Origin of the sequence: Paenibacillus shenyangensis, from assembly GCF_000346635.1 — a bacterium.
In the GTDB taxonomy this organism is placed as follows: Bacteria; Bacillota; Bacilli; order Paenibacillales; family Paenibacillaceae; genus Saccharibacillus; species Saccharibacillus dauci.
In genome coordinates this window covers 1-166,522 of the sequence record NZ_AOIG01000019.1, presented here as the reverse complement: position 1 = coordinate 166,522, position 166,522 = coordinate 1, and the positions used below count along the sequence as shown (strand labels likewise).

Annotated in this window: 142 protein-coding genes, 2 tRNA genes and 2 other annotated features; of the genes, 108 read left to right on the top strand and 36 right to left on the bottom strand. The window is 48.4% G+C overall.

Annotated features, from left to right (window positions below; translation table 11 throughout):
* Positions 1–46 precede the first annotated feature (46 nt).
* Entirely contained in the window at positions 47–2,098 is a 2,052-nt protein-coding gene (locus H065_RS26140; protein WP_017814204.1) for a CPBP family intramembrane glutamic endopeptidase, read from the bottom strand.
* A gap of 309 nt (positions 2,099–2,407) precedes the next feature.
* On the opposite strand from H065_RS26140, the gene H065_RS0116550 reads away from it, so the two are divergent.
* The gene (locus H065_RS0116550) at positions 2,408–3,754 is read left to right on the top strand and encodes a TrkH family potassium uptake protein (RefSeq protein ID WP_051058739.1); all 1,347 of its coding nucleotides are present in this window, start codon (positions 2,408–2,410) and stop codon (positions 3,752–3,754) included.
* A gap of 129 nt (positions 3,755–3,883) precedes the next feature.
* Here the strand turns inward: H065_RS0116550 and H065_RS0116545 are convergent, their stop codons facing one another.
* Positions 3,884–4,852: a LysR family transcriptional regulator gene (locus H065_RS0116545; RefSeq protein ID WP_017814202.1), complete on the bottom strand. Its 969-nt coding sequence runs from the start codon at positions 4,850–4,852 to the stop codon at positions 3,884–3,886.
* A 332-nt stretch (positions 4,853–5,184) separates the two neighbouring features.
* Here H065_RS0116545 and H065_RS0116540 point away from each other — a divergent pair, with 332 nt between their 5' ends.
* The 9 genes from H065_RS0116540 to H065_RS0116500 all read left to right on the top strand — a co-directional run bounded on the left by H065_RS0116540 (position 5,185) and on the right by H065_RS0116500 (position 13,787).
* Positions 5,185–5,853: a succinate dehydrogenase cytochrome b558 subunit gene (locus tag H065_RS0116540; RefSeq protein WP_017814201.1), complete on the top strand. Its 669-nt coding sequence runs from the start codon at positions 5,185–5,187 to the stop codon at positions 5,851–5,853.
* 128 nt (positions 5,854–5,981) lie between these two features.
* A complete protein-coding gene (gene sdhA, locus H065_RS0116535) occupies positions 5,982–7,724 on the top strand; it encodes a succinate dehydrogenase flavoprotein subunit (protein WP_017814200.1) in 1,743 nt (580 codons plus the stop codon).
* A 101-nt stretch (positions 7,725–7,825) separates the two neighbouring features.
* Positions 7,826–8,614 carry a succinate dehydrogenase iron-sulfur subunit gene (sdhB, locus tag H065_RS0116530; protein WP_017814199.1) on the top strand — a complete coding sequence of 263 codons (789 nt, stop codon included), beginning with the start codon at positions 7,826–7,828 and terminating at the stop codon, positions 8,612–8,614.
* Positions 8,615–8,727: 113 nt separating this feature from the next.
* Positions 8,728–9,525, top strand: coding sequence for an AAC(3) family N-acetyltransferase (locus H065_RS0116525; protein ID WP_017814198.1), 798 nt, complete (start codon positions 8,728–8,730; stop codon positions 9,523–9,525).
* Positions 9,526–9,581: 56 nt separating this feature from the next.
* Complete coding sequence (locus H065_RS0116520; protein WP_017814197.1) at positions 9,582–10,370, top strand: DUF3891 family protein; 789 nt, start codon at positions 9,582–9,584, stop codon at positions 10,368–10,370.
* A 55-nt stretch (positions 10,371–10,425) separates the two neighbouring features.
* Positions 10,426–11,427, top strand: coding sequence for a metallophosphoesterase (locus H065_RS26135; protein WP_026136294.1), 1,002 nt, complete (start codon positions 10,426–10,428; stop codon positions 11,425–11,427).
* Between the two features lie 25 nt (positions 11,428–11,452).
* Entirely contained in the window at positions 11,453–12,193 is a 741-nt protein-coding gene (locus H065_RS0116510; protein WP_017814195.1) for a metallophosphoesterase family protein, read from the top strand.
* A gap of 20 nt (positions 12,194–12,213) precedes the next feature.
* The gene (locus tag H065_RS0116505) at positions 12,214–12,858 is read left to right on the top strand and encodes a GNAT family N-acetyltransferase (protein WP_017814194.1); all 645 of its coding nucleotides are present in this window, start codon (positions 12,214–12,216) and stop codon (positions 12,856–12,858) included.
* Positions 12,855–13,787 (top strand): DMT family transporter, encoded by a 933-nt coding sequence (locus H065_RS0116500; protein ID WP_017814193.1) that lies wholly within the window; start codon positions 12,855–12,857, stop codon positions 13,785–13,787. Before H065_RS0116505 ends, H065_RS0116500 begins: the two co-directional genes overlap by 4 nt.
* A gap of 202 nt (positions 13,788–13,989) precedes the next feature.
* Here the strand turns inward: H065_RS0116500 and H065_RS0116495 are convergent, their stop codons facing one another.
* On the bottom strand, positions 13,990–14,799 hold the full coding sequence (locus tag H065_RS0116495; RefSeq protein ID WP_017814192.1) for a histidinol-phosphatase: 810 nt from the start codon (positions 14,797–14,799) through the stop codon (positions 13,990–13,992).
* Positions 14,800–14,823: 24 nt separating this feature from the next.
* A complete protein-coding gene (locus tag H065_RS0116490) occupies positions 14,824–15,726 on the bottom strand; it encodes a LysR family transcriptional regulator (protein ID WP_017814191.1) in 903 nt (300 codons plus the stop codon).
* 420 nt (positions 15,727–16,146) lie between these two features.
* On the opposite strand from H065_RS0116490, the gene H065_RS0116485 reads away from it, so the two are divergent.
* Complete coding sequence (locus tag H065_RS0116485; RefSeq protein ID WP_017814190.1) at positions 16,147–16,602, top strand: chemotaxis protein CheX; 456 nt, start codon at positions 16,147–16,149, stop codon at positions 16,600–16,602.
* Between the two features lie 140 nt (positions 16,603–16,742).
* Here H065_RS0116485 and H065_RS0116480 read toward each other — a convergent pair whose 3' ends face one another.
* Together H065_RS0116480 and H065_RS0116475 are read right to left on the bottom strand one after the other, a co-directional pair.
* Positions 16,743–17,867, bottom strand: a complete 1,125-nt coding sequence (locus tag H065_RS0116480) for a S1C family serine protease (RefSeq protein WP_017814189.1) — start codon at positions 17,865–17,867, stop codon at positions 16,743–16,745.
* Complete coding sequence (locus H065_RS0116475) at positions 17,860–19,191, bottom strand: FxLYD domain-containing protein (RefSeq protein ID WP_017814188.1); 1,332 nt, start codon at positions 19,189–19,191, stop codon at positions 17,860–17,862. Before H065_RS0116475 ends, H065_RS0116480 begins: the two co-directional genes overlap by 8 nt.
* A gap of 249 nt (positions 19,192–19,440) precedes the next feature.
* On the opposite strand from H065_RS0116475, the gene H065_RS0116470 reads away from it, so the two are divergent.
* The 11 genes from H065_RS0116470 (at position 19,441) to H065_RS0116415 (ending at position 32,456) form a co-directional block, all read left to right on the top strand.
* Positions 19,441–20,217 carry an SDR family NAD(P)-dependent oxidoreductase gene (locus H065_RS0116470; protein ID WP_017814187.1) on the top strand — a complete coding sequence of 259 codons (777 nt, stop codon included), beginning with the start codon at positions 19,441–19,443 and terminating at the stop codon, positions 20,215–20,217.
* Positions 20,218–20,357: 140 nt separating this feature from the next.
* Complete coding sequence (locus H065_RS0116465; protein ID WP_017814186.1) at positions 20,358–21,782, top strand: DEAD/DEAH box helicase; 1,425 nt, start codon at positions 20,358–20,360, stop codon at positions 21,780–21,782.
* An 11-nt stretch (positions 21,783–21,793) separates the two neighbouring features.
* A complete protein-coding gene (locus H065_RS0116460) occupies positions 21,794–22,558 on the top strand; it encodes an ABC transporter ATP-binding protein (protein ID WP_026136293.1) in 765 nt (254 codons plus the stop codon).
* The gene (locus H065_RS0116455; protein ID WP_017814184.1) at positions 22,551–23,774 is read left to right on the top strand and encodes an ABC transporter permease; all 1,224 of its coding nucleotides are present in this window, start codon (positions 22,551–22,553) and stop codon (positions 23,772–23,774) included. Before H065_RS0116460 ends, H065_RS0116455 begins: the two co-directional genes overlap by 8 nt.
* 168 nt (positions 23,775–23,942) lie before the next feature.
* Complete coding sequence (locus H065_RS0116445; protein WP_026136292.1) at positions 23,943–25,166, top strand: PucR family transcriptional regulator; 1,224 nt, start codon at positions 23,943–23,945, stop codon at positions 25,164–25,166.
* A gap of 203 nt (positions 25,167–25,369) precedes the next feature.
* Positions 25,370–26,506 (top strand): alanine dehydrogenase, encoded by a 1,137-nt coding sequence (gene ald / locus H065_RS0116440; RefSeq protein ID WP_017814182.1) that lies wholly within the window; start codon positions 25,370–25,372, stop codon positions 26,504–26,506.
* A gap of 703 nt (positions 26,507–27,209) precedes the next feature.
* Positions 27,210–28,418 (top strand): branched-chain amino acid ABC transporter substrate-binding protein, encoded by a 1,209-nt coding sequence (locus tag H065_RS0116435; protein ID WP_017814181.1) that lies wholly within the window; start codon positions 27,210–27,212, stop codon positions 28,416–28,418.
* Between the two features lie 104 nt (positions 28,419–28,522).
* Complete coding sequence (locus tag H065_RS0116430) at positions 28,523–29,509, top strand: branched-chain amino acid ABC transporter permease (RefSeq protein ID WP_017814180.1); 987 nt, start codon at positions 28,523–28,525, stop codon at positions 29,507–29,509.
* Between the two features lie 9 nt (positions 29,510–29,518).
* Complete coding sequence (locus tag H065_RS0116425) at positions 29,519–30,817, top strand: branched-chain amino acid ABC transporter permease (RefSeq protein WP_017814179.1); 1,299 nt, start codon at positions 29,519–29,521, stop codon at positions 30,815–30,817.
* Positions 30,818–30,966: 149 nt separating this feature from the next.
* Positions 30,967–31,755 (top strand): ABC transporter ATP-binding protein, encoded by a 789-nt coding sequence (locus tag H065_RS0116420; RefSeq protein ID WP_017814178.1) that lies wholly within the window; start codon positions 30,967–30,969, stop codon positions 31,753–31,755.
* Positions 31,752–32,456 (top strand): ABC transporter ATP-binding protein, encoded by a 705-nt coding sequence (locus H065_RS0116415; RefSeq protein ID WP_017814177.1) that lies wholly within the window; start codon positions 31,752–31,754, stop codon positions 32,454–32,456. The genes H065_RS0116420 and H065_RS0116415 overlap by 4 nt, the downstream gene beginning before the upstream one ends.
* Before the next feature lie 168 nt (positions 32,457–32,624).
* Here the strand turns inward: H065_RS0116415 and H065_RS26130 are convergent, their stop codons facing one another.
* Positions 32,625–35,636 (bottom strand): S-layer homology domain-containing protein, encoded by a 3,012-nt coding sequence (locus tag H065_RS26130; protein ID WP_017814176.1) that lies wholly within the window; start codon positions 35,634–35,636, stop codon positions 32,625–32,627.
* A 308-nt stretch (positions 35,637–35,944) separates the two neighbouring features.
* Positions 35,945–37,243, bottom strand: coding sequence for an aminotransferase class I/II-fold pyridoxal phosphate-dependent enzyme (locus H065_RS0116405; protein WP_017814175.1), 1,299 nt, complete (start codon positions 37,241–37,243; stop codon positions 35,945–35,947).
* Positions 37,244–37,498: 255 nt separating this feature from the next.
* Here H065_RS0116405 and H065_RS0116400 point away from each other — a divergent pair, with 255 nt between their 5' ends.
* Complete coding sequence (locus H065_RS0116400; protein WP_017814174.1) at positions 37,499–38,053, top strand: NADPH-dependent FMN reductase; 555 nt, start codon at positions 37,499–37,501, stop codon at positions 38,051–38,053.
* A 130-nt stretch (positions 38,054–38,183) separates the two neighbouring features.
* Here H065_RS0116400 and H065_RS26125 read toward each other — a convergent pair whose 3' ends face one another.
* Positions 38,184–38,843, bottom strand: a complete 660-nt coding sequence (locus H065_RS26125; RefSeq protein ID WP_017814173.1) for a pyridoxamine 5'-phosphate oxidase family protein — start codon at positions 38,841–38,843, stop codon at positions 38,184–38,186.
* 258 nt (positions 38,844–39,101) lie between these two features.
* On the opposite strand from H065_RS26125, the gene pdxR reads away from it, so the two are divergent.
* Positions 39,102–40,670 carry a MocR-like pyridoxine biosynthesis transcription factor PdxR gene (pdxR, locus tag H065_RS0116390; RefSeq protein WP_017814172.1) on the top strand — a complete coding sequence of 523 codons (1,569 nt, stop codon included), beginning with the start codon at positions 39,102–39,104 and terminating at the stop codon, positions 40,668–40,670.
* A gap of 130 nt (positions 40,671–40,800) precedes the next feature.
* Complete coding sequence (locus H065_RS0116385; protein ID WP_017814171.1) at positions 40,801–41,586, top strand: helix-turn-helix domain-containing protein; 786 nt, start codon at positions 40,801–40,803, stop codon at positions 41,584–41,586.
* Positions 41,587–42,080: 494 nt separating this feature from the next.
* On the opposite strand, the gene asd is transcribed toward H065_RS0116385, so the two are convergent.
* Positions 42,081–42,908: an archaetidylserine decarboxylase gene (gene asd, locus H065_RS0116375; protein WP_017814169.1), complete on the bottom strand. Its 828-nt coding sequence runs from the start codon at positions 42,906–42,908 to the stop codon at positions 42,081–42,083.
* A gap of 269 nt (positions 42,909–43,177) precedes the next feature.
* Between asd and H065_RS0116370 the strand changes: the two genes are divergently transcribed.
* Positions 43,178–43,777, top strand: a complete 600-nt coding sequence (locus H065_RS0116370; RefSeq protein WP_017814168.1) for a histidine phosphatase family protein — start codon at positions 43,178–43,180, stop codon at positions 43,775–43,777.
* 41 nt (positions 43,778–43,818) lie between these two features.
* A complete protein-coding gene (locus H065_RS0116365; RefSeq protein ID WP_017814167.1) occupies positions 43,819–44,439 on the top strand; it encodes an NUDIX hydrolase in 621 nt (206 codons plus the stop codon).
* Between the two features lie 42 nt (positions 44,440–44,481).
* Here the strand turns inward: H065_RS0116365 and H065_RS0116360 are convergent, their stop codons facing one another.
* The 3 genes from H065_RS0116360 to H065_RS0116350 form a co-directional block, all read right to left on the bottom strand.
* Positions 44,482–45,417 (bottom strand): AEC family transporter, encoded by a 936-nt coding sequence (locus H065_RS0116360; RefSeq protein WP_017814166.1) that lies wholly within the window; start codon positions 45,415–45,417, stop codon positions 44,482–44,484.
* Positions 45,418–45,756: 339 nt separating this feature from the next.
* On the bottom strand, positions 45,757–46,701 hold the full coding sequence (locus tag H065_RS0116355; RefSeq protein WP_017814165.1) for a nuclear transport factor 2 family protein: 945 nt from the start codon (positions 46,699–46,701) through the stop codon (positions 45,757–45,759).
* Positions 46,702–46,927: 226 nt separating this feature from the next.
* A complete protein-coding gene (locus tag H065_RS0116350) occupies positions 46,928–48,136 on the bottom strand; it encodes a cytochrome P450 (protein WP_017814164.1) in 1,209 nt (402 codons plus the stop codon).
* Positions 48,137–48,594: 458 nt separating this feature from the next.
* Here H065_RS0116350 and H065_RS0116345 point away from each other — a divergent pair, with 458 nt between their 5' ends.
* A complete protein-coding gene (locus tag H065_RS0116345) occupies positions 48,595–49,041 on the top strand; it encodes a GNAT family N-acetyltransferase (protein WP_238557974.1) in 447 nt (148 codons plus the stop codon).
* 125 nt (positions 49,042–49,166) lie between these two features.
* Here H065_RS0116345 and H065_RS26120 read toward each other — a convergent pair whose 3' ends face one another.
* A complete protein-coding gene (locus tag H065_RS26120) occupies positions 49,167–50,390 on the bottom strand; it encodes a DUF418 domain-containing protein (RefSeq protein WP_152425920.1) in 1,224 nt (407 codons plus the stop codon).
* A gap of 321 nt (positions 50,391–50,711) precedes the next feature.
* On the opposite strand from H065_RS26120, the gene H065_RS0116335 reads away from it, so the two are divergent.
* The 5 genes from H065_RS0116335 to clpB all read left to right on the top strand — a co-directional run bounded on the left by H065_RS0116335 (position 50,712) and on the right by clpB (position 57,385).
* Complete coding sequence (locus tag H065_RS0116335; RefSeq protein ID WP_017814161.1) at positions 50,712–50,927, top strand: hypothetical protein; 216 nt, start codon at positions 50,712–50,714, stop codon at positions 50,925–50,927.
* A gap of 15 nt (positions 50,928–50,942) precedes the next feature.
* A complete protein-coding gene (locus tag H065_RS0116330; RefSeq protein ID WP_017814160.1) occupies positions 50,943–51,899 on the top strand; it encodes an acetylxylan esterase in 957 nt (318 codons plus the stop codon).
* Positions 51,900–52,896: 997 nt separating this feature from the next.
* Positions 52,897–53,346 (top strand): Hsp20/alpha crystallin family protein, encoded by a 450-nt coding sequence (locus H065_RS0116325; RefSeq protein ID WP_017814159.1) that lies wholly within the window; start codon positions 52,897–52,899, stop codon positions 53,344–53,346.
* A 214-nt stretch (positions 53,347–53,560) separates the two neighbouring features.
* Positions 53,561–54,541: a DnaJ C-terminal domain-containing protein gene (locus H065_RS0116320; RefSeq protein WP_017814158.1), complete on the top strand. Its 981-nt coding sequence runs from the start codon at positions 53,561–53,563 to the stop codon at positions 54,539–54,541.
* Positions 54,542–54,736: 195 nt separating this feature from the next.
* A complete protein-coding gene (gene clpB, locus H065_RS0116315) occupies positions 54,737–57,385 on the top strand; it encodes an ATP-dependent chaperone ClpB (RefSeq protein WP_017814157.1) in 2,649 nt (882 codons plus the stop codon).
* 358 nt (positions 57,386–57,743) lie between these two features.
* Here clpB and H065_RS0116310 read toward each other — a convergent pair whose 3' ends face one another.
* On the bottom strand, positions 57,744–58,634 hold the full coding sequence (locus tag H065_RS0116310) for a LysR family transcriptional regulator (protein ID WP_017814156.1): 891 nt from the start codon (positions 58,632–58,634) through the stop codon (positions 57,744–57,746).
* 113 nt (positions 58,635–58,747) lie between these two features.
* Between H065_RS0116310 and H065_RS26115 the strand changes: the two genes are divergently transcribed.
* The 6 genes from H065_RS26115 (at position 58,748) to H065_RS0116280 (ending at position 65,363) form a co-directional block, all read left to right on the top strand.
* A complete protein-coding gene (locus H065_RS26115; protein WP_017814155.1) occupies positions 58,748–59,785 on the top strand; it encodes a DMT family transporter in 1,038 nt (345 codons plus the stop codon).
* Positions 59,786–60,057: 272 nt separating this feature from the next.
* Complete coding sequence (locus H065_RS0116300) at positions 60,058–60,852, top strand: hypothetical protein (RefSeq protein WP_017814154.1); 795 nt, start codon at positions 60,058–60,060, stop codon at positions 60,850–60,852.
* Positions 60,853–61,089: 237 nt separating this feature from the next.
* Positions 61,090–62,220: an ABC transporter ATP-binding protein gene (locus H065_RS0116295; protein WP_017814153.1), complete on the top strand. Its 1,131-nt coding sequence runs from the start codon at positions 61,090–61,092 to the stop codon at positions 62,218–62,220.
* Entirely contained in the window at positions 62,217–62,936 is a 720-nt protein-coding gene (locus H065_RS0116290; protein WP_026136289.1) for an ABC transporter permease, read from the top strand. Before H065_RS0116295 ends, H065_RS0116290 begins: the two co-directional genes overlap by 4 nt.
* Before the next feature lie 5 nt (positions 62,937–62,941).
* Positions 62,942–64,351 carry a GldG family protein gene (locus tag H065_RS0116285; RefSeq protein ID WP_017814151.1) on the top strand — a complete coding sequence of 470 codons (1,410 nt, stop codon included), beginning with the start codon at positions 62,942–62,944 and terminating at the stop codon, positions 64,349–64,351.
* 13 nt (positions 64,352–64,364) lie between these two features.
* A complete protein-coding gene (locus H065_RS0116280) occupies positions 64,365–65,363 on the top strand; it encodes a DUF4340 domain-containing protein (protein ID WP_017814150.1) in 999 nt (332 codons plus the stop codon).
* 238 nt (positions 65,364–65,601) lie between these two features.
* On the opposite strand, the gene H065_RS0116275 is transcribed toward H065_RS0116280, so the two are convergent.
* The 7 genes from H065_RS0116275 to efeO form a co-directional block, all read right to left on the bottom strand.
* Positions 65,602–66,171 carry a DUF2569 family protein gene (locus H065_RS0116275; protein ID WP_017814149.1) on the bottom strand — a complete coding sequence of 190 codons (570 nt, stop codon included), beginning with the start codon at positions 66,169–66,171 and terminating at the stop codon, positions 65,602–65,604.
* A 328-nt stretch (positions 66,172–66,499) separates the two neighbouring features.
* Entirely contained in the window at positions 66,500–67,765 is a 1,266-nt protein-coding gene (nagA, locus tag H065_RS0116270; RefSeq protein ID WP_017814148.1) for an N-acetylglucosamine-6-phosphate deacetylase, read from the bottom strand.
* On the bottom strand, positions 67,765–68,493 hold the full coding sequence (gene nagB, locus H065_RS0116265) for a glucosamine-6-phosphate deaminase (protein ID WP_017814147.1): 729 nt from the start codon (positions 68,491–68,493) through the stop codon (positions 67,765–67,767). Before nagB ends, nagA begins: the two co-directional genes overlap by 1 nt.
* Positions 68,494–68,496: 3 nt before the next feature.
* Positions 68,497–69,357: a MurR/RpiR family transcriptional regulator gene (locus H065_RS0116260; protein WP_017814146.1), complete on the bottom strand. Its 861-nt coding sequence runs from the start codon at positions 69,355–69,357 to the stop codon at positions 68,497–68,499.
* Positions 69,358–69,761: 404 nt separating this feature from the next.
* Entirely contained in the window at positions 69,762–71,618 is a 1,857-nt protein-coding gene (locus H065_RS0116250; protein WP_017814144.1) for an FTR1 family iron permease, read from the bottom strand.
* Between the two features lie 199 nt (positions 71,619–71,817).
* Positions 71,818–73,170, bottom strand: a complete 1,353-nt coding sequence (gene efeB, locus H065_RS0116245) for an iron uptake transporter deferrochelatase/peroxidase subunit (RefSeq protein ID WP_017814143.1) — start codon at positions 73,168–73,170, stop codon at positions 71,818–71,820.
* A gap of 3 nt (positions 73,171–73,173) precedes the next feature.
* Positions 73,174–74,067, bottom strand: a complete 894-nt coding sequence (gene efeO / locus H065_RS0116240; RefSeq protein ID WP_017814142.1) for an iron uptake system protein EfeO — start codon at positions 74,065–74,067, stop codon at positions 73,174–73,176.
* 368 nt (positions 74,068–74,435) lie between these two features.
* Between efeO and H065_RS0116235 the strand changes: the two genes are divergently transcribed.
* The 3 genes from H065_RS0116235 (at position 74,436) to H065_RS0116225 (ending at position 79,772) form a co-directional block, all read left to right on the top strand.
* Complete coding sequence (locus H065_RS0116235; protein WP_017814141.1) at positions 74,436–77,126, top strand: immunoglobulin-like domain-containing protein; 2,691 nt, start codon at positions 74,436–74,438, stop codon at positions 77,124–77,126.
* Positions 77,127–77,413: 287 nt separating this feature from the next.
* Positions 77,414–78,052, top strand: coding sequence for a beta-phosphoglucomutase (gene pgmB, locus H065_RS0116230; protein WP_017814140.1), 639 nt, complete (start codon positions 77,414–77,416; stop codon positions 78,050–78,052).
* 481 nt (positions 78,053–78,533) lie between these two features.
* Entirely contained in the window at positions 78,534–79,772 is a 1,239-nt protein-coding gene (locus tag H065_RS0116225) for a MalY/PatB family protein (protein ID WP_017814139.1), read from the top strand.
* A gap of 251 nt (positions 79,773–80,023) precedes the next feature.
* Here the strand turns inward: H065_RS0116225 and H065_RS0116220 are convergent, their stop codons facing one another.
* The 3 genes from H065_RS0116220 to H065_RS27080 form a co-directional block, all read right to left on the bottom strand.
* The gene (locus H065_RS0116220; RefSeq protein WP_017814138.1) at positions 80,024–80,227 is read right to left on the bottom strand and encodes a hypothetical protein; all 204 of its coding nucleotides are present in this window, start codon (positions 80,225–80,227) and stop codon (positions 80,024–80,026) included.
* Positions 80,228–80,580: 353 nt separating this feature from the next.
* A complete protein-coding gene (locus H065_RS0116215) occupies positions 80,581–81,936 on the bottom strand; it encodes a dipeptidase (RefSeq protein WP_017814137.1) in 1,356 nt (451 codons plus the stop codon).
* Between the two features lie 262 nt (positions 81,937–82,198).
* On the bottom strand, positions 82,199–82,858 hold the full coding sequence (locus H065_RS27080; RefSeq protein ID WP_017814136.1) for a stalk domain-containing protein: 660 nt from the start codon (positions 82,856–82,858) through the stop codon (positions 82,199–82,201).
* Between the two features lie 552 nt (positions 82,859–83,410).
* On the opposite strand from H065_RS27080, the gene H065_RS0116205 reads away from it, so the two are divergent.
* The 5 genes from H065_RS0116205 to iolI all read left to right on the top strand — a co-directional run bounded on the left by H065_RS0116205 (position 83,411) and on the right by iolI (position 89,529).
* Positions 83,411–84,778, top strand: coding sequence for an Nramp family divalent metal transporter (locus tag H065_RS0116205; RefSeq protein WP_017814135.1), 1,368 nt, complete (start codon positions 83,411–83,413; stop codon positions 84,776–84,778).
* A 335-nt stretch (positions 84,779–85,113) separates the two neighbouring features.
* Positions 85,114–86,040, top strand: coding sequence for a myo-inosose-2 dehydratase (iolE, locus tag H065_RS0116200; RefSeq protein ID WP_017814134.1), 927 nt, complete (start codon positions 85,114–85,116; stop codon positions 86,038–86,040).
* The gene (locus H065_RS0116195) at positions 86,030–87,463 is read left to right on the top strand and encodes a sugar porter family MFS transporter (RefSeq protein WP_017814133.1); all 1,434 of its coding nucleotides are present in this window, start codon (positions 86,030–86,032) and stop codon (positions 87,461–87,463) included. The genes iolE and H065_RS0116195 overlap by 11 nt, the downstream gene beginning before the upstream one ends.
* Before the next feature lie 48 nt (positions 87,464–87,511).
* Positions 87,512–88,546 carry a bifunctional inositol 2-dehydrogenase/D-chiro-inositol 1-dehydrogenase gene (gene iolG, locus H065_RS0116190; protein ID WP_017814132.1) on the top strand — a complete coding sequence of 345 codons (1,035 nt, stop codon included), beginning with the start codon at positions 87,512–87,514 and terminating at the stop codon, positions 88,544–88,546.
* 137 nt (positions 88,547–88,683) lie between these two features.
* A complete protein-coding gene (iolI, locus tag H065_RS0116185) occupies positions 88,684–89,529 on the top strand; it encodes a 2-keto-myo-inositol isomerase (RefSeq protein ID WP_017814131.1) in 846 nt (281 codons plus the stop codon).
* A gap of 226 nt (positions 89,530–89,755) precedes the next feature.
* On the opposite strand, the gene H065_RS0116175 is transcribed toward iolI, so the two are convergent.
* Together H065_RS0116175 and H065_RS0116170 are read right to left on the bottom strand one after the other, a co-directional pair.
* Positions 89,756–90,145, bottom strand: a complete 390-nt coding sequence (locus H065_RS0116175; RefSeq protein WP_017814129.1) for a tautomerase family protein — start codon at positions 90,143–90,145, stop codon at positions 89,756–89,758.
* Positions 90,146–90,172: 27 nt separating this feature from the next.
* Positions 90,173–90,922 carry a DeoR/GlpR family DNA-binding transcription regulator gene (locus H065_RS0116170; protein WP_017814128.1) on the bottom strand — a complete coding sequence of 250 codons (750 nt, stop codon included), beginning with the start codon at positions 90,920–90,922 and terminating at the stop codon, positions 90,173–90,175.
* A gap of 472 nt (positions 90,923–91,394) precedes the next feature.
* Between H065_RS0116170 and iolA the strand changes: the two genes are divergently transcribed.
* The 6 genes from iolA to fba all read left to right on the top strand — a co-directional run bounded on the left by iolA (position 91,395) and on the right by fba (position 98,517).
* Positions 91,395–92,870 (top strand): methylmalonate-semialdehyde dehydrogenase, encoded by a 1,476-nt coding sequence (gene iolA / locus H065_RS0116165; protein ID WP_017814127.1) that lies wholly within the window; start codon positions 91,395–91,397, stop codon positions 92,868–92,870.
* 14 nt (positions 92,871–92,884) lie between these two features.
* Positions 92,885–93,706, top strand: coding sequence for a 5-deoxy-glucuronate isomerase (gene iolB / locus H065_RS0116160; RefSeq protein ID WP_017814126.1), 822 nt, complete (start codon positions 92,885–92,887; stop codon positions 93,704–93,706).
* 69 nt (positions 93,707–93,775) lie between these two features.
* Positions 93,776–94,765: a 5-dehydro-2-deoxygluconokinase gene (iolC, locus tag H065_RS0116155; protein ID WP_017814125.1), complete on the top strand. Its 990-nt coding sequence runs from the start codon at positions 93,776–93,778 to the stop codon at positions 94,763–94,765.
* Positions 94,766–94,802: 37 nt separating this feature from the next.
* Positions 94,803–96,716 (top strand): 3D-(3,5/4)-trihydroxycyclohexane-1,2-dione acylhydrolase (decyclizing), encoded by a 1,914-nt coding sequence (iolD, locus tag H065_RS0116150; RefSeq protein WP_017814124.1) that lies wholly within the window; start codon positions 94,803–94,805, stop codon positions 96,714–96,716.
* Positions 96,717–96,739: 23 nt separating this feature from the next.
* On the top strand, positions 96,740–97,606 hold the full coding sequence (locus H065_RS0116145) for a sugar phosphate isomerase/epimerase family protein (protein WP_017814123.1): 867 nt from the start codon (positions 96,740–96,742) through the stop codon (positions 97,604–97,606).
* 29 nt (positions 97,607–97,635) lie between these two features.
* Positions 97,636–98,517 (top strand): class II fructose-1,6-bisphosphate aldolase, encoded by an 882-nt coding sequence (gene fba, locus H065_RS0116140; RefSeq protein ID WP_017814122.1) that lies wholly within the window; start codon positions 97,636–97,638, stop codon positions 98,515–98,517.
* Between the two features lie 265 nt (positions 98,518–98,782).
* Here the strand turns inward: fba and H065_RS0116135 are convergent, their stop codons facing one another.
* A complete protein-coding gene (locus tag H065_RS0116135; protein ID WP_017814121.1) occupies positions 98,783–99,535 on the bottom strand; it encodes a DeoR/GlpR family DNA-binding transcription regulator in 753 nt (250 codons plus the stop codon).
* An 845-nt stretch (positions 99,536–100,380) separates the two neighbouring features.
* Here H065_RS0116135 and H065_RS0116130 point away from each other — a divergent pair.
* The 3 genes from H065_RS0116130 (at position 100,381) to H065_RS0116115 (ending at position 102,817) form a co-directional block, all read left to right on the top strand.
* Complete coding sequence (locus tag H065_RS0116130; protein WP_017814120.1) at positions 100,381–100,812, top strand: hypothetical protein; 432 nt, start codon at positions 100,381–100,383, stop codon at positions 100,810–100,812.
* Positions 100,813–101,064: 252 nt separating this feature from the next.
* Positions 101,065–101,658 carry a hypothetical protein gene (locus H065_RS27435; protein WP_017814119.1) on the top strand — a complete coding sequence of 198 codons (594 nt, stop codon included), beginning with the start codon at positions 101,065–101,067 and terminating at the stop codon, positions 101,656–101,658.
* A gap of 178 nt (positions 101,659–101,836) precedes the next feature.
* Complete coding sequence (locus tag H065_RS0116115; protein WP_017814117.1) at positions 101,837–102,817, top strand: MBL fold metallo-hydrolase; 981 nt, start codon at positions 101,837–101,839, stop codon at positions 102,815–102,817.
* A 185-nt stretch (positions 102,818–103,002) separates the two neighbouring features.
* Here H065_RS0116115 and H065_RS0116110 read toward each other — a convergent pair whose 3' ends face one another.
* From H065_RS0116110 to H065_RS0116100, 3 genes are all read right to left on the bottom strand, one after another.
* Entirely contained in the window at positions 103,003–103,674 is a 672-nt protein-coding gene (locus tag H065_RS0116110) for a DUF2306 domain-containing protein (protein WP_017814116.1), read from the bottom strand.
* Positions 103,675–103,712: 38 nt separating this feature from the next.
* Entirely contained in the window at positions 103,713–104,138 is a 426-nt protein-coding gene (locus tag H065_RS0116105; protein ID WP_017814115.1) for a hypothetical protein, read from the bottom strand.
* Positions 104,139–104,233: 95 nt separating this feature from the next.
* Complete coding sequence (locus H065_RS0116100) at positions 104,234–105,211, bottom strand: arsenic resistance protein (RefSeq protein ID WP_017814114.1); 978 nt, start codon at positions 105,209–105,211, stop codon at positions 104,234–104,236.
* 159 nt (positions 105,212–105,370) lie between these two features.
* Here H065_RS0116100 and H065_RS0116095 point away from each other — a divergent pair, with 159 nt between their 5' ends.
* Entirely contained in the window at positions 105,371–106,027 is a 657-nt protein-coding gene (locus H065_RS0116095; protein WP_017814113.1) for a hypothetical protein, read from the top strand.
* A 251-nt stretch (positions 106,028–106,278) separates the two neighbouring features.
* On the opposite strand, the gene H065_RS0116090 is transcribed toward H065_RS0116095, so the two are convergent.
* The gene (locus H065_RS0116090) at positions 106,279–106,866 is read right to left on the bottom strand and encodes a phosphatidylglycerophosphatase A family protein (RefSeq protein ID WP_017814112.1); all 588 of its coding nucleotides are present in this window, start codon (positions 106,864–106,866) and stop codon (positions 106,279–106,281) included.
* 262 nt (positions 106,867–107,128) lie between these two features.
* Between H065_RS0116090 and rph the strand changes: the two genes are divergently transcribed.
* The 7 genes from rph to H065_RS0116055 all read left to right on the top strand — a co-directional run bounded on the left by rph (position 107,129) and on the right by H065_RS0116055 (position 114,483).
* Positions 107,129–107,887 (top strand): ribonuclease PH, encoded by a 759-nt coding sequence (gene rph / locus H065_RS0116085; protein ID WP_017814111.1) that lies wholly within the window; start codon positions 107,129–107,131, stop codon positions 107,885–107,887.
* Entirely contained in the window at positions 107,884–108,510 is a 627-nt protein-coding gene (locus tag H065_RS0116080; RefSeq protein ID WP_017814110.1) for an XTP/dITP diphosphatase, read from the top strand. The genes rph and H065_RS0116080 overlap by 4 nt, the downstream gene beginning before the upstream one ends.
* Before the next feature lie 354 nt (positions 108,511–108,864).
* Positions 108,865–109,707: an STM4015 family protein gene (locus tag H065_RS0116075; protein WP_017814109.1), complete on the top strand. Its 843-nt coding sequence runs from the start codon at positions 108,865–108,867 to the stop codon at positions 109,705–109,707.
* Positions 109,680–111,116 carry an STM4014 family protein gene (locus H065_RS0116070; RefSeq protein ID WP_152425919.1) on the top strand — a complete coding sequence of 479 codons (1,437 nt, stop codon included), beginning with the start codon at positions 109,680–109,682 and terminating at the stop codon, positions 111,114–111,116. Before H065_RS0116075 ends, H065_RS0116070 begins: the two co-directional genes overlap by 28 nt.
* A 6-nt stretch (positions 111,117–111,122) precedes the next feature.
* Positions 111,123–111,908: an STM4013/SEN3800 family hydrolase gene (locus H065_RS0116065; RefSeq protein ID WP_017814107.1), complete on the top strand. Its 786-nt coding sequence runs from the start codon at positions 111,123–111,125 to the stop codon at positions 111,906–111,908.
* Between the two features lie 45 nt (positions 111,909–111,953).
* Positions 111,954–113,393 (top strand): STM4012 family radical SAM protein, encoded by a 1,440-nt coding sequence (locus H065_RS0116060; RefSeq protein ID WP_017814106.1) that lies wholly within the window; start codon positions 111,954–111,956, stop codon positions 113,391–113,393.
* 214 nt (positions 113,394–113,607) lie between these two features.
* Positions 113,608–114,483 (top strand): STM4011 family radical SAM protein, encoded by an 876-nt coding sequence (locus H065_RS0116055; RefSeq protein ID WP_026136286.1) that lies wholly within the window; start codon positions 113,608–113,610, stop codon positions 114,481–114,483.
* A 250-nt stretch (positions 114,484–114,733) separates the two neighbouring features.
* Here H065_RS0116055 and H065_RS26100 read toward each other — a convergent pair whose 3' ends face one another.
* On the bottom strand, positions 114,734–116,602 hold the full coding sequence (locus H065_RS26100) for a flagellar assembly protein A (protein ID WP_017814104.1): 1,869 nt from the start codon (positions 116,600–116,602) through the stop codon (positions 114,734–114,736).
* A 327-nt stretch (positions 116,603–116,929) separates the two neighbouring features.
* Between H065_RS26100 and H065_RS0116045 the strand changes: the two genes are divergently transcribed.
* The 3 genes from H065_RS0116045 (at position 116,930) to H065_RS0116035 (ending at position 118,296) form a co-directional block, all read left to right on the top strand.
* Positions 116,930–117,003: transfer RNA gene (locus H065_RS0116045), tRNA-Arg, on the top strand.
* Positions 117,004–117,313: 310 nt separating this feature from the next.
* Positions 117,314–117,730 carry a phosphate-starvation-inducible protein PsiE gene (psiE, locus tag H065_RS0116040; RefSeq protein WP_017814103.1) on the top strand — a complete coding sequence of 139 codons (417 nt, stop codon included), beginning with the start codon at positions 117,314–117,316 and terminating at the stop codon, positions 117,728–117,730.
* 104 nt (positions 117,731–117,834) lie between these two features.
* Positions 117,835–118,296 carry a hypothetical protein gene (locus H065_RS0116035; protein WP_017814102.1) on the top strand — a complete coding sequence of 154 codons (462 nt, stop codon included), beginning with the start codon at positions 117,835–117,837 and terminating at the stop codon, positions 118,294–118,296.
* A gap of 148 nt (positions 118,297–118,444) precedes the next feature.
* Here the strand turns inward: H065_RS0116035 and H065_RS0116030 are convergent, their stop codons facing one another.
* On the bottom strand, positions 118,445–119,320 hold the full coding sequence (locus tag H065_RS0116030; protein WP_017814101.1) for a helix-turn-helix transcriptional regulator: 876 nt from the start codon (positions 119,318–119,320) through the stop codon (positions 118,445–118,447).
* 162 nt (positions 119,321–119,482) lie between these two features.
* On the opposite strand from H065_RS0116030, the gene H065_RS0116025 reads away from it, so the two are divergent.
* Positions 119,483–120,826: a Gfo/Idh/MocA family protein gene (locus H065_RS0116025; RefSeq protein WP_017814100.1), complete on the top strand. Its 1,344-nt coding sequence runs from the start codon at positions 119,483–119,485 to the stop codon at positions 120,824–120,826.
* A gap of 120 nt (positions 120,827–120,946) precedes the next feature.
* Here H065_RS0116025 and H065_RS0116020 read toward each other — a convergent pair whose 3' ends face one another.
* Positions 120,947–121,291, bottom strand: coding sequence for a YkgJ family cysteine cluster protein (locus H065_RS0116020; protein WP_017814099.1), 345 nt, complete (start codon positions 121,289–121,291; stop codon positions 120,947–120,949).
* Between the two features lie 427 nt (positions 121,292–121,718).
* Here H065_RS0116020 and H065_RS0116010 point away from each other — a divergent pair, with 427 nt between their 5' ends.
* Positions 121,719–122,723 carry a Gfo/Idh/MocA family protein gene (locus H065_RS0116010; protein WP_017814097.1) on the top strand — a complete coding sequence of 335 codons (1,005 nt, stop codon included), beginning with the start codon at positions 121,719–121,721 and terminating at the stop codon, positions 122,721–122,723.
* A 190-nt stretch (positions 122,724–122,913) separates the two neighbouring features.
* Here the strand turns inward: H065_RS0116010 and H065_RS0116005 are convergent.
* A tRNA-Arg gene (locus H065_RS0116005) sits at positions 122,914–122,987 on the bottom strand.
* Between the two features lie 279 nt (positions 122,988–123,266).
* On the opposite strand from H065_RS0116005, the gene H065_RS0116000 reads away from it, so the two are divergent.
* The 39 genes from H065_RS0116000 (at position 123,267) to pheA (ending at position 165,854) form a co-directional block, all read left to right on the top strand.
* Positions 123,267–124,229 carry a hypothetical protein gene (locus H065_RS0116000; protein ID WP_017814096.1) on the top strand — a complete coding sequence of 321 codons (963 nt, stop codon included), beginning with the start codon at positions 123,267–123,269 and terminating at the stop codon, positions 124,227–124,229.
* Positions 124,230–124,381: 152 nt separating this feature from the next.
* Positions 124,382–125,692 carry a trigger factor gene (gene tig, locus H065_RS0115995; protein ID WP_017814095.1) on the top strand — a complete coding sequence of 437 codons (1,311 nt, stop codon included), beginning with the start codon at positions 124,382–124,384 and terminating at the stop codon, positions 125,690–125,692.
* A gap of 336 nt (positions 125,693–126,028) precedes the next feature.
* Positions 126,029–126,619 (top strand): ATP-dependent Clp endopeptidase proteolytic subunit ClpP, encoded by a 591-nt coding sequence (clpP, locus tag H065_RS0115990; RefSeq protein WP_017814094.1) that lies wholly within the window; start codon positions 126,029–126,031, stop codon positions 126,617–126,619.
* A gap of 14 nt (positions 126,620–126,633) precedes the next feature.
* Positions 126,634–127,890: an ATP-dependent protease ATP-binding subunit ClpX gene (gene clpX / locus H065_RS0115985; RefSeq protein WP_017814093.1), complete on the top strand. Its 1,257-nt coding sequence runs from the start codon at positions 126,634–126,636 to the stop codon at positions 127,888–127,890.
* Positions 127,891–128,040: 150 nt separating this feature from the next.
* Entirely contained in the window at positions 128,041–129,162 is a 1,122-nt protein-coding gene (gene ispG / locus H065_RS0115980) for a flavodoxin-dependent (E)-4-hydroxy-3-methylbut-2-enyl-diphosphate synthase (protein ID WP_026136285.1), read from the top strand.
* Positions 129,163–129,488: 326 nt separating this feature from the next.
* The gene (lon, locus tag H065_RS0115975; RefSeq protein WP_017814091.1) at positions 129,489–131,825 is read left to right on the top strand and encodes an endopeptidase La; all 2,337 of its coding nucleotides are present in this window, start codon (positions 129,489–129,491) and stop codon (positions 131,823–131,825) included.
* 452 nt (positions 131,826–132,277) lie between these two features.
* The gene (yihA, locus tag H065_RS0115970) at positions 132,278–132,967 is read left to right on the top strand and encodes a ribosome biogenesis GTP-binding protein YihA/YsxC (RefSeq protein WP_017814090.1); all 690 of its coding nucleotides are present in this window, start codon (positions 132,278–132,280) and stop codon (positions 132,965–132,967) included.
* 207 nt (positions 132,968–133,174) lie between these two features.
* Positions 133,175–133,756, top strand: coding sequence for a hypothetical protein (locus tag H065_RS0115965; protein ID WP_017814089.1), 582 nt, complete (start codon positions 133,175–133,177; stop codon positions 133,754–133,756).
* Between the two features lie 366 nt (positions 133,757–134,122).
* Entirely contained in the window at positions 134,123–134,527 is a 405-nt protein-coding gene (gene speD, locus H065_RS0115960; RefSeq protein WP_017814088.1) for an adenosylmethionine decarboxylase, read from the top strand.
* A 353-nt stretch (positions 134,528–134,880) separates the two neighbouring features.
* Positions 134,881–136,266 carry a glutamyl-tRNA reductase gene (gene hemA, locus H065_RS0115955; RefSeq protein ID WP_017814087.1) on the top strand — a complete coding sequence of 462 codons (1,386 nt, stop codon included), beginning with the start codon at positions 134,881–134,883 and terminating at the stop codon, positions 136,264–136,266.
* A 14-nt stretch (positions 136,267–136,280) separates the two neighbouring features.
* On the top strand, positions 136,281–137,108 hold the full coding sequence (locus H065_RS0115950) for a cytochrome C assembly family protein (RefSeq protein ID WP_026136284.1): 828 nt from the start codon (positions 136,281–136,283) through the stop codon (positions 137,106–137,108).
* Positions 137,105–137,800, top strand: a complete 696-nt coding sequence (locus H065_RS0115945) for a precorrin-2 dehydrogenase/sirohydrochlorin ferrochelatase family protein (protein ID WP_017814085.1) — start codon at positions 137,105–137,107, stop codon at positions 137,798–137,800. The genes H065_RS0115950 and H065_RS0115945 overlap by 4 nt, the downstream gene beginning before the upstream one ends.
* Positions 137,800–138,750, top strand: coding sequence for a hydroxymethylbilane synthase (gene hemC, locus H065_RS0115940; protein ID WP_017814084.1), 951 nt, complete (start codon positions 137,800–137,802; stop codon positions 138,748–138,750). The genes H065_RS0115945 and hemC overlap by 1 nt, the downstream gene beginning before the upstream one ends.
* A gap of 4 nt (positions 138,751–138,754) precedes the next feature.
* A complete protein-coding gene (gene cobA / locus H065_RS0115935; protein WP_017814083.1) occupies positions 138,755–140,311 on the top strand; it encodes a uroporphyrinogen-III C-methyltransferase in 1,557 nt (518 codons plus the stop codon).
* Positions 140,312–140,390: 79 nt separating this feature from the next.
* A complete protein-coding gene (gene hemB / locus H065_RS0115930) occupies positions 140,391–141,392 on the top strand; it encodes a porphobilinogen synthase (RefSeq protein ID WP_017814082.1) in 1,002 nt (333 codons plus the stop codon).
* A 149-nt stretch (positions 141,393–141,541) separates the two neighbouring features.
* Positions 141,542–142,843 carry a glutamate-1-semialdehyde 2,1-aminomutase gene (gene hemL / locus H065_RS0115925; protein ID WP_017814081.1) on the top strand — a complete coding sequence of 434 codons (1,302 nt, stop codon included), beginning with the start codon at positions 141,542–141,544 and terminating at the stop codon, positions 142,841–142,843.
* Positions 142,844–142,857: 14 nt separating this feature from the next.
* Positions 142,858–143,811, top strand: a complete 954-nt coding sequence (locus H065_RS0115920; RefSeq protein WP_051058737.1) for an RluA family pseudouridine synthase — start codon at positions 142,858–142,860, stop codon at positions 143,809–143,811.
* 140 nt (positions 143,812–143,951) lie between these two features.
* Positions 143,952–144,220: a binding site (T-box leader), on the top strand.
* A 157-nt stretch (positions 144,221–144,377) separates the two neighbouring features.
* The gene (locus H065_RS0115915) at positions 144,378–147,047 is read left to right on the top strand and encodes a valine--tRNA ligase (RefSeq protein WP_017814079.1); all 2,670 of its coding nucleotides are present in this window, start codon (positions 144,378–144,380) and stop codon (positions 147,045–147,047) included.
* A 10-nt stretch (positions 147,048–147,057) separates the two neighbouring features.
* Complete coding sequence (locus H065_RS0115910) at positions 147,058–148,434, top strand: bifunctional folylpolyglutamate synthase/dihydrofolate synthase (protein WP_017814078.1); 1,377 nt, start codon at positions 147,058–147,060, stop codon at positions 148,432–148,434.
* A gap of 6 nt (positions 148,435–148,440) precedes the next feature.
* Entirely contained in the window at positions 148,441–149,814 is a 1,374-nt protein-coding gene (gene murC / locus H065_RS0115905; protein ID WP_017814077.1) for a UDP-N-acetylmuramate--L-alanine ligase, read from the top strand.
* Between the two features lie 184 nt (positions 149,815–149,998).
* On the top strand, positions 149,999–150,241 hold the full coding sequence (locus H065_RS0115900) for a DUF4321 domain-containing protein (RefSeq protein WP_017814076.1): 243 nt from the start codon (positions 149,999–150,001) through the stop codon (positions 150,239–150,241).
* 41 nt (positions 150,242–150,282) lie between these two features.
* Positions 150,283–150,891, top strand: a complete 609-nt coding sequence (locus H065_RS0115895; RefSeq protein ID WP_017814075.1) for a Maf family protein — start codon at positions 150,283–150,285, stop codon at positions 150,889–150,891.
* 27 nt (positions 150,892–150,918) lie between these two features.
* The gene (gene radC / locus H065_RS0115890) at positions 150,919–151,608 is read left to right on the top strand and encodes a RadC family protein (RefSeq protein WP_017814074.1); all 690 of its coding nucleotides are present in this window, start codon (positions 150,919–150,921) and stop codon (positions 151,606–151,608) included.
* Positions 151,609–151,647: 39 nt separating this feature from the next.
* Entirely contained in the window at positions 151,648–152,682 is a 1,035-nt protein-coding gene (locus tag H065_RS0115885) for a rod shape-determining protein (protein ID WP_017814073.1), read from the top strand.
* A 59-nt stretch (positions 152,683–152,741) separates the two neighbouring features.
* Positions 152,742–153,614, top strand: a complete 873-nt coding sequence (gene mreC, locus H065_RS0115880) for a rod shape-determining protein MreC (RefSeq protein ID WP_017814072.1) — start codon at positions 152,742–152,744, stop codon at positions 153,612–153,614.
* A complete protein-coding gene (gene mreD / locus H065_RS0115875) occupies positions 153,614–154,144 on the top strand; it encodes a rod shape-determining protein MreD (RefSeq protein WP_017814071.1) in 531 nt (176 codons plus the stop codon). The genes mreC and mreD overlap by 1 nt, the downstream gene beginning before the upstream one ends.
* Positions 154,145–154,245: 101 nt before the next feature.
* Positions 154,246–154,914, top strand: a complete 669-nt coding sequence (locus H065_RS0115870; RefSeq protein WP_017814070.1) for a septum site-determining protein MinC — start codon at positions 154,246–154,248, stop codon at positions 154,912–154,914.
* Positions 154,915–154,917: 3 nt separating this feature from the next.
* The gene (gene minD, locus H065_RS0115865; RefSeq protein WP_017814069.1) at positions 154,918–155,712 is read left to right on the top strand and encodes a septum site-determining protein MinD; all 795 of its coding nucleotides are present in this window, start codon (positions 154,918–154,920) and stop codon (positions 155,710–155,712) included.
* A gap of 6 nt (positions 155,713–155,718) precedes the next feature.
* Entirely contained in the window at positions 155,719–156,861 is a 1,143-nt protein-coding gene (locus H065_RS0115860; RefSeq protein WP_017814068.1) for an FtsW/RodA/SpoVE family cell cycle protein, read from the top strand.
* A gap of 212 nt (positions 156,862–157,073) precedes the next feature.
* Positions 157,074–158,321, top strand: coding sequence for an Rne/Rng family ribonuclease (locus H065_RS0115855; protein WP_017814067.1), 1,248 nt, complete (start codon positions 157,074–157,076; stop codon positions 158,319–158,321).
* Between the two features lie 55 nt (positions 158,322–158,376).
* Positions 158,377–158,458 (top strand) — a sequence feature (ribosomal protein L21 leader region).
* Positions 158,459–158,472: 14 nt separating this feature from the next.
* Positions 158,473–158,784: a 50S ribosomal protein L21 gene (gene rplU, locus H065_RS0115850; RefSeq protein ID WP_017814066.1), complete on the top strand. Its 312-nt coding sequence runs from the start codon at positions 158,473–158,475 to the stop codon at positions 158,782–158,784.
* Positions 158,785–158,797: 13 nt separating this feature from the next.
* Positions 158,798–159,133, top strand: coding sequence for a ribosomal-processing cysteine protease Prp (locus H065_RS0115845; RefSeq protein ID WP_017814065.1), 336 nt, complete (start codon positions 158,798–158,800; stop codon positions 159,131–159,133).
* A 17-nt stretch (positions 159,134–159,150) separates the two neighbouring features.
* Positions 159,151–159,462, top strand: coding sequence for a 50S ribosomal protein L27 (gene rpmA / locus H065_RS0115840; protein ID WP_017814064.1), 312 nt, complete (start codon positions 159,151–159,153; stop codon positions 159,460–159,462).
* Positions 159,463–159,677: 215 nt separating this feature from the next.
* Entirely contained in the window at positions 159,678–160,520 is an 843-nt protein-coding gene (locus H065_RS27430; RefSeq protein ID WP_017814063.1) for a Spo0B domain-containing protein, read from the top strand.
* 80 nt (positions 160,521–160,600) lie between these two features.
* Complete coding sequence (gene obgE / locus H065_RS0115830) at positions 160,601–161,911, top strand: GTPase ObgE (RefSeq protein ID WP_017814062.1); 1,311 nt, start codon at positions 160,601–160,603, stop codon at positions 161,909–161,911.
* A gap of 220 nt (positions 161,912–162,131) precedes the next feature.
* Positions 162,132–162,569 carry an ACT domain-containing protein gene (locus H065_RS0115825; RefSeq protein WP_017814061.1) on the top strand — a complete coding sequence of 146 codons (438 nt, stop codon included), beginning with the start codon at positions 162,132–162,134 and terminating at the stop codon, positions 162,567–162,569.
* Positions 162,570–162,675: 106 nt separating this feature from the next.
* The gene (locus H065_RS0115820; protein WP_017814060.1) at positions 162,676–163,965 is read left to right on the top strand and encodes a homoserine dehydrogenase; all 1,290 of its coding nucleotides are present in this window, start codon (positions 162,676–162,678) and stop codon (positions 163,963–163,965) included.
* 12 nt (positions 163,966–163,977) lie between these two features.
* Positions 163,978–164,976, top strand: a complete 999-nt coding sequence (thrB, locus tag H065_RS0115815) for a homoserine kinase (protein ID WP_017814059.1) — start codon at positions 163,978–163,980, stop codon at positions 164,974–164,976.
* Complete coding sequence (pheA, locus tag H065_RS0115810; protein ID WP_017814058.1) at positions 164,973–165,854, top strand: prephenate dehydratase; 882 nt, start codon at positions 164,973–164,975, stop codon at positions 165,852–165,854. The genes thrB and pheA overlap by 4 nt, the downstream gene beginning before the upstream one ends.
* The last annotated feature ends 668 nt before the right edge of the window (positions 165,855–166,522 follow it).

Sequence of the window (166,522 nt, the reverse complement as noted above, 5' to 3'; positions counted from 1 at the left end):
CTTTACAAAGGGTACAGTTTATAGCGGCTACTCTTCTTTTTTGTGTTTATGATTTCGATGATTTGTCTGTATCATCGTCAGGTGGTGTCAGTGGGTCTACAGATCCTTGCTGGTGTTCCATGTCTGGCTTCACCGGCTCGGTTGATGATGCAGAAGAAGTGTCTTCCTGCTTGGTAAGATTAACAGTTTGCGAATGATCCGGATGTTGTGGATGTTCACCTTCACCGTTATGGACAGGTGGCTGTACCGGTGCAGCAGGAGCCTGTGGTTCCTGATACTGATGGAATCGACTCGGATCAGTCGGCAGTCCCTGTCCATGATGCGTTGGCGCACCAGGATTGTAATAGGAATGCGGCGGCTGTCCGAGATCCGGCTGCCCTGTTGGTGTATAGACCGGCATTCCCGGCTGCGGTGGCGTATACGGTGGATACGCGTTGTCTACGCCTTTGTTGCGAGTGAACAGGTAGATAATGTACGCAATAATACCCGGCATAATAATATAGAAAATACCTAGCGCAATATTGCCTGCTCCGCCGACAGTCATCAGACTGAATGACATCAGAATCGTATCGAACATCACGTGAGCGAATACGACAGCGATAAAGCCGTAGCGCAGGAAGACCAGACTGAACAGCAGTCCGATAATCAATAATTCCACCGGACGGGAATAGACCGGATAGATCGGATACAGCGTATGACCGAGCGCCCAGATGATCGATGTAATCACCGAAGCGGCAAAGGTATTACGCAGCAGTTTTTTTAGCATACCGATTCCGAATAGTCGGTATACGCCCTCTTCGCCAATGCCGGCCATCCAGGCGAGCAGTGGCAGCAGCGCAGGTATCGCCATATTATAAGGAGAGCTGGAATCATCACTGGACGAGAATACACCAAGTGCATTTTCCAGTACCAGATAGATGATCGATTGCACGCCCAGCAAAATAATAGCGAATAGATAACCGAGTGCTGCACTATGCAGTACGTACTTGCCATAGCCTACCTCTTTGGAGCGCGGCCACATATTCATGCCGCGTTCCCGCCAGAGGCCATCGCCGCCGACCAGGGAGAAGTAGAGCAGCACAGCCATCAATACGTTCAGCATCAGCTGCAGGCCTACGAGGAACAATGTCATGAATACACCATAATCTTGACTACCAAAGCTGGCTTCAAAATAAGGCCACATATTCACAACGCTGATTACCGATACCGCACAGTAGATCAGGGACAGCACAATTCCTCTTTTGAAGGAAGTATGCTTGCGTTTCAATGAAGCGAACACAATTGCCAGCACACCGAGTACCAGTGTGAATAGTCCATAACCGGCAAAGGTCAGCCAGTAGGCGAGTGAAGTCTGCTTTTCAATATACTGGGTGTAGGAAGCAGGCGGTGTCAGTACCGGCTGGAACGAACGCAGTTCGCCTTCTTCAAAAGTAAATTTGAGATGCAGCTGGGCTTCACCGAGCTTGCCGCCATCACGCAGTGTATAATCAAGTCCAAATTCTCCATCGGTCTGAAGCTCTAGTGAAGCAGGATCATAGCCCATTGTTTTCAACAGAGGGCGGGCCTGTTCGACCTTTTGTGTCAGTGTCATATTGCCTTCATTAATGGAAGACGGTTTGGGTGACAATGGATTGCTGTTATCCATCGGTGTATTCGAATCGGTCTTGATCATAAAAGCGACTACTTTTCCGGTATTCATATGTACATCGATGTCTACGGAAGAGAGGTAGCCGCCTGCTTTGTAATGTACACGGAATATATCATAGGGAGCGAGCTTTTCCAGTTGTTTGCTGTACTGCTGGCTTAATTTTTCCTTGGCTACATAGCCGCTCAGCTCAGAATCGGTATGATAGCTGGCTTTGGGGGAGTGCAGCTTACTGATCATTTCGGGCGTCAGTGGCAGATTATTTTTGAATGCATCGGCACTGGCTATTGCCTTGTCCTGACTGATTACATTGGTCTGGTCCACTTCGAGCGTCTCCGAAGCGGTCAGCGGAATCACCTGGGTAAATAAAAAGATAACCAGAGCGATTACTGCCAGAATACTTAGTATCTTGTAATTGGGTTTGAGCTGCACAGGCCTACCTGTTGGGTTCATAATGTCCTCCTTGGTGCGATCATGTAATTTGTCCGTTCAACTACCAGCCCATACGTATTGGATCAAAGAAAGGATTCGGGTGTTACGTGACAAAAGGCGCAGATAATGCAAGTTTAGCGTAATCTGTAAACTATTGCAAAATAGCTTTGTGATACGATAAAACAGGGATTATAATCAATAGGCATCTGGTTTAAAGATACAGAAACGAAAGGACAGGGGAATAAAGCTTCATATTTAAATAGATATTGCTGCAGCTGCCTGTACCGATTACTTAATAACATGACAAACAGAGGTGTACATAAGGTGAAGATGAGTTTGAAGTTAAAAGGAAATACGAGAGTATGGACGCCGCCGCGTATACTGGCGCTGGGATATGCCATCATTATTTTGCTCGGCACCACTTTGTTAATGCTGCCCGAGTCGCATCAGAGCGGAGTAGGGATGAGTTTTCTCAATGCGTTCTTTACCGCTACATCGGCTACCTGTGTAACAGGACTGGTTGTCGTAGACACAGGGACATTTTTCACCACCTTTGGTCAGACGGTCATTATGTGCCTGATCCAGATCGGAGGTCTTGGATTCATGACGATGGCGACACTGATCGCCCTGGTCTTCCGCCGGAGAATATCACTGCGGGAGCGCCTGATTCTGCAGGAGTCCATGAATCAGGGCGATATGGAAGGCATCGTACGCCTGATCAAAAAAGTGCTTTATTATTCCTTTGCTATTGAGCTGGCAGGCGCGATCGTGTTCAGCCTGCGTCTGATGATGGATCATCCGCCTGGTCAGGCTGTCTTTTTTGGGATTTTTCATGCTGTATCGCTGTTTAACAATGCCGGGTTTGATCTGTTTGGTGGATATAGAAGTCTGACCGGATATGTAGATGATCCGATTATGAATCTGGTGGCTATTCTGCTGATTGTGCTTGGTGGCCTTGGATTTGTCGTTTTATCCGATCTGATTGAATTCCGCAAAAATCGCAGACTGTCCCTGCATACCAAATCGGTTCTGCTGATGACCGGTATTTTGCTGACAGCCGGATTTGTGCTTGTTTTCCTGTTTGAATTTACCAATCCGGGTACGCTCGGCAAATTAAGCTGGGGAGGTAAGTTCTGGGCATCCTTGTTCCATTCGACTACGACTCGTACAGCTGGAGCCAATACGATTGATCTGACTCAGCTGCGGCAAGCAACATTAATGTTGACCATTATATTCATGTTTATCGGGGGCTCGCCAGGGTCTACAGCAGGCGGTGTCAAAACGACAACCATCCTATTGATGTTTGGTGCCGTACTTGCCATGCTGCGTGGTCGTAAGGATGTTGTATTGTTCCGTTTCCGGCTGGGACAGGAACGTATCTTCAAAGCGCTCACTATTGTTATTTTTGCACTGGTGCTGGTTATAACGGCAACGATGATTCTCAGTATGACAGAATCAACCGATTTCCTGACTGTTTTATTCGAAGCTACTTCTGCGTTTGGTACGGTAGGTCTGTCGCTCGGACTGACACCGCATCTGACGGTAGTAGGCAAGTTGCTGATCTGTCTATTAATGTTCGCCGGACGTGTGGGACTGATTACTCTGGCGTATGCACTGGCACCGAAGCAGGAGAAAGAGCCTTTCCGGTATGCCGAAGGCAAGATTATGATTGGTTGATGACAGACTGCATAGCAGACTAGACATAGGTTCTATAGTGAGTACCCGGCAGGATCGGAGCAGCAGTAATGCTCCTGATCTGCCGGGATTTTTTGATGAACGATAGATCTTTTATAAAGGAAAGTCATCTTAGGGCGACCATTCTTCATTTTCCAGCCGGGGCGCCGTATCAGCCACACGGATATTCGCGTCCTTGATCATACGCGAGGAATCATCAAACCGGGCAGTAGTATCGGCAATCCACTGGCGGGCAGCAGATCCCAGCTCGGCCGCTTCATTATAAATAAGGCAGGTTGTCCGGCGAGTCTGCTCCAGCTCGGGAATATGCAGTGAGACCAGTTCATTGCTGGATAGCAGCTGTTCACCAATATAGGAGCGGGGCAGCAGTGCCGCTGCCATACAGATCGGCAGCAGCCGTACAATCGCTTCAAAAGAATCGATCTCCATACGCAGATCAGGCATCACCATATAGCGGTGAAAGACATCATCAATCAATTTGCGGTACCACGTACCCTTGGAGAACATAATCATTGGCAGCCCCTGCAGATCCTGCATATCGGGCTGCTTTTTGTCAGCAAGGGCATGATTTTTGGGTAATACCAATTCCAGATGGTCGTCAAAGAGCGGTGCGCAGACCAATCCCGACTCATGGATAGACGAAGCGACAATACCGATATCAGCCCGTTTGTCACGAATGTCATTGACAATCTCATGCGTCTTGCCTGTAATCAGCTTGACCTCCGCGTATGGATGCTTCTCTGTAAAGCTGCGCACCAGCGGCGGCATGGTGGTCTGCAGTGTAGTCAAGCTGGCTCCAAACGTAACAGTTGTCTGATCTTCAGACTTGTAGCGGTTCAGGCTCTGGAGGAAACGCAGCTGCTGCTGGCGCTGTTCCAGAGCGTATGTGTAGGTGAGCCGGCCGATAGCGGTCAGCTCCAGCCGTTTGCCGTTGCGGTTAAACAGAGCGACACCCAGCTGTTCTTCCAGTTTGGCTATTTTGCGGGAGAGTGCAGGCTGTGACAAATTCAGTAGCCTCGAGGCCTGATTCAGACTGGATTGCTCGACAACGACAGCAAAAACATCTAAATCTTCTATCATCTGGGAAATAATCTCCTCTCTTATGCAAAAAAGTTATAACATTTAATAATTATATTGCAATTCCATTATAAGCCAAATTAGAGTAACATAAAAAGCGACACAACTTGTTCACATACGAACGTTATGTGAATATCTTTTTACGGAAGAAAGATATTGCATGATACGACTCCTTATTTATAGTCGTGAACAAGCTGTAAAGCTACGGAAGATGGGGAACTTCCTAGCAAGGATGGATAGAGGTCCGATACTTGCCTGTCCATCCGGGTCTAGGCGGCATTTTAATATGCCTGTCGATATGAAAACGCTCTTATTAGGAAAGGGGAACGTCATTCATGAAAGGCTTTTACGCCAGAAGGCTGCATTCACTGCTCGGGGTCATTCCGCTCGGTTTATTTTTTCTGGAGCATTTGATCACTAACTTTTCCGCCTACGAAGGAGGAAAGGAATCTTTTGATGCCGGAGTGAAATTTCTGAACGGTCTTCCACTTGTACTTGTTCTGGAGACCTTCTTTATTTTTCTTCCACTGCTCTATCATGGCATCTACGGTCTGTATATCGCATACCAGGCCAAGCCGAACAATGCTCATTTTGGAAATGAGCGCAACTGGCGCTATACGCTCCAGCGTGTAACCGGTGTAATTACTTTTATCTACATCGCATGGCACGTATATGACACTCGCTTCCAGGTTGCATTTGGCAATGTGACGCATGAGCAGCTAGGCGGCATCATGCATAATATCGTCACCAACCCGGCTACATTCGTACTGTATACGATTGGTGTGATAGCGGCTTCGTTCCACTTTGCCAATGGTCTCTGGTCATTCCTCGTTACATGGGGAATCACAGTAGGCCCAAGATCGCAGCGCGTATCTTCATACATCTGTATGGCGCTGTTTGTGATCGTATCGATTATGTTCGTTCTGTCTCTGGTAGCATTCCGTAATATGGATTTCCAAGACCCAACCGTTGCATTTCAAAGCATTCGTCATTTTATCGCATAAATGACCCTGCCGCTGTGTCATAGGTTCGTCCTATCCTAACCAGTATTCAACAGGACTGTCAGGTTAGACAGCAAACCGTATTCACAGTCGTTAAGGGGCAAGCAGGTTAAAGGGGAGGGTAATTTCTTATGGCAACATCCAATATCATCATCGTGGGCGGCGGTCTGGCCGGTCTGATGGCCACCGTCAAAGCGGCAGAAGCAGGCGTTCACGTTCATTTATTTTCACTCGTACCGGTAAAGCGCTCGCACTCCGTATGTGCGCAGGGCGGTATCAACGGTGCGGTTAATACCAAAGGGGAAGGCGACTCACCATGGCTGCATTTTGATGACAGCGTATATGGTGGTGACTTCCTCGCCAATCAGCCTCCGGTCAAAGCGATGTGTGATGCTGCACCTGGTATCATTCACCTCATGGACCGTATGGGCGTTATGTTCAACCGTACACCTGAAGGTTTGCTGGATTTCCGCCGTTTCGGAGGCACCAAGCATCACCGTACCGCCTTTGCCGGTGCAACGACCGGTCAGCAGCTGCTGTACGCACTGGATGAGCAGGCGCGCCGCTGGGAGACAGCTGGCCTCGTAACCAAGTATGAGAACTGGGAATTCCTGAATGCAGTACTGGATGACGAAGGCGTATGCCGCGGTATCGCTGCACAAAATCTGCGCTCCATGGAAATTGTTACGTTTGGTGCAGATGCGGTTATTCTGGCGAGTGGTGGTCCCGGTATTATCTTCGGCAAAACGACCAACTCGGTTATTAACACGGGTACTGCAGCAAGCGCTGTATATCAACAGGGTGTACATTATGCCAACGGTGAGTTTATCCAGATTCACCCGACAGCGATTCCCGGCGACGACAAGCTGCGTCTGATGTCCGAATCGGCTCGTGGTGAAGGCGGACGGATCTGGACATACAAAGACGGCAAGCCATGGTACTTCCTGGAAGAGAAATATCCTTCCTACGGTAACCTGGTGCCTCGTGATATCGCAACCCGCGAAATCTTCGATGTCTGTGTCAATCAGAAGCTGGGCGTCAATGGCGAGAACATGGTCTACCTGGATCTGTCCCACAAAGATCCAAAAGAACTGGATGTGAAGCTCGGCGGAATCATCGAAATCTATGAGAAATTCATGGGCGATGATCCACGCAAGATTCCGATGAAGATCTTCCCGGCAGTCCATTATTCCATGGGCGGCATGTGGGTCGATTACAACCAGATGACCAATATTCCGGGATTGTTCGCTGCCGGCGAGTGTGAGTACCAGTATCATGGTGCCAACCGTCTGGGCGCCAACTCTCTGCTGTCTGCCATCTATGGCGGTATGGTAGCCGGACCAAAAGCGGTCGAATATGTAAAAGGCCTCAAAAAATCTTCTGCTGATCTGCCAACGAGTCTGTATGATCAGGCACGCAAGCATCATGAAGAGAAATACGAGCGTCTGCTTGGCATGAATGGTAACGAAAATGCTTATGTGATCCACAAGGAACTTGGCGAGTGGATGACTGATAATATGACGGTTGTACGCTACAATGATAAGCTGCAGGCGACGATAAATAAGATTAAGGAACTCAAACAACGTTACGGCAATATTGACGTGAATGACTCTTCCCGTTGGACGAACCAGGGAGTAGCCTTTACCCGTCAGCTGTGGAACATGCTGGAGCTGGCCGAAGCGATGACCCTTGGCGCGCTGCTGCGTGACGAGAGCCGTGGAGCCCACTACAAGCCTGATTTCCCGGTACGTAACGATGAAGACTTCCTCAAAACAACCAAAGCCACCTGGACACCGGATGGACCGCAGATTTCGTATGAAGAAGTCGATGTGTCCCTGATCCCTCCTCGTGTACGTGACTATTCCAAGAGCTAAGTTAAGCTCTTATGGAACTGTCGCTTGAATGCAATTGACATGTCGTGAGTATATCGAATGAACACTCAGATTAATGTGAATGATAGAAGGGGGCATTACCCATGGCGGAAGCAGTTTCAACTGAGAATCAAACCACACAGCAAACAGGCCGCAAAGTGAAATTCGTGATTACCCGTCAGGACAAGCCGGATGGCCCATCCTATGCGGAAGAGTTCGAATTACCATACCGTCCCGGCATGAACGTAATCAGTGCGCTGATGGAGATTCAGCGTAATCCGGTTAACAGTGGAGGCAAGGATACCGCACCAGTATGCTGGGAATCCAACTGTCTGGAAGAAGTCTGTGGCGCATGTTCCATGGTCATCAATGGCAAGCCGCGCCAGGCCTGCTCCTCACTGGTTGATAAGCTCGAGCAGCCGATCACGATCGCGCCGATGAAAACATTCCCGGTTGTTCGTGACCTGGTTATCGACCGCAGCCGTATGTTCGGTGCTCTGAAAAAGGTCAAAGCATGGATTCCGATCGACGGCACGTATGATCTGGGTCCGGGTCCACGCATGGCAGAGAACAAACGCCAGTGGGCTTATGAATTGTCCAAATGCATGACCTGTGGCGTCTGCCTGGAAGCCTGCCCGAATGTGAATGACAAAACCGAATTCATGGGTCCTGCGCCGTTGTCCCAGGTTCGTCTGTTCAATGCACATCCAACAGGTGAAATGAACGCTGAAGAGCGTCTGGATGCTATTATGGGTGAAGGCGGTATCGAAGCCTGCGGTAACTCACAGAACTGTGTGCGTTCCTGTCCAAAAGGAATTCCGCTCACGACTTCGATTGCCGATCTGAACAAAGAAACCAACAAACGTATGTTCAAGCGCTGGTTGAGTGTATAATAAGCAGCAGCCAGCAGCATTATAGGAGCAGCAGCATTCTGCTCCGAACAAGCGGGTGACGCGTATAACGCGAAGCCCGCTTTTTTATACATATGATTAGCGGAGGAATATACATGATTAGTGAAAGACCGATTAGTTTTGATCAGTTAGTCGCCGAATTCCGGACACTGGGCGTAACGCAAGGTATGAATATTTTGCTGCACTCGTCCCTGAAAAGTATTGGAGGATGGATTCCCGGCGCGGCAGAGACCGTTATTCTGGCGCTGGAGCAAGTGCTTGGAGAGGAAGGTACATTGATGGTGCCTACACAGACTTCACAGCTTACCCATCCGAAGCTCTGGAAATACCCGCCTGCCGATCCCAAGTGGTGGGATTTGATTTGCGAGAGTACACCTGCCTACGATCCTGACTTTACCGTCACTTCGGGAATGGGCGTAATCGTAGAAACTTTTCGCAAGCAAAAAGGCGTCATCCGCAGCAATCATCCCCACGTCTCTTTTGCTGCCTATGGACGTCATGCTCAGGAATGGATGAAAGATCATAGTCTGGACTATGGACTGGGCAGTGCTTCGCCGCTGCAGAAGCTGTATGATGCAGATGGTCATGTACTGATGCTGGGTACCGATTATTTGACGAACACCTCTATCCATCTCGCCGAATTCATGGCCGACTGGCATGGTAAAAAGGAGATCGAGATGAATGCACCGGTCATGACAAAATCGGGTAAACAGTGGATCAGCTTCAAGGATCTCAATTTTGATTCGGATGATTTTGACCGGATTGGCAGTGACTTTGAAGCGGATTGTCCCCATCTATGGAAACAGGGAAAAATAGGCAGTGCCAATGCACGTCTGTTATCCCAGCGCGGACTGGTCGATTACGCAGCAGGCTGGTTGGAAACGCATCGTTAAGGATATATATTAGATATAAATCTTTTACATAATGCAGGTAGAGAGGGGTTATGGCTATGATATGCCGAGAACGCGAACACTCTTTTATTATGATCCGGCAACATGATCATGCACGATTATCCGGAGAATTCTCACGACATATGGATTCAGGTCCAACACGGGATACGAAGCGCTGGGATGAGGTCCTTTTGGGCTGTGAACAGCATGATCGAGGATGGATTCCGCTGGATCAGATTCCGGTATGGAATGACGCGGAGGAAAAACCATTTACATTTATGAATTTCCCGGAACCGGCCAAGCTGGTCTTTTATCGGTATGGCATTAGCCAGCTGGAAGAAATGAGCGCGTATGGCGCATTGCTGGCAAGCCTGCATTATACGGCGCTGGTGAGCCACTATGGCGAGGAAGATCCATTTTGCCAGGCTTTCCTGCAGGAGGAAAAAGAACGTCAGGAACGTATCCGTGAGCAGCTGTCTCCGGCGGATGACGAGCTGGCTTATCACCGCTCCGTGCTGGAGCTGTGCGATGATCTGTCACTGTATGCCTGTCTCAATGACCCTGGAGTTAACAAGAGCGAGGAACAGGACTGGTGGAAAGACGGATTTGCGGTCGGCAAAAAGCTCGATGTTACGAATCATCAGACCATCATGCCGGAATGGACAGAGCCGGGTATGATTACGCTGAGTCCGTTTCCTTTTCGCGAGCCGGTCGAGGTGCAGCTGATCTATCGTGAAGTATCCAAAGAGAAGATTCAGCAGTCCGGATTGGCGGAAGCTTATGAAGCAGCGGAAGAGCAGCAGCTCACGATTACGTTCCAGGCGGCGCAGGCAAATGAATTGCAGTGACTGGTAATCCCGAATTTGACGAAGGCTGCAGGATTCGGCACAATAATCATTATGGATGGACAGACCTGAGCATCTGGCAGGTCTGTCTGTAATGAATAGAGCTGAAGACAGCCAAGCGGAGAAGGAGGGGCCTCGCCTGAATGATCTATACACACTAAATGCAGCAGGCCGTAGGAGAGTTCGTTCTCTGATCAAGCCTGGTCTATATTCAATGACACGCAGACAATTTCTCAAAGGAAGCGCCGCTGCGCTGGCAGCACTGGGCGCAGGTGGAGCTGGCTATACATGGCTTGGTGAACCCAATTGGCTGGAAAAAGTATATATCGATCTGGAACTGCCACAGTTGCCACCCAGTCTGAATGGGATGAAGCTGGTACAATTTAGCGATATGCATCTTGGACTGGGCAATCATGCCAAGGATCTGGAAAAACTGGCCGATATCATTATGGCGGAACAACCGGATATGATTTGTTTTACCGGTGATATGGTCGATGACGATTCATCTGTCCTGCAGCCCGGTATCGGAGCGCTCCGGCGGATGAAGGCTCCACTCGGACAATATGCAGTGCTTGGCAATCATGACTATCTGCAGGATGCACTCGCTGTATCGCGTATGATGGAGCAGGGCGGATTCCGATTGCTGATGAATGATCATCATCAGATTCGCCGGGAAGATGGCGTACTGGCGATTGCCGGGCTGGATGATCAGCTGCTTGGCAATCCGGATATACATAAAGGAGCAGCAGGCATACCCGCAGAAGCCTGCCGGATTCTGCTGATGCATGAACCCGACTATGCCGACCGTATACCGGCAGAGCTGAATTTTCATCTGCAGCTGTCCGGGCACAGTCATGGCGGCCAGATTCGGCTGCCAATGTTCGGAGCGGTTATTACACCAAGAGGATCACGCAAATATATTATGGGCTGGTATCAGGCCGGACCGACACGGCAGCTGCCGCTGTATGTAAACAGGGGGATCGGCATGTCCCAGCTGCCGGTCCGTTTTATGTGCCGTCCGGAATTGACCATTTTTACCCTGAAAAGAAAGCCGGAATAAGCAGCGCCGGAAATGGAGGAAAACGATGGAACGCATTGCACTTGTATCTGATATTCATGGCAACTATCCTGCCTGGCAGGCGGTGCTGGAGGATATCGAACGCCGCGGAATCCGGCGTATTTTTTGTCTGGGAGATCTTGTCGGCAAAGGACCGGATACTGTCCGTATTACCGACAGTGTACGAGAGCGCTGCGAAGTCGTAATTCGCGGCAACTGGGAAGAACTGATTGTAAGGATGAGCGGAGATGACGAGCTGTTTGGCTGGCATGCGCAGCGTCTGGGTACGGAGCGTCTTGATTATCTGGATTCACTACCGCTTCGGCATGATTTTATGCTGAGCGGTCGGTTGGTCTCACTCGTACATGCATCGCCGGAAAGTGTATTCCAGCGTGTGCAGCCGTGGGATTCGCTGGAACAGCGTTTGGCGATGTTTGCTCCTGTACCCGGTGAAGAGACCTCTACACCGCGAGTGCCGGATATCGTAGGTTATGGAGATATCCATAATGCATATTTGCAGTATCTGGAAGGCCGAATGTTATTTAATACAGGGAGTGTAGGTAATCCGCTCGACCTGCCGGAGGCATCTTATGCTATTCTGGAAGGAGATTATCTGTCTGACGAGAAATCGCCTTATTATCTGCAATTCGCCCGTGTGCCATACGATATTGAACAGGCAGTAGCGGATGCGAGGGCAGCAGGGATTCCTGCATTGGATTATTATATCAAGGAGCTGCGCACCGGCGTGTACCGGGGACTGCAGACCTGAGCTCAGGGAGGAAACAAGCAATGGCGATGCTTAGTAAAGAGGAATTGAAAAAAGGAATCCCCGAGCTGGATACAGACCGACTGATTCTGCGTCGTCTGACTGCAGATGATATTGAGCGCTGGTGGGAATATGCCAGTGATCCGCAAGTGATTACGTATCTGTACGGTTCGCCCCAGATCAAGGAATATCAGGCACTGCAGCCGGATCGTCTGGGCCGAAGAGTAGAGGAAGCTTTTCGCAGCATGACATCGATTCATTTTGCAGTCACTTCCAAAGAAGACGGTACAATGTATGGCGTATGTTCTTTTCAGCGATGGGATGAACATGCAGCCCGAGCCGAGATTGGATTTGCCCTGTCCCAGCCCTTCTGGGGCAAAGGTTATGCAACGGAAGCGGTAGGTCGCCTGGTGACATTCGGATTTGAAGAAATGGGACTGTCTCATATTGTAGGCCGCTGTCATGTGAAAAATCAGCTGTCGATACGGGTACTGGAAAAAAACGGGATGCGTCAGCAGCCACCCGCCAATCTGGGTATCAAAAGCTACTGGCAGGAGATGGGCATTATCGTGTATTCGGTAGCCAACAGCGAATTCATGCTGCGCAAGGAACGGGCTGCCATGCATTCGCAGGTGCGCGATGATCTTGGCGGTTCCGTTTCTTCATGAGCGGTGAACGCTGGTTTACCAGTCCGGTCGGTGTACTCGTCAGTTCGCTGATTGCTGTCATTCTGTGGGGAAGTGCACTGCCTTTTATCAAGCTTAGTTATCAGCATCTGGGCATTGGTTCCCACGATCTGTTTGCCCAGTGGCTGTTCGCCGGATACCGGTTTGCGCTGGCTGGGCTGCTGCTGATCCTGCTGTCTTATATGCTCAAGCCGCGTGGACAGAAAATACCCAAGATACCAGCTGGACGATTGAGCATGCTGGCCCTGCTGCAGACACTACTGCAGTATATTCTGGTCTATGCTGCACTGGGTCTGGGCTCGGGTATTACGATGTCTATTATTGCCGGCTCAACCTCTCTGTTCCAATTGCTGGCCGTACGCTGGATGGAACGAACAGAAAAGCTGTCTGCTCGCAAATGGATAGGCCTGCTGCTTGGATTCTCCGGTATTACGGTGATGGGCATGGCGCAGGGCAATGAACTTCGGCTGGTCTTCGGACTGGCTGAACTGCTGATGTTGCTGTCTGCGCTGTCCGGAGGTGTAGGTAATGTGCTGGCACGCCGTGAGGCTGCTGTAGAGCCGGTAATCAGTCTGACTGGCCGTCAGATGTTCTGGGGCGGTCTGGGGCTGCTGGTGCTTGGTTGTGCCTCGGGTAATCCGATTCCTTTTGAATGGGATCTGGTAGGGGTGGGCATGCTGCTGTATCTGGCTATTGTCTCTGCTGGAGCGTTCGCCCTCTGGAACATGGTCATGAAATACAATGAAGTGGGCAAAGTATCTATGTATCTGTTCCTTACGCCGTTATTTGGCGTCGTTCTGTCGTCAGTATGGTTGGGTGAGCATATTTCCCTGTGGGCGCTCGTAGCATTGAGCCTTGTTGCTGCAAGTATCCTGCTGGTGAACCGTCAGCGCAAAGTGGCAGCATCGTAGACATAATACAGATATGCACATTGTAAATAAGCGGTACAGACACGGGAAAGTTACCGATTTGTCATTTAACTGCAATACAGCTGCAATCCGATTCTAACAAGCTGACTGTATGATGAATGACAAGACCCCCTTTTTGATACATGTAAAAGGACCTGCCTAGCGCAGGTCCTCTTTTTTTTGCTTATGATGGCTATTTGGTTGGTTACAGGGCAACAGCCTGACGCTGTTTTTGTTTGTAATAGACCCATTCGGTGTAGCCGATATCGCGCAGCTTCTGTGCGACCAGATCCAGATCGTCTCCAACGCGCTGGGCAATATGGGAATCCGAACCAAAAGAAACCTCCACACCAAAATGATGGGCACGTTCCAGAATATCGTCTACAGGATGCCATAGTCCGCATACTTTGATCTTGCCGGATGTATTTACCTCGATAGCAACCCCGGATTCAGCGATCGTCTGCAGCATCTGGTCCAGTGCCTGTGGAGCCTGAATCTCTGTAAAAGCGGGATAATTACTCTTCATTGCATCAATATGACCGAGAATCTGGAACATGCCGCTTTTGGCCGATTCGCCGATCAGACGGAAATATTCCGTTTTGGCAGCTACCTGGGCTGCCGTATCCATGCCTTCCCAGCGGGTACGGTCAAAAATGCTGTATCCATCGCTGAAATGCACAGAGCCAATAATATAGTCAAAAGGGTACTGGGACAGTGTCTGCTGATACAGCTGAGCATGGTCAGGGAAATAATCCGATTCGATGCCAAGCAGTACATCGATTTTACCGGCGTATTCTTTTTGCAGATCCAGTACTTCCTGTACATAATTTTTCAGTTCGCTCTTGCCCATTGTTGTATTGGGGAAGGGCTGTTCCTCTTTGGAACCAAAATACGGTGTATGGTCGGAAATTCCGATCACCTGAAGGTCTGCGGCAATCGCAGCCTCGATATAATCACGAATATCACCGACTGCGTGACCGCAGCGGTAATGGTGGGTGTGCAAGTCAAATCTCATCTATCAACCGCTCCTTTGGCTAATTTATTCCGGACTCGTAAAATGATCCTCCGGCATTCCTTTTAGATCATTGAGGAACTGGCGCATTGCCGAATTGAGATAACGACCGGATTTGTAGATCAGGCCGACCGGATGACTGACTTCAAACTCGGGCATCGGAATCATAACGAGCGTTCCGTGCTTCAGTTCACTCGTAATGGACTGTCTGGAAATGATCGCTGCGCCAAGATCGATCTCGACCATTCGCTTCACTTCCTCACTGCTGGACAGCTCCATGATAACCTGTGGCTCAATCTGGTGCGTTTTGAATACATCATCGACAAAGCGTCTGCCTACGGTGTCCGGAGACAGCATAATCAGGGGAAGATTCTCCAGGTCGTGGATCGTGGCCTTGCGGGTACGTGCCAGGGAATGCTGGGGAGAGACGACCAGCTCGAACATATCATAATAGAGGATGGACGTCTCCAGATTCGGATTGCGCTCGATCAGATAACCGATGCCGACATCCACAATCCCGTTTTCTACACTATGATAGACCTGCGAGGAAGACATCGAATGAATCATGGTCTTGATCAGCGGGAACTGATTCTGAAAATAGGATAATACCCGCGGCAGAATCTGAATAGCGATCGATGTAGTGGTCCCCAGCAAAATGCGTCCCTGAGGAGTCTCATCCAGATCGGACAGCCGCTGCTTGAGCTGTTCTACAATAGCCAGAATCTGTTCGGCATGCTCTAGAAATACGGTACCCTGATCCGTAAGCGTAACCGGCTGATTGCGGTTGACGAGCAGGGTCTTGAATTCATCTTCGAGGCTTTTGATTTGAGCGGAGACCGCAGGCTGTGTCAGATTGAGCAATTCACCTGCCTTACGGAAGCTCATCGTCCGCGAAATGGTCAATAATGTCTCCAATTGACTGATATTCATGAGTTCCTCCTTATGTACACCTATTATTAAATTATAGGTGATTCCCGAAAAAGCGGCAATGCGATAGAACACCCATTCGTGAGTGAATGTTCATTACTTTTGTAAAATATACGAAATAATTATCCCAAACCGATTTATTGAGCTCATTCTAATCTACATAAAACCCTCTTACTATCCGATAATAATAAAAAGGCAGTCGATTGGACCTATAAAATAACAAACACACCATTCTTTGTACCTAGTATTCGACATTGCAGCATCGATGAAAGCCTTGTTTTCAAAACAATTTTAATTAAATTTGAAATGTTTCAATGTTTCTGGATGAATTGTCCTAGGTTATAAGTTATAATAACATTACAATTCATAGGTCATAAGTTTCATTTAAAATAGTAACCCATAAGTAGAGGGGAGTATTAAAGTATGAAGGCGGAAGTTATTAATCCATTTTTGGAAGCAGCAAGGTTGGTTATCGGACAGGTGGTTCAGGTAGCCCCTTCTACCGGAAGTTTGGGTATCAAGGATATTGAGATGGCAGACAATCATATCTGGATCCAGATCGGCATGACCGGGCAAATGAGCGGCGATATTATCTTTGGTATTCATGAAAGTGTAGCTTTGCGGATGGTTTCGGCGATGATGGGCGGATTTGTAATGACAGAGATGGACGAGATGGGCCAAAGTGCTATTTCCGAACTCGGCAATATGATCAGCGGTAACGCAAGTACTATTTTGTCCAACCAGGGTGTAACCGTAGATATTACGCCTCCAAAAGTAATGAAAACCAGTGCAATCACTTTTACGTCAGCCAAAGCATTGACTATTCCATTGATCATGGAAGGTATTGGCGAACTGGATATTCAGGTTATGGTATCCTGATCCACGATAAGGCAAAGCAAAAAAACGATGTCATTATGACATCGTTTTTTTTGTGTCTGTATATTCTTTAATGAGGATTGTACAAGTGAGCAGGATAGATATTCATATAGACGGTCGGACTCTCCAGTACAGAAGGGGAGTTATTTGACTTTCTCGGCTTTGCCGCTGAGGATCTTCAGTACATTATTCTCGTATCCGGCGGTGTAATTGATTTGATAGGAGGTATAGACGGTGCCTGTATCCTTGCGTTCTTCAGCAGTAATCCGGATCGATACGATCGCCTGATCACCACTACGCTCGGAAGAAATACGATCGACAGTGACTGTACCGGTATTGAGATAGCCTTCACGGAACTTCGCATAAGCGAGCTTGCCCTGCCAGCGGCTGCCCAGCAGGGAATAGGCTGTAACATAGTCACGGGCATTCAGACTGTCATAAAAGTAGCTCACCAGATATTCCCCTTCATCGGTGAGTGACAGCTGTTCTTCGTCAGCGCCGGTATCCGTGGATGCGGTCTCCGGCAGATTCTGTACAGGATGTGCCGACCACTCAGTAACCATATCCCGTATTTCGGAGACCGGAATACTGAAGCCGATCGAATTCGATTCTGTGGCAGCGGCCGAATTAATACCGATCACTTCGCCGGTGGAAGCATCGATCAGAGGTCCGCCGCTGTTTCCGGGTGCGATCGGTGCAGAGATCTGATACAGATTTCGGTAGATGTACGGATCGATAGTCAGATTGCGATTGACGCCGCTAATAATACCGGTTGTTACCGTATTTTGAAATCCAAGCGGGCTGCCCAAAGCGAGCACATCATCGCCTACATCGGCTTTGGAAGAAGGAGCCAGCGATAGCGGCTTGGTATCTGCCAGCTCTGGAACTCTTACGACAGCAATATCGGTGTCCGTGCCAATGCCGATAACGGTACCATCCAGCGTCCGGGCATCTGCAGTTTTGATCTCTACCTTTTTGGTACCGGCAACGACATGCGCATTGGTAATCACATCACCGGATGTATTATACAGAAAGCCTGAACCGAGAATGCCATCTTCCTGCCGGATCATGACTACCTTTTTTTGTGCTTCATGAATGATTGTTTTGAGTGAATTCGGTTTGGATGCTGCTGATGATGAAGTGACCGCCAGCAGCGGTTTGGTTGTTAGTTGTGCCGGTACAGTCCGGTTGATATAGGTATAGCCACCCAGACCGGCGCCAATAATGATTACACTGGATACGATACTGATCATCCATCCTTTATTCATCGGAGCCTCCTTCATCCAGATACCAGGTTACCTGATCGAGCTGTACCTGTACCTGATCATACCAGCCGTACCCGTAGTCATAGGCGCTGAAGGAAGCACTCTCTCCCGGCTCCAGATAATAAGGATCTGTGGATGTCGTAGAAGAGGAGAGATACGCGCCGCTCGCATCATACAGGGAATAATGAATCGTAATGCCATAGATCGGCTGTGTGGCTGTATTTTCCACAATGCCGGTCGTCTCCAGATCGCCATACTCGGTAACGTTGGTGGTGACCTGACTGACCTGTACGCCTTCAGTGCGGTTTTTGAGATCTTCGGCTTCGGCCATTTGTTGGGCAGCGCGGATACGCTCCTGTTCGGCTTTTTCGAAGGCTTGCTGTTCTGAACGAATCCGGGTCTGCATATCTTTGAGTTTTTCCTGGGAGCCGGTATACTGGATCGCCGTTTGTACGATCTGGGCAGCTTCATCAAAACTGCTACCCTGGATTAGCTCTTCAGCCTGTTTAAGCGTAAGCAGCACGATTTTGTTGATGATCAGATCATGTACTTCTTTGGCATCTTTGCTGTCCAGCCGGTCTACTTCGTCCAGCTTGTAGGCAAGCGATTCGACGTCATTGAGGTTGTTTAGTTCTTTTTTGATCGTAAGAATCGATAACTGATTCCGATTCTGTTCGGCTAGTTTTCGCTCTGCCTGGAATAGAGGCTCTGTCCGTCCTGATAGTTCCTTTTCCAGAATGCCAAGAGAATGGTCGGCGCTGTCCAGCTGATTGTTCTTCAATCGTCCGGAGACAGCAGTCAGCTTGGTATGGAGCCGGTCTGCCTTTTGGATCAGATTCAGATCGGTGACAAATGAAGTCTCATCCGGCCGCAGATCATGCGCCTGGGTCATCGTATTTGCAGCTTCTTTGTATTTGCCCTGCAGCGCCAGCTTTTGGGCTTGCTGCTGCAGCTGGATCGCCTGCTGATTCTGCTTCAGCTCATGCTGATAGGCCCACCATAGCATGGCACTTATAATAATCAGCAGCAGAATGGGCGTGATCCACATCATCGGATGACGGGAATAACGTCGGGGTGGAAGCAGATTCCCGGTATTCGCTGCGGTCGGTGTGTCTTCTGCGACGACTGGAGCCGGTTCCGCGGTATCCTTTGAATCCGGTATGGTGTTTTTTTGCAGCAACAGATCGAGTGCGTCTGGCGCAGCTGCAGCAGGCTGATCCGCATCGGTATGATCTCTTTCTGTCTCCGCAGCGAGTCGGGCACCGCAGCGGCTGCAGAAAACTGCATCTTCCTGCTGTGGTGCACCACAAACATGGCAGTGTATCATAATATCCCCCTTGTGAATTGTTGCCTATCTGTCAGTTATTTTTATGGTTTGTACAGAGGCTAAGCTATCCATTTCAATATAGCATAAGCTTACTGGATAATCAGGTGAAAAATTCCTCTAATGGGTATGAATATTCCAGTAGATAAAAAGTGCAAGAGTCAAGAGTGTTCTCTGCAGCCCAGCCCTGGTGCTGTCTGCTGGATATCTGATGATGAATCTCTTAGAATAGAAGAGACTGGAGGGAACGGTATGAATCTGGAAAATAAAGTGATATTGATAACAGGCGCATCCAGTGGATTGGGCGCAGGAGTAGCGCCACTGCTGCTGGAGCAGGGAGCTATTCCGATACTGACTGCGCGCTCCGAGGACAAGCTGGTTCAGCTGTCGCGCGGACTTAACGGACCGCACGAGGTGATGCGTATGGATGTGCAGAATGCCGAAGAGATCGAGCAGGTGGTTCGGCAGATCATGGACAAGTATGGCCGGATTGATATATTGCTCAATAATGCAGGCTATGGTCAGTTCAAAAGTATCCAGGAGATGGAGTTGGAGGAATACAGCGAGATGATGGATGTGAATTATATGGGAATTGTCCGCTGCACCAAGGCGGTACTGCCCCATATGCTGGAGGCGGGCAGTGGACAGATCGTCAATGTGGCTTCGCTGGCCGGCAAATTTGCGACTGCCAAATCGACAGCCTATACGGCGACCAAGCATGCCGTGCTCGGCTTCACCAACTCGCTTCGCCAGGAGCTGCGCGGTACGGGGATTACCGTATCTTCTATTAATCCGGGACCGATCAGTACGGCCTTTTTTGACCGGGCAGATCCTTCCGGTGAATATGTACGCAATGTGAGTGGATTTATGTTGCCGCCCGGACGGGTATGCCGGGAAATTGTGCGCGTAATGCGCAAAAAGAAAGAAGAATCGGATTTGCCGGGGATTGCCGCTTTTGGCCTGCGGCTGTATGCGCTTGGTCCGCGGCTTGTCGACCGGCTGACGTACCGCTTTTTTGACCGCAAATAACGCGCGATCAGGAAATGCATATTGCCGTGCGGATTTGCACCAAATGCTGATATAATGATAAGGTATGGTGCTCTGTAAGGATTCTGGCTGTGTCCGTTGATTTGCATACACTTTAACTTGAACGATAAAGGATGAAACCCATGGAATCAAAATTGAATTTTCTCGAGCTCGGCATTGAAGAAGTATTTAACGATGCACTGACTCGTTATGGTATTACAACGCCTTCTCCGGTACAGGAGGAGACCATTCCGCTGATGCTGGCAGGCCGGGATATTATCGCCCAGTCCCAGACAGGCAGCGGCAAGACGCTCGCTTATCTGCTGCCGATTCTGCAGAAGATTGATCCGCAGCGCAAACAGATGCAGGCTATGATTCTGGCGCCTACGCAGGAGCTGGCGATGCAGATCGTCCGCGAAAGCGAACGTTACGGCGAGGAATGCGGCATTACGACGCTGGGACTGATCGGAGGCGCAGCAATCAAGCGTCAGGTCGAGAAACTGAAACGTCATCCGCATATTGCGGTAGGTACACCAGGACGTATCAACGAACTGATCAATATGCGCAAGCTGAAAATGCATGAAGTGAACGTGATTGTCGTCGATGAAGTCGATCAGGTACTCGGTCTGGGCGGCGGCGCCGATGTGCAGCGTATTATCAAAAGCGCACGTCGTGATCGTCAACTCGTCTTCCTGTCCGCAACCGTTAATGATCAGATTCGCAGTGTTGCTCAGCGGGATATGCAGGACCCGGCTGTTGTTGGTATTGAGCCGGAACGCCATACTGCATCTGCGATTGAACATGTGTATTTTGTAACCGAAGAGCGCAACAAGATCGATACGCTGCGCCGGGTACTGCGTCATTACAAGGCCCCCCGTTCGATCGTATTCGTAAATACAACAGAATTGATCGCCGAAATCGAGTCCAAGCTGGATTATCTGGGCTTCAAAGTACGCGCAATTTACGGCGATGCAGACAAAGTTACCCGCAGCACCGTACTGTCCCAGTTCCGCTCCGGCAAGATTCAGGTACTTGTGGCAACCGATGTAGCTGCACGTGGACTGGATATTGAAGACCTGAATCTGGTAGTGAGCCTGGACCCGGCATTTGACGCCGAGTTCTATGTACACCGCAGTGGACGTACAGGCCGTATGGGCAAAAAAGGCGTATCCGCTTCGATTGTCACCGATCGCGAACGTTTTATTATGCGCAAATTTGCCGAGACGCTGAATATTGATCTCCAGGAGCAGGTGCTCGAAGCAGGTCATGTACTTAGCACCGATGAAGTCAAACGTCCGGCACGCAAGCCGGCAGCATCCCGCCCGGCGAAAACGGCTCCGGCTGGACAGCCGAATGAAGCTGTAGAGCCGACAGCTGTACAGCCAGTACGTACAACGCCATCGGAAAACAAAGCCAAACCTGTCTCCGGCAGCAAACCTGCAGCTGGCCGAAATGGTGCAGCGTCCAAAAAAGATGGCAGAACCAAAACAAGAAAAGCCGACCAAAAAAGCAAGGGAGCACCAAAATGGCTAAAAGCCAAACGTGAAGCTTCCCAGGATGAAAAGTGAGGTTATAAATGATGGAACAGGTATCTGTACTTAACGTTGACCGCCTGACCGGCGGTTACAGTCATGGCAAGCCTGTCCTGCACGATATCAGCTTTGAAGTTGGCCGTGGTGAGATGATCGGATTGATCGGCCTGAATGGTGCAGGCAAGAGTACAACAATGAAGCATATCCTCGGACTAATGACACCGCAAGGTGGAGAGGTGAAGATCCAGGGTTCAACACTGGCAGCAGATACCCAGCAGTACCGGGCTTCGCTGGCTTTTGTACCGGAATCGCCGCAGCTATATGAAGAGATGACGGTACGCGAGCATCTGGAGTTCACTGCCCGTGCCTATAATGTCAGTACCGAAGATTACGAGCAACGCTCCCGCCGGCTGATTCAGCTGTTCAATATGGGAGACAAGGAAGACAGTCTGTCGATGCATCTGTCCAAAGGGATGAAGCAAAAGGTTATGATCATGTGCGCTTTTGTAGCGGCACCACCTTTGTACATTATCGATGAGCCATTTCTGGGACTGGATCCGCTTGGTATTCGTTCCCTGCTGGACTTTATGGTGGAAACGAAGCAAAATGGTTCTTCCATTCTGCTGAGCTCTCATATCCTGTCGACAATCGAGAATTATTGTGACCGATTTATCGTGCTGCACAAAGGACGCGTTATCGTCCAGGGCACACTGGAACAGATCCGTGAGCAGACGGGTCAGCAGGGAGTACCGCTGGAGCAGATTTTCTACGATCTGGTTCAGGACTCCAAATGGACGGTCAGCGATGAATGATCTGCTGCGATTACGCCAGAAGCGCAGAGCTGATTTCTGGTCCAAAATACTCCCGTATACACAGTATGTGATACAGAGCGGTCTGGCGGTTGTAACCCTGTTTCTGCTCATTGCTTTTGCCGCCTGGTACACGACGTTTCTGCAAAAGCTGCCGCCGGGTCTGCCGGTCTACTGGATCATGCTGATTCTGCTGACTCCACTGACGGTATATGGTACGGTTCGAACGTATATGCGTCCGGCTGATGTCGTGTTTATGCTGCCGATGGAGAAACGGATGCGTGAATATTTTGCTCCTGGCTGGCGTGGCGCAGTAATCGGCAAGTACATCTGGCTACTGCTGGTGACGCTGATTGCCTGGCCGTTCTATATCCGGGCTGCTGCCGATCCCAAGCCTCTGCTGCTGACGCTTGTATTGCTGCTGCTACTCAAAATAGTAAGTAATTATGGCAGCTGGCAGGAACTGCGTATCAATGGTGATGCTGTCCGTGTTATTTATCGGCTGCTCCGATACGTAGCTGTTATTGGACTGCTGGCTGCCTATCTGTGGCTGCCACTATGGACAGGTACCCTAGTGCTAATCGTTGGCGCTGCCATTTATTATGGTCTGCTGCGCATGCCGGGCAAGGCACAGGTTCCCTGGGAACGCCTGATTGCTGCCGAGAAAAATCATGCGACAGCGGTTATGCGCATGCTGGGCTGGTTTGTGGATGTGCCCACCGGAGAACGGAAGATCAACCACCGTCGCTGGCTGTCCTTTGCCGGTAATCGGGTGCCCTGGAAACAGGAGTGGGCTTTCCGCTTCCTCGTCTCCAAAACACTGGTACGCAGTGAACTGCTGCCTACACTGATCCGGTTCGTGCTCTTCGGGATGCTGCTGGTTCTACTGACACGGGAGTCATGGTTCGGCGTCGCTGTCTATCTGCTGTTTATTCTGCTGGCAGGTATGCAGATGACCAGTCTGCGCAAGCAGCATACCGATACATTATGGCTGTCCATTTATCCGCTGCCGCCAACATCGCAGCGACTGGAGACCGTCGGTCTGATCACACAGGTACAGCTGCTGATCGCTATCCTGATCTGGATTCCGCTGGCAACTGCCGGCGACCCGGTACGGATTGTCTGGACACTGGCTGCGGGTCTGGTCATGGTCTGGTTGTATCGCAGTTCACTCAATCGCAAATGGCTACGTGATCTGGCCGCAGGTGATGAGCTGTAAACAAGACAAGTTAATTAATTATTAATCTTTGATTATTGGTCATTGCTTATATAGACAAGTATAGCTGGATATACCGGGTTGGAGATTTCCAATCCGGTCTTTTCTATCTGCTGAATGCCGGGATGATCTACGGACAGCAGTGACCAAAACAGAAAAGACAGGCGGTGCATGACATTGGAGCATATCATAGACAGTCAGGTAGACAGCCTGCAGACGCTGGCCGAGATGATCAGTGAAGTGATGGGCAGTCCGGTAACGATTGAGGACGAAGGACATCGGCTGCTTGCTTACAGTACGCATGATCCCAGTACCGATCCGGCGCGTATCGCTACAATTGTCGGACGCAAAGTACCGGAGCATGTGCAGCGTGCCTTGTATGAATCGGGGGCGATGCAGCGGCTGCTTGACAGTGAAGAGCCGCAGCATATCCGCGAGCTGAGTGAGGTGGGACTACGCAGCCGGATGGCAATTTCAGTCCGGCATTATGATGAAGTAATTGGCTATATCTGGCTGCTGGAAAATGACGGTTCATATACGACAGCCCAGCTGCAGCAGTTCAAGCGCGGCGCACAGATCGCCGCCTCCAAAATGATGCAGCAGCAGCAGCGCCAGCAAAAGATGGAACTGCTGCGCCGGCTGCTCAATGGACGCTTCCAGTCCGAGCAGGAGGCTGCGCAGCAGTCACAGGAAGCAGGAGTAGAACTTCCCGTCTCGGGATATGTACTGATTATGGAGCAAAATGGACAGCCTGATACACGTAGCTGGTATGACAAAGTTGTTCAGGCATCTAGCGAATATGCTGTAAAAGTACATTTGCACCTACTTGAGCCGAATCGGCTGATTCTGCTATGCGGAATGAACAATAGGCTTCAATCCGATAGCTCAGCCGAATTATCTGCTCGTATCCATATGATCATCACCCGTTTGCGTTTGCTGCTGCCTGTCGAAGGGATCTATTATGCTGCCGGTGAGGGATTTGGTTCTGCTCTGCATATCCAGCGCAGCTATCGGCAGGCAAGGGAATTGATTACACTGCATCAGCATTTGCCGGAGACGCATACGATCCACTATTATCCGGACGCCGGATTCTACCGCTATCTCAATGCGATGCAGCGCGAAGCCGAACAGTTTCCGGTAAGCTGGGGACCGATCGAGCGGCTCGCAGCGTATGACCGGGAGCATAACAGCAATCTGCTGCAGACACTGTCTGTATTCCTGGATCATGATAGTGATGCCAAACAGGCGGCTGCCCAGCTGCATGTGCATACCAATACACTCAATTATCGGCTACGGCGTATTGCCGAAGTGGGACATGTGAATCTGGATAGCATGGCAGAGAAAGTGACTTTATATCTGGAACTTAAGCTGCTATGGTTGGACAGAGAGAACTGAAACGAACATAAAAGCTTCTGACCCGATCAGGTAAGTGCACATATAATTTAGAATCATGTTATAAATTTTTACATGATAGCATACTTTTTGTGTTTTTACACAATTCATATTGTTAAAATTTGGGGAACTGGACGATTACATGCTATTTTTTCTATCTTATAATGAATGTACGAAATGGCACGTTATCTGAAGGAGGAACAAGCATGAGAATTGGAATCCCCAAAGAGATCAAAAACAATGAGAATCGTGTAGCCATTACACCGGCAGGTGTGACGACACTGACTGCAGCAGGACACGAAGTATATGTAGAGACCCTAGCAGGTAAAGGAAGCGGGTTTACCGATTCCGTCTATGAGCAGGCAGGAGCAACGATTATCCAGCAGCCAGCCGAAGTCTGGTCGACAGCCGAGATGATTCTCAAAGTAAAAGAGCCATTACCATCGGAATATGGATATTTTCGGGAAGGGCTGATCCTGTTCACGTATCTGCATCTGGCAGCCGCACCCGAACTGGCAGCAGCATTGATTGAGAAAAAAGTGATCGGGATTGCTTACGAGACCGTAGAGGTGAATCGGACCCTTCCGCTACTGACTCCGATGAGCGAAGTAGCCGGCCGGATGGCGGTGCAAATTGGCGCGCAATTCCTGGAACGCCCTCATGGGGGGAAAGGGATTCTGCTCAGCGGTGTTCCCGGTGTCAAAAAGGGAAAAGTTACAATTATTGGCGGCGGTGTAGTCGGCGCCAATGCAGCCCGAGTAGCCATCGGGATGGGTGCGGAAGTAACCATGATCGATCTGAGTGCAGACCGTCTGCGTCAATTGGAGGAAATCTTTGGTCATTCGATTCAGACCCTCATGTCCAATCCTTACAATATTGCCGAAGCGGTATCCAGTTCGGATCTGGTGATTGGGGCCGTACTGATTCCGGGAGCCAAAGCGCCCAAGCTGGTAACCGAAGAAATGGTTAAACAAATGGAAGCGCATTCAGTTATTGTCGATGTAGCGGTTGATCAGGGCGGCATTGTGGAGACTGTAGATCGGATTACGACTCACAACGAACCAACCTATGAAAAGCATGGTGTACTGCATTATGCGGTCGCCAATATGCCAGGTGCTGTACCGAGAACATCTACGATGGCACTGACCAATGCGACGATGCCGTATGTCATGCAGATTGCCAATCGGGGACTTCGTGAAGCGTTGTTGAATAATCCGGCACTCAAGCTGGGCGTGAATACGGCTGCCGGAGCTATGACCTATGATGCTGTAGCGCGGGATCTGGGTTATGAATATGTAGCAGTGGATGAAGCACTGAAAAAGACCTTTACTGCAACAAGCTAAGCATTCGATATATCCATATGGACATCGTAGCAAACATCAGAATGGTGACAACGTCTAAAAATAAACCGTGTTAAATAGCACAAAGCCAGTATCATGAACAACATCTGGCCCTGTACCTGGCCCCACAATGTACTTATGGATACGCAGTACAAACCTACAGCTCCGAGCATCTATTCTCTCGTGCATAATTTGGCATAAGAGAGTAAGCTGCCGGAGCTGTCTTTGTGTTTTCCCGAATACCAGGAGTGATATTTTGTTTTTCTTAAATAAACATACAATCGATTAAGGATAATCCGTACGTCAGAGGTATTTAAAAAAGCAAAATGAAAAGAAAACGTTTATATGTTAATCACATGTAATATAAGCAATTAACGAAAAAATTAATGTTAGTTTATGTAACTTAAAATAAATACATATATTGTAGATCACACCTATATAAAACTATATAATCCTACATTTTTGAAAACGTTTAATAATGAAAATATTCGAATGATCAAGAAAAAAACTTAAAAAACGAATGAATACTACATATTAAACTTAAATAATTCGTCTTTATAAATCATTATTTCATAATATATTCCAAAATATGATTAATGATTTCATAATTTCTGATTGCTCGATATATACAATCTATGTATACTTTAAATTAGTTATCGTACCATATTATGTTAAATAAAATAACATTAAAGGGGGATTTAACAGTATGAAAGGAAGATGGAGTGGTATAGCAGCTGCAGTTCTAGTCGTAGGTTTGCTGGCAGGGTGCGGAAATGGTGGAAGTGCAACGACGGCTGGTACATCATCCGGAGGCAGCAGTAGCTCTGGTGGCAAAGTCATCAAGATTGCAACGCAATCTCCATTATCGGGAGGCAGCTCGATTCAAGGGGAAGCGATCCGATTGGGAGCTCAAATGTCGATGGAAGATCACAAGGAAGACTTTAGCAAACTGGGTTATTCGCTGGAGCTGGTTCCATACGACGATCAGGGTGATCCCAAGAAAGGTGTAGCCAATGCCGAGCAGATTGGTGCCGATCAGGCAGTGCTGGGCGTAATCGGCCATCTGAACTCCGGTGTATCCATTCCATCTTCGGTTGTATATGAAAAGTATAATATTCCGATGATCTCCCCCGCGAGTACAGCAACCGAATTTACGGATCGCAAGCTGAAAGTAGCCAACCGTGTCGTTGCACGGGATGACTTCCAGGGGCCGGCGGCGGCAGAGTACGCAGTGAAGACCGTTGGTGCGAAGAAAATATTTGTTATTCAGGATAAAACGGCATATGGCCAAGGGTTGGCAGAGGCATTCCGCGACAAGGCCCAGGAGCTGGGAGCGACCATTGCCGGCTATGAAGGAATTACGGTAGGGGAAAAAGACTTTAACGGCGTACTGAATATCGCGGCAACCCAGAACCCCGACTTTATTTTCTTCGGTGGTCTGTACGCAGAAGGCGGCCTGATTATCAAGCAAGCTCGGGATAAAGGAATTACCGCTCCGATCATGGGTGGAGATGCACTGGATTCTTCGGGACTGGTGGAGATTGCCGGTGCCGATGTCAAAGGCTCGCTGTACAGCTCGGTAGCTGGTGAAATTGCCAAAATGGAAGGCGGCTCCGATTGGGCAGCCCGTTACCAAAAGGAATTCAGCAAAGCGCCGGAAGGATATTCCGCCTACGCTTATGATTCCATGACCATCATGCTGGATGCGATCAAAAAGACACTGGACAGCAGCGGTGGTGAGATGCCATCCCGCGAGACCGTTCGCGATGCAGTGCGGGCAACCAAGGATTTCAAAGGGATTGCTACCGAGGTCAGCTTTGATGATAAAGGGGATAACTCGTTTGCCAAAGTGTATATTTACGAGTTCGCCGGTGATACATATCCGGGCAAACTGGTATCCGAAGTCAGTCAATAATTGCAGCACAAATTGCAGCATATGAACATGCGGCCAAGAGGTATGTGCAGATTGACGGCATACCTGTTGGCTCTTGTTTTATAGCGATGGAAAGGGGTGCGCTCATGTTCGCAAGTATTTTGCAAACACTGCCACAGGTACTGATCGATGGACTGGCGCTGGGGGCTATTTACGCGGTCGTAGCGCTCGGTTATACGATGGTATACGGCATTCTGGAACTAATTAACTTTGCACATGGAGAGATTTTTATGACCGGGGCCTTTGCCGGTACATCGGTGCTGCTGCTGTTCCAGTCGTTTGGCTGGCTGGGGAATCTGCCCGCCTGGGTCTCGTATGTACTGATTATTTTTATCGCGATGATGGTCACCGGGGCACTTGGCGTGGGGATAGAGCGCGTCGCCTACCGGCCGCTGCGCAAGGCACCCAAATTGATCTCGCTGATCTCGGCTTTTGGCGTATCCTTTGTCTTGCAGGATCTGGTTCGCTTTATTGCCGAATTGAAAACCGGTAATTATATCATCAGCGTACCGCAGCTGTTCGATGGACGCTTCACACTGGGTTTCTCGTCCATGACTGCGATGTTTGGCAATGCCACGGTCAAGACGAATACGATCTTTATTTTTATCGTAGCCATTGTACTGATGATCGGGCTGGATATATTCGTTAACCGGACCAAATGGGGCGGTGCGATGCGGGCAGTGGCACAGGATCGGGAGACGGCTTCGCTAATGTCGATCAATGTAAACAAGGTGATCCTACTAACCTTTTTTATCGGTTCGGCGCTCGGTGGATCGACCGGTGTGTTGTTTGCGCAGCAGTACGGCACAATCGATCCGTATATCGGCTTTATTCTGGGGCTCAAAGCCTTTACAGCAGCAGTGCTGGGCGGTATCGGTAATATCCGCGGCGCAATGTTCGGTGGTGTCGTGATCGGCGTGCTGGAAATGTTCGCTTCCGCGAACCTGGGCATTATGACTGGCGGCAATTTTGGCGCGGAGTACAAGGATGTATTTGCCTTTGCGATTCTGATCATTGTATTGATCTTCAAACCAGAGGGCTTGTTTGGCAGAGCCGTCAAAGAGAAAGTGTAGGTGGCCTCAATGAGCAAATTGGACAATATGCGCATTACCCTGCGGGAAAACAAGCTGGCGCAGATCGTGCTGCTGGTGCTCTTTACACTCGTCACGGCAGCAGCAGTATATCTGATGGAGCGCTCGGTCACAGCATTTTTGCTGCTGCTGGCTTCTCTGCTGCTGCTCTACTATACGTCCTTTACCAATGGAATCAAATGGATCATTGCCCTGGTCCTGCTGCTGGTCGTTATTCCTTTCGCTTCCTCCGGCGGTACATCATATGACTCCTATATGGAAGTGGCGACCCAGTGCGGAATCTATGTGGCGATGGCATTGGGATTGAATATTGTGGTCGGCTTTGCCGGTCTGCTGGATATGGGATTTGTCGCCTTTTTTGCAGTCGGTGCGTATACGTACGGTATCTTTGCTACGGATCAGGCAAATAATTTTATATCGGGCGATTTGTTTCCACTCTCCGGCGGCACGTTCTGGATCTTTATTCTGATTGGCGGATTTATGGCTGGCATCTTCGGGATTCTGCTTGGTCTGCCCGTGCTGCGGGTCAAAGGGGATTATCTAGCTATCGTGACGCTGGGATTTGGAGAGATTATCCGCATTATTTTCAATAACTTAGAGAAGCCGGTCAATATTACGAATGGTGCAATGGGACTGTCTTCGATCCAGCCGCCGGATCTGTTCGGCTTTGATTTTACCTTTCCGCATCAATATTATTTTATCGTTATTGCGATTTTGCTGGTTGTGATCTTTGCTGTAAGGCGGCTGGAGCATTCCCGGTTGGGGCGCTCCTGGAAAGCAGTCCGGGAAAATGAGATTGCTGCCCAGTCGATGGGGATTCCACTCATTCGCACCAAGCTGATTGCGTTCGCGATCGGAGCTTCCTTTTCCGGGATGATGGGTGTAGTGTTCGCTGCCAAGCAGACTTTTATCGATCCGACGAGCTTCACGCTGATCGAATCGACGACGATTCTCGTTATGGTCGTACTTGGCGGGATGGGTAGTGTGCCGGGTGTTATTCTCGGCGCCAGTCTGGTAACGATACTCAATCTGCAGGTGCTGACCGAATTGACCAATTGGCTGAATCAACTTTCGATGCAGGGGGTTATTGAGGTACCCAATGCGCTGTCACCGTCCAAAATGCAGCGGTTTATTTTCGGTATGATTCTGATCCTGGTCGCGATCTTCCGTCCCAATGGTCTGATCGCCGCCAAAAATCGCAAAATTCCCAAGGAGGTGGTGACAGGTGGTCCACATCAACATCACAAAGTACCTGCGACTCCCATCAGCGCCAAAGCGAATCCCGAATAAAATGCTATGGAGGGCAGCCTGTGATCATCTGACGGCTGCTCTGTTGAATCGGTATACACCTGTACAAATGGCTCCGATAACCGGAGATAACAGGGAGCCGGACATATACACCGGGCCAAGCCAATCCCGCCTATGAGGAGGAGACAGTCATGAGTATTCTAAAAGTAAACCGGCTCACCAAGCGCTTCGGCGGACTGACTGCGGTTAGCGGTGTGGATTTTGCATTTCCAAAGGGACAAATCTCTGCCGTTATCGGTCCGAATGGAGCGGGCAAAACGACCTTTTTTAATATGATTACCGGTATTTATGTGCCGGATGAGGGACAGATTGAGCTGGACGGGGAATCGATTGTCAATGTGAAACCCGACCGGATTACCGGCAAAGGCATCGCCCGTACTTTTCAAAATATCCGTCTGTTCGGTAGTATGACTGTGCTGGAGAATGTGCAGGTAGGTATGCATATTCATCTGAAAACAGGTGTGGTCGGTACACTGCTCAATCTGCCCAGAGTACGGCATGAAGAACATACCTCGCAGCAGGAAGCGTATCGTCTGCTAGAGTATGTCGGGCTGGAGGAATGGTACAATGCCGAAGCGAGCAGTCTGTCGTACGGAGCGCAGCGCCGGCTGGAGATCGCCCGTGCTCTGGCTGCCCGGCCCAAGGTGCTACTGCTCGACGAGCCGGCTGCTGGGATGAATCCAAGGGAAACGGTAGACCTGACCTCGCTGATTCGCCGTATTCAGGAGGAGCTGAATATCTCCATTATTCTGATCGAGCATGATATGAAGCTCGTGATGGAGCTGTCGCATCATATTCTGGTGCTGGATCATGGCGTCAAAATCGCCGAGGGCGATCCACAGGATATCCGTTCCAATCCCAAGGTAATCGAAGCTTATCTGGGTAAAAGTGCTGTCGAGGAAGGAGTGGTAGTCGAATGAGTCTGCTGCAGCTCAAACAGGTGGAGGCATATTATGGTGCGATTCAGGCACTGCGCGGTGTGACGATTGATGTGAATGAAAGCGAAATCGTGACGCTGATCGGCTCCAATGGAGCAGGTAAATCGACCACGCTCAAGTCGATCTGCGGTCAGGTGAAGATCCGTGGAGAAGTGTGGTTTAACGGCAAAAATATATCTGACCAACCACCGCATGTTACCGCGCAGAGTGGTATCGCCCATGTCCCGGAGGGACGGCGCATTTTCCCCCGACTGACGGTGAAGGAGAATCTGGAAATGGGTGCATTCTCGGTTAAAAGCAAAAGCCTGATCCGGGAACGTATCGAGAAGTCTTTTGCCTATTTCCCGAGGCTCAAGGAACGTTATCATCAGGTAGGAGGTACGATGAGCGGCGGCGAACAGCAGATGCTGGCAATCGCCCGCGGTCTGATGATGGGTCCGCGTATTATTTTGCTGGATGAACCGTCGATGGGGCTGGCACCGGTCATTGTGGATCAGATTTTCGAGATTATCCAGGAATTGAATGAGTCGGGGATGACCATCCTGCTGGTGGAGCAGAATGCCTATCAGGCACTGCAGATTGCTCACCGGGGGTATGTGATCCAGACAGGAGAGATCATTCTGCAGGATAATGCAGCAGAGCTGCTCAAGAATGATCAGGTCAAGGAAGCGTATCTGGCGTAGGAGTATGACATAACAAAGTCTGAAATATCATCAGTCTGTTCCACCTAGTCTATATCGAAGATATGTATTTCGTTATCCTGAGCAGGCGATAGATTTATTGATAGACTTACTGAAATCAAAAAACCAGCATCGGGATGAGCCCATGCTGGTTTTTTGGATGAAGCCTGTTTATTTTAGTTGCTGCAGCGCTGCATTTAGTTCCTGTAGAACAGTGATCTTGTCCTGTACAGCAGCGGCTTGCGGTAGAGCATTTTTGTGATCCAGAGCGGTCTGCAAACCGGTCGTATCCTGTCCGGCAGCTGGTTGTGCCAGCACGCTCTGAGCCTGAATTGCAGCTTGATTCAACCAGGTATCCAGATTGGGTACATCCACGTACACATTTTTTTGGATAGTGGTATCACCGAGACGGAGAGAAACGGTCACTTTATACGGTGCAGTATACGGACTGCCGTTATACTGGAGCAGTTGCAGACCTTTGCCCGTATCCGCAGTGGAGAGATAGACATCATTGGTGACCGAAAACTCGTTATCTGTATCCGCATCGATAGCAGACAGCAGTTCTACAGAGGAGACGGTTCTGGTGATACCATCAGCTGGCTGCTTATCTGCCAGGGTAATTTCCTGATTCAGCTTCGTATCATATGGCAGCACGATATCATCGGGAATAAGATCGGCTTCCTGTTCCAGCTTAGCTTGATCCGAATCAGCAGTTGGAATCGGCAGATACTTGGAGACTGGTGCTGCATTCAAGAGCAGATTACGATCCGTAAAGCTCAGCTGTCCATCAGCTATATTCATGTCAAATACGTGCCAGTACGGCTCGTTGCCGTCACCTGCAGGTATCAGGTACGTCTTGATTGGCGTCGGAGACTGACCATCATAGACTTCAACACGGGCAGACGAATGACGCAGAGTAGCCGTACTGCCTGAATGTAATTGACTGATATTGTCTACATAAAATGTATATGTGCCTGGTGTACGTTTGCGGATCGTTAGAGCTTCTGGGCCATAACCCTGTATAGCATCGTAATTCAGTTCAGCATACACTTCACCATTGTAGATATATTGTTGTTCAGATGAATCCGTTTGAAATCCGAATCCGTCCGGAGTGGGTCCGAGCAGATGCACATCTTCATCTTGCGGGAACTCATCCCAGGTCAGTATAATGTGAACCTGGTCTTTATCCGCCTGCTGGATGATAACTCCATTTTCGGTATCATTCAGGATGCCTGTTAATGAGACGCCAGTCATGTAAGATGTAAGGAATCCATCCTTTTGCATCTCTCCGGTATATATACCAGGTGGAAGCTGAACGGTATAGTTGCCATCCATGCCGGTGGTTACTGTTGCTTCTACCGGTCCGGTCATTACGCCTACGCCTCGACGGAACATTATTTTTACTCCATTCACCGGCTCACCTTGAGTGTCGGTAATTACGCCGATAAAACCACTGATTTGTACACTGCCCTGGAATGTACGCGTAAGACGGGAAAAGTCTGCTACAGGGGCTATTTTGACCTGTAGTACTTTGCCATTATAATGCAGTAGCTTAAGTGGATCGAAGTGCACAGTACGCGTCACGCTGTCATAGCTGATCGAGCGCAAGTTGATAGGCACACCGTCCAATGTAGCTGTAATATTCATATCACTGAGGAACAGCACATCGCCTGCCTGAGGAGGCAGAACGGCCTGACCATTCTTGACATCCAGATGCTGGATCTGCGGCGGAGCCGTGACATCTGTGTTCGGAGTTGGCTTCGTCTCGTTTACAGGCGTTGTGGTCTCATTATGATTGGATTCTTTTTTCTTGGTATTGGTGGGGGTCGACGGAAGTCCTACCGTATTGCCGCCTACGCGGGCAGTAATGCCATTATCTATACTCGTCTGCATCACTCGCGGCGTAATTGTGACTCCTTCAGCACGAATATAAGCATTCTCGACCGTACCATTGCCGCCGATTGTTGCCGGGGCATTCAAGGTAGCGGATTGAATAGATGAGCTACTGGTCGTATCCACCCGGTTGCCTGTCGTACCGGAAGCGACAGCCAGACTATCGATCGAACCTGATACCAGCTGTACGTCAAGTGATGAAGCGGCAATATCGACTGCATCGAACCGTCCATTCATGGTCACTCTGGCACCGGTCGGCAGTAGTGAAGACATAACGACATTGTTAAATCCGCTGGCACCAGCGTTCGTTTTCTCTTCCAGAATGGCACCGGATTGAAGAACAGTCTGCTGAATCACAGTTGAACCACTGGTTTCTACGCGAACATCGCCATCTTTTTTGTTGATGACCATAGTAGCCAGATTGGAATCTTTGACATGGATACTGTGGCTGCCGCCGCCATTGACGGTAGTTGTTCCTTTGACCGTCACATGATCGAGCAGTGCATCTCCTTCGCCAATTCCCTGGCCAAGCAACAGATCACCGTTGATAACCATATTGCGCAGTGTGCTGCCAGCGGCATTGAGCTGTACATTGCCGGATATCTGCTGTTGTCCAGATGCCGGTCCGTAGACTCCAGCTGTATTATAGACTGTCGCTGCAGCACCGGTAGACTGAAGTGAACGATTCAGTACGGTGACGGCTTCGGCACGAGTCGTTGTGTCTTTGGGACGGAATCCTTTTTCATCGCCATTCATCAGTCCGTTATCGATCACGGCACCGATCGAGCCTTTGCTCCAGGAAGGGCTGTTGGCTGTATCTTTCATTCGACTGGCCGAGCCGGATGATTTTAATTTTTTGATAGAGGTCAGAATAACCGCCAGCTCCTGACGGGTAACTTGCTGCTCCGGATGGAAGGTGGAATCTTTGTATCCTTCCATATAGCCTTGCGCTTTGGCAATAGCAATATCGTTATAGTACCAATCGGATGGCTGTACATCGCGATAATGAATGGGTACGGATGAAGTGAATCCAAATGATTTGTTGATCAGTGCAGCCAGCTGCGAACGGGTTACACTCTGATCCGGCTGTAGACTGCCATCCTGGAAGCCGCTAATATAGCCTTTGTTTTGCCAATCGATAAGAACATTTTTGGCCCAGTGATGCTGGATATCAGTCGTATTGACTGACTGTGCGCTGACCGGATCAGCTCCTGTGAGTCCGGCAGTCGGCAGCAGAATGGCTGTGCTCAGCAGCAGGATGGCCCACGGCCGAATTTTCGTCGTTAACATTCCTTAAGTTCCCCCAATAAACCATAAATTTAAGCTTTATACCTAATCTTAAAATAGTCTTAAAAACCTAATTTTATCTCTTTTCTTTACAAAAATAGGCATATTGATCCATATTACTACAACTTTATTCTTTTGGGAAATGAATTTTCCTGTAATGGAATTGTATGGATAGGAAATAAGGCGGCTATTAATTCAAGGAACGCCAAAAAGCAGGCTCCGATCCATGACCGGAGCCTGCTATTATTTATGGATCTTATAATGATCAAAAGAATTGCTGGTTAATAAAGAACTAACCGTCAGCTTGTTTGTTACGTCTGCTGCACATCCAGTACAGCCTGATGGATCAGATCGTACAGATCTTCAAGGTATTGCTCTTCAATACAGGAGAAAGCAACCCGCAGATCGTGATCACCCAGAGCAATTGTGCCGACTTCGTACTGGCTCAGCAAGCGCTGACGTACATCTTCCGCCGATATATTTTTGAGCTTCAGGCACATAAAGTAGCCAGAGTTAAATGGATAGTATTCCCATACATCGCCGTATTTGCCGCTGTCGAGCAGCTGTTTGACTTTGTTGGCACGGCCTTTCATTACCTGGAATTTCTCGGCTTTTTGCGCTTCGAATTCCGGGGAACGCAGGGCGTTCAGGACAAAGGTCTGTGACGGATGTGCTCCGCTGGAGATCGTTGCACGGATAATACCGAGCGTCTTTTGTTCCAGAGCGGTCAATGCCACATCCGAAGAGGCACCGTACGTAATAAATCCGACGCGGAAGCCCCATACATATTCTTCTTTGGTAGCGCCGTCGATCTTGATCGGCAGAATACGTGGGTGCAGATTGTTCAATTCGCCGAACAGCGATTCCTGTATGGAATCTTCGAAGAATAATCCAAAGTAAGCATCATCCGTTACAACGACTACATTAATGCCCGCCAATGCTGCTTCATTGATAGCTGCTACGATCCGGTGACCGTCCTCGACGCTTGGTGTGTATCCGGTCGGATTATTCGGGAAGTTCAGGACCACAATTGCTTTACCACGGTCTTTTTGTTCCAGCAAAGCATCGCGCAGACCATCGCTGTTAAAGTTCATATCTTCGGTGAACAATGGATAATTGACGATCTGTGCGCCGCGGCGAATACCGAAGGTCAGCTCGTAATTTTCCCAGTTCTTGTCCGGATAGATGATCGCGTCACCCTCATCGGCAAATAGATCCGCCACGATGCTCAGACCATGGGTCAGTGCATTGGTTACGATCGGATTGCCGAATTTTTTGTCTGCCAGAGATGGATTATCCTTGATCATTTTCTCGCGCCATGCGCTGCGCAGCTCGGGTTTACCGGCCGGTGGGGCATACGGATACAGATCTTTCGGCTGAAAAGCGGATAGGGAATCCTGAATGACCTTCAGATGCATCGGTCCACCATTTTCGGTAGCGATACCGATTGTGGCATTATATTTTTTGGCCTGGCTGGAAGCTTCTGCCGATTGGCTCAATATGCCTTCTTTGGGGAAATACATTTCTTTGCCGAGCCGGGACAGCATATCATAAATATAGGGACTGTCCTCTTTCAGGTTCTCATTCAATTGTCCTGCCAGTGGGTTCATCTTGTTCATCCTTCCGGGTCTGTTTAGAAGATATCAACCAGGCGAATCTGCTGCATATTCCGTCTGATTTCGCTGCCTCATAGTATATCATTGTTCTCACAAATGTGTCACGGTGTGGCGGCAATTTAGATGTGAGAATAGTATGAAGAATATCTTGTATAGATCAGATAGGAATACTAACGTATGCCGACCAGATAAACAGATAGTGTATAGTGTGGTAAATAAGCTTGTATTTTATAGAGAGATGGTGAATTTATGCGCAACCAGTCGATCAAAGTAGTATGTATATCCGGTAGCCTGCGCGAACAGTCATCCAATTCCCGGCTGCTATCTTCCATTATGAGTCTGATGCCTTCTGGAACAGAGTGTATTGAATACCATGAGCTCTCGGAATTGCCGCATTTCAATCCCGATCTGGACCAGGATCATATTGCACCTCATGCGGCTATACAGCATTGGCGGGATTTGCTGGGATCGGCAGATGCAGTATTGATCTGTACTCCTGAATATGCCGGGGGGATTCCCGGTTCTCTCAAAAATGCATTGGACTGGATTGTTTCTTCGGGAGAACTGGTCAATAAGCCGACAGCAGCAATCAGTGCTTCTCCGCATCCACAGGGCGGATCGGTTGCGCTGGAATCACTAAAAGGAACACTTCTCATGATGAATGCCCTTATTACTGACAAGACCACACTGTCCATACCATTTATCAGCAAAAAGTTTGGAGCAGAGGGTCGCCTGAGCGATGCGGATACATTGTCCGCTCTGAATGAATTGATTATTGCCTTGCTTCCTGGTACAAAGCCATAACAATAAATAGCATAAATATAGATTGAAAAGCAGCTTTCTTGTTCAGGAAGCTGCTTTTTTGTATAACAGATTCCAACTGGAGAGTATCATTTATCGCAGAATAACAAAGGTGAACCCGCCGGAATAGGTACTATAGATCCTGATCATCTTCTGAATCGTTGCCCGTACCGCCTGCTGACTGATGATACGGGCAGTACTTCTCCATCATCTCCAGAGTGGATAGATCATCAGCGGAACCCCGCTGCTGCAAACCGCTGATAATCTGCTCGCGTTCCTGGCCCCGGACATTCTGACCGAATTTGAATTTGGCAGTCCATTCGTCAGGGATAATCTTGATCAGCGCGACTCCCTTGAGACGGGGAATGTAACGCGGGTCTTCGGTAGTAATAGGATCATAGCCGCCCTCCGGCTGCAGCTTCTGCATAAAGATACCGAGTGCCATCGCCTTTTCCTCAAGATCCGTCACGACTTCGGCATGTCCCCTTACCGTTACACTTTTGAAAAAGGCGGTAGCCGGACAAGCCATCTCCTCATCGGTAAAGTAGGAAGGGATCAGTGCATATTCACGCGCTGCTGAAAAGGTGACTTTGTTATCCTCTCTGAGCAGCTTCATTTTCTCGCCGGCACGGCTGCCATGCATATAAAAGACTCCATTACCGTAGGCAAAATTAAGCGGAATCACCCGCGGCCATCCATCCTCGCCAGCCAGTCCGAGAAATCCAAAACTGACTTCACCCAGGAATTGTTCCAGTTCCTGCTGTTCTTCCACTGTAAATTCTTTTCTTCTCATAAGTAAATTCTCTCCCTTATCTCTGTTAGATGATTGACGTGCCAAGGTAATCAGCTTATGCTGAAAATTGACAGGCGAAAAGAGCCAATATAGACACAATCCTATGGTCCAATTTTAGTGGTTTAACGTATAAAAGTAACGATGTGAAAGCAATCCATGTCTGCGGAAGATTGCATACGTCATCGTGTACAGAATAAATACATATGCTGTCTGCCAGCATATAGGCAGGAGCAGCAGGAAAGGGAGGAACCCTCCAGGATGGATATCACCATCGCGTATCAGCGGGCTCTGCAGCAGTATCCACACAAATACATAGCGTTGTATCATGCCCTGCGCGAGAGTATTCTAAACGGATCGCTGCAGCCGGGAACAAGATTACCCTCAACACGTGAACTGGCAGCGAGTTATGGTATATCCCGGGGCAGCGCAGCCGGGGCTTACGATCTGCTGCTGGCAGAAGGCTATACCGAATCAGCAGTAGGCAGAGGAACGTATGTGGCCCGGCAGCTCATCAGTCTGCCTGCCGTACAGGATGATACGACAAAACAACATGACGAGCAGCGTGCTGCTTACGTACTTTCCGCTGATCCGATCTCCGGAACACGCACATTATCCCGCTGGGGAGAGCGTCTATTGGAACTGGAACGTCGGCAGGCTGCCGAATCAGCAGCGGTTGATCATCCGGTTAGCCTACCCGCTACAGAGGAGCCGCGGCTCGCACCACTGCTTTCCTTTGCTCCCCGTGAGATTCTATTGGAAGGTCGCTCACTGACCGATTGGAGAAGCGCGATGACCGGAGCTGCGAGAGACCTGCAGCAGCCTGTTGGCAGCCATGAGCAGCAAGAGGAAGCAGGAGGCGATCTGCAGCTGCGGGAAGCGATCTGCAGTCATCTGGGACGTACGCGCGGTATCGCTGCTCAGCCGGAGCAGATCGTATTATGCAGCGGATCGATGGAAGCGATCGTGCTGCTCTGTCAGCTGCTGATTAATGAAGGAGAGCCTGTCATTCTGGAAGATCCGTGTTACACCGGAATCTACCGGGCGATCACTGCCTGCGGCGGACAGGTGTGCCCGGCACCGCTGGACCGGCAGGGGATTATTCCACAGGAATGGGAGTCTCGTCTGTTGTTCGTTACGCCAGGCCGCCAGTTCCCGACAGGTGTCGTGCTGCCACTGTCCAGACGACAGCAGCTGCTCCGGTGGGCGCATCGCCGCAATGCCTGGGTGATCGAGGATGATTATGATAGCGAGTTTCGCTGGGAAGGCCGTCCGATCGAGCCGCTCAAAGCGCTGGATCGGGCAGACAGCGTCATCTATGTCGGTTCCTTTTCCAAAAGTATGTTCTCCAGTCTGCGACTTGGTTATGCGATTATGCCGCCGGGGCTGGCACAGGCGCTGATGGCAGCCAAGCGGCTGTATGATCCGCTGCCTTCATCCCGGCTCGAGCAGCGTGCATTGGCACGTTTCATTATGCGGGGAGATTACATGCGTCATCTGCGCCGGATGACCCGATTATATAAAGTACGTCATACCACGTTCCGTGAACAGATGGAGCTTCGGCTGAAAGGAGTATTCTCTTGGATGCCGGTCGGATCGGGACTGCATGTATATGGAGTCTGGCAGTACGACCAGGATTCGTATGAAGAATTTCGGCGCATTGCCTCGGCCTGCGGAGTTAGCTGGCGGGATGCAGCGGATTACCGGCTCACAGAAGGACCGCCTGCTGGCTGCTTCAGCTTTGCCCATCTGGAGGAAGAACAGATTATAGAAGGAATCCGTCGCCTGCAGCATGCCTGGAATACGCAGCAATCCACAAAATTTCATTAATTAGGTAACCTACCATTGACGAATGCGAACTTTTTGCGCAATATAATCGCATAGCCGTTTAATGTGATATAGCGGTATAGTGGAGAGCCGATAGAGACCTAGATAGAGGAATTGGAGAAGGAGGAATATCATGCTTGAATTATCGCCTGCTTCATTTATATTGAAGCCCGCCTTTGCCAAAATTTTCTGTGAACCGGAGTGGCGCTGGCCCAAACGGGAAAAGCCCATGCCCAATTATGATCTGTTCTATGTATGGAGTGGTGAAGGGGAATTGATCCTGAACGGAGAGCCGTATGCGATCAGTAAAGGAAGCTGCTTTGTATTCCGTCCGGGAGACGAGACAACCGCTACCCATAATCCGCAAAAGCCTCTGGTACTGACCTATATTCATTTTGACGTGAACGAGCCGGTCAGCCGTATCCCTGCACGTTACCGGGTGCTGGACGAGACGATTGACTTTGAATATATGCTGGTCCGGTATGTCCGGCTGCTGCTGGAGCGGGCTTTTGCTGCTGAAGAGGAAGCGCGTCTGATTCTAAAACAGCTGATGATCCATTTGCTGCGCGATGAGCAGCACAAGCCGGCCCCTCGCAAAGTGAGCAATCAGCTGAACGAGACGATCCAGGAAGTAGCCAATTATATTCGCCAGCATCCAAGTCTTGCGCATCGTGTGGAAGATCTGGCTTCACGGGCAGGATTGTCGCCACGTTATTTCTCTATCAAGTTCAAGGAATTGATGGGCGTATCTGTGCAATCGTATATCATACGGATGCGAATCGAACGGGCCGAGCATCTGCTCGTCTATACGGGGATGAATGTGACCGAGGTAGCAGACGCGCTGGGTTATCGCGACATTTTCTTTTTCAGTCGTCAATTCAAGCAGTATACCGGTAAAAGTCCTTCCGAGATTCGCTGACAGGAACGGTTTTCTATGGTAAGCGGCAAAGTTGCTCCGGGATGGCAAACTGCTTTACAATAAATGGAGGATGACGGTAAACACCCCGATCCGTTGTTTGTTTCAACCGAAAACACGCGGGGTAAATACTGCTCATGCATATTGTAAGCGTGAGGTAAACTTCTGTAAGCGGTTGTGCCGTACAGTAGAGTGCCGCCATGCCATAAGAGAGGGGGCCTTCAGAATGCGTTTGAGAAGACGGGGGCGTAACAACAGTTCATCCAAGATCAGCAGCAAAGTCTTCCGTAATCGTCTGCGTCGATTCGAGACTGCAGCACAACGGGCAGCAGAAGCCTGGTTCTAATCCAACTTATACTTAAGCAGGATGTATTTATATATAGGACACCCGAACAGAGAAGCAGCCCCGCCGAAGATTGTCATCGGAGGGGCTGCTTTTTATATCACTTAAGAATAATCCAGACCGGAGTCAGGCGGCCATAAAAGCCATGACCTGCCTAAGATGGATCGATCAGACGACGGTAGGGACGGGTCGCTTCCATATCCATCAGCGTTCCCAGTTTCTCGCCCATTTTGACGCGGCTACCGATATGCAGCATCTCATCAGGGGTAAATGTCCCCTGTTGGATCAGCAGCACAATCGTCGAACCGAATTCGAAATAAGCCAGTTCGTCACCCTTGTTCCACGATGTGCGAGTCTCGTCAGCATAGCGAATACTGCTGACATTGAGCGCGCCTACCTTGACGACTGCTACTTCTCCATAATGATGCTTCATGTAAGTAATCTGGCGTTCATTACGACTTAGTACAGCACGCATATTCAGCATGCTTTTGTCGTTAACCGGATATACTTTGCCCGGAATATGATCCCGTTCGGTCTGCTTGCCGGTGACCGGGGCATGAATCCGGTGATAATCGGTCGGGCTTAAATACAGAACGAACATATATCCATCACGATAAGTCTCCATCCGCGGAGAGTGATTCAGCAGCTCTTCCAGGCTGTAATCCTGGCCTTTGACCTGAGGAATCAGTCCGTCTTGCAGTGGGCCCATAGCAGTGATCAGCGCATCGACCGGACTGGTCAGCGACATCGGGTCCGCATCAATCGGACGTGCACCCGGACGCAGCCGACGGGTAAAGAATTCATTTAATGTATGATAATCGTTGACGCTTTTCTCGGCGTCTTCTGCCGGAATGCGGTAAGCCTGAATAAATTTCGGGATTAACGCGCGGCTGGCCCGTGATTTAGCAAAGCTGCCTGTCAGCCGGGATACCCACTTGCGTGAGGATAGCTCGGTCATCAGGCGGAACAGTGAATTGGCCATGATAATAATATACCCCTTTCCAGATAAAGGAAAAATAATGCGATCATTTGTTTGCTTCGTTATATTGACACAGATATAATTGAAAATCAATGTTTACAAGCCCAAACATGGTAAGATACAGGTAGGAGTGCAGACCATTTATGCCTTAGATCAGGAATCCCCTGTTTGAAGCATTATAAAATATATAAACAAGAGATCATTGTATACTTTTTGGCTGCAAATGTCACTCATCAGGTTAGTGTCATATCACGCGTAAAGGAGGAATAACGATGACTACATTCGGTTTAATCCGTCATGGCAGCACCATATGGAACAAAGAGGGCCGGGCACAGGGAAGTTCGGATATTCCACTTAATGAAGATGGCTGGAATCAGGCACGTCAGCTCGGACGACGCATAGCCGGAGAATCATGGGACCGCATCTATGCCAGTGATCTGATTCGTGCACGTCAGACGGCGCAGGCCATCGCTGAAGCTTCGCAGCTGCCCGTCAGCTATGATCCGCGTCTGCGGGAGCTTGATGGCGGCCAGATTGAAGGTACCACACAGGCAGAACGGATCGAGCGCTGGGGAGAACAATGGAAGCAGAAGGATCTGGGGCTGGAAACGCCCGAGTCAGGTGCAGCGCGTGGCATCAGCTGTCTGCAGGAACTGGGGCAAAAGTATCCCGGCGAGCGCATATTGATCGTCAGCCATGGTGTGCTGCTCAATCATGTGCTGAACGCCATCCTCAAGGAAGAATCCAAATGGCATACATTGGAAAATATGTCGATCACCGTTGTACGCTGTGACGAGCAAAATGCCTGGGACTGCGAATTGTACAATTGTGTCCGCCATCTGCTACCATATGAAGCAGAACAGCAGCAATAAACCATATCCAAGGTGGTCAGGCTGCAGGGGAGATGAAGACAGTGCAATTGAAATGGCTGGAGTGGGCCAAGCAGATTCAGGCGATCAGTCAGGCAGGGCTCGAATATTCCAGGGATGTCTATGATCTGGAGCGATTTGAGCAGCTGCGAGAGCTGAGTGTAGAAATTATGCAGCAGTACACGGAAGTTGAGATTGAGCTGATTCGTGAATTATTTGCAGGAGAGACCGGTTATGCAACGCCCAAAGTGGATATTCGTGCGGTCGTTTTTCAGAATGATCGTATTCTGATGGTTCGCGAGAAGCTGGACGGGGCATGGGCTTTACCGGGAGGATGGGCAGATATCGGACTGTCGCCCAAAGAGATTGCTGTCAAAGAAGTCAAAGAAGAATCCGGCTACGATGTTCGTGCCGGCCGTCTACTGGGCGTGGTGGACAAGAAGTTCCATCCGCACCCGCCTTCACCATGGCATGTATACAAATTCTTTATTGAATGCGAGCTGATCGGCGGCACGGCGGCGACAGATACGACCGAGACGATGGAAGTAGGCTTTTTCGCCGAGAATGAGCTGCCGCCGCTGTCGGTAGAACGCAATACAGAGCAGCAGATCCGGACGGCTTTTCAATACCTGCATCATCCGGATCTGCCGGTGTTTTGCGATTGATACCGACTTATTTGTCTATTGTATAAAAGGAATACAGCTGTCCTATTGCAGCCACAGGATCAGTACCGGCAGTACCAGCATGGAAGACAGCGTCGTCCAGAGAATGCAGCGTGATACGAGCCGGGGAGCAGCACCAAACTGCTCTGCCAGAATAACGGCATTGACTGCTGTCGGCATGGATGTGAGAATCAGCAGTACGTTAAACAGAATGCCCTCCACGCCAATTAGCGTGAGCAGCAACCAGGATAACAAAGGTGCGGCAGCCAGCCGGATCGTCATGCCCGCCCAGAAGGCGCGCTGTGACGGTCGGTCGGCTGCCGCTTCTGCGTTCCGGGAGCCAACATTGATCATTTGTGCGCCGAGAACAACAAGAGCGACTGGCGAATAAGCCGCCGCCAGCATGGCAAATCCCTGATCCAGTGTCGAAGGCAGCGCCCATCCGCACAGCCGTAGCAGCATCGCGATTGCAGTGGCATACACTGCAGGCAGCCGGAAAATAGAAGCAAACGCTTGCCTGGCCGAGAAATGCGAGCGTGCTGCAAAAAAGACGCCGACCGTATTCACAATAACCATTTGTCCAATAACATAGACGGAAGCCTTGTCCAGACCGAGTTGACCAAACGCCAGCAGTACAAGCGGCAGACCATAATTGACACTGTTGGTAAAAGTAGAGATCAGGGTCAGTCCTGCCTGTTCCTGTGGATTCAGGTGTAGAATCCGGCTGACGATCGTTGCTATCAGCCATAGTGCGACCAGCGTCAGCAGGGAAAAGGTGATGGTAGAAGTCACATCCTGCAACGAAATCTCCGCATGCAGCAGCGTGTTGAATACAATGGATGGAGTTAATATGTACAGAGACAGAGTAGCCAGTGGTTTGGTATCCAGTCCGCGGAATCGACGCAGCAGAATCCCGCCTACCACAGGAAGGGAAATCGGAAGAAAAACCTGGTATAACGTAGACAATAAGTGCATCAGCATAACGATGTTCCTTTCTGCGGCGATATGATAACAGACAGGGAGCAGGGAAACCAAACAGGCAATTGTTCTCTCTGATTGAACCCCGCATTCCTGTAATGAACTGTTATCAATGTAAGCCCGCATCAGGCAATCGTCAAATACCCGAATCCTATTCTCTTATAGGATAAAACTATTATATATAGTCAAATTATTATATTTTTATCTTACCGTGAACAATATATATGATGCATAAACAAGCGCCAGCAGCAGCCGACGCTTGTTCACTTCCGATCATTCCTGATCGTTTTCATATCCAGAAAAGAGTACAGCGATTTATTTGTTATTGAATATCTGTGGCGATTAGAACATCGTATTAGTGTTGACGGATTTCTCCGGCACTGGTTGTACGACATCCCAGTGCTCGACAATCTTGCCATTCGCTACACGGAAAATATCCACAACGGCACTTCCGCGGTCCGTTTTGCTGCTCTGGGCATGAACATGCAGGGCGACAATATCACCTTCTGCAATGACACGGATGATTTTGTTGCGGCTGTCCGGATTGCTTTGCAGCATAGGGATAAAAGCTTCCAGCGGTTTGCGGCCGGTAGGTACGGTAGGGTTATGCTGGATATAATCTTCCGCGACATATTTTTGCAGAGCGGTTCCGTCATGTTCATTAAAGAACTGGTTATAGAACGTAGTTACCAGCTTCTTGTTAGCTGCAACTTGCTGGGAAGAAACTGGTTGTACCTGTACAGGAGTACCGGGAAGCGGGAACATGGTATTATCATTGGCGGATTTTTCCGGTACAGCTTGTCCTGCATCCCAATGCTCGACAATTTTGTTATTTTTGATCCGGAAAATATCTACAACCGCCATTCCTTTATCTTGTTTACTCGTTGTTACATGATTGTGAACCAATACCAGATCACCCTGGGCAATAATACGCTTCACATCTGCCTTCAGATGGGGATTCTGTTTGATATACGCACCGAAAAAGTCGGCAAAAGCCTGTCGTCCATCTCCAGCCAGTGGATTATGCTGAATATAGTCTTTGGCGATATAAGAGCTGATTTTATTCAGCTTGTGCTGATTAAATACGTCTTGGTACATATTCATTACCAATTGTTTGTTTTTGGTCTGCTGCGATACGGAAGCTTTGGCACTCGTTCCCGTCTGGGATACAGGTACAGGCGGACAAACGGAGGAAGCAGCATTGGCAGTGGCAGGCAGTCCGGCTGTGGTAACGGTGATGGCAGCGGCGACGGCTGCACCAATCCAGCGTGTACTTTTCTTGTTCATTAGTCATCACTCCTTTGGTTATAAGCAAGCTGTAAAGCCTGCTGATGAAATAGATTGTAACCTGTAACTGCACATGTTTCAACTAACGCTCACAAAAGAAGCTAGGTAAGGTTTGTTTTTATATATATAGTTACATATTAATTGTATTTTGTATTTTTTATACGAAAATGAAAAAGGCAACTTTCTTATATAGAAAAGAAAGTTGCCTGCGGAATACAAATGAAGATCAATCCGGCTGAATAGGCTGAAAAGTGATCGGGTATTCTTTGACTCCGAATACAAAGGCACTCTGGATTGGCTCCAGCTGTGCGCCTTCTGCCAGCGCAATTCGGTCCATATGACGCAGCAGTGTATTCAGAACGACCCGGCCTTCGAGCCGTGCCAGTGGAGCACCGAGACAGAAGTGGATACCAAACCCAAAGCCCATATGCTGATTCGGCTTGCGATCCGGGATAAATGTGTCTGCATCTGCAAACTTCTGTTCATCCCGATTGGCTGCGCCTACCCAGGAAATCACCTGCTCGCCTTCGCGGATATGCTGACCACGCAGCTCGATATCTTCTTTGGCGACGCGTCCAATCGCAACGATAGGTGGATAATAGCGCAGTGTTTCTTCGACAGCAGTCGGTATCATCTCCGGATGTTCACGTAGCCGCTGCTGCAGCTCCGGCTGCTCTGCGAGAATACGTACTGCATTAGTGATCAGATTGGTAGTCGTTTCGTTACCGGCTGCCAGCAGCAGAATACAGAAGCTGATAATCTCATCCTCGGTCAGATGTTGGCCTTCAATATCGGCTGCGATCAATAGAGAGATGAGATCATCCTGTGCACTCTGGCGACGCTGCTCGATAATGCGGGCAAAGTATTGGCCCAGCTCGGCATTGGTACGATCTTTCTCCTTCATCAATTCCTGAAAAGCCTCATCACTGTCATCGCGTGCACCTTTGACGAGAATATCGGACCATTCCTTGAACCGATCTCGGTCGGAGGAGGGCACACCCAGCAGCTCGGCAATAACGATCACCGGCAGTGGGGTAGCCAGATCATGCACCATCTGCATCTGTCCCACCTGCAGATGAGGCGTCAGCAGATCGTCTGCGATATTCTGGATATGCGGTGCCAGCTCTTCAATCTTGCGCGGGGTAAATGCCTGATTGACCAGATCGCGCAGCTGCTTGTGCTTGGGCGGGTCCTGGGTCAGCATACTCTCACGGTTGGCACGATTGCGCCGGGAGGAGAACAGCTTGGGATTTTTCAGTACATACTGCACATCTTCATACCGGAATACATCCCAGCAACTGCGATTCTCGTCGTAACGGACAGGAGACTGCTCCAACAGCTCGTTATACACATCAAAAGGGAACAATTGTCGTTCCGTCGTATTTAATTCACGCATAGGAATGTAGTTGGCATATTTATTGCTGATCTTTTTCATAGGTTCCTCCTTGGTAAATATATAATTATTTACATAAAGAATACTGTCCCCATTATATAACACCCTATAATCACATACAAATTTTGTAATTTTTCTTCTGTTTTTGTTTCCCCTTTTTGGCAGCGGATATAACCGAATTTCCTTATTTTCATAGAAGAGAGCAGGGCAACAATAAACCCGGTAGCGTGGTTAATGGCAGAAGGGGAACGGCATGATTAAACCTGCTGATTAGCCTGCTTGTGAAATGGGGAAAGAAAGCAGATACTTGTCCGTCTGTTGCTTCCATGAGAACCCTGTCTGATAATCTGACAAAATCATCATTTTGTGTAGATAGGAAGCAGCAGCAGAGTTGGCTATACTGTGATTAACATCAGGATATACTCAATAGCAGGACAGCATACATATCAGATTGACATGGTAACCGGCACAGCTGGAAGGAATGAACAATAAGGAGGAAAATGATGGAACAGACATTGGTAATTCGGGAAGCGCATCAGGAGGATATAGCGGCACTGGCGGTGTTGATGGATGAATTGGGATATCCGGTATCCGAGGAAGATATGAATACAAGGTTTCTCGCTTTGCAGGAGCATCCTGATTATCAGTGCTATGTGGCGGAATCCGATGGTGAGGTAATTGGCATGATCGGATTGATCCGGGAACTGCGTTTTGAACGTGATGGAGTGCATGTACGGATCGGTTCATTGGTCGTGCGTGAACAGCAGCGCGGCGGCGGGATCGGCAAAGCATTGATTCTGGCAGCGGAAGGCTGGGCAGGTAGCGTAGGGGCGCGGGCTCTTGCACTGAATAGCGGCAACCGTGAAGAGCGAACCGGAGCGCATGACTTTTATCGTCATCTGGGATATGAAGCGACGTCTACCGGATTTGTAAAACGAATTCTCTAATACCTTTTCAACGTTGGAGAAGATGACTCTTATAGATGGACATAGCCAAAAAGGAAGCTCCATAGGCGAGCTTCCTTTTTGGTGAGCAATTATCTAGTTGGTTATGGTTGTATCATAGATCCAGCTTACAGATGTCGTACAGCCGGTTGTGCCTGATCACGTACCGGAGGCTGCGCAGGCAGCTTACCGCTCCGGGACCAATTCGTCCACATTCGCAGTAGCTTTTCCACCGGTCCGTAATTGTATTTGCGCAAATACAGCGGACTGAGAACGAACTGGAGGGCATAAATGAGTACAGCTACCAACGCTCCCCATGCAATGCCGAGCTGTCCGAACAGACCCAATCCATAACCATAATAAATAGTCATACAAATGATGCTTTGCAGTAGATAGTTAGTGAGTGACAGCTTGCCGATTGCGATGAATCCATTCATCCACTTGGCTGATTGCCATTTGAGGTACAGCCAGGCAAAAGCAAAAATGTATCCGATCGACAGGATCGGTCCGCCGAACAGGAGTGAAAACGTCTCCCAATCCAGTACCGGCATGATGACCATCATGGATTTACTGATCAGACCAACAGGCAGGAAGATCAGCATGCCATTACGATATAATCTGGATTTGCTCTGTGGATCATTAAATATGTCTTTTTGCGCCATGTACATACCCAGCCAGAATAAAGGAATATACAATAGCGAGGTCATGCCAACCAGCACAAAGATCAAGATAAAAGCCAGCGGGAAATCCAGAAAAGGCGTCGTCATATTACGCTGTACGAGAATATCCGCATAGCTGCCCATACTGTATACATGCAGCGTCTCCAGATGATAGCTGCGCTCCATCTCGGTAAGCGCAGTCTCGGGAGTGGATATCCAGAGAGACAGTACACCAAACAGCAGCATCAGGCTGAATCCGGCGATCGTCCATATCAGCAGTGTGCGTGGACGACAGCGGATATACAGCAGCAGTACAAATCCATATAATCCATAGTACGTTAAAATATCGCCTTCCCAGATAAAAAATCCATGCAGCATGCCGATCAGCATGAGCAGCAAAAAGCGTCGACTCAAATAAGGATACGGAGAAAGCTGCCTGCTTTCCAGACTGTCTTTCATCTTGATAATGCCAAAGCCGAACAGAAAAGCAAATATCGGCATAAAACTGCCGACAACCAGCACCTCCAGCAGTTCGTTCACAATTTGATCCGCTGTGGAGAAGCCGGATTCTTTTAGATCAATTGCTCCCCAGGAACCATACTGAAAAATCAGCATATTGGCGAGGATAATACCGAGCAGGGAGAATCCGCGCATGGCGTCGATCATTTTCAATCTTCGATTGGTTATGTACACTATAGCCCTCCTTTTTAAGCTAGGATGAGATGGATCGGCGGTTTTTAGCGCCTGTCTTTTGCTGGGTCTATTCCGTTTACAATTACACCAATGCAGCACGATTTTTTTAGAAGATATAGGGATGCGGAACAGGCTTAAGGTACATATACGCAGCGATCTACCATATGTTGCATATTATGGATTTTTTCACGAGTTTTATCTGTCAAAAGAAAGACGTATATATCGCGGAATAGGTTGTAATCAAGCGCTTTTATTGTTAGCATTTACGTATTGGGCCTGCCGTAATAATGCAGGCTTATTACATGTGAAGAGGGTATGAGAATGAACTGGATCAAATCCAATTTTAGAAAGTCTGATTTTATTGCCTGGTACGTTATTATGGCGATCCTGCTGGTGATTCTGGAGTTCCGAAACCATCCTGGTTCGGTGAGTGCGCTGAGTATTATCATTACGCTGATCACGTTAATCATTCCGGCAGCTATTTTCAGCTTTTGCTTCCGTATGATCACTGGCTGGATTGTTAATCTTAATAAATAAAGGAGTCTATGTCCTATGATTAGTCACGCTATCGCCAGAAGAGTCCGCGAATTGGAGCAGTATGCGCCAATGCTGACTTCGCCTGTAGATCTGGATGAGTTCTGGGAGCAGACGCTGCAGCAGTTCCACAACAAACCACTTTCCGCTTCGATGGAAGAATGCCCAACTCCAATGAAAGCTGTGTGTTCTTATCGGGTAACCTACGAAGGATTCGATGATACTCCGCTGTCCGGCTGGTATGTTCGTCCGGCAGATGCAGGAGATACAGCTTTGCCTTGTATCGTTATTTTCCACGGTTATGCCGGCAGCAAAGGCTACCCCGAAGATTATGCCCAGTGGGTATCCATGGGATACGCCGTATTCGCGATCGATGTACGGGGACAAGGCGGGGAGACCGGCAGCCGCATGCTATCCGAGTTCGGCATGAGCTCCGGCTGGATGTCGCAGGGTATTCTGGACAAGAATACATTTTACTATCGTGCGATCACGGTGGACGCTCTCCAAGCCATCGAATGGGCAGCCGCCCAGCCGGGTGTAGATGCAAGCCGGATTGCTACGTATGGTGGCAGCCAGGGCGGCGGACTGGTGTTAATCACTTCGGCGCTGAGCGAGATTCCGGCGATAGCGGTAGCGAATATTCCGAATATGTGCCACATGGATTTTGGCATCCTGAATTCGGAGAGTTCGCTCAAGGAAGCTGCCCAGTTCGTCAGCCGTTATCCGCAGCATTTTAATCAGGTGCTGGAGACACTGAGCTACTTTGACATGATCAATCTGGCGGACCGGATCAAGATTCCGGTGCTTGTCTCCTGTGGACTAAAGGATACGATCTGCCTGCCGGAGACCATCTTCGCTGCCTACAACCGGATTCGCTCGGAAAAGGATATAGCAGTCTACCCGTTTGACGGTCATTATGTCAGTCCGCATCATAACCGTCGTACAATGGAATTCATTCAGCAGCATTTCGGCTGACAGTTGCTGTAGTGAAAATTGCTGTATATCAACAGAAAATTGTTATACGCGACAATAGGATATATCGATTTGGCAGCAGCAGTATGCGGTGTGATCGCATGCTGCTGTTTTGCCGTGGAGTGATTGGTGGTGCTTATTGCAGAGGGAGTAGAGGGAGTAGAGGGAGTAGAGGAAGAAGCGGGAGAGGAGTGAAGCTGCTCTGCTGCGCAAAGAGATTCTGCCACTCCCTCCGGTTAAGAATGGAGATCCCGAACAACCGCTTGTAGCGGTCGATCTCCATTCTTAAATGTCGGTCGTTGGCAGAATTCTCTTTGCTCCGCTCTGTGCAGGGAGCTCAGATAAAGCCCAAAGTGCCTTGTTGCACCGCTTTATTTAAAATGATGTACCATACGTGGAATTGATGTATCAGACATAAAAAAGATGTATTGAATGTAAAAAAAGATGTATTCTACATACAAATAATATATCGAACATACAAATAATATATCGAACATACAAATGATGTATCGCGCGAAAAATGAACTTATTAGCCATATGTATCGGTAAATGAAGCAACAAGCACAGAACGCAACAAAGAAAATAAGGGCAAAGGACGACTTTGGAGCCCGGGAATCTACATTCTATCCCACTTCGTAGATTCCTGGGCTCCACCCGAGGACGTGCCCTTATTTCTTTGCGGAGTGGTCAACCTTTATCCCGCACAATTCCCACACACCCTCTTCATCCACCCCAATACCAAAATAAGGTCAAAAAAGGTCAGATCATCAGAAAAACGTAACTAATTACCTCTAATCCGCATTAATCAGCAATAACAGCCTGAAATAAACGCTAAACCCTTTTGAACCTCTCCTCAGTAGAGGCTATAATAAAGTCGTAAGGTCAGTGAAGGTCAAACGAAGCGCGTTACATCACCTTTCACTGATCGCCATGATTCATCTTCATAGCTATATTTCACCAACTGTATATTTAAATCAATACTCACGGAGGAGGATGCTTTATGTTTGATTTGGTTCCTTTTGGTAAACGTCGTGAAGAGTCCTGGGGTCAGCTGATGAAATCCTTCAATGATGTGTTTAATGATGAATTTTTTGCACCATTAAAGTCGTCGACCCTGTCGTTCAAAACTGATATTCGCGAGACGGATCATGCCTATCTGGTGGAGGCTGAACTGCCTGGATTCACCAAGGAAAATATTGATATCGACTATGCGGCGCCTTATCTGACTATCAAAGCGGTGCATCATGAAGAAACCAGCGCCGAGGATGAAAGCAAAAGTCAGGTCGTACGCAAAGAGCGCCGTCATGGCGAATACGTAAGACGTTTTTATGTGGAAGATATTGATGCCGATCATATTCAGGCTTCGCTCAAGGATGGTCTGCTGAAGCTGGATATCCCCAAACGCCAGCGCCCGGAAGGCCGCCGGATCGAGATCCAGTCGGGAGAGTAATCACTGAGGATGGCATAGACAAAAGGAATATGCAGTGTTTAACCTACTGGTAAATTGGATTAAAAATAGGTAGAATAACAATGATATGTTAATCAATCCACGTACAAAAAATAGATAATTCACAACCTTTGTAGATCATAAAGGTGCATTGTAGTTCCTGACCGCTATAATGCACCTTTTCTATATTCATATATATGGAAAGGAGGGAGAATAGATGCCCCGGGATTATTATCAGAAACTGGAAGTGGAACCCGGCGCCTCCAGGCAGGATATCCGCAAGTCGTACCAGCGGCTCGCCAAAAAGTGGCACCCGGATGTCAACAAAGCCCCCGAGGCAGAAGCCAGATTCAAGGAAATTGCAGAAGCGTATGAAGTGCTCGGAGATGAGAGCCGGCGGCAGAAATACGATGATCAGCTCAAATACGAATCGGCGCGCCAGGCGTATCAATCCAATACAGGAAATGCTGGACCCAAGTCCGGTAATACTTCCCGAACGGAAGACAGCCAAACCTCCGGCAGTACCAGTTACGAATATCGTACAGGCGGCGGATTAGATGAAGACTTTTTTGATATGTTTTTCGGTGACCGGATGAAGGATTATGATTTCTTCTCCAATACGGCGGGTAATGCCAGCTTTAGCAACGACAGCCGGACAGGCGGAATTCCGCTGCGGACGACCCGTGCCAAGCTGGATATCACACTGGAACAGGCTTATCGCGGCGACCATGTACCGATCCGGCTCGGAGACAAGCGCGTACAGATCAAGATCCCGGAGCGTATTCCGCAGGGCAGCACGATCCGTATTCGCGGTACTGGCAGTAATGGTATCGATGCCGATGAGGAACTGCTGATTACCCTGCGTATTCTCCCTCATTCGGTATATGCTCTTGATGGCAGTAATTTGCAAGGCGTACTGGAAGTGGCTCCATGGGAAGTGGTACTCGGTACGGATGCCCATGTACTGCTGCCCGACCAGTCCAGGGTCCGGGTCAAGGTACCATCCGGTATTCAGTCCGGGCGGATTCTACGCATCCTGGGCCGTGGTCTGCAGCGTGATGACGGCAGCTATGGCGATGTGCTGCTGGATGTAGAGATTGTGGTGCCATCCGGTATCAGCGAGCAGGAACGGGAGTTATACCGCCAGTTGGCTTCGTCGAGCCGCTATCAGGCGCAGATGAGACGGCGCAAATCATAGATTCGCTAACAGTCAAATACAGCAGGAGGGTCGGTACAGTCCATGTCCGGCTCTGCTTGAATTTGACATTGTGCCGTCGTTTGGCATAGCGAGTGCTCTGTATTCCTATGCTCAACAAAAATATGCACTATATTTATCTAGATGGATATTGGCGATTGAGAACAGCCAAATTGAGATAATCAGGAGGGAACCGTGTTGGATTACAACCGATTAACACATAAATTACAGGAAGCCGTCGCTACTGCCCAGGCACTTGCAACATCCATGGGGCATCAGGAGATTGTACCTGCTCATCTGCTCAAAGCGCTGCTGGAGCAGCAGGAAGGTCTGCTGCCACGACTGCTTCACAAAATGAATCTGCCAGCGACTGTAATCAGCCAGCAAAATGATGAACTGCTGCGCCGCAGATCCAGTGTCAGTGGGGCGGCTGCTGTCAGCCGGTATGCCTCGGCAGGACTGCTGCAGGTGCTGAATCAGGCCGAACAGGAAGCAGCGGAGATGAAGGATGAATTCGTCGCTGTCGAGCACGCGGTACTCGCACTTATTTCCGTTAATGATCCCGGTAACCGGGAAGTGCGTGATCTGCTGCACCGTCATGGGCTGAACCGGGAAGCGGTGCTGGTGGTATTGTCCGAGATTCGCGGTCATCAGCGGGTGACCAGCCAGGACCCGGAAGCGACTTATGAGGTATTGGAGAAATATGGCCGTGATCTGGTCGCCGAAGTACGTTCCGGCAAAGTCGATCCGGTGATCGGACGGGATGACGAGATTCGGCGGGTAATTCGTATTTTGTCCCGTAAAACGAAAAACAATCCAGTGCTTATTGGCGAACCGGGTGTCGGCAAAACAGCCATCGTCGAAGGGCTGGCTCACCGGATCGTGCGCAAGGATGTACCGGAAGGACTCAAAGACAAGATGATCTTCTCCCTCGATATGAGCGCTCTGGTCGCCGGTGCCAAATATCGAGGTGAATTTGAGGAACGGCTGCAGGCTGTACTGCGTGAGGTCCGGCAAAGTAATGGTCAAATTATTCTGTTCATCGATGAGCTGCATACCATCGTCGGTGCAGGCAAAACAGAAGGGTCGATGGATGCAGGGAATATGCTCAAGCCGATGCTGGCACGGGGAGAGCTGCACTGTATCGGAGCGACTACGCTGGATGAATACCGCAACCATATCGAGAAAGACCCTGCATTGGAGCGACGTTTCCAGCAGGTACTGGTGAGCGAGCCGAATGTGGAAGATACGATTGCGATTCTGCGCGGACTCAAGGAACGGTTCGAAGTGCATCATGGCGTGAGGATTCACGACAGTGCCATTGTAGCTGCGGGAGTGCTGTCCGATCGGTATATCTCGGACCGCTTTTTGCCGGACAAAGCGATTGATCTGATTGACGAAGCCTGTGCGATGATCCGGACCGAGATTGACTCTATGCCTGGAGAGCTGGACGAAGTCACACGCCGGATCATGAAGATGGAAATCGAAGAAGCTGCGCTCAAAAGAGAGACCGACGAACTGAGCCAGCATCGTCTGGCTATTCTGCAGCGCGAACTGGCCGATCTTAAGGAAAAACAGCTGGAGATGAGAACCCGCTGGGAACAGGAAAAAGAAGTGATCGAGAATGTAAATACTCTCAAAAAGCGGCTGGAACAGGCACGTCTCGATCTGGAACAAGCCCAGGAAGAATATGATCTCAATAAGTCTGCCGAACTGAGCTACGGTATTATCCCCGGATTGGAACGTGAACTGAAAGCCGCCGAAGAGGCTGCTCATCAGGATCAGGAAGGCCGCCTGCTGCGCGAAGCGGTGACTGATGAAGAGATTGCCGATATTGTCTCCCGCTGGACCGGTGTGCCGGTCAGTCGTCTGGTCGAAGGCGAACGGGAAAAGCTGCTGCGTCTGGAAGAAGTACTGCATGAGCGCGTTGTCGGTCAGGATGAAGCGGTGCAGCTGGTCGCAGATGCGGTGATTCGTTCACGGGCGGGGATCAAGGACCCCAATCGCCCGATTGGTTCTTTCCTGTTCCTCGGCCCTACCGGTGTCGGCAAGACCGAGCTGGCCAAAGCGATCGCTTCATCCCTGTTTGACCGGGAAGAGAATATGATCCGTATTGATATGTCCGAATATATGGAGAAACACAGTGTCTCTCGCCTGGTGGGTGCTCCTCCGGGATATGTAGGCTATGAGGAGGGCGGTCAGCTGACCGAAGCAGTACGTCGTCAGCCCTATTCGGTGATTTTGTTGGATGAAGTGGAGAAGGCTCACCCGGATGTATTCAATCTGCTGCTCCAGCTGCTGGACGATGGTCGCCTGACCGATTCGCAGGGCCGGATGGTCGATTTTAAAAATACGATTGTCATTATGACATCGAATATCGGGTCGATCCATCTGCTGAATGGGATGGAACAGGAAGGGCAGATCAGTGAAAATATTCGCTCGACCGTAATGCGCGAACTGAATCTGCACTTCCGTCCGGAGTTCCTGAATCGGGTAGATGATATTGTTATTTTCAAACCGCTTACTCGTACAGAGATTCGTCAGATCGTGTTCAAGCTGGCCGATCATCTGCGTACCCGACTGGCGGATCGGCAGATTGGACTGGAACTTACGGATGCCGCTGCACAGCTGATTGCAGATGAAGGGTACGATCCGGCTTATGGCGCCCGTCCGCTGAAACGATTTATCCAGCGTGCCCTGGAGACACGAGTTGCCCGTGCACTGATTGCCGGCGAAGCAGCTCCGGGCTGCGTGGTACAGGTGGATGTGGATCATGGCGAACTGACTGTAGTGATCAGCGCGCCAATACCAGCGACTGCTCCTGAGGAGCCGCTGGCAACCTTTTAAACATATGAGCAAAGTCAAAGGAAGCAAGCTGCTTATCCTGACCAACACAATCGCATAGTAGTTAGGAATTTCTGGCGTTAGATAAATGGAAGTTGAGTAGATGCGGATAATCGTGGGATCGAGAACGGGTGTATCCAGCAATATTGTAAAATAGATCTTAAATTTTTATTATATCAACCAATGTAATATATACAGATACAACGCACAAAAGGACTGCTCATTTGAGCGGTCCTTTTATATTTCAGTAACAGTAGTTGAATATTCCATCCATTTTATAAGACTGCATGAATTGCAGAATCAATGTGAATCTTCATGACGGTCATTTCGGGATCAGACCTTATCAGCCGCAGTTCCTGGATCAGACCTTATCAGCTGCAGTCTCCGCAGCAAACAGCTCTTTGGCTGTCCGTATAAATAGCTGCACTGCCAGCGACGCATTATTTACTGAGGGCACTGCAATACCAATCTGGCGCGTAATCTGCGGAGATACCTCCCGGACGGTCAATTCATGAGGGAACATGGACAGGGCCAGCTCGGATACGATACCAATACCAAGTCCCTGACGCACCATATTGACCAGCGTGCTGATATTATGGGTAGTGAAATTGATATGCAGCTGGCTTTTCTCACGCTGGAAGGCTTCCATGATAGCGACTTCATGCCCACCTTTGCACAGGATCATATCCTGACCATCCAGATGACGAATCGAGATGTGCTTCTGGGCATGCAGTGGATGACCATCCGGCAGCAGTACAATCATCTGGTCGGAATAGAGTGGAATTGTATCGACCAGCGGATCGGGCAGCAGAATCAGTCCGGCTTCGATCTGGCGGCTGTGTACCCAGTCCCTCACTTCATTGGTGGAGCCTTCCTGCAGATCGAAGACCAGATTGGGATAATTCTGACGGATCTGATGAATGATCGGGGGCAGGAAATAGGCGGATGCCGAAGGAAAAGCGCCAATCGTGATCGTCCCGATATCCAGCCCTTTTTCGGCGGCGACCTGCTGCTGTACTTTTTGCATACTTTGCAGAATCGAGCGGAACTCCAGCAGCACCCGCTGACCGACTTCTGTGAGCAGAACTCCTTTTTTACGATCCCGGAGCAGTAGCTGTACATCCAGTTCATTCTCAATACTGGCAATCGCATGGCTGACTGCGGGCTGTGTCATATGCAGTTCCTGGGCGGCTTGTGTAAAGTTAAGCGTCTCGGCAACACGAACAAAAACCATAATCTGTGTAATCGTCATAACAATAAAGTTATCTCCTTTATTCGAAAGATTCATTTTATTTATCATACCAAACGTTATAAGCTAAAAATATAGATATATGAATTTTAACATATGGATAGGGGAGAACGGAGATGGATGAATACTCATCAGGTGGTGGAACAGGCAGTCACTTGTCCGATTCAGGACATGCGCAGCCACTGCACAAAATGATGGTATCCGGCAGCAGTATATTGGTCGGTGCCTATAAGACAGGTAAATCGGGAGGTACAGCGCCGCGCAAAACATTGCTGCTGCTGTTGTTTCTGGTAATGGTATGGGGAATCAACTGGCCGCTGACCAAGCTGGCGCTGCCGGAAGTACCGCCCATATTGTTCTCGGGACTGCGTACGCTGATCGGAGGAGCGCTTCTGCTGTTTATCGCTATGCGTCACCGGGAGAAACTCCAGTGGAAGCGCAATTGGCGTATATATACGGTGCTGGCTATCTTTAATATTATCGGTTACTACGGACTGCAGACAGTGGGAATTGGCTATCTGCCGGCAGGATTGTTCTCGACGATTGTCTTTCTGCAGCCAGTGCTGCTGAGTCTGTTTGCCTGGCTGTGGCTGGGAGAGAGCATGTCTGTGCTCAAAGTGGTCGGACTGTTGTTCGGATTTGCTGGTGTAGCTGTGATCAGCTCCGGAGGACTGGAAGGCAATCTGTCGCCGCTGGGGATAGGACTGGCTGTAGCCTCTGCACTCTGCTGGGCGATCGGTACCATTTATATGAAAAAGAAAAGCGCTCAACTGGATTCACTCTGGACGGTAACTGTACAGCTGCTCATTGGCGGAATCGTGCTGAGTGTGATCGGTTCGGGAACCGAAAGCTGGAGCGATATTCACTGGACGTCTTCGTTTATTGGGATTCTGCTGTTTATCTCCGTATTTGTGATTGCTGCCGGCTGGCTGGTTTATTTTAAATTAATGGATAGCGGCGAAGCCAGTACAGTAGGCTCTTATACGTTTGCGATTCCGGTGATAGCGAATATTTTCAGCGTAATCCTATTGGGAGAATCGGTAACCCTGCCGCTGCTGATCGGACTGGTCATGATCGCGGTCGGAATCGGCCTCGTGAATCGCAAACGAACCATTGTTGTACCGGTTAAGCAGGCCTGTGACAATCGCTCCTGATCCAAGCGAAAAATAGGAGCGCAAATCATATCCAGTCGATATTATCGGAAATTATACGATTTAAATAGTATCAACAGAAAACAAATCAATCGATCTTCATACCCAAAGAGCTGATTTTGCATATACGCAGGATCAGCTCTTTTTATAGTTTGTTATTCTGTCCTTATCTATAACGTTCATTATGTTACTCTATACATGAAGCCAATCGTCTATACCATTTATAACTATGGCATCCCAATAGCAATCAGACCATACCAAAGGAGCGTCTCCTAATGATAAGCAAAAAAATAATGTTCTGCTGCTCGGTAATAACGTGCTCGATCCTGACTTCGGCTTGTAGTACCGCTGCTGTGCAGCCTTCTGCTACCATCTCATCTGCCGAGCCAGTTCATTCGGATTCAGTCGGAACTTCTCCTGCTGCTACCACAATTGAGAGTAACGGCACTACATATACGCTTCCGCTTACCAGTCCTTCAACCAGGACTTATCATTATGTTGCTGCTACTGCCAAAGGAATTGTATGGATACCTGCTCCTCCGATGACATTGGTAAAAGGGACAGAGGCCGCTCCGGTCTATATGCCAGATCAGCCTTTCACTTTATATCTGAGCAATACTAACGATCCTCACGTATCCAGAGAGAATTCGCAAAAAATACTCACGCTGCCTCTGAATAATGGGCAGGCCAAAGTGATAGTAACCCGGTTGATGGGGCTGCAGGATCATGTTATTTACCATACAGCATCCTCGTTCGACGATGGCGCACAGCCGATCAGAGAAGAAGCATGGGTCATGGAAGTAGACGATCCGCGCAGCAATACCCGAATTATGGACTTTCATTCCACAGGTGGGCGCTTATACAGTTACGGGGTAGATGACCATCATCAGATGTATGCCGGAGTGAGCGAACTCCCGGGAAAGGCAGACGGTAGCTATACGACACAAGTTACTGTATATGATGAGCAGAGCAATAAAGTTCAAACGATTAATGATTACAAGCTAAGCGGAAACTTGTTAACGATTCATTATCAGGGTGGAGAAGTGGTATTTAAACTGGCTTCTGCCTAGGTCGAACAAACGAATCAGCCTGATAGGTATCTTGCAGACTAAGGAAGCAAAGCGGGGTAGAAGGCGCTTCGTTACAAGGTAAATACTTTTTAAGCTGTCATTTATGCTTTTTTAAGCTGAATTTATACTTTATCCTTTATAGTAAGAAGGATTTTTGCATAGACAGGCATATGCAGCACGATGATGGAGCGATCGGCGGATCGCTCTGTGTATGATCACGCAGGAGGGAATGATACCATGCTTCAGGTCCAACAAGTCAGCAAGTATTTTGATCAGCGGCGCAGTGTGGACGGAATTGATTTTGAAATGCAGCGCGGAGAGATTGTCGGGTTTCTCGGACCCAATGGTGCCGGGAAAACAACGACGATGCGGATGATTACCGGTTATTTGAAGCCTACATCCGGCCAGATCTGGATTGACGGTCTGCCGATGCACGAGCCGTCCCGCAAGGCCAGAACCAAAATTGGTTATTTACCGGAGACACCGCCTCTTTATCCGGATATGACGGTGAACTCTTATTTGCGCTTTGTCGCTGATCTGCGGGATGTACCAGCCAGACAGCAAAAACTTCGTATTAGTGAGATGATCGACCGACTCGGTCTGCAGGGAAGAGAGCGGCAAATTATACGCTCCCTGTCCAAAGGATACAAACAGCGTCTCGGACTGGCCCAGGCGATTATTCACCAGCCGGATCTGCTTATCCTTGATGAGCCGACATCGGGGCTGGACCCGAACCAGATTCTGGAGATCCGGCAGCTGATTCGTGAATTGGGCGAGCAGCATACCGTACTGCTCAGCACGCATATTTTGCCGGAGGTGAGTACCCTGTGCAACCGGGTGCTCATTATTAATGACGGACGGATCGTAATGGATGGCAATGCCAATCAGCTGGATCAATCGCTGAACGAGAAATTCCAGGTACTGCTGGAGGTGAAGACCCGTCCGGACAAGCTGCGCCGATTGCTGGATAACTGGCAGAATGTAAACACGGAATATCTGAGCAGTACAGAGGAAGAGCAGCAGGTTCAATCGATTCAGCTGCGGCTGCAGGGCACGGATGATACCGACTTCCGTGAGCGATTGTCTCTGCTGCTGGCAGATGCACGTGTTCCGATTCTGGAGCTGCGCAAGGAACGCCTCAGTCTGGAGGATGTGTTCGTCAAACTGACTACTGATAATGATCCGTCTGAATCCATAAGTTCTACAGATGCCGGTCCTACAGTGATTTCATCCGGGACGGAGCCTGTCAAAGAAGAACAAGCTGATGTAGAAACGGTACCGTTGGAGCCAGCGAAAACCGATCGTAGCAAGACTAAAGACGGCGAAATCCCTGCTACCACGCACAACAAGGAGGATGACGCCAAGTGAGAAGAATGTGGGCGATCTGCTCCAAGGAGCTGCAGTCATACTTTTTGAGTCCAACCTCTTATTTTGCGATAGCAGTCTATGTACTGCTGTCGAGTATAATGTTTTACGTGAGCTTTGTTGTGTACCAGCCGAGTATTCTGGATTACCGGTTGATTCTCGGCGATACGCTGTTTATGCTGCTTGTTGTGATTCCGCTACTGACGATGCGGCTCATGTCCGAAGAGCTGCGGCAGGGAACCGATGAACTGCTGCTGACATCACCGGTCACCGCGACCGAGATAGTCATTGGCAAGTATCTGGCTTCGCTGGGATTATTGGTTGTACTGGTCCTGTGTAACCTGATCTATCCACTCGTCATGTCCTTTTTCGGCCCGATGAATCTGCCGCTGTTGTGGCTGTCCGTACTGGGTGTATTTCTGATGGGCGCAGCGATGATGGCGGTAGGATTATTTGCTTCCAGCCTGTCCCAGCACCAGATGGTATCGGCAGTGATCGGTTTTGTACTGCTGCTGGTATTGTGGTTGATGGACTCATTTCTGGCGAACTCCCCGTCTTCCAGTCTGCAGCAGTGGCTGACTCCATTCTCCCTGTCCGGCCGCATCACCAATCTGATCAAAGGTGTGCTGCATGGACCGGATATTCTGTACTATATCACTCTGGCAGCCTTATTCCTTATCCTCAGCATCCAGGTTGTTGAGCGGAAGCGGTGGAGGTAATGAAAATGAGAAACTGGATATATCGCACCAATGCTATTGTTATTGCCGTCGCGGCAATTGGTATTTTTATCGTCCTGACATTATTCCTGAATTCGCTGGGCACGTTCCAGCTGGATCTGACCAAGGATCGGCAGAATACGCTGTCCGATCAGACGATTACTACGCTGCAAAATATTAAAGACCCGGTAGAGGCCATGGTATTTATCGATCCGAGTGATGCACAGGTCTATACACGCCAGGTCACCGATCTACTGAATGAGTATCACAAAATAAACAGCAAGCTGGAAGTCAAAGAATACGGACTTCTGCAAAATCCCGAACTGGCCCGTCAGTATGGAGTGACCGGCAGTACGGTGGTATTCAAGCATGGGGAACAGACCAAGCTGATACCGGTAGAGGGCATGTTCAACTTTGGCAATGCCGATGGATCGACCGAACAGGAAGCGGCAAGTGCTTCGTACGAATTCAGCGGCGAGCAGAAGCTTACTTCCGGGCTGGTGGCATTAACATCATCCCAAACGTACAAAGCTTATCTGCTGAATGGGCATAATGAATTCAATACAAGTACAATCAGCGTACTGGCCGGTGAGCTGGGAAGTGAGAATATTACTGTCTCCGAGCTGTCACTCGCGCAGCAGGGCGCTGTACCCAAGGATGCAAGTGTACTCATGATTATCGCACCGCAGACGGATTTGAGTGACGCAGAGACCAAGGTCATTCGTCAATATCTGGATGGCGGAGGCAAGTTGTTCCTGTCGCTTGGCTTTAACGAAAAGGCCAAGACCAGCTGGACCAATCTGGATTCGCTCATGAGCACCTACGGTATCACCGATACCCATGCGGTTGCGGTTGAACCGAAAGATACATCCCTGTATGATCCGCTGACGATTGTACCGGAATACGGTAATCATGCGATTACGAACAAGCTGGCAGCCAGCGATCTGTACACAATTATGTCCCTGTCGATTGCGCTCAAGCAGGAAGGCAAAGAAGGCTGGACAGTGACGCCGCTGCTGACCTCATCGTCTAATAGTTATGGCGAGACCGATCTGTCCGGGCTGCTGGAATCGCGCACCGAGCGCGGCAGTAATGATCTGGCAGGCCCGTTTGATCTGGGTTATGCAGTCAGCAGTACCAAAGGTGAGACCAAAGCAATTATTCTTGGCGGTTCTACCTTTATGATGGACCAGTCGATCAGTCAGCAGGGCAATCTGGACTTTGTGTTGAACAGTGTAAATGATCTGGTCGGTAACGATAGTCAGGTCACGATCCGTCCGAGAGTCGAAGAACAATACAAGACGGCGGAGCTGACGCTGTCACAGGCACGGACCATCTTTATGGTGACTGTTATTGTACTGCCGCTACTGTTAGTTGCTATTGGTGTATTCCTCTGGTGGAGACGCCGCAGAGGGTAAAGGAGGGAAAAGAATGATCCGAAAATTGATGCCTTCCATTATTCTGCTGCTGATTCTGGCAGCTGCTGCAGGATACGCCTATTCCCAGAACTTTTTTCAAAAAGAAGATACACCGGCGGCAGATCCCCGATTATTAACGATGAATATATCGGAGATTGACCGTATCGATATTCAAACGAATTCTTCCGACAGTGCCGCTGCTGCGACGAATAAGGCGGCTTCCTCTGTTCAGCCGCAAACGGTACAGTTGGATAAACAAGGAGAGACCTGGAGCATGACTTCACCGGCAGCCTATCCGATCAATCCCTATACGATTCAGGATTGGCTGACGGCTCTCCAATCGGCAACAATCCATGGTACGGTCGAGGAACAGCCGTCAGATACGTCCAAATACGGTATTCATAAGAATACGCCTGTGTTTACGGTGCAGAGCAGGAATGGCAGCAAGCTGAGTCTCGCTATTGGTGATGAGCTGCCGACCAAAGGGTATTATTATGCGCAGTTAAAGGATGGCTCTATTATTCAGCTTTCCCAGCAAACGGTAACCGATTTGCAGGCAGATGCGTTTCATTTTATCGATACTACGCCGATCGGATGGGACGATAACCAGCTGATACAGCTGAAATGGAGCAGCACTCAGCCGCAAGCAAACTGGACACTTAAGCATAAGCCCAACATAGCGGATCCGGCACAGGATACCTGGACGCTGGATGGCAAGTCGATCACAGATGATCAGGGCACCAGTATCACCGACGCGGTGAAAAATACGCCGACCGACCAGTTGCCTGTACCGGCAGCGCAGGTAAAGTCGTATCGCAATGTGCTGACACTCAGCGTCTCCCTGACCGTAGACGGCAAAGGAGCGACCGAGCGCTATCAAGGCTGGCAGGACCCGAGTGACAAGCAGTATGTCTGGATCACTGATCCGCAGAATAAATGGGCATACCGAATCTCGGCAGATCAGCTGTCCACAGCGGCACAATCTGCCAAGGGATCGAATCAGACCAAGTAACCGATTAGCGTGAGTGACCTGATAGGGTTATCGATAAATGAGTGGATATAATCATTACTGAACGCGTCAATAGTATTGAGCACGAACATCGCTTGGAATATGCAAAAGCTCCGATGATCTCTGTTTTAAACAGAATCATCGGAGCTTTTGTTATTTATGCGAAGAACAGAGAAAAAGAAGTCGTATTCTATCTAATCGTCAGTCTCTTCCTTACTCCAGCATAGATGCTGTCATTCACTTAGCGAACAAATGTATTTTTCACTCTGCGTGCACGCAGGAAGTAGGCTACCCAGGCGGCCAGAACCAGCAGATGAATAATTGTACTCACTATACTGGTATTGAGTTGGGACGGTGACATAAAATAAGTTGCCAGAATCGCAACCGCATCCAGCACACAGAATCCCAGCACCAGCTTGGGCAGTATGCGTTTTTTACGGTAGAACCATATCAGGATCACGATCAGATAGATAGCCGCGATAGATGTGTAGATCACCGTAAATGTCAACAAACTCTGATACAATTCGCCAGAGATCTGCATGGTCTGGGTCAATTGGTCATATACATCCGCTTTGGCATAAGCCATAGCCAGCAGAATAAACCCGCCTGCTGAAGCAACAATGGAAGCGAACAAATAATAATACATACAGATCTGAAAAAGTACCAGCCATCCGCCAAGTCCGGTCAGCGGCGGAGGACCATAGTAACCGCCGTTCATTCCTCCAGCAGGTCCTCCCATCGGTGGATACGGGGGTGGTACGGGCGGTTGTGCCAGTTCCTGTGAAGGACCCGGAGGTTGATAATTGCTCATGTGCAGATTCCTTTCTCATTGCTTATTTTGGTAAAGTGAAGCCTGGATGTGCAGATGCTGGATTCACAGTGAATATTTCATTTACAGTTAATTTTTACTTACGGTAAATGCTTCGCTGGCAGTGCATATCCTTTTGATGGCATTATGACTCTAATGTACAATATCAGACTATGCGCAGATTGGGAAGATATGTAGGTGCTCCCTGCGATAGGTAAATAGCAAGGAGCGGGTCATATGGAATTGAATAAGAAGAACAGTTTATTTCTACTCTCAGGCTGAGGATGCTTTTTGTTAGGATAAATTTGATCCTTGGTATAAAAAGCGCCAATTACTGAGCTTTAAATTTACGACCTTTGATAAAGATTTGCTGCAGTTCCATCTGTTCGTCCAGTACCAGAATATCAGCGCGCTTACCTACTTCAAGGCTGCCTGTCTGGTCATAGATCCCCAGCTGGCGTGCCGGGTTGCCACTGGCAGCTTCGGAAGCGCGCAGGATGGACAATCCAGCCTTTTCGATCAGGAAGCGGAATCCTTCGATCATGGTCAGGCGGCTGCCTGCCAGAGTACCACTGTCTTCCGGCAGGGTAGCGACGCCGTTGATGACTTTGACCGGCTGATCGCCGAGCATATAGTCCCCATCACCCAGACCGGCTGCCGACATGGCATCGGTGATCAGAATCAGATTATGATCCTGCTTGAGCTGGGCGAGCAGAGCAACCGCAGCCGGATGCACATGAATACCGTCCGCGATAATCTCGGCATGAATGGCAGGTGTACCCAGCACTGCACCGACGACGCCCGGCTTGCGGTGATGCAGCGGTGTCATGGCGTTAAAGGTATGCACCGCATGATTCAGACCGGCATCGACTGCATCCATAATCTGCTCATAGGTTGCATCGGTGTGGCCGGCTGCTGCGGTAATCTGATGTTCCCGCAGCCAGCGGATCAGTTCCAGCGCGCCTTCGCGTTCCGGTGCCAGGGTGAGCTGCTTGATCAGACCGGGATAAGCGGCATGCCACTGTTCCAGCCACTCTACATTGGGCAGTACGATATGTCCGGGATTCTGTGCGCCCGGCCACTGCGGACTGATAAAGGGACCCTCTAGATGAACACCTTCTACCTGAGCGCCGGGCATTTGGTCAGCCTGCACATAGGCATGCACCTGCTCCAGTACCCGGTCGATATCATCATGCGGAGCAGTCATTGTCGTAGCGAGAATGGCTGTCGTTCCCTGACTGGCATGGAAATTTGTGATTGTATCCAGTACTTCGGGATTCGAATCCATAAAGTCCTGTCCCATTCCGCCATGCACATGTATATCGATAAATCCCGGCACGACAAGACCGCCAGCTGCATCGTAAGTCATCCCATCCGGTGTGGAAACATCCGAATCGTTTTTCATATTATCCATCTGCTGGACAGTTCCACCAATCGCAGACGGGAATGCGGGTGCTTGTGCAGCTGTTCCTGCATAACGAATAATGCCGCTTTCTACCTGCACAACGCCATTATCGATAATTTGCGTAGGTGTAACGATCCGGCCATTAATAATCTGATACGTCGCTGATGTTGAACCTGATGTAGGAGTAGACATTATCCGAACAACCTCCCGGCTTCTCCATCCATCAGCACCGTCACATTCGGATGCAGCTGCAGCAGGGAAGCAGGGCACAGCGTTGTAATTGGACCGGTCAGCGCACGATGGATAATCTCGGCTTTGTCTGCGCCGCGTACCATCAGCAGAATCTGGCGTGATTTCATAATGGTACCTACGCCCATTGTGATCGCCTGTGCAGGCACTTCATCCACCGACTGGAAATAACGTGCGTTCGCTTCGCGCGTCTCCGGCAGCAGGTCGACCACGTGAGTTCCCGGCATCAGCTGGTCCGCCGGTTCATTGAATCCGATATGGCCATTATGTCCGATGCCCAGTACTTGCAGGTCAATCACCGATTCGGACAGCATGGCATCGTAGCGACTGCATTCCTGAGCCGCATCGGCAGCCTGTCCGTTTGGTACATGCGTATTGTCCATATCGATATCAATATGATCGAATAGATGCTTGTTCATAAATGCACGATAGGAAGCCGGATGATCCGCAGGCAGCCCCACATATTCATCGAGGTTGAATGTTTTTACTTTGGAGAAGCTGATGACGCCCTGATTGAAAATGTTGATCAGTTCTTTGTACAGGTCGACAGGCGTACCGCCGGTAGCGAGTCCAAGCACCGCACGCGGGGAAGTCTGCACGAGACTGGATACGATATACGCTGCAACTTTACCAAAATCTTCTTGCTTGCTTACTTTGACGAGATTAACCATGGATCATAACCCTCCTGAGTCTTTGCGGTAGCGCCGCACATTTTTATAAGACAGCTCCAGCTTGTTGACAGAGTCATTGAACTGGGCACTAATCATACCGGTAAACAAAATATCGATAATATGAAGCTGGGCAATCCGGGAAGCCATATCGCCACGCCGAACACCTTTTTCCAGAGAAGAAGCGAACAGGGAGATATCTGCCATTGCAGCCAGTGGGTTGGAGCTGTACTGGGTGAGTGACAGGACGGTAGCGCCGTTCTCGCGGGCGCAGGTCAGTGCATCGATCGTCTCCCGCGTCTCGCCGGAATACGAGATCGCCAGCGCCACATCTTCGGAAGACAGGGTGGAGGCGGAAGTGATCTGCATATGAGAGTCCGCAAAGGCGGTACAATTCTTGCCGATCCGGATCAGTTTTTGGTAAAAGTCCTGCGCCACAATGGAAGAAGTGGCGATGCCGTACAGATCGATTCGCCGCGCCCGGGTCAGATAGCCGATGGCCTGCTCCAGCTTGGGCAGATTCAGCAGCCGGGTCGTATCGTTGATCGAGGTGACATGATTGGACTCAATCGCTTTGACGATCTCGGCCAGCGGATTGCCGGCGATAATATCCTGATACGAGCTAGGTACCGATTGCTGTGCGAGCTCACCGGCCAGCTTCATTTTGAAATCGGGAAAGCCTTCGAAATTGAATGTTTTGCAAAAGCGTGTTACTGTCGCGGGGCTGATGCCACATTGGTTCGCCAGCTGTGTAATACCCAGCCGGATAACGGAGGAAGGCTGCTGCAAAATATAATGCGCGAGCCTCCGTTCCTGTGGAGACAATTTGTCCAGTCCCTGCTCCAGTACATGCAAAATGGGAGACATACGGATTCCTCCTTTCCTGAGATAAGAACGTACCTGTTCAACCCATAAAGGTCAAATCATTGTAAAAGCACATCAAGGAGTTTGTGAAAATAATTTTTATATTATAGATGAATGGAGGAAAATAATTTTCTTTGAGTCCATCATAGCCGAGGAGCATAGGGAATGCAATACATTTTGGACAAAAGAATAAAGGAATATATGAGGCATGAAAAAGCGCTTATATTCAGCAAAATAATACCCGGAAAATCTCTGGATACGACCCATATAAAAAGCCATTCTGCAGATCGCTGTATCGATCAACAGAATGGCTTTTGAATATTCAAATAGTGGTTAAGCTGCTTATTATATTGTACTGTTCAGGTATCAATTAACCGTTGATCGATTTGCTCATCGTCCTATCGACATCAGGCAGCGGATTGACGATATTTGCGATATTCCGGCAGAATTAGTTTCCACAGCATAAAGAGAAGCACGATCATTTGCGGGATAAAGGTCTCCCAGGTCGGATACATGCCGATCCATCCTGCCGAAGGCAATCCGGAGGCATTATGCGCTGGGAATTGTCCGGCGACCTGCAGGGAATGAATACTTTCCCCGAGGAAACGGAAGACCAGATAATAGATCAGCACAGTCGCGGTCAGGAAGAACGGACGCACCGGAAGTTTCACACTGAAGCGGATAATGAGTACCGCTACAATAATCAGAATCACCAGTGCCAGCCCGATCCCGAGCAGCAGCTGGGACAGTTCGATTGCCGGAGCCATACCGATATAGAAAATGGCGGTCTCGGCACCTTCACGCAGAATTGCAAGTCCGGATACAGCCGCCAGTGACCACAGGCTGCCACGCTGAAGTGCGCCACTGACCTGACTGGCAATATAGCTGTTCCAGTTTTGTAGATTGGCCTTCTGGTGCAGCCAGTTGCCCACGCTGAGCATCAGTACAACAGCAATCAGTCCGGTAATACCTTCAATCATCTCACGTGTACTGCCGCTCGTCGCCATCTGGGCAAAAGCATACACGAAGATGGCTGCCATCACGCCGCTGAGAATCAGACCGGACAGCGCGCCCGACCAGATCCAGCGACCCGCCTGACGGCTGCCGCTGCGCTTGGCATAAGCGAGCAGGGCAGCGAGTACAAGGATCGCTTCCAGACCTTCACGCAGCAAGATGATGGCTGCATCCCATGCGGTATAGGAAGTTTTGGAGGTGATCGGTGTCAGTTCGCCCAGCATCGTCGATAATACGTTATTGGCTTTGTCCCAGGCAGGAGGACTGGATACCAGATAGCCCTGCACTTCGGACATTTCATTCTCGATTGATGTATAAGTGGTGGAGGAAGAAATCTGTACTTCGCCTTCCACCAGCGGCCACATCGTAATAAATTGCTGCATCCGGTCTGTAGCGGTTGCTGCATCCTGCTGACCTGCCGCTGTCTGCACCTGCTGGAGCAGGGCAACCGCATCGGTCAAGCGTACACTGCCGCTGGCAGGAGCGGTATCGGCTACTTCACCGGATAGATAGTGATTTAGCAGATCGATTAGCGCCTGGGTCTCTTTCTGTGCCTGTTCCTCACGCGGCGGATCGGCCTGCAGGGAGACGCGGATCATACTCATCTTGGTCTCCAGCTGGCTGTAGACCGTAAAATTATCCGCACGAATCGCACTTTCCACATCCGGCCATGCATCGACAATCTGCTTGTAGCTGGTCTGGGCGGCTGTCCAGTCCTGCTGCTTGATATGCCCGATCGTCTGATCGGCGAGCGGCAGGATAATACGAACCGCCTGTGTGCCTTTGGCAGAAGGGCCTTTGCCCTGAGCGGAATCGGCAGTACCGGCATTCCCTGCTTCTGCATAGCTGTTCACGGCACGGGCAAGTGTACCGAGTGCAGAGACGGATGCATCAGGAGCGGATTTGGCATTTTGCAGGGCTTGCTGGGCAGCCTGGAGAGCGGTGTTCACTTCAGCGGCCTGCTGAGGTGCTGCCGATGTATCCAGCGATGCCCAACCTGCAGCGAATGTGTCCAGTTCCTGTGAAGCATCGGCCCATTTTTGCTGACCGGCATCGACGAGAGCACTGCCGACAACCGGCAGTAGACTGTCTGCGGTAGGCGCTTCTTCGGCTGCCGCTACATGCATAATCGGTGCAGCAGTCAGCCAGTTATAGACAAATGGCTGTGAAGCTGCCGGGCTGAGTCCGATCGCGAGCACGAGCAGACAGGTACAGCTGATAAGACGGATAAACCAGGCGGTATTGCGCATAACCGAATTCCTCATTTCCTCGTAAAAATAAAAACTTCTTCTATTATTGAATGTACATATAGTCTGGTAGATACGGATTTGCAGACGTATAGATATAGCAATGTCTTCGTCCACTCCTGTGAGCGAATGAACGAAGACACGGTTCCATAGCACAGCCTGTTATACAGTCGTGTATGTTGGCATGGGGCTGATGGTTGATTTACAGCAGGGTATCGCCGATATATCCGCCCTGGCGAACGCCGGGGAAGCAGGCAAAAGTAGCACTGCCGATATGCTGAATATATTCGTTCAGCGCATCAATCTGGGCGAGCCGCTGCTGCATGGGAATAAATTGCTTCTCCAGACTGCGCTGATAACTGATAAAAAAGAGTCCTGCATCCAGCTGTCCTGTCGTATTATCCATACCGCTCGAATACGAATAGGGACGGCGCAGAATCTGCATTTTGCCGTCTCCGCGCGCTACACGCATATGGGAGTTCATCGGAATCACCGGTTTGCCGGAAGCGTCCTTGGCTTCCATATCGCCGCGGTCAAATTCATGCTGCGAGCCGAGTGGTGCACCGCTGACTCGGTAGCGGCCAAATGTATTCTCCTGATCGGACAGGCTGGAGCGATCCCAGACTTCGATCCGCATCCGGATACGTCGCACGGCCATATAGGAGCCGCCAGTCATCCAGCCTGCTCCGTCTTCCGGCTGTACCCAGACCACTTCGTTCATCATTGCCGCGTCCTGCACACTTGGATTAGCGGTACCATCCTTGAAGCCCATCAGATTGCGCGGTGTCGCCTTGTTCGGATCAGATTCGGTCGAGCGCTGGAAGCCTTCCTGACTCCAGCGAAGCACGGCCGAACCTCTGGCGATCCGGATCAGGTTGCGCATCCCGTGGAAAGCGACCTGCATATCGTCCGCGCAGATCTGCACTCCCAGATCACCACCGCACCATTCCGGCATCAGATTATCCCCGTTAAAAGGAGGCAGATCGCCGAAGCCGGCAGGCTTTTTGCCCGCTAGACCAAAGCGATGGTCAAACAGGCTTGGACCGGCGCCAAACGTAATTGTAATCCGCGAAGGCATGAGTCCTGCCGCTTCGCCTGTATCGGCAGGTGGCAGATTCAGATTTTCATTTTGCCCATCCAGCAGTTTGCCGGCCATCAGGGAAGCGGAAGCCCGCGTCCATGCCTGCAGCAGATTTCTTAGTCCGGCTGCATCACTGACGGTCAGATCAAAGGAAGCAAAGCACATAAAATTCTGACTCGGTGTCGTAATCCCGGTCTGATGCTGTCCATAAAAGTCATACCGGTTCGCATCCGGTATACCGGTAGTCACATTATCCGGACTACCCGGTTTGTCGGAAGCGGGCTGCTTGGTTGCTCCGGTCGCTGCCATAATACCAAAAGCGCCCGAGCCGCCCAGCAGCAGCCCTACACCGGAAGCGCCAGCAAGCCGCAGCATATCGCGGCGGCTCACAGGCTTGCGGAACAGGGAAGAAGACTCCTGTCCGGCATCAGGGGTTGGATTCAGTTGTTGTTCATCGTTTTTCTTCTTACTCATGTCTTACACTCCCAGGATTGTTCCCATTTGGGATAATGGTTCAGCCAGTGCATCCAGGTTCTGGCTCAGTGTACGTACGTCTTCTTTGCTTAATTTATCGTAAGTTACATAGCCACCGTCTTTGGTTGCAAACGGAGCCAGTTCCTTGTTCAGCGCTTCGAATTTCTCGCCGATCTGTTTCTCCAGAGCAGGATCTTTTGCTGCCAGATTTGGCTTCAGGATCTCGTAGATTTTCTGTGCACCCTCTACATTGGCTACAAAGTCATACAGATCGGTGTGGGAATAACGTTCTTCTTCACCGGTTACTTTGGAAGAAGAGACCTCGTTCAGTAGTTCTACCGCTCCGGTAACGAGCAGTCCCGCATCAATATCGACCGTCTCGACTTTGGCGCGCAGCAGCTTGGCATCCTGCAACAGACGATCTGCATATTCGCTCATGCCATCTGTTGTCTTCTTTTCCCACAGGCCTTGTTCGATTTTATGGAATCCACGCCAGTCCTTGTCATCCACGTCTCCCTGGCGAGCATCAATATCCGGGTCCAGATTGCCCAGTGCTTCGGCAATCGGCTCGATACGCTCATAGTGCATACGTGCCGGTGCGTACAGCTTTTTCGCTTCGTCCATCTTGCCGGCTTTGACCGCTTCTGTAAATTTCTCGGTCTCCGTTACGAAAGCATCAATCTCACTGATCGCATAGGTACGATATTGCTCGGTAGCATCTTTGAAATCAGCTGTAGAAGCAGCAGGTGCCGCAGCCTTGGTATCGGTAGCCGCCGCTGTAGTTGGGCTTGTCTGTGTATTGTTTGCTGCTGGTTGTGCTTCTTCCTTGTTGCCGCAGGCTGCGAACAGTACAGATGATAACAGCAGAACCGCAGGCAGGGTGTAACGTGCTTTCATAAATTCAAACACTCCTCAATAATGATAATCGTTCTCAATAATGTATATATCATAGTGTGGAAACCCTGCAACGTCAATATTTTTTATGTAAAATGCGACAGAACACCCGTCTTTTTTGATATTAATTACTTATTTAACCATATTAAGATAATAAAGTATTAATAATAACATTATGGTATTATTAATTTGCTTAGGTATGTCCGCTGTTCATAGTGCAGTATGTGTATCTGAAGCAGGCGGATTGATCTGTTACTTTCCGCTATAAATGAATGTAAAAGGAGGGAGTTCAGGTTTGTTGTATCCAGTAAGACCGCAGTATCTGCATCCAGATTCCACTACATATCCAAAATGCCAGAGGAGAGTGTCGGATGAACAAGCATAAACGGTATACATGGTTGGTATGGCTCTGTGCCATCCTGCTGCTCATTTCCAATTCGGGTTATTCGCTCGCTGCGCCGGAAGCAACGTTATCTTCCCCATCTGCAGACAATAGCGATATGGCACCGGCTGTCAGTCCTTCGGTATTTCATGTCGGACTAGCCAAATATGAAGATATCGACGGAGGTACGCAGCTTCCTGTCGATCCGGCAACCCAGGCGAACAATGAGGCAATCAGCATAGCTGCAAGGGACCGATCGTTGATCCAGAAAAACAGCTATGAGTATGTACTGACCAGCTCGCAGGCGCTGCGCCGCAGTGTGACGTCGGTTACTTATTCTGTATATACCACGATCAGCCTGACCGATAGTGCTGGCCGTCCGCTGGATTCGTCTTCCGGGGTGAAGCTGACGGTGAATGGTCAGCCCTATCCAATCTCGTATGTTACCGATTCGGTGACAGGTAGCGGAACCAGTCAATTTGTATTCAAGCTGGCTCTGTCATCGGCCAGCCGAATTGCTCCATTTGAGCTGCTGTTTGCAAGACCAGGTTATGCAGATGTCAACGTATTCATGGTGTACCGTCCTGCAGGCACAGTAACGGTCGAGAAGATCGGCGCGATTAAGGGACCTGCCGAAGTGGGTGCGCTGCTGAGTGCTGGAGAAATTGGCTATGGCCGTCCACTATCCGGTCAAGCTCCTGCTGTACGTTACCAATGGTATCGCAGTAACTCTGCCGCTGGAGCCTATATTGCAATCAAGGGAGCGACAGCTTCCCAGTATCGTCCGGTCGAAGAGGATGCCGGCAAATTCATTCGTGTCCATATTCAGACGAATGAACAGACAGCCAGTGGATCTGCACTGAGCCCGCCAACCGAGAAGATTGCCCGCTCAGGCAAAGCAGAGCAGATCTTCACGGCGATTGAATCACGGTATTTCCCTGCCGACAAGCGTACCCTGCGAGGGTCGCTCAAGCTGCCTGCTTCATTGCCGGAGTATCCAGGCGTAACGATCAGCTGGAAAAGCGATAATGAAGCTGTTATGACCAGCGCAGGTGTAGTCTCCCGGGCAGCACGTGATGACCAGGAAGTTATACTGACAGCCATTCTCAGCGATCAGGTCGTCGCCACCAAGAGCTATGCGCTGCTTGTTCAGGCAGAAGGGTCAACATCTGTGGGGATCGTCGGACAAGCAGATCCTTATTTTCAAAAAGGGTACCCGGAGATGTATGTAAAAAATGGACAGATTCATGCCCGTTATGCATTGAGCCAACCGGGAGAAGTCTATATGGTCGTCTCCAAAGGTACACCGGTTATCATGTACGACGAAGATAGAGCGGTATTAACGGTTCAGGCGGTTATGGAAGGGCATGGAGGCAATACGTACAGAGCGTCTGCCAATGCCGTGGCCTGGCCGTATCAGAATATTACAGCTGCACAGGTAGGCAAGGTGCAGGATATCAATACAGGTATCGATATTGACAGCACCGGTTTTCATTATGCACGCGTCGGTTTTGTGATTGTGGACAAATCCAAGCAGTATGTCTCTCCGGCGGTTACGATGGTGCAGTACAACCAGATCTATCGGGATCGTGCCGTATATCAATCGGCGGAACTCGAAAATATCTATATTAACCGTGCACTCGATACAATCTACGTCTATTATGATCGTTCCCTCTATGTATACCCGGAAGAGTGGGCAGCCGATCAGCTGCCACTGAGTAGCGATTACCAACTCAGTCGTGGGCAGATTACCAAGGTAAGCGTGGCGCCGCCAACGCGGATTGAGAGTCGATGGGGCATCTATCGGGATCGTTATGCGATTATCCTCCAGGTCAAGGATATTACGCCTGCCGACCTATCCGGGCTGCAGTTAAGCTATCATGGAGATCGGCTCACTACCGATAAATACTATCATCCGGTAGATATGTTCCAGGATGAACCGGTAAGATTTGTAGGTAATTATGATGTGGCAGATGCCGTACTCAGTTCGGACCGTACCAAGCTGAGCATCAATATACTGCCTGGCTGGGGATTCCACAGCAATACCGAGATGGACATCGATGAATTCAAGAATCGGCTGAATGTCCGTATCAATGGTACCGATTATCATCCGGTCTACGTGCCGACCGAATATTTCAATTCAGTCGATACGACTAATCGTCTGCAGACGGGCTTCCATTTTGTGATGGATTTTGCCCAGCCGCTTCCGGTATCGGGAGAGAAGCCTGTCTTCTGGTTTAATACAGACAATATTCATGATTGGGTTGGCGATCTGTATCCGCCGGACCGGCTTCGTACCACAATTACCGAAATGCCAAAACCCGGTGCCCCATCAGCCATTTACACGGCTGCCAATGCACAACTTCGGCTGACATTTGCCAAAAATTATGCTTTTAGTGATCAGCCAGGCATGCTCGCAGGGGTGACGGTACGAGTAGATGGTACCGATTATCCACTACGTGGTTTTGTCCCGCCTTCTGGCAGTGATCTGTCGCAGCGTCATATACTGCGGATCAATCTTAACGATCCATACTACGCGAATCTCAGACAAGCGCTTGCCGGTGGCAGTAATGTACAGATCAAATATGCAAAAACAAACGGAGGGGCTCCCGAACAGCTCAAGGACCAGCTGGGCAGTCTGCTGCCGGACTTTGGATATGTGTCAGTATCCAGACAGTAAGTGCGCAGCAGGGTAAGATGAAGCAGTCAGATATACTGCTGCAGATAGACCTGTACATCATCCATTGAATATTTCCGCAAAAAATCCGGCAGGTTCTTATTCCTGCCGGATTTGCCTGTTTACTGCGGGATTTGGGGTTTTTGCTTCATGCATACTGCATATTTAACAACAGGAACCAGCTTGCTTTTCATCGAATCTGTTTATATTCCATATATCAGTAGGATTTCATCATTCATAATGATCCAGCAAGCTGACGAACAGAAAGCGAATCAGAGGAGGAAGCAATTATGACGATCAAAGCTGTAATATTCGATTTGGATGGAGTTATCGTCTCTACCGATCAGTACCATTATCAGGCTTGGAAAAAGATGAGCGACGAAGAAGGTATCAAGTTCAATGAGACGATCAACAACCGTCTGCGCGGTGTGAGCCGGATGGAGAGCCTGGAGATTATTCTGGAAAAGGCAGAGCGTACCTACACTCCGGAAGAGAAAATCGCACTGGCCGAACGTAAAAACACATACTACAGGGAATCCCTGTCTGAAGTAAAACCGGATGATCTGCTGCCGGGAGCCAAACATACAATCGATGAACTGAAAAAACGAGGTGTCAAAATCGCGATTGGTTCCTCCAGCAAAAATACACCTACGATCCTCAAGCAGATCGGATTGGCCGATGCATTTGATGCGGTAGCAGACGGTAATGATATTACCCGCAGTAAGCCCGATCCGGAAGTATTCCTGCTGGCAGCCGAACGTCTTGGTGTACCACCGGAAGAATGCCTCGTCGTGGAAGATGCGGAAGCTGGTGTACAGGCAGCAATTGCCGGCGGCATGAACGTGGCTGCTGTCGGTGATGCAGGACTGCATTCCCAGGATGCCGATTACCGTCTGGAACGTGTAGACGAGATTCTGGATCTGATCTGATGCAATAGACAGAGTCACCTCTGTACAATGATCAGGCAGAACAACCAGCCAACCAGCATAAAACAAATAGTAACAAAAATGTATGTTAAAAGAACGATCAGCAACCACCCGGATTGTATCAAATAGCAACCAACCAGACTGCCGTAGATGGTAGTCTGGTTGGTTTTTTAAATTATTCATGTTGCCAGCGTCCATTATTACTCTTTTTTTGCTCTCTATGTAAGAAGTGGTCGCACGTTTATATGTCTTTTCCAGAAGAACCTCTATGATCTATAGATACTGGGAACACCTACATTCCATGATTTCCTCAGCGATTGCTTTCAATCAGTCGATGTTTTCCCTTACTTGCAAACATGTTATGATAAGGCTAATCTTGATTTCATTTTGGGATAAAGGGTGTGCCTGGATGGCATCCTGCTAAATATGGAGCGTGACTATGCGAGGCATCAGACAGCATACGCGCCGAAACGGAGGTTAACAGATGGACTATACACAACGTTTTGATCATCCCCCGGAGCGGATCAATACCAACTCGGCCAAATGGGACCAGCTGCAGAAGTTATTCGGTACAGAGGATGTACTGCCGCTGTGGGTAGCAGATATGGACTTTGCCGCACCGGAATCGGTACAGAACGCGCTCAAGAAAAGTGCCGAGCATGGAGTCGTTGGTTACTCTTTCCAATCGGAAAATTATTACCGTGCTCTTCAGGAGTGGATGAAAAACAGACACGGCTGGGAGATTGAAAAGGATTGGGTCGTATTTACGCCGGGAGTAGTGACTGCACTGAATTTTGCGGTGCAGACTTTTACCGAGCATGGCGATCAAGTGGTTATCCAGACCCCGGTATATCCTCCGTTTTACAGCGTAGTGACTGGTCATGGACGCGAAGTTGTCGAGAATCCGCTCCAGCTGCAGGAGAACGGTGAGTATGTAATGGATCTGGAGCAGCTGGAACAGGCACTGAGCAGTGACCAAGTAAAACTGCTGATCCTCTGCAGTCCGCATAATCCGATCGGCCGGGTATGGAGCCGGGAAGAGCTGGAGCGTGTGGATGCGCTGTGCGAGAAATACAATGTGATTGTAGTATCGGATGAAATCCATGGCGATCTTGTCTTTGAACCGAACCAGCATATTCCATATGCGATGCTTTCCGAGCAGGCGAAGAACCGCAGTATTATCTGTACCGCACCGAGCAAGACGTTTAATATTGCCGGATTGAATACATCCAATGTGATTATTCCGAATCCGGAGCTGCGTGATGCGTTTGCGCTGAAGATCAACAACTTTGGCGTGGGACATATTAGCCAGTTCGGTGCGGCAGCGACAGAGGCTGCTTATACGGAAGGCCACGAATGGCTGGAACAGTGTATGCAGTATATGCGTGCCAATATGGAATATGTACAGCAGTACATCACTGAGCATCTGCCGGAAGTGTCGGTGAATATGCCAGAAGCGACCTACCTGATGTGGATAGATTTCCGCAAGCTGGGCATGGAACAGGCGGATCTGGTATCCTTCCTGCTGCACAAGGCACGGATTGCGCTTAATGACGGACGCGCCTTTGGGACAGCCGGTGAAGGGTATATGCGTCTGAATGTGGCCTGCTCCCGTCGTCTACTGGAAGAAGCTATGGAACGTCTTCGTAGCGCGTTGGAACAGTGGCGTACAGAAGGCAGTCCGAAGGTTGCTGAACAGGTATCCAGCGAAGCCAATGCCTGAATTCGGGTTGTGACCTGCTGGTACAGAAATGATTTCAACTTTTCAGAGAAAAATATCACTTGTAAAACCAATCAAATTGTCTTACCTGGTAATTAGACTAAATTAGTTAATGGTCAGGCTACAATAAATGGTTTGAATCTGGCTTATAATAAGAATTAAGTAGAATATTAAATTAAGAAGGAGTATACAGAAGGATTGAATTCTGTACACTCCTTCTTTTTTAAATTCAACATGTCCAACTGATCGATCTTTTATATAGCAGAATCGTTTTTCTTAGCTTTCTTTTCTTCAATTAACAAATCAAGATATTTAATTAACCGAAGACTGATCTTCAATAGAAAAATAAAGCCTACTACAAGCATAATGAAATAGACAATCCACTGAATAAAGGGAAAGTAAGTTAAAAATGATGTTCCAATGTACATAGAGTCAGAAGATACTGCATTTTCAGACATAGACCATACTCCTTTCCTTGCGAAGCAATGTTCATCCTATAATACAGGACTGTTATAAACAATCAAGTTCGGCTAGCAATGGAATCTTAATTATTTATAATTGGAGTTCTCCAGTGAGTCAGCGGTAATTACATTTAACGGCTTTCTATTTTCCCTCAGGGGAACCAGATAGGCTTTGTATCATAAAAAAATACACCTCCTAAAGTTCATTAGTTTACCCCAGCGGGTTCCAATGTCTATTTTAAGAAGTGCATTTTAATGGTATTTATGAGGTGTTTTCTTATCCGATCGAGTTGAAGGCCCAGGGTCGGTAGTAACCGACCGCTGGGAGAAGATCTGCAATCCGGTTGGAATTATACCTGATTCAGGAACTCGACAATTGTCAGCATGCCTTTATCAAAGTTCTCCAGATTGAAATGTTCGTTCGGTGCATGCAGATTCTCATCCGGCAGACCGAAGCCCATCAGCACAACAGTTGGCGCGATCACGCGGGAGAATTCTTCCACGATCGGGATCGAACCGCCATCTTTGGTGAACAGGGCACGTGTACCGTATACAGCAGCATACGCGTCAGCCGCTTTTTGCAGCAGTTCGCCGGATGGATCGATATTGAAGGCACGTGCTTTCTCGCCTGGTGTAATCGTCAGTTTGGCACCATTTGGCTTCACAGCTTCCAGGTGAGTAATAATTTTGTCCAGTACATCCTGCGGATTCTGGTCAGCGACCAGGCGACAGGTGATTTTGGCATGGGCTTCTTTGGGAATAACCGTCTTGGTGCCTTCACCCTGGAAGCCACCGTATACGCCGTTCAGCTCCAATGTTGGACGCGCACCTACACGCTCGACAAAGGAGTAACCTTCTTCGCCATGCAGCGCTTCCAGGCCCAGATCACTCTGCAGCTGCTGCTCGTTGAAGTCCTGCTTCACGAACTCGGCGCGCATCTCCTCGGATAATGGCAGTACATCGTCGTAGAATCCGTCTACGAGCACTTTGCCGTCACGGTCATGCAGCGTAGCGAGCAGTTCCACCATCGCATGCAGCGCATTGGGAACACCGCCGCCAAAGGAACCGGAATGCAGATCGGTGTTGGCTGTATTAATCGTGATTTCCAGCGAGCACAGTCCGCGCAGACCTGTACTGATCGCCGGCTTGCCGCGCTCGAGCAGGGAAGTATCGGAGATCAGAACGGCATCAGCTGCCAGTGCTTCGCTGTTGGCTTCCAGGAAGCCCGGCAGATTGGCACTGGAGATTTCCTCTTCACCTTCGATACAGAATTTGATATTAACCGGCAGAGAACCTTCCTGTTTGAGGATCGCTTCTACGGCTTTGATATGCAGGAATACCTGGCCTTTGTCATCGGTAGCGCCGCGGGCGAACAACTTGTCTCCGCGAATCGTTGGTTCAAATGGAGGCGTCTCCCACAGGTTCAGCGGATCAACCGGTTGAACATCATAGTGTCCATATACGAGAACAGTCGGCTTGCCCGGTGCATGCAGATGATCTGCAGTTACGATCGGATGACCGGCGGTTTCATTGACTTTAACATTCTCCAGACCGGCACGGGTCAAGGTAGCAGCCAGCCATTCGGCAGCACGCAGCATATCCGGTTTGTGCTCGGACAGGGCGGAGATACTTGGAATAGATAACCACTCTTTTAGTTCAGCCAGATGCTGTTCGCGATTTTCCTGGAAATATGTAGCATAACTCATAGATGAATCGTCCTCCTCGAATGTGGGTATCGTGTTTGTGAACATCCATAATAATGGAATGGAATGAAACGCGTTATGCCTCCTATTGTACTACTTTTGGAGGCGGCAATAAAACTGCAAGTTTATCTGGAATCATAGACAGGCCAAAGAACGCTTTTCCCAGCATTTGAATAGCGGAGAAAAGCGTCCTGTTTGGGCTGCCTATAGCTTTATTGCGGATTGCATAGACCTATTATGAGGTGCTGGTGAAAAGACGTTTGTATTATTTGGCAGTATGGATTTCGACTTGTTTGAGAGTACTGTTCCATTTATAGTCCACACCGGTCAGTTCGCCGATTTTGGCCAAAGGAATGTAAGTGCTGTTCTGGAAGTTCAGAATAGGATGCTTGGCATCATTATAAGGCTGACCGTTAACAAGTACAGGATAGGTAACTTCTGTTAGTTCATAAGCCAGATAATATTGATCGTTGACATCTTGCAGGACACTTTCCAGCGCAGACTCTTTGGCTGACTTCTGGTTGATCCAGTCATTGTAAGTGGTCGGAGGACTTGCAGGCGGAATATCTTCGGTACTGTATTCAAAGGAATAGGGACCGTTGTATCTGGAGAGAATCTGATTCAGTACCTGCGCATCCGGATCGGTGATAGCAGCAGAATTGCCTGAATTACCAATTTCGACCTGCTTGAGTGAACTGTTCCATTTGTATTTTACTCCGGTGAGAGAAGCAATATTGGCAAGCGGTATATATGTACTTCCTTTATAGCTTAGGGCAGGCAGGGAGCTATCGTTATATTCTTTGCCATTGACCATGATCGGATAAGTCGCTTCGGTAAGCTCGTATACGTTGGAACTTGCTGCATAGACAGAACTGCCGGTAAATAGTAAGGCTGCGGTAAGTACTCCTGTTACTAATTTCTTCATTGTGTGTATTCCCCTTTTTCTATTGTAGGTGCCATATATCATCTGAATAAACCTTATATACGATATGACTTGGATAGCAGTCTTACCTTAAAAGAGTAACCAGACAAGCTCCCCTTCTCTTTTCATCGGCAAACAGGAAGTCCTATTTTAGGAATTTGGAAGACTTTTATTGTATAAAGTCTAGACTTATTAACAATATGTCTAAAAACTATACGTTTTTCCAAGTTAAAGTGTCAGGTCGGGAACAGATGAAAAGGCAGTAATATAGAGCCCCTCAGCAGTTCTACAGAAAAAGTGAACCAATAAACACTGAATTGGTTAAAGGTAAGAGTGGAGTTTGTAACGAGGAACAACGGGGTATTATTTTAATTTTAAATTGCTCTCATCCATAAAGGTTAGCTATTGACAAATAAGTTGCACGAGTGCAAAATATGTTCAGAAGCATATGTATAAATTGCAACCGTACATCTGGCAAGACCAACATAGAGAACTTGCTGAATCTATTCAGAAATCAAGCCAAAGAGGGCGTAAGAGAAGTGAGGGAGAGAGAATATGGAGAATACCGATACTGAAATAAAACAGCCTGAAGCCAAAAAGAGCTGGCTGCGCAGCAGCTCTTCTATCAGTCTGGAAGAAGTGAACAATACAGTCAGCATCCCGCAGAATGCCGGTTTCTGGCGCAAGTTTTTTGCATTTGCAGGACCTGGCGCCCTGGTAGCAGTGGGATACATGGACCCGGGGAACTGGGCGACCTCGATCGCCGGAGGATCAAGGTTCGGATATACCCTGCTGTCGGTCGTACTGTTATCAAGTCTGATCGCAATGCTGCTCCAGACACTGGCTGCCAAGCTGGGGATCGTCACGGGCAAGGACCTGGCGCAGGCAACACGTGATGCGACCGGCAAAAAGACAGCGGTGTTTCTATGGATTCTGACAGAGCTAGCCATTATCGCAACCGATCTGGCTGAGGTCATTGGTTCGGCGATCGCACTGAATCTGCTGTTTGGCATTCCGCTGCTGTGGGGCATCGTGATTACAACACTGGATGTTCTGCTGCTTTTGCTGCTACAGAAAAAGGGATTCCGCATTATCGAATCGATCGTTATCGTACTGATCGCCACAATCTTCGTTGTATTTATTTTTGAAATGATTGCGGCACGTCCGGATGTGGCAGCAATCTTCGGTGGATATGTGCCAAAGCTGGAGGTAGTCACCAATTCGGGAATGCTGTTCGTAGCACTGGGGATTCTCGGTGCAACGGTTATGCCGCATAATCTGTATCTGCATTCTTCGATTATTCAGTCCCGCCAGTACAAGCGGGATGAAGCAGGTCGACGCGAGGCTGTTCGCTTTGCCCGTCTGGATTCGGCATTCTCGCTGACGATTGCTTTTATTATCAACTCGGCGATCCTGATTCTGGGAGCCGCTGCATTCTATGGACATGGTCTGCAGGTATCGGAGATTGAAGGCGCCTATGAGCTGCTCAGTCCGACACTGGGTGTAGGTATAGCGAGCACCCTGTTCGCTGTCGCACTGCTGGCTTCCGGTCAGAACTCGACCATTACCGGTACACTGGCTGGTCAGATCGTTATGGAAGGATTCGTACAGCTGCGTATCTCCCCGGTACTGCGCCGGATCATTACACGTCTGCTGGCTGTAATCCCTGCATTTGTCGTAACCTGGTTATACGGCTCCAGCGGTACCGGAGATTTGCTGCTGTGGAGTCAGGTCGTACTAAGCCTGCAGCTGCCGTTTGCTGTTATACCACTGGTCAAATTCACCAGTGACCGTCAGAAGATGGGTACCTTTGCCAATGGTGCAATCGTCAAAAGTATCGCCTGGCTGGCGACCGGACTGATTGTGGTACTGAATGTGTTCCTGCTGGCCTACATTATAGTAACCGGACACGCATTCGGCTAAAAACATCATATAAAGTAAAACGAATAGATTATAAACAAGAAGCTGTGTTCCGTGCCAAATGTGCGGAACACAGCTTTTTTGTTGTGCTGATTACTTACTTAATATAGAAGAAAGAATAGAGATACATACAGAGTTAACCATAAATTACTCATTAAAATGGGTTTTTCTTTATTAACTTAGGTAAAAAAGCATAGAGACCAATACAAAAGGCGGAAAATTAGAAAACGTTAATAAAACAATTGACTGAAAGCGCTTTTAATATTAATATGTAATCAGATAGTGATCAAAAGTTAATCAATTTATTATCAGTATGTTGCCGAAAGAGGAGGACGGTTATGAGCGAACAGAACATCCGCTGGGGAATAGCCCCGATAGGTTGGCGTAATGATGATATTCCGGAGATTGGCGCTGGGAATACATTACAACATTTGCTGAGTGATATTGTGGTAGCCGGTTTTGAAGGAACTGAAGTTGGCGGTTTTTTCCCTTCTGAGGACATACTGAATAAGGAACTGCAGCTGCGCAAGCTCAGCATTGCCGGGCAGTGGTTCAGCAGCTTTTTGATCCGTGACGGATTGGAGAACGTACTGGAAAATTTTCATACACAGTGCCGTTATCTGCAGGCAGTAGGAGCAGACGTGATCGTCGTATCCGAGCAATCCTACAGTGTACAGGGACTCGACAAAAACGTATTTGCCGAGAAGCCGTATTTTACAGACAGCGAGTGGGACACACTATGCGAGGGACTGGATCAGCTTGGCAAAGCTGCCGACAACTACGGACTGAAGCTTGTTTATCATCATCATATGGGTACGGGCGTGCAGACGCTGGCAGAGATCGACCGGCTCATGGCAGGGACGAATCCGGCGTATGTTCATCTGCTGTATGATACGGGACATATCTTTGTCTCGGACGGTGATTATATGACACTGCTTCAGCGGCATATTTCGCGCATCCGGCATGTGCACTTCAAGGATGCACGCCGTCTGGTACTGGATGACTGCCGTTCTGCGGGCAAATCATTTATGCAATCTTTTTTGAGCGGAATGTTCACCGTACCTGGAGATGGCTGCATTAATTTTGTAGATGTATATGATCTGTTGCTGGAACAGGAATACCGTGGGTGGATTGTAATCGAAGCCGAGCAGGACCCGGCTGTAGCGCATCCTCTGGAATACGCATTGATCGCACGCCGATATATTGATGAGATGCTGCTCACCCGGGAATGGAATGGAAAGAGAGGCGAACAATATGCAAAATGAAGCGACTCAAAAAGCGTTCCTCGGTAAAATTATTATTATCTCTACACTGGGTGGTCTGCTTTTTGGTTATGATACCGGTGTGATCAACGGGGCACTGCCTTATATGTCTGCAGCTGACCAGCTAAATTTGAATACGTTTACACAAGGTTTGGTTGCCAGCTCGCTGCTGCTGGGCGCTGCATTTGGAGCCATTTTTGGTGGACGGATGTCCGATCGTAATGGCCGCCGCAAAAACATTCTGTTTCTGTCTATTCTCTTTTTTATCGCTACGGTAGGATGTACACTCGCACCGAACGTAGCCATTATGGTAGCTGCCCGCTTTCTGCTCGGAATCGCAGTCGGAGGCGCTTCAGTCACGGTACCTTCCTTTCTGGCGGAAATGTCTCCGGCCGATCGGCGCGGCGGGATTGTCACGCGCAATGAATTGATGATTGTTAGCGGACAGCTGTTGGCTTTTGTCATTAATGCTATTCTCGGCACGATGATGGGCGATAGCTCCCATGTATGGAGATATATGCTGATTGTTGCAGCACTGCCGGCCATTCTGCTGTTCTTCGGTATGTTGCGTGTACCGGAAAGTCCGCGCTGGCTCGTCTCCAAACAAAAAGATGATGAAGCTCTGGGTGTATTGAAAAGAATTCGCAGCGAACAGGATGCCGCTTCCGAGCTCGCGCAGATTCAGAACAATCTCAAGAAGGAGAAAGAATTGCAAAAAGCCGGATTCAAGGATCTGGCGATTCCATGGGTTCGCCGAATTATGTGGATCGGGATCGGAATCGCGATTGTCCAACAGATTACCGGTGTCAATTCGATCATGTACTATGGTACGGAAATTCTAAAAGATGCCGGCTTTGAGACCAAAGCGGCGCTGATCGGTAATATCGCCAATGGGGTGATTTCCGTGCTGGCTACCTTCGTAGGGATCTGGCTGCTTGGCCGTGTGGGCCGGCGTCCGATGCTGCTCACCGGACTGATCGGTACGACGACCTGTCTGCTGCTGATTGCGGTTGCCACTGCATGGCTGGCGGGCTCGCCAAGTCTGCCTTATGTTGTCCTCGCGTTAACCGTTACGTTTCTGGCTTTCCAGCAGGGAGCGATCTCACCGGTCACCTGGCTGATGCTGTCCGAGATTTTCCCGCTGCGTTTGCGTGGATTTGGTATGGGCATGACTGTATTTTGCCTGTGGATCATCAATTTCCTGGTAGGACTGCTGTTCCCGGTTCTGCTTGGTGGTATCGGATTATCCGCGACTTTCTATATTTTCGCAGCTCTGGGCCTGCTGGCGATTACCTTTGTCAAACTTGTACTGCCGGAGACCAAAGGTCTGTCCCTCGAAGAACTGGAACAGAAATTCCGCTCCCATGGTAAAAAAAACCTTGAAAATGATCAGACTTATGCAGCCAAAGCTGCGCCGGTGGAATAAAGTATTAGCCATCATACACATACTATACAGCTACAGGAGGATATTATTATGACGTTGAATATCGGTGTAATTGGTACAGGGGCAATCGGACGCGAACATATTCGTCGCATTACGAACGGACTCTCGGGCGGCAAGATTGTAGCCGTAACCGATGTGAATATGGAAGCAGCCCGGGCAGTGGTAGAGAATTTTAATCTGGATGCCAAAATCTATCCTGATGATCAATCGCTCGTTCAGGCGCCGGATGTGGATGCGATTCTCGTAACCAGCTGGGGACCTGCCCATCAGCAGAGTGTTATGGCCGGCATTCAGGCGGGCAAGTATGTATTCTGTGAAAAGCCGCTGGCTACAACAGCAGCCGGCTGCCGCGAAATTGTAGAAGCGGAAGTCAAACATGGCAAGCGTCTTGTTCAAGTAGGCTTTATGCGGCGTTATGATGCCGGTTACCAGCAGCTGAAGCGTGCAATAGACGAGCGCTTTATCGGAGAGCCGCTGATGATTCACTGTGCCCATCGCAATCCGGAAGTTAATGATGGCTATACCACCGATATGGCGATCACGGATACATTGATCCATGAGATCGATGTGCTGCACTGGCTGATCAATGATGATTACGAGTCTGTACAGGTGAGTTTCCCCAAAAAGACCCGTCTGGCTTCCAGTCATCTGCGCGATCCACAGATCGTCACTATGGAGACCAAGGGCGGTGTACTGATCAAAGCCGAGATTTTCGTTAACTGCAAATATGGTTACGATATTCAATGTGAGGTAGTGGGAGAAGAAGGTGTAATCAAACTGCCGGAAGTGCCAAGCATTACGTTCCGTAAAGACGCCAAGCTTGGTAATCATCTGCTCATGGACTGGAAAGAGCGGTTCATTGATGCCTATGACCGTGAGCTGCAGGACTTTATCGACGCGGTCAGTAACGGCGGCGAACCACAAGGACCTACAGCCTGGGATGGATATGTGGCAGCGGTCACAGCGGATGCCTGTGTCAAAGCGCAGGATTCCGGTCAAAAGGAATCGGTAGAGTTCGGAGAGAAGCCGGAGCTGTATGGAGATTCTGCACTGCATCGTGTCTAGGAGTAGGTAATTCCAGGCAATGCATACGTAATTACATGTATTCCTTGAAGTTGATGGTTCCGGCTGTCCATTAGTATTTTGCGACAAAGGATAAGCCGGAATACATCCATTATGCATAAAGACAGGAGAGAAAACCCATGAAACTGTGTTTTAATCAAGCGACAACCCTCAACAATTCTAATCTGGTCAAGGATCTGGAATACTGTGAAAAGCATGGATACGACTATATCGAGATTCGTACCATGGACAAGCTGCCTGAATATCTGGAAAATCATTCGCTGGATGACCTGGTTCAGTATTTCCAGACGCATCATATCAAGCCGCTTGCCTTTAATGCGCTGGTGTTTTTTAACAATCGGAGCGAGGAAGAATACCAGGAGATCATCAAGGAGTTCCGCGGAATGCTGGAGATGGGTTCCAAGTTGGGCATTGAATATATTGTGGCTGTACCACTGGTTGCCGAACAGAAAATTCTGAAGTCTGATATCCATCAGAGCTGTGTCAGTGTACTGCGTGAGCTATCCGATCTGGCAGCGCCTTACGGCATTGGGGTGGCAGTGGAATTTGTAGGTCATCCACAGTGTACAGTGAATACATTCGGCCAGGCCTACGATATTGTGGAAGCGGTAGACCGTGCCAATGTAGGACTGGTGCTGGACTGTTTCCATTTCCATGCGATGGGTTCCAAGCGTGAAGACCTGGAACGTGCAGATGCCAGCAAGATCTTTATTCTGCATATGGATGATACGGAAGACTATCCGATCGGCTTCCTGACGGATGAGGATCGGGTATGGCCAGGTCAGGGCGCTATTGATCTGGACTATATTCTGTCGACAATCAAGCAGAAGGGATATTCGGATGTGGCTTCTGTCGAGCTGTTCCGTCCGGAATATTATGAATTGGATGCGGAAGAAGCGATCCGTATCGCCAAAGAAACAACCCTGCAGGTGCTTGCTCGCCATTATACGCTGGAACAGGTATAGAAATAGAACGTCCACATCGTAGTCAGAATGCAGCACAGATGAAAAGCATTCATTATTTGCAAATCCTCCTTGTATACCGGTTACGGTGAGCAGGGGGGATTTTGACGTGCATGTTCATGCCACTTTGTGTACAATTGCAGCCCTCTGCAGGCAAAGAAGGCGATCCAGCAATAGATATGCCGGATCGCTTTCTGGTAGAGCTACCTTTATATAACATTCATCTGTCTTAGAGGGAGCCGGTAATAAATTGTGCCTCTCCCATGCCAAAGCTCCAGTCCGCATTGCCGTTCTCAACAATAGAGACCATCAGATCGGTAGGAGCCAGACTGCATTGTTCCTGCAGCCGCTGGGCCAGCAGCTCATACAGACGCTGCTTTTGCTCGGTAGTACGCTGCTTGCTCGTTACGCTGATCACGACCATAGCCGAGGTGCGGGGATAACCAAGACCGGTATCCTCGATAACCATCTCTCCGGTGGGATGCTGGTGCACAATCTGGTAGCGGTCCGAAGCGGGAACGTCAAAAGCTTCCACCATGGCTTCATGAGCAGTATCAAGCAGCAGCTTGAGCTGCTCTGGACTGCGTCCCTGAAATAGATCAAATCGTAATAATGGCATAATTTGTTCCTCCTTCATATATAGTTACTATGGATGACGCGAGCGAATCTGATGCGTCATACAGAATTGCTGGTATTCCTCGGGCAAAGGCTCCGAAGAGATGATGGTGTGCACACTTTCGAGCGGTGCATAAGTGAGCAGGGTAGAACGGCCAAACTTGCTGAGATCCGCTAGTAGAATCAGATTTTGCGCTTTTTGGGCGATTACTTTTTTGATCTCGTATTCCAGCAGGTCCGAGTTGGTGAGGCCATGGACAATACTGACTCCCGTAGCCGCCATAAAGGCTTTGTTAACGTTATATTTCTCCAGCGACCGGATATCATCCATCCCGACAAAAGAACGGGTACTGCGTTTATACGTATTTCCGATCACGAGCAGATTGATATATTCCATATCTGCTACTCCATTGATCACATCCAGACTGTTGGTCAAAATAGTGAGTGGACGTCCTGGTGCCAGATAATCGATAATATTGCGCGTCGTCGTTCCGGAATCAATAAAAATCAGGTCATTATCCTCGATACAGTCTGCGGCCAATCGGCCAATACTATGCTTCTCGGGCTGATGCTTGATATTCCGGTTCTCAAAAGGAACCAGCTCAGTGATAGCGCTTACACCTCCATACACTTTCTCAATCGAGCCGCGCTGCATAATCTGGTTGATATCACGCCGGATCGTATTCTTGGATACGTCGAATTTGAGGCACAATTCATCCAGGGTTACATTTTTACGTGAATGAATGTATTCTTCGATATCTTGAAGTCGTCTGGCTTTCATAGGCATTCTCCTGTTATCTGTTATACTCCCAATATAGTTTATAACCAAAAGTTTATCAATAGTTAATTAAAATTGTATACAGATATAATAATGAAATGAGATAAAAAGAGCATCTATTTACATATAATTTGATTTGTATATTTTTCTTTTAGCAAGTGTTCATTGGAGAATAAGAGTGCATACAAGATTTGTTTATATCTTGGAATAAAGGATTTAAATGCTTTAATAGCAGCGTTTTTATGATGTTTGTCTATCTTGATTTATATAAGTTGCATCGGGTCTTTTATAGAAAGAAGGCAGCAGATAACCATGCCTTTTTACCTGTTTTGAGTAAATGATCATGTTTGTGTGCTAATAAGGGTTGACGGTTATATTTATATTATATATGATAAAAATATAACCAATATATAACCAAGTTGTGATTGTGTTTGGCAGGTTTTAAAATAAATGTGATATCGAGAGGAGCAATCCAATGAGCACGTTGACATCTACCGCAAGAAAGTTGAAAAACTATATCGGTGGCAAATGGTTGGAAAGCAAAACGACCAATTATGAAGACGTTTACAATCCAGCTACCGGCGAACTGATTTGTCAGGTACCGATCTCTACACGTGAAGACGTAGAATATGCTGCCGAGATTGCGCTGGCTGCTTTTCATAAATGGAAACAGATTGCCGTACCGCGTCGTGCACGCATTTTGTTCAACTACCAGCAGCTGCTGCAGCAAAACAAGCAGGATCTGGCACATCTGATCACGATCGAGAACGGCAAGAATCTGACAGAAGCATTGGGCGAAGTGCAGCGCGGCATCGAAAATGTAGAATTTGCTGCAGGATCGCCTTCCCTGATGATGGGCGACTCCCTCGCTTCGATCGCAACAGATGTGGAAGCGACCAACTATCGCTATCCAATCGGTGTGGTAGGTGGTATCGCTCCATTCAACTTCCCGATGATGGTTCCATGCTGGATGTTCCCGATGGCCATCTCGCTGGGCAATACATTTATTTTAAAACCTTCCGAGCGTACACCGCTGCTGACCGAGAAGCTGGCAGAACTATTTACGGAAGCGGGCTTGCCGGACGGCGTGTTCAATATCGTCTATGGTGCACATGATGTGGTCAACGGCATTCTGGAGCATCCGGAGATCAAAGCGATTTCCTTTGTCGGTTCCAAGCCGGTGGGCGAGTATGTATACAAAAAAGGCAGCGAGAACCTCAAACGTGTACAGGCACTAACCGGTGCCAAAAATCATACGATTGTACTGAATGATGCGAACCTCGATGATACGATTACGAATGTAGTCTCCGCGGCATTCGGTTCTGCCGGTGAACGCTGCATGGCTTGTGCGGTTGTTACAGTAGAGGAAGGCATCGCTGATGAATTTATCGCCCGTCTCAAAGAGAAGTCACTGAGCGTGAAAATCGGTAATGGTCTGGATGATGGTGTATTCCTCGGCCCGGTTATTCGTGAAGAGAACAAGGAACGTACGATCCGTTATATCGAGAAAGGCCTGGAAGAAGGTGCCACCCTGCTGACCGATGGACGTGAGCGGATGGAGGGAGATGGATACTTTATCGGCCCGACGATCTTTGAAGGCGTAACGACAGACATGACGATCTGGAAAGAAGAAATCTTCGCTCCAGTGCTGTCCGTGATCCGTGTGAAAAATCTCAAGGAAGCGGTTGAGATTGCCAATCAGTCGGAATTTGCCAATGGAGCCTGTCTGTTCACCAGCAATGCGAATGCGATTCGCTACTTCCGTGAAAACATCGATGCAGGTATGCTGGGAATTAACCTGGGTGTTCCGGCACCGATGGCATTCTTCCCATTCTCCGGCTGGAAGTCTTCCTTCTATGGAACGCTTCATGCCAACGGCAAAGACAGTGTCGATTTTTATACTCGCAAAAAGGTAGTTACCGCCCGTTATGCGGAACCTACATTTGAATAGAGGAGGAATCCGCTTTGACCAGTCATCTGCTGCGCAAACCGCAGTCCCAATCTCAGGACAACGGAGTAACTGTTGTCCATGACCTGAACATTGCCGAATCACCACTGGAGTATGTAGGCTTCCGCATGATTGACCTTGCTCCCGGTGCCGTCCATGAAGAAGAACTGACTGATCTGGAATGCTGTATTGTTGCTGTCACCGGCCGTATTACCATTACCGAGGGCGAACATTCATTTACCGGAATCGGCACACGTGATAGCGTATTTGAGAAGAAGCCGACAGACAGTGTATTTGTCTCCGGCGGACATACTTTCCGTATAGAAGGCGTCAGTCAGGCGCGGGTGGCTCTCTGCTACGCGTCTGCCCTCAAGCCGCTTCCTACTGTACTGATCCCGGCGAACGAGGTAGGTGTGGAACATCGCGGCAAGTATCAGAACCGCCGTATGGTGCATAATATCCTGCCGGATAACCATCCTGCTGCCAGCAGCCTGTTGGTCGTGGAAGTCTATACCGAAGCCGGGAACTTCTCCAGTTATCCGCCGCACAAGCATGATCAGGATAATCTGCCGGAAGAATCGTTTCTGGAAGAAACATATTATCATGAACTGGATCCGCAGCAGGGCTTTGTTTTCCAGCGTGTATATACAGATGATCGTCTTCTTGACGAAACAATGGCTGTGGAGCATGGCGATGTGGTACTTGTTCCCAAAGGATACCATCCGGTCGGAGTACCCGACGGTTATACGTCCTACTATCTGAATGTGATGGCCGGTCCAACGCGCATATGGAAATTTTATAATGATCCGGATCATGAGTGGACTCTGGAGCGCGAATAGTCTGGAATTCCACCTGAGCCACTCAGCTGTCCCGAACCCTTAACCTATGGAAGAAAGAGCGGTGACGATATGAAGATTGCATTCGATAATACCAAGACATTCGAACTGATCACGTTGGGTCGGGCCTGTATCGACCTGAACGCAGTAGAATATAATCGTCCGATGGAAGAGACGATGACCTTCTCCAAATATGTAGGCGGCTCGCCTGCGAATATTGCTATCGGCGGAGCCAAGCTAGGGTTGAAAACCGGATTTATCGGTAAAATTGCCGATGACCAGCATGGACGTTTTATTCGTTCCTATATGGGCAAAGCAGGTGTAGATACCTCACGGTTTATTGTAGACACTGAGGGTCATAAGACCGGGCTTGCCTTTACCGAAATCAAAAGTCCCGAGGAATGCAGCATTCTGATGTACCGTGATCAGGTCGCCGATCTGTACCTGCGTCCGGAGGAAGTGGATGAAGACTATATCCGTCAGACTGGTCTATTACTAATCTCTGGTACAGCCTTTGCCCAGAGCCCTTCCCGTGAAGCAGCCCTGCGAGCCATCCAGCTGGCCAAGAAAAACAATGTCCGGATCGCTTTCGAACTGGATTATCGTCCGTATACATGGGCTTCCCGTGAAGAGACGGCGGTCTATTATTCAATGGTTGCCGAGCAATGCGATATTGTCATCGGTACCCGGGATGAGTACGATATGATGGAGAACACACTGCAGGGCTCCAATGAATATACAACGCGTCATCTATTTGCACATAGTGCAGAGCTGGTCGTCATCAAGCATGGAGTAGAAGGTTCGTATGCCTACACACGTGATGGTCAGACGTTCCGTGCACATGCCTACAAGACCCAGGTTCTCAAAACATTCGGCGCGGGAGATTCCTATGCTTCGGCACTGCTCTACGCGCTGATTCGCGGCAAAGACATCGAGACGTCGCTCAAATATGGTAGCGCTTCCGCATCGATTGTGGTCAGCAAGCACAGTTCTTCGGAGGCGATGCCTACCGCAGAGGAAATCGAGGCGCTGATTGAGCGCCAGCCGCTCATCCAGTCCTGACACAGCAGGCACACTTCAATCAAAGGTGGAGGCACATATGGGAAACAAGATCAGATTAACGACTGCACAAGCGCTGATTAAATTTCTGAATCAGCAGTATATTCATATCGATGGACGGGAAACTCCATTTGTGGAAGGAATCTTCACTGTATTTGGACACGGCAACGTGCTTGGCATCGGTCAGGCACTCGAGCAGGACCCGGGTCACCTCAAAGTATTCCAGGGCAAAAATGAGCAGGGGATGGCTCATGCTGCCCTTGCTTACAGCAAGGAAAAGTTGCGCCAGAAAATCTACGCCGTCTCTACATCATCGGGTCCGGGATCAGCCAATCTGGTGACAGCAGCAGGTACAGCACTGGCCAACAATATTCCGGTGCTGCTGCTGCCGGCAGATACATTTGCCACACGTCAGCCGGACCCTGTACTCCAGCAGGTAGAGCAGGAATACAGCGCTGCTGTAACGACCAATGATGCGCTCAAGCCGGTATCCCGTTACTGGGATCGTGTTACTCGTCCGGAGCAGCTGATGAGCAGTCTGCTCCGCGGTTTTGAAGTATTGACCGATCCGGCGCGCAGCGGTCCGGTTACGATCTGCATCTGCCAGGATACAGAATCGGAAGCTTTTGATTATGAAGAGTCTTTTTTCCAGAAGAGGGTGCATTATATCGACCGTCTCGAACCGAGCGAGCGTGAACTGCAGGCAGCCGAAGAGATTATCCGCAGCAGCCGCAAACCGCTGATCCTGGTCGGTGGAGGAGTCAAGTATGCGGAAGCGAGAGAAGAGCTGATCGCCTTTTCCGAAAAGTATGATATTCCGCTGGTTGAGACCCAGGCCGGCAAATCGGCAGTCGAGTATACATTTAAAAACAATCTGGGCGGCATGGGCATCACCGGTACACTGGCAGCCAATACAGCAGCCAGACAGGCAGATCTGGTAATCGGGATCGGTACGCGGTATACCGACTTTGCGACGTCATCCAAGACGGCTTTTGACTTTGACAATACCCGCTTCCTGAATATTAATGTCAGCCGGCTGCAGGCATACAAGCTGGACGCAGTGCAGGTAGTTGCAGATGCGAAGACGACACTGGCTAGACTGCTTGAGCGGCTGGATGGTTACAAGAGCGATTTTGCTCCGGCAATTGCCGAACTCAAGCAGCAGTGGGATGCAGAACGTGACCGTCTGGGCAAAGTGAAGTTCCAGCGCTCGGGATTCACGCCGGAAGTGAAGAATCACTTCTCCCAGGATATCCTGAATGAATATGCGGATGCGCTCGGTACCGAACTGACACAGACTACTGCGCTGATTGCCATCAATGATGCGATTGCTCCCGACAGTATTATCCTGTCCTCGGCAGGCTCACTGCCAGGTGATCTGCAGCGTGCCTGGAATCCGACCGTACCAAATACGTACCATCTGGAATACGGGTATTCCTGTATGGGTTACGAGGTGTCCGGTGCACTCGGGATCAAACTAGCCAATCCGGATCGTGAAGTATATTCCATCGTCGGTGACGGCAGCTTCCTCATGCTGCACTCCGAGCTGATCACGGCGATCCAGTATCAGCACAAAATCAATATCCTGCTGTTCGACAATTCCGGCTTTGGCTGTATCAACAATCTGCAGATGGATCATGGCAGTGGCAGTTACTATTGTGAATTTCGGAATGCGGACCAGCAGATTATGAATATCGATTATGCCAAAGTCGCCGAAGGTTACGGGGCCAAGACGTACCGTGCCAACACGGTCGAAGAACTTCAGGCTGCTCTGGCAGATGCCAAACAACAAAATGTCTCTACACTGATCGAGATGAAAGTACTCCCGAAAACCATGACCGATGGTTATGACAGCTGGTGGCATGTCGGAGTAGCCGAAGTCTCCGACAAAGACAGTATCCGTCAGGCCTATGAGCACAAGCAGAAGATGCTGGAGAAATCCAAACAATACTAATTGCAGAACAGGGAGGAACTATCATGAAGCTGGCTTACGATCCTACGCATTTTCGGGATTCCTTATCACTGGAGGAAATGATCTTCAAAGTAGCGGATATGGGCTACGAATATATCGAGCTGTCGCCGCGTGAGGACTTTTGTCCATTTTACAAATATCCGCGGGTAGACAAGCAAAAGATCAAGCAGGTCAAAAAATGGATGAGTGAAGCCGGTGTCAAGCTGTCCTCGCTGCTGCCGCTTTATCACTGGGCAGGACCCGATGAAGAACGTCGCCAGGCAGCTGTACGCAACTGGAAGCGAGCGATTGAAGTAGCTGTCGAGCTGGACGTGGATCTGATGAACAGCGAATTTAGCGGTTCCAAATACGAAGCGCTGGCTTCGGAGGAGAAATTCGTCAAGTCGATGGATGAGCTGATTCCTGTTTTTGAAAAGGAAGGGGTGCGTCTGAATCTGCAAGCCCACCCGTATGACTTTATCGAGACCAACACCGGTGCGATCGATATGATCCGTGCGCTGGATCAGCCATGGATCAAACTGGTATATTCGGTTGCCCATACGTTCTTCTATGATGACGGTGTAGGTGATATTGCCAAGATGCTTGATGAAGCCGGCGATCTGGTGGATCATGTATTGTTCGCGGATACCTTTAACCACAAAGCCGCTTACGGGCTACGCTATATTATCAATCCGCCGGATGCCCAGGTAACCGTGCATCAGCATCTGAATATCGGGGAAGGCGATGTAGACTTTGATACCCTGTTCCGCAAGCTTCGCGAAATGAAATTTGACGGTATCGCAACCAATGCCGTATTTGCCTATAGTGATCGTCCGGAAGAATCCAGTGCACTGATGCTGAAGAAGATGAAGGAAGGATTGAGACTGGCCTGATCCGGGCACAGCAGAATGGAGGTAATCATATGGCTCTGGTATCAATGAAGGAAATGCTGCAGCAGGCCAGACAGGAGCAGTGCGCCGTCGGTCAGTTCAACGTAAACGGATTATCCTGGGCACATGCGATACTGGAAGCTGCACAGGCGGAGAATGCACCTGTTATCGTCGCTGCGTCGGACCGTCTGATCGATTTCCTGGGCGGCTATCGAATGGTAGCGACCATGGTCAATGTACTGATCGAGGACAAAGGAATCACCGTACCGGTTGCTCTCCATCTGGATCATGGCAAGACAGTAGACAGCTGCCGCCAGGCGATCGACGCCGGATTCTCCTCGGTAATGTATGACGGCTCCCATGATCCAATCGCAACCAATATCCGGGATACCTGGCAGGTTGTCCAGTATGCGCGTTCAGCTGGCGTATCGGTCGAAGCGGAAGTGGGTACAGTCGGAGGCATGGAAGACGGCCTGATCGGTGGTATCCAGTATGCCGACCTGCAGGAATGCACACAGTTGGTCGAAGAGACCGGTATTGATGCGCTGGCAGCTGCCCTTGGATCGGTGCATGGTAAATATGTCGGTGAACCCAAGCTGGGATTCAAAGAGATGGAGGAGATTTCCCGGGCAGTGGGCATCCCGCTGGTGCTGCACGGCGCTTCGGGAATCCCTCTTCACCAGCTGCACCGGGCGATAGAGCTGGGGCATGCCAAAGTAAATATCAATACGGAATGTATTACTGCCTGGTCCCTGCAGCTTCGCCGTACACTCGCCGAAGATCTGGATACTACCGAGCCGCGCAAAATCCTAACTCCTGCCCGTGAAGCCATTCGGGAAGCCGCCCAGGCCAAAATCCGCGAATTTGGCTCCAGTGGCAAAGCCAGCCGTCTGCAGGAGAAGATTGCAGAATAGGCAGATAGATAAGCTGAACAAGGTAGCTTTTATTTTGTGCCAGTAGTTGCCGTGAGTTCTATAGGCTAGGCTAGCAGAGCTTGGGTAGGAAATATGAATATCCATTTAAATAGCAATTCAAAAAGCCTTTCTGACCTGCGGTAATCGTACCGCAACGTGTAGAAAGGCTTTTTGGATTGGGCATACTTTGTATCTGTAACCGCTTCCTACTAATGGTCTCTATACGTACCCGTTTATTGAAGAAAAGACAGGGATAAGTGAGAGATTATGGCGTTACAATCGTAATCTGATGCTGGGCGGCATAATGCTGATACTCCTCGCCAGGCTGGCTGTTGGTGATCAGATAATCGATATCGCTTAGCGCACAGTAGGTAGTTAGTGCATATTTATCAAACTTGCTGTCATCAATCATGAGCAGCACATTGGAACTTTTGTTAACGACGGTAGTTTTGATATCGGTCTCCAGCGGAGACGAGTTGGTGACACCGTTGGCGATTGAGATACCGGTAGAAGCGATGAATGCTTTATTGATATTGTATTTATTGAGCAGTTCTACACTCTGAAAGCCTACAAAAGAATCGGTTTTCCGTTCAAACATTCCGCCGGTTGAGAAAATGGTCAGATTAGGCGAAGTTCTCGCCTGATGAATGAAGTCAAAATTATTCGTAACGACCGTCAGTTGTTTGTCTTTGATATAAGGTAATAGCTCCAGCGTAGTTGTACCGGAGTCCACGAAGATAACGTCGCCATCTTCCACAAACTGCGCAGCCAGCTGACCGATTTCCTGCTTTTTGGTCAGGTTATGGTCCTTGCGTTCGTCGAATACAATCAGCTTGGAATGATTCACCGATACGCCGCCATATACTTTTTTGAGAATGCCGGTCTTCACCAGGGCACTTACATCCCGGCGAATCGTATTCATCGATACCCCAAAATGCTCGACCAGTTCTTCCAATGATACGGAGTCATGTTCGAATACATATTCTTTAATTTGATTAATCCGCTGCGTTTTGATCATGTACTTATTCTCCTAATGTCAATTTTACGAAAAGTCATCGATTATTCGGGTAAGGGTATTTTAACCCTGTATTGAAATCCGAATCCTGTAGATCTCTTCCTACATTGTACGTGCCCAGGGCAGGCGATTACAAATCAAAAAACGATTCCGCCTCCAATTCGGAACCGGCCTGGTGGTCCCAACCTTCCTATCCCCCTCTATAAATAGACCCGGAACCGGCTATAAGCGGCATAGATTGATACAAAATCAATAAAATAGTCGGAATTGCAGCCTAAAATGACTTGATCCAATCAGTAAATATACAGCTTTTTTACGTCATGATTTGGAAGTGGAGCATATACGTTAGGAATAGGACTATATCGACGATCCAGCAGCCTTTTCCGGCAAATTGGGATTTAAGGTAAACCAAATTCTGGATGGTGGCGAATAATAGATATAGTTCCTGACGTATAGACTCAAAAAGTATCTTATTTCTAGTAATTTTGTATTAAATTTGATTAAATCAGTGTTTTCGGATTTGTTCAATTCTCTCTGGTTAAAAATATAGTAATTACGCAATCCCGGCTGTACCGGAAAATAGTAGGATATGCATGACCAATTACTATTAAGTATTAAGAACCATTTCCTATTGTGCAAATAGTGGTACCAGAGGCATACTTAAGACACCAACAAAAACGCAAAACATTAAATAAATTGTCGGAAAAGCGCGAATGTGAGGAAAATGCTATAAATAATATGCAGAATTTTCCGATAAACTAATTAACAAGCACAAAGGCGCATGAACGATCGGATACACCAACAATTACCAAAACTAATGATGAACATAAACTAAGGGGGATTAACCTATGAATTACAATCAACTGACTGACGTGAAAATTATGGAGAAAGCAAAACCGGTATCTGGAGGTTGGTTCCGTTTCGTAGAAAATACTGAAACAACAAAAGGAACAAATGAAGTAGAACAATGGGCTGCTATCTACCACATGGAAAATGACAAATATATCGTTACTAATGATTTCTTCAATGTAGGACTGAACGATCACGCTGGTAAAGTAAACATCGTCGGTTATGGTGACAGCCTCGACAGCATCATGTTCGTTATCTGGGAACATCAAAAAGAGATGGGCAAAGATTACACCATCCTGGATCAAATCCGCGAAATCAAAAATGAAGAAATCGAAAAAGCTAGCCAAAAAATGTGGAACTGGGAAGAAAAAGCAGCAGATACCACTTACTTCAAGCACGAAATGTTCAATCCTTGGGAAGAAAGCTATTGAGCAATGGTAGTACGATTACGAGAAAAACCCTTTTGACATTCACCTGATGGTCGCATACATAGGTGAAACAGAAGGGTTTTCGTGCGTTCTGGGCTTATATTTACATAGCTGCTTTAACCAGTTTTTAACGAATTGCTTGAATACAGAGACTAGAATGGTAAAAGTGCAGACAGGAATTGGTGGGCCGGTACTTTTGCCAAACAATTTTTTTGCACTTCTTTATGGAAGAATGGAAGAAGGGACTATAATACAATGAATTTCAAAAAGAAAAAATGGACTATATTTGCCCTGTCGGTACTGCTCGCAGGAGTGATAGTTAGTCTATTCGTGATGATGCCGACCAAGACAAATGTCTTTTCGCCAACTTCGACCCAAGCGAACGCTGCAGCCAATCATATTTATCGAGCGGGAGAAATATGGAAAGTGGATGGTGAGTGGGAATTTACGGTCAATGCAGTCTATCCGACAACTGCCCGTGCAGCCAAAAACGATTATGACAGCAAGGTTCGTCAGGTGAATCAGGTGCTGGTGATGGACTATAGCTACAGGAATACAGGCTTTGACGATAGCCAGCACGGAGCAGGTCTCGGATTGGAATTTTCCAAAGCAAACTTTGAAGTGAGCAATCAGCATAGCCAGACAGGAGACGCCACGTATCCTGTCCATCTCCCCAGTATGGAGACGTCCGGCAGTGCACTGGGGAATCAAGATCATCGTCTGCAACACGGGATATGGACCTATGCATTCAGTGAGAAGTCGGATACGGTAACTGTGTATGTCTCTCATTACGATTCGGAGCTCAAGCTGCATGAAGCTACATTTGTTGTACCGGTTACATCCAAATAAGCATGGATGCCTGCTCTATATAAATTGGGATTATCCAGTCGAACGCAGCAGAACGGGCATCTGCAAAGCGATCAACAGGTCTGTATGCCTTCTCTAGTGCCCTCTGTATAACTATGCTAAGATGAAAATATTGTAGCAGAATCTTCTGCATATTATCCGGATGGAGGCTTACATTATTATGCAATTACCTGAAATCACCCGGGATGAACAGGGTATCATCCAGGTGAAAATAGCCATGTCCTATCCGCTGCGCTGGGTCAACAGCTATGTGATCGGCGACAGTACAGGCTACAGTATTATTGATCCGGGTCCGCGCTCGGAAGTAAATGAGCAGGCCTGGCAGCAGGTACTCCAGACACTGGATATTCCGATTAGCGCGATTCGTTCCATTGTACTGACCCATCATCATCCGGATCATTATGGTTTGTCCGGTTGGTTCCAGGAGAAGGGCGATATGCCGGTCTGGATCTCTGCACGTGCACTGGCAGAAGCCAACCGTTCCTGGGCGCCGGGTAATACGGCTGCACAGGATCTGGTACAGCTGTTTGCCAGTCACGGGATGCCGGAGGAGATCACTTCCCGGCTGCCTGACCATCTGGACAGCTTTGTGCCGCAGGTGATGCCGCAGCCTGAAGTGAGTCTGATCGAGCCAGGACAGCCGTTGGAGATTGGCGGGCGCCTATGGGAGACGATCGAGACATCTGGCCATGCAGCAGGTCATATTTCCTTTTACCAGCCGGATCAGCGTCTTCTATTTTGCGGCGATGCGGTACTGCCGCAGATCTCGCCCAATATCAGTCTGGTACCCGGTAGCGATCCGTCGCCGCTGGAATCATATCTGATTGGACTGCGTGAGCTTGGACAGTATGAAGTAGAGCTGGCTTATCCGGGACACCGTCGTCCATTCACCCATTTCCGTGAACGTACAGAGAAGCTATTGCTGCATCATGAAGAACGGCTGCAGGCGATGGAAGAGCGGATACGCGAGAAGTCCTGCACCGGTTACGAAGTATGCAGCAGTCTGTTTAATAATGAGCTGACTCTGCATCAACTGCGATTCGCTATGTCGGAGACACTGGCCCATCTGGTAGAGCTGGAACGTCTGGGACGTGCACAGCGTCAGGAACAGAACGGGATCATTACGTTTTCGGCAAAGTAAATCAGGGGTAAGCAGAGAATCATCACCGCTATGATTAACAGTGTGCTTATAGAGTAGTACCGTACAGGAACGGATAAGGTCGTTCTATATGTATTGGCAGAATATGAATTACCGGATTGTACAATAGTAAATACAACAAAAAGGGCTTCCGTTATGGGAGCCCTTTTTGTCGATTAACGATCCCGTTACTTGTTTGGTTCAGTGGTTAACCTGGTCATAGCTACTGGATGGCGGAAAAGAGTACGATTTATGAATTCAGCTATGACGATATTGACCACAATTGCTCCATATACCCCGCAAATATAACTCAGTCTGTATTCCATTCCCAATAGATGCTGGCCGATCAGACTAATTCCGTGAATAAACATATTCGTAAAGCAGAATACATAACTGCGCACCATCCAGCGGCGATGCCGGAATAGATTGCCACGCTTGATCTGCACCAACGCAGTAATCGTAATCCATAGCCATGCGATGTTCACCAGATTGAATGGAATACTCGTTATCTTGCTGCCTGTCGCATAAGGAGCGAGATACCCGGACGTCAGATCAACAATCAGCACAGCGAATATATACAAATAACCATTTACTCGGTGCCAGCGGCGGTATCGACGAAGCAAATAGGATGAGAAATTCAGTGCGCCGCTTACCATAGCGAGACAGGCTGCAATAACATGAATGTACATAATATTAAGCCAGAGCGGTATGTTCTGCGGACGGTTTTCCTCTGTTTTGTGAATCAGAAAATCGGCTGCTCCAGGATCGAGGAACAGATTCAGGTACAGTGTATATATCGTATAAATCAGTGCAAATGCAAGCAGCAGCATATACAGCAGCTGCCGAATTGATTTATTCATCAGCAACCTCGTGTCATCATTATTTGTTGCAGGGTATCTCAGGCACCATCGGTCAGCTTGGACAGCGCTCGCCGGGCATGGCTCAGAAACTGCTCGCTTTGCTCCCGGAGCTGAGGAGACGATTCGTGATCCAGCTGAATCTCCGTATGACGTATCGTATGCTGGAGACTGTGCAGCAGGGCATCTCGTTCGGCATCATCGAGCAGTGCTTTGAGTTTGTCTGCCACATGGGGTTCATAGGGCCGCTGGTTGTACTCGGCGGCGGTCATTTTACGGATATCGAGATAGTTGTTTTTGACCTCTATAACGACGGTGTCGACTTTGCGGGACAGCTTTTCCGTCTCGACAATGACCATCTTGTTAACGTGGTCGGGATAGACATTTACGATTTTTTGCCTGATATTCAGCAGACCGCTGATTTTGCTAAAAGGAACTTTGTGTATCCGGTGAACTTCGTCCGACATGCAGGCCACTCCTATCGTTAAGGTGAATTGGGATCTATCAGGATATGCTGGGATGGTTAGACAGGATTCTCTTTTTCATTACCCGCTGGGAGCCTCTACTGCTCAGAAGTCCGTGAGCGCAGCAGCAGCGAAGGAACAATCCGGATATAGATCAGCTCCGCTATCAGTTCGACCATCGTCTGGGTGACGATCACGGCTGCTGCAGTAAGTGCCCATGACGGAGGCAGTGCCAGAGCCAGCGGCAGTACAACCAGTGAATTGCGTGTGCTTGAGCTGAAGATCAGCGCCCGGCCTGCACCGATATCCAGCCGGAAGAGCCGCGCAATCAGACTTGCTGCTGCAGGCATGACAATTGCGAATATTACATAGATCGGCAGCACACCGAGGACGACCTGGATATCTTCGTACACGCGGTGAATCTGCGAAGCCGTAATAACGAACAATACCAGTCCCATCAACGGAACCGGCAGCCAGGCGGTCAGCTGCTGCCATTGACTGCCTGCTTGTTTTCGTTTGGCCCATAGCTGGGTAGCAATCGCCAGTAGTAGCGGAATCAGGATCAGCATAATAAATGTAGAAATAAAAGGCCCGGTTTGCATCATTCCCGCCGCCGATGTACCGATAAAAAGGCTAAGGTAGAATGGCAGCAGAATCAGCTGTACAATAAGGAGCAGTGGTGTCGCTGCCAGCATCAGCTGTTCATTGCCGCGTCCCAGTCCGGTAAAGACGATCACATAATCAATACAGGGGGTCAGCAGAACAAGGCAGATCCCGATCAGAGCCGGTGTGGGCTGAGGAAACAGCGTGATCAGCAGCCAGACAACCAGCGGTACGATTACAAAATTAACAAGCAGCAGGGCAGTCATGAATATTGCATTGCCCATGCTTTTTCTGATATGTATAAAAGGGATCTGTACAAACATGCTGTACAACAATATCGCCAGCAAAGGAGACAGGAGTATGTCCAGTGTCGCTCCGCCCGCAGGCGCAAAAGTACCAATCAGGATACCGAGTACAAGCAGCAGCAGATAAATCCCAATTTGTTGACGTTCGAGAGTTTCTCTTGTAATCAAGCGCAGGGGCTCCTTTTGTTTTTGTTCGATTATATCATACAACGTTTTATCACCCAGACAGGATTTAACTGGAATTAATTGCTTTTTCATCGTATCTTAAGCTATCTCTTTTACAATAAACACACTATTATAGCCCAGGCTACGAAAGGGGCACACACCATGAACAATGCAGACAGCATGGCAATAGATCTGATTGTACAGGGATTACGCTTATTCGCTTATTTAGCATTGCTGATTGCGGCAATGATCGGAATATTTGGCAGTATGTCGATGCTGTCTGATAACAAACGTTTAATCTGGCATCGCTGGCGCTCCGGACTCGTCTATACAGGTCTTGCCGTAACAGTCGTGCAGGGCGTAATGAGTCTGCTTAATATTGGTCTACGCCAGGGATGGTCGGCGGCTTTTATCCCGTTCACCACGTATGGTGGACGACTTAGTAATGGATTTGCCCTGATTGCACTGTATATTACTCTGGCCTATATCATTCCTACGCTGATTGTTCGCAAGCGTCATGGACAGCAGCTGCCTTCTCGTTTTCTTTCGGTACTGCTGTTTCCGGTGCTGGAATTGTTGCTGCTATCAGGTATGCTGATCCGCAATTATGCAGGACTTCTGCCAATGCGTCTGATCTATGTATTTACGGCTGTGTGCCTCATCTGGCTGCTCGTACTCAAATGGATATCGAGTGAAGGCAAGGAACGCCAAGAACGTGAGGAGCAGCGTTATCGCTGGCGCAGCCCGGATATCAAGCTCACTCACCGGGTGACAGAGGAACCGAAGCACGAGGAAGATCCACCACCGTTGCCACGATAGTATAGGACAAAAACTTATTTATAATTAGGAATAAATCGATCAAAAAACACAAAATACACCTGCTGCTATAGTGATGTTATAGCAGCAGGTGTATTTTGCTGAGATTCAAGCTGGTTTGTTCTGTGCAGCTAATTTCGCTTTATTTTTGCTACCCTTACGAGATAAGATACGGCAAAAGTCCAGTCTTCAGCTGCGAAAAGGGTCTTAGGGATAGCTGCTTTTCCAGGTTGTGTATCTTTACCTGGTTATCTTTAATGCTCGCTTGCCTCGTCATCTTCCGGCAGTTCGATCTGGGCGGTATCGACGACATGCTGCTCATTATCCATCTGCCGTCCGTGGGCAATCCGGCTGCTGGCTGCGGCTGCAATCGCACCGACAATATCGTCAAAGAAGGTATGGATCGGTCCCAGACTCTTGTCGTTCAGTCGTCCGAGTACGCCAGGTTTCAGTTTGTCGATATAGCCATAGTTGGTGAACCCGATACTGCCGTATACATTTACAATGGCAAAGGCCAGAATCTCATCGACTCCGTACAATCCTTCATCATTCTCGATCATCTCCTGCAGCGGCGAGATCAGCTGCCCTTTTTCTGCGAGAATATCCAATTGTACTCCGGTCAGCAGTGCATTCTGTACTTCGCGCTTCATCAATACTTTGTTGACGCTCTGCTCGCATTCCTCCATCGTCAGATCCGGATAATAGCTCTGCTGGAGAAAAAGGACCAGCTCCGCAATTTCGCGTATACTGACTCCACGCTTGGTCAGCCATTCCCGGGTCGCCTGCTCTACATTCAGACTATGCAGACTATAAGGCATTTTGCCGGATTCGTTGTTTTCCATATGAATACACCTCTCTCTATAGAACTGTAGCTGGCTGTTCGCAGGTCGGCAGAATCTCTGTCCAAATCGCGTACAGCCGTATATATGGGATATATTAACCTGTGTGTACCTTATGCTAACCAGATGATAATAGAGTGGAATTGGAAGGCACCGGAGAGAGGTTATTTATAGTGGATTCCGGTCAATTCACGGTTAAGGGTGCTTTTAGGAGAGAGGTTTGTTAGAATAAGGATGCGAAATAAGAAGCAGGAGGCAGACAACCATGAGAATCAACGGACGGCAGCAGAACGAATTGCGCCCTTTGAAAATAACACCCAATGTCAATAAATACGCGGAAGGTTCCGTGTACATCGAAGTAGGCGATACCAAAGTACTGTGCACGGCTTCGGTCGAGGAACGTGTTCCTCATTTCATGAAAGGACAGGGCAGAGGCTGGGTAACCGCCGAGTACTCGATGCTCCCGCGCGCAACACAGACACGTAACCAGCGTGAAGCCGCCAAAGGCAAACTGGGCGGACGCACAATGGAAATCCAGCGTCTGATCGGACGCGCACTGCGCTCGATCGTAGATTTGCAGGCACTCGGCGAGCGTACGATTACGGTAGACTGTGACGTGATCCAGGCGGATGGCGGTACACGTACGACTTCGATTACCGGATCATTTGTTGCACTTGCGATGGCGATGGACAAACTGGCGGTACAGCACAAGCTGGCACGTTTCCCGATTACCGATTATCTGGCTTCAGTCAGCGTAGGTATCGTAGGCGACCGCGCTGTACTGGATCTGAACTATGAAGAAGATTCCAAAGCCAAAGTCGATATGAACGTCGTTATGACCGGTACCGGTGAATTTGTAGAGCTTCAGGGAACAGGCGAAGATCGTCCATTTACCCGCAAGGAGCTGGACCAGATGCTGGAGCTTGGAGAACAGGGCATTCAGCAGATGATTGAGCTGCAAAAAGAAATCCTCGGCCCGATCGCGCTCAAAATCACGAGCGGACAGGCAGGCGCACAGGTATGAAAAAGGTGAGCGGCAATACCGTTATTGTTGCGACCCGAAATAAAGGTAAAGTACTGGAATTTACGCACGCTCTGGCTCCATATGGACTGGAAGTGCGCAGTATGTTTGATTATCCGGATCTGCCGGAGATTGTGGAAGATGGTACGACTTTTGCCGAGAATGCGTTCAAAAAAGCCAAAACAGTCGCTGATGCGCTGGGTGTGCCTGTATTAGCAGACGACTCGGGTCTCTGTGTAGACCGTCTCGACGGAGCGCCAGGTGTATATTCGGCACGTTATGCCGGGGAACAGGCAACCGATGCGGATAATAATGCCAAGCTACTAGATGCGCTGGAGCAGCTGCAGCTGGGCGAGGATACGGAACAGTCGCTGCTTAGTACGGCACGTTTTGTGTGCAGCCTGGCACTGTATGATCCGGCGACTTGCGAGACACTGACTGCCGAAGGAACCGTCGAAGGATGGATTACGTCCGAGCCGTCAGGCAGCAAGGGATTTGGCTATGATCCGCTGTTCTATGTTCCTTCGGAGGAGAAGACCATGGCTGATCTGACCATGGAGCAGAAGCAGAGTATCAGCCACCGAGGCGCTGCACTGCGCAGTCTGGTTGCCCAGTTGGAACAATAATGGATTGATTCTGGAAGCAGCCTAATCGATAGATACCAGACTCTTGTTATTCTTGTTCGATTCAGGTAAGTTTCTAATTTAAAAGCTGTACAGCCCTCGAGGGTTGTACAGCTTTTTTTGGTATGGCAACCTGAAAATATACGAGCTGAAGATAGTAGTAGAGTAAGCTGGTTAAAAGAGACAGCGAATCTATTAAAAACAGGATAGGTTAGTGAAATGTTCAGTTTGATCGTAAACAAAAATAAATCAACTCCAATCCGCTCGAAGTCTTTGATTTATAACTGCTTACTCATGTAAAATGGTTGTTATCAGCGCGTTACTCGCTTATCAGTATATGAAACGGAGGAATACATAATGGAAATCAAATTGAGTCTGGATTTTGATGCCTACGAAGATGGAGCAACTCTGGCTCCCCTGATTGAAGAACTTGCACAGGACGACGAAAAAAGCCAATCGCTTACCAGTCTGTTAATCGGTGATTGGGGAGCCGCCTATGAAGAGTCGCCGGATAGCTTCCTGCCTGTATTGATAGAATCGAGCAGCCGCTTTCCGAATCTGCGCAAACTGTTTATCGGAGATATGAGCAATGAAGAATGTGAAGTATCCTGGATCAATCAGTCCAATCTGGGCCCACTGCTGGCTGCTTATCCGCAGCTGGAGTCCTTTATAATCAAAGGCAGCAGCAGTCTGGAGCTGGAACCGCTGGAACATGCGCGCTTGCAGGAACTGACGATTATCTGTGGCGGCTTGTCAGCTTCGGTTCTGCAATCGATTCATAAGGCCAACCTGCCCGAACTGCGCAAGCTGGAATTGTATCTGGGAGTGGACGACTACGGATTTGACGGGAATTTAGAAAAGGATATTCTACCTTTCCTGTACGAGAATCCATTTCCCAAACTGACCTCTCTGGGACTCAAAGACAGTGAGCTACAGGATGAGATTGCGATTGCCGCAGCTAATGCACCGGTAGTGCAGCAACTGGAAGAGCTGGATCTGTCCGAAGGCACATTAACGGACAAAGGCGGAGAAGCGCTGCTAAATAGCGAAGCGGTGCGGAGCTTGAAGCATCTTAATCTGAATTATCATTATATGTCGGATAGCCTGGTGCTCAAATGGCGCAACAGCGGAGTAAATGTCACACTCGACGATCAGCAGGATCTGGATGATGATTGGCGTTATCCGTCGCTGACGGAGTAATGCGTTCTTATACGATTCTGTTCGGTAATCCCGGCAATAGACGGACGACCGGCTGGCAGCAGGCTCTGCAGTATCATGGACAGCCTGCTGCGCTGGAAGTTCCCTATATCCGGTTGCTGCAGGCGATTCGTGCAGGAGATCGCCTCATTGATCTATTGGAAAGTCTGATTCGGCGGCAGGATAATCATCGACTTATTCAGACAGATTCTTCGTTTCCTTTCATGGATAAACATGGTTTGGCAGGAAACGGAAAAGCAGCTGAATCGGCGCCTCCTGTCTCTTTGGACAATAATGAATGGTCTGATCACAGGATGCACATGGATAATGATGAAGAGAAGCAGGGATGGACAGCTAGTCAGCTATCCGGCTTGCTCACCCTGCGGCTGGATGCACCTGGCGAGAATATAGCGGTAGAACGTGGACTGATTGCACTGGGAGCAGACGATGCGGAAGGCTGGATCGATGATGATCTGCTGCCACTGCCTGCGTACACACAGGGAAGTTCGATTTCGGCAATGCTCGCGAGGCGGCTGGAGCCGTATCATGGACGAGTGCTGTATCCGGCCCAGTGGTTCCGCGGCTGGTGCCGACTGCTGTCCTGGCTGCATGTGCAAGTGCAGCGTGATCTGCCTCATGCCAGCTGGATGAATGATCCGGCCGAAGCCGCTATTATGTTCGACAAACGCCGCTGCTCGAACTGGCTGGATCAGGCAGGCGTAAAGGTACCGGGTGTGCTGGCTTCATCGTATACAGAGATGCCCAACAGCTATGATTCGCTGCGGCAGCTCATGGAGCGGCGACAGGTACATCGCGTATTTGTTAAACTGTTCTGCGGGTCCGGTGCGTCAGGTGTGATTGCTTACCAGTATCATCCCCGCACAGGTGCAGAGATTGCTTCGACTACAGTAGGTATCGAGCAGTGGAACGGAGAGACGGTTATCTATAATTCCGGCAGACTTCGGCGATATACCGATCATGGGACAATCCGTCAGATCATGGACTGGGTAGGACAGGAAGGCATGCATGTGGAGCGCTGGATCAGCAAGGACATGCTGGATGGCAAAGCTTATGATATACGCCAGCTTGTCTGCGGCGCACAGGCTGGCCATGCGGTAGTACGACTTAGCCGGACACCCATAACGAATCTGCATCTGCGCAATGAACGGATGTTGCTGGAGCAAACCGGTCTGTCCGCAGCGATCAGGGAAAATATCCGTACTACGGCACTGGCTGGTCTTGCTGCATTTCCGGGTTCTTTTTGTGCGGGTATGGATGTGCTTGTGCCTGCCGGTGGAGGTATGCCGCTGATCGCAGATGTGAATCCGTTTGGTGATTTGCTTTATTATGTACAGCATCAGGAGATGGGCGCCTATGAATGGGAGCTCGCCCGCTGGCTGGAAAGGAATTAATATAACATGATTAATATGAATGAAGTGGTAGGCAGCCACGATATCGTGATGATTACGCTGGATACGCTGCGCTATGATGTCGCCAAATTGGAAGAAGAAAACTGTCCCAATCTGTGCGGATCAGGCTCCTGGGAGAAGCGGCATACGCCGGGCAGCTTCACCTATGCAGCGCATCATGCTTTTTTTGGAGGCTTTTTGCCGACACCTGCCAATACGGATAAGGCTTCCCATGTGCGGCTGTTTCACGGTAAAAACAGCGGACTGCGTACCCATCCCAACACATGGCTATTTGATGCGCCGGATATTGTATCCGGGCTCGCCCAGGAGGGATACCGCACGATCTGTATCGGCGGCGTGATCTTTTTTACCAAAAAAAATAAATTATCCAAAGTGCTGCCCGGTTACTTCCAGGAAAGCTACTGGCGCATGAACTTTGGCGTCACCAATCCGCGTTCAACAGAGAATCAGGTGAACCATGCCCTCAAGCTGCTGGATGGCGCGGATGAGCAGCAAAAGCTGTTTTTGTTTATGAATGTGTCTGCGATCCATGGACCCAATCATTATTTTATTCCCGGTACTCATTACGATTCGGTCGACAGTCAGCGGGCTGCTCTGCGTTATGTGGATGGTGAGCTGGGACGGTTGTTTGAAGCGCTGCGGAATCGTCAGCGTCCGGTCTTCTGTCTCGTTTTCTCCGATCATGGCACGGCTTATGGCGAAGATGGATATGAAGGTCACCGGCTCGCGCACGAGGTGGTCTGGAATGTGCCGTATCGTGAATTTTTCCTGTAACAGGCACCACAGTGAGCTAGAACGTACAAAAAGGAGTGTTACACCATGAATCAGGAGCCTACACAATTACCGCCCCATGCCTTATCCCCTCTGGAATGGACGTCTGAACTGCAGGAATGGAACCGCCAGATTACCGAAGCCCCTTATCGTTCGTATTTGTATTCCTATCCGCACAAGACGGCATACCGTGAACTGGACCCTCCTTATTCCCTCCAATCCTTATGGTCAAAAGAACAGCTGGACAGCTATTTTTTGTATATGCATATTCCGTTCTGCGCGGCGCGCTGCGGATTCTGCAATCTGTTTACCCTGCCGGACAAGCGGGCAGATGTACATAAAGAATACGTAGATGCCCTGGAACGTCAGGCTCGTCAGTGGGCACCGATCATGTCGGGACGGCCGTTCTCCCGGTTTGCGATCGGTGGAGGTACACCGACACTACTAGCTCCGGAACAGCTGGAGCGGCTGTTTGATATTGCCGAGAATGTGATGGGACTAAACCCGGCCCAGGCGTCTATTTCGGTGGAAACATCACCGGATACCGTTACACCGGAGCGCCTGGAGATTCTGAAGCGCCGCGGAACCGACCGGGTCAGCATGGGGATTCAGAGCTTTATCGAAGCCGAGAGTGCCGCTATTTACCGTCCGCAAAAGCCGGCACTGGTACGTCAGGCGCTGGATATGCTGACAGACTATCAGTTTCCTCTGCTGAATGTGGATCTGATTTATGGATTACCGGGACAGACCGTGGAATCATGGCTGTATTCGGTGGAGCAGGCATTATCATATGAGCCGGGCGAGATATTCCTCTATCCATTGTATGTCCGTGAGAATACGATTCTCAAACCGGGTCAGACCGGACTGGAACAGGATATCCGTTTGCAGCTGTATCGGGCGGCTGTAGATCGGCTTGAAGCGGCAGGATACACCCAGTATTCCATGCGCCGGTTTGCCCGGGAATTCCATTCATCCAAGGAGCTGCTGCCCTATAGCTGTCAGGAAGAAGGGATGGCGGGACTTGGATGCGGCGCACGTTCTTATACGCAGGATGTACATTATGCTTCGCGTTATGGAGTGAGTACAGCCGCTACCCGCAGCATTATTGCCGATTATGTAGCGGCAGAGCGCTATGACAACGCCGATTATGGGTTCGCGCTGAATGAGCAGGAGCGCAAGCGTCGCTTTGTCCTCAAAGCCATTTTGCATCGAGAAGGTCTGGAGCTGTCCGATTATCACCAGCGATTCGGTACATCACCGCTGGACGATCTGCCAGATCTGCATCATCTGATCTGGACCGGACTTGCCGAAATGGTCGTTTCTTCATATTCAACGTCTGAATATGATTCAGGAAGTGTGGATTCATCCACTATATCGACCAAAGTACTTCGACTGACCCGTGAAGGGCTGGCTTATTCGGACAGCATTGGCGACTGGCTGATCTCACCGGAGGTCTATGCATTGATGGAAAGCTATGTTGGACAATGAAGATTTGGGCAATGCAGCAACTGATAGGGCTGGATATTATGCTGAAGCCAATGGCTCACTATAATCCAATCGGAACAACAAGACGATGCACATTATTTATAGAAAGGGGAAAAAGGATATGCGCGAATATGCTTCTGTTCTAAATAGCGGGAGTAAAGTCATCGGAGCCGAGCAGCATAACAACCATTCCGCTGTAGAAGCGGTACCGCAGGAGCTGTCCTTTTCCCTGTATTACCGTGGTAGTCTGTCTTCCTGCAATTATGCCTGTCCTTATTGCCCATTCAGCAAGACGGTAGACAGCCGGGAGACACTGCTGCGGGATCGGCAGCAGCTGGAACAATTTGTGCAGTGGGTTCGCGAACAGGAGCAGGCTGGGAATCGATTGTCTATCTTTTTCAATCCATATGGAGAAGGGTTGGTACATGGTTGGTACCGGAGGGCGATGGTAGAGCTGTCTCATCTGCCGCATGTGGACAAGGTAGCCATTCAGACCAATCTGTCGGTCAAGCTGGATTGGACAACTGATCTGAACCGCAGCACAGCAGCCTTTTGGGCGACCTACCATCCGGGACAGACAAGTGAGGATTTTTTTGTGGGGCAGGGGATGCGGCTGCATGAGCAGGGGATATCCTTTAGTGCAGGAATCGTCGGTCTGCGCGAAGCGTTCCCGGCGATCCGCTCGCTGCGTGCCCGTCTGCCGGAAGATGTATATGTCTGGATTAATGCATTCAAGGATCGTCCGGCATATTATCGGCCGGAAGAAGTCTCTGAGCTGCAGCAGATCGATCCCTATTTTGAGTATAATTTGCGTGATTACGACAGTCTGGGGCAATACTGTCTGGCTGGACAGAATGTATTTTATATACAGGGGAATGGCATGGTGAAGCGCTGCTATCAGGACAAGCGGGTGATCGCCAATATCTACCGGCGCAGTCTGCGCGATATTGCGGGTGTACGTCCCTGCGGAATGAAGCAATGCGGCTGCTATATTGGATATATCCACATGCCGGATCAGCCGTTTGCGGACATTTACGGCAAAAGTATACTGGAGCGTATTCCGACTGGTTATATTCATCACATAGACAGATAAATGCACATTAGATTTACTAGTAGGTTCACTAGATTCACTGATAGATTATTGATCCCTATGCGAATAGGTCGATGCAAATGCAGACCGAGCATGCTGATCAACCTTACATTGTACCGACTGCTATAACTATTACACCCTATCAATAGCAATAACGTCCCAATAACAGTAACAGGCTAATCCCGGTCATTTCCCAACCCGGGATTAGCCTGTTTTATATATTGGCAGCTGATAAATACGTAGGATCTTCCTTTTATACAGTCGAAGAATGAATAGGAGCATGAACCTGCATATACTCTACATCAAACAACTGATCATGCATCATATCAATCACATTCCAGCGATGTTGATCCACGACAATATAGCCATTGTACAATTTTTTGACATACACATGCTGCTTGGCTTGCAGTACGCAGCGGGCATTGGCATCACTGCCGACCGTACCTGCAATAATACGCTCTTCAGCTTCCAGACGTGAGCCGCGGCATACCGACTGTTCCTTGATAAAGGCAATGCTGCCGGCGGAGTATAGGTTACTTTGCAGCACTCCTTCACGGGTAATGATAATATCTCCGTTCGACTTGATCTCGCTGGACTGGCAGCGGGACAGTTCAATATTGACCTGAATCTCCTGCATACTGGATACGCTCGCATACAGCCGGTCCAGATAACCGCGCATACTCAGAATGCTCTGTTCGTCTATTTTGTCCAGAATGCTGGCAGAGTTCATCAGATCGGCAAGCATCAGCTTGAGCTGCTCGGTATCCTTGGTCTGGATATATTGAATACTGGAAAAGACCTGAAGCAATTCCCTGCCAAGCTCGGGAATATTACGGAACTTGCGTTCAATCAACAGCATGACCATCTGGCTGTAACGAATCGGCTGATTACGGGTACGCAGCTCGTCGGCAAGCACCTGTGCAGCCATATCAAGCTGGCGCATTTCATGACTAAGCTGTTTGGAAGCAGCATACATCCGGTTGAACATCACGCCAAAATAGCCCGAATATACCCGTCCACCGATTACGGTTCCCTGAATAGAAATACTGCCTGTTGCAGTAATGGTAGAGTTGTATACATTGCCATGAATATACACATTACCGAGCGATTCGATAATCATATGATCAGTGACATTGCCATGCACAATGACGTCTCCGGCGAATACAATATTGCCTGTACGCAGATCCACATCTCCATTTACAACAAAAGCACTGGAAATGTCTACCTGTCGACGGTTGCCGCGCCCGGTCATCCGCGGACGGCCCGGACGCAGAGCAATGATCTCACCGGCTTCATTCATTTCAGTAAATTCTCCCGCGGTTACTTCCAGATCCAGCGCCTGTTTTGGAGGCAATTCATTGCCGAATACATCATAGCCGGGTAATCCGGTTACCAGTGCATGCTTGGTAGCGATCACTTCGCCTTCATGTACCGATGGAATACGCCGGTAACTGCGATGATCCACGACACCACTTGCTTCATGGAACACCGATTCAATCTGTTCCGGGAAAAACAGCTCCAATCTGGCATCGGTTCCTGGTACGGATGCCTGTCCGCGTGCTACTACGACCGGTTTGCCGGAAGGAAGCTCCAGCTCTTGCAAAATGGCGGCTTTGTCTATATTTTTGATAATATGACGGCTCTCCAGTGCATCCATAATATGAGTGAATTCCAGTGTCTCGATAATGCGCTCATGATTCGGTACGGCCTGTACCGTAAGCTGCGCCGAAGCTGGGGTATCCACCAGATTCCATTCGTAACGTACCTTTTCATGCAGAATCAGGTACGCTTCCATCTTGTCCGAAGAGACTTTGATCTCGAACAGCGGTTCATGCTGAAGTTCCCAGGTAATGATATCTTCTTCACCAATCGGAGCAGTTCCGGCAATAATATTTTTGTTCACAATCAACGAGACCGGAGCAGCACCACGGATCGAAGCCGGCCGACCTCCCTGACGTGGAGGAAATACATGGATACGGTTATCTTTGATCTTGACCCATCCGTGCTTTCCGCCGTCCGGGATATCATCATCCCATACCGAAGAGGCAGCTGATTTAGTTGGTTCCTCCGATAACTCCTGCATAGGATGCTCTGATTCATGGCCGGATAGAGATGTAGACATTATGGATACCTCCATTTCAGTTAAATGACATATCAGCCGATATGATAACGATTGCAATATATAAAGAGTTAATAGCGCTTTTATATTAGTTAAATAGTTGTAGGTATATTATAATACACATTTTCCCAATTAAAACTTATTTTTGGATAATTAGCACTATTATTTTCGTTAAAAATTGAAATAAAGAGCATTTTTATTTGAATAACCACTTATTTAGCCAGTATATACCAGATAGCAAGGGCTGGCTAACTGCTATCAAAAATTATATTTGAAAAAATTGTGATTTACGGTATAATATCATTTGTCGTCAAATTATACATATTCTTTGTCCCAGTAGCTCAGCTGGATAGAGCAACGGCCTTCTAAGCCGTCGGTCGGGGGTTCGAATCCCTCCTGGGACGTTCAAAAAGCGCTCTTCATTTTATATAATGAAGGGCGCTTTTTTTGTATTTATTTCATGAAATTTGAATGTGAAGAGAGCCTGTCCGAGCAGATATAAGAGTATTCAAATAGAGCATAATCTTTACCTGAAGTAGTTTGTAATACATTACCCATTAGCACCAATTACACTATCTGTCGAGACATCCTTAATGGCTTATTGCAGCTTATAATAACAAATTGTATACTCAGTTCATCTATCGAAGCCTTACAGATTCATACATTGCGACCTGTTCCTATAACCAAACAAATCCATAGACAGGAGAAATAAATATGAAAAACTGGATGCGGCATGTGCAACAGATTCCGGCTATTTTGCAGGCAGTACTCAATATCACACTTGGGTTGGTCGCTTTTACATTATGTTTTTTTCTTTTAAAAGAGACCTGGTACATTTTCAGCTTCATCTTTATTAGTGCAGATACAGGGACAACTGCGTATGAATTCATGGATCAACTGCTGGTATTCTTTTTGTATTTTGAGTTTATTGCCCTGATCGTCAAGTATTTCAAAAGCGGGTTCCATTTTCCGCTGCGTTACTTCATCTATATTGGAATCACAGCAATTATTCGGCTGATCATTGTAGATTATGATAATGCGATGAGTACACTATTATGGTCTCTCGCTATTCTGGCGCTGCTCGGTGCACTGCTGCTCGCCAATACACGCCCGATTCGCCGGGACAACTGATACAGCAGCATACGGTGCAGGGAGTATGATACGATAGGTGTAGAGCTATTGATCGGTTATGCTCAGCATCAATCGCTATAAATGAAGCAATGGAGGAAAAACCCATGACAGAACAAGTGAAAATCTCCCAGCGCAGTGCGATTATTATTGAGCGTCTGCGTTCGGATGGTATGGCAGAAGATATGCTGATTCAGGCACTGAATGAACAGGAAGATGCTCCGCTGCGCGCGGTCAGCAGTGCAGATATCGATTTTGCCGAATGGATGAATTATGCAAAGGAACACGGTGAACAGCTGGTAGAGGCAGTCCGTGACGGATATCGTATGACGTTTACAACAGTGCCTGGAATGAAGAACTGGCTCAAGTATGCATTGTCCATGGAGACAGAACGTGATTATACCGAAGGGGAAGAAGGGCGAATGGACGGCCTTCAGCTGACACTTGAACAAGCACAGCAGCTCAAGGATACGATTGCGGTTAACTGGGTGCTGCTGGAACACGAAGATGGCAGCTCTTCACTACTGCTGCGTGCACTGCTGACTTCTGCCGAAGCTCCGCAACTGTAAAATCGGCAGTAGACAATCGCTGACTGTATACCGTTATTGGTCTTATATGGTTGTTGATCTTATAGTGGGCTTTGATCGTATAGCAAACTTCGATCGTACAGCGATCAATGATTTTATATCAGCAGTTAATCATATAGCATGGCTGCTTTTATTGCTGGGCGTTCAGGTTGGATCGCTTGCCTGCTGCTATCCGATATTCCCGTGGACTGACCTGGCACATCTGTTTGAATATTTTGCCAAAGTGGGAGAAGTTGTTAAATCCTGATGCTTCGGCAATATCGATAATTTTGAGCTCGGTTTCCCGTAGCAACTGCTGGGCGGTCTGGATGCGTACTGTATTCATATATTCCGTGAGGTGGAATCCGGTCGTCCGCTTGAACATCCGGCTTAGATGGGATGGACTGAGATGAAATTGATCAGCGATGGTCTGTAGGGACAGCGGCTGTTGATGGTTCTGTTTGATATATTGGGCCACATCGGACATCTGCTGCTGGACAGCAGTCCGGCTGGATGGCGATTCGGCTGAGGATGAAGATTGGCTGCGGGCGCAGTGAATGAGAAGCTCCATCACCAGATGATGAACAAGCAGCTGGTATCCTTCAGCCTGAATAGTCAGTTCACGTACCAGCTGCTGAATAACCGGCTGCAGCCATATCTGATCCCGAACAGTGGTATGGAAGACCGGATAACCGCTATGAAAAGGCCGAAGCAGCCACTGTTTATCTTTACCAAAATGCTGTTCTACAAACTGATCATTAAAATACAGCACAATGCGCTTATGATCCGGCAGCTTGCCGGGCAGTGTCCGGTGCAGCTCGTCTTTGCCGATAAATACAATATCTCCGGTATGCACTTCATATAATTGATCCCCGATAAAATAGGTTCGTTCACCCGACAACAGAATATAGATCTCATAATGAGGATGTACATGTTCGGTAGTCATGGCAAAATAATCACTACGTACGATATATTCAGCGACCAGCGCATGAGGGCTGGTTAGATTACTGTGCAGATCCGGATTCATATAGGTTTCCCTACCTTTATGTAAGCGTTATCTATTTGAGAGTATATCACACAAAATAAGCGGTATTACCGAAACAAAGCATCATTTGCGGAGAATAGAGCCGCTTTTTTTGCTAATGTGGACTCAGACAGTCTTATCATGTTCTGAGGAGGCACTATTTAAATGAAGCAGAAAAAGTATGCACTTGTAGGCACAGGTGGACGTGCGGAGTTTTTTTATGGAGCAATTGCCCGCGATTTTCGCGAGACCGCTGAACTGGTAGCTTTTTGCGATATCAATCAGACGAGAGCACGTTATGCGAATACACTTCTGGAGCAAAAGTATGATTATCACCCGATCGATTTGTATACAGCCGATCAGTTTGATCAGATGATTACCGAAAAGAAACCGGATATTGTGATTGTAACCAGTGTGGATCGTACCCATCATCGCTATATTATCCGGGCGATGGAGCTGGGCTGCGATGTGATCACCGAGAAGCCGATGACAGTAGATGAACATAAATGCCAGGAAATCATGGATGCAGTTGCCCGAACCGGACGCAATGTACGGGTGACCTTCAATTATCGTTATGCTCCCCACCATACCCGGGCACGCGAGCTGATCCGCGATGGTGTGATAGGCGAAGTGACTTCGGTACATTTTGAATGGCTGCTCAACACCCAGCATGGCGCCGATTATTTCCGCCGCTGGCACCGGGACAAGCGCAATAGCGGGGGATTGCTTGTACACAAGTCCACCCATCATTTTGATTTGGTGAATTTCTGGATCGGTTCTCAGCCGGATACGGTATTTGCTTTTGGTGATTTGCTGTTTTATGGCCGGGAAAATGCAGAACAGCGGGGTGTGACTTCCTTTTATAACCGGGCAACCGGCAATCCGGCTGCAGTGGATGACCCATTCGCTCTAACACTCGATGACAATCCCAATCTCAAAGCGATGTATCTGGATGCCGAGCATGAAGACGGCTATCAGCGAGATCAGAGCGTATTCGGTGACGGTATCAGTATTGAGGACACGATGAGTGTTATCGTCCGCTACAAGAACAAAGCGATGCTTACGTATTCGCTGAATGCCTATATGCCCTGGGAAGGCTATCGCATTGCTTTTAATGGTACCCGTGGGCGGATCGAAATGCAGGTCATTGAAAAGTCCTATGTTAACGCTGGTGGAGACAAAGCCGATGAAGGCGCACTGGAAGGCAAACAGATCCGGGTATTCCCAATGTTCGCCGAACCATACGAGGTAGATGTAGAAGAAAAGGCAGGCGGTCACGGTGGAGGAGATCCTGAGCTGCTGAACGATCTGTTTGGTGAGCCAGCAGAAGATCCTTTTCACCGTGCAGCCAATCATATCGATGGAGCCCGATCGATCCTGACAGGGATTGCTGCCAACCAGTCAATCCGTACCGGAATGCCGGTGCAGGTAGATAGTCTTATTCAAATTCCGTCTTCGATCCTTTCCCCAGCTTCATCAGTAGCTGCTGCCGGTTCATTGAGCAGATAAACTTTTACTAAGCAGGTAAACCTTTTATATGTAGTTCTTTTATAGAGCCAGGACAAAGAATGTGGACAAAGCCTGCGCCCAAGGGGTATTCCCAGATTCTCTGGAAATATCCCTTGTTATCTAAAAAGCTTGCCATGTGATGTCTATCGACAGTATACCAACGGGTTTGTCGGCAGGGCTCCAATGTGCTTGGGTCGCCATTTCCGGTTTGCGAAAACAAACGAGCGTCTTATAATACCCGAAAGCACGGCAAACCCCCGGTCTGGCGGAATGAATGCCACACCTATCCTTCTCCATATCAAAAAACATGCAGGTTCCAAAATTTCTCGGCTGCTTCTCCAGATCCATCCTGCTTTTTTTAGGCATGGATTTTACTTTCTTTTTGATTATTTTAAGCTCCTGCTCCGTCACGGGAACAGGTCCGCAGCACATTCCATTGCAGCCTTTGCATGGTAAATCTTCCATAATACTCTCCTTTCCAATCTGTAATAGGTGGGAGCGATTATATTGAAATAGGCTCGTGAGCATCATGATTATCGCTTACCAGGAGATATCAATCTACCTCAACAAAGTTATTTATATCAAAACCAACCAAAAAATACAAAGATTTCCTAAAGAGGTCACTTTCGCGATTTACCTTGTTCCCCTTTTCTCTTATTGATACAGCTGCTCGTAAAATATCCCTATCGTTTTACTTGCTCTTGCTTCAAATAATAAGGTAATAGGATTGGAAGCCTTTACACCAAGCAGTTGAAAATATAGTAGACTTTCTTTGTATAGACGGTACGCTTGTCATGAACACAGCGGCCGTCTTTTTGTATGCACTGGTAAGCGATCATGGTAAAAGGGTAATGGTAGAGAAGACTGAAGCAACAGAATAGGAGGCAAGTGTATGATAACTTTAAATTGGGCGATCGTCGGTACAGGAGAAATTGCACATGATTTTGCAGCCGCGATTCGTCAGGTGAATGGACGTGTATTCGCAGTGTGCTCCCGCCAAATGGATCGTTCCAGACAGTTTGCATCCGAATGCGGTGCCGAGCATGCCTACGATAATATAGATGAAATGCTGCGTAATTCTTCGATTGATATTGTATATATCGCTACCCCTCATAGTAACCATCATAGCTATGTCATGAAGTGTCTTCATGCGGACAAGCATGTTTTTTGTGAAAAGGCGATCACTGTTAACAGCGAAGAACTGAAGGAGATTCAGGCAGTGGCAGCAGAGAAAAAGTTGATCCTGGCGGAAGCCATGACGATATACCATATGCCGCTCTACGGGGAACTGCACAAGATTATAGATAGCGGTCGGTTGGGTGCTCTCAAGATGATCAATGTGTCTATGGGTGATCCCAAGGAATATGATCCGAAGAACCGTTTCTATAATCCTGAACTGGCCGGAGGAGCACTGTTGGATATGGGCGTATACGCGCTTTCTTTTGTACGCTGCTTTTTGTCGGGTCTGCTGGACCAGATCTTGACCAGTGTACAGAAGGCTGCTACCGGGGTCGATGAGCAATCAGCGACTATTCTGCGAACAAGCCGCAATGGGATGGCCAATGTATCCTTGTCGCTGAATACCTCGATTCCCCGTATCGGTACGATTGGGTGTGAGAAGGGATACATCGAGATCAAGGAGTTTTCCCGCGCGGACCAGGCGATTATTCATTACGCAGATGGTCAGACCGAGATGATTCAGAGTGGATCAACGGATCAGGCACTCGCATATGAAGTGGAATATATGAATCGCTGCGTTCAGGGAGAACAGACAGAGCGTACGATGAACCTGACGACAGATGTAATGGAGCTGATGACCCGTATTCGTGAAAAATGGGATATGCGTTATCCCTTTGAGCAAAAGCTCGCTTCTTCCAAGCCAGAAGAAAGCATGTAATAAAATATGTAATAAAATATGTAATCCTGAAGATGCTTTTCTTAAATAAAAATAATCCTGATTTTATTTTAATAAATACAACCACACCAAACTTGTATCATCAAAATCAACAACAATATTCCGGGAACAATCCAAAACAAAAAAAGCCTCTCATCCTTTAAAAGGATGAAAGGCTTTTTCTTGTGTGTAACGTCCCAGGAGGGATTCGAACCCCCGACCGACGGCTTAGAAGGCCGTTGCTCTATCCGGCTGAGCTACTGGGACAAATATTCAATATTTCAAGCGCAACAAAAATATAATATCATGAACCGAGTTGGAAGGCAAGCAAATTTTAATGAACTGCTGTCATACCGTTCCTCCACCAGTTAAAAGCACAAAAGAATACCGGCGTTCAAAAGCAAACTTCTCCTTAATAAACAATATAAGAATTACGCGGTCATCTGGTATCTACAGACGATACGGTTTATATACAATATAGGAGACAGCCTGGGTTTTTGAGCAGGAAGGAAGCTGTGCTATAATCATGAAATCACAGACGATGTGATGAATGTAGGAGGTGCCATTATTACGGATTCAACGAATTCACATACAGACAGCAATCGGAATGTAGTCCTGTTTCCCAAGACACTCGACTATTATCAGGTTGAATTAACCAATATGCTTGAGACAGAGCGCTATCATGAAGCCATTAGTCTGCTAGAGTTTTTGCTGCAGTGCCAGGGGCAGGATCAGCGTCAGCTGGAAGAATGGGAGTCGCTGCTCGGATGGCTGCGTACGACGTTCCCGGAGTCTTCCCATGACCATTTTGAGGGTCTGGATGCTTCAGAGGATGAAGAACCTGCTGCGAATAATGAACAGATTATGCGCGAACGTATCCGGCTCAAGCAGTCCGAAGACCGCTTATATGAAGAGAAGCTGCTCAAGACAGCGATGGAGCGTCCGGTATCAGAGCGTACGCTGCTGGCGCTTGAACAACTCTCATATCTGGATCAGCCGGATATCGAACAGCGTCTGATCGAATGGCTGCAGGAAGAGCATCAGATTCATCCATTGATTCAGTTTCGTGTTCTGCAGACGCTTCGCCGCCGTGGTTACCGCGGAACCGTCTCTTTTATGCATCAGCATGAACGGGTAGATGTTGAAGTGGAGACTGTGCCTCTTGATCCGACCGAGTTTCCACTGACCATCATCCAGATTCTGGAGCGGGTATCCGACAAGGCCGAGATCAGTGCGCCGAATCTGTTTTACTTTGCCCAAGAGCTGTGGACGCAGTTTATTATGAGCATCTATGGCACCCAGAATTATATCTGGATCACACGCGGTGATGATGCGGAGATTGATATCTGGGCAGCTGCCCTGCACCAGACGGTAGCAGAGACGCTCGAAGGCAGCAGCAACGAGGAAGAGACACGGAATATGTACGGAGTGACGGACAGCATCCGCTTCCGTTACGAACAGGCTTACCGCGCAATTCACCAGTTTGTATCCAGCCAGATGCCCCGCTAACCGCGGATGCATGATACCTCTGGATAGAGTGCAGAAACAAACTTGATAAAACATGAATTGTTGTATATACTATAGTGGTTATTCTGCACGTGAAATGTATACAATTTCAATAATCAATTCATGTTAATATTTTTTGGAGGGGAATTCTTGAAATGACAGCAAAATGGGAAAAAACAGAAAAGAACCTTGGCGTTCTTGAAGTAGAAGTATCTGCTGAGCGTGTAAGCGCAGCAATCGATAAAGCTTTTAATAAAGTAGGCAAAACAGTAAGTGTACCAGGTTTCCGTAAAGGTAAAGTACCACGGTCTATCTTCGAAGCACGTTTTGGCGTAGAGAGCCTGTACAATGATGCAATCGACATCCTGCTGCCGGAAGCATACTCCGAAGCAATCGATGAGACTGATATCTTCCCGGTTGACCGTCCTGAAATCGAAATCGAGCAGTTCGAAAAAGGCCAACCTTTCAAATTCAAAGCAAAAGTAACTGTAAAACCAGAAGTAAAACTGGGCGACTACAAAGGACTGGAAGTTCCAGTATCCAAAGTAGAAGTAACAGACGAAGACATCAATAGCGAGCTGGAGCGTCTGCAACAGCGTCACGCTGAACTGTCTGTTGTTGAAGAAGGCGCTGCTGAGAATGGCGACACAGTATCCATCGATTTCGAAGGATCTGTTGACGGTACTCCATTCGAAGGTGGACAAGCTGAGCGTTACTCTCTGGAGCTGGGTTCCAACTCCTTTATCCCGGGCTTTGAAGAGCAAGTAGTTGGTATGGCTACTGGCGACTTCAAAGATGTAACAGTTACTTTCCCTGAGGATTACCATGCAACTGAACTGGCTGGCAAAGAAGCTGTGTTCAAAGTAAAACTGCATGAAATCAAACGCAAAAACCTGCCTGAGCTGGATGATGAGTTTGCCAAAGACGTTAGCGAATTCGACACACTGGACGAATTCAAAGCGGATCTGAAAGAGCAAATCGCTTCCCGCAAAGAAAACGAAGTAAAAGCAGCCAAAGAAGCAGCAGTTGTAGAAAAAGCAGCTGAAAATGCTGAAATCGAAATCCCGGATGCTATGGTTAGCTCCGAGACCGACAACATGGTTCGCGACTTCGACAACCGTCTTCGTCAACAGGGCATGAACCTGGACATGTACTCCAGTTTCTCCGGCCAGACAACAGACGACCTGAAAGAGCAAATGAAAGAAGAAGCTTCCAAGCGTGTTCGTAATAACCTTGTTCTGGAGCAAATCGCAAAAGAAGAGAACATCGAAGTTTCTGAAGACGAAGTAACAGCTGAGCTGGAGAAAATGGCTTCCCAATTCCAACGCAGCGCAGAAGAAGTTCGCAGCATCCTGTCCGCGAACGGTTCTCTTGCAAGCCTGTCCGAAGAAATCAAACTGCGCAAAACAATTGAACTGCTGGTAGACAGCAGCAAAGAAGTAGAAGCAGCAGCTGAACAAGCGTAATTTCACAATTTCATAACCGCGTTGCATTTTTTGCAACCTTTTCCAATAAGGCACGTATTAATGACGTGCCTTATTTTCCTTATCCAAGCGTTTGGCACCATAAACGCGATAGGTTCTAGTCTAATAAAAAAGTGATTTTTGCACAGCAAAATATCTTGCCACCAGCGTTTGGCACCATAAACATGGGTACTATTGTATAATGAATGTTTTCCAAATATTCATCTTCGAAAAAATGACATGACGCAGTGTACATGTTAAAATAGAATCTGTATTCGTATTTTCGTACTAATATATATATCTGTCGTCATATTCCCCGAAAAGAAAGAGGTTGGTTCTATGAGTCTGGTACCTATGGTTGTTGAACAAACCAGTAGAGGCGAAAGATCTTATGATATCTATTCAAGATTGCTCAAGGACCGTATCATATTTTTAAATACGGCGATTGATGACCATGTAGCCAATCTTGTTATTGCACAATTATTATTCCTCGCTGCGGAAGATCCGGAAAAAGATATCCATTTGTATATCAATTCTCCCGGTGGTTCTGTCACAGCAGGGATGGGTATATACGATACAATGCAATTTGTTAAGCCTGATGTGTCCACCATCTGTATGGGTATGGCCGCAAGCATGGGCTCTCTGCTGCTTACAGCAGGTGCACCCGGCAAGCGTTTTGCGCTCCCAAACAGTGAAGTTATGATTCACCAACCACTTGGTGGAATCAGCGGACAAGCATCGGATATGAAAATTCACGCGGAATGGATTATCAAGACGCGTCAGAAGCTTAATCAGATTTATGTAGAGCGTACAGGCCAGTCGCTGGACAAAATTGAGCGTGATACGGACCGTGACTATTTCTTGGAAGCAGAAGAAGCCAAGGCATACGGATTGATCGATCAGGTTATTACTCGTCCGCTCACAAGCTAAGAAGGGGTGTAGACATGTTTAAATTCAATGATGAAAAAGGACAGCTTAAATGTTCTTTTTGCGGCAAATCACAGGATCAGGTCCGCAAGCTCGTAGCGGGTCCCGGTGTATATATATGTGATGAATGTATCGAACTGTGCACGGAGATTGTTGAGGAAGAGCTCGGTCACGAAGAAGAGCTGGATCTCAAGGATATCCCGAAACCACAGGAGATCCGTTCTATTCTTGACCAGTACGTTATCGGTCAGGATCAAGCGAAAAAATCCCTGTCTGTAGCGGTATATAACCACTACAAACGTGTGAATTCGCAAAGCAAGATCGAAGATGTTGAACTTCAAAAAAGTAACATTATGCTCGTAGGACCAACCGGTTCGGGTAAAACACTGCTGGCGCAAACAATGGCCCGCATTTTGAACGTGCCGTTCGCAATTGCAGATGCGACTTCCCTGACAGAAGCAGGTTATGTTGGTGAAGACGTTGAGAATATTCTGCTCAAACTGATCCAGGCTGCAGACTATGATGTGGAAAAAGCGGAACGCGGCATTATCTATATCGATGAAATCGATAAAGTAGCTCGTAAATCCGAGAATCCATCCATCACTCGTGATGTATCCGGTGAAGGTGTACAGCAAGCACTGCTCAAAATCCTGGAAGGTACTGTAGCTTCCGTTCCACCACAAGGCGGACGCAAGCATCCTCATCAGGAATTTATCCAAATCGATACGACCAATATCCTGTTTATCGTTGGTGGTGCATTTGATGGTCTGGAACAATACATCAAACGCCGGATCGGTAAAAAAGTAATTGGTTTTAATTCCGAAAATCAAGGTCAAAAAGAGCTGAAAGCTGGCGAATACCTGCGTATGGTACTGCCTGAGGATCTGCTCAAATTCGGTCTGATCCCGGAATTTGTAGGACGTCTGCCGGTTATCTCTGCTCTGGAACCTCTGGATGAAGAGACACTGGTACGTATCCTGTCCGAACCGAAAAATGCATTGACCAAACAGTATTCCAAAATGCTGGAAATGGACAATGTAGAACTGGTATTCGAACCGGATGCACTGCAAGCCATTGCCCGTGAAGCGATCAAACGTAACACTGGTGCCCGTGGTCTGCGTGCTATCATCGAAGGCATTATGCTGGATGTGATGTACGAAGTGCCGTCCCGTGACGATGTAACCAAATGTGTAATTACAGAACAGGTTGTGGAAAGCAAGGTTGTACCTGAGCTCCAGACCGGTAAAGACAAAAAGCAGGAAGAAAGCGCGTAATCAAAAGGAACGGATGACATTGGTAACTGTCTAATGTCATCCAGCCTGCTGACTTCCATGATGTATAAATCATATCGCGCCGGCCTTTTTCCTTATTTGCAGGATAAAGGCTGGTTTGCGGTTAAGCCCAAATGCAAGGGAGAAGAAACCATGTTTTTGAGAGAAAACACAAGACCTGTCAAAGTTGGAGATCTGACTATTGGAGGCAACAATGAAGTTCTGATCCAGAGTATGTGCACCACCAAGACAGCAGATGTGGAAGCGACGGTCGCTGAGATTCTGCGTCTCGAAGAAGCGGGTTGTCAGCTGGTGCGTGTAACGGTGAACAACGAAGAAGCGGCTGCTGCGATTAAAGAGATCAAAAAACGCATCAATATTCCGCTTGTTGCCGATATTCATTTTAACTACAAGCTTGCTCTGCTGGCGATCGAGAACGGTATCGACAAAGTGCGGATTAACCCGGGTAACATCGGTAAACGCGAAAAAGTCGAAGCGGTTGTTCGTGCCTGCAAAGAAAAAAATATCCCTATCCGTATCGGTGTAAATGCCGGTTCTCTGGAAAATCATCTGCTTGAGAAATACGGTTATCCAACACCGGAAGCGATGGTTGAAAGTGCACTGTTCCATATCGGTATTCTGGAAGAGCTGGATTTCCATGATATTATCGTATCGCTCAAAGCCTCGGATGTACCGATGGCAATTGCTGCCTATAGCAAAGCGGCAGAAGTTATCCCATACCCGCTTCACCTGGGTATTACTGAAGCAGGTACGCTGCATACGGGTACTATCAAGAGTTCTGCAGGTATAGGTGCTCTGCTGTCTAAGGGTATTGGATCGACAGTGCGTATTTCCCTGAGTGCAGATCCTGTAGAAGAAGTAAAAGTAGCTCGTGAGCTGCTCAAAACGTTTGGTCTAATTTCCAATGCGGCAACACTCGTATCCTGCCCAACCTGTGGTCGTCTGGATATTGATCTGTTCTCTATTGCCAATGAAGTGGAAGATTATATCTCTAAACTCAAAGTGCCGATCAAAGTATCCGTACTGGGCTGCGCAGTTAATGGTCCTGGTGAAGCCAAAGAAGCGGATATCGGTATTGCTGGTGCTCGTGGTGAAGGATTGCTGTTCCGTTATGGCAAAATGATCCGTAAAGTACCAGAAGCGGATATGGTTGTAGAACTCAAAAAGGAAATTGATGCTATCGTAGAAGCTTTTGAAGCGACCGGCAAGATTCCTGGACGTGAAGAGCGTCATACTCCTGTTGTACAGCCATAAGACAATCAGGTAGAGCACAAGTGTTTGCAAGACAGCTTGTGCATACAGGAACGTCATTTGTTCAGATGGGTACGTAACTGGAAAGTATATTTAAAAATATCAATTATCTGCAATTTTAAATTTTATATAAAAGGTAATACAGGCGTCAGGCAGACGTATAGCAAGTCTGTCGGTGCAGATCAAGATACTGATAGAAGGTAGTTGCTTCTGTCAGTATCTTTTTTTCAGTTTGGATTGCCGCTCATTGGTGTTTCGATGTGATATTTGTTAAACTAGGAATGATATAGGCAGTATAATATGCACGAATTACAGGAGGTACGAAAGCGATGGGACCACATAAAAACAAGGCGCGTCGTTTTCCTTTGCTGCCTTTAAGAGGACTGCTCGTGTATCCAAGCATGGTGCTCCATCTGGATGTAGGGCGGGATAAATCCGTGAAGGCCTTAGAAAAGGCGATGGTCGATGATAACCTGATTCTTCTCTGCTCCCAGTCGGAGGTTAATATTGAAGAACCGAGTCCGGATGAGATTTTCAAAATAGGTACAATTGCCAAGGTACGTCAGATGCTCAAGCTGCCCAATGGGACGATTCGGGTACTGGTAGAAGGTCTGGAACGTGCCGAAATAATTGAATATATGGACAATGAAGAGTATTACGAGGTACAGGCCAGAGAACTGACAGAGGAAGAGAATAATGATCCTGAGGTTCATGCCCTGATGCGCACGGTGCTGACCGAATTTGAACATTATATTAATCTATCCAAAAAAGTGACTCCCGAGACGATGGCTGCCGTATCCGATATTGAAGAGCCCGGCCGACTGGCAGATGTGATTACCAGCCACCTGGTGATCAAAATCAAGGACAAGCAGCATATCCTGGAAGCTGTAGATATACGTATGCGTCTGGAACGTCTGCTGGATATACTGCATAGTGAGCGTGAAGTGTTGGAGCTGGAACGCAAAATCAGCCAGCGCGTCAAAAAGCAAATGGAAAAAACACAGCGTGAATACTATCTGCGTGAGCAGATGAAGGCTATTCAGAAAGAGCTGGGAGAAAAAGAAGGCAGAGCCGGAGAAGCGGAAGAACTGCGTCAGCAGCTATCTGAATTGACAGTACCGGAGAAAGTCCAGGAGAAGATCGAAAAGGAAATTGATCGCTTGGAGAAAACACCTGCGAACTCAGCCGAAGGTGGCATTATCCGCAATTATCTGGATTGGCTGCTTAGTCTGCCATGGGATAAGCGTACAACCGATGATCTGGATCTGCATCATGCCGAGCAGATTCTGAATGAAGATCACTATGGTCTGGATAAGCCCAAAGAACGCGTACTTGAATATCTGGCTGTGCAAAAGCTGGTCAAAAAGCTCAAAGGACCAATTCTGTGTCTTGTTGGTCCACCAGGGGTAGGTAAAACTTCACTGGCACGCTCGATTGCCAAGTCGCTCGGACGCGAGTTTGTCCGCATCTCACTGGGCGGCGTACGCGATGAAGCGGAAATCCGTGGTCACCGCCGTACCTATGTTGGTGCGATGCCTGGTCGTATTATTCAGGGTATGCGCAATGCTGGCAGTATGAATCCGGTCTTTCTGCTGGATGAGATCGATAAAATGGCCTCCGATTTCCGCGGCGATCCGTCTGCGGCTCTGCTGGAAGTACTTGATCCCGAGCAAAACAATACGTTTAGTGACCATTTCGTAGAGGTACCGTTTGACCTGTCCAATGTGATGTTCGTGACCACAGCGAATAGTGTACAGAGTATTCCTCGTCCACTACTTGATCGGATGGAGATGCTCTATATTCCCGGCTACACGGAACTGGAGAAGCTGCAGATCGGTAGACAGTACCTGCTGCCCAAACAGACCGAGGAGCATGGTCTGACAGCAGAACAGCTGGAAGTCGGCGAAGATTCACTGCTTAAGGTGGTGCGCGAATATACCCGGGAATCGGGTGTGCGTAACCTTGAACAGCAAATCGCTGCATTATGCCGCAAGGCTGCACGCGCCATCGTCTCCGATGAACTGGAAAAGGTAACGATTACTCCGGATGATATCAAGGATTATCTTGGTGTACCGAAGTTCCGCTATGGACTGGTGGAGAAAGAAGACCAGATCGGCAGTGTGACCGGACTGGCATGGACTGAAGTAGGCGGTGAGACGCTAACGATTGAAGTCACAGTGGTGCCCGGCAGCGGCAAACTGATGCTGACCGGTAAGCTCGGTGATGTCATGAAGGAATCCGCCCAGGCGGCATTCAGCTATACCCGCTCCAAAGCAGGCGAGCTGGATATCCCGACAGACTTCTACGAGAAAAATGATATTCATATCCATATTCCCGAAGGCGCTATTCCCAAAGATGGTCCTTCGGCAGGGATTACGATCGCAACAGCCCTTATCTCTGCGCTGACCGGACGTTATGTGTCCAAGGAAGTTGCAATGACCGGCGAGATTACTTTGCGCGGCAGAGTACTACCTATCGGCGGTCTCAAAGAGAAGACGCTGGCAGCACACCGTGCGGGTTACAAGAAAATTCTGCTGCCGCAGGATAATGAGCGCGATCTAAAGGATATTCCCGATAGTATCAAGGAAGAATTGACTTTTGTCCCGGTAGCAACCATGGATCAGGTGCTGGAGCATGCTCTGGTGCGTGAGACAACACTGCATTAACAAATAATACCGGTGACAGTGCCTATTCGAATAGATGTAAATTACTCTAGTAGTAACTGTGTCATACAGAAAGATGGCGCTAGTCATCCGATATAGCGGCATCGCTCCCAGACAGCGGCGAGCGATGCCGCTTTTTGCATTAGAATCTAATCCGCTGTAGTTGGGGACTGTGAGATTCTAAGCTTCTGAGCTTCTAATATCATTAATCCTGACCTTTTGCCGTAAAAGGCTTCTTGCTTCTTAATTGGTAGGCTCTAGCTGAAGTAGCAGATTAAGAAGGCCTGCAAGCGTGCAAAAGATGATATACTAGGCTAGAAGCGAATCGGGTCGGTAGGCAAGCTGCAAGATACGAAGGTAACGGGCACATTTGTGATACGGCCGTCAGCGCACGCTAACAGAGCTTCATCACACGTCGTTCATTTTATTTTATATACGAAAGGGATTTCTAACTTATGAAAGTAAACAACGCAGAATTTATTATCAGTGCTGTACGTCCGGATCAGTATCCGGAAGATGGTCTGCCGGAGATCGCTCTGGCCGGACGCTCGAATGTAGGCAAGTCCTCAATGACCAACCGTCTGATTAACCGTAAAAATCTGGCACGTACCAGTGCAACTCCCGGCAAAACGCAGCATCTGAACTACTATCTGATCAATGAAATGCTGTATTTCGTCGATTTCCCTGGTTACGGCTATGCCAAAGTATCCAAAAGCCAGCGGGAAGCCTGGGGCAAAATGATCGAAAGATACCTGCTGGAGCGCGAGCCGCTGAAGCTGGTAATCCTCGTGATCGATCTGCGTCATGCTCCGTCCAAAGACGATATTATGATGTATGACTGGCTCAAGTATTACGATTGCAATATCTGTATCGTAGCGACCAAAGCCGATAAAATCCCGCGCAGCAAGTGGGACAAACACATCAAAGTCGTCAAAACAGATCTGGGCTTTGTACCGGAAGATGACTTTGTATTGTTTTCATCAGAGACCGGGCTGGGTAAGGATGAATTATGGTCCATCATCGAACGTCATGCCTTTGCCCCCGATGAAGACGAGTTGGAAGAGGAAGAATCAGAATCTCTATCTACGAGCGAAGAAAGCAGCAACCACCACGAACGTGAAGAAGATGATATTCCTTCCCAGTAAGCCATAAACTCATAGATTAACCCGCAAAACAAGGTATTTAGCGAGGAAAATGGAGCATCAAGGGCGTTCTCTCGTTCTTTACAGCGATTAATCCGTTTTTCTCTGAAATATGATGAAAATTGTTGACCCGGGTGGCAGGCAATACCGTTCATGATTGATGTATAATAATGAATATATTGGAATGCCAATAGAATTGAGGAGATTTTTATGGCTCAGCGGTTAGCCACAGAGTATATCAAAGCCAGTTTACAGTTGTCGAAAGAGCAAATGTCCCAGTTTATCCACTATGCCGAAGACCCCCATGTCCATCACCGGGTAAAAATACTCGATAATGGTATTCAGGAAGTGGTATTTGGTACCCGTAATGGTGATGAAGTTCATTTACCTTTTGACCTCAAAGAAGGAAGCTATGTCTGTGAGTTGTCTTTCCGCTTGGTAAACCCGCATTTAACAAATATGATTCGTAAATTGTTTGTTGCCTTTAAGGGCTCAGGCATTGTGAACCGCATCTACAAAGGATTCACAATGATATATGATTATGAACAGGGTGTTGTGCAGAGGATCACCGAGCATACGGCAGAAGGCGAGAAATTGATCTACCAGCAGAAAAATGCTTCGCTGGAGCTCAAGAATCGCCTGCAATCCACATCGATTGAGACGGACATCGAACTGGTCCGCCGGATTGTGGATCAGTTGCTGGATCAGCGTAATGCTTCCGCAGGTCCCTACGAGGATATTGACCGGGAATTGCAGCTTCAGGCAAGACGGCTATTTAGCCTGGAAGCTTGAATAGGAACCAACATATCCTAACATGCATATCGACCATTCATCGTTATTAGATGGATGGTCTTTTATTATATTTATGCACGAAAATGTATAAGGAATCACCGCTGGTTGGGCAGCTGCCAGATTGGGTAAACTCGCATAAAGCCGGGCTTTTTCATGGACTTACTCATCCCACAAAAATATTCGAAAAAAGCTTGCAATTCGTGTCGATAGATGTTATTTTTAATCTCGTTGAAAATAACATAGGAACCAGGATTCACTCAGGACATGGTAATGTTGCGAGAGATTATTCCCTCGGGAAGTGAATGACGTAGGTCCTAGCGGATGAAATTTCCAAACATTTTATTCCTAGGAAGGGGGAACCGGAAGATGGAATACTCAACTTTCGGAAGACACGTTGCTGTTGATACTTGGGGTGTAGATTTTGATTTGCTGAACAGTGCAGAATATTTGCAGGCTCAGATGGTTGAAGCAGCTGAGGCTTGCGGTGCAACCGTAATGTCTGTTCAATCCAAACAATTTGAACCACAAGGGGCGACAGTGCTTGTTTTGTTGTCGGAGAGTCACCTCTCGATTCACACGTATCCTGAGAGAGGATTCGCGGCTATTGACTGTTATACCTGCGGAGAAACCGTAGATCCACAATTGGCGATCGACTACCTGGTGTCCGTTCTAAAGCCTGAAAAAACGTATGCCAAAAAACTGGTTCGTGGTCTTGGAGAATTGCAAGTCGAGACTCCAGTAATGCAATCCAGCGAACTGATTAATCGATAATAAGGCTTTGCTTTAAACGGGCAAAGAATGAAAATGAATACCGCACGAACGAAAGGCATCTGGTACTGTGTATCAGATGCCTTTTTATATGTATGGATTTTTGGCTGCAACCTATGCAGAATTGGTTAAAGAAATAGAAGAATATCACCGACATAATACAGTAGGTAAAATAATGTACATGATATCGGCTATATAACCATGAATTTAATTAAATAATGCATGAAGATATGTCGGGATTTCATAAACATTTCATAAAGACGGCGAAATTGCCCTTTTTGCTGTGATATAATTAACGTATTGTGAAGAACGAAAATGATAAGTTACAATTTTTAGACTAGGTGGGTGAACTTGCAATGCACATTATTGTTGTCGGACTCAACTACCGCACAGCACCGGTTGAAGTAAGAGAACGGTTTGCCATTGCGGATGAAGAATTACCGGAAGCTCTCCGGCAGCTTAAGGATACCAAAAGTGTATTGGAAGGCACCATTGTAGCAACTTGCAACCGTACGGAAATCTATGTTGTACTGGACCGTCTGCATATGTGTGGACACTTTATCCGCGGCTTTATGGAGCAGTGGTTTGGTATTTCCCGTCAGGAATTTACGCAGCATTTATATATATATGAAGATGAGCAGGCCATTGACCATCTGTTCCGGGTAACCTGTGGACTGGATTCCATGGTACTCGGCGAGACCCAGATTCTGGGACAGGTCAAACGATCTTTCCAGCTGGCTCAGGAAAACAAAGCGACGGGCACATGGTTTAATAGGTTGTTTAAGCAAGCTGTTACGCTTGGCAAACGTGCGCATGCAGAGACGATGATCGGCGAGAGTGCCGTATCGGTCAGCTATGCTGCAGTGGAGCTGGGTAAACGTATTTTTGGTGCTTTCCATAACAAGGTTATTATGATTCTAGGCGCAGGCAAAATGAGTGAATTGACAGTCAAGCATCTGTACGCGAACGGAGCGGCAGAAGTGATTGTAGCGAACCGTACACTGGGACGGGCTCAGGAGCTGGCTCACAAATTTAATGGTACACCATGCACGATGGAAGAAGCCGTTCATCGTCTGCATGAAGTAGATATTCTGATCAGCTCGACAGGCGCACAGGGCTACGTACTGGATCCGGGTATGATCAGAGAAAGCATGAAGCAGCGCAAATCGCGTCCGCTCTTTATGATTGACATCGCGGTTCCGCGTGATCTGGACCCGGCCATTGGCGAAATCAGCAATGTATTCCTGTATGATATTGATGATCTGGAAGGCATTGTAGAGAGCAATATGGCGATGCGCCGTGCCGAAGCGATCAAGATTGAACGCATGATTCGCGAAGAGATGGAAGTGTTCCAGCAGTGGCTGAAAACACTCGGTGTCAGACCGGTAATCCGCGCTCTTCAGGAGCGTGGTGCACGTATTCATGAAGAGACACTGGAAAGCCTGTTCAACAAGCTCCCAGAGCTGGATGAAAGACAGCGTAAAGTAATCAGCCGTCTGACCAAAAGTATTGTCAATCAAATGAATCACGAGCCGATTAACCGGGTCAAGGAAATGGCTGCCGAGAAAAATGGCGCAGAGACCGTGGAATTGTTCACGCGTTTGTTCGCACTTGAAGAACAGACACAGTCTCTTACCGAATCAACTAGTGTAAGCAAGCCTGCTTCCGAGCGGACTTCTATGCCATCCCATTCACCGGTTGCTGAAGGAAACATGGCATCCTTTGCTCCCGCAATTTTATAGGCAGGTGATTTGCTTTGACGCTGTTTAACCTGTTATACGATATTATTATTTATTTATACGCCCTGAGCCTTCTGTTTTATTTCTCGGATTGCATACGTCGCAATCCGAGGGCGAAGCGGACGGGCACAGGGTTTCTTGTTTTGGTATTTATTATCCAATTGGCGAGTATTACGATTCGCACCGTAGAAGAGAAGACGCTGCCGCTGTTTTCAACGTATGATTTTTTCTTTTTCCTTACGTTTATTTTAATATTGATTTCCTTTTTTATCGAGAGGGTACTCAAGACTGATTATGCCGTATTGCTGTTAAATGTAATCGGCTTTTGTGCTATGGTTCAGAATCGATTGCATTCCCCCGGTGAAGGGGCACTGCCCTCGGGCTGGGATACGGTGCATGGTTTATTGATCCTGCATGTAGCGCTGGCTAATCTGAGCTTTGCCTTTTATACGGTAGCAGCGGTTTTTGCGGCTATGTATTTGTTTTTGCACCGCAAACTCAAGCAGAAAAAATGGGATAATACCGTACGCCGGCTGCCAAGCCTGGAGAGTATGGAGCGCTATACATACACTTCCATGCTTATCGGTACACCACTGCTAATCGTATCACTGATTGTGGCATTAATGTCCATTTTTGCAGAAGGACGCTACATGCTGCTATTGGATCTCAAAGTAGTCTTTACACTGCTTGCTTTATGTGTGTATATTGCCTATTTTGCCACGCGTCATATGCGCAATTATTCGGCTGTAGTTATGGCTCGCTGGGCGATTGCTGGCTATGTCGTATTTATTCTTAATTTTGTTGCCAATACATGGTCGGCGTTTCACCAGTGGGTGGGCGTATGAGTGATGTTGTTCCTTACGTTCCTGTAATGCTGGATTGTAGAAATCAGCATTGCCTGATTGTGGGAGGCGGTAGGGTAGCGGAGCGCAAAGCGCGCAACCTGCTGCGCGGCGGCGCGGTCATCACAGTAATCAGCCCCATATTAACTACTGAATTGCAGGAACTGGTCCAATTGAGCCAGATTCACTGGATTGCACGTCATTATGAGTCTGGTGATATCTCTGGTTCTGCAGAATTGCAACATAACGGAACAAAGCGTTATTTTCTTATTCATGCGGCAACAGTAGATGCGCAGGTTAATCGTCAGGTAGCAGAAGAAGCACGATTTGCAGGTATTCCTGTGAATGTAGCAGATCATCACGAATCCAGTACATTTATTAATCCAATGGTTATTCGCCGTGGGCGTCTGATTGCTTCGATTACAACTTCGGGAGCGGGACCTGTGGTAGGACGCCGTTTGGCTGGCGAGCTGGAGCAGCATTTTGGCGAGGAATATGAGACGTATATTGAATTTCTTTATTATTTGCGCCACCGGATCAAGCAAGCGGTTCAGGACCCGGCAGAACGCAGGCGATTGCTGGAACGAGCTTCAGAGCTGGATATACTGGAGGAGATTCGGCAGGAACAGTTTTGCTGGTGGGAAGAACCTCGGATTGAAGAGTGGATCGCACAACATCGGGGAGAGATAACCTAATGCGCAAAATAATCGTAGGAAGCCGGCAAAGTGCTCTGGCACTGACCCAGACCGGACACGTTATAGATGCTTTGACAGAGCTGGGCAGACAGCATGGAATAGAAGTGGAATTTGAAATCAAAAAAATCGTGACCAAAGGTGATCAGATCCTAGATGTGACTCTCTCCAAAGTCGGTGGTAAAGGATTGTTCGTTAAGGAAATCGAACAGGCGTTGCTAAATGGCGAGATCGATATGGCTGTTCACAGTATGAAGGATATGCCTTCTGTACTGCCAGATGGACTGGTCAATGGAGCGATTCCCAAACGGGTCGATCCACGCGACTGCCTGATTACCCGCAGCGGCGGTGGATTGGATGAACTGCCGATTGGTGCCAAACTCGGCACCAGCAGTCTGCGCCGTGCAAGTCAGCTCAAAGCCTATCGTCCCGATCTGCAGATCGAATCGATTCGCGGAAATATCGATTCACGGCTGCGCAAGCTGGAGAGCGAAGGATTTGATGCTATCATGCTGGCAGCTGCCGGATTGGACCGGATGGGCTGGTCGGACCGGATTAGCGCTTATCTGCCTGCAGATATTTGTCTGCCCGCTGTAGGGCAGGGAGCACTTGGCGTGGAATGCCGTGCAGATGACGAGCATATGCTGCAGCTGCTCTCTTTGTATAACGATGATTTGACTGCACTTACTGTGACGGCGGAACGTACGTTTCTGGCCAAGCTGAATGGCGGCTGTCAGGTACCGATTGGTGCTTATGCCGTACGCTTGCTGACACCGGATTCTCAAGCGGATCAAAACGTTATACAATTGACGGGAATGGTTGCTTCACCGGATGGCAGTATCATACTGAAAGAAACGCTGCAGGGCACTCATCCCGTAGAACTTGGGCTTGCTGTAGCGGATCAGTTAATTCTTCGTGGAGCAGATCAGATTCTGGAAGAAGTTAGGGGATGAAGGAATGACCGGCAAAGTGTATCTGGTGGGCGCAGGGCCCGGAGCTTTAAAGCTGATTACGCTGCGTGGTTGGGAATGCATCGGACTGGCCGATGCGGTCGTATACGACCGTCTGGCAAGTCCGCGGCTGCTGAAGCAGGCCAAACCGGGAGCGGAAAAGATCTACGTGGGCAAGCTACCTGACCGTCATACGATGAAGCAGGAAGAGATCAATCAGCTGCTCGTCGATCTGGCATTACAGGGCAAAACCGTCGTTCGTCTCAAAGGTGGCGATCCGACGATTTTCGGCAGAGTAGCCGAAGAAGCAGATCTTCTGCGTCAGCATGGAATAGAGTACGAGATCGTGCCGGGTATTAGCTCCTCTATTGCTGTACCGGCTTATGCAGGCATTCCGGTAACCCACCGGGACCATGCTTCTTCCGTATCGATTATTACCGGGCATGAGAGTCCGGACAAGCTGGATGAGAGCATTCACTGGGATAAGGTGACTAACGCTACTGGAACACTTGTCTTTATGATGGGTGTAGCCAAGATCGGTTACATCAGTGAGCAGCTCATTCGCCATGGACGACCGGAAGATACACCTGTAGCGCTTGTTCGCTGGGGAACAAGGGCTGAGCAGGATACACTTGTAGGCACACTCAAGGATATTGCCGATCGGGTAACGGCTGCCAATTTCAAGCCACCAGCTGTTATTGTTGTCGGCGAAGTGGTTAATCAACGTGAGCATCTGAAATGGGCAGAACGGTTGCCGTTGTTCGGTAAACGGATTCTGGTCACGCGTGCACGCAGTCAGGCAAGTGAACTGGTTGACCGTATCGATGAACTGGGTGGAGAGCCGTATGAATATCCGGTGATCGAGACCGTGATGCCTGCTGCCGAATCTGCCAAGCAGCAGATTACTCAGGCATTTTCTCAGCTGTCCAAGTATGACTGGGTATTTTTCACCAGTGTAAATGGTGTCGATTACTTTTTCCGTCATCTGGAAGAGCAGGGACGGGATATACGATCCTTGCATAAGGCTCGGCTCGTAGCTGTCGGACCGGCAACGCTTGCTGCCCTGCGTAGTCATGGTCTGACGGCAGTGGCTCTGCCGGAGAAGTTCCATGCAGAGGGCATGCTGGAAAGTCTGAACGGTCAGCTGGAAGCGGGACAATGCGTTCTGCTGCCACGCGGTGATCTGGCACGCTCTTGGCTTCCGGATACGCTAAGACAGATGCAGCTGGACGTTACCGAAGTGGATACGTATGAGACGGTTATGGTAGACGAGGATGATATCGAACTACGCAAGCTGTTTGAAGAAAAGGCGATCCATGCTGTTACCTTTACCAGCTCATCGACAGTCACGAATCTGCTGGCGGCTATGCGCAAAATGGGCTTTGATAATCCCGTGGATACCTTGCAGCATTCGGTAATTGCCTGTATCGGACCGCAGACAGCCCTTACGGCTGAACAAGCAGGACTGAAGGTAGGGCTGATGGCCGAGCAGTCTACGCTGGATGGATTGATTGATATTTTGTGCCGCTGGAATGCGGGGAGTGTATCTCTCCAGTCCCAATAATGAATGATCGACATATCGTATGCCGACCACCGCTTGAGCAGGTCGGCTTTATTTTATAAACAAGAGAGGAAGTATTATTATGAGTCAAGCTTTTACACGTCATCGTCGTCTACGCAAAACTGCAGCGATCCGCAGTATGGTTCGCGAAACCCGGCTGCACAGAACGGATTTTATCCAGCCGGTGTTTGTTACGTATGGAACGAATGTAAAACAGGAAATCTCCTCTATGCCGGGTGTATATAATTTCTCAATGGATCGTATTGGCGAAGAGATCCAGGAAATCGTAGAGCTGGGCATTCCGGCTGTTATGGTATTTGGTGTACCCGAGACCAAGGACAGTGTTGGTAGCGGAGCGTATTCAGAGCAAGGTATTGTGCAGCAGGCTATTCGTTATATCAAGGACAATTATCCTCAGCTTGTAGTAATCGCTGATACCTGTCTATGTGAATTTACCGATCATGGCCACTGTGGCGTCGTACATGCTCATGAGATCGATGGTCATATTCATGCGGATGTAGATAATGATGAATCGCTGGAACTGCTGGCGCAAACGGCTGTATCCCAGGCACAGGCTGGAGCGGATATTATCGCGCCTTCCAATATGATGGACGGATTTGTGTATGCGATTCGTGCAGCACTGGATGATGCAGGATTCCAGGACATTCCGATTATGTCCTACGCGGTTAAATATGCTTCCGCATTCTACGGTCCATTCCGTGAAGCTGCTCAATCCGCACCACAATTCGGTGATCGCAAGTCCTATCAAATGGATCCTGCCAATGTACGTGAAGCACTGCGTGAAGCAGAGAGCGATGTACAGGAAGGTGCAGATATGCTGATGGTCAAACCATCACTTGCTTATATGGATGTACTGCGCGCAGTACGCGAGAATTTTGATCTGCCGCTGGTTGCCTACAATGTCAGTGGTGAATATGCGATGGTCAAAGCGGCTGCACAGCAGGGCTGGATCGACGAGCGTGGTATCGTAACCGAGATGATGCTGGGCTTCAAACGTGCCGGAGCAGACATGATCATTACGTATTTCTCCAAAGATGTAGCACGCTGGCTGCGTGAGGAATAAGATAACTTCGGATTGTTCATTCGGGATTGCGAATGAGCCGAACGGGTAAATATACGGAACAGGGAAAATGAATACAGCTAGCGGTGAACGGGTCTGTCCACTCATCGTTCATCTGTTTCATTGAATACCATTATGGAGGTGCTTGATCAATGAACAATATGAATTCCGTACGTCGTGACGAACACTCGCGTACAGCTTTTGAAGAAGCGAAACAATACATCCCGGGCGGTGTCAACAGTCCGGTACGCGCTTTTAAAAAGGTAGGTCTGACTCCTGTGTATGTAGATCGTGGAGAAGGTTCCCGTCTGTACGATATCGATGGGAATGTATTTATCGATTATGTCGGTTCCTGGGGGCCGCTTATTATGGGACATGCCCATCCGGAAGTGGTGCGTGCGCTGCAGGAAGCTACGGTAAAAGGTACCAGCTTTGGCGCCCCAACCGAGATTGAGACACGTATGGCCAAATTGGTCGCTGAACGTGTACCGTCAATCGATATTGTGCGCATGGTAAGTTCCGGTACAGAAGCAACCATGAGTGCAATTCGCCTGGCACGAGGATATACCAAGCGTGATAAAATCCTCAAATTCGAAGGTTCTTACCATGGTCATGGCGACAGCCTGCTGATCAAGGCAGGTTCGGGTGTAGCAACACTGGGATTGCCGGACAGTCCGGGTGTACCGGAGTCTATTGCTTCCAATACGGTTACGGTTCCTTATAACGATCTGGATTCAGTACGCCTGGCATTCGAGCGCTTTGGTGAAGATATCGCTTGTATTATTGTAGAGCCGGTAGCCGGTAATATGGGCGTTGTTCCTCCAGCGGCAGGCTTCCTGGAAGGACTGCGCGAAGTGACTTCCCAATACGGCAGCTTGCTGATTTTTGATGAAGTAATGACCGGGTTCCGCGTAGATATCAACTGCGCGCAGGGACGTTTTGGCGTGACGCCGGATCTGACCTGTCTGGGCAAAGTGATCGGTGGCGGTCTTCCGGTAGGCGCATATGGCGGCAAACGTGAGATTATGGAGCAGATTGCACCAACAGGCCCTATTTATCAGGCAGGTACGCTTAGTGGTAATCCACTCGCGATGACAGCTGGTTATACTACACTGAGCCTGTTGACTCCTGAAGTATATGCCCGTCTGGAGCAAATCTCCGCTCGTCTGCAGGAAGGATTCGAAGCCAACGCACGTGAAGCGGGGATTCCGCTGACAATTAACCGTGTAGGTTCGATGGTATGTCCATTCCTGACCGAAGGACCGGTAACCAATTACGATACAGCCAAAGCAAGTGATATGGATATGTTCAAACGCTATTTCGGCGCGATGCTGGATCGCGGGATTAGTGTGGCTCCTTCTCCATTTGAAGGTATGTTCGTATCGGGCGTGCATAGCGATGAAGATATTGAACAGACCATCTCGATTCATCGTGATGTGATGAAGTCACTATAACGATGGCATCCCATATGGACGACCACAATAGTAATAACCATTCGCCTCAATCCAGCCGTCCCGCGGCTGAACGCCGCGGAGAATGGCTGGAAGTCATGCCTGGTAAAGAGCTTGATCTGCAGCAGACCGAGCAGCGCCATACCCGTATGATGCAGTGGCTGGAAAGCCGTTCTTTTCCAGCCAAACTGCTGGGTAGACTGCATTCAAAGGGAGAAATCAAGATCAATGGAGATCGCATCCGGTTGCGTCTGTTCCCGGCTGTAGAATATGGTTTTGAACCTCGCTATGATCATCCGGCAGAAATTTTGTATGAAGATGACTATGTGCTCGTCGCGCACAAACCTGCAGGTATGGCTGTGCATCCTTCTGATCCGCAGGATACGCGTATCACACTTGCCCATGCAATTGCCGCTCATTATGAGAGTACGGGACAGGATTGTGCGGTGCGTCATGTACATCGCCTGGATGAAGATACGACAGGCCCGGTGTTATATGCCAAAAATGAATTTGCCCTTTCCCTGTTGGACGAGCAGATGAGGGACAAAGATATTGGCAGACGATATATCGCGCTGGTGCAGGGTAATGTAAATGAACAGCTGACCGTGATCGATGAGCCGATCGGCAAAGATCGTCATCACAAGCAGCGCCGCCGGGTATCCCCTGGCGGTCAGTCTGCGGTAACCTATATAGAAAAGATAGCAGGGATCAAAGCCGCCAGTCTCGTTCGGTTGAAGCTGGAGACTGGTCGTACACATCAGATTCGTGTGCATATGAGCTATATGGGACATCCTTTAATAGGAGATTCACTGTATGGCGGCCGCAGCGATTTGTTGAATCGTCAGGCACTGCATGGCGAACAGCTTGTTTTCATTCATCCCTGGACAGCAGAAGAGATTGTTGTAAATGATCCATGGCCTGCAGATATGATGAAGCTGACTGAAGACCTCAAGCTGATTGAAAAGGAATGATTCTGCACTCTTTTGATAAAATCGGGGTTCCTTGGAACCTATAGGCAATTAAGCTGGCATCCGGTATACCTCCTACCAGATGTCAGCTTTTTTGTTGACTTTAGTGCGCTCACAAGTTATGATGTTGAGTGAAAATTATTTCAAAAACTATGAACGGAAATAGTAGACATGATCGGCCTTTAGAGAGCGGAACTGCTGCGCTGAGAGGTTCTGTAGGATGCGATACGTCGAAGTCGTCCGGGAGTTGTTTGTTTGATACCAGGCTTGTCTGATCTTGATGATCGGTAGCAGGTGTAGAATAAACCGGTAGCAGCCGTTATCTGCCTTAGAGTGTCGTTGTCCGGCTATTATGCTACACGGATAACGAAACAAAGGTGGTACCACGAGAGCCAGGCCTTTCGTCCTTTGAGACGAAGGGCTTTTTTTGTTGACCTGGCGTTACTGGAGAATAACTGCCCAACCCCATCATACACGGTTTATACGCAGGCACGGCAGCCGCAACAGGCGGCTTCGTACATGCAGAGAGTGTACACATTTACTTATATGATAATTATGGAGGGAACTGTATGACAGAACCAAACACGAATCCGGCAGGAACATCCATGCCGACAACGTATGACCCCAAATCGGCCGAGCGCAAATGGTACGATTACTGGATGGAAAATGATTTCTTCCGTGCAGGCCAGCGTCCGGATGCACAGCCGTATACGATTGTAATCCCGCCGCCTAACGTAACAGGTATGCTGCATATTGGTCACGCACTGGACTTTACTCTGCAAGATATTATGATCCGTACCAAACGAATGCAGGGCTATGATGCTCTATGGCTGCCGGGCTCCGATCACGCCGGTATTGCTACACAGACCAAAGTAGAGCAGAATCTGCGTGCTGAAGGCATTACCCGTCATGATATGGGACGTGAGAAGTTCGTAGAGAAGGTATGGGAGTGGAAAGATAAATATGCACAGACGATCCACGAACAGTGGGCCAAAATGGGCTTTTCCCTGGATTATTCCCGTGAGCGTTTTACACTGGATGAAGGTCTGTCCAAAGCAGTACGCCAGGTATTCGTAAAATTGTATGAAAAAGACCTGATCTATCGCGGCAAGCGCATCATTAACTGGGATCCTCAAGCCCGTACAGCGCTGTCCGATATCGAGGTTGAATATAAAGAAGTAAATGGTCACCTCTACCATCTGGAATATCCACTGAAAGATGGCAGCGGCTCGATCACTGTAGCTACCACACGTCCCGAAACGATGCTGGGCGATACAGCAGTAGCCGTTCATCCCAAAGATGAACGTTACAAGGATATGATCGGTAAAATGCTGGTACTTCCGATTATCGGACGCGAAATTCCGGTAATTGCCGATGATTATGTAGACCGTGAGTTCGGTAGCGGCGCCGTGAAGATTACACCTGCGCATGATCCAAATGACTTTGAAATGGGTCAGCGTCATGATCTGCCACAGATCGTAGTTATGGACGAAGGCGGTATCATGAATGAGAATGCCGACAAATACGAAGGCATGGATCGTAGTGATGCACGCAAGCAAATCGTCAAGGATCTGCAGGATGCTGGTGTACTGATTCGTATCGAGGATCATGTTCACCAGGTAGGTCACAGCGAGCGCTCCGGTGCGGTAGTTGAGCCGTATCTGTCTACCCAATGGTTCGTAAAAATGAAGCCTCTGGCAGACGCAGCTATCGAAGCACAGCGTAATGGTAAAGGAACCAATTTTGTACCGGATCGTTTTGAAAAGACCTATTTGAACTGGATCGAAAATGTACGCGACTGGTGTATTTCCCGTCAATTGTGGTGGGGACATCGTATTCCGGCATGGTACTGTGAAGAAACAGGAGAAATTATTGTATCTGCCGAAGATCCAAGCAATCTGCCTGAACATGCAGGCAAAACGCTGCGTCAGGATGATGATGTACTGGATACATGGTTCAGCTCGGCACTGTGGCCGTTTTCCACACTGGGCTGGCCGGACGAGACAGCCGATCTCAAGCGCTACTATCCAACCGATTTGCTCGTAACCGGTTATGACATTATCTATTTCTGGGTAGCTCGTATGATCTTTACGGCTATCGAGTTTACCGATCAAATCCCGTTCAAGGATGTACTGATGCATGGTCTGGTACGTGCCTCCGATGGCCAGAAAATGTCCAAATCGCTGGGTAACGGCGTAGATCCACTGGAAGTTATCGAGCAATACGGCGCAGATGCTATGCGTTACATGATCTCGACTGGCAGCACGCCAGGACAGGATCTGCGTTTCCGCTGGGAACGTGTAGAGCAGTCCCGTAACTTTGCCAACAAAATCTGGAATGCTTCCCGTTTTGCACTGATGAACATGGAAGGATTCACGTTTGAAGATATCGATCTGACTGGCAATTTGAGTACGGCAGACCGCTGGATTCTGCATCGTATGAATGAAACGGCACGCGATATTACACGCCTGATCGATTCTTATGAATTCGGTGAGACCGGACGCTTGCTGTACAACTTTATCTGGGATGATCTGTGTGACTGGTATATCGAGATTGCCAAGTTGTCTCTGTACGGAGAAGATGCAGCCGCGAAGAAAACAACACAGTCCGTATTGGCTTATGTACTGGACCGCACGATGCGTATGATTCATCCGTTTATGCCGTTCATTTCCGAAGAAATCTGGCAGCATCTGCCGCATGAAGGTCAGACGATCACACTGGCAGCATGGCCGGAATTCGATCCTGCACTGGAAAACAAAGCGGCGGAAGAAGAAATGAGTCTGCTGATCGATATGATCCGTTCTGTACGTAATATCCGGGCGGAAGTAAATGTACCAATGAGCAAAAAAATCGAACTGCTGGTAAAAGCAAATGATCAAAAGTCACTCGATATCATCGAGTCCAATGCTCATTATATTCAGCGTTTCTGTAATACATCCGAATATCAATCAGGTCTGGATCTGAATGCACCAGACAAGGCAATGTCCTCTGTAGTAACCGGTGCGGAGCTCTATCTGCCACTGGCAGGACTGCTGGATATCGGTCAGGAAATTGCACGTCTTGAAAAAGAAGTGGCTACACTCAACTCTGAAGTGGAACGCGTGGAGAAAAAGCTGTCCAACCAGGGCTTCGTATCCAAAGCACCAGCGAAAGTTATCGAGGAAGAGCGTGCCAAGCAGGCTGATTATTCCGACAAGCGCGACAAGGTTCTTGCCCGTATTGCCGAACTGAAAGGTTAAGGTGAACGTGATGGAATATGAAACTGCGGAGGGGCAAATTGCCCCTCTACATACCTACGAACAAGCGGTGGAATGGATTAATAATCTGATCCCCTTTGGCATTCGTCCGGGATTGGAGCGGATCGAGCAGCTAATGCAGCTGCTCGGTAATCCGCATCGCAGACTGAAATTTATTCATGTAGCAGGCACCAATGGCAAAGGCAGTACCTGCGCTTTTCTCACCCGGGTACTGATTGAATCCGGTTATGATGTGGGTACATTCACTTCGCCGTATATTACCAAGTTCACCAACCGGTTTCAGTATAACGGTCAGGATATTCCCGAAGAGATACTGCTTCGCGTAGCCAATCGGCTGTACCCGCTCGTTCAAGAGATGGCAGCGACCGAGCTTGGTTCTCCGACCATGTTCGAAGTATCGACAGCGCTGGCTATTGTATACTATGCCGAAGAGTGCTATCCGGATGTCGTCGTTTGGGAAACTGGTCTTGGCGGACGCATGGATGTAACCAACATCGTGCATCCTATCGTATCAGTGATTACGAATGTAGGTTATGATCATACCGATATTCTCGGCGATACGCTGGAATTGATTGCCGGGGAAAAAGCAGGTATTATCAAGCCGGGTGTTCCGGTCGTAACCAGTGTGGATCAGCCGGAAGTTATCGAAGTGCTTGCCCGCAAAGCCGAAGACTGCCGCACAACGATGTATCTGGCAGGCCGTGATTATACAGCAGAACGGCTGCAGGGTGATGCCCATAGTCAGTCTTTCCATTTCCAGGGACCATTCCGTGAAATGGATATCGAGATTGGCATGCAGGGCGAGCATCAGTGTGCCAATGCGGGACTTGCGATGATGGCACTTGAAGTGCTTCGTCAGTATATGGCTTTTGTGCTGGATGACGAGCCGCTTCTGTCCGGATTCCGTCATACGTTCTGGGCCGGCCGCCTGGAAAAGGTATCGGATGAACCACCGATCGTCTTGGATGGAGCACATAATCCCGAGGGAGCTGCTTCACTCGTGAAGAGTATTCCCCAGACCTATACGTACAACAAACTGCATATGCTGGCAGGTATGCTGGAGAACAAACAGCATGAACCGGTATTTCGTCATCTGCTGTCCATTGCAGACACGCTGATTCTGACTGAACCGGATTTTAGACGTAAAATGGATGCGGACAGACTCTATGAGCTGGTCCGTCAAATACAGCAGGACATGAACAAAACGGAAGTTGAGATTATAGTGGAACGTGATTGGAAGCAGGCATTAGAGCTGCTGAAGTCACGCACAGAACGGGAAGATCTTGGGGTCGTTACCGGAACACTGTATTTAATTTCAGATGTAAGAGCGACTCTTTTGCATCAATCCGATTCTGAAAAGGGCTGGTGAGACATAATGAATAAGACAGAACATGTACATTTTATAGGCATCGGCGGTTATGGCATGAGCGCCATTGCCAAAGTACTGCTTGAAATGGGATATAAGGTGACCGGTTCGGATGTGGCCATGAGCGCACTGGCAGCCAAGCTGGAAAAGCAGGGTGCGCAAATCCATATCGGACACGATGCACAGAAAGTACACGGTGCCGATCTACTCGTGTATTCTTCGGCGGTTGCGGATGATGATGTGGAACTGGTAGAGGCAAGACGCCTGAATATTCCTGTACTGCACCGTTCCGAGATGCTGGCGCGTTTGCTCAACGAACGCAAAGGAGTAGCGGTTGCCGGAGCACATGGTAAAACAACAACATCTTCCATGATCGCACTGGTGATGGAGGAGTGCGATGCGGACCCGACGTATATTATCGGCGGAGAGATTGTAAACCTTGGTACCAATGCCAAAGCAGGCAAAGGCGACTATGTTGTTGCCGAAGCGGATGAAAGCGACGGTACATTCCTGCAGTATCATCCTACAATTGCAGTGGTAACCAATATCGAAGCAGATCATCTGGAAAATTACGACGGTGATTTTGCCAATATCAAGGCAGCCTACGTCCAGTTCCTCAGCCAGCTGCGTCCGGGCGGCAAAGCGATTGTGAATGCAGACGACGAGAATATTCGTGAGCTGCTGCCGAATATTCAGGGCGATACCATCACGTTTGGTATTCAGGAACCGGCAGATTACACGGCAGAAGATATTCAGCCGGATGACCGTAAAATTTCATTCCTTATGAAATATCAGGGAGAGACGCTCGGTACCGTACAGCTGTCCGTACCAGGTATCCATAACGTATACAATGCCATGGCAACGATTATTTCCTGTCTGGAAGCGGGACTTTCCTTTACTGCTGTAGCGGCAGCGATTGTGCGTTTCCAGGGAGCGAAGCGCCGTTTCCAGGTTATTGGCGAAGTAAATGATGTGCTGGTTGTGGACGATTATGCGCATCATCCGACCGAGATCGAAGCGACACTGCAGGCTGCACGGGCAACCGGCAAAAAGATCATTGCGATCTTCCAGCCGCAGCGATATTCCCGTACATTCTTCCTGCTGGATGAATTCAGCCGTGCTTTCAGTGAAGCGGATGAAGTGATCATTACGGACATTTATGCGCCAGCAGGCGAGAAGCAGATCGAAGGGGTTCACTCTTCACGTCTAGTTGATTTGATTCGTGAAAACAGTAACAGCAATGCTCATTATATAGCAGACAAAGAAGAAGTAATTACTGCACTTTCGTCCCGTATGGATCCGGGTACCCTGATCATTACCATGGGTGCAGGCGACATCTGGAAAGTATCAAAAGCACTCGCAGAACAGCTTGAATCAGTGTAATAAGCGAACTGGTTATTCTGCCGCAAGGCACCATGCAGGCATGATTTTATCAAAAGACTGTCTTCGGACAGTCTTTTTTGACGGGATTTTCAGCAAAATACAACTCTTTTCTTTTTTGTTTGTATTGCTGTAAGAATCAACGTATAATAATGTGGTGTCAAATTAAAGGCAGGGGAAAGACGGCATGAAAAAAAACGCAGGAATATTAATCTTGTTTTTGCTGCTGGGTTGGCTGATTGGCGAATGGATCGCCACACTGCTGGAACCAGTAGCCATTTTATCTTTTTTGACCAAGTCAACAACTATTGAATGGTCTCCCAGTGCCAATTTGAACATTATACGCTACAACATTGAGCTTCATCTCAAATTGAGCCTGCTCAGTCTGCTCGGGGTAGTAGCCGCGATATGGCTGTACCGCAGACTCTGAATCATTTAAAGATGACATTGTAAAAGGAGAGGGCCTTTCTTATGAGTAGAGAATCTCAGCGTCGTATCATACTGGCGTCCGCTTCTCCACGGAGAAAGGAATTGATGGCCTCTTTACAGCTGGAATTTGAAATTATGCCCAGTGAAGCCGATGAATCCGTACCCGGAGATTGGTCTCCGGAACGTATCGTTACTGAACTGGCACTTCGTAAGGCAAACGCTGTATGCGAACAGTACTCTGCACAGGTAGACGATGCGGTTGTTGTCGGCAGCGACACGATTGTGGTGCTGGATGGTCGTATATTTGGCAAGCCGGAGAATGAGGAACAAGCGGCAGCCATGCTGCAGTCTTTACAGGGACGTAGCCATTACGTGTATACCGGAATTGCTTGTATCGATACGGCGACAGGCCGCACGCGTACGGATTACCGGCACACGCTTGTACATATGAAACCTCTCACACCAGAGCGGATTCAAGCTTACGTACGCAGCGGTGAACCGGCCGACAAGGCTGGTGCCTACGCGATCCAGGGACTCGGTTCCACATTGGTGGACCGTATTGAAGGCTGTTATTTTACGGTAGTGGGTCTGCCTGTTTCGCTGCTCAGCGATATGCTGGAGGAATTTGATATATCTGTTCTTGGTTCTTAATTTTGCGATAGAGAAGAGGAATACCTGATGGAGGCGCCACAATATCGTTTGCGTGATATTCCTCTCGAAGACCGTCCGCGTGAGCGGATGATCAGTTATGGAGCCGAGGCGCTTAGCCATGCAGAACTGCTGGCTATTTTGCTGCGCACCGGTACAAAAGACGAGTCTGCTATTCATCTAGCGACGCGAATTTTGCAGCAGGTGGGCACGATCCGTCAGCTGGTAGACCTTACTATCGAGGAATTGACCGAGATCAAGGGAATTGGAACAGCCAAAGCGATTCAGATCAAAGCTGGAATTGAACTCGGCAGACGGATCAGTCGTACCGGCAAAGAAGATGCGCTGGTGATCCGCAGTCCGCGTGATGCTGCCGATTTACTTATTGAACAAATGCGTTATTTGCAAAAAGAACATTTTGTATGTTTGTTCCTGAACACCAAGAATCATATTATTTCCCAGGAAACGTTGTCGATGGGAAGCCTCAATGCCTCTATTGTTCATCCGCGTGAAGTGTTCCGTGCAGCGATCAAGTGCAGCAGTGCATCTGTAATCTGTGCGCATAACCATCCAAGTGGTGATCCTACGCCAAGTCCGGAGGATATATCACTGACTCGTAGACTGGTGGAAGCAGGGCAAATTATCGGAATTGAAGTACTGGATCATCTGGTCATTGGAGATATGAAATTCGTAAGTTTGAAGGAACAGGGCTTCATGTAATATAATAGTCGAGATTCAGAGGAAAGGGAGTTAAAAGTTATGTTTGGTGGTTTTACGAAAGATTTGGGGATTGACCTTGGGACAGCAAATACACTGGTATATGTAAGAGGTAAAGGAATTGCAGTTAGAGAACCTTCTGTAGTCGCGATCCGTACGGATACGAATACAATCGAGGCTGTTGGCGAATCCGCCAAAAAAATGATCGGCCGTACACCTGGTAATATCCGTGCGATCCGTCCGATGAAAGACGGCGTTATTGCTGATTTTGATACTACAGCTACAATGATCAAGTATTTTATCCGCCAGGCACAAAAACAACGTTCGATGTTCCCGCAGCATCCGAATGTAATGGTATGTGTACCTTCCGGCATTACTGCTGTTGAGCAGCGTGCAGTCGAAGACGCAACCAAACAGGCTGGAGCACGTGAAGCCTACACGATCGAAGAGCCTTTTGCAGCAGCAATTGGTGCTGATCTGCCAGTATGGGAACCTACAGGTAGTATGGTCGTTGATATCGGCGGCGGTACAACGGAAGTTGCTGTTATTTCTCTTGGCGGTATCGTAACCAGCCGTTCGGTGCGTGTAGCCGGTGACGAAATGGATGAAGCAATCATCCAGTACATCAAGCGTCAGTACAATCTGATGATTGGTGAGCGTACATCCGAGCAACTCAAAATGGATATCGGTTCTGCGATTCCTTTTGAAAAAGTGGAAACAATGGAAATTCGTGGTCGTGACCTTGTAACAGGTCTGCCAAAAACACTGACAATCACTTCCGATGAAATCTCTGAAGCACTGTCCGATACAGTCGCAGCTATTGTAGAAGCGGTTAAAGTAACGCTGGAGAAATGTCCACCGGAACTGGCTGCTGATATTATGGATCGCGGTATCGTTCTGACAGGCGGTGGCGCACTGCTTCGCAACCTGGACAAACTGCTTGCTGGCGAGACAGGCATGCCGGTCATCGTGGCAGAGAATCCGCTGGACTGTGTAGCAATCGGAACAGGCAAAGCTCTGGAAAATATCCATCTGTTCAAATCACGCAGCAGCTCGGCCGTCCGTTCGAAGCGTTAATTTACGGCCATCTATGGTCAACCCCTATCAGGGAAGAATAACCGTTAATTAAGAGGGTGTTGAAACTGTTTAAGCTGCTGGGTAACAAGAAACTGTTTATCCTGCTGGTAGGACTGATTTTATTCATCGCATTAATGGGATATACATTGACCAACCGCACTTCGTTATCCTGGCCTGAAAAAGTGGCCCGGGATACGGTCGGTTTTGTGCAAGGTGTATTTTACAAGCCCGCTTCTTACATAGCGGGCTTCTTTGAAGATATCAGTAACCTCGGTGAATTGCATGAGGAGAATCAGGAACTTAAATTAACTGCTGCGCAGTACATGATGCAGCAGGCAAGCTATAATCGATTAGTACAGGAAAACAAGATGCTCCAAAAAGAGCTTAAATTTACAACTAATCAGTTGGCTCAGAACCAATTTGATCTACATGTGGCCAATGTAACAAGTGTCGATAATGATGAGGACACAGGAACTATAGTCGTAGATCTTGGTAGCAAAGATGGCGTGCGCAAAGATATGCCGGTCATTTCTCTCGACGGTATGGTCGGAATCGTCAGCCAGACGAGCAATTATCATGCTACAGTGAAGCTGCTCACCACACTGGATCCGCTGGATCCAAACTCCAAGGCGATTGCAGCAACTGCAGTCGGCAAGGAAAATCAGTCTTTCGGTATGGTAGAGAGCTATGACAAGGCAACAGGTATGCTTACCATGACCCAGATCAAAGAAGATGACCCACTGAAAAAAGGCGATACAATCGTATCTTCCGGTAGCGGTGGACTGTTCCCGAAAGGCATGATTATTGGTAAAGTGGTTAGTCGTCAGGTAGGTGACTTTGGTCTTACCAATACAGCGACCATCGATCCGTCAGCCGACTTCAAGAACTGGAAAGAAGTATTTGTGGTGTATACCAAGGAGACGCAGGAATAATGGCGCGTCGGGTGGTATTGCTGCTGCTGTTATTTCTGGTCTTTATCTGGGAAGGAACAATTATTCCCTGGTTAATACCCGACTTTCTGGATACCCGGCTTGTACCTCATCTGGCCTATATTCTGATCCTGTTTGTATCCATTTATTATCATCGTCATACAGCGCTCGCACTCGGTCTGATTTTTGGTCTGCTGCATGATGTGGTCTTTTATGGGGATATGATTGGTGCTTATGCTTTTGCCATGGGATTGTCAGCATATGTGCTGGGACTGCTGTTCCAGTCGCCTCGTGCACCTTATCCGCTGATGATGACAGTAGTATTGATCGGCAGTCTGCTGCTGGATCATCTGCTGTACGGGATCTATCTGGTATTTGGTCTGACACGCGAACCTTATGCATGGGCACTCGGACATTATATGTTCCCGAATCTGCTGCTGCATTTTATCTTTGCATTGATCATTTTTGTGCCGGTACGTCAGCAGCTGGAGAAGGTTGCCAAACTGCGCAGACGTGCAGCAGAAGAAGAATAAGATCAACGTACGCTGCTATGGAAAATGCTGCTTAATTTGCAGTTCAGGCAGGAATTCCCGCCACCGGCGCGAACTGATAGTAAGGTGGGGGTGACCGAAGAATGGCTGTAAGAGCCTCAAGATATGTAACCATTAAGGGAATCAAAGACGGATTAACTTTCCAGTTTGATGATAAATGTGATTTTGAAGAGCTGGTTAACGATTTGCGTTTTAAGCTGGAACATACCCATCAGAACATTCTGACCGGTCCACTGGTACATGTGGATATCCGAACAGGTGAACGCGAGATGACGGAGGAGCAAAAGGATACCCTGCTGGATATATTGAGCCAAAAGGGTAATCTGCTCGTCCGCTCTTTTGAAGAACCGCCTGCACCGGAGCCAGAAGTACCGGACCGGAATGATGTGAAAATTCTCACTGGTATGATCCGCTCGGGACAAGTACTTCATCATGAAGGCCCACTGCTTTTTCTGGGGGATGTCAATGCAGGGGGTACAGTAATCAGCACAGATGATATCTATATACTGGGTGCACTGCGCGGAATGGCGCATGCAGGTATTGATGGAAATGAAGATGCTGTTATTGCCGCTTCCTTTTTTTCTCCGACACAGCTCAGAATTGCGGATCGGATCAGCCGTCCGCCTGATGAAGGGGAGAATCGGGAATCCCATATGGAATTCGCCTATCTGCAGGATGGAATCATGAAGATCGACAAAATGGCAAATATGGCCCGGCTTGGCCGGGATTTTAACGTGTTTAAAGGGGTGTAGTACATGGGAGAGGCTATTGTCATCACTTCAGGCAAAGGCGGAGTAGGAAAGACAACCACTTCCGCAAATATTGGTACCGCGCTCGCGCTCCTCGGCAAAAAAGTCTGTCTGGTCGATACGGATATCGGTCTGCGTAATCTGGATGTCGTTATGGGACTGGAAAACCGGATTATTTATGATCTGTGTGATGTAGCCGATGGTCGCTGCCGTCTGAACCAGGCGTTGGTCAAAGATAAACGTTTTGATGAGCTGTATATGCTGCCTGCGGCACAGACCAAAGACAAAAATGCGGTTTCACCGGAACAGGTAAAAGAAATTATCGAGGAACTGAAAAAGGATTTCGAGTACGTCCTGATTGATTGCCCTGCCGGAATAGAGCAGGGATTCAAAAATGCGATTGCCGGAGCGGATCAGGCCATAGTGATGACGACACCTGAAAATGCTTCTGTTCGTGACGCTGACCGCGTCATCGGTCTGTTGGAAAGCTCGCATATTACTGCTCCCAAGCTGATCGTAAACCGGATTCGCCACAGTATGGTGAAATCGGGAGATATGCTGGATATTGATGAAGTGCTGCAAGTATTGAATATTGATCTTCTGGGCGTCGTACCGGATGATGAACTGGTCATCAAGGCGGCCAATTCCGGAGAGCCTACCGTAATGAATCCTGATTCCAAAGCTGCTATTGCCTATCGTAATATTGCCCGCCGAATTTTGGGTGATACAGTACCTTTAATGCCTATGGATCAGAAGAAAAGTGCATTCTCTCGCTTTAAGAAGTTTTTTGGAATGGGTTGATGGATTTTGCTTAACAAGTTCAAAAAGCTGGACTGGGGAATTATTACCCTGCTCGGCGTATTTATGGTGTTCAGTACGTTGCTCGTACGCAGTGCGATTGCCCCGGATCCCAAATTTCATGGTTATGATATCCGTACACTGATATTTTATGGGATTGGACTTTTGGTTATGTTTGCAGTCAGTATATTCGATTATCGTATTTTACTGCGTAAACACTGGTATTTGTATGGAATAGGGATTGTATCTTTGCTGCTGCTGTACCCTTTTGGTTCGGAGATTAATGGTGCCAAAAGCTGGTACAACTTGCCGGGATTCCAATTCCAGCCGGCAGAGATGGTCAAAATTGTTGTTATTTTAACAACCGCTTATCTGCTTGGCAAACGTGATGGCGATCCGCTTCGTTTTCGTTCGGATTTGCTGCCAACCGCATTAGTCGTTTGTATCCCGTTTTTTATTGTTTTGATTCAGCCCGATCTGGGAAATGCAATTATTTATTTGATCATCCTGGTAGGTATGCTCTGGATTGGTAACACCAAATATACGCATGTCATTATGGGACTTACTGTTGTTATTGGTGGGCTGATACTGGTAGTTGTATTGTTCACGACCTTTAACCAGCAGATTCATGATTATTTATATCAGAACAACAAGGCTCACTGGTATGAACGGATTAATACTTTTGTTGATCCGGCAAATGCCTCGGATGATGCAAAACATCAGTCCAGCTACGCCAAGATTGCAGTCGGTTCAGGCGGGCTGTTTGGTGACGGCTATATGCAGGGCCAGCTAAAAAACAATAAATTTGTTCCTTATCCGTACTCCGATTCGATCTTTGTTGTTATTGGCGAAGAATTCGGATTTGTCGGATCGTCCATTTTGCTCGTGATCTATTTCCTACTGATCTATCGAATGATACTCATCGCCTTGCAGTGTTATGACAGGCGGGGTTCCTATATTATTGTTGGTATTGTCAGTATGTTTGTATTCCAGATTTTTGAGAATGTAGGCATGATGATTGGATTGATGCCGATCACGGGGATTACACTCCCATTTATCAGTTATGGAGGTACTTCCCTTATACTGAACATGTTCAGTATTGGTCTGGTACTCAGCATCAAGATTTATCAGGAAAAATACGAAGTGGATTAACCGGTACCCAGGTACCGGTTTTTTGTTTGTTCAGAATCAGGCATAGAAGACTATCGCAGAAATACGAAGCAGTAGGAATGGTCGTGTTACTTAGTGCTGAACTGAAACCTTTTATAACCGCCTGTCGTCTAGAAAAAGAGATATGGTGATGAAAATAACAATACGCCATAGACAGCGACAGCTTGTTCAGAAAACAGAGGTGGAACCCAATAATGAAGCAGATGATAGTAAGTTGTACATCCAAAGAAATACAGATGGCACTCCTGGATCAGGGCCAGCTGGTTGAATTTGCTTCAGAACATTCATCTGGTAAAGGGATTGCCGGTAACTTTTATAAAGGGAAAGTCATGAATGTACTGCCCGGTATACAGGCGGCATTCGTTGATATCGGTCAGAAGAAGAACGGTTTTTTATATATAGACGATGTACTGCATCCCCATATGGACAAACAGCCTTTAATCAAACCCAGTATCGCTGATCTGATCCGTCCTGGACAGGATATTATTGTTCAGGTAACCAAGGAACCAGCGGGTACCAAGGGTGCCAAACTAACTACCCATTATTCACTGCCGGGTCGCTGGGTCGTCTACATGCCAGAGGCAGATTATATCGCAGTCTCCAAAAAGATCAGCACCGACGAAGAACGCCAGCGATTAAAAAGACTTGGTGAAGAGCTGCGTCAGGGAGAAGAAGGATTGATTCTGCGTACCATATCCGAAGGAGCACAGCCTGAAGCGATTGCAGCGGATATCCGGCAGCTGCGGGAGACATGGAAGCGTATTGTCAGTCGTTCAGATCGCGGTGCACCACCCGTAGAGCTGCACCGCGATCTGGGAATTGTAGAACGCATGATTCGGGATGTATTCAATCCACAGGAAGATCATTTTATCACCGATCAGGTTGATTGCGCTGATCAGGCTTCGGAATTTATCAGCACACTGACTCCATCGGGATTACCACTTCCTGTAGAGACATACAGCGGACAGGAACCGCTTTTTCAACATATGGGCGTGCAGGAACACTTGCATCGCGATTTCCAGCGCAAAATCTGGCTCGATAATGGCAGTCATATTATCTGGGATCAGACCGAAGCGTTAACGGTCATTGATGTGAACACCGGCAAATTTACAAGTGGCGCTACCCTGGAAGAGACGGTGACCCACACCAATATACAGGCAGGCGAGAAGATTGCCAGGTTGCTGCGTTTGCGTGACACGGGCGGGATTATTATTGTGGACTTTATCGATATGGACAGTGAGGCTGGCCGCCATGCAGTAATTGAAGCAATGGAGAAAGTTTTGTATCAGGATCGTACCAAGACGCATATTGTCGGCTGGACTCGACTGGGAATGCTGGAATTGACTCGCAAAAAAGCACGCGAAGAAACAGCCAGCATGATGTACAAAACCTGCAGTACATGTCACGGAACCGGCAAAATTGCATCCCGGATAAAAGATTGATTTATTGATTTGGCTGTGCTACAATAATTTGGTATGTGTCGGGTATTACTCCTTTCACATGCTGCAACCGCTCCGATCGGGTATAAGTTCATGGGTATTCCCTGTGGCACCTGGATCAGGCGAGTCTGAGACATGAGGAGGTGCAAGGAGAATGTACGCAATTATCGAAACAGGTGGTAAGCAATACAAAGTGCAAGAAGGCGATGTATTGTTCATCGAGAAGCTGGACGCTACTGATGGCGACAGCGTAACTTTTGACCGCGTTCTGGCTGTATCCAAAGAAGACGGTCTGGTAACTGGTTTGCCGCTGGTAGAAGGCGCTAGCGTGACAGCGAAAGTTGAAAAACACGTTAAAGGCCAAAAGGTTGTAGTTTACAAATACAAACCTAAAAAGAACTACCACGTAAAACAAGGTCATCGTCAACCATATACTAAAGTGACTATCGAGAAAATCCAAGCATAAGAAGGTGCGGTAATTGGTTATCGTACGTATTGAGCGTCATGAAGATGGTACAATTGATGGTTTTTCATCACGTGGACATGCAGGATACGCCGATCATGGAGAAGATATTGTGTGTGCAGCTATTTCTGCCGTTACGGTAGGTACAGTGAACTCCATTGAAGCTCTGACCGGTGTAGAAATGAAGACCAAGATGAAGGATGGTTTTCTGAGTGCACGTTTGCCGGATCTTCCGGAAAACAGCCCTAAGGAACATGTTCAGTTGTTGCTGGAATCGATGCAGGTTATGCTGGCTAGTATTGAAGAGTCTTACGGAGAGTATATCAAGATAAAGCAAGTCACATTAACGTAAAAAAGGAGGTAGACAACATGTTGAAGCTTAATTTGCAATTGTTCGCTTCCAAGAAGGGTGTAGGTTCCACAAAGAACGGACGTGATTCCCACTCCAAACGTCTTGGTGCAAAACGTGCAGATGGTCAGTTCGTAACTGGTGGTAACATTTTGTTCCGTCAACGCGGTACTAAAATTCACCCAGGAACAAACGTGGGCATCGGTAAAGACGATACACTGTTTGCAAAAGTTGACGGCGTCGTGAAATTCGAACGTTGGGGCCGTGACCGCAAAAAAGTGAGCGTCTACCCGGTTGACGTTGCTCCAGTAGCAGCAGCAATCGAACAATAATCCTGTCTACGGACTAGGGTCAATAAGCCTCCGGTACATGTTGGTGCCGGAGGCTTATTATATTTATCTACCGTTGAAGAATACAGCAATAGTTAAGTATAATACGGTTATACACATTATTTTCCAAATTATGTTTGAGTTTTGACAATGGTTTCTGGACAATTGTGATATACTTGTTCTTGGTTAAAAAGCCATCGGAAGATTGGAGAGAAACCATGAATCATTTTAGCCGTGTTCCTGTCTTACTGGCCGGAACAATCATCATACCTTTAATCGCAACCTACTGGCTTCATTCGGTAGCAGCTTATATTGTGTTGGTGATTTGGATTGGCGCTGCTTATTGGCTTGGCATTCGTAGTATACAAAGCCAAGCGCAGGAGCAAAATAGCCGTCAGACACAAGAAGTACACCAGCAAATGAACCAGATATTGCAGCAGAATGAGCAGTTAGAACAGGAGATGCTAAATCGTGAACAGGAACGTACACGGTTACAGCAGCAGACTGAGACCACTCATGCTACAGCAATCGAAGCTTTTAGTCATCATCGTCATGATTGGATGAATGATCTTCAACTGCTGTATGGCTATATTCAGCTCGGCAACAGAGACAAGCTCATCGAAAATATTGAGCGAATCAAAGAGCAAATGATGACGGACAGCCGGGTATCCAAGCTGGGTATTCCTTCCCTCGTATTTTATTTGCAGTCCTTCAAGGCGTTAAACCGTGATATTCAGTTAGAAGTAGAGATAGAAGATGGGATCACACTTGCCGACCGGCTTGGAACGGAACAGCGTGAGGAATTGACCCGAGTCATTCAAGAGACGATCTCTGCTTATCAGACAAGCGGAGGATCGTCCTGGGGTGAGTGCCCCACCTTATCAATTATTATCCGGAATGAGGACGAAGAGGTTCAGTTCATATTTGAACCCGAAGAAATCTATCCCGGGCCGGATCAGATCTGGGCAGCGGTCAATCAGTTGATTGCAGGAACGAATATTACCGCTACCCGCCCGGAAGATGATCCTGCTTCTATTTCACTGCATATCTATCCGATTTAGACAGACACATCCGCTGAGTAAGCGGATATTCTCATGAGATAATCATGAGCTAGAGTACTATAAAAGTTGAGGTGCAATCCATGTTTGTAGATAAAGCGAAGATTTTTGTAAAAGGCGGCGACGGTGGTAATGGTACCATTTCGTTCCGTCGTGAGAAGTATGTACCGAATGGCGGACCTGCAGGCGGTGATGGCGGACGCGGTGGCGACGTTATTTTCCGTGTTGATGAAGGCTTGCGTACACTGATGGACTTTCGTTATCAGCGTCATTTCAAAGGCCAGCGCGGTGAAAAAGGCCGTACCAAAAACCAGCATGGAGCAGGTGCAGAGGATACGATTGTACGTATTCCTCCGGGTACCGTTATTATTGATGAAGACAATGGAGAAATCCTTGCGGATTTGACCCGTCATAATCAGGAGATTGTAGTGGCCAAAGGCGGACGCGGTGGACGTGGTAATACACGTTTCTCCACACCGAATAATCCGGCTCCTTATCTGGCTGAAAATGGCGAAGAAGGCCAGGAACGCAATATTGTACTGGAATTGAAAGTTATGGCTGATGTAGGTCTGGTTGGTTTTCCGAGTGTCGGAAAATCCACTCTGCTGTCTGTAGTCTCAGCAGCTGAACCGAAAATCGGCGCATATCACTTTACGACTATCACGCCTAACCTGGGCGTTGTTGCTGTGGGCGACGATCGCAGCTTTGTTATGGCAGATTTGCCAGGACTGATTGAAGGGGCGCATGAAGGGATCGGACTGGGGCATGAATTCCTTCGTCACGTTGAACGTACACGTGTCATTATTCATGTGGTCGATGTATCCGGCTCCGAAGGACGCGATCCTTTTGAAGACTGGCAAAAGATCAATGAAGAACTGAAGCTCTACAATATTGAACTGGAGAGCCGTCCTCAGATCGTAGCCGCCAACAAAATGGATATGGCCGAAGCACAAGAGAATCTGGAGGAATTCACTAAGCGAATTCGCGAAGTGAATCCAGAAATTCAGATCATCCCTATCTCTTCTCTGACACGTCAGGGAATTCAGGAGCTTCTGTACAAAGCAGCCGATATGCTGGATCAGATGCCTGAAATCGTGACTGTAGAAGAAGTCGAGCAGGTAGCTGAACGTAAAGTCTACAAGCTGGAGAAAAAAGAAGACGAAGGCTTCACTGTACACCGCGAAAACGAGATGTTCGTTGTCGAGAGCAAAAAAATCGAGAATCTCATGAAGCGTATGCAGTTGACTTCAGAAGATGCGATTATGAAGCTGGGACGTACAATGAGACATATGGGCGTCGATGCAGAACTGCGTAAACGTGGTGCCAAAGATGGTACGATTGTACGTATTGGCGAATTTGAATTTGAATTCGTTGAAGGCAGCAGCTATTTCTAAACGTCTATCTCCAATTGCTTGATTATACAGTTACAATGAAATGAATATTAGACCAACCGGAAGCCTTCAGGGTTTCCGGTTTTTTTGTGAAAAAAGGATTACTCATTGTTAGAGTGCTATTATCTTTCATAGGTTACTGGAAGAAAAGGTTGCCTGACCTGCAGAGTTACTTTATAATGTCCACTATACGAATACATGGGTCTTTGAGGAGAGGACGTTTGTGAAAGAAAAATATTATCTGGTACGGGAAGATATATTACCCGATGCCGTGTTAAAAACAATGCGTGTCAAAGAACTGCTGGCTGCAGGGGAGAGTCGTACGATCAATGAAGCAGTCGAGAAGGTCGGCCTCAGTCGTAGTGCCTTTTACAAATACAAAGATGGTATACACCCGCTCAATAGACTGGAAAGGGATAAAATTATTACCGTATCTTTTGATTTGGATCATCGATCCGGTATTTTATCCCATGTGCTTGGTCTAATGGCTGAATACGGCGGTAATGTACTGACAATTCATCAAAGTATTCCACTGCAGGGAAGAGCCAATGTTGTACTATCTGTGGAGACATCACGTCTGACACAGGATCTGGATACGATGGTAGAGGCGATGCAGAATGTGACAGGTGTCCGTCATATCCATATTATTGGGCAAGGATAATTTCACAATTATTGCTTTTTGCAATGCTTTACAGATAACAGTTAATCCGTACAATGAATAACAATAGTTATGGCAATCTAAATCAGCCCAGGAGGGGAATCAGCATATGAAACCGGTAAAAGTAGGATTATTGGGACTAGGAACTGTAGGTACGGGGGTAGTAAGAATTGTCGAAGGGAACCAGCAGGATCTGAACAGTCAGGTCGGTTCACCGATTGTAATCGAGAAAATTGCTGTACGCAGTGCAGATAAAGCACGTAACGTAGAGATTGATGCCGCCAAGCTGACAATTGATCCGTGGGAAGTTATTCGTGATCCGGAGATTGACGTCATTGTTGAAGTAATGGGTGGGATTGATCAGACCAAGGAATATATCTTGGAAGCACTGGAACGTGGTAAGCATGTAGTCACAGCTAACAAGGATCTGATGGCACTACATGGTTCCGAGATTCTGGCCAAAGCTCAGGAAAAGCAGTGCGATGTCTTTTATGAAGCCAGTGTTGCGGGAGGCATTCCTATCATTCGTACATTGATTGAAGGCTTCTCTTCCGACCGTATCGTCAAAATCATGGGGATTGTAAACGGTACTACCAATTACATAATGACCAAGATGAGCCAGGAAGCTGCTTCTTACGAGGATGTTCTCAAAGAAGCTCAGGATCTGGGCTATGCAGAGTCTGATCCGACCAGTGATGTAGAAGGTCTGGATGCAGCTCGCAAAATGGCGATTCTGGGTACGCTTGGATTCCGTACCAATGTGGAACTGGATGATGTAGCTGTACAGGGGATTTCTTCGGTGACCAAGGAAGATATTAACTATGCCCGTAATCTGGGTTATGAGATGAAATTGCTGGGAATCGCCACCAGCTCCAATGAACATATTACGATTAGCGTACAGCCAACGATGATCAAACAGAGTCATCCTCTTGCATCGGTCAATGGTGTGTTCAATGCCGTATATGTACATGGCGAAGCAGTAGGAGAGACAATGTTTTATGGTGCAGGCGCCGGAGAAATGCCTACAGCCACTTCGGTTGTAGCTGACCTGGTAGCTGTTGTCAAAAATCTCAAACTGGGTGTGAACGGACTCAAGGCAATCGTGCCTTACAAAACCAAAAAGCTGCAAAGTCCTGATCAGGTATTTTACAAAAACTTTATTCTCTTGCATGTGGATGACAAAGCCGGTGTACTTGCTCAGATTACCCAGGTATTTGCCGAATACGATGTCAGCCTGGCTTCAGTCGTGCAGCAGCCTAATGAACACAATCCGGATGCAGAGATTGTGATCATTACTCACCGTGCCAGCAAAGCGAATTTGGATAGAGTGCTTCAGCATTTTGAGGAGCTTGATGTCATTCAGAGAATCAAAAGCGTATACCGGGTAGAAGATATTTAAAGGAGCCATGCAATGATGAGTAATCAGGAATCAGAAAAAGTATACAGCCGCAGAAGCTCTGTACGTGTAGCCGTACCTGCGAGCACAGCTAACCTGGGCCCGGGATTTGACACACTTGGTATGGCTTTGAGTCTGTATTCCTGGCTGGAATTGAAAGAAGCCGAGCAGACCTCTATTACTCTGCTTGGAGATCAGCTGTATGGAATACCTACCGACAAGACCAACCTGATTTATAAGATAGCACAGTCGGTTTTCGAGAAGACTGGCGTATCGATACCGGAACTGGAAATTACCATGTACTCCGATATCCCGCTGACAAGAGGACTCGGCAGCAGTGCTTCTGCTCTGATCGGTGCGCTGGCTGCGGCCAATGCACTTACAGGTCACCTGTTATCAGATGAGGAATTGCTGAATATGGCTACCGCTTTTGAGAAACATCCTGATAATGTAGGTGCTTCCCTGTATGGAGGCATTGTAGCAGCGACATGGGATGGAGAACAGGCAAGATGTATTGGTATTCAGCCGCCGGAAGCCTTGCAGGCTCTAGTCGTTATCCCGGAATTCCAGTTGTCAACAACCAAGGCGCGGGATGTACTTCCTGCCCAGCTATCTATGGCCGATGCCGTGTACAATATCAGCCGCAGCTCTCTTCTTGTTGCAGCGCTCTCGTCAGGTAAGCTTGAAATGATCAGGGAGGCCATGCAGGATCGCTTGCATCAGCCGTACCGTGCTGCACTTATACCGGGAATGGAACCTATTCTGGCACATGCAGCAGAATATGGTGCATTGGGAATCGCATTAAGTGGAGCAGGACCTACCATGATTGCACTTGTTGATCGCCATTCTGCACAAAAACAGCAGTTGGAAAACTATTTGCTGCAGACGATGCAGTCTCATGGAATTGCTGCACAGGCATTATGGCTTGAACCGGTGACCGAAGGAGTTATATACTACTACGATACCGAATCAAGTTCATTTATGGACACCGTCAAAGGAGAAGTACGTCTATGATCCGTATAGCAGCTTTACCCTCGGGTTCTGTCTCTCATGAAGCACTCCTGCATATTATGGGAGAACAACCATTTGAAATTACACATCACAAAATGATTGCCGATGTTTTTATGTCTACAGCGCAGGGAAAAACGGAATATAGTGTGATTCCGATTGAGAATACAATAGAAGGCTCAGTGTCTCTGCATATGGATTGGCTGGTTCATGAAGTGGATATACCTATGCAGCTGGAATGGGTATATCCTTCTATTCAAAATCTAATTGGCAATCGTAACGAATTTGTATCGGATCATGAGCAACTGGACTATTCCAAAGTAACTAAAGTACTGTCCCATCCTGTAGCTATGGCACAGTGTCTTCAATTTATTCGTGCAGAGATGCCGCAGGCCGAGCTTGAACATGTAGGTAGTACAGCCGAAGCAGTACAAATGGTCAGTCAAAATCCTGGAAACGGTTGGACAGCAATCGGCACAACGCTTGGTGCTCAGAAGTATAACCTGGATATACTGGCAAGCCGAGTTACCGATCATGATAATAACCATACAAGATTTGTACTGATCGGCAACCAGCCGATATCCGTTGCCAAAAATGCAGATCACCAAAAGACAAGCATATTGGTCACCCTCACAGAAGACTTTGCAGGGGCCCTTCATCAGGTATTGGCTACATTTTCCTGGCGTAAACTAAATCTATCCCGTATCGAATCCCGTCCAACCAAGAAAAAGCTGGGTACCTATTATTTTTATATTGATGTACTAGACAATAGAAACTCGGTATTGCTAAACGCAGCGATAGAAGAAATTGAAGCGCTTGGCTGTCAGGTAAGAGTACTTGGCTCTTATCCGTGCTATGAGTATAATTTGGTAGCTAAGAGCTAAGAGCTAAGAGCTAAGAGCTAAGAGCTAAGAGCTAAGAGCTAAGAGCTAAGAGCTAAGAGCTAAGAGCTTCTGCCTGGTGAATGTATTATAAGATCTTTAAGGGTAATCCTGTATTGGAAAGAGTTCACTTGCTTATGAATGAGCAGGTGAACCTTTTTTATAAGCTACATTAAAATATTTAATTATTTGATAAGTGAATATATAAATAATCACATCAGTGAAGAAGAGACTACTAGCTAAGATAGGGGGGAGATGCAAATTATCAGTATGTAGGATGAACAAAAGGCCTATACAGGTAATAAAGGCTTCTAAATAAACTTAAATACTAGGAGAGTGAATGATCTTGTAGTATGGTAAGGTACCAGCATTATAAACTCATAAACAAGCTAGATACCAAAAGTAGATAATATCAATAAAGGATCTATATTGTGCTTCTTAATCCATGGCGTCATAGTAAAGAAACAAGGGGAAATAACGAGGATAAAAACACGAAGAAATAATCCAATAAAAAATGCTTGCTAAAAGTCTAACTGCATGATATATTATAAAAGTTGTCACGAACGAATGACATCAAAATCAGATTAGTAATCATCATACACATCCTTAAAGCAAGTGAGTTTCAAAAAAACTTCTTCAAAAAAAGACGTTGACAGAATGGTTGCTAACAT

Excerpts from the sequence above, each read along its gene's own strand:
- H065_RS26140 (WP_017814204.1), bottom strand. The coding sequence starts at position 2,098 with ATGAACCCAACAGGTAGGCCTGTGCAGCTCAAACCCAATTACAAGATA.
- H065_RS0116550 (WP_051058739.1), top strand. The coding sequence starts at position 2,408 with ATGAGTTTGAAGTTAAAAGGAAATACGAGAGTATGGACGCCGCCGCGT.
- H065_RS0116545 (WP_017814202.1), bottom strand. The coding sequence starts at position 4,852 with ATGATAGAAGATTTAGATGTTTTTGCTGTCGTTGTCGAGCAATCCAGT.
- H065_RS0116540 (WP_017814201.1), top strand. The coding sequence starts at position 5,185 with ATGAAAGGCTTTTACGCCAGAAGGCTGCATTCACTGCTCGGGGTCATT.
- sdhA (WP_017814200.1), top strand. The coding sequence starts at position 5,982 with ATGGCAACATCCAATATCATCATCGTGGGCGGCGGTCTGGCCGGTCTG.
- sdhB (WP_017814199.1), top strand. The coding sequence starts at position 7,826 with ATGGCGGAAGCAGTTTCAACTGAGAATCAAACCACACAGCAAACAGGC.
- H065_RS0116525 (WP_017814198.1), top strand. The coding sequence starts at position 8,728 with ATGATTAGTGAAAGACCGATTAGTTTTGATCAGTTAGTCGCCGAATTC.
- H065_RS0116520 (WP_017814197.1), top strand. The coding sequence starts at position 9,582 with ATGATATGCCGAGAACGCGAACACTCTTTTATTATGATCCGGCAACAT.
- H065_RS26135 (WP_026136294.1), top strand. The coding sequence starts at position 10,426 with ATGGACAGACCTGAGCATCTGGCAGGTCTGTCTGTAATGAATAGAGCT.
- H065_RS0116510 (WP_017814195.1), top strand. The coding sequence starts at position 11,453 with ATGGAACGCATTGCACTTGTATCTGATATTCATGGCAACTATCCTGCC.
- H065_RS0116505 (WP_017814194.1), top strand. The coding sequence starts at position 12,214 with ATGGCGATGCTTAGTAAAGAGGAATTGAAAAAAGGAATCCCCGAGCTG.
- H065_RS0116500 (WP_017814193.1), top strand. The coding sequence starts at position 12,855 with ATGAGCGGTGAACGCTGGTTTACCAGTCCGGTCGGTGTACTCGTCAGT.
- H065_RS0116495 (WP_017814192.1), bottom strand. The coding sequence starts at position 14,799 with ATGAGATTTGACTTGCACACCCACCATTACCGCTGCGGTCACGCAGTC.
- H065_RS0116490 (WP_017814191.1), bottom strand. The coding sequence starts at position 15,726 with ATGAATATCAGTCAATTGGAGACATTATTGACCATTTCGCGGACGATG.
- H065_RS0116485 (WP_017814190.1), top strand. The coding sequence starts at position 16,147 with ATGAAGGCGGAAGTTATTAATCCATTTTTGGAAGCAGCAAGGTTGGTT.
- H065_RS0116480 (WP_017814189.1), bottom strand. The coding sequence starts at position 17,867 with ATGAATAAAGGATGGATGATCAGTATCGTATCCAGTGTAATCATTATT.
- H065_RS0116475 (WP_017814188.1), bottom strand. The coding sequence starts at position 19,191 with ATGATACACTGCCATGTTTGTGGTGCACCACAGCAGGAAGATGCAGTT.
- H065_RS0116470 (WP_017814187.1), top strand. The coding sequence starts at position 19,441 with ATGAATCTGGAAAATAAAGTGATATTGATAACAGGCGCATCCAGTGGA.
- H065_RS0116465 (WP_017814186.1), top strand. The coding sequence starts at position 20,358 with ATGGAATCAAAATTGAATTTTCTCGAGCTCGGCATTGAAGAAGTATTT.
- H065_RS0116460 (WP_026136293.1), top strand. The coding sequence starts at position 21,794 with ATGGAACAGGTATCTGTACTTAACGTTGACCGCCTGACCGGCGGTTAC.
- H065_RS0116455 (WP_017814184.1), top strand. The coding sequence starts at position 22,551 with ATGAATGATCTGCTGCGATTACGCCAGAAGCGCAGAGCTGATTTCTGG.
- H065_RS0116445 (WP_026136292.1), top strand. The coding sequence starts at position 23,943 with ATGACATTGGAGCATATCATAGACAGTCAGGTAGACAGCCTGCAGACG.
- ald (WP_017814182.1), top strand. The coding sequence starts at position 25,370 with ATGAGAATTGGAATCCCCAAAGAGATCAAAAACAATGAGAATCGTGTA.
- H065_RS0116435 (WP_017814181.1), top strand. The coding sequence starts at position 27,210 with ATGAAAGGAAGATGGAGTGGTATAGCAGCTGCAGTTCTAGTCGTAGGT.
- H065_RS0116430 (WP_017814180.1), top strand. The coding sequence starts at position 28,523 with ATGTTCGCAAGTATTTTGCAAACACTGCCACAGGTACTGATCGATGGA.
- H065_RS0116425 (WP_017814179.1), top strand. The coding sequence starts at position 29,519 with ATGAGCAAATTGGACAATATGCGCATTACCCTGCGGGAAAACAAGCTG.
- H065_RS0116420 (WP_017814178.1), top strand. The coding sequence starts at position 30,967 with ATGAGTATTCTAAAAGTAAACCGGCTCACCAAGCGCTTCGGCGGACTG.
- H065_RS0116415 (WP_017814177.1), top strand. The coding sequence starts at position 31,752 with ATGAGTCTGCTGCAGCTCAAACAGGTGGAGGCATATTATGGTGCGATT.
- H065_RS26130 (WP_017814176.1), bottom strand. The coding sequence starts at position 35,636 with ATGTTAACGACGAAAATTCGGCCGTGGGCCATCCTGCTGCTGAGCACA.
- H065_RS0116405 (WP_017814175.1), bottom strand. The coding sequence starts at position 37,243 with ATGAACCCACTGGCAGGACAATTGAATGAGAACCTGAAAGAGGACAGT.
- H065_RS0116400 (WP_017814174.1), top strand. The coding sequence starts at position 37,499 with ATGCGCAACCAGTCGATCAAAGTAGTATGTATATCCGGTAGCCTGCGC.
- H065_RS26125 (WP_017814173.1), bottom strand. The coding sequence starts at position 38,843 with ATGAGAAGAAAAGAATTTACAGTGGAAGAACAGCAGGAACTGGAACAA.
- pdxR (WP_017814172.1), top strand. The coding sequence starts at position 39,102 with ATGGATATCACCATCGCGTATCAGCGGGCTCTGCAGCAGTATCCACAC.
- H065_RS0116385 (WP_017814171.1), top strand. The coding sequence starts at position 40,801 with ATGCTTGAATTATCGCCTGCTTCATTTATATTGAAGCCCGCCTTTGCC.
- asd (WP_017814169.1), bottom strand. The coding sequence starts at position 42,908 with ATGGCCAATTCACTGTTCCGCCTGATGACCGAGCTATCCTCACGCAAG.
- H065_RS0116370 (WP_017814168.1), top strand. The coding sequence starts at position 43,178 with ATGACTACATTCGGTTTAATCCGTCATGGCAGCACCATATGGAACAAA.
- H065_RS0116360 (WP_017814166.1), bottom strand. The coding sequence starts at position 45,417 with ATGCTGATGCACTTATTGTCTACGTTATACCAGGTTTTTCTTCCGATT.
- H065_RS0116355 (WP_017814165.1), bottom strand. The coding sequence starts at position 46,701 with ATGAACAAGAAAAGTACACGCTGGATTGGTGCAGCCGTCGCCGCTGCC.
- H065_RS0116350 (WP_017814164.1), bottom strand. The coding sequence starts at position 48,136 with ATGAAAAAGATCAGCAATAAATATGCCAACTACATTCCTATGCGTGAA.
- H065_RS0116345 (WP_238557974.1), top strand. The coding sequence starts at position 48,595 with ATGATGGAACAGACATTGGTAATTCGGGAAGCGCATCAGGAGGATATA.
- H065_RS0116335 (WP_017814161.1), top strand. The coding sequence starts at position 50,712 with ATGAACTGGATCAAATCCAATTTTAGAAAGTCTGATTTTATTGCCTGG.
- H065_RS0116330 (WP_017814160.1), top strand. The coding sequence starts at position 50,943 with ATGATTAGTCACGCTATCGCCAGAAGAGTCCGCGAATTGGAGCAGTAT.
- H065_RS0116325 (WP_017814159.1), top strand. The coding sequence starts at position 52,897 with ATGTTTGATTTGGTTCCTTTTGGTAAACGTCGTGAAGAGTCCTGGGGT.
- H065_RS0116320 (WP_017814158.1), top strand. The coding sequence starts at position 53,561 with ATGCCCCGGGATTATTATCAGAAACTGGAAGTGGAACCCGGCGCCTCC.
- H065_RS0116310 (WP_017814156.1), bottom strand. The coding sequence starts at position 58,634 with ATGACGATTACACAGATTATGGTTTTTGTTCGTGTTGCCGAGACGCTT.
- H065_RS26115 (WP_017814155.1), top strand. The coding sequence starts at position 58,748 with ATGGATGAATACTCATCAGGTGGTGGAACAGGCAGTCACTTGTCCGAT.
- H065_RS0116300 (WP_017814154.1), top strand. The coding sequence starts at position 60,058 with ATGATAAGCAAAAAAATAATGTTCTGCTGCTCGGTAATAACGTGCTCG.
- H065_RS0116295 (WP_017814153.1), top strand. The coding sequence starts at position 61,090 with ATGCTTCAGGTCCAACAAGTCAGCAAGTATTTTGATCAGCGGCGCAGT.
- H065_RS0116285 (WP_017814151.1), top strand. The coding sequence starts at position 62,942 with ATGAGAAACTGGATATATCGCACCAATGCTATTGTTATTGCCGTCGCG.
- H065_RS0116280 (WP_017814150.1), top strand. The coding sequence starts at position 64,365 with ATGATCCGAAAATTGATGCCTTCCATTATTCTGCTGCTGATTCTGGCA.
- H065_RS0116275 (WP_017814149.1), bottom strand. The coding sequence starts at position 66,171 with ATGAGCAATTATCAACCTCCGGGTCCTTCACAGGAACTGGCACAACCG.
- nagA (WP_017814148.1), bottom strand. The coding sequence starts at position 67,765 with ATGTCTACTCCTACATCAGGTTCAACATCAGCGACGTATCAGATTATT.
- nagB (WP_017814147.1), bottom strand. The coding sequence starts at position 68,493 with ATGGTTAATCTCGTCAAAGTAAGCAAGCAAGAAGATTTTGGTAAAGTT.
- H065_RS0116260 (WP_017814146.1), bottom strand. The coding sequence starts at position 69,357 with ATGTCTCCCATTTTGCATGTACTGGAGCAGGGACTGGACAAATTGTCT.
- H065_RS0116250 (WP_017814144.1), bottom strand. The coding sequence starts at position 71,618 with ATGCGCAATACCGCCTGGTTTATCCGTCTTATCAGCTGTACCTGTCTG.
- efeB (WP_017814143.1), bottom strand. The coding sequence starts at position 73,170 with ATGAGTAAGAAGAAAAACGATGAACAACAACTGAATCCAACCCCTGAT.
- efeO (WP_017814142.1), bottom strand. The coding sequence starts at position 74,067 with ATGAAAGCACGTTACACCCTGCCTGCGGTTCTGCTGTTATCATCTGTA.
- H065_RS0116235 (WP_017814141.1), top strand. The coding sequence starts at position 74,436 with ATGAACAAGCATAAACGGTATACATGGTTGGTATGGCTCTGTGCCATC.
- pgmB (WP_017814140.1), top strand. The coding sequence starts at position 77,414 with ATGACGATCAAAGCTGTAATATTCGATTTGGATGGAGTTATCGTCTCT.
- H065_RS0116225 (WP_017814139.1), top strand. The coding sequence starts at position 78,534 with ATGGACTATACACAACGTTTTGATCATCCCCCGGAGCGGATCAATACC.
- H065_RS0116220 (WP_017814138.1), bottom strand. The coding sequence starts at position 80,227 with ATGTCTGAAAATGCAGTATCTTCTGACTCTATGTACATTGGAACATCA.
- H065_RS0116215 (WP_017814137.1), bottom strand. The coding sequence starts at position 81,936 with ATGAGTTATGCTACATATTTCCAGGAAAATCGCGAACAGCATCTGGCT.
- H065_RS27080 (WP_017814136.1), bottom strand. The coding sequence starts at position 82,858 with ATGAAGAAATTAGTAACAGGAGTACTTACCGCAGCCTTACTATTTACC.
- H065_RS0116205 (WP_017814135.1), top strand. The coding sequence starts at position 83,411 with ATGGAGAATACCGATACTGAAATAAAACAGCCTGAAGCCAAAAAGAGC.
- iolE (WP_017814134.1), top strand. The coding sequence starts at position 85,114 with ATGAGCGAACAGAACATCCGCTGGGGAATAGCCCCGATAGGTTGGCGT.
- H065_RS0116195 (WP_017814133.1), top strand. The coding sequence starts at position 86,030 with ATGCAAAATGAAGCGACTCAAAAAGCGTTCCTCGGTAAAATTATTATT.
- iolG (WP_017814132.1), top strand. The coding sequence starts at position 87,512 with ATGACGTTGAATATCGGTGTAATTGGTACAGGGGCAATCGGACGCGAA.
- iolI (WP_017814131.1), top strand. The coding sequence starts at position 88,684 with ATGAAACTGTGTTTTAATCAAGCGACAACCCTCAACAATTCTAATCTG.
- H065_RS0116175 (WP_017814129.1), bottom strand. The coding sequence starts at position 90,145 with ATGCCATTATTACGATTTGATCTATTTCAGGGACGCAGTCCAGAGCAG.
- H065_RS0116170 (WP_017814128.1), bottom strand. The coding sequence starts at position 90,922 with ATGAAAGCCAGACGACTTCAAGATATCGAAGAATACATTCATTCACGT.
- iolA (WP_017814127.1), top strand. The coding sequence starts at position 91,395 with ATGAGCACGTTGACATCTACCGCAAGAAAGTTGAAAAACTATATCGGT.
- iolC (WP_017814125.1), top strand. The coding sequence starts at position 93,776 with ATGAAGATTGCATTCGATAATACCAAGACATTCGAACTGATCACGTTG.
- iolD (WP_017814124.1), top strand. The coding sequence starts at position 94,803 with ATGGGAAACAAGATCAGATTAACGACTGCACAAGCGCTGATTAAATTT.
- H065_RS0116145 (WP_017814123.1), top strand. The coding sequence starts at position 96,740 with ATGAAGCTGGCTTACGATCCTACGCATTTTCGGGATTCCTTATCACTG.
- fba (WP_017814122.1), top strand. The coding sequence starts at position 97,636 with ATGGCTCTGGTATCAATGAAGGAAATGCTGCAGCAGGCCAGACAGGAG.
- H065_RS0116135 (WP_017814121.1), bottom strand. The coding sequence starts at position 99,535 with ATGATCAAAACGCAGCGGATTAATCAAATTAAAGAATATGTATTCGAA.
- H065_RS0116130 (WP_017814120.1), top strand. The coding sequence starts at position 100,381 with ATGAATTACAATCAACTGACTGACGTGAAAATTATGGAGAAAGCAAAA.
- H065_RS27435 (WP_017814119.1), top strand. The coding sequence starts at position 101,065 with ATGAATTTCAAAAAGAAAAAATGGACTATATTTGCCCTGTCGGTACTG.
- H065_RS0116115 (WP_017814117.1), top strand. The coding sequence starts at position 101,837 with ATGCAATTACCTGAAATCACCCGGGATGAACAGGGTATCATCCAGGTG.
- H065_RS0116110 (WP_017814116.1), bottom strand. The coding sequence starts at position 103,674 with ATGAATAAATCAATTCGGCAGCTGCTGTATATGCTGCTGCTTGCATTT.
- H065_RS0116105 (WP_017814115.1), bottom strand. The coding sequence starts at position 104,138 with ATGTCGGACGAAGTTCACCGGATACACAAAGTTCCTTTTAGCAAAATC.
- H065_RS0116095 (WP_017814113.1), top strand. The coding sequence starts at position 105,371 with ATGAACAATGCAGACAGCATGGCAATAGATCTGATTGTACAGGGATTA.
- H065_RS0116090 (WP_017814112.1), bottom strand. The coding sequence starts at position 106,866 with ATGGAAAACAACGAATCCGGCAAAATGCCTTATAGTCTGCATAGTCTG.
- rph (WP_017814111.1), top strand. The coding sequence starts at position 107,129 with ATGAGAATCAACGGACGGCAGCAGAACGAATTGCGCCCTTTGAAAATA.
- H065_RS0116080 (WP_017814110.1), top strand. The coding sequence starts at position 107,884 with ATGAAAAAGGTGAGCGGCAATACCGTTATTGTTGCGACCCGAAATAAA.
- H065_RS0116075 (WP_017814109.1), top strand. The coding sequence starts at position 108,865 with ATGGAAATCAAATTGAGTCTGGATTTTGATGCCTACGAAGATGGAGCA.
- H065_RS0116065 (WP_017814107.1), top strand. The coding sequence starts at position 111,123 with ATGATTAATATGAATGAAGTGGTAGGCAGCCACGATATCGTGATGATT.
- H065_RS0116060 (WP_017814106.1), top strand. The coding sequence starts at position 111,954 with ATGAATCAGGAGCCTACACAATTACCGCCCCATGCCTTATCCCCTCTG.
- H065_RS26100 (WP_017814104.1), bottom strand. The coding sequence starts at position 116,602 with ATGTCTACATCTCTATCCGGCCATGAATCAGAGCATCCTATGCAGGAG.
- psiE (WP_017814103.1), top strand. The coding sequence starts at position 117,314 with ATGAAAAACTGGATGCGGCATGTGCAACAGATTCCGGCTATTTTGCAG.
- H065_RS0116035 (WP_017814102.1), top strand. The coding sequence starts at position 117,835 with ATGACAGAACAAGTGAAAATCTCCCAGCGCAGTGCGATTATTATTGAG.
- H065_RS0116030 (WP_017814101.1), bottom strand. The coding sequence starts at position 119,320 with ATGAATCCGGATCTGCACAGTAATCTAACCAGCCCTCATGCGCTGGTC.
- H065_RS0116025 (WP_017814100.1), top strand. The coding sequence starts at position 119,483 with ATGAAGCAGAAAAAGTATGCACTTGTAGGCACAGGTGGACGTGCGGAG.
- H065_RS0116020 (WP_017814099.1), bottom strand. The coding sequence starts at position 121,291 with ATGGAAGATTTACCATGCAAAGGCTGCAATGGAATGTGCTGCGGACCT.
- H065_RS0116010 (WP_017814097.1), top strand. The coding sequence starts at position 121,719 with ATGATAACTTTAAATTGGGCGATCGTCGGTACAGGAGAAATTGCACAT.
- H065_RS0116000 (WP_017814096.1), top strand. The coding sequence starts at position 123,267 with ATGAATGTAGGAGGTGCCATTATTACGGATTCAACGAATTCACATACA.
- tig (WP_017814095.1), top strand. The coding sequence starts at position 124,382 with ATGACAGCAAAATGGGAAAAAACAGAAAAGAACCTTGGCGTTCTTGAA.
- clpP (WP_017814094.1), top strand. The coding sequence starts at position 126,029 with ATGAGTCTGGTACCTATGGTTGTTGAACAAACCAGTAGAGGCGAAAGA.
- clpX (WP_017814093.1), top strand. The coding sequence starts at position 126,634 with ATGTTTAAATTCAATGATGAAAAAGGACAGCTTAAATGTTCTTTTTGC.
- ispG (WP_026136285.1), top strand. The coding sequence starts at position 128,041 with ATGTTTTTGAGAGAAAACACAAGACCTGTCAAAGTTGGAGATCTGACT.
- lon (WP_017814091.1), top strand. The coding sequence starts at position 129,489 with ATGGGACCACATAAAAACAAGGCGCGTCGTTTTCCTTTGCTGCCTTTA.
- yihA (WP_017814090.1), top strand. The coding sequence starts at position 132,278 with ATGAAAGTAAACAACGCAGAATTTATTATCAGTGCTGTACGTCCGGAT.
- H065_RS0115965 (WP_017814089.1), top strand. The coding sequence starts at position 133,175 with ATGGCTCAGCGGTTAGCCACAGAGTATATCAAAGCCAGTTTACAGTTG.
- speD (WP_017814088.1), top strand. The coding sequence starts at position 134,123 with ATGGAATACTCAACTTTCGGAAGACACGTTGCTGTTGATACTTGGGGT.
- hemA (WP_017814087.1), top strand. The coding sequence starts at position 134,881 with ATGCACATTATTGTTGTCGGACTCAACTACCGCACAGCACCGGTTGAA.
- H065_RS0115945 (WP_017814085.1), top strand. The coding sequence starts at position 137,105 with ATGAGTGATGTTGTTCCTTACGTTCCTGTAATGCTGGATTGTAGAAAT.
- hemC (WP_017814084.1), top strand. The coding sequence starts at position 137,800 with ATGCGCAAAATAATCGTAGGAAGCCGGCAAAGTGCTCTGGCACTGACC.
- cobA (WP_017814083.1), top strand. The coding sequence starts at position 138,755 with ATGACCGGCAAAGTGTATCTGGTGGGCGCAGGGCCCGGAGCTTTAAAG.
- hemB (WP_017814082.1), top strand. The coding sequence starts at position 140,391 with ATGAGTCAAGCTTTTACACGTCATCGTCGTCTACGCAAAACTGCAGCG.
- hemL (WP_017814081.1), top strand. The coding sequence starts at position 141,542 with ATGAACAATATGAATTCCGTACGTCGTGACGAACACTCGCGTACAGCT.
- H065_RS0115920 (WP_051058737.1), top strand. The coding sequence starts at position 142,858 with ATGGACGACCACAATAGTAATAACCATTCGCCTCAATCCAGCCGTCCC.
- H065_RS0115915 (WP_017814079.1), top strand. The coding sequence starts at position 144,378 with ATGACAGAACCAAACACGAATCCGGCAGGAACATCCATGCCGACAACG.
- H065_RS0115910 (WP_017814078.1), top strand. The coding sequence starts at position 147,058 with ATGGAATATGAAACTGCGGAGGGGCAAATTGCCCCTCTACATACCTAC.
- murC (WP_017814077.1), top strand. The coding sequence starts at position 148,441 with ATGAATAAGACAGAACATGTACATTTTATAGGCATCGGCGGTTATGGC.
- H065_RS0115900 (WP_017814076.1), top strand. The coding sequence starts at position 149,999 with ATGAAAAAAAACGCAGGAATATTAATCTTGTTTTTGCTGCTGGGTTGG.
- H065_RS0115895 (WP_017814075.1), top strand. The coding sequence starts at position 150,283 with ATGAGTAGAGAATCTCAGCGTCGTATCATACTGGCGTCCGCTTCTCCA.
- radC (WP_017814074.1), top strand. The coding sequence starts at position 150,919 with ATGGAGGCGCCACAATATCGTTTGCGTGATATTCCTCTCGAAGACCGT.
- H065_RS0115885 (WP_017814073.1), top strand. The coding sequence starts at position 151,648 with ATGTTTGGTGGTTTTACGAAAGATTTGGGGATTGACCTTGGGACAGCA.
- mreD (WP_017814071.1), top strand. The coding sequence starts at position 153,614 with ATGGCGCGTCGGGTGGTATTGCTGCTGCTGTTATTTCTGGTCTTTATC.
- H065_RS0115870 (WP_017814070.1), top strand. The coding sequence starts at position 154,246 with ATGGCTGTAAGAGCCTCAAGATATGTAACCATTAAGGGAATCAAAGAC.
- minD (WP_017814069.1), top strand. The coding sequence starts at position 154,918 with ATGGGAGAGGCTATTGTCATCACTTCAGGCAAAGGCGGAGTAGGAAAG.
- H065_RS0115855 (WP_017814067.1), top strand. The coding sequence starts at position 157,074 with ATGAAGCAGATGATAGTAAGTTGTACATCCAAAGAAATACAGATGGCA.
- rplU (WP_017814066.1), top strand. The coding sequence starts at position 158,473 with ATGTACGCAATTATCGAAACAGGTGGTAAGCAATACAAAGTGCAAGAA.
- rpmA (WP_017814064.1), top strand. The coding sequence starts at position 159,151 with ATGTTGAAGCTTAATTTGCAATTGTTCGCTTCCAAGAAGGGTGTAGGT.
- H065_RS27430 (WP_017814063.1), top strand. The coding sequence starts at position 159,678 with ATGAATCATTTTAGCCGTGTTCCTGTCTTACTGGCCGGAACAATCATC.
- obgE (WP_017814062.1), top strand. The coding sequence starts at position 160,601 with ATGTTTGTAGATAAAGCGAAGATTTTTGTAAAAGGCGGCGACGGTGGT.
- H065_RS0115820 (WP_017814060.1), top strand. The coding sequence starts at position 162,676 with ATGAAACCGGTAAAAGTAGGATTATTGGGACTAGGAACTGTAGGTACG.
- thrB (WP_017814059.1), top strand. The coding sequence starts at position 163,978 with ATGATGAGTAATCAGGAATCAGAAAAAGTATACAGCCGCAGAAGCTCT.
- pheA (WP_017814058.1), top strand. The coding sequence starts at position 164,973 with ATGATCCGTATAGCAGCTTTACCCTCGGGTTCTGTCTCTCATGAAGCA.